This window comes from Mesorhizobium sp. CNPSo 4671 (assembly GCF_057784245.1).
Window position 1 is genome coordinate 1 of sequence record NZ_JBWLUW010000003.1, and the last position, 224571, is coordinate 224571.

218 protein-coding genes, 1 tRNA gene and 1 riboswitch (1 of these 220 only partly in view) are annotated in these 224571 nt (G+C 63.8%); of the genes, 118 read left to right on the top strand and 101 right to left on the bottom strand.

The annotated features are described in order from the left end of the window. The first annotated feature begins 518 nt into the window (after window positions 1-518). The gene (locus AC04SF_RS08170; RefSeq protein ID WP_488477350.1) at window positions 519-1253 is read left to right on the top strand and encodes a class I SAM-dependent methyltransferase; all 735 of its coding nucleotides are present in this window, start codon (window positions 519-521) and stop codon (window positions 1251-1253) included. A 107-nt stretch (window positions 1254-1360) separates the two neighbouring features. Further along, entirely contained in the window at window positions 1361-2905 is a 1545-nt protein-coding gene (locus tag AC04SF_RS08175; RefSeq protein WP_488477351.1) for a winged helix-turn-helix domain-containing tetratricopeptide repeat protein, read from the top strand. Between the two features lie 74 nt (window positions 2906-2979). Here the strand turns inward: AC04SF_RS08175 and AC04SF_RS08180 are convergent, their stop codons facing one another. Both AC04SF_RS08180 and AC04SF_RS08185 read right to left on the bottom strand, forming a co-directional pair. Continuing rightward, on the bottom strand, window positions 2980-3267 hold the full coding sequence (locus tag AC04SF_RS08180) for a hypothetical protein (RefSeq protein ID WP_488477352.1): 288 nt from the start codon (window positions 3265-3267) through the stop codon (window positions 2980-2982). 204 nt (window positions 3268-3471) lie between these two features. Further along, entirely contained in the window at window positions 3472-5457 is a 1986-nt protein-coding gene (locus AC04SF_RS08185; RefSeq protein ID WP_488477353.1) for a BTAD domain-containing putative transcriptional regulator, read from the bottom strand. Between the two features lie 171 nt (window positions 5458-5628). Here AC04SF_RS08185 and AC04SF_RS08190 point away from each other — a divergent pair, with 171 nt between their 5' ends. Both AC04SF_RS08190 and AC04SF_RS08195 read left to right on the top strand, forming a co-directional pair. Further along, window positions 5629-5877, top strand: a complete 249-nt coding sequence (locus AC04SF_RS08190) for a YjiS-like domain-containing protein (RefSeq protein ID WP_488477354.1) — start codon at window positions 5629-5631, stop codon at window positions 5875-5877. Between the two features lie 683 nt (window positions 5878-6560). Next, window positions 6561-6731 (top strand): RidA family protein, encoded by a 171-nt coding sequence (locus tag AC04SF_RS08195; RefSeq protein WP_488477970.1) that lies wholly within the window; start codon window positions 6561-6563, stop codon window positions 6729-6731. Window positions 6732-6872: 141 nt separating this feature from the next. Here AC04SF_RS08195 and AC04SF_RS08200 read toward each other — a convergent pair whose 3' ends face one another. From AC04SF_RS08200 to AC04SF_RS08235, 8 genes are all read right to left on the bottom strand, one after another. Continuing rightward, window positions 6873-7853, bottom strand: a complete 981-nt coding sequence (locus AC04SF_RS08200; RefSeq protein ID WP_488477355.1) for an ABC transporter permease — start codon at window positions 7851-7853, stop codon at window positions 6873-6875. Between the two features lie 247 nt (window positions 7854-8100). Next, window positions 8101-9072, bottom strand: coding sequence for an ABC transporter permease (locus AC04SF_RS08205; protein ID WP_488477356.1), 972 nt, complete (start codon window positions 9070-9072; stop codon window positions 8101-8103). Next, window positions 9069-10628 carry a sugar ABC transporter ATP-binding protein gene (locus tag AC04SF_RS08210; protein ID WP_488477357.1) on the bottom strand — a complete coding sequence of 520 codons (1560 nt, stop codon included), beginning with the start codon at window positions 10626-10628 and terminating at the stop codon, window positions 9069-9071. Before AC04SF_RS08210 ends, AC04SF_RS08205 begins: the two co-directional genes overlap by 4 nt. Window positions 10629-10878: 250 nt before the next feature. Beyond that, complete coding sequence (locus AC04SF_RS08215) at window positions 10879-11913, bottom strand: ABC transporter substrate-binding protein (RefSeq protein WP_488477358.1); 1035 nt, start codon at window positions 11911-11913, stop codon at window positions 10879-10881. Between the two features lie 183 nt (window positions 11914-12096). Next, window positions 12097-13011: a sugar phosphate isomerase/epimerase family protein gene (locus AC04SF_RS08220; protein ID WP_488477359.1), complete on the bottom strand. Its 915-nt coding sequence runs from the start codon at window positions 13009-13011 to the stop codon at window positions 12097-12099. A 133-nt stretch (window positions 13012-13144) separates the two neighbouring features. Further along, window positions 13145-14689 carry a mannitol dehydrogenase family protein gene (locus AC04SF_RS08225; RefSeq protein ID WP_488477360.1) on the bottom strand — a complete coding sequence of 515 codons (1545 nt, stop codon included), beginning with the start codon at window positions 14687-14689 and terminating at the stop codon, window positions 13145-13147. Next, window positions 14686-15468: an SDR family oxidoreductase gene (locus AC04SF_RS08230; RefSeq protein WP_488477361.1), complete on the bottom strand. Its 783-nt coding sequence runs from the start codon at window positions 15466-15468 to the stop codon at window positions 14686-14688. Before AC04SF_RS08230 ends, AC04SF_RS08225 begins: the two co-directional genes overlap by 4 nt. 78 nt (window positions 15469-15546) lie before the next feature. Further along, a complete protein-coding gene (locus AC04SF_RS08235) occupies window positions 15547-16440 on the bottom strand; it encodes a MurR/RpiR family transcriptional regulator (protein ID WP_488477362.1) in 894 nt (297 codons plus the stop codon). A 118-nt stretch (window positions 16441-16558) separates the two neighbouring features. On the opposite strand from AC04SF_RS08235, the gene AC04SF_RS08240 reads away from it, so the two are divergent. Further along, window positions 16559-17743: a Gfo/Idh/MocA family protein gene (locus tag AC04SF_RS08240; RefSeq protein ID WP_488477363.1), complete on the top strand. Its 1185-nt coding sequence runs from the start codon at window positions 16559-16561 to the stop codon at window positions 17741-17743. A gap of 24 nt (window positions 17744-17767) precedes the next feature. On the opposite strand, the gene AC04SF_RS08245 is transcribed toward AC04SF_RS08240, so the two are convergent. Further along, window positions 17768-19207, bottom strand: a complete 1440-nt coding sequence (locus AC04SF_RS08245) for an amidase (RefSeq protein ID WP_488477364.1) — start codon at window positions 19205-19207, stop codon at window positions 17768-17770. Window positions 19208-19338: 131 nt separating this feature from the next. On the opposite strand from AC04SF_RS08245, the gene AC04SF_RS08250 reads away from it, so the two are divergent. Then, complete coding sequence (locus tag AC04SF_RS08250) at window positions 19339-20115, top strand: helix-turn-helix transcriptional regulator (RefSeq protein WP_488477365.1); 777 nt, start codon at window positions 19339-19341, stop codon at window positions 20113-20115. 67 nt (window positions 20116-20182) lie between these two features. Then, window positions 20183-20428, top strand: a complete 246-nt coding sequence (locus AC04SF_RS08255) for a hypothetical protein (protein ID WP_488477366.1) — start codon at window positions 20183-20185, stop codon at window positions 20426-20428. 52 nt (window positions 20429-20480) lie between these two features. Here AC04SF_RS08255 and AC04SF_RS08260 read toward each other — a convergent pair whose 3' ends face one another. The 5 genes from AC04SF_RS08260 to AC04SF_RS08280 all read right to left on the bottom strand — a co-directional run bounded on the left by AC04SF_RS08260 (window position 20481) and on the right by AC04SF_RS08280 (window position 25716). After that, window positions 20481-21812 (bottom strand): APC family permease, encoded by a 1332-nt coding sequence (locus tag AC04SF_RS08260; protein ID WP_488477367.1) that lies wholly within the window; start codon window positions 21810-21812, stop codon window positions 20481-20483. A 244-nt stretch (window positions 21813-22056) separates the two neighbouring features. Then, window positions 22057-22965, bottom strand: a complete 909-nt coding sequence (locus AC04SF_RS08265) for a nucleoside hydrolase (RefSeq protein ID WP_488477368.1) — start codon at window positions 22963-22965, stop codon at window positions 22057-22059. A 77-nt stretch (window positions 22966-23042) separates the two neighbouring features. Next, window positions 23043-24032 (bottom strand): ABC transporter substrate-binding protein, encoded by a 990-nt coding sequence (locus AC04SF_RS08270; protein ID WP_488477369.1) that lies wholly within the window; start codon window positions 24030-24032, stop codon window positions 23043-23045. A 50-nt stretch (window positions 24033-24082) separates the two neighbouring features. Beyond that, a complete protein-coding gene (locus AC04SF_RS08275; RefSeq protein ID WP_488477370.1) occupies window positions 24083-24904 on the bottom strand; it encodes an ABC transporter permease in 822 nt (273 codons plus the stop codon). Between the two features lie 20 nt (window positions 24905-24924). Further along, window positions 24925-25716, bottom strand: a complete 792-nt coding sequence (locus AC04SF_RS08280; protein WP_488477371.1) for an ABC transporter ATP-binding protein — start codon at window positions 25714-25716, stop codon at window positions 24925-24927. 279 nt (window positions 25717-25995) lie between these two features. On the opposite strand from AC04SF_RS08280, the gene AC04SF_RS08285 reads away from it, so the two are divergent. From AC04SF_RS08285 to AC04SF_RS08295, 3 genes are all read left to right on the top strand, one after another. After that, window positions 25996-26991, top strand: coding sequence for a LacI family DNA-binding transcriptional regulator (locus AC04SF_RS08285; RefSeq protein ID WP_488477372.1), 996 nt, complete (start codon window positions 25996-25998; stop codon window positions 26989-26991). Between the two features lie 348 nt (window positions 26992-27339). After that, window positions 27340-28920, top strand: a complete 1581-nt coding sequence (locus tag AC04SF_RS08290; RefSeq protein ID WP_488477373.1) for a tyrosinase family protein — start codon at window positions 27340-27342, stop codon at window positions 28918-28920. Then, window positions 28920-29642, top strand: a complete 723-nt coding sequence (locus AC04SF_RS08295) for a copper chaperone (RefSeq protein WP_488477374.1) — start codon at window positions 28920-28922, stop codon at window positions 29640-29642. The genes AC04SF_RS08290 and AC04SF_RS08295 overlap by 1 nt, the downstream gene beginning before the upstream one ends. 144 nt (window positions 29643-29786) lie before the next feature. Here AC04SF_RS08295 and AC04SF_RS08300 read toward each other — a convergent pair whose 3' ends face one another. Together AC04SF_RS08300 and AC04SF_RS08305 are read right to left on the bottom strand one after the other, a co-directional pair. Beyond that, window positions 29787-30527 carry a hypothetical protein gene (locus AC04SF_RS08300; RefSeq protein ID WP_488477375.1) on the bottom strand — a complete coding sequence of 247 codons (741 nt, stop codon included), beginning with the start codon at window positions 30525-30527 and terminating at the stop codon, window positions 29787-29789. After that, on the bottom strand, window positions 30524-30994 hold the full coding sequence (locus AC04SF_RS08305; RefSeq protein ID WP_488477376.1) for an NUDIX hydrolase: 471 nt from the start codon (window positions 30992-30994) through the stop codon (window positions 30524-30526). The genes AC04SF_RS08300 and AC04SF_RS08305 overlap by 4 nt, the downstream gene beginning before the upstream one ends. A gap of 184 nt (window positions 30995-31178) precedes the next feature. Here AC04SF_RS08305 and AC04SF_RS08310 point away from each other — a divergent pair, with 184 nt between their 5' ends. Beyond that, on the top strand, window positions 31179-31709 hold the full coding sequence (locus AC04SF_RS08310) for a sterol desaturase family protein (RefSeq protein WP_488477377.1): 531 nt from the start codon (window positions 31179-31181) through the stop codon (window positions 31707-31709). A gap of 47 nt (window positions 31710-31756) precedes the next feature. Here the strand turns inward: AC04SF_RS08310 and rsgA are convergent, their stop codons facing one another. Then, window positions 31757-32833, bottom strand: coding sequence for a ribosome small subunit-dependent GTPase A (gene rsgA / locus AC04SF_RS08315; protein ID WP_488477971.1), 1077 nt, complete (start codon window positions 32831-32833; stop codon window positions 31757-31759). Window positions 32834-33223: 390 nt separating this feature from the next. Then, window positions 33224-34471 carry a DNA polymerase IV gene (dinB, locus tag AC04SF_RS08320; RefSeq protein ID WP_488477378.1) on the bottom strand — a complete coding sequence of 416 codons (1248 nt, stop codon included), beginning with the start codon at window positions 34469-34471 and terminating at the stop codon, window positions 33224-33226. 209 nt (window positions 34472-34680) lie between these two features. Between dinB and AC04SF_RS08325 the strand changes: the two genes are divergently transcribed. Then, window positions 34681-35394, top strand: coding sequence for a DUF899 domain-containing protein (locus AC04SF_RS08325; protein ID WP_488477379.1), 714 nt, complete (start codon window positions 34681-34683; stop codon window positions 35392-35394). A 58-nt stretch (window positions 35395-35452) separates the two neighbouring features. Here AC04SF_RS08325 and AC04SF_RS08330 read toward each other — a convergent pair whose 3' ends face one another. After that, the gene (locus AC04SF_RS08330) at window positions 35453-35875 is read right to left on the bottom strand and encodes a winged helix-turn-helix transcriptional regulator (RefSeq protein ID WP_488477380.1); all 423 of its coding nucleotides are present in this window, start codon (window positions 35873-35875) and stop codon (window positions 35453-35455) included. 111 nt (window positions 35876-35986) lie between these two features. Here AC04SF_RS08330 and AC04SF_RS08335 point away from each other — a divergent pair, with 111 nt between their 5' ends. The 4 genes from AC04SF_RS08335 to AC04SF_RS08350 all read left to right on the top strand — a co-directional run bounded on the left by AC04SF_RS08335 (window position 35987) and on the right by AC04SF_RS08350 (window position 39633). Continuing rightward, window positions 35987-36574 (top strand): dihydrofolate reductase family protein, encoded by a 588-nt coding sequence (locus AC04SF_RS08335; RefSeq protein ID WP_488477381.1) that lies wholly within the window; start codon window positions 35987-35989, stop codon window positions 36572-36574. Between the two features lie 125 nt (window positions 36575-36699). Next, window positions 36700-37581 (top strand): SDR family oxidoreductase, encoded by an 882-nt coding sequence (locus tag AC04SF_RS08340; RefSeq protein ID WP_488477382.1) that lies wholly within the window; start codon window positions 36700-36702, stop codon window positions 37579-37581. A 110-nt stretch (window positions 37582-37691) separates the two neighbouring features. Next, complete coding sequence (locus AC04SF_RS08345; RefSeq protein ID WP_488477383.1) at window positions 37692-38633, top strand: alpha/beta hydrolase; 942 nt, start codon at window positions 37692-37694, stop codon at window positions 38631-38633. Window positions 38634-38700: 67 nt separating this feature from the next. Continuing rightward, entirely contained in the window at window positions 38701-39633 is a 933-nt protein-coding gene (locus AC04SF_RS08350) for a sigma-70 family RNA polymerase sigma factor (protein WP_488477384.1), read from the top strand. 183 nt (window positions 39634-39816) lie between these two features. Here AC04SF_RS08350 and AC04SF_RS08355 read toward each other — a convergent pair whose 3' ends face one another. Next, window positions 39817-40731 (bottom strand): alpha/beta fold hydrolase, encoded by a 915-nt coding sequence (locus tag AC04SF_RS08355; RefSeq protein ID WP_488477385.1) that lies wholly within the window; start codon window positions 40729-40731, stop codon window positions 39817-39819. A 121-nt stretch (window positions 40732-40852) separates the two neighbouring features. On the opposite strand from AC04SF_RS08355, the gene AC04SF_RS08360 reads away from it, so the two are divergent. Next, window positions 40853-41755: a LysR family transcriptional regulator gene (locus tag AC04SF_RS08360; protein ID WP_488477386.1), complete on the top strand. Its 903-nt coding sequence runs from the start codon at window positions 40853-40855 to the stop codon at window positions 41753-41755. Window positions 41756-41763: 8 nt separating this feature from the next. On the opposite strand, the gene AC04SF_RS08365 is transcribed toward AC04SF_RS08360, so the two are convergent. The 5 genes from AC04SF_RS08365 to AC04SF_RS08385 form a co-directional block, all read right to left on the bottom strand. Continuing rightward, the gene (locus tag AC04SF_RS08365) at window positions 41764-42507 is read right to left on the bottom strand and encodes a 2OG-Fe(II) oxygenase (protein ID WP_488477387.1); all 744 of its coding nucleotides are present in this window, start codon (window positions 42505-42507) and stop codon (window positions 41764-41766) included. Continuing rightward, window positions 42504-43058, bottom strand: a complete 555-nt coding sequence (locus AC04SF_RS08370) for a methylated-DNA--[protein]-cysteine S-methyltransferase (RefSeq protein WP_488477388.1) — start codon at window positions 43056-43058, stop codon at window positions 42504-42506. Before AC04SF_RS08370 ends, AC04SF_RS08365 begins: the two co-directional genes overlap by 4 nt. Window positions 43059-43369: 311 nt before the next feature. Then, the gene (locus tag AC04SF_RS08375) at window positions 43370-43579 is read right to left on the bottom strand and encodes a hypothetical protein (RefSeq protein ID WP_488477389.1); all 210 of its coding nucleotides are present in this window, start codon (window positions 43577-43579) and stop codon (window positions 43370-43372) included. A 21-nt stretch (window positions 43580-43600) separates the two neighbouring features. Continuing rightward, window positions 43601-44716, bottom strand: a complete 1116-nt coding sequence (gene ada / locus AC04SF_RS08380) for a bifunctional DNA-binding transcriptional regulator/O6-methylguanine-DNA methyltransferase Ada (RefSeq protein WP_488477390.1) — start codon at window positions 44714-44716, stop codon at window positions 43601-43603. A 93-nt stretch (window positions 44717-44809) separates the two neighbouring features. Then, window positions 44810-45502, bottom strand: a complete 693-nt coding sequence (locus AC04SF_RS08385; RefSeq protein ID WP_488477391.1) for a winged helix-turn-helix transcriptional regulator — start codon at window positions 45500-45502, stop codon at window positions 44810-44812. 175 nt (window positions 45503-45677) lie between these two features. Between AC04SF_RS08385 and AC04SF_RS08390 the strand changes: the two genes are divergently transcribed. Further along, window positions 45678-46004, top strand: a complete 327-nt coding sequence (locus AC04SF_RS08390) for a DUF1330 domain-containing protein (protein WP_488477392.1) — start codon at window positions 45678-45680, stop codon at window positions 46002-46004. Between the two features lie 115 nt (window positions 46005-46119). Continuing rightward, window positions 46120-46656 carry a hypothetical protein gene (locus AC04SF_RS08395; protein WP_488477393.1) on the top strand — a complete coding sequence of 179 codons (537 nt, stop codon included), beginning with the start codon at window positions 46120-46122 and terminating at the stop codon, window positions 46654-46656. Window positions 46657-46742: 86 nt separating this feature from the next. On the opposite strand, the gene AC04SF_RS08400 is transcribed toward AC04SF_RS08395, so the two are convergent. The 4 genes from AC04SF_RS08400 to AC04SF_RS08415 all read right to left on the bottom strand — a co-directional run bounded on the left by AC04SF_RS08400 (window position 46743) and on the right by AC04SF_RS08415 (window position 49795). Then, window positions 46743-47813, bottom strand: a complete 1071-nt coding sequence (locus AC04SF_RS08400; RefSeq protein ID WP_488477394.1) for a phosphatase PAP2 family protein — start codon at window positions 47811-47813, stop codon at window positions 46743-46745. A 271-nt stretch (window positions 47814-48084) separates the two neighbouring features. Next, window positions 48085-48534 carry an ester cyclase gene (locus AC04SF_RS08405; RefSeq protein ID WP_096457552.1) on the bottom strand — a complete coding sequence of 150 codons (450 nt, stop codon included), beginning with the start codon at window positions 48532-48534 and terminating at the stop codon, window positions 48085-48087. Between the two features lie 154 nt (window positions 48535-48688). After that, entirely contained in the window at window positions 48689-48880 is a 192-nt protein-coding gene (locus AC04SF_RS08410) for a hypothetical protein (RefSeq protein ID WP_488477395.1), read from the bottom strand. A 48-nt stretch (window positions 48881-48928) separates the two neighbouring features. Further along, complete coding sequence (locus AC04SF_RS08415; RefSeq protein WP_488477396.1) at window positions 48929-49795, bottom strand: hypothetical protein; 867 nt, start codon at window positions 49793-49795, stop codon at window positions 48929-48931. Between the two features lie 656 nt (window positions 49796-50451). Here AC04SF_RS08415 and AC04SF_RS08420 point away from each other — a divergent pair. After that, on the top strand, window positions 50452-52551 hold the full coding sequence (locus AC04SF_RS08420) for an EAL domain-containing protein (protein WP_488477397.1): 2100 nt from the start codon (window positions 50452-50454) through the stop codon (window positions 52549-52551). Between the two features lie 139 nt (window positions 52552-52690). Here AC04SF_RS08420 and AC04SF_RS08425 read toward each other — a convergent pair whose 3' ends face one another. Next, window positions 52691-52885: a hypothetical protein gene (locus AC04SF_RS08425; protein WP_202353437.1), complete on the bottom strand. Its 195-nt coding sequence runs from the start codon at window positions 52883-52885 to the stop codon at window positions 52691-52693. Window positions 52886-53202: 317 nt separating this feature from the next. Between AC04SF_RS08425 and AC04SF_RS08430 the strand changes: the two genes are divergently transcribed. From AC04SF_RS08430 to AC04SF_RS08440, 3 genes are all read left to right on the top strand, one after another. Next, window positions 53203-53988 (top strand): uracil-DNA glycosylase family protein, encoded by a 786-nt coding sequence (locus tag AC04SF_RS08430; RefSeq protein WP_488477398.1) that lies wholly within the window; start codon window positions 53203-53205, stop codon window positions 53986-53988. 292 nt (window positions 53989-54280) lie between these two features. Next, entirely contained in the window at window positions 54281-55894 is a 1614-nt protein-coding gene (locus AC04SF_RS08435) for an amidohydrolase family protein (protein WP_488477399.1), read from the top strand. A gap of 81 nt (window positions 55895-55975) precedes the next feature. Next, the gene (locus AC04SF_RS08440; RefSeq protein ID WP_488477400.1) at window positions 55976-56701 is read left to right on the top strand and encodes a 3-keto-5-aminohexanoate cleavage protein; all 726 of its coding nucleotides are present in this window, start codon (window positions 55976-55978) and stop codon (window positions 56699-56701) included. Between the two features lie 13 nt (window positions 56702-56714). Here the strand turns inward: AC04SF_RS08440 and AC04SF_RS08445 are convergent, their stop codons facing one another. Beyond that, window positions 56715-58235: an AMP-binding protein gene (locus AC04SF_RS08445; RefSeq protein ID WP_488477401.1), complete on the bottom strand. Its 1521-nt coding sequence runs from the start codon at window positions 58233-58235 to the stop codon at window positions 56715-56717. Between the two features lie 32 nt (window positions 58236-58267). Beyond that, window positions 58268-59083: a p-hydroxycinnamoyl CoA hydratase/lyase gene (locus tag AC04SF_RS08450; protein ID WP_488477402.1), complete on the bottom strand. Its 816-nt coding sequence runs from the start codon at window positions 59081-59083 to the stop codon at window positions 58268-58270. Between the two features lie 115 nt (window positions 59084-59198). Between AC04SF_RS08450 and AC04SF_RS08455 the strand changes: the two genes are divergently transcribed. Further along, window positions 59199-59663: a MarR family winged helix-turn-helix transcriptional regulator gene (locus tag AC04SF_RS08455; protein ID WP_488477403.1), complete on the top strand. Its 465-nt coding sequence runs from the start codon at window positions 59199-59201 to the stop codon at window positions 59661-59663. Between the two features lie 7 nt (window positions 59664-59670). On the opposite strand, the gene AC04SF_RS08460 is transcribed toward AC04SF_RS08455, so the two are convergent. The 3 genes from AC04SF_RS08460 to AC04SF_RS08470 form a co-directional block, all read right to left on the bottom strand. Then, window positions 59671-60354, bottom strand: a complete 684-nt coding sequence (locus tag AC04SF_RS08460; protein ID WP_488477404.1) for a YoaK family protein — start codon at window positions 60352-60354, stop codon at window positions 59671-59673. After that, window positions 60351-61484, bottom strand: coding sequence for an NAD(P)/FAD-dependent oxidoreductase (locus AC04SF_RS08465; RefSeq protein WP_488477405.1), 1134 nt, complete (start codon window positions 61482-61484; stop codon window positions 60351-60353). The genes AC04SF_RS08460 and AC04SF_RS08465 overlap by 4 nt, the downstream gene beginning before the upstream one ends. 147 nt (window positions 61485-61631) lie before the next feature. Beyond that, complete coding sequence (locus tag AC04SF_RS08470; protein ID WP_488477406.1) at window positions 61632-62627, bottom strand: ornithine cyclodeaminase family protein; 996 nt, start codon at window positions 62625-62627, stop codon at window positions 61632-61634. Window positions 62628-62756: 129 nt separating this feature from the next. On the opposite strand from AC04SF_RS08470, the gene AC04SF_RS08475 reads away from it, so the two are divergent. Further along, the gene (locus AC04SF_RS08475; protein ID WP_488477407.1) at window positions 62757-63218 is read left to right on the top strand and encodes an Lrp/AsnC ligand binding domain-containing protein; all 462 of its coding nucleotides are present in this window, start codon (window positions 62757-62759) and stop codon (window positions 63216-63218) included. On the opposite strand, the gene gcvA is transcribed toward AC04SF_RS08475, so the two are convergent. Beyond that, on the bottom strand, window positions 63215-64114 hold the full coding sequence (gene gcvA, locus AC04SF_RS08480; RefSeq protein ID WP_488477408.1) for a transcriptional regulator GcvA: 900 nt from the start codon (window positions 64112-64114) through the stop codon (window positions 63215-63217). The two genes, AC04SF_RS08475 and gcvA, sit on opposite strands and share 4 nt — an antisense overlap. 127 nt (window positions 64115-64241) lie before the next feature. Between gcvA and AC04SF_RS08485 the strand changes: the two genes are divergently transcribed. The 3 genes from AC04SF_RS08485 (at window position 64242) to add (ending at window position 66809) form a co-directional block, all read left to right on the top strand. Continuing rightward, window positions 64242-64946, top strand: coding sequence for an SDR family oxidoreductase (locus AC04SF_RS08485; protein ID WP_488477409.1), 705 nt, complete (start codon window positions 64242-64244; stop codon window positions 64944-64946). A gap of 12 nt (window positions 64947-64958) precedes the next feature. Beyond that, window positions 64959-65618, top strand: coding sequence for a hypothetical protein (locus AC04SF_RS08490; RefSeq protein ID WP_488477410.1), 660 nt, complete (start codon window positions 64959-64961; stop codon window positions 65616-65618). 198 nt (window positions 65619-65816) lie between these two features. Then, on the top strand, window positions 65817-66809 hold the full coding sequence (gene add, locus AC04SF_RS08495) for an adenosine deaminase (protein WP_488477411.1): 993 nt from the start codon (window positions 65817-65819) through the stop codon (window positions 66807-66809). 4 nt (window positions 66810-66813) lie between these two features. Here the strand turns inward: add and AC04SF_RS08500 are convergent, their stop codons facing one another. Further along, complete coding sequence (locus tag AC04SF_RS08500; RefSeq protein ID WP_488477412.1) at window positions 66814-69249, bottom strand: putative bifunctional diguanylate cyclase/phosphodiesterase; 2436 nt, start codon at window positions 69247-69249, stop codon at window positions 66814-66816. A gap of 169 nt (window positions 69250-69418) precedes the next feature. After that, a complete protein-coding gene (locus AC04SF_RS08505; protein WP_488477972.1) occupies window positions 69419-70654 on the bottom strand; it encodes a cytochrome-c peroxidase in 1236 nt (411 codons plus the stop codon). Window positions 70655-70884: 230 nt separating this feature from the next. Between AC04SF_RS08505 and AC04SF_RS08510 the strand changes: the two genes are divergently transcribed. Further along, on the top strand, window positions 70885-72417 hold the full coding sequence (locus AC04SF_RS08510) for an acid phosphatase (protein ID WP_488477413.1): 1533 nt from the start codon (window positions 70885-70887) through the stop codon (window positions 72415-72417). Between the two features lie 10 nt (window positions 72418-72427). Here the strand turns inward: AC04SF_RS08510 and AC04SF_RS08515 are convergent, their stop codons facing one another. Next, a complete protein-coding gene (locus AC04SF_RS08515; RefSeq protein ID WP_488477414.1) occupies window positions 72428-72907 on the bottom strand; it encodes an Lrp/AsnC family transcriptional regulator in 480 nt (159 codons plus the stop codon). A gap of 107 nt (window positions 72908-73014) precedes the next feature. On the opposite strand from AC04SF_RS08515, the gene AC04SF_RS08520 reads away from it, so the two are divergent. Further along, entirely contained in the window at window positions 73015-73548 is a 534-nt protein-coding gene (locus tag AC04SF_RS08520; RefSeq protein WP_488477415.1) for an RBBP9/YdeN family alpha/beta hydrolase, read from the top strand. 6 nt (window positions 73549-73554) lie between these two features. Here the strand turns inward: AC04SF_RS08520 and AC04SF_RS08525 are convergent, their stop codons facing one another. Next, entirely contained in the window at window positions 73555-74124 is a 570-nt protein-coding gene (locus AC04SF_RS08525; RefSeq protein WP_488477416.1) for a DUF922 domain-containing Zn-dependent protease, read from the bottom strand. Window positions 74125-74264: 140 nt separating this feature from the next. Here AC04SF_RS08525 and AC04SF_RS08530 point away from each other — a divergent pair, with 140 nt between their 5' ends. After that, entirely contained in the window at window positions 74265-74762 is a 498-nt protein-coding gene (locus AC04SF_RS08530) for a hypothetical protein (RefSeq protein WP_488477417.1), read from the top strand. Between the two features lie 245 nt (window positions 74763-75007). On the opposite strand, the gene pdxR is transcribed toward AC04SF_RS08530, so the two are convergent. Beyond that, window positions 75008-76444 (bottom strand): MocR-like pyridoxine biosynthesis transcription factor PdxR, encoded by a 1437-nt coding sequence (gene pdxR, locus AC04SF_RS08535; protein WP_488477418.1) that lies wholly within the window; start codon window positions 76442-76444, stop codon window positions 75008-75010. A 35-nt stretch (window positions 76445-76479) separates the two neighbouring features. Between pdxR and AC04SF_RS08540 the strand changes: the two genes are divergently transcribed. Both AC04SF_RS08540 and ybiA read left to right on the top strand, forming a co-directional pair. Beyond that, the gene (locus AC04SF_RS08540; RefSeq protein WP_488477419.1) at window positions 76480-77232 is read left to right on the top strand and encodes a pyridoxamine 5'-phosphate oxidase family protein; all 753 of its coding nucleotides are present in this window, start codon (window positions 76480-76482) and stop codon (window positions 77230-77232) included. 237 nt (window positions 77233-77469) lie between these two features. Continuing rightward, window positions 77470-78012: a riboflavin biosynthesis intermediates N-glycosidase gene (ybiA, locus tag AC04SF_RS08545; protein ID WP_488477420.1), complete on the top strand. Its 543-nt coding sequence runs from the start codon at window positions 77470-77472 to the stop codon at window positions 78010-78012. Between the two features lie 16 nt (window positions 78013-78028). On the opposite strand, the gene AC04SF_RS08550 is transcribed toward ybiA, so the two are convergent. Beyond that, window positions 78029-78508 (bottom strand): hypothetical protein, encoded by a 480-nt coding sequence (locus AC04SF_RS08550; RefSeq protein ID WP_488477421.1) that lies wholly within the window; start codon window positions 78506-78508, stop codon window positions 78029-78031. A 103-nt stretch (window positions 78509-78611) separates the two neighbouring features. On the opposite strand from AC04SF_RS08550, the gene AC04SF_RS08555 reads away from it, so the two are divergent. Both AC04SF_RS08555 and AC04SF_RS08560 read left to right on the top strand, forming a co-directional pair. Beyond that, on the top strand, window positions 78612-79064 hold the full coding sequence (locus tag AC04SF_RS08555) for a GNAT family N-acetyltransferase (protein ID WP_488477973.1): 453 nt from the start codon (window positions 78612-78614) through the stop codon (window positions 79062-79064). A 133-nt stretch (window positions 79065-79197) separates the two neighbouring features. Continuing rightward, window positions 79198-80397: an aminotransferase-like domain-containing protein gene (locus AC04SF_RS08560; RefSeq protein WP_488477974.1), complete on the top strand. Its 1200-nt coding sequence runs from the start codon at window positions 79198-79200 to the stop codon at window positions 80395-80397. 18 nt (window positions 80398-80415) lie between these two features. Here AC04SF_RS08560 and AC04SF_RS08565 read toward each other — a convergent pair whose 3' ends face one another. After that, a complete protein-coding gene (locus AC04SF_RS08565; protein ID WP_488477422.1) occupies window positions 80416-80670 on the bottom strand; it encodes a hypothetical protein in 255 nt (84 codons plus the stop codon). 346 nt (window positions 80671-81016) lie between these two features. On the opposite strand from AC04SF_RS08565, the gene AC04SF_RS08570 reads away from it, so the two are divergent. The 5 genes from AC04SF_RS08570 to AC04SF_RS08590 all read left to right on the top strand — a co-directional run bounded on the left by AC04SF_RS08570 (window position 81017) and on the right by AC04SF_RS08590 (window position 86192). Further along, on the top strand, window positions 81017-81445 hold the full coding sequence (locus AC04SF_RS08570; protein ID WP_488477423.1) for a VOC family protein: 429 nt from the start codon (window positions 81017-81019) through the stop codon (window positions 81443-81445). A gap of 217 nt (window positions 81446-81662) precedes the next feature. Next, the gene (locus AC04SF_RS08575) at window positions 81663-82178 is read left to right on the top strand and encodes a hypothetical protein (protein WP_488477424.1); all 516 of its coding nucleotides are present in this window, start codon (window positions 81663-81665) and stop codon (window positions 82176-82178) included. 117 nt (window positions 82179-82295) lie between these two features. Next, complete coding sequence (locus AC04SF_RS08580; protein ID WP_488477425.1) at window positions 82296-82913, top strand: cysteine peptidase family C39 domain-containing protein; 618 nt, start codon at window positions 82296-82298, stop codon at window positions 82911-82913. A 15-nt stretch (window positions 82914-82928) separates the two neighbouring features. Continuing rightward, window positions 82929-84002, top strand: a complete 1074-nt coding sequence (locus tag AC04SF_RS08585; RefSeq protein ID WP_488477426.1) for a D-alanine--D-alanine ligase family protein — start codon at window positions 82929-82931, stop codon at window positions 84000-84002. Window positions 84003-84182: 180 nt separating this feature from the next. After that, window positions 84183-86192: an AI-2E family transporter gene (locus tag AC04SF_RS08590; RefSeq protein WP_488477427.1), complete on the top strand. Its 2010-nt coding sequence runs from the start codon at window positions 84183-84185 to the stop codon at window positions 86190-86192. Window positions 86193-86278: 86 nt separating this feature from the next. On the opposite strand, the gene AC04SF_RS08595 is transcribed toward AC04SF_RS08590, so the two are convergent. Continuing rightward, window positions 86279-87763: a hypothetical protein gene (locus AC04SF_RS08595; RefSeq protein WP_488477428.1), complete on the bottom strand. Its 1485-nt coding sequence runs from the start codon at window positions 87761-87763 to the stop codon at window positions 86279-86281. A 276-nt stretch (window positions 87764-88039) separates the two neighbouring features. Here AC04SF_RS08595 and AC04SF_RS08600 point away from each other — a divergent pair, with 276 nt between their 5' ends. Then, the gene (locus AC04SF_RS08600) at window positions 88040-88936 is read left to right on the top strand and encodes an aminoglycoside phosphotransferase family protein (RefSeq protein WP_488477429.1); all 897 of its coding nucleotides are present in this window, start codon (window positions 88040-88042) and stop codon (window positions 88934-88936) included. Between the two features lie 47 nt (window positions 88937-88983). Here the strand turns inward: AC04SF_RS08600 and AC04SF_RS08605 are convergent, their stop codons facing one another. The 7 genes from AC04SF_RS08605 to dgoD all read right to left on the bottom strand — a co-directional run bounded on the left by AC04SF_RS08605 (window position 88984) and on the right by dgoD (window position 96246). Next, window positions 88984-89859: an aldose 1-epimerase gene (locus AC04SF_RS08605; RefSeq protein ID WP_488477430.1), complete on the bottom strand. Its 876-nt coding sequence runs from the start codon at window positions 89857-89859 to the stop codon at window positions 88984-88986. Between the two features lie 5 nt (window positions 89860-89864). After that, the gene (locus tag AC04SF_RS08610; RefSeq protein WP_488477431.1) at window positions 89865-90659 is read right to left on the bottom strand and encodes a FadR/GntR family transcriptional regulator; all 795 of its coding nucleotides are present in this window, start codon (window positions 90657-90659) and stop codon (window positions 89865-89867) included. A gap of 2 nt (window positions 90660-90661) precedes the next feature. Next, a complete protein-coding gene (locus AC04SF_RS08615) occupies window positions 90662-91663 on the bottom strand; it encodes an ABC transporter permease (protein ID WP_095203569.1) in 1002 nt (333 codons plus the stop codon). After that, window positions 91660-93183 (bottom strand): sugar ABC transporter ATP-binding protein, encoded by a 1524-nt coding sequence (locus tag AC04SF_RS08620; protein ID WP_488477432.1) that lies wholly within the window; start codon window positions 93181-93183, stop codon window positions 91660-91662. Before AC04SF_RS08620 ends, AC04SF_RS08615 begins: the two co-directional genes overlap by 4 nt. 102 nt (window positions 93184-93285) lie before the next feature. Then, the gene (locus AC04SF_RS08625) at window positions 93286-94269 is read right to left on the bottom strand and encodes a substrate-binding domain-containing protein (RefSeq protein ID WP_488477433.1); all 984 of its coding nucleotides are present in this window, start codon (window positions 94267-94269) and stop codon (window positions 93286-93288) included. Window positions 94270-94291: 22 nt separating this feature from the next. After that, window positions 94292-95068: an SDR family oxidoreductase gene (locus AC04SF_RS08630; protein WP_488477434.1), complete on the bottom strand. Its 777-nt coding sequence runs from the start codon at window positions 95066-95068 to the stop codon at window positions 94292-94294. A 5-nt stretch (window positions 95069-95073) separates the two neighbouring features. Next, window positions 95074-96246: a galactonate dehydratase gene (gene dgoD, locus AC04SF_RS08635; protein ID WP_488477435.1), complete on the bottom strand. Its 1173-nt coding sequence runs from the start codon at window positions 96244-96246 to the stop codon at window positions 95074-95076. A gap of 289 nt (window positions 96247-96535) precedes the next feature. Here dgoD and AC04SF_RS08640 point away from each other — a divergent pair, with 289 nt between their 5' ends. Both AC04SF_RS08640 and AC04SF_RS08645 read left to right on the top strand, forming a co-directional pair. Next, entirely contained in the window at window positions 96536-98713 is a 2178-nt protein-coding gene (locus AC04SF_RS08640) for a tetratricopeptide repeat protein (RefSeq protein ID WP_488477436.1), read from the top strand. A 104-nt stretch (window positions 98714-98817) separates the two neighbouring features. Continuing rightward, complete coding sequence (locus tag AC04SF_RS08645) at window positions 98818-100998, top strand: adenylate/guanylate cyclase domain-containing protein (protein ID WP_488477437.1); 2181 nt, start codon at window positions 98818-98820, stop codon at window positions 100996-100998. A gap of 13 nt (window positions 100999-101011) precedes the next feature. Here AC04SF_RS08645 and AC04SF_RS08650 read toward each other — a convergent pair whose 3' ends face one another. Both AC04SF_RS08650 and AC04SF_RS08655 read right to left on the bottom strand, forming a co-directional pair. Beyond that, window positions 101012-101512, bottom strand: a complete 501-nt coding sequence (locus tag AC04SF_RS08650; protein ID WP_488477438.1) for a YHS domain-containing (seleno)protein — start codon at window positions 101510-101512, stop codon at window positions 101012-101014. A 12-nt stretch (window positions 101513-101524) separates the two neighbouring features. After that, entirely contained in the window at window positions 101525-102115 is a 591-nt protein-coding gene (locus AC04SF_RS08655; RefSeq protein ID WP_096447870.1) for an ankyrin repeat domain-containing protein, read from the bottom strand. 306 nt (window positions 102116-102421) lie between these two features. Between AC04SF_RS08655 and AC04SF_RS08660 the strand changes: the two genes are divergently transcribed. After that, window positions 102422-104626 carry a CHASE2 domain-containing protein gene (locus AC04SF_RS08660; protein ID WP_488477439.1) on the top strand — a complete coding sequence of 735 codons (2205 nt, stop codon included), beginning with the start codon at window positions 102422-102424 and terminating at the stop codon, window positions 104624-104626. A 36-nt stretch (window positions 104627-104662) separates the two neighbouring features. Here the strand turns inward: AC04SF_RS08660 and AC04SF_RS08665 are convergent, their stop codons facing one another. Then, window positions 104663-105499 carry a FecR family protein gene (locus tag AC04SF_RS08665; protein ID WP_488477440.1) on the bottom strand — a complete coding sequence of 279 codons (837 nt, stop codon included), beginning with the start codon at window positions 105497-105499 and terminating at the stop codon, window positions 104663-104665. Between the two features lie 749 nt (window positions 105500-106248). Between AC04SF_RS08665 and AC04SF_RS08670 the strand changes: the two genes are divergently transcribed. Continuing rightward, a complete protein-coding gene (locus tag AC04SF_RS08670; RefSeq protein WP_488477441.1) occupies window positions 106249-106650 on the top strand; it encodes a host attachment family protein in 402 nt (133 codons plus the stop codon). A gap of 523 nt (window positions 106651-107173) precedes the next feature. Beyond that, on the top strand, window positions 107174-107425 hold the full coding sequence (locus AC04SF_RS08675; protein WP_488477442.1) for a hypothetical protein: 252 nt from the start codon (window positions 107174-107176) through the stop codon (window positions 107423-107425). Window positions 107426-107575: 150 nt separating this feature from the next. Here AC04SF_RS08675 and AC04SF_RS08680 read toward each other — a convergent pair whose 3' ends face one another. Next, window positions 107576-108295 (bottom strand): DUF1236 domain-containing protein, encoded by a 720-nt coding sequence (locus AC04SF_RS08680; RefSeq protein WP_488477443.1) that lies wholly within the window; start codon window positions 108293-108295, stop codon window positions 107576-107578. A gap of 169 nt (window positions 108296-108464) precedes the next feature. Between AC04SF_RS08680 and AC04SF_RS08685 the strand changes: the two genes are divergently transcribed. Continuing rightward, window positions 108465-108764, top strand: coding sequence for a DUF1236 domain-containing protein (locus AC04SF_RS08685; protein WP_488477444.1), 300 nt, complete (start codon window positions 108465-108467; stop codon window positions 108762-108764). Between the two features lie 158 nt (window positions 108765-108922). Here the strand turns inward: AC04SF_RS08685 and AC04SF_RS08690 are convergent, their stop codons facing one another. Further along, window positions 108923-109927: an aldo/keto reductase gene (locus AC04SF_RS08690; RefSeq protein ID WP_488477445.1), complete on the bottom strand. Its 1005-nt coding sequence runs from the start codon at window positions 109925-109927 to the stop codon at window positions 108923-108925. A gap of 247 nt (window positions 109928-110174) precedes the next feature. Then, on the bottom strand, window positions 110175-110477 hold the full coding sequence (locus AC04SF_RS08695) for a hypothetical protein (protein WP_488477446.1): 303 nt from the start codon (window positions 110475-110477) through the stop codon (window positions 110175-110177). A gap of 273 nt (window positions 110478-110750) precedes the next feature. Here AC04SF_RS08695 and AC04SF_RS08700 point away from each other — a divergent pair, with 273 nt between their 5' ends. Both AC04SF_RS08700 and AC04SF_RS08705 read left to right on the top strand, forming a co-directional pair. Next, window positions 110751-110984 (top strand): hypothetical protein, encoded by a 234-nt coding sequence (locus AC04SF_RS08700; RefSeq protein ID WP_096447850.1) that lies wholly within the window; start codon window positions 110751-110753, stop codon window positions 110982-110984. Window positions 110985-111099: 115 nt separating this feature from the next. Next, on the top strand, window positions 111100-112215 hold the full coding sequence (locus AC04SF_RS08705; RefSeq protein WP_488477447.1) for a sensor histidine kinase: 1116 nt from the start codon (window positions 111100-111102) through the stop codon (window positions 112213-112215). A 47-nt stretch (window positions 112216-112262) separates the two neighbouring features. On the opposite strand, the gene AC04SF_RS08710 is transcribed toward AC04SF_RS08705, so the two are convergent. Both AC04SF_RS08710 and AC04SF_RS08715 read right to left on the bottom strand, forming a co-directional pair. After that, window positions 112263-112496, bottom strand: coding sequence for a DUF378 domain-containing protein (locus AC04SF_RS08710; protein WP_488477448.1), 234 nt, complete (start codon window positions 112494-112496; stop codon window positions 112263-112265). Window positions 112497-112616: 120 nt separating this feature from the next. Beyond that, on the bottom strand, window positions 112617-112862 hold the full coding sequence (locus AC04SF_RS08715) for a DUF982 domain-containing protein (protein WP_488477449.1): 246 nt from the start codon (window positions 112860-112862) through the stop codon (window positions 112617-112619). Window positions 112863-113283: 421 nt separating this feature from the next. Here AC04SF_RS08715 and AC04SF_RS08720 point away from each other — a divergent pair, with 421 nt between their 5' ends. Beyond that, complete coding sequence (locus AC04SF_RS08720) at window positions 113284-113448, top strand: hypothetical protein (RefSeq protein WP_179298282.1); 165 nt, start codon at window positions 113284-113286, stop codon at window positions 113446-113448. A 440-nt stretch (window positions 113449-113888) separates the two neighbouring features. On the opposite strand, the gene AC04SF_RS08725 is transcribed toward AC04SF_RS08720, so the two are convergent. After that, window positions 113889-113962 (bottom strand) — tRNA-Gln (locus AC04SF_RS08725). Window positions 113963-113999: 37 nt separating this feature from the next. Then, window positions 114000-114296 carry a hypothetical protein gene (locus tag AC04SF_RS08730; protein WP_488477450.1) on the bottom strand — a complete coding sequence of 99 codons (297 nt, stop codon included), beginning with the start codon at window positions 114294-114296 and terminating at the stop codon, window positions 114000-114002. On the opposite strand from AC04SF_RS08730, the gene AC04SF_RS08735 reads away from it, so the two are divergent. Then, the gene (locus AC04SF_RS08735) at window positions 114295-114612 is read left to right on the top strand and encodes a hypothetical protein (RefSeq protein ID WP_488477451.1); all 318 of its coding nucleotides are present in this window, start codon (window positions 114295-114297) and stop codon (window positions 114610-114612) included. The genes AC04SF_RS08730 and AC04SF_RS08735 overlap by 2 nt on opposite strands. Window positions 114613-114771: 159 nt before the next feature. Beyond that, window positions 114772-115065, top strand: coding sequence for a hypothetical protein (locus AC04SF_RS08740; protein WP_488477452.1), 294 nt, complete (start codon window positions 114772-114774; stop codon window positions 115063-115065). A 48-nt stretch (window positions 115066-115113) separates the two neighbouring features. On the opposite strand, the gene AC04SF_RS08745 is transcribed toward AC04SF_RS08740, so the two are convergent. The 6 genes from AC04SF_RS08745 to AC04SF_RS08770 form a co-directional block, all read right to left on the bottom strand. Continuing rightward, window positions 115114-115359: a DUF982 domain-containing protein gene (locus tag AC04SF_RS08745; protein ID WP_488477453.1), complete on the bottom strand. Its 246-nt coding sequence runs from the start codon at window positions 115357-115359 to the stop codon at window positions 115114-115116. A gap of 43 nt (window positions 115360-115402) precedes the next feature. Continuing rightward, a complete protein-coding gene (locus AC04SF_RS08750) occupies window positions 115403-115639 on the bottom strand; it encodes a DUF982 domain-containing protein (protein ID WP_488477454.1) in 237 nt (78 codons plus the stop codon). A 119-nt stretch (window positions 115640-115758) separates the two neighbouring features. Then, a complete protein-coding gene (locus AC04SF_RS08755) occupies window positions 115759-116214 on the bottom strand; it encodes a GFA family protein (RefSeq protein ID WP_488477455.1) in 456 nt (151 codons plus the stop codon). A gap of 213 nt (window positions 116215-116427) precedes the next feature. Beyond that, a complete protein-coding gene (locus AC04SF_RS08760; RefSeq protein ID WP_027052489.1) occupies window positions 116428-116607 on the bottom strand; it encodes a DUF3606 domain-containing protein in 180 nt (59 codons plus the stop codon). A 527-nt stretch (window positions 116608-117134) separates the two neighbouring features. Next, a complete protein-coding gene (locus AC04SF_RS08765; RefSeq protein ID WP_488477456.1) occupies window positions 117135-117344 on the bottom strand; it encodes a hypothetical protein in 210 nt (69 codons plus the stop codon). Window positions 117345-117449: 105 nt separating this feature from the next. After that, on the bottom strand, window positions 117450-117818 hold the full coding sequence (locus AC04SF_RS08770; RefSeq protein WP_488477457.1) for a VOC family protein: 369 nt from the start codon (window positions 117816-117818) through the stop codon (window positions 117450-117452). 228 nt (window positions 117819-118046) lie between these two features. On the opposite strand from AC04SF_RS08770, the gene AC04SF_RS08775 reads away from it, so the two are divergent. Next, window positions 118047-118472: a DoxX family protein gene (locus AC04SF_RS08775; protein ID WP_488477458.1), complete on the top strand. Its 426-nt coding sequence runs from the start codon at window positions 118047-118049 to the stop codon at window positions 118470-118472. 5 nt (window positions 118473-118477) lie between these two features. On the opposite strand, the gene AC04SF_RS08780 is transcribed toward AC04SF_RS08775, so the two are convergent. Continuing rightward, the gene (locus AC04SF_RS08780; RefSeq protein WP_488477459.1) at window positions 118478-118783 is read right to left on the bottom strand and encodes a hypothetical protein; all 306 of its coding nucleotides are present in this window, start codon (window positions 118781-118783) and stop codon (window positions 118478-118480) included. Window positions 118784-118963: 180 nt separating this feature from the next. Between AC04SF_RS08780 and AC04SF_RS08785 the strand changes: the two genes are divergently transcribed. Continuing rightward, the gene (locus tag AC04SF_RS08785; RefSeq protein WP_244661773.1) at window positions 118964-119332 is read left to right on the top strand and encodes a phospholipid-binding protein; all 369 of its coding nucleotides are present in this window, start codon (window positions 118964-118966) and stop codon (window positions 119330-119332) included. Window positions 119333-119386: 54 nt separating this feature from the next. Here the strand turns inward: AC04SF_RS08785 and AC04SF_RS08790 are convergent, their stop codons facing one another. Continuing rightward, window positions 119387-119656: a hypothetical protein gene (locus AC04SF_RS08790; RefSeq protein ID WP_488477460.1), complete on the bottom strand. Its 270-nt coding sequence runs from the start codon at window positions 119654-119656 to the stop codon at window positions 119387-119389. 679 nt (window positions 119657-120335) lie between these two features. On the opposite strand from AC04SF_RS08790, the gene AC04SF_RS08795 reads away from it, so the two are divergent. The 4 genes from AC04SF_RS08795 (at window position 120336) to AC04SF_RS08810 (ending at window position 122960) form a co-directional block, all read left to right on the top strand. Beyond that, window positions 120336-120737, top strand: coding sequence for a hypothetical protein (locus tag AC04SF_RS08795; RefSeq protein ID WP_488477461.1), 402 nt, complete (start codon window positions 120336-120338; stop codon window positions 120735-120737). After that, window positions 120730-121122, top strand: coding sequence for a hypothetical protein (locus AC04SF_RS08800; RefSeq protein ID WP_488477462.1), 393 nt, complete (start codon window positions 120730-120732; stop codon window positions 121120-121122). The genes AC04SF_RS08795 and AC04SF_RS08800 overlap by 8 nt, the downstream gene beginning before the upstream one ends. Continuing rightward, complete coding sequence (locus AC04SF_RS08805) at window positions 121010-121777, top strand: terminase large subunit domain-containing protein (RefSeq protein WP_488477463.1); 768 nt, start codon at window positions 121010-121012, stop codon at window positions 121775-121777. The genes AC04SF_RS08800 and AC04SF_RS08805 overlap by 113 nt, the downstream gene beginning before the upstream one ends. A 712-nt stretch (window positions 121778-122489) precedes the next feature. Continuing rightward, window positions 122490-122960, top strand: coding sequence for a GNAT family N-acetyltransferase (locus AC04SF_RS08810; RefSeq protein WP_488477464.1), 471 nt, complete (start codon window positions 122490-122492; stop codon window positions 122958-122960). Between the two features lie 92 nt (window positions 122961-123052). On the opposite strand, the gene AC04SF_RS08815 is transcribed toward AC04SF_RS08810, so the two are convergent. Next, the gene (locus tag AC04SF_RS08815) at window positions 123053-123760 is read right to left on the bottom strand and encodes a hypothetical protein (RefSeq protein ID WP_488477465.1); all 708 of its coding nucleotides are present in this window, start codon (window positions 123758-123760) and stop codon (window positions 123053-123055) included. A 198-nt stretch (window positions 123761-123958) separates the two neighbouring features. On the opposite strand from AC04SF_RS08815, the gene AC04SF_RS08820 reads away from it, so the two are divergent. From AC04SF_RS08820 to AC04SF_RS08870, 11 genes are all read left to right on the top strand, one after another. Continuing rightward, window positions 123959-125506: a glycosyltransferase family 39 protein gene (locus tag AC04SF_RS08820; RefSeq protein ID WP_488477466.1), complete on the top strand. Its 1548-nt coding sequence runs from the start codon at window positions 123959-123961 to the stop codon at window positions 125504-125506. A 175-nt stretch (window positions 125507-125681) separates the two neighbouring features. Further along, the gene (gene msrA / locus AC04SF_RS08825) at window positions 125682-126200 is read left to right on the top strand and encodes a peptide-methionine (S)-S-oxide reductase MsrA (protein WP_322415066.1); all 519 of its coding nucleotides are present in this window, start codon (window positions 125682-125684) and stop codon (window positions 126198-126200) included. Window positions 126201-126585: 385 nt separating this feature from the next. Then, complete coding sequence (locus AC04SF_RS08830; RefSeq protein WP_488477467.1) at window positions 126586-127563, top strand: formyltransferase family protein; 978 nt, start codon at window positions 126586-126588, stop codon at window positions 127561-127563. 61 nt (window positions 127564-127624) lie between these two features. Beyond that, window positions 127625-127738, top strand: a riboswitch (TPP riboswitch). Beyond that, window positions 127729-128337 (top strand): YkoF family thiamine/hydroxymethylpyrimidine-binding protein, encoded by a 609-nt coding sequence (locus AC04SF_RS08835; RefSeq protein WP_096447745.1) that lies wholly within the window; start codon window positions 127729-127731, stop codon window positions 128335-128337. Its footprint overlaps the riboswitch before it by 10 nt. A gap of 33 nt (window positions 128338-128370) precedes the next feature. Further along, on the top strand, window positions 128371-129192 hold the full coding sequence (locus AC04SF_RS08840; protein ID WP_488477468.1) for an ABC transporter permease: 822 nt from the start codon (window positions 128371-128373) through the stop codon (window positions 129190-129192). Next, window positions 129189-129956 (top strand): ABC transporter ATP-binding protein, encoded by a 768-nt coding sequence (locus tag AC04SF_RS08845; protein WP_488477469.1) that lies wholly within the window; start codon window positions 129189-129191, stop codon window positions 129954-129956. The genes AC04SF_RS08840 and AC04SF_RS08845 overlap by 4 nt, the downstream gene beginning before the upstream one ends. Then, entirely contained in the window at window positions 129949-130965 is a 1017-nt protein-coding gene (locus tag AC04SF_RS08850; protein ID WP_488477470.1) for an ABC transporter substrate-binding protein, read from the top strand. The genes AC04SF_RS08845 and AC04SF_RS08850 overlap by 8 nt, the downstream gene beginning before the upstream one ends. A 175-nt stretch (window positions 130966-131140) precedes the next feature. Then, window positions 131141-131836 carry a methyltransferase family protein gene (locus AC04SF_RS08855; protein WP_488477471.1) on the top strand — a complete coding sequence of 232 codons (696 nt, stop codon included), beginning with the start codon at window positions 131141-131143 and terminating at the stop codon, window positions 131834-131836. A 486-nt stretch (window positions 131837-132322) separates the two neighbouring features. Next, window positions 132323-132856: a hypothetical protein gene (locus tag AC04SF_RS08860; protein ID WP_488477472.1), complete on the top strand. Its 534-nt coding sequence runs from the start codon at window positions 132323-132325 to the stop codon at window positions 132854-132856. A 288-nt stretch (window positions 132857-133144) separates the two neighbouring features. After that, window positions 133145-133309, top strand: a complete 165-nt coding sequence (locus tag AC04SF_RS08865; protein ID WP_202353493.1) for a DUF3309 family protein — start codon at window positions 133145-133147, stop codon at window positions 133307-133309. 274 nt (window positions 133310-133583) lie between these two features. Then, window positions 133584-133757 carry a hypothetical protein gene (locus AC04SF_RS08870; RefSeq protein WP_488477473.1) on the top strand — a complete coding sequence of 58 codons (174 nt, stop codon included), beginning with the start codon at window positions 133584-133586 and terminating at the stop codon, window positions 133755-133757. A 58-nt stretch (window positions 133758-133815) separates the two neighbouring features. Here AC04SF_RS08870 and AC04SF_RS08875 read toward each other — a convergent pair whose 3' ends face one another. From AC04SF_RS08875 to AC04SF_RS08885, 3 genes are all read right to left on the bottom strand, one after another. Beyond that, window positions 133816-134886 carry a sensor histidine kinase gene (locus tag AC04SF_RS08875; RefSeq protein ID WP_488477474.1) on the bottom strand — a complete coding sequence of 357 codons (1071 nt, stop codon included), beginning with the start codon at window positions 134884-134886 and terminating at the stop codon, window positions 133816-133818. A 186-nt stretch (window positions 134887-135072) separates the two neighbouring features. Beyond that, window positions 135073-135363 (bottom strand): hypothetical protein, encoded by a 291-nt coding sequence (locus AC04SF_RS08880; protein ID WP_096447731.1) that lies wholly within the window; start codon window positions 135361-135363, stop codon window positions 135073-135075. A gap of 132 nt (window positions 135364-135495) precedes the next feature. Continuing rightward, entirely contained in the window at window positions 135496-135753 is a 258-nt protein-coding gene (locus AC04SF_RS08885) for a hypothetical protein (RefSeq protein ID WP_488477475.1), read from the bottom strand. Between the two features lie 137 nt (window positions 135754-135890). Here AC04SF_RS08885 and AC04SF_RS08890 point away from each other — a divergent pair, with 137 nt between their 5' ends. The 9 genes from AC04SF_RS08890 to AC04SF_RS08930 all read left to right on the top strand — a co-directional run bounded on the left by AC04SF_RS08890 (window position 135891) and on the right by AC04SF_RS08930 (window position 144302). After that, window positions 135891-136616 (top strand): GntR family transcriptional regulator, encoded by a 726-nt coding sequence (locus tag AC04SF_RS08890; protein ID WP_095203906.1) that lies wholly within the window; start codon window positions 135891-135893, stop codon window positions 136614-136616. A gap of 3 nt (window positions 136617-136619) precedes the next feature. Further along, entirely contained in the window at window positions 136620-137684 is a 1065-nt protein-coding gene (locus tag AC04SF_RS08895) for an ADP-ribosylglycohydrolase family protein (protein ID WP_488477476.1), read from the top strand. After that, on the top strand, window positions 137681-138658 hold the full coding sequence (locus AC04SF_RS08900; RefSeq protein WP_488477477.1) for a PfkB family carbohydrate kinase: 978 nt from the start codon (window positions 137681-137683) through the stop codon (window positions 138656-138658). Before AC04SF_RS08895 ends, AC04SF_RS08900 begins: the two co-directional genes overlap by 4 nt. A gap of 39 nt (window positions 138659-138697) precedes the next feature. Then, window positions 138698-139759, top strand: coding sequence for an ABC transporter substrate-binding protein (locus AC04SF_RS08905; RefSeq protein WP_475438435.1), 1062 nt, complete (start codon window positions 138698-138700; stop codon window positions 139757-139759). A gap of 66 nt (window positions 139760-139825) precedes the next feature. Continuing rightward, window positions 139826-140695 (top strand): ABC transporter permease, encoded by an 870-nt coding sequence (locus AC04SF_RS08910; protein ID WP_488477478.1) that lies wholly within the window; start codon window positions 139826-139828, stop codon window positions 140693-140695. Continuing rightward, window positions 140695-141483, top strand: coding sequence for an ABC transporter permease (locus AC04SF_RS08915; RefSeq protein WP_488477479.1), 789 nt, complete (start codon window positions 140695-140697; stop codon window positions 141481-141483). The genes AC04SF_RS08910 and AC04SF_RS08915 overlap by 1 nt, the downstream gene beginning before the upstream one ends. Continuing rightward, a complete protein-coding gene (locus tag AC04SF_RS08920; RefSeq protein WP_488477480.1) occupies window positions 141483-142547 on the top strand; it encodes an ABC transporter ATP-binding protein in 1065 nt (354 codons plus the stop codon). Before AC04SF_RS08915 ends, AC04SF_RS08920 begins: the two co-directional genes overlap by 1 nt. A gap of 73 nt (window positions 142548-142620) precedes the next feature. Then, on the top strand, window positions 142621-143871 hold the full coding sequence (locus AC04SF_RS08925) for an aconitase X (RefSeq protein ID WP_488477481.1): 1251 nt from the start codon (window positions 142621-142623) through the stop codon (window positions 143869-143871). Further along, the gene (locus AC04SF_RS08930; RefSeq protein WP_488477482.1) at window positions 143868-144302 is read left to right on the top strand and encodes an aconitase X swivel domain-containing protein; all 435 of its coding nucleotides are present in this window, start codon (window positions 143868-143870) and stop codon (window positions 144300-144302) included. The genes AC04SF_RS08925 and AC04SF_RS08930 overlap by 4 nt, the downstream gene beginning before the upstream one ends. A gap of 4 nt (window positions 144303-144306) precedes the next feature. On the opposite strand, the gene AC04SF_RS08935 is transcribed toward AC04SF_RS08930, so the two are convergent. After that, window positions 144307-145335, bottom strand: a complete 1029-nt coding sequence (locus AC04SF_RS08935) for a LacI family DNA-binding transcriptional regulator (RefSeq protein ID WP_488477483.1) — start codon at window positions 145333-145335, stop codon at window positions 144307-144309. Window positions 145336-145693: 358 nt separating this feature from the next. Between AC04SF_RS08935 and AC04SF_RS08940 the strand changes: the two genes are divergently transcribed. From AC04SF_RS08940 to AC04SF_RS09005, 14 genes are all read left to right on the top strand, one after another. Beyond that, window positions 145694-147307, top strand: coding sequence for an extracellular solute-binding protein (locus AC04SF_RS08940; protein WP_488477484.1), 1614 nt, complete (start codon window positions 145694-145696; stop codon window positions 147305-147307). 81 nt (window positions 147308-147388) lie between these two features. Beyond that, a complete protein-coding gene (locus AC04SF_RS08945) occupies window positions 147389-148249 on the top strand; it encodes a carbohydrate ABC transporter permease (RefSeq protein WP_023769530.1) in 861 nt (286 codons plus the stop codon). Then, entirely contained in the window at window positions 148246-149205 is a 960-nt protein-coding gene (locus tag AC04SF_RS08950; RefSeq protein WP_488477485.1) for a carbohydrate ABC transporter permease, read from the top strand. Before AC04SF_RS08945 ends, AC04SF_RS08950 begins: the two co-directional genes overlap by 4 nt. Then, window positions 149202-150293, top strand: a complete 1092-nt coding sequence (locus tag AC04SF_RS08955) for an ABC transporter ATP-binding protein (RefSeq protein ID WP_488477486.1) — start codon at window positions 149202-149204, stop codon at window positions 150291-150293. Before AC04SF_RS08950 ends, AC04SF_RS08955 begins: the two co-directional genes overlap by 4 nt. A 3-nt stretch (window positions 150294-150296) precedes the next feature. Beyond that, window positions 150297-151373, top strand: coding sequence for an ABC transporter ATP-binding protein (locus AC04SF_RS08960; RefSeq protein ID WP_488477487.1), 1077 nt, complete (start codon window positions 150297-150299; stop codon window positions 151371-151373). Window positions 151374-151408: 35 nt separating this feature from the next. Further along, the gene (locus tag AC04SF_RS08965; protein ID WP_488477488.1) at window positions 151409-152494 is read left to right on the top strand and encodes a Gfo/Idh/MocA family protein; all 1086 of its coding nucleotides are present in this window, start codon (window positions 151409-151411) and stop codon (window positions 152492-152494) included. Between the two features lie 56 nt (window positions 152495-152550). Then, complete coding sequence (locus AC04SF_RS08970) at window positions 152551-153465, top strand: sugar phosphate isomerase/epimerase family protein (protein WP_488477489.1); 915 nt, start codon at window positions 152551-152553, stop codon at window positions 153463-153465. Between the two features lie 66 nt (window positions 153466-153531). After that, window positions 153532-154476 (top strand): sugar ABC transporter substrate-binding protein, encoded by a 945-nt coding sequence (locus AC04SF_RS08975; RefSeq protein WP_488477490.1) that lies wholly within the window; start codon window positions 153532-153534, stop codon window positions 154474-154476. Between the two features lie 58 nt (window positions 154477-154534). Next, window positions 154535-155539, top strand: coding sequence for an ABC transporter permease (locus tag AC04SF_RS08980; protein ID WP_488477491.1), 1005 nt, complete (start codon window positions 154535-154537; stop codon window positions 155537-155539). Then, window positions 155536-156318: an ATP-binding cassette domain-containing protein gene (locus AC04SF_RS08985; RefSeq protein WP_488477975.1), complete on the top strand. Its 783-nt coding sequence runs from the start codon at window positions 155536-155538 to the stop codon at window positions 156316-156318. The genes AC04SF_RS08980 and AC04SF_RS08985 overlap by 4 nt, the downstream gene beginning before the upstream one ends. A gap of 10 nt (window positions 156319-156328) precedes the next feature. Next, the gene (locus AC04SF_RS08990; RefSeq protein ID WP_488477492.1) at window positions 156329-157504 is read left to right on the top strand and encodes an aldose 1-epimerase family protein; all 1176 of its coding nucleotides are present in this window, start codon (window positions 156329-156331) and stop codon (window positions 157502-157504) included. Window positions 157505-157553: 49 nt separating this feature from the next. Continuing rightward, window positions 157554-158636, top strand: a complete 1083-nt coding sequence (locus AC04SF_RS08995; protein WP_488477493.1) for a fatty acid desaturase family protein — start codon at window positions 157554-157556, stop codon at window positions 158634-158636. 14 nt (window positions 158637-158650) lie between these two features. Next, window positions 158651-158962, top strand: coding sequence for a MocE family 2Fe-2S type ferredoxin (locus AC04SF_RS09000; protein ID WP_488477494.1), 312 nt, complete (start codon window positions 158651-158653; stop codon window positions 158960-158962). A gap of 38 nt (window positions 158963-159000) precedes the next feature. Then, window positions 159001-159804 (top strand): 3-methyl-2-oxobutanoate hydroxymethyltransferase, encoded by an 804-nt coding sequence (locus AC04SF_RS09005; RefSeq protein ID WP_096447685.1) that lies wholly within the window; start codon window positions 159001-159003, stop codon window positions 159802-159804. Here the strand turns inward: AC04SF_RS09005 and AC04SF_RS09010 are convergent. Together AC04SF_RS09010 and AC04SF_RS09015 are read right to left on the bottom strand one after the other, a co-directional pair. Further along, on the bottom strand, window positions 159767-161314 hold the full coding sequence (locus AC04SF_RS09010; protein WP_488477495.1) for an HAL/PAL/TAL family ammonia-lyase: 1548 nt from the start codon (window positions 161312-161314) through the stop codon (window positions 159767-159769). The two genes, AC04SF_RS09005 and AC04SF_RS09010, sit on opposite strands and share 38 nt — an antisense overlap. After that, complete coding sequence (locus AC04SF_RS09015; RefSeq protein WP_488477496.1) at window positions 161311-162312, bottom strand: ornithine cyclodeaminase family protein; 1002 nt, start codon at window positions 162310-162312, stop codon at window positions 161311-161313. The genes AC04SF_RS09010 and AC04SF_RS09015 overlap by 4 nt, the downstream gene beginning before the upstream one ends. Window positions 162313-162431: 119 nt before the next feature. Here AC04SF_RS09015 and AC04SF_RS09020 point away from each other — a divergent pair, with 119 nt between their 5' ends. The 8 genes from AC04SF_RS09020 (at window position 162432) to AC04SF_RS09055 (ending at window position 172433) form a co-directional block, all read left to right on the top strand. After that, a complete protein-coding gene (locus AC04SF_RS09020; protein ID WP_488477497.1) occupies window positions 162432-163865 on the top strand; it encodes a DHA2 family efflux MFS transporter permease subunit in 1434 nt (477 codons plus the stop codon). 270 nt (window positions 163866-164135) lie between these two features. Continuing rightward, on the top strand, window positions 164136-165122 hold the full coding sequence (locus AC04SF_RS09025) for an ABC transporter permease (protein ID WP_488477498.1): 987 nt from the start codon (window positions 164136-164138) through the stop codon (window positions 165120-165122). 87 nt (window positions 165123-165209) lie between these two features. Beyond that, a complete protein-coding gene (locus AC04SF_RS09030) occupies window positions 165210-166235 on the top strand; it encodes a sugar ABC transporter substrate-binding protein (protein WP_202353510.1) in 1026 nt (341 codons plus the stop codon). An 83-nt stretch (window positions 166236-166318) separates the two neighbouring features. Next, a complete protein-coding gene (locus tag AC04SF_RS09035) occupies window positions 166319-166954 on the top strand; it encodes a LysE family translocator (protein WP_488477499.1) in 636 nt (211 codons plus the stop codon). A gap of 30 nt (window positions 166955-166984) precedes the next feature. After that, complete coding sequence (locus tag AC04SF_RS09040) at window positions 166985-169108, top strand: ABC transporter permease (protein ID WP_488477500.1); 2124 nt, start codon at window positions 166985-166987, stop codon at window positions 169106-169108. Further along, on the top strand, window positions 169105-170160 hold the full coding sequence (locus AC04SF_RS09045; protein ID WP_488477501.1) for an SMP-30/gluconolactonase/LRE family protein: 1056 nt from the start codon (window positions 169105-169107) through the stop codon (window positions 170158-170160). The genes AC04SF_RS09040 and AC04SF_RS09045 overlap by 4 nt, the downstream gene beginning before the upstream one ends. Then, window positions 170160-171656, top strand: a complete 1497-nt coding sequence (locus tag AC04SF_RS09050; RefSeq protein ID WP_488477502.1) for a sugar ABC transporter ATP-binding protein — start codon at window positions 170160-170162, stop codon at window positions 171654-171656. The genes AC04SF_RS09045 and AC04SF_RS09050 overlap by 1 nt, the downstream gene beginning before the upstream one ends. Window positions 171657-172025: 369 nt before the next feature. Then, the gene (locus AC04SF_RS09055; protein WP_488477503.1) at window positions 172026-172433 is read left to right on the top strand and encodes a carboxymuconolactone decarboxylase family protein; all 408 of its coding nucleotides are present in this window, start codon (window positions 172026-172028) and stop codon (window positions 172431-172433) included. Window positions 172434-172442: 9 nt separating this feature from the next. Here the strand turns inward: AC04SF_RS09055 and AC04SF_RS09060 are convergent, their stop codons facing one another. The 11 genes from AC04SF_RS09060 to AC04SF_RS09110 all read right to left on the bottom strand — a co-directional run bounded on the left by AC04SF_RS09060 (window position 172443) and on the right by AC04SF_RS09110 (window position 182671). Then, the gene (locus AC04SF_RS09060; RefSeq protein WP_488477504.1) at window positions 172443-173330 is read right to left on the bottom strand and encodes an amidohydrolase family protein; all 888 of its coding nucleotides are present in this window, start codon (window positions 173328-173330) and stop codon (window positions 172443-172445) included. Further along, window positions 173330-174466: a vWA domain-containing protein gene (locus AC04SF_RS09065; RefSeq protein ID WP_488477505.1), complete on the bottom strand. Its 1137-nt coding sequence runs from the start codon at window positions 174464-174466 to the stop codon at window positions 173330-173332. Before AC04SF_RS09065 ends, AC04SF_RS09060 begins: the two co-directional genes overlap by 1 nt. Before the next feature lie 199 nt (window positions 174467-174665). Continuing rightward, entirely contained in the window at window positions 174666-175547 is an 882-nt protein-coding gene (locus AC04SF_RS09070) for an AAA family ATPase (protein WP_488477506.1), read from the bottom strand. Window position 175548: 1 nt separating this feature from the next. Next, the gene (locus AC04SF_RS09075) at window positions 175549-176553 is read right to left on the bottom strand and encodes a xanthine dehydrogenase family protein molybdopterin-binding subunit (RefSeq protein ID WP_010910368.1); all 1005 of its coding nucleotides are present in this window, start codon (window positions 176551-176553) and stop codon (window positions 175549-175551) included. A 1-nt stretch (window position 176554) separates the two neighbouring features. After that, the gene (locus AC04SF_RS09080; protein ID WP_488477507.1) at window positions 176555-177922 is read right to left on the bottom strand and encodes a xanthine dehydrogenase family protein molybdopterin-binding subunit; all 1368 of its coding nucleotides are present in this window, start codon (window positions 177920-177922) and stop codon (window positions 176555-176557) included. An 11-nt stretch (window positions 177923-177933) separates the two neighbouring features. Continuing rightward, a complete protein-coding gene (locus tag AC04SF_RS09085) occupies window positions 177934-178416 on the bottom strand; it encodes a (2Fe-2S)-binding protein (RefSeq protein WP_488477508.1) in 483 nt (160 codons plus the stop codon). A 61-nt stretch (window positions 178417-178477) separates the two neighbouring features. Further along, complete coding sequence (locus AC04SF_RS09090; RefSeq protein ID WP_488477509.1) at window positions 178478-179272, bottom strand: FAD binding domain-containing protein; 795 nt, start codon at window positions 179270-179272, stop codon at window positions 178478-178480. An 11-nt stretch (window positions 179273-179283) separates the two neighbouring features. Continuing rightward, window positions 179284-179727, bottom strand: a complete 444-nt coding sequence (locus AC04SF_RS09095) for an SRPBCC family protein (RefSeq protein ID WP_488477510.1) — start codon at window positions 179725-179727, stop codon at window positions 179284-179286. Between the two features lie 120 nt (window positions 179728-179847). Beyond that, window positions 179848-180684 carry a helix-turn-helix domain-containing protein gene (locus AC04SF_RS09100; RefSeq protein ID WP_488477511.1) on the bottom strand — a complete coding sequence of 279 codons (837 nt, stop codon included), beginning with the start codon at window positions 180682-180684 and terminating at the stop codon, window positions 179848-179850. 189 nt (window positions 180685-180873) lie between these two features. Next, on the bottom strand, window positions 180874-181872 hold the full coding sequence (locus tag AC04SF_RS09105; protein ID WP_095202056.1) for an ABC transporter permease: 999 nt from the start codon (window positions 181870-181872) through the stop codon (window positions 180874-180876). A gap of 55 nt (window positions 181873-181927) precedes the next feature. Beyond that, entirely contained in the window at window positions 181928-182671 is a 744-nt protein-coding gene (locus AC04SF_RS09110) for an ATP-binding cassette domain-containing protein (RefSeq protein WP_488477512.1), read from the bottom strand. 441 nt (window positions 182672-183112) lie between these two features. Between AC04SF_RS09110 and AC04SF_RS09115 the strand changes: the two genes are divergently transcribed. Both AC04SF_RS09115 and AC04SF_RS09120 read left to right on the top strand, forming a co-directional pair. Then, the gene (locus tag AC04SF_RS09115) at window positions 183113-184102 is read left to right on the top strand and encodes a sugar-binding protein (RefSeq protein WP_096447630.1); all 990 of its coding nucleotides are present in this window, start codon (window positions 183113-183115) and stop codon (window positions 184100-184102) included. A 185-nt stretch (window positions 184103-184287) separates the two neighbouring features. Next, complete coding sequence (locus tag AC04SF_RS09120; protein WP_096447628.1) at window positions 184288-185070, top strand: FadR/GntR family transcriptional regulator; 783 nt, start codon at window positions 184288-184290, stop codon at window positions 185068-185070. A gap of 106 nt (window positions 185071-185176) precedes the next feature. Here AC04SF_RS09120 and AC04SF_RS09125 read toward each other — a convergent pair whose 3' ends face one another. Next, complete coding sequence (locus tag AC04SF_RS09125; RefSeq protein ID WP_488477513.1) at window positions 185177-186115, bottom strand: NAD(P)-dependent oxidoreductase; 939 nt, start codon at window positions 186113-186115, stop codon at window positions 185177-185179. Window positions 186116-186233: 118 nt separating this feature from the next. On the opposite strand from AC04SF_RS09125, the gene AC04SF_RS09130 reads away from it, so the two are divergent. Then, on the top strand, window positions 186234-187130 hold the full coding sequence (locus AC04SF_RS09130; protein ID WP_488477514.1) for an NAD-dependent epimerase/dehydratase family protein: 897 nt from the start codon (window positions 186234-186236) through the stop codon (window positions 187128-187130). Window positions 187131-187232: 102 nt separating this feature from the next. After that, window positions 187233-188009, top strand: a complete 777-nt coding sequence (locus AC04SF_RS09135; RefSeq protein WP_095202283.1) for a FadR/GntR family transcriptional regulator — start codon at window positions 187233-187235, stop codon at window positions 188007-188009. Between the two features lie 4 nt (window positions 188010-188013). Here the strand turns inward: AC04SF_RS09135 and AC04SF_RS09140 are convergent, their stop codons facing one another. Next, window positions 188014-188301 carry a DUF3175 domain-containing protein gene (locus AC04SF_RS09140; RefSeq protein ID WP_488477515.1) on the bottom strand — a complete coding sequence of 96 codons (288 nt, stop codon included), beginning with the start codon at window positions 188299-188301 and terminating at the stop codon, window positions 188014-188016. Between the two features lie 179 nt (window positions 188302-188480). Here AC04SF_RS09140 and AC04SF_RS09145 point away from each other — a divergent pair, with 179 nt between their 5' ends. The 7 genes from AC04SF_RS09145 (at window position 188481) to AC04SF_RS09175 (ending at window position 196486) form a co-directional block, all read left to right on the top strand. Then, window positions 188481-189707, top strand: a complete 1227-nt coding sequence (locus AC04SF_RS09145) for an MFS transporter (protein ID WP_488477516.1) — start codon at window positions 188481-188483, stop codon at window positions 189705-189707. A 156-nt stretch (window positions 189708-189863) separates the two neighbouring features. Then, window positions 189864-190892, top strand: coding sequence for an HTH-type transcriptional regulator GntR (gene gntR / locus AC04SF_RS09150; RefSeq protein ID WP_488477517.1), 1029 nt, complete (start codon window positions 189864-189866; stop codon window positions 190890-190892). Between the two features lie 307 nt (window positions 190893-191199). Beyond that, complete coding sequence (locus AC04SF_RS09155; RefSeq protein ID WP_095202062.1) at window positions 191200-192327, top strand: sugar ABC transporter substrate-binding protein; 1128 nt, start codon at window positions 191200-191202, stop codon at window positions 192325-192327. Between the two features lie 82 nt (window positions 192328-192409). Beyond that, the gene (locus AC04SF_RS09160; protein WP_488477518.1) at window positions 192410-193957 is read left to right on the top strand and encodes a sugar ABC transporter ATP-binding protein; all 1548 of its coding nucleotides are present in this window, start codon (window positions 192410-192412) and stop codon (window positions 193955-193957) included. Next, window positions 193954-194934 carry an ABC transporter permease gene (locus AC04SF_RS09165; protein ID WP_183460980.1) on the top strand — a complete coding sequence of 327 codons (981 nt, stop codon included), beginning with the start codon at window positions 193954-193956 and terminating at the stop codon, window positions 194932-194934. The genes AC04SF_RS09160 and AC04SF_RS09165 overlap by 4 nt, the downstream gene beginning before the upstream one ends. A 14-nt stretch (window positions 194935-194948) precedes the next feature. After that, window positions 194949-195935 (top strand): ABC transporter permease, encoded by a 987-nt coding sequence (locus AC04SF_RS09170; RefSeq protein WP_095202285.1) that lies wholly within the window; start codon window positions 194949-194951, stop codon window positions 195933-195935. A 2-nt stretch (window positions 195936-195937) separates the two neighbouring features. Then, window positions 195938-196486, top strand: a complete 549-nt coding sequence (locus AC04SF_RS09175; RefSeq protein WP_488477519.1) for a gluconokinase — start codon at window positions 195938-195940, stop codon at window positions 196484-196486. Here AC04SF_RS09175 and AC04SF_RS09180 read toward each other — a convergent pair. The 3 genes from AC04SF_RS09180 to AC04SF_RS09190 all read right to left on the bottom strand — a co-directional run bounded on the left by AC04SF_RS09180 (window position 196481) and on the right by AC04SF_RS09190 (window position 199379). Next, complete coding sequence (locus AC04SF_RS09180; RefSeq protein WP_488477520.1) at window positions 196481-197611, bottom strand: hypothetical protein; 1131 nt, start codon at window positions 197609-197611, stop codon at window positions 196481-196483. The two genes, AC04SF_RS09175 and AC04SF_RS09180, sit on opposite strands and share 6 nt — an antisense overlap. A gap of 82 nt (window positions 197612-197693) precedes the next feature. Continuing rightward, the gene (locus AC04SF_RS09185; protein ID WP_096447613.1) at window positions 197694-198143 is read right to left on the bottom strand and encodes an RrF2 family transcriptional regulator; all 450 of its coding nucleotides are present in this window, start codon (window positions 198141-198143) and stop codon (window positions 197694-197696) included. Between the two features lie 249 nt (window positions 198144-198392). Next, window positions 198393-199379: a sulfate ABC transporter substrate-binding protein gene (locus AC04SF_RS09190; RefSeq protein WP_488477521.1), complete on the bottom strand. Its 987-nt coding sequence runs from the start codon at window positions 199377-199379 to the stop codon at window positions 198393-198395. Window positions 199380-199601: 222 nt separating this feature from the next. On the opposite strand from AC04SF_RS09190, the gene AC04SF_RS09195 reads away from it, so the two are divergent. Both AC04SF_RS09195 and AC04SF_RS09200 read left to right on the top strand, forming a co-directional pair. Continuing rightward, window positions 199602-199877, top strand: a complete 276-nt coding sequence (locus AC04SF_RS09195) for an antitoxin (protein ID WP_488477522.1) — start codon at window positions 199602-199604, stop codon at window positions 199875-199877. Further along, window positions 199877-200275: a type II toxin-antitoxin system VapC family toxin gene (locus AC04SF_RS09200; protein ID WP_096447608.1), complete on the top strand. Its 399-nt coding sequence runs from the start codon at window positions 199877-199879 to the stop codon at window positions 200273-200275. Before AC04SF_RS09195 ends, AC04SF_RS09200 begins: the two co-directional genes overlap by 1 nt. A gap of 14 nt (window positions 200276-200289) precedes the next feature. Here the strand turns inward: AC04SF_RS09200 and AC04SF_RS09205 are convergent, their stop codons facing one another. The 7 genes from AC04SF_RS09205 to AC04SF_RS09235 all read right to left on the bottom strand — a co-directional run bounded on the left by AC04SF_RS09205 (window position 200290) and on the right by AC04SF_RS09235 (window position 212845). After that, window positions 200290-201330: a sulfate/molybdate ABC transporter ATP-binding protein gene (locus tag AC04SF_RS09205; RefSeq protein WP_096447606.1), complete on the bottom strand. Its 1041-nt coding sequence runs from the start codon at window positions 201328-201330 to the stop codon at window positions 200290-200292. 13 nt (window positions 201331-201343) lie between these two features. Continuing rightward, window positions 201344-202228, bottom strand: a complete 885-nt coding sequence (gene cysW, locus AC04SF_RS09210) for a sulfate ABC transporter permease subunit CysW (protein WP_488477523.1) — start codon at window positions 202226-202228, stop codon at window positions 201344-201346. Then, window positions 202221-203072, bottom strand: a complete 852-nt coding sequence (cysT, locus tag AC04SF_RS09215) for a sulfate ABC transporter permease subunit CysT (protein WP_488477524.1) — start codon at window positions 203070-203072, stop codon at window positions 202221-202223. The genes cysW and cysT overlap by 8 nt, the downstream gene beginning before the upstream one ends. A gap of 81 nt (window positions 203073-203153) precedes the next feature. Next, a complete protein-coding gene (locus AC04SF_RS09220) occupies window positions 203154-204182 on the bottom strand; it encodes a sulfate ABC transporter substrate-binding protein (protein WP_488477525.1) in 1029 nt (342 codons plus the stop codon). Between the two features lie 209 nt (window positions 204183-204391). Further along, window positions 204392-205123 carry a M15 family metallopeptidase gene (locus tag AC04SF_RS09225; protein WP_488477526.1) on the bottom strand — a complete coding sequence of 244 codons (732 nt, stop codon included), beginning with the start codon at window positions 205121-205123 and terminating at the stop codon, window positions 204392-204394. Beyond that, window positions 205116-207206 (bottom strand): penicillin-binding protein 1C, encoded by a 2091-nt coding sequence (gene pbpC / locus AC04SF_RS09230; protein ID WP_488477527.1) that lies wholly within the window; start codon window positions 207204-207206, stop codon window positions 205116-205118. Before pbpC ends, AC04SF_RS09225 begins: the two co-directional genes overlap by 8 nt. Before the next feature lie 140 nt (window positions 207207-207346). Beyond that, window positions 207347-212845: an alpha-2-macroglobulin family protein gene (locus AC04SF_RS09235; RefSeq protein ID WP_488477528.1), complete on the bottom strand. Its 5499-nt coding sequence runs from the start codon at window positions 212843-212845 to the stop codon at window positions 207347-207349. A gap of 271 nt (window positions 212846-213116) precedes the next feature. Here AC04SF_RS09235 and AC04SF_RS09240 point away from each other — a divergent pair, with 271 nt between their 5' ends. The 5 genes from AC04SF_RS09240 to AC04SF_RS09260 all read left to right on the top strand — a co-directional run. Beyond that, entirely contained in the window at window positions 213117-215045 is a 1929-nt protein-coding gene (locus AC04SF_RS09240) for an autotransporter assembly complex protein TamA (RefSeq protein WP_488477529.1), read from the top strand. A 1-nt stretch (window position 215046) separates the two neighbouring features. After that, a complete protein-coding gene (locus AC04SF_RS09245) occupies window positions 215047-221103 on the top strand; it encodes a translocation/assembly module TamB domain-containing protein (RefSeq protein WP_488477530.1) in 6057 nt (2018 codons plus the stop codon). 254 nt (window positions 221104-221357) lie between these two features. After that, the gene (locus tag AC04SF_RS09250; RefSeq protein ID WP_096447594.1) at window positions 221358-223010 is read left to right on the top strand and encodes an ABC transporter substrate-binding protein; all 1653 of its coding nucleotides are present in this window, start codon (window positions 221358-221360) and stop codon (window positions 223008-223010) included. A gap of 226 nt (window positions 223011-223236) precedes the next feature. Continuing rightward, entirely contained in the window at window positions 223237-224271 is a 1035-nt protein-coding gene (locus AC04SF_RS09255) for an ABC transporter permease (RefSeq protein ID WP_096447592.1), read from the top strand. Window positions 224272-224283: 12 nt separating this feature from the next. After that, window positions 224284-224571, top strand: partial view of an ABC transporter permease gene (locus AC04SF_RS09260; protein WP_096447590.1) — the 5' end (the start) only. It continues 870 nt past the right edge of the window; 288 of the gene's 1158 nt are visible here — the first part of the coding sequence; its start codon is at window positions 224284-224286; the stop codon falls past the right edge of the window.

Genomic DNA, 224571 nt, shown 5'->3' on the forward strand with positions numbered 1-224571 from the left:
CGCGAGATCGACGAAATGCTCTGACCTTGCTTCCATCGCTCCCAAAGCTCGGCCTTCTGCGCTGACGTAAACCAGATCCGTGACGTCACCATGCAACACCTCCTCATCCTCTCAGATTAAGAGTGTTGCAGTGACCGGTTGAACCCACCACCTCAATTCGGTCATCAAAGTTAGCTGTATCGATGCCTTAAAGAGGACATTACTGGCGACCGCGTTGTCGGTCACAGGTGCGCCAATAGCGGTCATTCGCCGCCGGTTCTCGAAGGCCGCAGTGGGCCGAAGTGGTTAATGCAGGTGCCCTGATGGGGCGCGCTGAAGTCGGTTGCTGGAAACGGGGTTGGGCCTGTTGCAGAGAAGGGTCTGAAGATGGCCCTCTCAGGCCAATTTCAGTCGAATTTCAGCCCGCGGTCAGGACGGTCGGCCGGGATTGAAGCACGGTGGATTGAGACACTCCGTCGTCACACACACACACACACACACTGGGCATTGGCCGACATTGGGTTGAGAATAGGAAGATCATGGCAGACGCGCGCATCAACCACTGGGACGAGAGCCATTCCCGCAGCTTTCTGAATTACGGCCGGTATTTCGTTCCCGAACGCGAACGCCAGATCGAGATTATCGCCGACCTGGTCCCGCCACTTCATCAGGGCGGGCTGCTTGTCGAGCTTTGCCCGGGCGAGGGGCTACTCAGCCTCGCCCTACTGGAGCGGTTTCCCGCCTGCCGTCTGCTGGCGCTTGAAGGTTCGGCGGAAATGCGCGCACAAACACAGGACACCTGTCGCGACCACGCCGCCCGGCTGACCACAACGGCGTTCGAACTGGAAGGTCGCGGCTGGCGCGACTTTGCCGAGCCTCCGCATGCCATCGTCTCCTCGCTTGCTATCCATCACCTCGACGGCGCCCAGAAACGGACGCTTTTTGCCGATCTGGCGGCGGCGCTGCGCCCTGGCGGCATCCTTGTCGTCGCCGACATCGTGCGTCCGCCGAGCGAAAGCGGGCTCGGCATCGCCGCACGGCAATGGGATGAAGCGGTGCGTGCGCGGGCACTCGCAATCGATGGCGATCTGGCAGCTTTCGCCGAGTTCAATCGCCTCGGCTGGAACTACTTCCGCAATCCCGATGGCGAGCCGATCGACAAGCCATCTTCACTGGCTGAACAGCTTGCGTGGTTTTCACAGGCTGGTTTGGTCGACGTCGATTGCATCTGGCTGTTCGCCGGTCATGCCATCTTCAGCGGGCGCAAGCCTTGATGTCATGGCGCGGGCATGGTGTTTTCGAGCATACAAGGCGAGGGTGGGAATAGGCGGTAACTATCGGTTGCAGGTCGAAGTGGTTTGACGTCTTCCTGAAGGGCGACATGACAACGTTCGAATTTTCCGGCCACAGGCTCGATCTGCGCAAAGGCAGGTTGCAAAAGGGTGGGCTCGACATCGACCTGCGTGCCAAATCGCATTCGCTGCTCGTCTATCTCCTGGAGAATGCCGGCCGCGTCATCGGCAAGGACGAACTGGTCAATGCCGTCTGGCCCAACATCGCCGTCTCCGACGATTCTCTCACCCAATGCATGAAGGATATCCGCAAGGCCCTCGGGCCGGATGCGGATGGCCTGATCCGCACCGTGATGCGGCGGGGCTATGTGATCGACGAGGAGCGCGTCCGCCGGGTCGAGGATCGCGGCACGGCTCCTGCCGAGGTCGCGGAGGGTGCCGGCACGGATACGCCGTCGATCGCCGTGCTGCCCTTCGAGAACATGAGCGGCGACCCGGCGCAGGATTATTTCGCCGACGGCATGGTCGACGAGATCATCACCGCGCTGTCGCACACGCGATGGCTGTTCGTCATCGCCCGCAATTCGAGCTTCGCCTACAGGGGTCATGCCAACAGCGTGAAGCGGGCCGGCAGCGAACTCGGCGTTCGCTACCTGTTGACCGGCAGCGTTCGCAAGGCCGGTGATCACATCCGCCTCACCGGACAGCTCATCGACTCATCCTCCGGCAAGACGATCTGGGCCAACCGCTATGACGGCACCATGGCGGATATTTTCGACCTCCAGGACCGCATCACCGAAAGCGTCGTCGGTGCCATCCAGCCGTCCATCCTTTCGGCCGAAATTGATCGCTCGCGGCGCAAGCGGCCCGAAAGCCTCGCCGCCTATGACTATGTGCTGCGCGCCTTTCCGCTGGTCTGGTCGCTCGACCGGACGCAGAACGATGTTGCCGCGGCGCTGCTCGACCGGGCGATCGCGATCGAGCCTACCTATCCGCTGGCGCTCTCGCTACTCGCCTGGTGCCATGAGCAGCGCGCCGTCTACAACTGGACGGAGACGCCGGCCATTTCCAGGGACGAGGGTCTGCGCCTTGCGCAGAAGGCGGCAGCGCTCTCCAGCGACGATCCGATGGTGCTTGCCGTGCTCGGCGCGGCGCACTCCTTTGCCCGCGACTACGATGTCGCCGATCAGCATTTGCAGCGGGCCCGCACGCTCGATCCCAATTCCGCCTGGGTCTGTATGCGCAGTGCCTGGCTCGATGTCTATCGCGAGCGGCCCGAGGCGGCGATCGAGCAGTTCGAGCGTTTCGAACGGCTAAGCCCGCTCGACCCGATGGGCTACATGGCGCTGATCGGTATCGGTGCGGCCCATTTCGTCGCCTCGCGCTACGACAAGGCCGTGGCCTTGACGCAGCGCGGCTTGAGTCAGCAGCCCGACGCGACATGGGCGCTGCGTTGGCTGGTGATGGCTCTGGTCTATGCCGGCCGTCGCGGTGAGGCGCGGCGCGAATGCGGCAGGTTGCTTGAGAGCTATCCCGAACTGACCATCGCCAAGGTCTGCGACTCGGCGCTTTTCGGCCCGAGCACGATGAAGCGCATCGTCGCGGCGCTTCGCGAGGCCGGCCTGCCGAACTGATCTGCGGCGGCCCGCCAGCGACGACTCAGGTCCTTTCCGCCGGGTTTGCAAGGGCGTGCCCGATTGCGCCGTGATCAAAGTTCGCGGCGGTGGCGGCGATCATCCACGATTTGCGCCAGCGCCTTCGTGGGGTCGCGGTCGACGGGCAGCGTAAACGCGTTCTCGACGTCGAAGACGGTAAGGCCGATGTCGCGACGCTCGCATTCGCTCATCGCGGCCAGACCGGCGAGATCGCTGCGCTTCTTCCAGAAGCGTGGCAGCCACAGTAGCGCCGATTTTGCAGTGGCACAGAGCTTGACGAGCCGGGAAGAGGAAGCCCGCCGACTGTAATCGGCTCCGATGAAGTGATCGATCGTCGTCATGGCGTTTGTCTCCATCTTGAAAGCTGTCCTCGGTGACAGCAAGGACGACTATAGCCAGAGGTCTCCCTGACATCGTGAGGCGGCGACGAAACTTGCGGGAAATTGCGGTGAAACCGCCATAGCCTTCCCCACTTGGAACTGAGTGTCGTTGTCCAAAACCGCAACAAGGGGAAGGCCAAGGCACCAAGGATGGGCCGAAGATAGTCAGCGCTCGGGCAATCCCGCCAGCTTCAAGGCTTCGACCACCTGGTTCGCCCATTTCGTGTTCCGAAGAATGGGTAGAGACCGGTATCGCTCGATCGTGAAACTTGGCTGGCCGGCCATGAGCTTTTGCGCGGCCCAGCGGGCGGTCTCCAGGTCCCCGCCCATCGCCGCCCAGGCGGCGAGGTATCGATAGGAAATGATGATGTCGGGGTGGGCGGCGATGACCTCACGGGCGATCGCGACGGCCTGGGAAAGGGAACCTGTCTTGGCCAAGGCGTAGCCCGTTCCCAGTCTCACAGCGAATGCGAACGGATCCATCGGGCTTAGCGTCATCGCGCGATGGAACCGCTCCGGGGCCAAGGCGGCTTCGTCCGTGTAGATCGCGATCCAGCCATGGCGTGCCCATGCCCACGCATTGTTCGGAGCGAGCGTGAGCGCCTTTTCGATCAATGTGGCTGCGCGCTCCTGGTCACCGCACATGCTCAATGCCGAGCCGGCGGCGGTCAATGCGGTCGGATCATCGCCGATCAGGCCTGCAGCTTCGATCGCCGAACGCGCTTTTTTCAGCTCATTTTCCGGGTGCTCGGCCCACAGATATGCGGCGTTCGAGGCATGACACCAGGCCAGGAGCGCATGGGCGCGGCCATAGGCCGGATCGACTGCGATCGCTTTCTTGAGCAGGTCTATCGCCTGGTCGTTGGCATCCTTGCGGCGGCCCCAAATGTTCGGATAGGCGCGCATGACGAGATCATAGGCCCTGAGGCTGGTCGGCGGCTTGCGCCTCGCCAGCTCGATCTCGGCACCGCGAATGGCCGGATGTATGGCGCCGGCCACCTGGGCCGCGATCCTGTCCTGGAAGTCGAAAACGTCCACAGTCGCGCCCTCGTAGCGCTCGGACCAGAGCTGTGTCCGCGTCTCGGCATCGACCAGTTGCACGGAAATGCGCAGCCGGTCGCCGCCTCGCCGAACGGTGCCTTCGACGACGTAATTGACGCCGAGTTCCCGGCCGACCTCGCGCACGTCGACGAAGCGTCCCTTATAGGTGAAAGCTGATTGGCGCGCGATGACGAAGAAATCCCGGATGCGGGAAAGCGCGGCAGTGATCTCCTCGACAACGCCGTCGGCAAAATACTCGTCGTCCGCCCCGCCAAGATTGTCGAAGGCCATCACCGTTACCGAGGGCTGGTCATGCGGCCTCGGCGGGATGAAGACAGGCTGAGGCGCCATGTCGTGCGCCGTAGCGGTCTGGCGATTTCCGCCTCGCGTTTGCAGCGACTCCGCTAGCGACTGCGTCTGTGCCTCGGGTTCCACGCCCAGATGCCTCTTCAGCACCGCGCGACAGGTTTCGAACTGACGCAAGGCCGCGTTTTCGTGACCCCTGGCGGCGTGGATCCGGATCAATGCTCGATGGGCCGCCTCGGCAGTCGGATCCGAGGCGAGCAGCCTTTCCGCGAGCTGTTCGCAGGCCGCTTCATTCGCGGACCCGGCTTCTGGCGGCGCGAGGCTCAGGCGTTCCACCAGTTGCAGAGCTTTTTGCCGGAACCTGACCTGATGCGGGCTGAACCATTCTTGCAGACCGTCGGGAATGATTTCGGACGCAAGGACATCACCACGGTAAAGCTCGGCGGCGAAAGCAAGGTGCGCCGTCCCGCTCTCGGCGAGCTTCCGCTCGAAGAGCCAGATGTCCGCTTCATCCGGGCCGGCCGTCAGCGCGACCGTTTCTTGATCCCCCTCGAGAGAAATTGGTGCATTGCCGTCGGCGGGAAACCATCGCCTGATGTCGGCAAGGGCCTGGCGCAGGCTGTTTCGCGACTGCGCATCGCCCCGTCCAGGCCAAAACCCTTCGGCAAGCAGTTCGCGATGGTGGCCTCGGCGGCCCGCCAGGACCAAGGCGGCAAAAAGCAGCGCGGACTTTCGCGTTGCGAAGCGGACAGGCTGACCCTCTGCGGAAGTCACTTCGAGACCGCCAAGCAACCTGATGCGCACGACACCCTCCGAATTTTCGAACGAACCGGTAGAATAGCATCTTCGCCAGTCGATTTAACGCGGATTTAACGGCGGTCCGCCGGCCTTTGCTCGACGGTTCGCGCCAGTCTGAACAACCGCAAATCACCCCCGTGGCAAGCTCCGGCAATAATCTGGAACGGGAGAGCAAAAATGGCTCACACGGAAACTCACGCGAAGGCCCACGCATCGAACCTCGGGCCGCTTGGGGTGGCGTCGAAAAGCGTGGCGGCAGCTGTTGCTGCCTTCACGTCCTGGCGGAGGGCGGTTGCAGGACGCAGGGCGTTAGCAGACCTGACACCCGATCAGTTGAAGGACATCGGCTGTCCGGAGGTCCCCAGACCTACGTTCTTCGTCAGGGTCGGGGTCGGCGTCATGACGGACCTGATGTCGATGAGATGAGGCGGAACCAGACGGCAGAGGCGCTGCGCGCGCCGCCGGTAGCCGGAGCAGAATTCAGCAAAAGATCAGCGCCGTTCAGGACGAGAGGCAGCTTTGGTGACCATGCTTTCGGAACAACCGGCGAGCAGTCGGCACACTGCTGCCGTCGCCAACATAGGAGGTCGATCATGCACGTGAAGGCTTATGCTCCGGTTGCGCCCACCACGCTGACACGAGGGGAAGCTCTTGGCATTCTTTCTGCGGGCATTGCCGGTCCCTGCTGCGGCGAGGCCCATGAGATGTTGGCCTGGCTCTATCTGCTGACGCCTTGCGGGGCTGGCGCGGAACCGCCCGCCGAACGTCCCCGCTTATGGCTTCGTGAGTCCCTCCTGGCGTGGATGAGAACCGTCGTATGAGACTGTCGAGCCTGTACGAGCCGCGCAGAGATTGTGACCTGACGCAGGCAAGCAGTACTCATCGTCTGAAGGACGCTGAGGCCGTCCGGGGCGGCTATGCCTAAATGGTGATGGATCGGTAGGCCATACGCAGCAGCATTTCGGTTAAGGGACTGAGCCAGGCATGCGGTTCGCAACGCCTGCCGGATCGGCAGTATGGTGTTCTCCGGGGCGATCCATGGCGTAGATTAGAGCACGCACGAGTTGCCAACCGAGATCGCGGATCAGTCCGCGAACGTCTTTGCCAACATGCTCGCCATTGTCGAGGCCGCGGGCGGTAGCACGGGAGGTGTCATCAAGGTGGAGATCTATCTCCGCGACAGCTCCGACAGGGGATGCCGTCAACACGGAATGGGTTCAAATGTTTCCCGATCCCAAGTCGCGCCCGGCCCAGCACGTTCGGCCACAGCCGCCCGATAGCGCCTCTCTGGTGCAATGCGAATTCATTGAGGTTATCGGGTAAGCTGCAATGGGATCGCAACAGAATAGCCGCTTTGTTGCATCGCTTCCTGACAGCTGCCGGTCCGCTTTCGGCCCCACTGCGGTCAGTCAATTCATGATCTACCTTTCCTCCACAATCCGCAGATAAGCCGCCGTCACGAACAGCACGATCAGTCCGAACAGGATGCGCCTTGCCCCCTCCGGCATCTGCAGGATCGTCAGCAGTGTCGTCAGCACGGTCAGGATGAGCGCGCCGATGATGGTGCCGGTGTAGCCGCCGCGGCCGCCGAAGATGGAGGTGCCGCCGATGACGGCGGCGGCTACCGAGGGCAGGACCAGGGGTTCGGCGAGCGACAGGGAAGGGGCCTTGATCAGGCCGATATAGAGCAGGCCGGTGATGCCGGCGAGCAGGCTCGAGGTGACGTAGAGGGCGGTGATGACCTGCCAGTATTGCACGCCCGACAGGCGCGTCGCGCGCTCATTGTCGCCGACGGCGTAGAGCAGGCGGCCAAAGCCGGTGCGGGCCAGCGTGAACACGATGAGCGCTGCCAGCGGAATGAACAACAGCAGCGCGTTGGGGAAGCCGTAGGTGACGCCGGTGCCGAGCCAGGCGAGGAAGTCTGGGATTTTCGCGCCTGACGCGATCACCGTGCGCTGGTAGACCTGCAGGCAGCCGGTGCCGATCAGGCTGGTGCCCAGCGTCATGATCAGCGGGTGGACGCGGAAGACGCCGACGCCGATGCCGTTGACCAGGCCGATCAGCACCGCCGGCATCATCGCCAGCAGGAAGGCCACCGCCGGGTCCTGGCTGACGATCTGCGTCGCCATGATGAAGGCGCTCATCGTCGCCACCGTGCCGACGGAGAGGTCGATGCCGCCTGTCAGCATGGTCATGGTCTGGCAGCCGGCGAGGATCGCCAGCGGAATGGCGAATTTGATGGTGTTGGCGATCCAGCGCTCGTTGACGATGCCGGGGCGCAGGATCTGCAGGATCACCACCAGGATGATGAGCAGGATGACCAGCGGGACGAGCGGCCGGTCGGCCATGAAGCGCTTGACGCGGCGGCCGAGGGGGACGGAGGTGATCGCGGTGGTGCTCATGGGGTGGCTCGCGATTGGGGTGGCGCGACGCATTTTTCCCTTCTTCCCTTGTGGGGTCCGAAGGACGGGGCGAGACCGTTGGCTCGCCCCGGGGCGGTGGATCGGCGCGCAGCGCCGAGACGGATGAGGGGTGCGTGACGGAGTGAGGCGTTGGCGTTCCCTGGAACACCCCTCATCCGACCTCGCTTCGCGAGGCCACCTTCTCCCACAAGGGGAGAAGGAAGAGGCGCGCGCCTATGCCCCCCCATCATTGCCGCCCCCGCATCGTAATGAACGCGCCGAACATCACCACGGCCACCATGATCAGGCCTTCGATGATGGCGGTGACGTTGGGGTCGATGGCGAGCAGAGTGAGGTCCGTGCGCACCAGGCGCAGCACGAAGACGGCGACGATGGGGCCAAGCAGGCCGCCCTTGCCGCCGCCGAGCGCCACGCCGCCCAGTACCACGGCGGCGACGCTGGCCAAGAGATACGGGCCGGGGATGGGCGCGCCGATGCCGGTGCTCATGGTCAGCGCCAGCCCGCCGAACGCGGCGAACAGGCCCGACAGCGCATAGGCGATGATGCGGGTGCGCTTGACCGGCACGCCTGAGCGGAACGCCGCCAGTTCGCTCGAGCCGATGGCGTAGATGGAGAGGCCAAGGCGCGAGCGCCTGAGCGGTATCCAGATGACGCAGAGGCAGACGATCAGCACCAGCAGCGCCTTGGGCAGCCAGGCGTCGATGGCGTCGGGCAGGCCGGGAATGGGCACGGTGCCGGAGATCAGCGCCTTCAGCCATTCGGCGGCGGCGCCGCCCGGCGCATCGAGCACCAGAAGGGCAGCGCCCTGCAGCACGAAGAGCATGGCGAGCGTGACGACGATGTCGGGCACGCGGGTGACGACGATCAACAGGCCATTGAGCGCGCCGAGGGCAAGACCCATGGCGAGCACGAAGGGCACGACGAACAGCGCGTATTCTTCGGACGCGCCGGCCATCATCGAGGCGGCGGTAACGCTGGTCAGCGCCATCATGGCGGCGACCGAGAGGTCGATGCCGCCGGCAATGACGACGACCGTCTGTGCCGCGACGGCGAAGGCATAGGGCAGCACGGCCCGCGCCAGCGAGCCGAAATCGCCGCTGCCATAGCCGGGCTGGATGATCCTGGTGGCGATGAACAGCACGATGAGCAGGGCGAACAGGCCGATGACCCAGCCCTGGCGGCGCAGGAAATGGTTCATGGCTTCGCCTCCGAGGCGTCGGAAGAGGGCGCATCGGAGGCAGTGGGGTCGGCCAGTATGCCGATATCGGCCTTGGCGCCGCGCGGCAGGCCGTAGGCGGCGCGCATCAGCGCCGGCTCGTCGGCGTCCTCGACGGCGAAAATGTCGACCAGACGGCCGCCGAAGATGACGATGACGCGGTCGCAGACGCGCTGCACTTCCTCAAGCTCGGAGGTGTAGAACAGCACCGACTTGCCGTGGCCGGCAAGCTCGCGCATCAGATGATAGATCTCCTGCTTGGTGCCGACATCGATGCCGCGCGTCGGGTCGAAGCACAGGATGGTGCGGGCATCCGCCGCGATCCAGCGGGCGATCGTCACCTTCTGCTGGTTGCCGCCGGACAGGCGCTGCACCTCGCCTTGCGCGCGGGTGTCGATCTGCAGCCGCTCGATGGCGCTGAGCACGGTGGCGCGCTCCTTGCGCATGTTGATCGGCCCCCAGTTGCGCAAGGCGGCACTGAAGGGCAACGCGATGTTTTCACGGACCGAGCGCTGCATGGCGAGCGCCTCGGAGCGGTCGCCCGGCACATAGGCGATCCCCGATCGGATGGCGTCGATCGGGTGCGAAAATTTCACTTGGGAGCCGTCGACCTCGATCGTGCCGCCCGAGGGCCGGATCGAGCCGGCGAGGGCGGCGAACAATTCGTCCTGGCCCTGGCCTTCGAGCGCGACGACGCCGGCGACCTCGCCATCCCTGAGATCGAAGGAGACGTCGCTGAGCTTGGTGCCGACGCGCAGATTGCGCACGGCAAGCCGCGACCGGGCAGGGGCTGATGCCGCCTTCTCGGCGGCGCCGCGTGCGGCGACATGGGTCTTGACGATGCGGGTGCCGAGCATCAGTTCGACGATCTTTTCCTCGACGCCCGGCACGATGTCGACGACGCCGACGGTCTCGCCGTCGCGCAGCACGGTGGCGCGGTCGCAGAGCGCCGAGATTTCGACGAAGCGGTGCGAGATGAAGATCACCGCGCGGCCGGCGTCGCCCTGGCGGCGCACCACTTCCAGCACCTTTTCGGCGAGGTTGGCGGGCAGTGCCGCGGTCATCTCGTCGAGCAGCAGCACGTCGGGCTCGACGGCCAGCGCGCGGGCCAGGTCGAGCACGCGCAGCACCGCCAGCGGGATGTCCCGCGCTGTGTCGCGGATATCGAGGTCGGGAATGCCGAGCTCGCGCACCCAGGCGCGGAACGGCTCGACCGGCGTGCCTGTCAGGCGAAGGTTGGACAACACGTCGAGATCGGGGATCAGCGACGGCTCCTGGTAGACGGGCAACAAGCCGGCGCGGCGGGCGGCGGCGGGCGAGCGTATGTCGCGCGCCTCGCCCCGGATCAGGATGCGCCCGGCATTGGCCGATATGGCCCCGGTCAGGATCTTCACCAGCGTCGATTTTCCCGCGCCGTTGGCGCCCATCAGCGCATGTACCTCGCCGGGCAGCACGGACAGCGACGCGTTGCGAAGTGCGGCGACCGCGCCGTAGTTTTTGGCGACGCCGGTGGCGTCGAGGAGGGGGCTGGTGGTCAAATCGTGGGGTTCTCGATTCAAGCTATACAAATGTTATGTAGCCAAAAGCTTTGGCGATGCCGGCCGCAGCGGTGGCCTTCCCTTCTCCCCTTGTGGGAGAAGGTGGCCTCGCGAAGCGAGGTCGGATGAGGGGTGTTCCAGGGAACACCAACGTCTCACTCCGCTGGAACACCCCTCATCCGTCTCGGCGCTAACGCGCCGATCCACCTTCTCCCACAAGGGGAGAAGGTGGAAGGGCATCTCGTCAGCTTTACTCCCCCGGCCCCTTGCACGCCACGATCTGGTCCTTCGTGTACGTCGTCCAGTCCGGGATCGAGATCGAGACCGGCCATTCCGGGCTGAGCGACGGGTCGGCGGCGGCCTTCAGCTTGGCCTTGCCTTCATCGGTGGCGTTTTCCCAGAGCTGCGGCTGCACCAGCACGGTTTGTTGCGCCGGCTTCTTGCCATCGAGGATCTGCAGCGCCAGTGTCACACCCGCACCGCCGATCGAGCCGGGGTTGGTGACGGCGGCGCCGACCAGGCCCTTGACCGAGCTCAGCTGGCCGACGAAGCCGGCATTGTCGGCGCCGACGATCGGCACCAGGGGCGCCTGCGATTCCACCAGCGCGTCGACGATGACGTTGTCGATGCCGGACGTCCAGATGCCGTTGATCGGCGTTCCGGTTGACAGGAAGGAGAGGATTTGCTGCTTGGCCTGGTCCTGCTGCCAGCCGGTGAAGACTTCCTGAGCCACCTTCACGTCGGGGAATTCGGCCAGTGCCTTCTTGAAGCCTTTGTCGCGATCGCTGTCGGCCGAGGCACCGGCGGCGCCGCGCATGTAAAACACCTCGCCCTTGCCGCCCATCTGCTGGAACAGCCATTTGGCGCCGAGATAGGCATATTCCTCCTGGTTGTTGGAGATGATGTAGGCCGACGGCTCGGTGACCGCCTGGTCGACGGCGACGACGACGATGCCGGCCTTGGTGGCTTCCTCCAGGCCCGCCTTGATGCCGGCCGGATCGGCGGGGTTGACGACGATGGCGTCGACCTTGGCGCTGATCAGATTGCGGATGTCTTCCAGCTGGCCGGCGGCATCGGTGTTGCGGTGGGCGATGTTGAGTTTTGCCACCTCGCCGGAGGCAAGCGCCTGCGCCTTCATGGCGCAGACCATCTCTTCGCGCCAGCCATTGCCCTGGACGGTGTTGGAAATGCCGATCGTGTATTTGCCGGCGGCCGACGAGACGCCCACCGAGGCCAGCAAGGCGGCACCCGCCAGCAGCGGGACCATGGTCAGGATTTTCTTCATTTCAGTCTTCCTCCACATTGTTTTCAGTTTCAGTTCCAAGTCGTTGAGACATGTCGCTCAGAAAGAGATTCACGCGACCAGCTTCAGCTCGTTGTCCTCCACACGTCGTTGCCGACATGTTTTCCCTAGGCATGTCGTTTGCCCCAAAACCGCCAAGCACTTTTGGGCGACATGCTTTTTCCTTCACTTGACGTAGGGACGCAGCACGTCGCGGGCGAGCAGAAAACCGCGCTTGACCTGCTCGTCGCTGCCTTCAAACCGCCTGTCCTCGTGTTCGATGATGACCGATCCGTCATAGCCGGCGCGGTAGAGGCCGGAGAAGAAGCCGCTCCAGTCGACATCGCCCAGCCCCGGCATGCGCGGCACCTGCCAGCCTATGCCAGCCGAAAGGATTCCGCGCTCGTACAAACCATCATGATCAATCATCAGGTCCTTGGCGTGGACATGCAGCATGCAGGGGCCGAACTCCCTGATAAAGCGGGCCTGGTCGATCATCTGCCAGACCAGGTGCGAGGGGTCGAAATTCATGCCGACATCGCCGCCCCAGGTCTCCAGGATGCGGCGCCAGACGAGTGGCGAATAGGCGATGTTGTGCCCGCCCGGCCATTCGTCATAGCTGAAGATCATCGGGCAATTCTCGAAGGCAAGCTTGATGCCGTGGCCGCGCGCAAAAGCGACGATCTCGGGCCAGATTTTCAGCGCGTCCTGCCAGTTGACGTCGACTGTCTTGGAGGCATCGCCACCGCAGAAGGTGTTGACGATGGGCACGCTCATATTGGCGGCCAGCACGATCACCTTCTTGAGATGGCCGATGACTGCTTCGCGGTGCGCGGCATCGGGATGCAGCGGGTTGGGGTAGTAGCCGAGGCCGGAAACGGTGAGGCTCTTTTCCGCCAGCGAGGCGACGATGTCTTTCGCCTGCGTGGCTGAGGTCGAGGCAGCATCGATATGGCTGGTGCCGGCATAGCGGCGGGTCGCGCCAGACGTTTTCGGCCAGCAGGCGATTTCCAGCGCCTCGAAGCCGGCCGAGCTTGCCCAGTTGGCAACCTCGCCAAGCGGCGTCTCCGCGAACGGCGCGGTGAGCAGTCCAAGTTTCATAGTGCCTCCCCAGAGCTCTTCATCGTTTCGTGGAAACGCTGAAGAGCTCTCCCTTTGTTTTCGCGCAATTCCGGACGGAAAACCGTTTCACACTTTTCCTGGAATTGCTTCTGTCGTGTCTTCACGGCCATGTTCATAATGCCGATTGTTTGGATCGTTTCAACCTTGCGGTCTCATCTTGCTCCAGACTGTGCCGGACGGCCGCCATCGGATCGTCCGAAAGCAGTTTGTCCAGCGTCGATGTGACGGCCGCGCGAAACATTTCGTTCGCGGCGAGGCCGGGGTCAAAAATCGTATCGATGGCCAGGATTCCCGAAGCCAACGCCGCCGCATCGCGGCCTGTCGCGTCGGCGATCTCGGCAACCTTGCCGGCATAGGGGTCGGAGACCGGCCAGCGTTTGCCGAAGCGGTCGGAGGCCTGGATGAGATAAGCCATCCAACCGGCGACCGGCACCGACAGCAGGCCGATGCTGGCGCCCTGGCTCAAGCGGTCACGGATCGGGTTGAGCAGGCGCTGGACGATCTTTTGCGAGCCGTCGGTGGCGATCTGGTGGTTGCGGTGGCGGATCGCCGTGTTCTTCAAGCGGCCGAGGCTCTGCTCGACATAGGCCGATGGATCCATGCCGGGCACCGGGATCAGCGTCGGCAGCGTCTCCTCGACCAGCATGCGCCTGATGAAGGCCGACAGCAGCGGGTCGGCGATGGCATCGAAAGTGTGTTCGAGCCCGGCCAGCACGCCGAGCGTGGCAAGCGTCGTCTGGGCACCGTTCAGCACCCGCATCTTGAGATGCTCGAACGGCGTGACGTCGTCGACGAAGGTGGCGCCGACCAGATCCCAGCGCGGCATGCGGCCGGCGAATTTCTGCTCGATCACCCATTGCCGGAACGGCTCGCAGACGGCAACGGCGCCATCACGGTAGCCGAACCATTGCTCGACGCTGTCGAGGTCGTTCTGCGTCACCGCCGGCGCGATGCGGTCGACCATGGCGGAGGGGAAGGCGGCGTTGCCCGCGATCCACTCGGCAAGACCATTGCCGCGCCGTTCGGCAAAGCTGCGCACGGCGGTTTCCAGGATGGTGCCGTTGGTCGGGATGTTGTCGCAGGAGAGCAGCGTCAGCTTCCGGCCATGCGTGGCCCGGCGCAATTCCAGCGCCCGCGCAAGAATGCCGGGCACGCTGCGCGGCGCTTGCGGGTTGGCGAGATCATGGACGATGTCGGGATGGTCGAGATCGAGCACGCCGCTCGACGGGATGTGGCAATAGCCTTTCTCGGTCACCGTCAGTGTTACCAGGTCGATGTCGGATGAGGAGAGCACGCCGAGCGCCGGTGCGGCACTTGCCTGGCTGTCGACCACGCGGACGATGCTGCCGATAATACGCGCCTCGATGTGGCTGTTTTCGCGGATCAGCCTTGTATAGAGGCCGCCTTGCCGGCCGAGCGTGTCGGCAAGGGTGGGCGGGCGGATGTTGATGCCGACAACGCCCCAGCGGTCGAACTGGCGTGCCAGTAGGTCATCGGTGTATTCGGCCTGGTGGCAGCGATGGAAGGCGCCAACGCCGAGATGCGCCATGCCGGGCGCGAGTGTTTTCCGGTCATAGGCCGGTGTCTGGACAGCGGCCGGAAGCCGGTCCAGCAAGGCTGGCCCAAGCGTTTCCGACGATGCCGAAGCCGCGTTCACCGGTTTGCCCCGATCACCGACTGTTCCTGATCGATCACGGCGCCGGTCATCGGGCCGGCCGCGTCGGAAAGCAGGAAGACGGCAAGGTTGGCGATGTCGTCCGGTTTGAGCAGCCTGCCGAAAGGCTGCGCGGCGTTGGCGGCGTCGAGCCAGCCCGGGCCATGGCCCAGCGTCTCGGCCTGCATGACGTGTTCGGCCGGCGTGTCGGTCCAGCCGACATTGATGCCGTTGACGCGGATGCGGTCGAAGCGGTGGGCGTTGGCGGCGTTCTTGGTCAGCGTCGCCAGCGCGCCCTTGGTGGCGGAATAGACGGCGAGCTCCGGCGAGCCGCAATGGGCGTTGATCGACAGGATGTTGACGATGGCGCCGGGCTCTCCGCGCTTCCTCATGTCGGCGATGGCGGCCTGCATCAGGAAGAACGGCGCGCGCGCATTGACGGCGAAGAGCGAGGCCCAGTCATCGAGGCCGGCGTCGAGGAAGGAGGCGCGGTCGGTCAAGCCGGCAGCGTTGACGAGGCCATCGATGCGGCCGAAGCGCGCGATGCAGGCCTGTGCCAGAAGGGCAGGGGTTTGCGGGTCGCCAAGGTCGGCGGCGACGAAGATGGTCGGCGTGCCGGTGGCCGAAAGCTCCGCCGCCACGGCGTCGCCGCGTTTGCCGTCGCGTCCGGTGATCACCAATCCCTCAGCGCCGGCGCGCGCGAGCGTCTCGGCGATGGCGCGGCCGATGCCTTGCGTCGCGCCGGTGACCAGCACGACCTTGCCTTGGAGATGAAGCTCCATTCCTCCTCCCGGAACAAAGTTTCTATTTTTAGAAATATGGAACGGCAATTCCCGATAGTCAATTGTGCCAGCAGCGCCTCATGTGCCGCGCCGCGCGGCGACGCCTTGGACCAGCGCCATGCCGACCGCCAGCGACGCCGCCAGCGAGCGGAAGCCGGCGAAGTCGGATTCCACCACTTCCAGCCAGCTGTCCGACAACGGGATCAGCGGGCTGAAGGTGCTGTCGGTGATGGTGACGATGCGGGCCTTGCGCTCATGCGCCACGGCGACCAGGTCGGGCGTGATCGAATTGTAGGGACTGAACGAGACGGCCAGCACAGCGTCTCGGTCGCCGATGCAGCCGACCTGGTCGAGCGCGGAGGAGCCGACATTGTCGACCAGCACGTTGCGCACGCCTTGCTGCGACAGCGTCAGCGACAGATAGGCGGTGACCGGGAAGGCGCGCTTGGAGCCGATGACGTAGATCAGGTCGGCCGCCGCCAGCAGCGTTACCATCTTCTCGAAACGCTCAACGTCGAAGCCCGCCTCGATGCGGCCGAGCGAGGCCTGCGAAGCGCCGACCATGCCGTGCAGGAAATGCATGGCGGCATTGGGCTCCGCCTCGGTGCGCGGCTCGCCGCGCGCTTCCGGCCATGAGCCTTTGACGTGTTCCTTGAACAGGCCCTGGAAATCGGAAAAGCCGGAATAGCCGAAGATCTGGGCAAAGCGCACCAGCGTCGAGGGCTGCACGCCGGCCTGCGCGGCCACCTGCGCGATGGTGCCGAGCGCAACATCGCTCGGATGCTGCCACATGAAGATCGCCACCTGGCGCAGCCGCTTGGGGAAATGCACTGTGCCCGACGACAGCACCGCGCGCAGCTCCTCATAGGTCTGCGGCTGGATATAGCCCAACGCGGCAAGAGAGCGCCCGCGCTTGCGCGTCGCCGCCTCGTCGGCAAGAGATCGTCCTGAAGATTTGCCCGCCCCACTCATGATCTCAGGCTAGCGCGGCACGATCGTATTACAATATGGAAATTGGAAATTGTGTTCGAAAGTGGTAGCCGAGCTTGACGCTTGGCGCGTCGCCAATGATCGGCTCGGAGGAGAAAACATGGTCTACGCAACATCGGATGGGGTGGCGGGCAAGCGGCTGAGGGTCGGCATGGTCGGCGGCGGCCGCAATGCCTTTATCGGCGCGGTGCACCGGCTCGCCATGCGCCTCGACGACCAGATCGCGCTGGTCGCCGGCGCGCTGTCGTCCGATCCGGAGAACGCTGCCGCCTCGGCCGCCGAGATCGGCATCGCGCCGGAACGCAGCTATGCCGATTACCATGCGATGGCGCTGGCCGAGGCCGCGCGGCCTGATGGCATCGAGGCCGTTGTCATCGTCACGCCCAACCATCTGCACGCGCCGATCGCCACCGCCTTTCTCGAGGCCGGCATCGACGTGATCTGCGACAAGCCGCTGTCGACCACGCTCAGCGATGCCGAAGCGCTGGTGACGCTGGCGCGCGCCAAAAACCGACGCTTCGTCGTCACGCTCAACAACACCGGCTACGCCATGGTCCGCCAGGCGCGCGAAATGGTGATGGCGGGCGAGCTTGGCCGGATCGTGTCGGTGCATGGCGCCTATATCCAGGACTGGCTGACCAAACCGATCGACGCCGAAGGCCAGAAGCAGGCGGAGTGGCGCACCGATCCGGCACGCGCCGGGCAGTCGGCGGTGCTGGCCGATATCGGCGTGCATGCCTTCAACCTGGCGAGCTATATTTCGGGCCGCGAGGCCGAGGCGGTGTCGGCGGACCTGTTCACCGCCGTTCCCGGACGGCGGCTCGACGACAATGCGCATGTGATGGTGCGCTGGACCGATGGCGCGCGCGGCACGATCCTGGCCAGCCAGACCTCGCCCGGTCACTACAATGACCTCTCTGTCCGCATCTATGGCGACAGAGCCGGGCTCGAATGGTCGGGCGGCCGGCCGGAGGAACTGCGCTTCTCGCCCTACGGCGAGGAAACCCGCACGCTGGTGCGTGGCGGCCATGGTTCGACGGCGGAGGCCCGGCGCGTGTCGCGCATGCCGGCGGCGCATCCGGAAGGCTATATCGAGGCCTTCGCCAATTTCTACCGCGACGCCGCGGATATCATTCGGGCGCATCGGTCCGGCGGTGCGGTGGATGCGGCGCGCGCGGCGCAGGTGCCGGATGTGGTCGATGGTGCGCGCGGGGTGAAGTTCGTCGCGGCGGCGGTGGAGTCGAATGCGGCGGGCGGGGCGTGGATGGCGGCTAGGTTTGGGTGAAACTGAGTGGGGGGTGGCGCTACCTTATGCGATTGCCCTGACTGCAGTTGCGGCAGCGAACCGATCCGCATTGATCCCGGCGACACCCAGCCGTGCCTCCACCGCCGCCGCGATCGACAGCACCTCTTCATCGGCGAAGCGCCGCCCGACGATCTGCAGGCCGACCGGCAATCCGTCTTCCGCGAACCCGGCGGGCAGCGACAGCGCCGGCAGTTGCGGCAGCATGTTGAAGGGGCAGGTCAGATCCAGGCCCTTGAAGCGGCCGTCGGGCAGCGTCGCGACATAGTCGTCGTCGGTCTCGCTCACGGGTGGTGCCGTGATGGCGCAGGTCGGGCATAGCAAGGCATCGTAGCGCTCGAAAAGCCGCGCCATGTCCCGCCACATCGCGGTGCGCAGCAGTTCCACCCGCTTGTAGGCGGTCGCGTTCATCGCCAGCCCGCGTTCGATCATCGAGACCACCGATGGATCCATATGGTGGCGATGACCGGCAAGCTCGTCGCCGAAGAAGGCCGACATGAAGACGCACCAGAGATCGAACCATTCGTCGTTGACGGCGCGCGTCCAGCCCATCGCCACCTCGTCGACGATGGCGCCGGCTTTGCGCATCTCGGTGACGGCTTGCCGGATGACGGCTTCGACCTGCGGCTGGATCTGGTAATAGCCAAGGTCGAGCGACAGCGCGAAGCGCTTGCCATCCAACTCACCCGCCCTTGCGGCTAAGACATCAAAACCGATCGGCAGCGAGGTGATGTCCTCGTCGCTGCCGCCCGCAGTCACCTGCATGAAGGTGACCGCGTCGGCGACGTTGCGTGCCAGCGGCCCGAAATGCGAGATGTTGTCGAAGACGCTGGGCAGGATGGTCATCGGGATGCGGCCGAGGCTTGGCTTCAGCCCGACGACGCCACAGAAGGCGGCGGGGATGCGCACCGAGCCGCCCATGTCGGTGCCCTCGGCGAATGGCACCACGCCCGTCGCCACCGCCACCCCCGCACCGCCGGAGGAGCCGCCGCTGGTGCGCTCCGGGTTCCATGGATTGCGGGTCACGCCCCAGCGCGGGCTGTTGGTGAAGGAGGAAAAGGCAAATTCCGGCGTCGTCGTCTTGCCGATCAGGATCGCGCCGGCCGCTTGCAGGCGGCGCACGCACAGCGCCGTCTCTTCGGGCACCCAATCGCCCTTCGTCCAGGAGCCCAGCGTCGTCAAATCGCCTGATGTTGGCGTCAGGTCCTTGGCCGCGAATGGCACGCCGTGCAGCGGCCCGGTCACGTCACCGCGCGCCACGGCGCGATCGGCCAGGCGGGCGGCTTCCAGCGCCTGCTCCTCGCGGATCACGGCAAAGGCGTTGAACCTGTCGCCGACAGACTTGGCGCGGCGGATGGACTCGGCAACCACGGTCTGCGCACTGAAGGCGCCCGTGCGGATGCCATCGGCGATCGTGTTGGCGGTCAGATCCAGCGGATGGGTCATGGCTCGGGTCTCCGGAGGTGAATTCATGCCGGGCGGCTTTGGTTTTCGCAAAGAAATGGAAAGCATGCTTGCTCGGGGGTGGCGGACCTGCACAATCTCACCTGAACTGGAAGAGAGGCCCCGCCGTTTCCATGAAGTCCGCCGACAAAGGCTCGCATCCGTCCTTCGATGTCTGGAATGCCGGCCTTGGTGCCGCGGCGGCCGCGATCGGCTCGCGCGGATTTGCCGATGCGCTGGCGGCGGCGCTGCGGCTGCTGACGCCCTTCCAGATGATGAACGGTTTTCTCTATTCGCCGGATGGCCGCGCCTTCGACCTCTACAATGAGAAGATCGTCGCAGAGCGCTCGATCATCGTCGACCGCTACCTTGCCGGCGCTTATGTGCTGGACCCGTTCTACGACGCGGTTCGCGGCGACGGCGCCGAGCGCATGATCGTGATGCGGGAGTTGGCGCCCGACGATTTCGCGCACACCGAATATTATCGGCGACACTACGCCACCACCGAGATCGGCGACGAGATCGGTTTCGTGCTGAAGCTGGAGAACGGTTTTGCCGGCGTGCTGTCGCTGTCGCGGACCGGTGCGGCGCCGGTCTTCGCCGAGGACGAGCTGGAGCGCCTGAGGTCCGCCGCGCCCATTGTCTGCGCGCTCGCTGCGCGGCACTGGTATCATGTTCCCGGCCTCTCGCTCGACATCAAGAACGCCGCCCCGGCGGCGCGGATCGAGCATCCGCTGCTGACCCGGCGCGAGCTCGAAATCGTCACGCTGATCCTCAAGGGACATTCCAACCTCTCGCTCGCCGCCGTCCTGTCGCTGTCGCCCAACACGGTAAAAGTCCATCGCCGGCAGATCTATTCGAAGCTTGCCATTTCCAGCCAGGCCGAACTCTTCCGGCTGTTTTTGGCCTAGGCCCAAACGCAATGAATCGCTCGGCACCGGTGAGTTATGAATCGCACTTTCGGGCCGGGAGTGGCCAATGAGTAGCTCGCAGATGGAACGATATGTCTGGGCCTCTGTCCTGTATTACGCCGTGGCCGTGGTTGCCTCGGTGCTTCTTCTCGCCGCGGTCATGAGCGATCTCGGTGTTCTCTGGAGCATGCTTGCCCTATTTGGCTACGTTGCGTTGATCGTATCTCTTCAGATATGGCGACGCAGAAGACATTCGCGAAGTATCTATCAACTGGAATTGGCCAAACGGGATGCCGGCTTTTCTGATTCCTAACAACGAGATGGAGCGGCGGCCTGCACCGATGTGAGAAGGCCGCCGCCCGTCCTTATTCGGCGAAATCCATCTCGGGCGGCGCGACCTGGAAGAAGCTGGTGAGGTAGGCGAGATAGACGATGCCGACTGTTAGCCAGACCAGGCCGAGCACCTTGGCGTTCTCGTCGAGATTCCACAGCAGGAAGAGGTCGCAGACCGCGGCGAGCGCCGGGACGATCAGGCCGATCAGCACGCCGAGCGGACGCACCTGCTGGTCGCGCTTGAGATAGAGCGCGATCACCGAGACGTTGACGGCGGTAAATGCAAGGAAGGCGCCGAAATTGATGAAGGATGTCGAGGTGGTGACGTCCATCGTCAGCGCCGCGAGCCCGACCACGCCGACCAGGATCAAATTGAGGATCGGCGTGTGCCATTTCGGATGCAGATTGCCGAAGAAGGAGACCGGCAGCACGGTGTCGCGCCCCATGGCGTAGAGCAGCCGGCCGACGCTGGCCTGCGCGGCAAGGCCGGAGGTGAACTGCGCCACGACCAGCGTCGCCAGGAAGATGGTGACGAACAGGTCGCCGCCGATTGCCTTGGCGATTTCGGTGGCGGCGGCGTCGACCGAGACGAAGTCCATGCCGGGATGGGCGAGCTGCGTGATGTAGGCCGAGGCGATGAAGATCACGCCACCGGCGAGCGCGATGATCAGGATCGCCTTCGGCATGGTGCGCCTGGGATCCCTGGTCTCCTCGGTCAGCGTCGACACCGCGTCGAAGCCGAGGAAGGAATAGGCGGCGATGGCCGCACCCGCGACCGAAGCCGAGAACGGCACGCCGGTCTTGAAGAAGGGCGTGACCGAGACGAGGCCGCCGGGGCCGTTCAGCGCCACGACATAGCGGGCGGCGAGCACCAGGAAGGCGACGAGCACGCCGAGCTGCACCAGCATCAGGATGAAATTGACGCGGTTGGCGAAGGCGATGCCGACGACATTGACCACGGTCGTCACCGCGATGAAGCCGACGATCCACAGCCAGGTCGGAACCGCGGGGAAGGCCGAGGCGAGATAGGCGGCACCGATCAGCCAGATCACCATCGGCAGGAAGAAATAGTCGAGCAGCACCGCCCAGCCGACGAGGAAGCCGATGCTGGGGCTGATCGAGCGGCGGGCATAGGTATAGGCCGAGCCGGCAACGGGATAGACGCGCGCCATGACGCCGTAGCTGATGGCGGTGAGCAGGATGGCAGCCGCCGCCACGAGATAGGCCATCGCGGTGGTGCCCTGGCTGGCCGCGGCCAGCGCGCCAAAGGTGCCGAAGACGATCATCGGCGTCATGTAGGCCAGGCCGAAGAGCACGACGGACCAGAGTCCGAGCGCGCGGTCGAGTTTGATTGTGTCTTGCATTGTTCCGCCTCCGGGGAGCTTGTTTGCGATGCTTTTCCGGAGGCCGGCTGGCGCCTGGAGATCAGGCGTTGGCGAAGGGCTTCCGGTTGCATTTCTCGAAGTTGAGGCGAAACATGACTTAGCCGGCGCAAGGCGGCCATAACCCCAAGGGATTATGCGGAGTGGTGAGGGGAGGCGGCGTTTGGATGGCTATGGATCGATTGAAGAATGGGCGTCACCCTACGTGATTGCCCCGCCGAAGACGCTAAAGCAGCCGCAGCCGCTGGTCGATCAACTGGAACAACCGCTCATCATCAACCTCGGTGATGACATGCACCGGCTGGCCGTCGCCGTTTTCGACCACCCGGGTGCGGCCATAGGCGCCGGCTTGATCGCATTCGACCTCGATCACCGCGTCAACGCCCTCGAACAGAGTCGGGTCGATCAGGAACGCCGTCACGCAGGGGTCGTGCAAAGCGGGATCGCCGCTGCCATAGCGGCGCATCATGGCGATGGCGGTCTGCATGATCGGGCTGGCGTCGCGCTCGAGCTGGTCGAAGCGCGCCTTGGTCAGCGTCGCGTGGCGGGTCACGTCGAGGCCGAACATGGTCATCGGAATGCCTGATGACAGCACCACCTGCGCGGCATGCGGGTCGATCCAGATGTTGAATTCGGCATCGGTCGCGGTGTTGCCCGGACTGAAGGCGGCACCGCCCATGAAGACTATGGCCTTGATCTTGGTCGCGATGGACGGCTCCTTGATGAGCGCCAGCGCGATGTTGGTCATCGGGCCGATCGGGCAGAGCGTGATCTCACCCGGTTCGCGCAGGATGGCATCGATGATGAAATCCACCGCATGCTGGCTCTCAGCCTCATGCGTGGCATCTGGCATGCCGAGGTCGCCAAGGCCGTCGGTGCCGTGCACCGAGGCGCCGCGCTGCACGCGCGGCAGGATGATCGGCCTGCTGCAGCCGGCGTAAACCGGAATGTCCTGGCGGCTGGCCATGGCGGTGATGCGCAGCGCATTGCGGGTGGTCAGCGGCAGCGAGACGTTGCCGATGACCGTCGTGATGCCGACGATCTCGATCTCGCCGGGCGAGGCAAAGGCCAGAAGCAGCGCGATGGCGTCGTCGACGCCGGGGTCGCAATCGATGATGATCTTGCTCTTGGCCATGCGTGATAAGTCCATTCTCTTGGTACTGGTAAAAGCGGGCCACCCCGGCGGAGCGGCCCTTGTCTTGACGACCGCTGCTACTTCAGCAGTTCGTTGGTGTAATATTTCGAGGCGGGGAGGACTTCCTTGATCTGGTCGGTGTCCTTCAGCGCCTGGGCGATCGGCAGCCAGTTCTTGTCTTCCTGCATCATGTAGCCGGTGTCGCCCTTCATCAGCGCTGCGGTCAGTTTCCATCCGGAGAGGTTGTAGGCGAGGCTGCCGCCTTCCGGATACGCCTTGGTGAACATTTCGGCGGCTTCGTCGGGATGGTCGGCGGCCCATTCGGTTCCCTTGATGGTGGCGCGCGTCCACTTCTTGGCGATGTCGCCGTGGTCGGCCAGATAGGCGGTCGACGCCGTGTAGGTCCAGACCGGCACGTCGGGCGCGCCGGCGGCCGTGCCGACGAGGCTGGTCGGGTCCTTCTTCAAGGTCTCCTGCACCTGCGGCACCAGATAGTTTTCCGTGTTGGTGGCGATGTCGATCTTGCCGGCGAGCAGCAGATTGGTGTCGGAATCCTGCGCGATGATCAGTTTGACGTCGTCCTCGGTCAGCTTGGCGGCCTTGAGCACGAAGGGCATCATCGCCTTGGTCCAGGAGTCGGTGTAGATGGCGATCGACTTGCCCTTCAGATTGTCGAGCGAGAGCGGCTCGCCGGGGCGGCCGAACAGGCCCCAATTGTTGCTCTTGGTGTAGAGGCCGATCGAGGTGATGGGGATGCCCTGGGCAGCGCCGAAGACGACGTCGGTGGTGGCCTCGAAGCCGATCTCGGCCTGGCCGACGGCAAGCAGCCGCGCCGTGGTCTGCGAGTCCGGCGGGAAGATGACATCGACCTTGATGCCCTCGGCTTCATAAAAGCCCTTCTGCTGGGCGACCAGCGTCGGGATCAGCTCGAAATCGGCGCTCGCCCAGTCATAGACGAAGCGGACGGTGGTGAGGTCTGAGGCGCTGGCCGGAGCCGCGCCGAAGGCGGTTCCGAGGGCCAGCAGGCCAACGGTCGCCGAGATCATCCTAGTGTAAGCACTGTGCATTGCATTCCCCTTTTTGGTTGTTGTCGACTGGTTGGAAATTGGTGGCAAAATCACGCTGCGACGCTGGCCTGCGCCGGCTTCCATTGCGCCCAGGCCGGTGCGGTGGAGCGGGAGCGCCAAGGCGTCATCAGCACTTCGAGCCCGAAGACGAGCAGGAAGGAGCCGACGCCGATGACGGTGAGAAGCAGCATCGCTGCGTAGACGCCGGCCGTGTTCATCTGCGCGTTGGCGGTGAGCAGATAGGTGCCGAGGCCCTGTTTGGACGACGCCGTCCATTCGCCGATGACCGCACCGGTCACCGCATAGGTGGCGCCGATCTTGAGGCCGGAAAACAGCGGGCCGATACAGGCCGGTAGCTTGACGATGGCGAAGGTGCGCAAGGACCCGCCGCCCATCAGGCGGGCGAGGTTCAGCATATCGCGGTCGACCGAGGCGAGACCGTCGAGCACGTTGACGACGACCGGGAAGAACACGATCCAGGCGACGATGATCAGCTTGGGCATCAGGCCGAAGCCGAAGATGATGACCAGAGGGGCAGCGATGGCGACGATCGGCACGGCCTGCGAAATGATCAAGGCCGGCATGACCAGCCGCTGAACGACACGGATCTGCCCCATGGCAAGCGCGAGCACGAAGCCGATCAGCGCGCCGATGACATAGCCGATCGCGGTCTCATACAGCGTTTGGCCGGTAAGCACCGACAGCCGCGGCCAGTTGTCGAACAGCGTCTGGAATGCCTGGGCCGGCGGCGGGATGACATAGGCGGGAAGTCCGGAGACCCAGACCAGCACCTGCCAGGTGACCAGGATCAGCACCATGGCCACGACCCAGATCAAGAACGGCCCCGCTGCTGCCCCAAACCGTGTGTTCATTCGAGTGGTCCCCATGCGCTTCAGTGATAGAGGTGCTGCATGATCTGCCGCTTCAGGCCGACAAAAATGTCGGTCGTCAGCACTTCCAGCGGCCGGGGCCTGGGCAGGTCGACGGTGAGGATTTCGGCGATGCGGCCGGGGCGCGGCGTCATCACCACGATGCGGTCGGCGAGATAGATCGCCTCGTCGACATCATGGGTGACGAACAGGACGGTGCGCTTGAGGTCGCGCCAGAGCTGCAGCAGCCATTGCTGCATGCCAAGCCGCGTCTGCGCGTCGAGCGCACCGAACGGCTCGTCGAGCAGCATCACCTGGCGGCCGGCGGCGATGGTGCGCATCATGGCGACGCGCTGCCGCATGCCGCCCGACAGCGCGTGCGGATAATGGTTGAGGAAGTCGCCGAGGCCGTAGCGGCTGGCCAGTTCGGCCGCCTCGGCCCGATCCCGCGTGGTGGCGCCGCGCGTCAGCGACGCTGCCAGAGTGATGTTGCCGAGCACGGTGCGCCAGGGCAGCATCAGATCCTTCTGCAGCATGTAGCCGACCTGGCCCGGCCGGCTGGAGACATCGTGGCCGTCGAGCACGATCTTTCCCGACGTCGCCTTGAGCAGACCCGAAACGACGTTGAACAGCGTGCTCTTGCCGCAGCCGGAGGCGCCCAGGATGCAGACGAATTCGCCGTCCGAGATGTCGAGGCTGACATCGCTGAGAGCAGTGACGGAACCGAAGCGGACGTTGAGATTCTCGATTGATAGCTTTGTCGGAGCGGATTGCTGCGATCCGACTGTGCCGGTTGACTTCAACGCCTCCGGCATTCAGCAATCCTCGCGAAGCAGGCTGGCTCGAAAGTGCATAGATCCTCCCGTCCGGCGTCACACAAGCCTGCGCCGGGCAGGCCTGCTCATCGCCAGAAAACAGCGTTGAATTAACATAGGTAAACGTTTACCTAGATGTTTTCCGGCTGGTTGTCAAATCGACGGCAGAGGCTGTGGATGACGCGACCTGTTTGTTGGGATCGCGATCCGTGCTAGTCGCGTGGCGATGTAGCGATGGCGGCTAACAACAGGCCATTGTTCGTCGAAAGGCGAGGGACTGTGGCAACAACGATCAAGGATATCGCCCGGCTGGCTGGCGTGACGGCGGCAACCGTTTCAAAGGTCCTGAACCGGAAGGACCAGTCGATCGGCGAGCAGACCCGCGAAAAGATCTGGTCGCTGGTCAAGGAACTCAACTACACGCCGAACTCGATTGCCCGCTCGCTGATCACCCGCAGTTCGCGCGTCATCGGCGTCATTGTGCCGGACATCCTCAACGCCTATTTCACCGAGCTGGTGCGCGCCTGCGACCATGCCGCGCGCGAGCGCGGCTATTCGACGATCCTGTGCAATTCAGACTCCGACCCTGAAAAGGAGGCGGCGCATCTGACCTTCCTCGCCAGCCACGGCGTCGATGGCATCGTGCTCGCCGCAAGCGACCTCATTCCGGAGGCCGACCTGGTGGAGCGGCTCAGGATTCCGGTGGTCTCGATGGACCGGGAAATTCCGGACCTCGATTGCCTGGCCGCGCGCATCGATACGGATTACGAGCAGGGTGCTTTCCTGTCGGCGCGTCATTTGATTGAGGCCGGACACACGCGCATCGCCTTTGTCAGCGGCAATCCCTTGGCCTCGAACACCAAAATCAGGCGGGCGGGGTACGAGCGGGCGCATCGCGAGGCCGGGCTGCCGGTCGATCCCGACCTGATCGAGTGCGGCGCGTTCAACCATAGGTTCGGGCTGGTGGCCACCCGCACGCTGCTCGACCGCACCAGCTTCTCGGCCATGTGCTGCATGAGCGATATGCTGGCGATGGGGGCTACGGTGGCGCTGCGCGAACGCGGCTTGAGCGTTCCCGAGGACTGCGCGGTGATGGGCTTCGACAACATCTACATCGCGCCGCTGCTGGTGCGGCCTCTGTCGACGATCGAACGCCGCATTTCCGAGGCCGGCGCCCTGGCGATCGGCGCGCTCATCGATTTTCTCGACGACCCCTCACATCCGCGCCGGACGGTGCTGATGGAACCGACGGTGATCCTGCGCGAGACGACCTAGTCAGCCGGCAGGTTCGCCGCGTCCCTCGGTCGACGCACCGTTTTTCGAATGGGACAGCGCGGCACTGCCTCAGCGGTTTGGAAGCTACTTTCTGCATTTGCGCGAATATTGAGAGATGACTCGCGAAGGCGAAGGCGGCGGCAGCGGATTCCGCATCCTGTTCGCTCTCGATGCCATCGAGATTGCCGCTATCTGTTTGTTCGAGCATGATCTTTCCGAAATCAGCCCATCTTGTCGGTGGTCCGATAGCTAAAATTTTTTGGAATTACTTTGAACAGACTTTTGGATTCAAATGGATTCGGGTCTCGTTCGAGCATATACTCTCCATGCTAAACAAAGGGGGAGACGATGGCTCGAATTCGGCGAAACGTCTGGAGTCTTGCGCAGCCCTGGGATCCTGTTTTGCTGTGGTATGCTCGTGGCGTGCAGGCCCTTAAGGCGCGGCCGTTCCCGGACGTCACCAGTTGGCGATATCTTGCCGCTATCCATGGTATCGAAGAACAGATCTGGCGTGAGTTCGGCTGGCTCAAGCCTGCCGAGCAATTGCCGCAGACGCCTGAATTCAAGAACCAGGATCAAGGCCAGTGTCAGCATCATGGCTGGTATTTCGTTCCCTGGCACCGCGGCTATCTCGCGGCTTTTGAAGCCATTGTTCGCGCTGCCATCGCGAAATTGCCCGGCGCGCCGGCGGACTGGGCGCTGCCTTACTGGGACTACAACAGCAAGGCCGTCGCCAATCCTCGCGCTCTTCCTGAAGCCTTCGCAAAGAACGTCTGGCCCGATGGCGGCGACAATCCGCTGTTTGACAAACGACGCTACGGCCGCGGCGACGGCGTGGTGGTCATCCGGCCACAGGACGTGGATACCAAGACCGCGCTGACCGATGGGCAGTTCGAGGGCGTCACCAACGGTTCACCCGGCTTTGGCGGTGTGCGCACGCCGTTCCAGCATGACGCCGATCGCGATCATGAAGGCTGGCTCGAGCAGGTGCCGCATGATGTGGTGCACGGGCGAGTGGGCGGAAGCCAAGCCGGCCAAGATCCAAACGACTGGCGTTTCGCGGGCCTCATGTCGATGCCGGAGACGGCAGGGCTCGATCCCATCTTCTGGCTGCACCATGCCAATATCGACCGGCTGTGGGAGGTCTGGCGCAAGCGTGACGCACGTCACAAGAACCCGACTCTCTCCTCATGGCTCAATGGCCCGGCGGGGCGGCACAAGTTCATTCTTCCGCAGCCCGATGGAACGCGCAAACGATTTGCGCCGAAAGATATGCTCGACACAACCGCACCAGGGCTCAACTATGTCTATGAAGACACCAGTGATCCCTTTGCCGGGCAACAGCGCCTCGGCCTCAGGCTGAAAACGCTGAGTGTGATGATACCGGGCGCCCAAGGCGCTGCAGGTCCGGAGGTCAGTTCCGTGGCGAAAAAGCCCATCGTCGAATTGCTTGGCGCCAACGCCAAGGCCGTCACGCTCTCCAACGCGCCGACGTCAACGACAATCAAGGTCGACAAGCCGACCGCCCGCAAAGTCACCAACAGCTTCAAGCTGAACGAGTTCGCGGCACGGTCCGTCCCGGAGCCCGACCGCGTGTTTCTCAATCTGGAGAATATCACGAGCGACAACAACGCCGCCGTGTTCGACGTCTATGTCGGGCTGCCCGAAGGCGCCGACCCGGCGGCGCATCCCGACAACCGGGCAGGGGTGGTGTCGCTGTTTGGAGCGCGCGCCGCGACGAACATGGCCAAACCGCATGGCGGTTCGGGAATGACGAAAGTGCTGGAGATCACCGATACAATCGACCGGCTGCATCTGTCCGGCAATGCCGACCTCAGCAACCTGTCCGTACTGTTCGTGCCGGTCAGTTCAGTCGGAGCGGGAGGGGTCTCGATCAAGCGCGTGAGCATCTATCGTCAGTCGAGCTGATGCTGAGACAATGGCTACAGGCACGGGGTTTCGGCCCGCTCGGGCTTCTGCTCTGGAGCGTCAGCCTGTGTGCATGGCTGCTGATTGTTGGGGGTGACCGGCTTCATGTCGTGCTGCCGCTGCTGTGCGGCGGTCCGTCCAACGCCACAATTCCTCAAGGCGTGTTCGCTCTCGACTTCGCGATACAAACAGTCGGCTGGCCGGCGCTTGCTGGTGGATCGGTGCTGATGGTGGTCGCGATGATGGCGCCGGCGCTCGCCGGACCGTTTCTGCATTTGTGGTATCGCTCCCTGTCACGGCATCGCTGGCGAGCGATCCTGCTCTTCATCGCCGGCTACCTGTCGATCTGGACGGTCGTCTGTGTGTTCCTGATCTTGACGGCCTACCTCCTGCACGGCTCGACGGGCTCGGAACTGGGCGCCGGGCTGGTGGTTGCCGCGACAGGCCTGGCCTGGCAGGTCAGTCCAGCACGGGCACGTTGCCTTGCCCGATGTCACTTGCGTCCACGGCTGTCGATCTTCGGCGTCGCGGCGTTCACCGATCCGCTGCTGTTCGGCCTCACCTTGGCCTGCTGGTGCGTGGCGACCTGCTGGGCACTGATGCTTTTGCCGCTCTGCCTTGCCGATGCCCATTTGCCGTTGATGGCAGCGGGCGCACTTCTCGTCGCCATCGAACGGACCAAGCAATCGAGGCCCGGCCGATCGGGTCTGGTCTTTCGATAGACGTGGCGGCTTTGCCCCTGGGCGATGATCGATGGAAGGAAATTGGCGCCGACGACCACAGAGCGCTTTGCTGTTCCGCGCAATCCGGCTCCAAGGGCAAGGGCAAGCCTCGGAGGGAGGCGGCAGTACGTGGCATGCCGGCTGTCAGCGCCGTAATTTGAGTTTTTGCCATTCCGCAGTGCGTTCTCGATGGGTCTCCCAAAAAAGAAAATTGTCGAAGACAAAGCTGTCTTCTTCGGGGAAGTCCTTCCTGACCTCCTGAATTTTCCCGGCGGCGCGCAGGCTGCGAATGATGTCCAGCCCCCGGGTCGCTCGCCTCAGGCTGGACTCGTTCAAGAAGTCGTTGCTGAGGGGATTGCGGAATTTGGGTTCGAGGCCGCCCGCTCCAGACTCAACCAGCCGGGAAAACTGTTCGAATATTTCGGCGGATGTCAGGATTGCCCACCGCATGGCCGTCACCCGGACGTAAAGATTGAGGTCCAGCAGACATTTCGCCATGCCGTCGGCAATCGTGTCATCGTAGCATCCGGAACTTATCACGTAGTCGATGAAAGCACGTCGGCAATTGGAAAGCGGGTCGTCGACAAGCTCCATCGCTGAAACCTTCAATCCATCGACACCGCCCACTTCCCCGAGGTAGTAGGCGCCAAGAAGCCGCTCACTGGATTTTTCAGATCGCAGCAGGTCGACGAGAAACTCCAGATCGGATCCTCGTCTCCATCTCTCGATGAGTTCTTCCCCGAGTCTGTAGTTCAATTCGGCATCGTCGTTGCCGTTATTCACCTCTTGCATCTCGTGTTTCACCTTTTGCATCAGGATGGCGGTCGGTTCGTTCGATACGTCTCTCTCCATTTTGTTGGTCACCCTCGTTTTACCGGCAATCACCCGGCATCCATTTGCTTCAGCAAATCCAACAGCATCGGGCGCTGCCCTACAAGGATCTTGACCTCGGCCTCGGCCAGGGTGAACCAGCCGGCCCTGTCGACCTCCGGAAACGCTTTCATCGACCCGGATCGCGGTGGCCATTCCATGGTGAAGCTGTTGCTCTTGATCGTGGTCACATCGATCTCGGTATGCGCTTCGACCGACCAGGCGATGACGATCTTGCCGCCCGGCTGCTTGTAGTCGCCGAGGCGCGCGAAAGGGCCGTCGACGGTGATGCCGAGCTCTTCCGCGGTCTCGCGCTGTGCAGCCGCCAGTTCGTCCTCGCCCTCGTCGACGAGGCCTTTCGGGATCGACCAGGCGCCATCGTCCTTCTTCGCCCAGAAGGGGCCGCCGGGATGAACCAGAAGCACCCTGAGTTCGCCGCCGCTTCGACGATAAATCAGCAGGCCCGCACTGCGTTTTGCCATGATTGCATGTCCGTTTGCGGTAGTGGTGCGAGTCGGCCGATTCTGCAGGGATCATGGGCGCCGAACTTGCACCGGGAAATTGCGACGCTATGTCAGATGCATCCGGATTGCACCTCACCCGCGAGTTCGGCAATCTGTTAGCGTCGTTTCTGGGGCGAGTCGAAAATCAGTTGGGGCATCGGGAATGCAACTCGGTCTGATCGGCTACTACAGCGATTTCGTGGTCTATCCCTTAGTGATCGCCCTCCTGGGCGTGGCCGGGCTGATTGAGGCCGGGGAAGAGAGCGCGCCGGAATGGATCGGCACGGTGCTGATCTGTCTCGTTCTGTGGACGTTGATCGAATATGTCCTGCACCGGTTCGTCCTGCATCACGTGCCCTACATCAGGGATCTGCACGACCGTCATCACGTCGAGGAGCGCAGTCCGGTGGGCACGCCGACCTGGCTCAGTCTCGGCGTGCATGCGTTGATCGCATTGCCCGTCTGGCTACTCTCGGATTTCGCGACCGCCAGCGCGGTCGGCTGTGGGCTGATGCTGGGCTATCTCTGGTACATCAGTGTTCACCACATGATCCACCACTGGCATCCCGCCCATCCCAGCTATCTCTACACGCTCAAACGCCGCCACGCGGTGCACCACCATATCGACGACAACGCCAATTTCGGCGTGACGTCGCTGCTCTGGGACAGGATTTTCGGCACGGCGCGGCTTTGAGCCGTAGGGCAGAGGGCAGTAGGGCAGTAGGGCAGTAGGGCAGTCGTTCAGCGCCGCCTGCCGCGACCGGCGGGAGACTTGGCGCCGCGCGGGCCACTCTGCACCGGCGTGTTGTTCTGGTTTTCTTCGGACAGTTTGCGCCAGCGGGCAAGACGCTCCGAATCGAGCGTGCCGGCCTTGATGGCCGCGTGCACCGCACAGCCCGGCTCATGCACATGCGTGCAGTCGCGGAATTTGCACAGCGGGGCAAGCTCGGTGATCTCGGCAAACAGCGTGTCGATGCCGTAGCCGACGTCGCTGACCTGCAGCGTGCGCATGCCCGGCGTGTCGATCACCCAGCCGCCACCGGCAATGGCATGCAGCGACCGCGCCGTGGTGGTGTGGCGTCCCTTGGCATCGTGTTCGCGAATGGCTCCGGTCTGCTGTGGCGATTGCTGCGCCGATCCGGCCAATGTGTTGACCAGTGTCGATTTGCCGACGCCGGAGGACCCGATCAGCGCCACCGTCTGCTCCGTGCCGCACCAGGCGGCGAGCGCGGTCGCGGCATCCGATGTGCGCGGGTTCAGCGTCACCACGGCCAGGCCGCGCTGCAGTGCGGCGGCTTGGATTTGGTAGGCCTCGGCGTCTTCAGCCGTGTCGGCCTTGGTCAGTAGGATCACCGGTGTCGTTCCGGCCTCGTTGGCCAGCGCCAGATAGCGCTCGAGCCGGGCGATGTTGAAGTCGGCATTGCAAGAGGTGACGATGAACAGCGTGTCGACATTGGCCGCGGCCAGCTGTGGCACCCTTCCACCCTGGGTGCGGCGTTCCAGCACCGTCTTGCGGGTCAGGCGACGCTTCACAAGCTGATCATGCGGCTCGACCAGCACCCAGTCGCCGACGGCGTAGTCGCCGGTGTTCGCATTCGCCGGCAGCGCTAGATCCATTTGCCCTGACTGAGACATGCCGCTCAGGCGATCGCGGTGCACCATGGCAATGCGGACCGGGATGAGGTTTGCCTCGCCCGGCTCAAGCTGATCGTCGAAGAAATCCGACCAGCCAAGACCGGCAAGCGATAGTGAAGGGGCGGGGGAGGAGGCCGTCAAGGCTTCGACCAAGGGTACGGCGTCGCTGACATCGGACAGTATCTCTGGCAAGAAGAGGTGTGGCGTGGACAACGCCTTTCGGGGGCGATCCGCCCACGCTGTTGTATGGGCGGCATGGTGAGATTTGGCAAGCATTTCACGGCGAGAGGGCCGGGCTCACCCGTCAGCGACCTCGATTGTCGCGATGATCACCAGGCGAGCCTCAGGACAAGAAGCCGCTCGCCAGGCCGGAGTCCGCATTTTCTTGACAAGCCGCGCTGGCCGGATGTTACTGCCGCCAGCCGCTTGGGCTGGGGGACTTTGCCGTGAAGAAGACATATCAGAAGCCGGTGCTGGTGAAGCGCGAAATGCTGTCCGCCGTGACCGCCGCGCCTGCCACGTCCGGGCGTTGATCCGGAAGCCGTAGGGCGAGGGGGCTGACGCTTCCCGCGCTCACAATTCCTTTTCCGCCAATTCCCTGAATTCGTCGGGCACGGAGCGCGCCGCCTCCAGCGCCACCGTGCCATAACCGACGGCCTGCTTGCCAAAACGCTCGCGGATCTTGTCGATGGCGCGGTCGGCGCCGAAGCGGGCGAGGCCTTGTCTGCTGCCGGGGCGACGCTTCTCGTCGGCGAGGCCAAGCGGCAGATCGAGCTGCAGCTCGACACTTTCCTCGAGATGCGAGACCGAGATCGCCAGCAGCGAGATCGTCTTCTCTCCGGGATGGTCGGCGAGCACGCCGCGCACCAGGTCGCCAGCGACCTCGGCCAGCATGGTCGTCGCCGAAATCGGCTGATCCAGCGTGATCGACCGCGTCACGGTGCTGAGATCGGCAAAGCGCACGCGCACCGTCACCGTGCGACCGGGCCGCGCCTTGGCGCGCAGCCGGCTGGCGACGCGGTCGGCCAGATGCAGCAAGGTCGGCACGATCACCCGCGCCACGGCCGGCTTCTGCCCAAGCGCCGATTGCGCGCCGGCCGATTGCGCCCGCCGCCTGGTCTCCAGTTTTATCGGGTCGCGGTTCCATGACAGGGCGGCGAGCTTTTCGCCGGCGGCGGGCCCGAGCAGCCTGGTCAGTGCGCCGCTATGCGTCCTCGCCAATTGGCCGATGGTCTCGACGCCGATCTCGGCCAGCCGCGCCCTGGTCGCCGGCCCGACGCCCCACATCAGGCCGACCGGTAAATCGTGCAGGAAGGCGAGCTCCGTGCCGGGATCGACCACCACCAACCCGTCGGGCTTGGCGACCTGCGAGGCGATCTTGGCCAGATGCTTGGTGCGGGCCACGCCGATCGAGATCGGCAGGCCGAGTTCGGCCCGCACGCGGCGGCGGATGGCCGTGGCGATCTCCTGTGGCGAGCCGAACAGATGGGTGCAGCCGGCGACATCGGCAAAGGCCTCGTCGATGGAAATGCGTTCGACCACCGGCGTGAAATCGTCGAGCACCTTTATCGCCGCGTCGCCCAGCCGCTGGTAGTGGCTGAAATTCCCGCCGACGAAGATCAGCTGCGGGCAAAGCTCGCGTGCCTTGCGCCCCGGCATGCCGCCACGCACGCCAAAGGCGCGAGCTTCATAGGAAGCGGCCAACACCACGCCGCCGCCGACGGCAATCGGCTTGCCGCGCAGCGACGGGTCGAGCAACTGCTCGACCGAGGCATAGAAGGCATCGAGATCGGCATGCAGGATGGTGGCTGTCGTTTCCATCCGGCTGCATATCCACGGTTGCTGATGGATTAGAACGAATAGAGAACATAACGCGTACAGCTGTCAAGCGGTATGTCCGCGTTCGGCTGTATCATCTGCGCTCTTCCCGCGAAAACTGCACAGCCAAATGTCGAATCGCGGTTTTCAACAACGTCCTAGAGACGGGCAACGAGGCTGCAGCATACGCCTGAGTGCGTAAGGAGGACGACATGACCGACCACATCAACGCGCCTTACTCGGAGTGGTTTGAAGCGCACAAATCGCATCTCAAGAAAGAAAAGGCGTTGACGCGCCAGCGTCAACAGCTCGCGGCGGAGCGGCGGGCACTGCCGTGGCTGCGCATCGACAAGCCCTACGTTTTCGATACGAGCGAGGGAAAGAGATCGCTGGCCGATCTGTTTGCCGGCCGCAGCCAGCTGATCGTCTATCACTTCATGTTTCCGCCCAATGCGGATTATCGCTGCACCGGCTGTTCATTCCTTTGCGACCACATCGACGCCGCCAACCAGCATCTCAGGCATCACGACGTCTCCCTGGTCGTCTGCGCGCGTGCACCGCTCGCCGAGCTCATGGATTTCAAGGCGCGGATGAACTGGCAGTTCGACTGGGTTTCGTCGTTCGGGAGCGATTTCAATTTCGACTTCCAGGTGTCGTTCACCGAGGACCAGATCAGTTCGGGCAAGGTGCTCTTCAATTTCGAAGAGGTCGCGATGACAGGCAGGGATCGCGGTGGCGCGACCGTTTTCTACCGGGATGACGACGGCAAGATCTATTGCACTTTCCAGGTGCGGAGCCGGGGCGGCGAGAACCTGATCGGGACCTACAGCTATCTCGACCTCACGCCCATCGGCCGCAATGAAAACGGGCCATCGCATACGCTGGGCGATTGGGTCCGCCTTCACGATGAGTATGATGATCGCTGATGATCCGCCGCGCAGTTGGGCAAAGCCCACCTCGGGGCATCTTTCAGAACTTCGGTGATCAAGCGTTCGCCAGATGCTCCGCCCGCAGCGCCGCCTTGATCGGCTCCAGCGCCGGTTCGCCGCCGGCCGCCAGCTCGTCGGCGATGCGGGCGAGCTGATCGTCGGCCTTGCGGTGCTTGCTGCCCCAGGCGCCGAGCGTGGCCAGCACCGGCAACAGGTCGATGCCGGCCTCGGTCAACCGGTAGATCGCCTTCAGCCCATGGCTCGGATCGTCGCTGCGGGTGAGGATGCCTTCGTCCTGCAGCGTCTGCAGGCGCTCGGCCAGCGTGCGCGAGGAGATGCCTTCATCCGACTGCAGGAATTCGCGAAAATGCTTTTTCCCGGCGAAGACCAGGTCGCGGATGATGAGCAGCGTCCAGCGGTCGCCGAGCAGTTCCAGCGACAGGCTGATGGGGCAGCCGGATCTTTCGCGCGTCGACATGTCTATGGTTCCATTTTTAAATCACTTTACTCTTGACATCATTTTTCCCGCACGTCAATGGTTCCAAAAGTAAACTAATTCCCCTTGAACCGGACAAACGAGGAGACGACGATGAAAAAGCTGATCCTGCAGATGCAGATGTCGGTCGACGGTTTTGTCGGGGCGAGCGAGGACCATCGCTGGCAGCTCTGGGAATGGGGCGACAACATCGGTTGGGACGAGGACCTAAAGCGCGATTTCAACACCGTCTTCGCCGGCATCGATACCATCCTGCTCAGCCGCAAGATGGCCGAGGAGGGCTATCTCACCCATTGGGGTAACGCGGCGAAGAAGTTTCCCCACGACCCGTTCTACGCCTTCGCCCAGCGTATCGTGGAGGCCCGGAAGGTGGTGCCGAGCGACAGGCTGAAGGCTTCGCGATGGGAACGCACGACGGTGGTGAGCGGCGACCTGCCGCGCGAAGTCGAGGCGCTGAAGGCGGGCGAGGGGGCTGATATCGCCGTCTTCGGCGGCGCCGGCTTCGCCTCCTCCTTGATCGCCGCCGGGCTGGTCGACGAGTTCCAGCTGTTCGTCAACCCGGCGGTGCTGGGCGCGGGACGCCGCATCTTCGACCAGGGCGGTTTTCAGAACCTCCGGCTGGTCGGTTCGAAGGCCTATGGCTGCGGCATGGTGATCAACCGCTACGCTCCGGCGAGGTGACCGCAGCGTGGCAAAGGCATCGTGCCGATAAAAACTGTTTGGGCAGAATCCTTTGCCCTCGTCTCCTCGTCTTCAAGGTGCGGTCGCCGTCGTGGCGGGCGCGGCAATCCCAGATGGAGATGATGATGATCCTGGTGACGGGCGCCACCGGCCTGAACGGCAAAGCGATCGTGCGCGAGCTCGCGCGGCAGAAGCATGAGGTGAGGGCGCTGGTGCGCGATCCCGACCGGGTGTCCGTGGCAGGGCTTGGCGGGCTTGCCGGCGTTGAACTGGTCGGGGGCGACATGCGCCGGGCGGACACGCTGGGCGCCGCACTCAATGGCATCGACCGTGTGCTGATGATTTCGACCGCGGCCGAAGACATGACGGAAACGCAGTGCCGATTCATCGATAGCTGCAAGCAGGCCGGTGTCGCGCATGTGATAAAATTCTCCGGTGCCGAATCCAACATCGGCTATGACGCGACGAAGTTCCGCTTCACCCGCATGCATGAGGAGGTCGAGCGCTATCTGGAAGGGGCCGGCATGGCATGGACGCATCTGCGCCCCAGCCAGTTCATGCAGGTCTACCTGCGCGACGCGCCGACCATTGCCGCCGAGGGCGCATTATATCTCGCGCTCGGCGAGACCGAACTGTCGCCGGTCGATGTCGAGGATATTGCCAAGGTGGCCTTCCGGCTGCTGCGCGACGGTGGCCATGAAGGCGAGAGCCTCGATATGACCGGGCCGGAGGCGCTGACGATGAGCGCTATCGCGGCGCTGATATCGCAAGCGATCGGCAAGCCGGTTCGCTATGTCGATGTCAGCCCCGCAGAGCGGCGGCGCAAGCTGCTGGCCGGCGGTGTTCCGGCCGGCTTCGCCGATGCGCTGGACGAACAACTGGCCGAGCGGTTGCGACGACCGAAATCGCGGGTGCATCTGGCCACGCACGACATGTTCGGCGTGCGGCCGACGCCGTTCCTCGAATTCGCCCAACGCCACGCCGCGATGTTTCGGGGAGAGGGTTAGACGGGTCCCGGAAAAATCATCCGCGGGCGGCGTATCCTTTTTATCAGCCCGTCCGTCTCTGCTTCTCGAAAGGTCGCGCGGTCCGCGATCCGTAACCCCAGGAGAGCATCATGGCGAGCATTGAGAGCGAAGCAAACAGGAACCATTACGCGGCGATCGCCGCCAATGCGGGCAAGATGGCCAGTCCGCAGGCCTTCGTCGATTTCAGCGACAGCAGTTGGACGGCGCTGACCGGCGAACCCGGCGGCGTCGATTATATCGAGGTGGATGCCGGCGGCGTGCCGGCCCTATGGGTCGTGCCGAAGGGCGCCGACGACCGGCGCGTGCTGTTTTATGCGCATGGCGGCGGCTTCCTCGGCGGCTCGATCTACACCCATCGCAAGCTGGTCGGCCATCTGGCCAAGGCCGTCGGCTGCCGGGCCTTGCTCTATGGCTATCCCCTGGCGAACCAGGGCAAGTATCCGGCCCAGCTCGAAGCGGCGATGGCAGCCTGGAACTGGCTCATCGACCAGGGTTTCGATACCAGGCTTATTGCGCTGGCCGCAGATTCCTGCGGCGCGGTGCTGACCTATGGCGTCCTGCAGCGGCTGCGCGCGCAAGGTCGGCCGCTGCCGGTCGCCACGGTGATGATGTCCGGCTGGTTCGACATGGCGCTGACCGCTGCCAGCTACGAAACCAACCGCGAAAAGGATCCTTTCTTCGCCAAGGGGGGTGTCGACTGGCTGGTGACCAACTTCATCGGCGACCGCGACCGGCTCGATCCGGAGGTCAGCCCGCTCTATGCCGATTTGAGCGGCTTTCCGCCCGTCTTCCTGCAGGTCGGCGCCGACGAGACGCTGGTCGACGAAAGCCGCATGTTCGCCGAACGCGCGCGGCAGGCTGGCGTCGAGGCGCGTCTCGACGTCTTCGACGACATGCTGCACTCCTTCCAGATGATGGCCGGCAAGGCGCCGGAAGCCGACGATGCGATCGGCCGCTTCGCCGCCTGGGTGCGGCCGAGGCTGGGCCTGCCGGATGCTGGCGACAATGTCGCCGACAACAGGGCGGCGTGACCATGGGCCGGCTTGTGGATGCGCGGCGCTTGCGCGATGCTGTGGCAACGCCGAGCGACGTGCCGCGATGAACCAGCAGATCCGCAATTCCAGTGAAACGAGGCAAGGCATGGAGCCACGCCTCGCCCCCGAAGGCCTGTTCGACCTGCGCTACCGGGCGTTCCTGGAAACGGTCTCGCATTTGCGCGTCCGCCTGCACCGCTATTGCGCGCGCATGACCGGTTCGGCGCTCGACGGCGAAGACATCATGCAGGAGGCTTTGTTCGAGGCTTATCGCAAGATCGGGCTGCTCGACGATGCGCAGGCCTTGCGACCGTGGCTGTTCCGCATCGCTCACAATCGCTGCATCGACTTCATTCGTAACCGCCGCACGCGGCTCAAGGCCGAGGCAGGCTATGCCGGGGATGAGATCGCGCTGCCCGTCGAGCCCGCCGGCCCGGGCGCCGGCCGCGCCATCGAGCGGCTGGTGGTGCACTTGCCGCCGAAGGAGCGCGCCTGCGTGCTGCTCAAGGATGTCTTCGACCATTCGCTCGACGAGATCGCCGACCTGGTCGGCTCGACAACCGGTGGCGTCAAATCGGCGCTCAATCGCGGCCGCGCCAAGCTCGCCGCTCTACCGGCGCAGCCGGCTGGGGCAGCCGCACACGATCCCGAACTGGAGCGGCTGCTCGGCCGCTATGTCGAACTCTTCAATGCCAGGGACTGGGACGGGGTGCGGGCGCTGACCAGCGCCGATGCCCGGCTGCGGGTTTCGGACTGCTACAATGGCCTGCTCTCCCGCTCGCCCTATTTCGTCGAATATGAGCGCGGCGAGCCCTGGCGCATGCGGCCAGATGCGATCGAAGGGGGGGCGGTGCTGGTCGTCGACAGGCGGCGTGGCGGGGAATGGCGGCCGGCCTATCTCGTGCGGATACATGCGCAGGGCGGCGTTATCGATCGCATCGCCGACTATTATGCGTGCCCCTGGATCCTGGACATGATCGCCGCCGACGCAGGATGAAGCGCTGTTCTTTCCTTCTCCCCTTGTGGGAGAAGGTGGATCGGCGCGCAGCGCCGAGACGGTTGAGGGGTGTTCCAGCGGAGTGAGGCGTTGGCGTTCCCTGGAACACCCCTCATCCGACCTCGCTTCGCGAGGCCACCTTCTCCCACAAGGGGAGAAGGGAAAGCCCCCATCGAGCGGTCGTTACTTCGAGAGGAAATCGGCGATGAGCTTGACCGTGGCGTCCGGGTTTTCCTCCATGATCCAATGGCCGGATGCGGGCACGATGGCGCCGGTCACGTCCGCCGCGACGAAGCGCAGGATGTCGGCCTGTGTCGTGCCTGCCGATTTCTCCGCGCCGACTGCCAGCACCGGCATGGGCAATTTGCCGCCGGTGGCAAGCATCGCCTGGTTGTCGATGGCGTCCTGGTCGAATGCCTTGAACTGCTCGAAGGCGTCATGCATGGCATGCGGCCGCGCATAGAGTTTCGCGTAGTGGACGCGCGTCGCCTCGTCGATCTTCTTCGGGTCGGCCGACAGTTCGTTGTAGAAGCGGTCGAGATAGATGCGCTCGCGGCCCGCGACCAGCCGCTCCATGTCGGGGCCGCGGAAGTTGAAGTGCCAGAGCAGCGGGCTTTGCTTGATCTTGTCCCAGTCGCCTATGCCCGGCAGCGGTGCGTCGATGACGACCCATTTCGTGATGCGCTTGGGATATTGCGCGGCCAGCGCATAGCCGACCATGTTGCCGATGTCGTGCGTCACCAGGTCGGCCTTGTCGATCTTCAGCGCGTCCATCACGCCGGCGATGTCGGCCGCCTGGCTCTTCTTGGTGTAGCCGCTGTCCGGATGCGCCGAAAGGCCCATGCCGCGCAGGTCCGGCACGATCACCGTGTGATCCTTCATCAGCTTTATCGCGGCCTGCGCCCACATGTCGCCGGTATCGGCGAAGCCGTGCAGCAGCACGACAGCGGGTCCTTGTCCGCCAACGCGCACATAAAGCTTGGTGCCGTTGGTCTCGATCGACTGCGTCTTGAAGCCGGTCGGAAACGGGGTCACGCGCGCGGAGGCCGGAGCGGCGAGTGACAACAGACCGAGCACGATAACCAAAGAACGAAACATGATGCATTACCCCGAGCTTTTATTCTGCCGCCGCCATATCGCGGTCTTTTCGACTATGGCACCATGCCCTTGATTTCGTTAGGCACCGGTCGCCTGATTGTGAATTCGGGAAAACCGAACAATGCTGAAGCTTGAATCCGCCGCCGCCTTTGTCGCCGTCGCGGAATCCGGTTCGATCACCGAAGCGGCCAGGCGCATGAACCTGTCCAAGTCCGTCGTTAGCGAGCGGCTGTCGGAGCTTGAGCGCAGCCTCGGCGCAAGGCTGCTGGACCGCACCACCCGCAAGCTCTCCATCACCGCAGCGGGGCGGGGTTTTTACGAGCGCGCCAAGCGCATCATGCAGGAGGTGACCGATGCCAGCGCCGAAATCGCTGAACATCGCGGCGACCTCGCTGGACCGCTCAGGATATCGGCGCCGACAAGTTTCGGCATCCTCCATCTCGGCCCGGCGCTGTATGGCTTCCTGGCCAGGCATCCGAGGATCGAACTGACGCTTGATGTCGACGACCGTTTCGTCAACGTGGCGGCCGATGGCTACGATGCCATTGTGCGTCACGGGCCGGCCGTCGATGACGGACCTGTCATCGTCAGGAAGCTGGCTTCCAGCCGCCGCTTCCTCGTGGCCTCACCGGACTATATCGAGCGCTTCGGATTGCCCGCGACCCCCAACGAACTGAAACGCCACAAGGGCATCATCTATTCCATCCGGGGTGCCGCTGACTGGCGGTTCAAGATTTCGCGGCGGCTGGTGACGATCCGCCCGGAAACCGCGCTGCGCGTCAACAATGGGATTTTGATGCGCGACGCAGCACTTGCCGGCCTCGGCCTGGCGCTGCTCCCCGCCTACTTCATCCGGACCGAGATCGCCGACAAGCGGTTGACGGTCGTCGATGTCGGTGCCGAGCCTGAAGGGGCCAGCCTCTATATCGCCTGTCCCGAGGACAGGCGCGGATCCGCCAAACTGCGCGCACTTACCGCATGGCTACGCAATGCCTTTGGCGATCCGCCCTATTGGGAGGCGTGAGCCGGCGCTCACTTCGCGTCGTGAAAAATGATGCCGACCGTGTGACGCATGCCTGAGCGCAGGCGGCTGACGCCGTGGCGCAGATTGACGCGGTAGTTGCCCCTGGTTCCCTGCACCGGCCGGTTGTGGACGGCGAAGGCCACCGCGTCGCCCTGGCGCAACGGCACCACCTCGACCCGGCTCTGCATGCGCGGCCGCTGCTCGGTCAGCGCGAATTCGCCACCGGTGAAATCCTCACCCGGCTCGGAGAGCAGGATCGCCACCTGCAGGGGAAAGGCGAGGTCGCCATAGAGGTCCTGGTGCAGGCAGTTGAAGTCGCCGGGGACATATTGCAACAACAGCGGCGTCGGCCTGACCTGGCCGGCGGCGTGGCACTGGTCGAGAAACTCGGCATGCGTCGCGGGGTAGCGCAGGGCGATGCCCATGCGCTCGTTCCATCGGTTGGCGACCTCGGCCAGCCTTGGATAGAGCGCGCTGCGCAGGCCGCCAATGAGGTCCGGCAAGGGATAGCGGAAGTAGCGGTATTCGCCTTTGCCGAAACCGTGCCTGGCCATGTGGACATGGCTGCGGAAATGCTGCTCCTGGGGGTAGAGGCCGGCGATCCGCCGGCACTCCTCGGGCGAGAGCAGCTTTTGCATCACCGCGCAGCCGAAACCGTCGAGTTCGGCGGCCAGCGCCGGCCACTCGTAAGCGCCGACGCGTGTCTCGGCGGCTTCCACCGCAGATGCGGCAACGCTGGCATGGGCGTTCATATCTGGGCCTCCTTATCCAGCAAGGCGCGCTTGCGCTCGATGCCCCAGCGGTAGCCCGACAGCGTGCCGTCGGTTCGGACAACGCGGTGGCAGGGAATGCCGAGCGCGATGGCGTTGGCGGCGCAGGCGGTCGCCACGGCACGAGCGCCGTTCGGTTGGCCAAGGTGCCGGGCAAGCGCGGTGTAGGTGATGGTGGCGCCGCAGGGGATGGCGCGCAACACCTCCCACACACGTTGCTGGAACGGCGTGCCGTGGCGCATGTCGAGCGGCAGGTCGAGGCCTGCGCCGGGCGTTTCGATGAAGCGGGCAATCGCGGCGAGATCGTTACTCAAGGCGGCTTTGTCTTCGACCAGCACCTTGCCGAGGAAGCGGCTGGCGAGATCCTGCTCCAGCGCTTCGGCGTCGGAGCCGATCAGGATGGCGCAGACGCCGATATGGCTGCGCGCCGCCAGGACTTTACCTATCGCGGATTGGCCGATGGCGTAGGTGATGGTGTTGAGGGCGACAGCGTTGCGGGCTGTCGCCGGTATGTGGGTTTGCATGAGGTTCATTGCCTTCACTCCTTGTTGTGACTGAACCCTAGCGGTGTGCCGGTCGGCCCTCACTCCGATGCTTGCTTTCAAATTCAAATCTCGGGGTTTGAGGGGCCGACAATGCCAAGGTAAGCGCTCTACGGCGCCCCCCTCTGTCCTGCCGGACATCTCCCCCACAGGTGGGGAGATTGGCGGCTTTGGCGCCCCGCTCTTCCTGTGACGTTGAAAATTGGCGAAGGCCGTGATCACAGTCGATCTCCCCCTTTTGGGCCCAAAAGGGGGAGATGTCCGGCAGGACAGAGGGGGGCGCCGTAGAGCGCTGAGTGTGCCTATGCGACACGCGTGACGGTGGCCTCACCCAGCAGGAACACCTCCCCACTCAACAGCCGCAATTCAACCTCACCCGTCGCGGTGCGGCTCCACTCGGCCTTGCCACCATCGACCAGCTCACCGATTGCGGCCAAGACCTGCGACTTCGCGTCGATGGCGGCACCGTTGGCGATCTGGCTGTTGGCACCGGCGGCGGAAGACCTTGCCATCGTGCGCATCACCGGTCCTCGTCAGGCCCGCGAGGACCGGTAGGTCTTCGCCGACCCTTCGGCCTCGCGGTGGAGCAGCGCGCGCTTGCGCTCGGCGCCCCAGGCATAGCCGGAAAGCGCCCCGTCCTTCCGGATCACGCGGTGGCAGGGAATGGCGACCGCATGGGCGTTGGCGGCGCAGGCGGCGGCGATGGCGCGGGTTGCCTTTGGCGTGCCGATGCGCTCGGCGATCTCGGCATAGGACACCGTGCCGCCGACCGGGATGTCCCGCAGCGCCTGCCAGACGCGTTGCTGGAAGGCGGTGCCGCGCACGTCGAGGGGCAGGTCGAGACCGAGCTGTGGGGCCTCGACAAAGCCGACGACGCGGGAGACCAGCGCCTCATAGTCGCGGTCGCCGCCGATCAGCCGCGCCTTGGGGAAACGGTCCTGCAGGTCGCGCACCAGCGCGTCCGGATCGTCGCCGAGCAGGATCGAGGCGACGCCCTTGCGGCTCGACGCGACCAGTATGGCGCCGAGCGTGGTCTCGCCGACGGCGAAGCGTATGTCCTCGTTGGCGCCACCGGCGCGGTAGCGCGTCGGCGTCATGCCGAGCATGCCGGTGGACTTCTCGTAGAAGCGCCCGCTCGAATTGAAGCCGGCATCGTAGATCGCCGCCGTCACGCTGGCGCCGTCCTCGAGGCCCTGGCGGACCTTTGCGGCACGATGCGCGGCGGCATAGTCCTTCGGCGTCAGCCCGGTGATCGCCTTGAAAACGCGATGGAAATAGCCGGCGCTGCGGCCGGCGGCGTCAGCCAGTTCAGCGAGCGAGGGTTCCTCCTCGCTCTGCTCGATCCTGCGGCAGGCATCGGCAACCATCGCGGCATTGCCGACCTCCAACGAAGGCCCATCCGGATTGCAGCGCCGGCAGGCGCGAAAGCCGGTCGCCTTGGCATGAGCCAGCGTGTCGTGCAGTTGGACATTGACGGGATTGGCGCGCCGCGACGGGCAGGAAGGCCGGCAATAGACGCCGGTCGTCGCCACCGAATACCAGAATTGCCCGTCCGCCGATTTGTCGCGCGCCACGATGCGCGCCCAACGCGGGTCGTTGGTGACCGGCAGCGGGGTGGATTTCAGGTCTTTGGCCAGGGTGATGAACATGGCCGCATTGAAGCGGCGAGAAGCCGGCCCCGCCACCCGTTTCCTGCCAACTGTCAGGATGGCGCGAGCCAATGCGAGAGGCGGGCGGCTCTCCTACGCCGCGCGTTTGGGCTCGACCGCGAACGGGCTGAGCCCGAGCCAGGTCTGCATCTTCTTGCCGATCGCCTGGTCGCCGGTCAGGGAAACCTTCGCGCCGGCCTTCTCGACGGTCAGCAATCCCATCCAGATCGCCGTCATCGTGTGCAGATCGGTCGAGACGTAGAGATCGACATCGAAGCCCGGATCGTACCAGCACAGGTCGACCTCGCCGTGCTTTTCGACGATCAGCCACCATGACCGTTTGGACGCCGGCAGGTCCTGATACAGGAATTGTATCACCGTGCGTCCTTCGGGGAGCGGCGAGGGGTTCAGATTGCGCCGCATGTCCCACATCAGCAGCGACGGATCGAGGTTCTTGAGCGACAGCCGGGACTCGACCCATTTCTGTCCCCAGAAGCCCATCGCCTCGACGACAGGGCGCAAATCGCGGCCGGCCTCGGTCAGCCGGTAGTCGAAGATCCCTTTCTCGCCCTGGACCTCCTTGCGCTCGACGATCCCAGCCAGCTCGAGCTCCTTCAGCCGTTGCGACAGAAGGGTTGGCGACATCTTTGGTACGCCGCGGCGCAGATCGTTGAAGCGGGTCGAACCGGCCACCAATTCGCGCATAAGCACCATCGTCCAGCGGGTGCACAGCACCTCGGCGGCCATCGATAGCGGACAGAACTGCTTGTATCCGTGCTGGCTCATGATGGTGTTCCTCCTCGAACCCGGGCCGAACATTAGGCCTTCATGAATGAAGCGGCCAGTACGGAAACTGTACCACCCCAGTACAGATCGCGGACTGGTTGGCGAGGGTCCCGCCATGCGAGCCCTTTGGCCGGTTGCACGGGATACCCCTGTGCGCCGCAACCAGGAGACGACCATGACTGCTTACGTTATCGCCGACATCAAGATGAAGGACCCGAAATGGGTGCCGGAATACGCGGCCTCGGTGCACGACATCGTCCACAAGCATGGCGGCAAATATCTGTCGCGCAGCGGCAATGTGAAGACGCTTGAAGGCAAGCCGCTCGACACCACGCTGATCGCCTTGATGTCGTTCCCATCGGAAGCGGCGGCGCACGCCTTCACCAATGATCCGGCCTATGCGCCTTTCGTTTCGGCGCGTCAGGGCGGCAGCGACAGCCGCTTCCAGCTGATCGACGACACCGATCTGGCCGGAACGATCCCGTATCTGCCGAAAGGATGATCCCTCCCGGCAGGCGTCACACCGGGATCTCCAAGCAACAACAGTCACAGCGCTTGCCTGCCGGGCCGCCGTATTTTCGGCGGCCGGCCAGCTGTGCTTTTTCAAGAAGAATGGAATGGATATGAAATCAAATCTCTGCAACAGGCTGGTCATGGCGGGGGCCATGCTGGCGGTCTGCGCCACCGTCGCACAGGCACATCAGGAGGCGGCTGAAGCCGCGTCCGGCCCCAATCCACTTGCCGAGAAGGTGCGGGCGGCCAACAGCCGGTTTCTCGACGTCAAGGCGGCGACAGAAGAGGGCTATGCGCCCATTCCCTGCGCCAGCGGCATCACCGGCGGCGCCATGGGCATCCACTACGTCAACGGTCAGTACCTGAAGGACGACAAGATCGACATCGCCCGTCCCGAGGCGGTGATGTACGAGCCGATGGCCGATGGCCGGCTTAAGCTGGTGGCGGTCGAATACATCACCTCGAAGGGGCCGGCGTCGCTGGACGGGCAGCTGTTCAACTTCAACAGCGCGCCCAACCGCTATGGCCTGGGTGAATTTTACGAACTGCATGTCTGGGCCTGGAAGGGCAACCCGACCGGCACGTTCGCGGACATGAACCCAAAAGTGTCGTGCGAACACGCGATGGCGCCGAGCCAGTAACCGGCAAAGCCAGGCGGCGCCAATGCCGCCTGGCTCTCCCAAGGGCAATGGAGGGACGGTCTGCCCCCGGCTTCAGCCTGGTCCGGTCATTGCGACGCCGGTTCGGGCAGCGGCAGTCCTATCACGGTGGCGTCGCGGCTCGCCTGCGGCAGAACGAAACGGCCCGTCAGGTACCAGAGCACGGACACGACAAGGATCGAAAGGTAGCCGTCAACGGCATAGTGCCAGCCGGTGTAGACCGAGCCGAACAGGATGAGTGCTGCAAAGGACCAGCCGGCGACGGCCCAGCGGCGGCCGAAACCGCTCAGGAAGAACGCGTTGAGCGTAGCGAAGGCGACATGCATGCTTGGCATGGCGGAGATGCCGCCGCCCAGTTCGGGGCGGCCGCTTGCGTAGGCCGTGAGCAGATAGCTGGCATAGGTGTGGACCGGCGCGGCGTAGTCGTTCTGCGTCAGCGCGTCCTGCAATGCGGCAAACCGGTCGCCGCCGTAGAACTGGTCATGAAATATCGGGCCGGCGGATGACAGCGCCATGGCCAGGACGGTGCCGCACAGGATCGTGGTCAGCGCCAACGTCCAGAGGTAACGTAAACGCCCTGCCGGGTTGTTCCAGAACGCGACGAACAGCAAGGTGCCGAACCATTGCACGTGCCAGCCATATCCGTAGCCGAGGAAAATGACCGCCGAGACGGGTTCGGGAATGACGCTGTGCGCCCATATCCAGGGATCGGCGCCATGCAGCCCAAGATCAAGCTCCGCCAGCATGCGGTCGGCATAGAATGGAACGATCTCCGGGATGGCGATCTTGAAGGTGGTGAAGGCGGTGATGCCGAGAAAGAACAGAAGGATCACCGGTGCGGCGCCCAGCCAGCGCTGCCTGAGCATATCCAGCATGAACCGTGTCGGGTTATGCCTGGCAAATGTCAGCGCCAACAGGCCGAGGCCGGCGGCAAGGAGCGTGGGCAGGAAGAAGATGAAAGGTTGGGCGTAGGATTGCGCCAGGTGCAGATAGCGGCTGGGCTGCAGGCAAAGCGCGGCCAGGGCGTAAGCCAGGCACAAGGCAGTCAGCAGCCAGCCGCTCCTGGTTGCAGCGATGTCCAGGTCAAAAATGGCAAGCGAGCGGCTTTCGCCGTCCCGCTGCCCGGTATGCGCACTCATTGAGAAAACCCGCCAGCCGCCCAAAGCATTATTAGGGGTATTTCGCAGATTAAGTATTACTATTCAGTTACACTTTGGGTTTGAAAAAAATTCCAAATATTAGACGATTATGATTATTCCTTTTTCATCAAGGATTCGTTGACGAAGGCGTGATCGTTAAATGTATAAGTATTGATGACAGCGGAGTCACCTCCGAACGCCCCGAAAAGTTGCCGGGTTTCGGCCGCAGTCGAAGCGGGCCATCGCCTGGCCGGCGATGGCCCCTGCAAAATCAGGCGGCCTTGATCAGGCCGAGCTGGGTCAGCGCCGCGACGCCGTCGTCGAGACCGATCTCCTCGACGATCCGGCCGTCGATCACCTTCAGCACGGTGGTGCCCGTGAAGCGCATGGCGCGGCCGGTGGCGGCGGGCAGCGAGCCGGCGAGGAAATCGCCGAAGGCCGGCCCGGAATGCGTGCCGCCGCCCTCCCACTGGCCGACGACATAATCGCCCTCGGCGATGAGATCGGCGGTGGCCCAGAAGTTGAGGTCCGGGAAGGCGGCGCGGAAGTCGGTCATGAAGGCCTTGATGTCGTCGCGGCCCCGGCGCGGCTCGTGCAGTGAATATTTGAGCAGCATGTCGGGTGCGGCGATGTCGTCGACGACGGACAGATCGCAGGTTTCACCCCAGAAGTCGGTGAACCATCTGACGACGACGGCCTTGTTGTCTTCCTGTTTGGTCATTGGGAGCATCCTTTTGTGTTTGGCGGGGGCATCGGTGTCGCCGATGACCTGAGCCATCCCTAGGACGATCGGGGATGCGCAAAACTCCGGTTCTTGCCGGCCAATCGAAAGACGGGGGGCACCCTGGCGAGGGGCAGCGATCTTCGCTGACTTGCTAGTCCTCGGTCTTGCCGGCCTTGGCGCGCGCGGCCGCGTCGGTCATTTCGCGCGGGGTCGGCTTGCCGGCAGGCGTCCCACCCTTGGCGATTTCGGCGATCTCGCGGCGGAGTTCCTCGGCGCGCCGGATTTGCGCCGGCGTATCGCCGGCGCTGGCGGGCTGGTCGGTTGTTCCTGGTTTCTTCGCCATCTCGGGCAACTCCTTTGCAATGGCCAGGACCCGAGCAACCAAGGCGGATCACTTGGGCCTTTTCGTCACCGTGGCGGCCGTCACCTTTTTCGTCACCACCGCGATCGTCGCGCGAAGGTCCGCGGCGTGGTTGGCAAAGGCCATGTCGGGCTTGCGCGCCGCCATTGCCGCCATGCGCGGCGGCTTGACGCCTCGACGTTGCGCCTTTGCCTGCTTGGTTTGCGTCAGCCGGTCGATCGCCTGCCGCAGATTGCCGTTGCCGACGTTCAAGTTCTGCAACGGTCCATCAGCGGCCTTTGTACCCCCGAACCAGGTGCGTTGCCACCATTGTCGCGACGACGGCTCGTACCAGCTGAGATAGCCGCCCTTCAGCACCTGCCTCGGCTCCTTTATCGCACCGGTATAGCTGTAGCGGACACCGGCAGAGGCCACCGGGTCGAGATAGTGCGGCGTGTAGAAGTCGGACACCGTGATGCCGTTCACCGTGTAGGCGAACTGCTCCGCCTCGCAGGGGTCGCAGACCTCGACGAGGAACTTGACGCGGCCTTGCGTGGGAACCGGAGACTGCCCGGCCACCATTCGCCGACCAAAGGGATCGCCCAGCATTTCGAGGAGCTCATGGCTTGCGGTCAGGTGCCAGCCCTCTGAAAACTGGACCAGCGAAAAAGGCTGCCCATGTTGGTCCTCATGGTAGCCGGCCGCATTGGGATCGCCGATATCGTCCTTGATGATGATCGGCCAGTAGTCAAGCGGCATGTCTTCAAGCTTCTCAAATGCCGAGACGTCAGCCTGAATTCCCCATATCGGACCAAAATCGCGCGTCACCTGCTTCTGCAGGGCGCCCGCGACCGCGATCAATTCCGAATTCTCGATGCTGGATTCGTCCGAAACCAGCGCGACATGTCTCGTCAACATGGCAATGCCTCTCCCAGGTTAGTTTCGTTCAAATGATCCGAGGTAACTTCGAGATGGATTGCTCGCAAGCAAACACATCTCGCGCCAGCCCGGCCAACCGCGCCAAGCTGGGTCATGCTCGCCTCTATCCAAGGTGTGCTTTGTGATTTCCCCGCCAGCAGTTTTGTTTCGCACTTTGAGTTGCTCTGCTGGCCCTGTGAAAATAGACCTGACAGCTATTTTTTTCAACTAAAGAAAATTTTACTTTGGCATGTGGCCGGACCGCTCTTTTCTGACACCCAAACGAACTCATCAAGTGGCTAACGGGGGTAGGATGATTTTGATGTGCGTAACCGCAGAGCGTTCCGCTTCGAAGGCAAATATTATGGCTCTGCGGATTGCTTCAGAGTATCAAAGATTGCTTTTGCGAAAACTTGACACGCAAAATCTTGATTTACGATTGCTGACGATCGGTAGGGCGATTTCCGGCAATCAGGCCCCCTGCTTGCGGGAGAGGCATGACGAGGAGCATGTGTCGCTGGGCCGGACCGGCTACCGGCCGTTTTCGGCGAGGGATGATTTTTAGCCACGACAGCCGGCTGTCACGCGACCAAGTAACGCTTTCTTCTCTGGTTTTGCCGCAGATTGCCCGCGGGTGGAGCAGGCGAAAACAGACGATGGCGCGTCAAGGCAAGAAAAGTCGCAGTGGAGCGTTTTGGGGCACGGCCCTGGAGCGCGCCCATCTTGGTGTCTGGGACTGGGATCTTCGCACCGGCGGCTGCTTCTATTCGGCGACCTGGGCGCGGATGCTGGGCTACGAGGAAAATGAACTCGCCAACACCAGCGACCTTTGGCTGCAACTGACCCATCCCGACGACCGCGAACGGGCGCTGGCCAGCGGCGACCGCCACATTGCCGGGCTGACCGATGCCATCGAGACGGAACTGCGGCTGAAGCACAAGCAGGGCCACTGGGTGTGGGTGCTCGACCGCGGCGGTATTGTCGAGCGCGGCGCGGACGGGCAGCCGCTCAGGCTGATGGGCGTGCAGACCGACATTTCGAAGCAAAAGGCGGCCGAAGCCGCGCTCGAACAGGTCACCATGCGTTTCCGCTTGGCGCTCGCCGCCAGCGGCACCGGCATCTGGCACTACGACATCGCCACCCACAAGAGCTATTGGGACGCGCGCACCAGGGAGATGTTCGGGCTCGTCGCCGATGCCGACGAAGTGCCGGCCGACCTCTGGCACAGTTTTCTGCACCCCGAGGACAAGGAAGCCACCGAGCGCGCCCACCAGCCGGCACCCGGCTCGAATGGCGTTACCGCCTCGCAATACCGCATCATCAAGCGCGACGGCGAAATCCGCCACATCGAATCGCTGGTGCGCTACGTCGCCGCCGCGGGTGCTGCCGGCCAGATCCTCGGCACGGTGCGCGACATCACCGAGGACAAGCTGCGCGAACAGGAGCTCGCCTTCGCCGCCCGCCACGACGCGCTGACCGGCCTGTGGAACCGCACGGCCTTCGACAGGCTGCTTGCCGACCATATTGCCACGGGCGTGCCGCTGGCGGTGTTCTATGTCGATCTCGATTACTTCAAGGCGCTCAACGACTTTGCCGGCCACGCCGCCGGCGATCTGGCGCTGAAGAGCGTGGCGGCCGGCATTGGCCGCTGCCTGCCGCCAGCGGCGCATGCGGCACGGCTCGGCGGTGACGAATTTGCCTTGCTGGTGCCGCATTGCGACGCGGCGCAGGCCGAGCTGCTGGCCGGCGCCATACTGGCGGCCGTGCGCGGCGCCGATCTCGGCCTTGCCGCGACCGCGCGGCGGCTTGCGGCAAGCATCGGCATCGCCATCGTCAACGACCGGGCCACCACGGTCGCCGACGCGCTGGCCTGCGCCGACGACGCCTGCTACGCGGCCAAGGCCGCCGGGCGAGACCGCTTCGCGGTGTTTTCGGCCGAGGCCAATTCGGGCGGCCTCAACGCGGCGCGGCTCGCCGCCGACACCGTCGACGCCATGGAGGACGGCCGGCTGAAGCTGTTCGGCCAGGAGATCCACCGGCTGGGTCGCCCCTGGCAGGAAAGCCGCCATGTCGAGGTGCTGGCGCGGCTTGTCGGGCGTAGTGGCAAGCTGATCCCGCCCAGCGAGTTCATCCCGGCGGCGGAGCGCTTCGGCATTGCCGCCAGGCTCGACCGCTGGATCATCCGCACCGCGCTCTCGCGGCATGGCGCGGCGATGAAGTCCGGCGCGCTCACGCTCGGCTTCAACCTGTCGGCGCAGACGCTGAGCGATCCGGGGCTGTGGGACTTCGTCGACAGCATCATCGAGCAAACCGGGGCGCCGCATTCCTGTATCGGCTTCGAAATCACCGAAACCGCCGCAGTCACCAATTTCGACGCCGCAGAGACATTCGTGCGCAAGGCGCGCGAGCGGCGCTGCAAGGTCAGCCTCGACGATTTCGGCGCCGGCATGAGCTCGTTCGAATATCTCAGGCGCTTTCCGGTCGATGCCATCAAGATCGACGGCTCCTTCATCGAGCACATCGCCGAGAGCCGCTTCGACCGCGAGATCGTCTCGGCCATATCAGGCATTGCCCGCAGCGTCGGCTGCGGCGTCGTGGCCGAGAAGATCGAACAAGCCGAGACGCTCGGCATCCTGCAGGCGATGGGCGTCGATTTCGGTCAGGGGTTTCTCTTGCACCGGCCTGAGCCGCTGGAGCAGATCGTGGCGCGTGCGACCGGGCCGGTAGACGGAGTTCAGGCCCGCAAGGCGTCCTGATGCATGTCCCCAAAAGTGCGTAGCGGTTTTGGGATAAGGACATGCATCAAGCAAAATGCATGTCCCCCAGAAGTGCGTAGCGGTTTTGGGATAAGGACATGCACAAGGCAAAGACTTGAAGCGCGTCGACGCGCTTCAATCAGGCAGGGTGCCGCGCCGTCGCTTGCGGAAAGTCCAGCACCCCGGCCTCGGGCCGCCTGTATTGTGCCTCCGCCACCATTTCGATCAGCAGGTCGAGAGCCTCGCATGCCGCGCGGCTCGTCTCGTCACCGCCGCGCAGATAGTGATAGGCGCGTTCGAGATGGATGCGGGCGGCTGAAAAATCGCTGGTCAATGGTCCCTCCATGATCCCGCCCTAATGTATCTTGGCCGGCCTGGCGGAATGTGGGGTAAATATCCACAGGCGCTTTTTAATCAAATGCCACCGGAGCGAACGAAGGCACGGCAGGTCAATCTGCCGACACGGCAAGATCCTTGCCTGTCCAACTGTTCCCGAATGACACGTCCTTGCGATTTTCAGCCGGGAGCCGCAGGCCGAATATTATTAGAGGGAAAATTTCCAAGGCTACTTGAATGTGACGCGGATATAGAATTACTGTCAGTACAATAATCGAAGAATTCTTGCTGCGTTCAAACCACTGCAGGTGGCGCATGAGCAATGCCGTCGAATTCGATCCCGGTCCGCCCGCGGCTTTTGCCCAGCACTTCGCCAGCGTGCCCGACTACGCCCCCTTCAAGAACTTCTTCTGGTATGATTGGGGGCCGGTCTTCTATCGGGGCAGGCTGGATGGGTCGGCGCGGGTTCTGTGCATCGCATCCGATCCCGGGGCGACCGAAAGGGTGGCGCTGAGGACATTGGTCGGCGATGCCGGCCAGCGGGTCCAGGGCTTTCTTGCCAAGCTTGGGCTGGTCCGGTCCTATCTCTGCCTCAATGCCTTCGCCTACGCGCTGATCCCAAGTCAGAGCGCCGGCGGTGACGATGTCCTTGGCGAGCCGGCGCATCTGGCGTGGCGCAACGCGCTGTTCGACATGGCAAAGGGGCCGCAAGTGCAGGCGGTTATCGCTTTCGGCGCGCAGGCCCAGCGCGCTGTCGCCAAATGGCCCGGCAAGGCTGGAACCCAGGTGTTCAAGCTTCCCCATCCCAGCAGCCACGATCCGCAGGTTCTTGCGAACGCCTGGCGGGCGGCGATCGTCACGCTGCGCGGCATCGTCACCGCCGACGCCGGCGGCAATGCCACCGGGGCAAACTATGGCGCGCAACTGGTCGAGGCCGACTATGCGGTGATCCCGCGACGCGACCTGCCGTTCGGGGTTCCCGCCTTCATGGGCGACGACCGCTGGCTGCGGGCGATGGCGCCGCCGCAGTTCGCCAGCGTCAGCCGGCCTCAGCCCGACGACCGGCATACGCTGATCTGGAAGGCGCCGAAGTCGAATTAAGGTATGTTGAGATTCAGGTGATGCCGGCCTGCAAGCGGTGGCTTTCTGCGCTTCCGGTGCTCACGGACCCGAATGTCCGCTCCGCTCCGGTTCTCGAAAACCACCATTTTCGGCTCGGCCTGACCTGAATCTCAACACACCTTAGACCGATTGAGAAATTGAATCGTCGAACAGGTCCAACCATCTGTCTTTGTGCGGTTTCGACCTTTCCTGACGAATTACTCCGTGGCGCGATCTGCCGGCGTTAACCCGATATCGCGCCTTCGTCCGGTTTGAAGAACAGGGGGGTTCCATGCAAGCCAGCAAACGTGCCTATCGCGGACGCGTCGTGCAGATGGACGCGGCATTCACCGTGCTTGCCGACGCGATCATCTGGATCGAGGCCAACCGCATCATCGCCGTGACGGATGCCTCGGTCGCGCCGCCATCGGGCTTCGAACATCTGTCGCCGGTGGTGACCGGCGGCACGTTCTTTCCTGGCCTGATCGAGCTTCACAATCATCTCGCCTACGACATACTGAAACTGTGGGCGGTGCCGAAGCTCTACAAGAACCGGGGTGCATGGCAAGGCAAGCCCGAATACCAGGCGCTGGTCACCGAGCCGATGAAGGTGCTGGGCAAGGCACCGGGCGTCGCGCCGGCGATCGCGCGCTTCACCGAGGCAAAGTGCCTGGCCGGCGGCACCACCACCTCGCAAGGGCTGACCCTGTTCAGCGCCGCCGGCATCAAGCGCAAATATCGTGGCCTGGTGCGCAATGTCGAGGAGAGCCTGGACGCCAACCTGCCGGATGCGCAGGCGCAGATCCCCGATTTCGCGGCCGACAAGAAGGACATTTTCCTGAACTATCTGAAGACGCACAAATGCATGCTGCTGCATCTCAGCGAAGGAATCGACACCAGCGCCCGCAAGCATTTCCTCGACCTCAAGATCGGGCCGGACGAGTGGGCGATCGCGCCGTCCCTGACCGGCATTCACTGCAACGCCCTGAAACGTGAGGATTTCGACCGGCTGGCGCAGGCCGGCGCCGGCATGGTGTGGTCGCCGCTGTCCAACCTGATGCTCTACGGCCAGACCGCCGACATCGCGGCGGCAAAGGCCGCGGGGCTGCGCATCGGCATCGGCTCGGACTGGTCGCCGACCGGCAGCAAGAACCTGCTGCACGAGATGAAAGTGGTCTGGCAATACAGCCAGACCACTGGCGGGCTCTTCAGCCAGCGCGACATCGTCGCCATGGCGACGATCAACGCGGCGGGCCTGCTGCGCTGGGATCGCTATCTCGGCTCGATCGAGGCCGGAAAATATGCCGACCTGATGCTGGTGCGGGGCAATGGCGGCGATCCTTATGCCAGCCTCTTCGCGGCCGACGAAACCAGGATCGACCTTGTCGTGATCGACGGCGTTCCGCGCTACGCCACATCAGCACTGGCAGCGGGGTTTTCAGCCACCGCCGAGGAGATTTCCTTCGCCGGCGAGAGACGCCTGATCAATCTCGACGACGCTTCGGCGGACGAGGCGGTTGCCGGGCTCGGGCTTGGGAAAGCGCAGGCAGTGCTTGCGGAGGCCATGGGCAATCTTGCCGGGGCCGCCGAGCGCGCCATCGCGTTCGAACGCATGTCGCCAACCTTGCGGGCGCGGGCCATGCCCCGCCAGGCGCAGTGGACGCTTGTCCTCGACCAGGACGAGCCGCACGACGTCAACCTTCGGCCGCGCTTCAGCGACGAGGCGCACATGCCGTCGCTGGTCCGGCTGTCGGCTGCTGCAAAGCCGCTCACGGCGATTGCGGCGGCGACGCTGAAGCCGCAGAAGCTGGATCCACTGACGGTCGCCGGCGATCCCGACTATTATCCCTCGCTGCAGGCGCAGATGAACATTCCGGCGGGGATCAAGCAGGGCCTGCACGGCTGAGTCCTGTCAGCAGTCTCGAGGTTGGGTTCTTTGCCGCGCGATCCTTCGAGGGCTAGGGTGGATTTTTGAGGGTGGCACCCGATGATTGTCCAGGCCTGCATCAATGGCGCGCGTCCGCGCGATTTCCACCCGAAGCTGCCGCTCTATGCGCAGGCCATGGCGACCGATGCCGCGGCTTGCGTCGCCGCTGGTGCGGCCGAACTGCACATCCATCCGCGCGGTGCCGACGGGCGCGAAAGCCTGGCCGCCGTCGACGCGACGGTGCTCGCCGTGCGCCTGATCTGCCCGGGCACGCTGGTCGGTGTGTCGACCGGCGCCTGGATCGAGGAGGATGTTGCGCGGACCCGCGCGGCGATCGCCGGCTGGCGCGAGCTGCCGGATTATGCCTCGGTCAATCTCTCCGAGGCCGACGCGCCCGCCGTGATGGAGCTGTTGCGCCAGCGCGGCGTCGGCATCGAGGCCGGGCTTGCCACAACAGTCGATGCCGAGCGCTTCGTGGCGCTTGCCGACCACAACCGGGTGCTGCGCATCCTGATCGAGATCGACATACAGGATTTGTCCAGGGCGCTCGACGAGGCGCACGGCATCGCCGCCGTGCTCGAACGCGCCGACCTGCGGCGGCCGATCCTGCTGCACGGCGTCGACGCCACGGTCTGGTCGTTCGTGCAGCTGGCGCATCAAAAACGCTGGTCGACGCGGGTCGGGTTGGAGGACGGCAGGACGCTGGCCGATGGAACGGTGGCCAAGGACAATGCGGAGATCGTGGCTGCTGCTGCGGCAGTTTTCCGCTCCGCGCACGTCGGCTGAACGGCCGTCCGCCTCAGTCCTGCCCGCCGGCGGGTGCTGTCCATGTGCGAAGGATGTGTTTCTGGATCTTGCCGGATGCGGTGCGCGGCAGCGCTTCGGTGAGCAGGAACTCCTTGGGCACCTTGTAGCGGGCGATGCGAGTGCCGCAATGGCTCGCCAGATCGGCCGGATCGACGACGCATCCGGCTTTCACCACGACGAAAGCGCGCCCGACTTCGCCCCAGCGCGCGTCGGCGACGCCGATCACGGCGGCTTCGGCGATGCCGGGATGGTCGAGCAGCACGGTTTCGATTTCGACGGGATACACGTTCTCGCCGCCAGAGATGAACATGTCCTTGCGACGGTCGACGAGGGTGACGAAGCCTTCCTCGTCGCGCCGCGCGATGTCGCCGGTGCGGAACCAGCCATCGGCGGTGAAGGCGCGCTCTGTCTCCTCCGGCCGGTTCCAGTAGCCTGGCGTGATCGAGGGGCCGCACAGCCATATCTCGCCTGGCTCGCCGGCGGCGACGTCGCGGCCATCGTCGTCGACGAGGCGCAGGCCGATCATCGGCGCAGGCAGGCCGGCCGAGCCTGCCTTGCCGGCGATGCGGCCGGCCTCGACCGGCATGCCAAGCACCGTGCCTGCCTCGGTCATGCCGAAGCCGTCGGCCATGCGGACTCTTTGCGCCAGCCACCAGTTGATTTCGGCGGCCGGGTTGGGCGCGCCGCCGGTGAAAATGGCGGTGAGCGAGGTCCAGCGCGACGGGGCGAAGTCGGGGTGCTCGCGCAGCATCCTGGCCATTTGCGGAACGCAGAAATAGTGGGTGACGCCAAGGGTGGGATCGGCGAGGCGGCGATTGGTGGCGCCGGCATCGAAACCGGGCGAGATCAGCACCGTGCCGCCCTGGAGCAGCGGCGGACGCAGGCTGGTGATGAGGCCGATGACATGGAACATCGGCGCGTCGCAGAGGAAGATGCTGGCATTGCCGACCCGGCCCAGCACGCCGAAATTGACCGCGGTGGCAAAGGCGTTGCGCTCGGTGACGATGACGCCCTTCGGCCGGCCTGATGTGCCCGACGTGTAGAGGATGATCGAGGGCGTGTCGTCGGCGGGCAGGGGACGGCGCGGCGCCGGCGCCTCCGCCTCCACCGCCACCGCGAAGGCGGCGACATCGACAGGCTTGCAACCCTTGGGCAATGCCATCTCAAGCGCGGTGTCATGCAGCAGCAGTGCCGGATCGCTATCGGCAAGGATCGCCTGTTGTTCGACACTGGCGAGCCGCCAGTTGACCGGCACGAAGATAGCGCCGAGCCGCATGGCGGCCTGTTGCAGGATCAGCAGATCGGCGCTGTTGCGGGCCAGTGTGGCGATCCGTTGCCCTTGTTCGACGCCGTAACCGGTTTCGAGAACGCCGACGGCGCGCTGGATGGCCTCGTCAAGCGCGGCATAGGTCCAGCGCCTGCCCGAGGCGAGGTCGACGCAGGCAACACGGTCCGGCTGCGCCCTGGCGTGCAGGGTCACGGGATCGGGCGTTGTCCAGGCCGGCATTCGCATCTCCTCCCAGATTGCGGCAGTCGTTTATAGCGTCATCTGGCCTTGTCGTAGGCGCCGAGGCCCGGCTTGTAGCTCTTTTCGTCGATGAACTGGCGGATGCCTTCCTTGCGGCCCTCATTGTCGTGCGAGTTGGCCGCCTCCTGGGCGCGGACTAGATAGTCCTCGGCATTGTCGTAGGTCATCTCGGCAACGCGTCTGATGGCGTCCTTGGTTGCCTTCAGCGCGATCGGGTTCTTCTTCAAAAGGATATTGGCGACCTCGCTGACCCGCGCCTTCAGATCAGCCAGCGGCAGGCTTTCATTGACCAGCTTCCAGGCGGCGGCCTTCCTGCCGTCGATCAGTTCGCCGGTCAGCGCGTGGTACATGGCGTCACGCATCGACAAGAGGTCGACCACCACCTTGGTGGCGCCGCCGCCGGGCAGGATGCCCCAGTTGATCTCGGACAAAGCGAACTGCGCCTCGTCGGCGGCAAAGGCGAGATCGCAGGCGAAGAGCGGGCCATAGCCGCCGCCGAAACACCAGCCATTGACCATGGCGATGGTCGGCTTGCTGTACCAGCGCAGGCGCCGCCACCAGCCATAGGCTTCCGCCTGCGCCTTGCGGACGGCGCCGAGACCCTTGGCTTCGGTCTCGCGAAAATACTCCTTGAGGTCCATGCCCGCCGACCAGGCGCTGCCTTCACCCGACAGCACGAGCACGCCGACATCGTCGCGGAACTCGAGCTCGTCGAGGACCTCCATCATGCGCCGGTTGAGCGTCGGGTTCATGCAATTGCGCTTGTCCGGCCGGTTGAAGCGCACCCAGGCGATGCCGTTCTCGACATCGAAGGCAACGGTCTCATCGGTCATGGTCGGTATCCTCCCGTTCCACTTTGGAAATTGCTATGGAGCATAGCTATCTTGATTGCTATGTCGCATAGTCTTTTTTACTTGACAAGGGCCGGCATCGCGGCGATCGGTTGGCATGGACGAAACCCAGCCTCATACCGGGCCGGAGATGATGTCCGACGACGCGCTCGATGCGCAGATCGGCTACAATCTCAAGCGTGCCTCGGCTTTCGCGCTCAATGATTTCGCGGTCGAACTGACCGATGCGGGCCTGCGTCCGGTCACCTATGGCATGCTGGCGCTGATCGATGAGCGGCCAGGCATCCGCGCCGCGGAACTGTGCCGCCTGCTCGGCATGAAGAGCGCCAACATGGCGCCGCTGCTCGCCGAACTGGAAGAGCGCGGGCTGGTCGAGCGCGACGATCATGCCGAGGACAGGCGCGTGCGGGTGCTGACCCTGACGCCGACGGCCAGACAGGCGATGCCGGGCTGGCGGCGACAGGTTCGCCGGCACGAGGACAGGTTTCTGCAACGGCTGACGAAAAAGGAGCGGGCGACGCTGCTGCGCCTGCTGCGCCTGATCTGGACGGATGAAGGTTGAGGGCAGTCTAGCCGGCTTGCCCGTCCGGCCATGCAAGCCGCAGCACCAACGCGGCGAGCGCGATCGCTGGTGGGATGATGAAACACCAGACATTGGCGAAGGCATAGCCGAGTGCGGCGGCCGCGCAGCCGGCGGCGAAGACGGCGACCGCCGCCGCCATGCGCTGCAGGCGGGCAATGAGCGCCGGGCGGGCTTCCGGCGCCGGGCCGCCGATGAGGTCGGCGAGGTCGATCATGATCTGGGTGGTGGTGCCGGTCATCAGCGTCGAGGGCGGGGCTGCCGCCAGATGGACCCGGTGCACCGCGTTCTGGATCGCCATGGCGGCGACCAGCACCATGCCGGTGACGATCGCGGCCGCGCTGTCGCCGCTGGCGAAGGGGCCGAAGCGGATTGCCAGCGCCGCGCCGACGACAAGCAGCGCCAGTTTGGTCGCCAGCAGCACCCCAAGCGCCTGATGTCCGCGCCGGCGCAAGCGCTCGCCGGCCAGCCGGGTCAGGATGACGACGATGCAGAACACCGGCAGCGCTAGCAGCTTTGCCAGCACGCCCGAAATGCCGAGCACCAGCGAGGCGCCGAGGGTGACGAAATTACCCGTCACATGCGCGGTGAACAGGCCCTGCAGCGCCAGGAAGCCGGCCGTGTCGACATAGCCGCCATTGAGGCTGAGCAGCAGCGGCAGTGTGGGCCTCATGGCGTCGTCACCGGAACCAGGAAACGGTCGGGCGCCAGCGCCGCGGCGGTGACGCCGAGGGCCGTGACGTCGCCGGGCAGGGGCTGGCCGCGCATCAGCGCCGCGCTCAGCCTGGCCAAGGTCAGCGACACCTGGAACCCGTAGCCGCCCTGGCCGCCCAGCCAGAAGAAGCCGGGCAGGCGCGGGTCGAAGCCGGCGACCGGCGTGCGGTCGGGCGCGAAGGTGCGCAGGCCCGCCCATGGCGTCGAGGGTCGGTCGATGCGCATCGACGTCGCCTGCTCGATGCGGTCGACGGCGATGGCGACATCGATGTCTTCTGGATACGCGTCGCAAGGTTCGGAATCGGTCTCGTCGGCGAGCGAGCCGATCAGCCTGCCGGCATCCGGTTTGAAGTAGAACTGTTCGTGCAGGTCGACCACCAGCGGCCAGCTGGCGATGTCGGTGCCGGCAGGCGGGTCGAACAGGAAGGCGGTGCGTCGCTTGGGCTGGAAGCCGAGACCGGAGAGCCCGGCGAGGCCAGCGACGACATCGACCCAGCCGCCGGCGGCGTTGACGACGATGTCGGCTGAATAGACCCCGGCGCTCGTTTCCACCCGCAGGCCGCCGCCATCGGGCGAAATGGCGCGCACCTCCTCGCCGGTGCGGATCAAGCCGCCACTGGCCTTCAGCGCCGAGGCGCAGGCCGTCAGCATCTTGTCCGTGTCGACATCCACCGCGTCCGGCTCGTAGACGCCGCCGCAAGTGGCCTCTGCGGCAATGACCGGAACCAGCGCGTGGAGCTCGGCCGCCGACAGGCGCCGCACGCTGGGCACCAGCGCCTGCAACTCGCCGGCCAGCTTGTCGATAGCGGCGCCGTCGCCGGTCCAGCCGACATGCAGCGCGCCGCGCCGATGGGAAGCGAAGCCGCCCTCGACAATCGCCTGGCGGCTGGCCAGTGTCAGCGCCCGCACCAGCCGGTTGCCATAGGTCTCGGTGAACAAAGCGGCGGAGCGGCCGCTGGCGTGGTAGCCGAGATGCGGCTCGCGCTCGAGGACGGTGACATCAGCCCACTCCCGCACGGCCGCCGCAAGCGACAGGCCGGCAATGCCACCACCGATGACGACGATTTTTGGGGAGGGATTCGACTGCATCCGTCAGTCGTAAAAATGATTTCGTATCCAGTCAAACGGCGCGACCTGTCCTCGGTTGTTTGCGCAGCCATTTCTTCCCGTAGAGCGGGAAGAAATGGCCGGCAGTGCGGCGAGGGCAGCGCTGGCTCCGACGATCGGCAGCATCCTCTACAAGGCCACGGTCCGCCCCAATCCTCGCCGAACTGCCTCGCGATAAGCGAGGTCCCCCGCCACCAGGTCTTCCATCGCGACACCCATGGCCTTGTAGACGGTGACCTGGTCGGCGCCGGTCCTTCCCGGCCGCAGCCCAAGTAGCATCTCGCCAAGCTCGGTCCCGGTTTGCGGATCGATGCCATCGAGTTCGCAAGAGCCGACCGGAGTAGGCGCGAAGGCGTCCCTGGTCTCGACGAACAGGCTGGCCCGGCGGACGAGCTCAACCGGCAATTCGCCGCCGGGCGGGGCGACGCCCACCGACGAGACATGCGTGCCGGGCCGCACCCATTCGGCCGAAATCACCGGCTGGTAGGAATGCGTTGCCAGGCACACGACATCCGACGAGCGCACCGCGGCCTCTAGATCGCTGACGGCGACGACGCCCGGATGCCGTGCTGCCAGTGCCTGCGCGTCCGCGAACGCTTTCGAGACGACGCGGATTTCGGTGAAGTCCCGCACCAGCGGCAGAAGGTGCAAATGCTGGCCGGCCTGCACGCCGGCGCCGACCACCGTCGCGACCCTGGCGTCGCGGCGGGCCAGTTCCCGCACCGAGAGCACGGCCGAGCCGGAGGTGCGCACGGCGGTGATATAGGTGCCGTCCATGACGCAGACCGGCATGCCCGTTTCCGGGTCGAACAGGTGGATGGTGGCGAGATGGCTGGGGATGGCCCGGGCGATGTTGCCTTCGAAGACGTTGACGATCTTCACGGTCAGATGCATGCCCGCCGTCCAGGCCGGCATCGCCAGCGAATAGCCAGCATGCGGAATGTCGAGCTGCGGCCGCGCCGGATTGACGATCTTGCCGCTGGACAATGCCTTGAAGCCTTGCGCCAGCACATCGAGCAGCCGGCGCGGGTCGATGCATGTTTTCACCTCGGCTTCGCTCAGGATGAGCACTGATATGTCGCCCTTGGTCTGGGCATTGCGGGAGGTCGGTATGGTCGACGTCATGGGATTTTGCCTTGGTGGGTTGCGTTGCCCGTCAACGGTATTGCCACTCGACAGCGTGATGAAATATGCTGTTTTCACGATTTCTGCGTGATAATCACGCTATCCATTGCCAAGAAGTGCGAATCCAGAATGGACGATCTCGACCGCATCGACCGCTCGCTGTTGCGCTTGCTGCAAGAGGACGGCCGTCGCACGACGCTCGATCTGGCCCGCCGCGTCGGCCTGTCGCCGACCGGGGCGGCGCAGCGCATCAAACGGTTGTTCGCCGAAGGCTTCATCCAGGCGGTGCGGGCCGTTCTCGACCCGGCCCGGATCGGGCAGGCACAACTGGTCTTCATCGAGGTGCGGCTCGATCATACGGCGCCGCATGTCTTCGACCGCTTCGCAGAGGCGGTGCTGCGGGCGCCCGAGATCATCGAATGCCACATGGTGGTTGGCGGCTTCGATTATCTGGTCAAGGCGCGTATCGCCGACATGACGATGTTCCAGGATTTCCTGCAGCGGGTGATCCTGCCGCTGCCCGGCGTCCGGGAGACGCATACCTACGCCTCGATCGCCAATGTGAAACCGGACGCGTTGCTGCCGATCTAGACCGGCGGCCGTTCCCCTGCATCCAGCAGCCATTGCCGCACGGCTTGCGTCGGCTCGGGATGGCGCTGCTTTCTAGGCATCACGACATAGAAATCCTGCGCGCCGCGCATTTCGCCGCTGACCGGCTGGACCAGCCGACCAGCGGCGAGGTCGGCGGCGACGAGGAAGCGGCTGGCCAGCGCTATGCCCTGGCCGGCGATGGCCGCGTCGATGGCGAGGCTGGTCTGGTTGAAGCGCATGCGTTTGAGCTCGGCCGTCATCTTCAGTCCGACGGCCTTTTCCATGAATTCCGGCCACAGATTGTGCGCGTCGTGCAGCAGAACGTGATGCTGGATTTCGGCCGCCGGGATTTCGATCGTGCCGGCCGGCAGCAGGGCCGGGCTGCAGATGGCGACGATCTGCTGGGGAAACAACAGGTCGACGACCAGGCCGGCGCCGAAGGGCGGGCGGCCTTGCCGCACCGCGATGTCGACGCCGTCGGCCTGGAAGCTCGACAGGCTTTCGCTGGCCAGCACGCGCAGGTCGACCAGCGGATTGTCGGCCATGAAATCCTGTAGCCGGGGGATCAGCCATTTGGTGGCGAAGCTTGGCGTCACGCTGATCGTCAGCCGCGCCGGCTCGGGGCGCAACAGCAGGGTCGCCTCCGAGATCAGGTCGAAGGCGCGGCGGATGTTGGGCACATAGGCGCGGCCCTGATCGGTCAGCGCCAGGCCGCGCGGCAGCCGCTCGAACAGTTTCGTGCCGAGATGGGTCTCCAGGCCGCGAATGTGCTGGGCCACCGCACCTTGCGTGACGTTCAGCTCCTCCGCGGCGATGCGGAAGTTGAGATGGCGCGCCGAGGCTTCGAAGGCGCGCAGCGCATTCAGCGGCGGCAGGCTCAGGAAGGCTTCGGGCATGCAGGAGTTTTTCTACTGGTTGATTTCAGGCATTCTGGTTCGAACCATGCGGAAAAACCAGCTATATCACCGCTCAAATCCCGAAAACGCCGCTTGCGGTGCCCGCCAACCCGAAGAGGAAAATACAATGAGTGTAGAAAAAGTGGCTGTCGTCGTGGCTGGTGGCAGCGGCATGGGGGCGGCGGCGGCCAAGCGCCTGGCAGCGGACGGGTTCAAGGTCGCCATCCTGTCGTCCTCCGGCAAGGGCGAGGCGCTGGCCAAGGAATTGGGCGGGCTCGGCGTCACCGGATCCAACCAGTCGAATGACGATCTGCAGCGCCTCGCCGACCTGACGCTGGAGCGCTATGGCCGCATCGACGTGCTGGTCAACAGCGGCGGCCACGGGCCGCGCGCACCGATCCTGGAGATCACGGACGAGCAGTGGCATACCGGCATGGATGTCTATCTGATGAACGTCATCCGGCCGGTGCGCATCGTGGCGCCGCAAATGGTCAAGCAGAAGGGCGGCGCCATCATCAACATCTCGACCGCCTGGGTCGCCGAGCCGAACGCGATGTTTCCGACATCAGCCGTGTTCCGCGCCGGCCTTGCCGCCTACACCAAGATCTTCTCCAACACTTATGCACCGGACAATGTGCGCATGAACAATGTGCTGCCCGGCTGGATCGACAGCCTGCCGGCCACCGAAGAGCGCCGCGACAACGTGCCGATGCAACGCTACGGCACTATGGAGGAGGTCGCCGCGACGATTGCTTTCCTGGCGTCGGAGGGTGCAGGCTACATCACCGGCCAGAACATCCGCGTGGATGGGGGTGTCATCCGGGCGTTGTGAAGGAGGCATGGCGTGACGAGCTTTTTGAGCGAGGTCGAGAGTACGTTTCCCCCACTGCTGCGAATGCCGGAAGAATTGCAGATGGCACTTCGCTGGATGGAGGATTACGGGTTCGTTCGAAACGAGGCCATCCGCTATGCCCCGCTGTATCCCGCAACAGTTAAGCAAAGAGAGGGACTGGCTCGCACCCATTTCACTGTCGTCGATCCTGACTTGATGGGAGCGTGGCTCGGCAATGGCGATGTTTCAGTGACAGGTCGAGTGGCGCCCTTCATCGTCACAGGTGGCGAGGGGTCCCAGGCGGGGATATGGATGGACGACACGGGCGTGCAGCGCTTCGTGCATCTGGGGTCCGGATCAGGATCGACCTTATCCTGCGTACTGGCAGACAACGCCGTCGATTTCCTGCGTTTGCTGGCCATTGGCTACGAGGAACTCTGTTGGCCGGAGGTCTTCGCGCTCACACCTGAAGACGCCTATGCAAATGAGCATCGCGGAGACCAACCAGTTGTCTCCTACCGGCCGCCTTTCGAGTTCAGACAGTGGGTCGCATCGACGTTTCATGTGATCGTGCCGAGGACTGCTTCTGAGATCGTCACACGCGTGTCGGATATGGATGCCGCCTTTTCGGACGATCCATTCTGGCAATGGGCTCGCAAGGTTGCCGGATGATCGAATTGGCCGAAACCCCAACTGCGCTTGCTGAACCTTTGCTTGCCACTAACCTGATTGACGGACTGCGCCCAAGCCAACTGGCCGGCGTATGGTCGGATCGCTCTCGCGGCCCACGCGCAGTTCTTTCAATCATTTCTTGAAACCGGCAGCGGCCGTTTCATGGTTTGATGGCGCCGGCCAAGAGGGGAGGCGTCATTGACCGACTTCATCGGACTGCCGAAAGCCGAAGTGCACATCCATATCGAGGGCTGCTTCGAGGCCGACGATGTGATCGCGAACTGCGAGGAAGCCGGCATTCCGCTGCGCACGCCGCGCGACAGGCTGTTCGAAGCCCATGACCTCAAGAGCTTCCTCGAAATGCTCGACTGGTTGTGCGGGACTTTTCGCACGCGAGAGCAGCTTGCCAACACGGCCTACAAGTTTGCGCAGCGCATGGGCCGAAGCGGCGTGCGCTACGCCGACGTCATCGTCAACCCGACGCACTGGCCGCATTGGCACAAAGACATTCCGGGGATGATCGACGCGTTCGATGCGGGTTTCGCGGCCGCCGAGCAAGATGGGCACCCGCCGGTCGGGCTTTGCGTCAGCCTGCTGCGCACCCAGTCGGCGGCGGAAGCGATCGAGCTGGTGGAGTTGCTGAGCGGCATCAGGCACAGCCGTGTCGTCGCCTTGTCGATCGACGGAAACGAAGCGGCGGCCGGCCGCACCGGCCCGCGCTTCGCCGAGGCGTTTCGCCGTGCCGGCGCAGCGGGTTTGCGGCGCACCGTTCATGCCGGCGAGTCGAGCGGCCCGGAAGGCGTTCGCGACGCCATCGAACTGCTGGGCGCCGACCGCATCGACCACGGCGTGCGGGCGATCGAGGATCCGGACCTCGTCGACTTGCTGGCGCAAAGGCAGGTTCCGCTCGGCGTCTGCCCGGTCTCCAATCTGGCGCTCGGTGTCTATTCCTCGCTTGCGCAACATCCGCTCGATGCCTTGCGCAAGGCCGGTGTCCCGGTCTCGATCAACACCGACGATCCGTCGCTGCTCGACACCACGCTTGAAGCCTCCTACGCCGCTTGCGCCGAGACTTTCGCATGGGACGACGAAACCATCCGCCAGCTCGCCGCGACATCGGTGCAGGCGAGCTATGCCGACCCGGCGCTGAAGGCGCGGATCCTGGCCGATCTGGCGGCCTGGCGGAGCTGACAGATTACGCGGTCAGGGCTTCTGGCTGTTCGAAAAGCGCATGTAGCTCGCAGACCGGCATTGGACGGCCAAACAACCAGCCTTGGACATCCGTGCAGCCATTCTCCCTGACCAGCCTGTACTGGTCCTCGGTCTCGACGCCTTCGGCGGTTGTGGTCATGCCGAGCGTGGTGCCGAGTTCGGCGACGGCCTTGACGATTGCCCGGCTTTCGCTGCTCTCGCACATCAGGCTGACGAAGCTGCGGTCGATCTTGATGCGGTTGAACGGGAACGATCTGAGATAGCTCAGCGAGGAATAGCCGGTGCCGAAATCGTCCATGGCTATGGAGATGCCGAGGTCGCGCAGGCTGTGCAGCGTGTTTAGCGTGTTTTCGTTGTTCGCCAGCAGCACCGATTCGGTGATCTCCAGCTCGAGCCGCGACGGCAGCAGCTCCGACGCCGCGAGCGCCGAGGCGACCTGAAGCGACAGCCCCTGTTGTTTGAACTGGGCCGGCGAGAGATTGACCGCGACCTTGACGGGCAGGGGCCATTTCGCGGCGTCGGTACAGGCACGCCGCAGGATCCACTCGCCAAGCGCATCGATGACGCCCGTCTCCTCGGCCAGTTGGATGAACTCCGACGGCGGCAGCAGGCCGAGGCGCGGATGGTTCCATCGCACCAGCGCTTCGAAGCCTGTGAGTTGCGAGGTCTTTGCGTCGTGCAGCGGTTGATAATGCAGGACGAACTGTTCTTTCTTCACGCCGAGCGCCAGTTCGGATTCGAGTTGGCGCCGCTCCTGCAGTCTCGCGTCCATTCCTGGCTCGAACGACCTGCAGGTCCCGCGGCCTTCCATCTTGGCCTTGTACAAGGCGAGGTCGGCGTTGCGGATAAGGGTTTCCGAATTTTGCCCGTCGTCGGGGAAGACGGCGATGCCTATGCTGCCGCCGATGTTGATCTTGTGACCCTGGATGGAGAATTCGTCGGACAGGGCATGAATGACGCGGCTTGCCAGCCCGCCGGCCTCGTCGTTGCCGTCGAGCAGGAGCTGAAGGATGACGAACTCGTCCCCGCCAATTCTCGCCACCATGGCGGTTTCGCCGGCATGGTGTTTCAACCGCTTCGCCACCGCACCAAGCAACTCGTCGCCGACCGGATGGCCGAGCGTGTCGTTGACCGGTTTGAAACGATCGAGATCGACGCAATGGACAGCCAGCTTCTCGCTGTCCCTGAGGCTTCTCAAGGCCTCGTCCATCGTTTCTGCCAAGAGGCCTCGGTTGGGCAGGCCGGTGAGAATGTCATGCGTGGCCAGGTGCTGGATCTCGGCGGTGCGTTCCTCGACCCGCCGCTCCAGGGTCTCGGCAGCCTCGACCTGCATCGTCATCGTCCGCCCGATCGCATACCAGCAGGCCAGCGCCAACAGCGTGACCACCGCGACCGCTGCATAGCCGGCCAGCTCGAATTGACGCACGGACTGGACGTCCAGATTGCTGTCGAACCGACTGTTGGGAAAACCGGCCCAGAGACGCCATGCGCTCCTGGGATCGTTGAGCGAGAGCGGGATGACTTCGGAATAGATCAGATTGGGGTCGGCTGCGGTGAAGGCATGGGAGTCCGCCGCCAGGGCCGTCGACATCTTGTGCTGGTCGGATTCGAAACCGTAGCCTGAATTGACGATGACATAGTCGCTGCTCGGCAACAGTTTGCGCAGCGCCGAGGTGAGCATGATCGCCGAGACGGAGCCGCGCAGGCTGCCATCCCCGCCGAAGACCGGGACGGAAAGGATGAAGCCTGAGCGATCGGCGTCATTGCCGGTATGGATGAAATCGGTGTTGTCGCAGGTGATGAGCTCCTTCGTGCCGATAATGGGCACATTCAACCCGTCAATGGCGCTCGAATTCGGATAGTTCGTCTTCAGCCAGGCGAGCTGTTTGGCCAGTTCGTGGTATTCATAGGTCTCGATCTCCTCGGCAGGGCGGACCAGGGCATTCTGGTCCAATTTTCCGGGCTTCGCGTCGGCGGAGGCCTCGGATCTCGCCTTGGCATTCACGATCAGCTGGTCGAATTGGAGGATCGGCTCCTCGAGCTTGCCGGTCACCGCATCGAAGCGGTCCGGGTTGAAATCCAGCGGCAAGAAGTAAACCTCGGAAATGGAGACGTTGTTGGCGAGGTTGTTGTAGATCTGCTGGATTGTCGCGCGGCCTTCGTCGCCCAGATTGGTGCCGTGCCGGTCGAGGTTTTGGACGCTGGGCAGATAGGTCAAGGTCCGGACATTTTCATAGACGGCCCGCAAGGCGTCTTCGACGGTCTTGGCCGTTGCCCTGGAGGCTGCCTGGGAATTCTCGAGATAGCGTTCCTTGGCCAGCGCGAAGTTTCGCTGGGCATCGATATGCAACGCCGCCAGCGTCGCCGCGCCGGTCAACAGGATCACTACAGATCCGGCCGCTCGCCTGAATGCGTTCATCTGTATCCCACCCTCGAGTGGCAAGGGATATCGTATCGCGGTTTAGGAAGCGCTAATGGGATATGTCTTTCTTTACTGTTTCCAAGCCTTGGCGCGCAGCAAATCTGGAAAGCTCGAGACCCCATTTTTCGCGGACGGTCGAGCCGGGAATGGGCAGGGCGCTAGGGGTTCAGTTCGCTGGCACTGTCTGCTGGTCGGCGTCGGTGAGCGTGCCGAGAAACGCGACGATGTCGTCGATCTCGGCGTCGTCGAGCGCCGGTTTGTCGCCGGGCTTTTTGCCGTTGAAGGGCGGATCCCGATTCAAGTTCGGCCAGTAAGCCTTTGGCAGATCGTCATATTTCTTGACCGTGCCGTCGGCATTCCTGGGGTACCAGTGGCCGGGGTCGGTATCGCGGCTGGCGTAGAAGGCGATGGCGTCGCGCAGTGTGTGGAAGATGCCGTTGTGGAAGAAGCTGTTGCGCAGCGCGACGTTGCGCAGGGTCGGCGTCTTGAACAGGCCGCAATATTCGGTCCGCCCCTTGAAGTCGGTGCGCAGCGGGCCGCAGAGGCCGAGATCGACATAGGCCGGATCGGCATTGGCGGGAATCGCCGCGTTGCGTGGCACGGCGATGGCGATCAGGCCGAAATCGGTGAACTGCGGCGGCTCGCCGTCATTGGCGGGTTCGCTGAGATGGCAGCTGGCGCAATTGCCCTTGGTCTCGTCCTCGAACAGCGCACGGCCGCGCAGTTGCTGCGCCGTGAGTTCAGCCTTGCCGGCGAGGAAGGCGTCGTAGCGGCTGGAGTAGGGATAGAAGTCGGGCGCGCTCTGCTCGAAGGTGCCGAGCGCTTCGGCGGCGGCGTCGAAGGCGTCACCCGGATGGTCGAACACGTCGTCGCCGAAGGCCGCCTTGAACGCGTCGGCATAGGCCGCCTTGCGCAACGCGGCGGTGACGGCGGCTTCATCCTTGTTGGCCATCTCGAAGGGCGAGAGCAGGGGGATCTTCGCCTGGTCCTTGCCATGGTCGGCGCGGCCGTCCCAGGTCAGGCCGCCGGTCGGTCCGTTGTCGACGCTCTCGTCGCCCTCGTCCTCGGAATCGTAAAAATGCTCGGTGAAGGCGGGCGCCGCCTGCAGATAGCGCAGCGAGGGCACGGCGCGCACGCCCGGCCGGTCGAGGTTCGGGCCGCCCATCTCCACCGGCGAGGCCGAGGCCGGGCCGAAGGCGTGGTGCGGGTCATGGCAGGACGAGCAGGCCTGTTTGCCCGAGGCGGAAAGCGCCGGGTCGAAGAACATTTTCTTGCCAAGCGCGGTCAGCGCCTCGGCGCGCGCGTAGGCCTGCGCGCGCGACATCGGGCCGGGGTGGACGCCATCCGGTATCGCCGTGTTTGCCGGTGCGGCTAAGCTTACCATCGATGCCGCTGCGATCATTGCCGCCCGGTTCTTCCATCGTCCCGTTGCCATGCCTGCAGTCCGTTTTCGATCCCGCAACTAAGTATCCTGTGCAACGGATTCATGACCCAGCCCGGCGTTCACGAAACCGTGTTCGATGGGCCGGCAAATGTCACAAAGGTGACAAGGCACGGACGTAGCTCCATCCGTGCGTTTTCGTTGCCGATGCGTGTCGTCCTCAAGCCATCCCCCAGCCACGAGGCATCTTCATGACCAGGTCCCTTCTCTCCCTTTGCCTCGCCTCCACGGCCCTGGCATCGCTCGCCTCCGCTGCCAACGCCGCCCCTCCCGGCTACGACAAGATCGACACCGTCGTCGTCATCTATGCCGAGAACCGCAGCTTCGATAATCTCTATGGCGGCTTCCCCGGCGCCAATGGGCTGGCCAATGTCTCGGCCGATCTGGCGCGCCAGCTCGACCGCGACGGCAAGCCGCTTGCCGAACTGCCGCCGGCCTGGGGCGGACTGACCGCCAAGGGCGTGACGCCCGTGGTGACCGAGGCGCAGTCGGCGCATCTTGCCAATGCCAGCTTCGCCATCGACGACGCCAGCGGCTTCAACGAGAAGACCTCCGTCATCACGCGCGACCTCTGGCATCGCTTCTACCAGGAGCAGATGCAGATCGACGGCGGCAAGAATGACAAGTTTGCCGCCTGGGCCGATTCCGGCGGGCTGGTGATGGGCCATTATGACGGCTCCGGCCTGCCGATGTGGGCGGTGGCGAAGAAATACGTGCTGGCCGACAATTTCTTCCAGGGTGCCTTTGGCGGCTCCTTTCTCAACCACATCATGCTCGCCTGCGCCTGCGCGCCGGTCTATCCGCATGCCGACACCAGCCCGGTGAAGGGCCAGATCGCCGTCGTCGAGGCCGATGGCAAGACGCTGAAGGTCGCCGACAATTCGCCGGCCTCGGCACTTGGCGGTGCACCGAAATTTGTCAACGACGGCGCCATCACGCCCGACTTCTACGCCGTCAACACCATGCAGCCGCCCTATCAGCCGAGCGCCAACAAACCGGTCGAGGGCGGCGACAAGGCGCTGGCCGACCCGACGCAGCCGACGACGCTGCCGCCGCAACACGACATCACCATCGGCGACCTCATGTCTCTGAAGGGGATCGACTGGGCCTGGTATGCCGGCGCCTGGCAGGCAACGCTCGACGGCAAGAACGCGACGCCGGTGCCGAACTTCCAGTTCCACCACCAGCCGTTCAACTATTTCGCCGCCTATGCGCCGGGCACCGCCGCGCGCACCGCGCATCTCAGGGATGGCGGCCTGGACGGCACCGAGTTCATCAAGGCGATCGACGACGGCAAACTGCCTTCTGTCAGCTTCTACAAGCCGCAAGGCAATCTCAACGAGCACAGCGGCTACGCCGACGTGACATCGGGCGACCAGCATCTGGCCGACCTCGTCGCGCATCTGGAGAAGAGCCCGCAATGGAGCCACATGCTGGTGGTCGTCACCTATGACGAGAATGGCGGGTACTGGGACCACGTCGCGCCGCCGAGGGCCGACCGCTGGGGACCGGGCAACCGCATCCCGACCTTCATCATCTCGCCCTATGCGAAAATGGGCACGGTCGACCACACGCAATATGACACGACGTCGATCCTGCGCTTCATCACCGCGCGCTACGACCTGCCGGTGCTCTCCGGCATCGTCGCCCGCGACAAGGCGCTCGCCGCCAATGGCGAGCCGCCGATGGGGGATCTGAGCGCGGCGCTTGATCTCAGCCGGTAGGCTTGGGCCGCTAACCGCCTGATCTGCGGATCAGCTCGCGGCCGATCGGCTTCGGCTTTTCGCTGCGCAGCACCAGTGCCGTGGTGACCGCGCCATGGCGCGCCACGGCGTCGACGATGGTTTCAAGGTGGGCGGGCGAGGGCACGACCACTTTCAGGATGAAGCAGTCCTCGCCGGTCAGCCGGTGCACTTCGGTGATCTCGGGCATTTCGGCGAACTGTTTCAGGCAGGGGCGGATGTGCTCATGCGTGGTGCGCATGCGGATGATGGCCATCATGCCGAGGCCCAGCGCCACCGGATCGATCACCGCGGTGTAGCCGGCGATGATGCCGCGCTCCTCCAGCCGTTTCACGCGCTCGGAGGTCGCCGGCTGCGACAGGCCGACCCGCCGGCCAAGCTCCGATATGCCGATGCGGCCGTTCTCCTGCATGGCCTCGACAATGGCGATGTCGGTCGGGTCGAGCGGCGCGCGCTCATCGCTATTCTTCATGGTCACCTTGAATCCATCGGCAAGGACGTGATTTTTCCGATCGTTTCCCATTCTCGATGCCAGTGCAAGACGCCACCATGCCTATCAATCGATAGGAGCAAGGCGACATGACGCATTTCATCATCCTGCCGGGTAGCGGCGGTTCGGGTCCGGCGCATTGGCAATCGCTCTGGGAAGGCGCCGATCCGGCGATGCGGCGCTTCCAGCCCACAAGCTGGGACCTGCCCGATTTCAGCGACTGGCTGGCGGCGCTGGAGGCTGCCGTGATCGCGGCGCCGGAGCCGCCGGTGCTGGTCGCGCACAGCCTGTCCTGCCTGCTGATCGCGCATTGGCAGAAGATTTCGCAAAGGCCGGTCAAGGCTGCCTTGCTGGTCGCCGTTCCCGATCCAGCGTCGGCGGTCTTTCCCGGATATGGCATGGCTTTCGCCGGAATTCCGCAGGGCAAGCTGCGCTTTGCCTCGCTGGTGGTGACCAGCACCAACGACCCTTATGGCTCGCAGGAGTATGCGCAGGCGCGGGCGACGCAATGGGGCAGCCGCCTGGCCGTGATCGGACCGTTCGGCCACATCAATGCCGATAGCGGCCTGGGTGACTGGCCTGAAGGTTTGGCGCTGCTCGACGGGCTGGTGTCCGAAGCTTGAAGGCGCTCAGCCGCCGTTGACCAAAGCGAGGACAAGCTTCTGCAGATTGCCACCCTTGCCGAACTCGACGCGGTCGAAATCCCGGCTGCCCTGTATCCTCGCCTTCGAGATCGCGTCGAGCCGACGGACCACCTCGGCCCTGGTCTTGCTGCATTTGGGATCGTCGGCGACGGTCAGCCCGTCTGTCGCGGCTTCGATGTCATGCACCATTTTTATCATGCTGGCGCCATGCACCTTCTCATGGGCGCTGACGCCGGCGATGAACACCTCCCAGTTCTTCTGGACGGCCGGCGGCAGCGGCGCGGAAGGACTTGGCAAGGTGTAGGTGATGATCAATTTCGGCTTCCCCGCCGTCAGCACGCAATCCTTGCCCCTGGGCTTGTAGTCCCTGACGCCCCAGGTCAGCTTGAAGTTGGTGTAGGCGATGGCGCGGGCGATACCGACATTCGGTCCGTTCTCGCCGATTGACCGATAGAGCTCCAGCCCGGACTGGCCCGAAATGGCGTAGGTCTCGACCTTCTCGACCGGCTTCCACTGCGCATGGGCAGCCACGGGCAAAGTAACCAGGGCCGCCATCAAAACGCACAGACGAACGCATGCTCTCAACACCGCTCTCTCCAAACCCGGACCACGCGACCTTGCCGCAACGGCCAATGTCACGGGATCGCTTTTCCTATATGCTGCCGACGGGTGCTGCAATTGTCGGAGGGGAAGTCATGAAAGTTCGCTATCTCGTCGTCGCCGGGGCCGTGGCAGTATTGCAGGCCGCGCAGCCGGCCTTTGCCGCATCGTGCAGCGGCTGGACCGCCAAGATGGAGGAAGACGAGGGCGGCAGCGTGCTGACCGCCTCGGTCTGCGGCGGGCCGAAGGGCGACGCGTATCTGATGCTGGCCTGCTTCGACAAACCGGTGCTGAGCTACGATCTGGGTTCCAGCGGCCAGCAGACGGAGCCCGGCATCAGCGGCGCTTTCGACTTCAAGGCCGACGGCAAGACCGTGACCAAGACGCTGCAGCTGGAGGAAATGTACGGTTATTTCACGGTGGATTTGGAGAAAGCCGATCCGCTGCTCGACCTGCTGCGTTCGAAGGGGGATGTGTCGGTCAGTTCGGCCAAATATGGCGCGGTCAGCTTTCCGCTGAAGGGCTCGAGCGGGGCGATCGGCAAGGTGCTGGCGCAGTGTGGCAAGGCAAAGCCGGCGGGGGATGGGGATTGAGGGGCGACACACACGCCTTCGTCATCCTAGGGCGGAGCAAGGAGCGCAGCGACGCGGCGCAGACCCTAGGATCCATGCCGTGAAGTCTGCCGGAAAATGCAGCGGAACCAGGATGTTATCCCGATGCATTGCAGTTGTTCTACGGCACGGGTGGTAGTGCTTTATCCTGATCCGCTTTGGATCGTCATAGGCGTCGCGGCATGGATCCTAGGGTCTCCGCGACGGAGCTGCGCCCCTGCTTCGCCCTAGGATGACGAAGGGAGGGGATGCTGTTGCAGCACCCCGCCCAACCTCACCATCGCCGCCCTCAACTCCTCATCCGAAAACCCGGAAAACCCGAGCACCAGCCCGTGCGTCGGCCTCCCGTCGATGAACATCGCGGACAGTGCCCGGGCGCCAACGCCCACCGCCTTTGCCGCCTCGACAATGGCTGTGTCCGGTCCGCCGCCCCTCAGCATCGCCATCAGATGCAGCCCCTGTTCGGGCACCGTCACATCGAGCCTGTTGCCGCAATGCGCCTCGAGGCCCGAGACCAGCACGTCGCGCGCGGCTTGTACCCGGCGGCGCACGCGCCTGAGATGGGCGGCGAAATGGCCTTCGTTCAAAAGATCGGTCAGCGCGCCTTCGGCCAGTGTCGAGGGGTAACGGTCGGAGCGCGCCCGGACCGCCATGACGGCGTCGAGCAGCGGTTCCGGCACCACGACATAGCCGATGCGCAGACCGGGAAAGAGCACCTTGGAGAAGGTGCCGAGATAGGCAACGCGGTTGGCGCCATCCATGCCCTGCAGCGAGGTCAGCGGCGGACCGGCATAGCGGAACTCGCTGTCGTAATCGTCCTCGATGATCCAGGCATCGTTGCGCCGCGCCCAGTCGAGCAGGGCGAGGCGCCGGCGCATCGTCATCGTCACGCCGAGCGGATATTGGTGCGAGGGCGTGACATAGGCCGCGCGTGCTCTTGGGCACAGACGCTCGCCGATTTCGGGATCGAGCCCCTCGGCGTCGACCGGCACGGCGATAATCCCGGCGCCGCTGCCGGCCAGCACGGCGTGCGCCATGGGATAACAGGGATTTTCGATCCACACGGCGTCACCGGGGCGCAGTGCTGCGCGCGTCAGCAGGTCGAGCCCTTGCTGCGTGCCCGAGGTCAGCACGATCTGGCCGGCGTCGCAACGCACGCCGCGCGCGGTCCTGAGATAGGTGGCAATCGCGGTGCGCAGCGGAAGGCCGCCGCGCGGATCGCCATAGCGGAAATGTTCGGGGCCGGGGCGGGCGAGGTGACGCGACAGCAGGATGCGGAACAAATTGAGCGTGCGCGGGTCGGACACCGCGACGCCAAGGCCGCAAGGCAGCGAGGTGGCGGCATCGATCTCGGGCGGGCGCGCCTTGGCCAGCGTTGTCGGCAGATGTGGCACGTCGGGCGCGACGAAGGTGCCGGCGCCGACCTTGGCGACAGCAAAGCCTTCCGAGATCAGCATTTCGAAACAGGCGACGGCCGCCGAGCGCGACAGGCCGAAGCGTCGCGCAAGGTCGCGTGTGGTCGGCAGCTTGGCGCCGGCGGCCAGCGCGCCGGTCTCGATCAGCCGCCTGAGCGCCGCGTAAAGCTCGCGGCTGCGCGGGCCGTCGCCGGGCAGAACCGGGATCAGCGCCGACCAATCCGGCATATTGGTCTGATTTTTATCCATTGGATTGGTCCTTTTATCGACCAATGTCATGGCGCATGGTTGCCAGACAACAACCGAGGACGCAAGCCGTGAACGACGTCGCCGCCAGCTTTCCGACCACCAGCCGCAACCGGGTCAAGCGCCTGCATGAGCGCGGCAGCTACGACCATGCGGCCGTCTTCGCGGTGCTGGATGCCGGGCTGCTCTGCCACGTCGCCTACACGTTCGACGGCCAGCCCTATTGCACGCCGACCATCCACTGGCGCGAGGGCGACATGCTCTACTGGCACGGCTCGTCCGCCAGCCGCATGCTGCGCCAGCTGCGCGGCGGCACGCCTGCCTGCCTCACCGTGTCGCATCTCGACGGGCTGGTGCTGGCGCGCACCGGCTTCAACCATTCCGCCAACTACCGCTCGGCCATGTGTTTCGGCACGGCACGGATCGTCGACGAGCCGGAGGAGAAGATGAAGGCGCTGGCCGGCGTCGTCGACCGCTTCTACCCCGGCCGCAGCGAGACCTTGCGGCCGATCTCGGCGCAGGAGGCCAAGGCGACGACGGTGATCGGCATGCGCATCGAGGAGGCGTCGGCCAAGGTGCGCGCCAAGGGCGTTGCCGACGACGAGGAGGATTACGTCCATCCGGTCTGGGCCGGCGTCATCCCGGTGCGGACAGTGATTGGCGCGGCCGAGCCGTGCCCGAGGCTGCTGCCCGGCATCGAGCGGCCGGAGAACCTGGCTGGATATGCCGAGGGTGAGAGGCTGGACGCGGCGTTGATGCAGGCGCAGCGGGTTTATGAGGGCGAGGTGTAGCTGGCGCCTCTCCTTCTCCCCTTGTGGGAGAAGGTGGCCTCGCGAAGCGAGGTCGGATGAGGGGTGCTCCAGGGAATACAGACGTCTCACTCCGCTGGAACACCCCTCAACCGTCTCGGCGCTGCGCGCCGATCCACCTTCTCCCACAAGGGGAGAAGGGAGAGCGCACCCTTGCCGCTGCCGGCGCAGCAGGATCGGTATTGACAAGCTGCCCGCCCGCTCTGTTCTGTCGCGTCCATGATTTACGACCGTTCCCAGCTCGAAGACGCGTTCCGGGCAGAATCCCGGCTCAAATTCCTGTTCTTCTGGGGACATCAGCCCTCCAAGGACGGCAGCATCACCGCGTCCTGTTTCAGCCAATGGTGGCCAGCCCCCTTTGTCGTGGCTGGCCGCAGCTATCCGACCGCCGAACATTGGATGATGGGCGAGAAGGCCCGCTGTTCGGCGATGACGAGACCGCGGCGCAGATCCTGCGGGCAGGAAGCCCCAAGCAGGCGAAGCAGTTTGGCCGGCAGGTGCGCGGTTTCGACGAATCCAGATGGGACGCCGAAGCGGCGCATCGTCGGCGAGGGGAGTTTTGAGAAATTCCGGCAGAATGCCGCCCTTCGCGCATATCTGCTTTCGACCGGCGAGCAGGTCCTGGTCGAGGCGAGCCCCGTCGACCGTGTGTGGGGCATCGGACTGGCCGCCGACGACAAGAAAGCGGCGAACCCGCTTTTGTGGCGCGGCGAGAACCTGCTGGGGTTTGCGCTGATGCAGGCACGGGACCGGCTGCGTTGAAGCTGGCTCCCGCCAGCTACGGTGCATTTCCAGCGAAGGGCCTGAAGGCTCTGGTGAAGGGCAACCCGTTGAATGTGTGGGTGCAGCAGGAACAGGATGGTTCCATATCCTCGACCCGCAAGTCAGGATCGACGCGCGCAAGGCGGTTGTCATCGTCGACATAGAGGCCGCTATAGTAGGAACTTTCGCCCACCCTGATGAACGGCTTCCTTTCGGCCTCACTGCGCGCGACCATCCAGAAGATCGGATCGGCGCGGTCCAGGCGTGCCACCGCCTCGCTGTGGACCGCCGCCCAATCGTCGCCGAGATGCGACAGCAGGAATTTGAACAGCGGCGTGTAATCCAGACCACGTTGGTGCCCGCCATGCATCGAACCCCGGTTGGTCCGGTCTTCCCGGCCTGTGTTTCGCGACCATCTGTACTCGCCGCCACGGTCATGAAGAACCAGGCGGGTTCGGGTGTTCACTTTGCGGTAGAGCGGTTCCCTGGCATGCATGCCGGCCCTCTTGCGAGATGGTGGGACGGGCATGATTGCAGCCGATCGCCTCCGGCTCAAGAGGCACCTTGCCCCGGCTGGCGCCTCGCGCTATCCCGGCACCATGATCACCTTCCGCAAGGCGCAAGCCGCCGACCTGCCTGCCATCGTCACCATGCTGGCCGACGATCCGCTGGGCGCCGCCCGTGAGGATGCGTCCTTGCCGCTCGCGCAAGGCTATCTCGATGCCTTCGACGCCATCGATGCCGATCCCAACCAACTGCTTGCGGTGGCCGTGGATGGGGCCGAGGTGATCGGCACGTTGCAGATCACCTTCCTTGCCGGGCTGTCGCGCAAGGGCGCATGGCGCGGGCAGATCGAGGCGGTGCGGGTCGCCGGCCACCGGCGCTCGGGCGGCATCGGCCGGCTGATGTTCGCATGGGCGATCGGAGAATGCCGGGCGCGCGGCTGCAGTCTTGTCCAGCTGACCACCGACAAGGGGCGGGCGGACGCGCACCGCTTCTATGACAGGCTCGGCTTCACCGGCAGCCATATTGGTTACAAGAAAACCTTGTAGGCGTTCCGCCCCGGCAGCGACTGGCGTATAGCGGAAGGCTTTCAGGCACTATTCAAATTGCCTGACAAAGCGGATATAGGTCAGCTACATTGACCTATATGAAAATCGTCCGGGGAGGCGTGACTTGACCCTTATGAACCTCTTGGCTTCGCGCTCGTCGCGCATGAAGGCCTCCGAAATCCGCGAACTGCTGAAGCTGCTCGACCAGCCGGACATCATCTCGTTTGCCGGCGGCATCCCCGATCCGGCGCTGTTTCCGGCCGAGGCGATCCGCGATGCCTATGCCGAGGTGCTGGGCGGCGCGGAGGCGGGGGCGGCACTGCAGTACCAGGTCTCGGAAGGCTATTTGCCGCTGCGGCGCTGGATTGCCGGGCAGATGGGCAAGCTCGGTATTGCCTGCGACGAGGCCAACATTTTCATCACCTCCGGCTCGCAGCAGGCGCTGGATTATCTCGGCAAGCTGTTCCTGTCGCCCAATGACACCGCGCTGGTGACATGGCCGACCTATCTCGGCGCGCTGCAGGCCTTCAATGCCTATGAGCCGCGCTATGACCGGCTGCGGCCCGAAGGCGGCAACATGACGCCCGACGCCTATCGCGCGGCGGCAGCGGCGAATGGCGGCAAGGTCAAGTTCGCCTATCTGGTGCCTGACTTCGCCAACCCGACCGGCAACACGCTGGACAAAAAACAGCGCGAGGCGGTGCTCGATCTTGCCGGCGAACTCGACATCGCGGTCATCGAGGACGCCGCCTATCGGGCGCTGCGTTACGATGGCGAGGGCGTGCCGCCGATCCTGGCGCTCGATTGCGCGCGTTCCGGCGGCATCGACAAGGCGCGCACGCTCTATTGCGGCTCGTTCTCGAAAATCCTGTCGCCGGGCATGCGCGTCGGCTGGGTCTGCGCGCCGCGCCATGTGGTGGAAAAGCTGGTGCTGATGAAGCAGGCTTCCGATTTGCACAGCCCGTCGATCAATCAGCTGGTCATGCACCGCGTCGCCGAAGCCGTGTTCGACGGCCAGGTCGAAAAACTCATCGGCGCCTACCGCGAACGCCGCGACGGCCTACTTGGCGCGCTCGAAGCCCACATGCCGGAGGGCGTGAGCTGGAGCCGCCCGGAAGGCGGCATGTTCGTCTGGGCGACGCTGCCGGAAGGGGCGGATGCCACCGAGCTCCTGGCACGGTCGGTGAAGGAGGCCCGCGTCGCCTTCGTGCCCGGCAACGCTTTTTACGCCGACGGCACCGGGCGCAACACGCTGCGGCTGTCCTTCACGCTCGCCGACCGCCGCGCGGTGACCGAGGGCATTCCACGGCTGGCGGTGCTGCTGAAGCGGTAAGGCGGATCATGGAAGGCGCTATGCCTTCACAGCGACCAAGTGCTTGAGGATCGCAAGCCTGGTGCGCGCCAGTTTGCGGAGCGGCTTTTCAAAGCCTTCCTCGCCGGTCTCGACGACGAAGACCAATGTCATGAAGTCGAGCATGAACTCGTCGATTGCGGCGGTGACTGCCTGCGACTTGCCCTTGAAGCGTCGCAGCAAGGCGGTTGCCTCCTCGACATCGTCGACACCGGCGCTGTCGACCAGCGCCTCCAGCCTCTGAAAACAATCCAATCGTGGTTCCTCCCGCCGCGCCACGAAACTCCGGTTTGATCGAAAAGTTCCCGTCGGGAGAATTTCTCCTGAAAAGAATCCTGGATGGAACCTCTTTGGCTGACAGGTGTTCCCTGGGTGTCTGATCCCCGCAGACATTTGAAGGCCTTTTTGATTCAGGCTCTCCAGAGCCCGCCGGTTTCCCCTCTTCGGCGGGCTTTTCCTTTGCAACATGGACCGAAGGATGGTCCCCCGACGGGATTTCGCCGACGGCACCGGAAGGGCCGCCTGTCAGTAGGCTGCGCGTGCCTGCATTGACGACGCACTGTGCGAATTTACATTCGGGCCGTTGCGAGGAGGAATTTTCATGGAAACCCAGGAACTGCATCGCGGCCGGCTCATCGACCACATCCAGCTGGTGGTGAGGGATCTCGTCGCCAGCCGGCGTTTTTACGAGGCGGTCTTCCAGGTGCTCGGCGTGCCGATCGGTGGGACCGGCGAGGATTATTTTTGGTCCGACGAGCTGTTCATCTCCAGCGCCGATAGCCGGGCAGCCCTGGGAAAGCTTACCGGCCGTCACCATCTGGCCTTCCAGGCGAAGGACCATGCGATGGTCGATGCCTTCTACAAGGCCGGGCTGGCGGCCGGCGGCACGGACAATGGCGCGCCGGGCGAGCGGCCCTATCATCCCGGCTATTACGCCGCCTTCCTGCTCGACCCCGACGGCAACAACATCGAGGCCGTCCATCACGGCGCACACACGCGCAGTACTGCTTCGGTGAAGATCACCTTCTAGGGACTTTCATGGAATTCAGCCGCGCTCGCCATCCGGCGGCGTTTTCCGCGCGCCCTGACCCAACGGCGTGCGGGATTGATGGCGCCCCTGTCGTTGCCAGATTGCTGGCCTCAATGCTAACCGTGCAAAGACGGCGGTAACCGGCGTCCAAGCAAGGTACGCGGCAAATTATTGTCGGACAGAGGCATCCTTTCCCCATCGTGGAGAAATATATTTCATGCAAAATTCGACCAAGGCAATCTGTTCTGCCACGCTTTTACTTATGAGCGGAGCCATCTTGCCGACAAGCATATTATCAGTTTCTTATATTTCATCGGCGCGGGCTCAGGAGGAATATCTTCCGACCGAGAAGGACTTTGTTGGCAAATGGACGCTCAGTGGCTCAGCCATCCGGCCACCGCGCGATATGAAGGATGCGCCGACGCCCGAACAGGAAGCGGCCGCCGCCGAATTCCAGCAGACGGTGACCGCGTTCTACGGCGCGTTCGACTATCTCGAGATCTCGGCGGACGGCCGTTACAATTTCCATCAGCCGGGCGACCCGACTTCGGGGGCCTGCGTCTGGTGCGGAACCTGGTCCTTCAGCAAAAGCTCGCTGTGGCTCAAGCTCGATACGGCGCCCAGGCTCGACATCTACGCCAAGGACGGCGATATCCAGATGACCTACACCGCCGAGCCTGACGAGAAATCGAAATACGCCTGGCTGGTCTTCGGCTGGACGAAGGCCGAGTAGGCGGTGGCGCGTCACTCACCGGAGCGGATTTCGAAACAGACCATAAGCGACTTTTCATCAATCTCGTATTCTCGTATACGAGAATACGAGATTGATGAAAGCAGCCCGAGAAACTCCATGAACCCGTTGCCTGAAACCGTGCCTTTTTTCAGCCAGTGGGAAACGCCAGACATGACGCTGGCCGTGCTTGCCGATGGCGCCGAGGCAGCACTCAGGCGCGATCCTCTGTGGCAAGGGTCGGGCGCGGAGAGCCTCGACGAATATGCGGTCTGGGCCGCCAACATCTGTGGCATGGCATGCCTGAAGATGATCCTGGCGACGCGCGGCGAGATCGTGCCGCCGATCGAACTGGCCAGACGCTGCACTGGATATGGCGGCTATGTCGTCAATGAAGGCTCGATCAAGGGGCTGATCTACGCGCCCTTCGTCACCTTCGTGAAGACGGAATTCGGCCTGGGGGCGCAGGTGATGACCAATGTCGCGACTGCCGACATTCCGGCGATCCTGCGGTGGTTGCGCTTCTTCATCGCTTCGGTCAGCAGTGCGATCCGCTGGCCCGAGCGCGAGCCGCCGTCGAAGGGCGGCCATCTGGTGCTGGTGACGGCGGCTTCGGACGAGGGTTTCCGCTTTCACAACCCATCCGGCCATACCAGCGCCACACAGGCCAACGCAGTGTTGTCGCCAGCCGATTTCGATCGTTTCTTTGCCAATCGCGGCATTGCCGTCACCATTTGATTTCGAGGGGTTTCAATGACTGGAAAGACAAGGGTCGCCATCCTCTATGGCGGGCGCTCGGCCGAGCATGACGTGTCGCGCCTGTCGGCGGCCAATGTGCTGAAGGCGATCGACCGGAGGCGCTACGAGGTGGTGCCGGTCGCCATTTCCAGGGACGGCAGATGGCTGCTGCAGCCTTCATCCGAGGCTGGCGCCGACGAGGCAGGGGCTGCGGTGTCGGAAGATGGCGTGGAAGTCGCCCTGCTGCCCGGCGGCAAGGGCCGGCTGGTAGCGGTGTCGCAGGGCGGCGCGCAGCTTGACCCTGTCGATGTCGTCTTTCCCGTGCTGCACGGGCCGTTCGGCGAGGACGGTTCGGTGCAGGGCTATGCCGAGGTTGCCGACGTCGCCTATGTCGGCTGTGGCATCCTGGCTTCCGCCGCCGCCATGGACAAGGACGTCGCCAAGCGGCTGCTGCGCGAGGCGGGGCTGGGCGTCGCCCGCTCGGTCACCGTGCTGAGAGGCGATGTCGGTTCGTTCCAGGAGATTGCCGGGGCGCTTGGGCTGCCTTTCTTCGCCAAGCCGGCGCGCCAGGGTTCGTCCTTCGGGGTGAGCAAGGTGCATGACAGGGACGGCTTCGAGCAGGCCGTCGAAACGGCTTTGAGCTATGACAGCAAGGCGCTGATCGAAGAGTTCGTCGACGGCCGCGAGATCGAGTGTTCGGTGCTGGAGCGGGCCGACGGTTCGCTGACGGTGTCGCTGCCGGGCGAGATCATTCCCGCCGGCAAGCATGGTTTCTACACCTACGAGGCCAAATATCTCGACGCTGACGGCGCGCTGGTCAAGGTGCCCGCCGATGTCCCGGCCGATGTCGCCGACAAGGCCAAGGAGATGGCGGCGCGGGCTTTCCGGGCGCTCGGCTGCGAGGCCATGGCGCGCGTCGACTTCTTCCTGCGCGCCGACGGTTCGCTGCTGGTCAACGAGGTCAACACGCTGCCCGGCTTCACCGACATCTCCATGTACGCCAAGGCGCTGGCGGCGGCCGGCATCGGCTACAGCACGGTGATCGACGTGCTGATCGAGCACGCGCTGGCGAGATATGCGGCGCGCTGAGCCACCCTGCGCAGCGTCACGCCAAGCCTGCCGCCGGCCGTGAAAGGTGAATTCCGACGGCCGGCCAAAGTCTTTCTCTCCATTGCCTCGGGCCGCAGGGAACATACTGACCCGCCCGGAATTGAAGGGTAGCCAGCGGAATGCCGGCGAAGGTTGCACGCCGGCTCAATATATCGGACCATGGCCGTCGGCAGGGGGAGACATCAACGAGTGGCCAATCGTCGAAACGGGACGGCGTCTCCAGCGCATGGGCTGGATGACATTCTTGCGGCCGCCGCGCCCCACCCGCGAACCTCGTTGCCCAATGTGGCGACCACCGTCACGACGGTGGCGGCGCTGTATTTCGGGCGTGAGGTTTTCCTGCCGATCGCCATCGCGCTGCTTTTGACCTTCGCGCTGGCGCCCTTGGTTGCGGCGCTCAAACGGATCGGCATTCCCCGGATCGCCGCCGTCATCGCCAGCGTGCTCGGCGCTTTCGCGGCACTGGCCCTGTTCAGCTTCATCGTCGCCACGCAGGTCAGCGAGCTGGCGCAGAACATTCCAGTCTATCAGACCAATATCCTGGCCAAGATCCGCTCGCTCAAGGAAACCGGCGTCGGGGGCGGGATCATCGCCCGGTTGAGCAACGTGGTCGAGCGTGTCGGCCAGGAGATCGACAAGCAGGACGCCACGCTCCCGGCCGCTACGCCGGACAAGCCGCCGCGCGAGCCGGTACCGGTCGAGATCGTTGCACGTGAAAGGCCGCTCGAAGTCCTGCAGAACATCGTCGGCCCGCTGATCAGTCCGCTCGGATCGGCGGGGCTGATCATCGTCGTCGTCATCTTCATGCTGCTCGAGCGCGAGGATCTGCGCGACCGCTTCATCCGGCTTGTCGGCTATGGCGACCTTCACCGCACCACCGAGGCGCTTCGCGATGCGGGAAAAAGGGTCGGCCGCTATCTCTTGATGCAAATGGTCGTCAACATCGTTTACGCCATACCGATCGCGATCGGGCTGTGGATCCTCGGCATTCCCAATGCCCTGCTGTGGGGACTGCTGGCGCTGGCGCTGCGTTTCGTTCCCTATATCGGCCCCGTCATAGGCGCGCTGCTGCCGTTGTTCCTGGCGCTGGCCGTGGCGCCCGGCTGGGAGCTCGTCGCGTGGACGGCCGCCCTGTTCGTGGTGATGGAGCTGGTCACCGGCAATGTCGTCGAACCCTGGCTCTACGGGTCGCGGACCGGGCTGTCGCCGCTGGCGATCATCGTCGCGGCGATCTTCTGGACCTGGCTGTGGGGGCCGCTCGGACTGGTGCTGTCGACGCCGCTCACCGTCTGCTTGGTGGTGCTGGGCAGGCACGTGCCGCAGTTCGAGTTCCTCGACGTGCTGTTCGGCAACGAGCCGGTGCTCGAACCGCATGCGCGCCTCTACCAGCGGCTGTTGGCTGGCGATCCGGACGAAGCCACCGACCATGCCGAGGAGATGCTCGAGGAGAAATATCTGGTCGAGTTCTACGACAAGGTTGCCATTCCGGCTCTTCTCCTGGGCGAGCGGGACCGTATGCGCGGCGTCATGGGCGACCAGCAGAGACGGCAAGTGGCGGCCAGCACGCTCGCGCTGGTGGCCAATCTCGAAGACGATGCGAAGGAGGAAGCGGGTGAGGACGAAAGCCCGCACATCTCCGGGGAGGCGGGCGAGCCCGGCGATGCCGCCGGCGAGGATGTGGCCGACCTGCCCGACGGCACCGGTATGTCGGTGCTTTGCGCCGGCGGGCGAGGGGAACTCGACGATGCCGCCGCGGCGATGCTGGCGCAGGTGCTCGAAGTCCAGGGTGCGACCGCGTCGACGGCGGGCTTTGCCGACATGGAACCCGCCAGCATCCGCCGCCTCGAGCTCGAAACCATCGACACGGTGGTGGTCGGCTTCCTCAACCGCGATTCCGTCAAGCACGCCCGCTTCCTGGTTCGCCGGCTGAAGCGGGCGAAGGCAGCACTTCGGGTGGGCATCGTGTTCTGGTCGGAGACCGGCAACGACGACAAGGAAGCGGCGGCCAAACTGGCGCAGGACATCAACGCCGATTTCGTCGCCCACGGCATGGTCGACGCCGTCACGGGCGCGCTGTCGACCGAGCCGCCGGTGGCATTGAAGCTAGTCGCCAAGCGGCGCCGGCCACGCGCCGCTCCAAGGAAGACGCTGGCCGCGGCGGCGAGCTAGGCGCAAAAGCCAATCACTGACCTGGTCGCCGGTAAAAGCGCTCATGACGAGCTTGGCGCCGCATCCCGGTCGTCGGCGCCAGCGGATCATATTCCGGTTATCGGCAACTCAACCGTTACATTCGGCCGACGCAACGACCTTTCGCAGCCGCGTATGGGGATGCCTTTGACCGAAAACGTCCGCCGCAAGGTCCCGTCCGACTTCAGAAGCCGATATTCCGATCTCAGTTGCGCATCGCGGCTGAAGCCAAACGGACTGCTCGGGTCTGGCTTGACGATGCTGCGAATTTCATCCTGGTAGTCGGCGATCCCTTGAAGGAGCGCGTTGATTGTCGCGGCAATCTCCGTGCGATCCTCGGGGCGCTCGATTACGGCATCCAGCAGTTCGGCAAGCTTGCGCAACGGCACCTGACGGTCCTGGTTCGCATCGCCATTGCGATAGGCAATCTCGACGTCGACCAGGCTGAGAACGGAAACGAACTCTTCCTTGAGCAGGAAAATTCCGACATTCACAGGCTGCGCGGTCGGGTTATGCGCCGTCTTTTCCCTCACGCTTTCGGTTTGCTCGTCGGTCTGGGTGTCCTCCCGTCCGGTTTCTATGCTCTGCTTGCGGGAACGGTTCGTCTCGGACACTTGGGAGTCGATGGCGGATGTGGTCGATTCTGCAAAATCCTGCCGGACCTCATTGGTCGATCCGCGCGCTTGAACCCGGGCGTCCGCGCTGCCTCCGCCGATTTCGACCGACGCTTCCCCGTGGAAACTCCCTTCGAATCCATAATCATAGTTGTTCGTGCCAGATCTTTTGTCGGCGGTGTCCTTGAGTTGCTTGTTGAAATTGTCCTTCGCCTCCCGGTCCTGACTGTCCAGGACGGTGGAGGTCAGCTCGTTGCTCGTCGATGTTCTCTTCTTGATGATCACCTTGTAAGTCATCGATCCGCCGGGAGACAGGCTGATGGAGTCGACCAGATCATCCCGCGCCAGGTCTCCGCGGAAGCTCGCAAGCTGATATTGCTCGACCAGGAAGAGCTGTGGCCGAAGGTCCTCCGGTGCGGGTATGCCACCAAACGTGAACGGAACACGCGCCTCCCTTAGCTTCGCCTGGAGCGGCGCCAGCGACATTTGGAAGAAATTGGCCTGGAGACCCATGTAATTCTGAATCATGCCCGGCTTGATGATCGGAGGTTGTTGACCAATGACAGCCGGAGGCATGGGAACATTGAGGCCGGGCAGGTCGACGGTTTCCCTGAACGCGGCCGAGGCGCGGAAGATCGCTGGCATCGAGAACCCGAATGGGGTTGTGTCCGGACCCGGTTCGAAGCCGAGCAGCAGGAAGGCCTTCAGCAGTCCCGCATCGGTCTTCAAGTCGACCGGCGGGATTCCCATTGGATCGGGGCTCGGTGCCGCATTGCCGCCTGAGAATCCCACAAAGACATCCCGTTTAAGGCCGAGCGAGATGAACACCGGTTCCGGCCGGAAAGGCACGGAATCCTCGGGGTTGACTTGCACCGATACACTCGGGCCGTGTTGCGTTTCGGCTGCGCTTGGGTCAATTGTCGTTTGCTCGTTCGGCATGGTCTGTCGCCCCCTTCAGGTTACGGGATTCACACAGCTGTTAAGTTAAATAAACTCGAACATATCTTGTGGGCATGGTGTTGCGCCTCCAAGACAATATGCCATAGGCTCTTTGTACAATATCGGCGGCGTTCTTGTCGCCTGTTTCCCCGAGTGACCTGCTGGCGATGATAGAAGGGCGATTGGGATCTTGTCGACACCTGGTTCAACCTTGACGTCAGCTGCTGAAGTTCGGCGCTTTTGCCCTTGATGTCGAGTTCGGCAGGACGAGAGCTCATGATGCATGACGATCAGGTGAATATCGATATCGATATCGCCCGCCAGATGATCCGCGATCAGTTTCCCCAGTATCGTCATGAGGACATCACCTCAGTTGGATCGTCGGGAACCGTCAACGCCATCTTCCGCATTGGCTCTAAGAGCGCCGCGCGGTTCCCGCTGCGGGCGATGAAGCCGGCCGAATGTACCGATATGCTTCGGTCGGAGGCCGCTGCCATGGTCGAGATCGGAGGACATTGCTTTTATCCGACGCCGCAACCGATTGGGCTCGGCGAGCCCGGTCCTCGATATCCAATGCCATGGGCATTGCAGACGTGGATCGAAGGCGAGGTTGCCACGCCACACGGGCTAAGTGGATCGACGACGTTCGCGCTTGACCTTGCACACCTCGTGGCATCGTTGCGCCAGGCCGACATACGGGGTCGACGCTTCGACGGGCAAGGACGTGGTGGACATCTCCCCGATCATGACGATTGGATGGCTGTTTGCCTTGAAAACAGCGAGGGCCTTCTTGATGTGGCTCGGCTGCGCGATCTGTGGGGCCGGTTCCGGGAGTTGCCCTCCGCCGGGCCTGTCGTGATGAGTCATAAGGACCTTATCCCGCCAAACCTTCTCGTGCAGGGCGAGCGTCTTGTCGGAGTGCTTGATGGCGGCAGTTTCGGACCAGCCGATCCGTCGCTGGATCTGGTGGTCGCGTGGCATCTTCTCGACCGCGAGCGAAGGGCGACCTTTCGGAGCGGCCTTCAAGTCGATGACCTCTTGTGGAAGCGCGGTGCCGCCTGGGCATTCCAGCAGGCCATGGGTCTCGTCTGGTATTACCGTCGCACCAACCCCGCCATGAGTGCGCTGGGGCGCGGCACGCTCTCTCGCATTCTCGAGGATCGTGACATCTGAGTCCTGGTTGTCGGCGCGCCGGGCACGCCGCGGCCATGCTGGGCGCTCTACATGACCGCGAAGCTGCAACCGGCCACCAGGCTCTCGCCGGGGCCAAGCACCGACAATCCGTTCCATTTGTCGAGCGAACCGCGGTTGTGGGCATCCACGGTATGGCTGACCGGCTCGAAACAGACGAAATCGCTCGCCTGCGATGGCGAATAGATGAGATAGAAGCTCAGGGCCGGGGATGCTTCGATCCTGAGGCCGCGATTTTGCTCTGGCCAACATAGGGAAGCGACGCCGGCCCAGCCGGCAAATGCATTGTTGATCCAACCGCTGGGCAAGGCGGCCGGTGTGGCGAAATCCCAATCGGGACAGGTTGCGACATCCTCGAACCTGTCGGGGAGATGGCTGGGCAGTTCGAGGCAAACCTGTGACGCCGGGGCGTGAAGCGTTGTCCGGGCCGTTCTTGGCAACCACGGATGGATGCCAAGCCCGAACGGCAACCTGACCGGCGCCCTGTTGCAGACCTGAAGCTGCAGATCGAGCGCCTGTTCGGTCAGGGCGTAAGCCACCTCGGCGCGATAGCGATATGGACCGGGGCCGTCGCTGACGAGCGACAGCGTGGCTTTGTCCGGCATCAAGGAGTCGACGTCCCATGCGCTTGAAAATCCATTGCCGTGAATGGGAAAGGGCTCGGCGGCAAGGTTGGGGGACAATTCGTGGAATGTGTTGTCGAAGGTGAAGCCGCCGCCGGAGATGCGATTTGACCATGGCACAAGCAGGTTGCAGGCGAGATCGAATGGGTTCGTGCTGCCGCCGTCAGGCCATGGCCTGAACAGCGGCGTGCGGCCATGGTCGAACCTCGCCAGACCGGCGCCGAGCGACGGAACGATTTCGGCGGACAGGTCGCCATTTCGAATTCCAATGGTCCGGGCCATCAAACTCAGATGGGATCGGCAGCGGGGACCGGCTGTTGGTGGCGGCCCTTGCGCGCGACAGCGAGAAGGTCGTTCGAGGCTATGCCGATCAGCGCTTTCATCTGGTCGTGAGCGTCGTCGACCCTGCGCATGCGGATTGCTTCCAGCACATCGCCATGGGCGCTGAGCGTCTGCTGATAGTTGGCGGTGGCCGATGTGGTCAGTCGGAAAGAGAAGCTGAGCGCGGCTGCCAGCATGTTGCCCAGATTGGCGAAAACCGGGTTGCGGCTGGCGCGCAGGATAGCGGTATGAAAGCGGACATCGGCATCGAGACAGGCCGCGAGGTCGTCCTCCGGCGCAATACGCATGGCCTCATAGGCGGCTTCGATCACCGCGAGGTCGCCCGAGGTCGCCATCCTGGCCGCAAGCTGGGCGGCAGCCGGCTCGATGACCAGCCGCGCCTCGATCAAGCCGCGGACGAAATCGAGATCAGGCTCGATATCGCGCATCCATTCGAGAACCTGCGCATCGAGCCTGTTCCATTCGCTCGACGCGCGCACACGCGTGCCGGCCCGCTTGCGCGCCTCGATCAGTCCCTTGGCCGAAAGCGTCAGCAGCGCATCGCGAAGCGCTGTGCGGCTGGCGCCGTAGATGACGCACAGTTCAGCCTCCGTTGGCAGCACCGCGTGCTGCGCGTAGGTGCCGGCGAGAATGCGCTGTCCGAGATCGCGTGCGATGCGGTCCTTCAGGGACGAGGTGGCGCCATCCCTGGCAGGAAGGTCCTGCTTGCCTTGATCGATTGCAGCGGTTGCCGCGTCCATCGTCATGTCCTGTTCAAGTGGTACTCGGCAATGACCACAGCAAGGATCAGCAGTGAGCCTTTTGCAAGCAATTGATAGAAGGTTGGCACGGACGTCAGTATCATTCCGTTGTTGAGCACGCCAATGATGGCGACGCCGAGCAGCGCGCCGACAATCGTGCCCTTGCCGCCCTGCAAGGCACAGCCACCCAGCACGGCCGCCGTGATGGCCTCGAGTTCCAGGCCCTGGGATCCGGATACGGGCTGACCCGAACCGGTACGGGCGGCCAGCAGGATCCCGGCCAATCCGGCGGCAACGCCACTCATGATGTAGATGCCGACGCGGTAGCGGTTGATGTTGATGCCGGAGAAGCGGGCGACAACGGGATTGCCGCCGAGCGCATAGATGTTGCGGCCGACAATCGAACGCGCGAGGAAGAGGTGGAAGGCGATCGCGGTCAGCACCAGAATCCAGACCAGCAATGGCAGGCCGAGGATGCGTCCGATGCCGATGAACCGGAACGTGTCGCTGAAGATGGCGATCGACTGACCGTCGGACATGATGAAGGCGATGCCGCGAAAGATCGCCATGGTGCCGAGCGTGGCAATGACCGCGTTGACCCGCCCGTAGGTGATGATGATGCCGTTGACGAGACCGGCAAGACCACCAAGCACCAGGCCGGCAACGATGCCGGCCGCCGGCGACCCGGTCGCCTGGATGGCCATTGCCGTCGAGACCGTGGTCAGACCGACAGTGGCGCCGACGGCGATATCGAGACCGCCGCCGACGATGACCACGGTCTGGCTCATCGCCAGCACGCCGAGAATGGTGATGCCGAGACCGATGTTGAGCAGGTTTCGGCTGGAGAAGAACACATCGCCCCGCAGCGAACCGAAGATGACAACGAGAATGGCGAGCGCCACCAGAAGGCTGATGTTGTGAACGCCAAGGCGCTCCACAAGCCGCGTGGAAACGCCCCTGGCGTCGGTCTGCGCTTTCGATGCGCGAAGCTCGAGGCTGTTCATTGAATATGGTCTCCGGGCGCTGGTGCGGATTGCGGCATGGCGTGTTTGAGGATCGTCGCCTCGTCGATGTCGGGGCGGGCAAGTTCTGCCGTGATGCGGCCTCCCGCCATGACAAGAACCCTGTCGGCGAGACCGATCAGTTCCGGCATTTCCGAGGAAATCAGCATGATGCCGATGCCGCTTGCCGCGAGTTCATCGATCAGCCGATAGATTTCCGCCTTGGCGCCGATGTCGATGCCGCGTGTCGGTTCGTCGAGGATGAGCAGCATCGGCTGCCGGGCAAGCCAGCGCGCCAGAACGACCTTCTGCTGATTGCCGCCCGACAGTTTCGAAACCTGCTCGTCGAGGTTGGGTGCCTTGATCGACATCTTGGCTGCCAGCGGCGAGACAATCTCCAGCGCCTTGCGCCGGTTGAAGAAGCCGAAGCTCGACGTCTTGTCGGGTACGCAAAGTGCCGCGTTGTCGAGAATGCTCCGGAACAGCAGCAACGCCTCGTGCTTGCGGTCTTCGGGAGCAAAGCCGATGCCCGCGACGATCGCCGCATGCGGACTGTTGGGGAGAACGGGCACGCCGTTCATGGCTATGGTGCCGGCGATGCGCCGGTCGTAGCCGACAATCGCCTTTGCCAGTTCGGAGCGGCCCGCACCCATGAGGCCGGCAATGCCGAGCACTTCGCCGCGACGAACCCTGAGGCTGACATCGCTGACACGGTCGGTGGTCAACCCCGCCACATCCAGCAATTGTTCCCCGGACCGCCAGCTCTCGCGGGTGAACAGATCGGCGATGTCGCGGCCGACCATGAGCTTGGCGATGGTCTGCTCGCTGGCGCCGGCCGCCGGCGAATCGTCGACCAGCCTGCCGTCGCGCAACACGACAATGCGGTCGGCAAGGTCGATGACCTCGTTCAGCCGGTGCGAGATGTAGATGATCGACGTGCCGTCCTCGCGCAGCCGGCGGATGACGGAAAACAGGCGCCGCGCTTCATCATCGGTCAGCGACGAGGTCGGCTCGTCGAAGGCGATCAGCCGGCCGCCGGCACGGATGGCGCGCATGATCTCGATCATCTGGCGTTGCGCCGGGCCGAGCGTCGCGCAGAGCTGGCGTGGCCGCATGTCCTGCCGCATGCCGAAGGTCGCAAGCACCCGGTTGGTCTGCTCCTCCAGCTTGCGCCAGTCGAGCAGGACGCCTGCCAGGCGGGGCAATTCGCCGACGAAAATGTTCTCGGCCACCGTCAGGTTCGGAACGATCTCCGGCTCCTGATGGATGACGCGTATTCCGGCCCGGTGGCTGTCGCGCGGTTCGCCGAAAACGATCGGCGTGGAACCGTACCGCACGGTGCCGGTGTCCGGTCCGAACACACCCTCGAGAATCCGCATCATCGTCGATTTGCCGGCCCCGTTCTCGCCGACCAGAGCGAGAACCTCGCCTGGCCGGAAGGCGATCGAAACGTTGTCGAGCGCCTGCACGACGCCGAAGCGTTTCGATATGCCGTCGAGCGAGAAGAAGTCCGATTGCGTCAAGGCTCACTCCCAAGGATCGATCGTGTTCGGTGGCATGGCAGCCAGCGAACCTGCCAACTGGAAGCGTCATGCGCCCCTGAGGACGCATGACGCAGGTCCGGCTCAGTGGCAGAGCTTGGCCTTGTAGTCCGATGCAAAATTGTCGGCGGTGATGTATTCCGGGTCGGTGAAGGACTGAACGGGCAGCTTCGTTCCGTCCTTGATCGAGGCCAGCAGGATCTTCACCGCCAGCGCGCCATGGTTCGCCGAATTGAGCCACATCGTACCACGGAATGCCGAAGGCTTGCCTGATCCGAAGGCTTCGCAGGCGCGGCTGCCGTCAATGCCGATGCCCATGCCCTGGTCCGCGCCATAGCCGGCGTTTTCCAGCGCTCGCGACGCACCCAGCACGCCGTCATCGTTGCAGGAATAGAAGATCCAGTTGGTCACGCCGGGATTGGCCGTCAATGTGGTGGTCATGACGTCGATGGCGTTGACCATCGTGTTGTCGTAGGGGACGCGAAGGATGTTTGCCGGCTTGAAATCGGGCACCGCCTTCAGGAACGCTTCCTCGGCCCCCTTGTTGCGCTGCATGCAGGTGTCGGCCTTGCGGTCCTCGATCGAGGCGATACGCACCTCCTTGCCGGCCCAGCCACCGGCCTTGTAGAGCTTGGCCAGTTCTTCGCCCACCCGCGCACCGATATTGTAGGCATTCATGCCGACATAGGGGACCTGGGTGCCGTCCTGGTAGTAGATGTCGTCATCGACCGCGACCAGGGGAATTTTCGCCGCCTTGGCCTTCTCGGCGATGACCGGTCCCAGCGCCTTGTCGGGAACGACGATGGCGATGCCCTTGACGCCGTCGCCGACCATCGTGTCGAAGGTGGTGATCGTCAGATTGGAGTCGAACTGGACGTCTTGCGACACGAAGGTGGCGCCGGCCGCCTCGGCCGCTTTCTTGGCGCCGCCGACTTCGGCGACGAACCATGGATGCTCGCCCATCTTGTTGATGTAACCGATCTTGATGTCGTCGGCGCTTGCCGCGCCAGCCATCAGTCCGGCAGCCAGTATCGCCAATGTTGCCAGAGCCCTTGTCGTCGTTTTCATGTGGATCCTCCCTGCTTGGTTGTCAGTCGTGGTAGAGAACCGAGCGTCCACCATCGATGGTGATCGTCTCGGCATTGATGAACGGCGCTTCGTCCGAAGCGAGGAAAACCGCCGTCATTGCAACTTCGTCCGGCCGGCCAATGCGCTTGGGCGGATGAAGGTCGTAGGCCCGCCGCTTCTCCTCGGCCGGGTCTGGAAAGGTGTTCCAATAGGCTTGCGCGATCGGCGTCTCGATGTAACCGGGAGCGATCGCGTTCACGCGGATGCCGCGCGCCGCATATTCGATGGCGAGCGAGCGGGTCAGGCCGACCAGCGCATGCTTGGCGACCGGATAGGGAAATGTGTGGGGAATGATCTTGAAGGCGTGGCAGCTGGCTATGTTGACGATCGACCCCGAACCCTTCGCCAGCATCGTCGGCAACACCGCCCTGGCGCAGAACCACGCGGCCTCAAGGTCGAGCCTGAGACAGCGGTCCCATTCCTCGTCCGGCATCAGCAAAGGTTCGTGGAAGACATTGGCGCCGGCATTGTTGACGAGAACGTCGACGCCGCCATAGGCCGCGATCGTCTTGGCCACCATGTCGGCCACCGCCGCTTTGTCGGTGACATCGGTTTCGACGAAAAGGGCATCAGTGCCCTTGGCACGCAATTCGTCGGCGAGCGCCTTGCCGGTTGTTGCGTTGAGCTCGGCAATCACGGTCCTTGCTCCTTGCAGCGCAAAGGCCCGGGCGGTGGCGGCGCCGATGCCCTGGCCGGCGCCGGTGACGATTGCGGTCTTTCCCTGAAGCCTGCCTGTCATGGCGCTCACCAATCGACCACGGTGCCGTCGGGCATGACGGCGTTGCGGGCATGCAGCACTTCCTGCTTGAAGGGGTGGCGCGCGATGACATCCTCATTCACGGTGACGCCAAGGCCCGGCAGATTGGGGACGTCCCAGCGGCCGGGTTTGCGATCGATCGGCCAGGTGACGACGTCGTCGTACCAGGCGACCGCACCCGACATCTCCTCCTGGATGATGACGTTCGGCGTCGATATGCCGAAGTGAAGCGCCGCGACGCCGGCGATCGGGCCGAGCGGGTTGTGCGGCGCAAGGCCGATGCCGGCGGTTTCGGCCAGAGCCGCGATCTTCTTGGTCTCGAGCAGACCGCCAGTGTGGCAGATATCGGGCTGGGCAATGTTGAACGCGCGCGCCGCGATCGATTGCGTGAACTCGCGGCGCCCGATCAGCCGCTCGCCGGATGCGATGGGGACCGCCGATCGCGCGGTGATATGCGCCAGGCCGGCGACATCCTCGGGCGGCACCGGCTCTTCGGCGAACATGATGCGGGCCGGTTCGATCGCCTTGAGATAGTCCATCGCCGCGTTGACGGAGGCCGGGCGTCCGTGAAAGTCGACCATGATGTCGATATCGGGACCAACGGCCTCGCGCAGCGCGCCAACCATATTGGCGACGGAGTCGACCGCTTTCGCCGGCGAGACATAGTGGGTGTAGGGGATGCAGACGACCTTGACCGCGTCGTAGCCGGCCTGGGTGACGATGCGTCCGCGTTCGACGATCGTGTCCGCCGACCCGCTCTCATAGACCGCCTTCATGTCGCCGAGCCCGAGATGGGTGTAGGTGCGCAGATGGTCGCGGACCTTGCCGCCGAGAAGCCGCCAGACCGGAACGCCCAGCGACTTGCCCAGAATGTCCCAGAGCGCGATCTCGATGCCGCTGACGGCCGACATTCCCTCTACGCCGAGGCGCCAGAAACCGTGGCGCGTCAGGATCTGGTAGCACTGCTCCACATTGCGCGGATCCTGCCCGATGAGCAGTGCCTCAAGATCCTGAAGCGCGCCAACGACGGCACGCGTCTTCCATTCCAGCGTTGCCTCACCCCAGCCGAACAGACCGGGCTCATCGGTTTCGACCCGAACGAAAACCCAGTTGCGCATTTCCGCATTGCAGACGAGCGCCTTGATGGCCGTAATTTTCATAGGTGCTCCCAGACGCGTCGTCTTTTTTAACATTATTATGTATGATTTATTATGAAACATATGAGCAAGTCAAGCGCGGCATCGGGTTGCGCCGGTTTCGCGTCATACCTAAGCGACATCTCGTCGAAGAGCATTCCGTTCAGAACTCGCGGACGGAAGGATCGGCGCATCGCGCATACTGAGTAACCCGACATCCTCCCGATAGCGGTCGCGTCCGCTCGCATCCGACGCGGGACTAGAATAGGCTGCAACGAAGCTGCTTGATCGACCGGGGAGGGCGCAGGCAAGTATGGAGCGAAGGCTTACCGCGATTCTTGCTGCCGATGTGGTTGGCTACAGCCGCCTCATGGGCGAGGACGAGGTAGGCACGCTCGAACGATTGAAGGGTTGTCGTCGCGAACTGGTCGACCCCGCGATCAAGGAATTCCACGGCCGCATTATCAAGCTCATGGGCGACGGCGCGCTCGTCGAGTTCGCCAGCGTCGTCGATGCTGTCCAGTGTGCCGCCATGATCCAACGCCGGATGGCCGATCGCAACAATGGCGCCACTGATGCCCGACAGATCCGGTTTCGCATCGGCGTCAATCTCGGCGACGTCATCGTGGACGAAAACGACATCTACGGAGATGGCGTGAACATCGCCGCTCGCCTCGAGGCCATGGCCGAGCCAGGTGGAGTCTGCATCTCCGGAACCGCATTCGATCATGCCGTCCACAAGGTGGACGTCGGCTTTGCCAGCCTGGGAGAGCAGCACCTCAAGAATATCGCCGATCCGGTTCGCGCCTATAGGCTCTTGCTCGATCCCGCGGCATCGGGAAAGGTCACCGCCGCGCCCCACCGGCCGGGCTCGCGCGTCATGATCCTGGCAGGCGCCGCCGTCCTGGCGATTGCCGCGATTGCCGGCATTTTCGCATGGCAGAAGTTCTCGATGCCATCGCGGCCATCGGTTGCCGTGCTGCCGTTTGCAAACCTCGGTGGCGATCCAGGCCAGGACTATTTCGCTGACGGCATCACCGAAGATCTGATCACCGACCTCACCAAGCTTTCCGGTCTGGACGTCATCGCACGCAACTCGGTGTTCGCCTACAAGGACAAGCCCGCAGCGCTGACGGACGTTGCGCGCGACCTTGGCGTCCGCTTCGTCGTCGAGGGGAGCGTCCGCCGCACCGGCGAGCAGATTCGCCTCAATGCTCAGCTCATCGATACGGCAACGGGCGACAATCTGTGGGCCAACCGGTTCGACCGTGGCATGGCCGGCGTGTTTGCCGTCCAGGACGAGATGAGCGGGGAAATCGCCAAGGCGCTTGGAATGCAACCTTCGGCAGTGGAAAGCGAGCGCATGGCGCGCCCACCGACCGAAAACCTCGAAGCCTACGACTTCTACCTTCGGGCCGAGCAGACGGCACGGACCGGCCGGCGCGACGGGCTGCGGGAGGCACTCACGCTCTACGACAAGGCGGAGGAGCTCGACCCCGCGTTTGCCGAGGCCTTCGCGGCGGATGCAAGCATGACAGTCTATATCTGGCGCGAATCGTTCAACGACATCATGCAGAGCGCGCCCGCGCGCAAGCGCGCCTATGAGAAGGCAAGCCGTGCGCTGCAACTCGACCCGGACCTTTCGTCGCCTTATGCGATTCTTGGCATCATGCAGGTCGTGGATCGCCGCTACGAGGAAGCCATCGCTTCGGCCGAGCGAGCCGTCGCACTCGGCCCCGGCGATGCGGAGACGCAAATAGCTCTAGGGTACGTGCAACTGTTCGCCGGCAATCATGCCGAGGCAGCTGCAGCGGTCGAGACTGCACTCAGGCTCGATCCCAACCTTTCACCCATAAACCGGCAAATTGCCGGTCTGGTCTTTCTCATTCAAGGTAGCAACGACAAGGCGATCGAGGCGCTCGAACGCACCCGCCACGATGCGCCGTCGGTCGGCGATTTCACGATCACGCTTGGTGCCGCTTATGCCCGCGCCGGCCGCCTGCAGGACGCGAGGGCGGCGGTCGCCGAGGGACTAGGTGCCATGTCGACACCGGGGTTCGATTCATTGTCCGCATACCGGGTCAACGGCGCGCAATACCGTAACCCGCAGGATTTGGCTCTCATCATCGACGCGTTACAGCAGGCGGGCTTGCCCGAATGGCCGTTCGGCTTCACCGGCGACGAGCACAATCGCTTGAAGGGCGAAGAGATCGCCTCGCTGGTGCTGGGCCATACGCTGCAGGGTCAGCTTGAACCAGGCCTCCAACAAGCCTTCCTCCAGATCGGGAGGGACGGCAAGGCAGCCTTCCGCTCCACCACGCGGCTGGTCACCGAGACCGTCCGTGTCGATGGCGACCTATTGTGCGAGCTGAGCGAGAATATGTTCGGGCGCCCCGACTGCGGACCCGTCTATAGGCGCCGTGACGATGAAGGCGGCGGCTATTCCTTCGTCAACTCAAGCAAGGTGTTCCACTTCGCGGTGATTCAGTAGATGCACGCGTCTCGGTGAAAGCGGCTGCTTACGCTCGCGTCCGACGCGGGACTGGAATAGGCTGCAGCGAAGCCGCGTGATCGACCGGGAGGGCGCAGGCAGGTATGGAGCGACGGCTCACCGCAATCCTTGCTGCCGATGTGGTTGGCTACAGCCGCCTCATGGGCGAGGACGAGGTCGGCACGCTCGAGCGGTTGAAAAGTTGCCGTCGCGAACTGGTCGACCCTGCGATCAAGGAATTCCACGGCCGCATTATCAAGCTCATGGGCGACGGGGCGCTGGTCGAATTCGCCAGCGTCGTCGATGCCGTCCAGTGCGCTGCCATGATCCAACGCCGGATGGCCGATCGCAACAATGGCACCGCTGATGCCCGGCTGATCCGGTTTCGCATCGGCGTCAATCTCGGCGACGTCATCGTCGAGGAAAATGACATCTACGGCGATGGCGTTAACATCGCCGCGCGCCTCGAGGCTATGGCCGAGCCTGGGGGTATTTGCATCTCGGGCACGGCATTCGACCACGCGGTGCACAAGGTGGATGTCGGCTTTGCCAGTCTTGGCGAGCAGCGCCTCAAGAACATCGCTGATCCGGTTCGCGCCTATCGGCTGCTGCTGGATCCCGCAGCATCGGGAAAGGTCACAGCCGCGCCACACCGGCCGGGATCGCGCGTCATGATCCTGGCAGGCGCCGCGGCTCTGGCATTTGCCGTGCTTGCCGGCATTTTTGCGTGGCAGAAGTTCTCGGTGTCGTCGCGGCCATCGGTTGCTGTGCTGCCGTTTGCAAATCTCGGCGGCGATCCAGGCCAGGATTATTTCGCTGACGGCATCACCGAGGATCTGATCACCGACCTCACCAAACTTTCCGGTCTGGACGTCATCGCACGCAACTCGGTGTTCGCCTACAAGAACAAGCCTGCAGCGCTGGCGGACGTCGCGCGCGACCTTGGCGTCCGCTACGTCGTCGAGGGGAGCGTGCGCCGCACCGGCGAGCAGATCCGCCTCAATGCCCAGCTCGTCGATACGGCAACGGGTGAGAATCTGTGGGCCAACCGGTTCGACCGTGGCATGGCCGGCGTGTTTGCCGTCCAGGAAGAGATGAGCGGGGAGATCGCCAAGGCGCTCGGTATCCAGGCTTCGGCAGCGGAGAGCGAGCGCATGGCGCGCCCGCCGACCGAAAACCTCGAAGCCTACGATTACTATCTCCAAGCCGAGACGGCGTCACGCAGCGTCCTGCAGGCCGGGCTGCGGGAGGCGCTTGCGCTCTATGAAAAGGCGGAGGGGCTCGACTCCGCTTTTGCCGAAGCCTTTGCGGCCGACGCGCGCACGACCGTCTATATCTGGCGCGAGGCCTTAAACGACATCATCCAGAGCGCGCCAGCACAAAAGAGAGCCTATGAGAAGGCGAGCCGAGCTTTGGAACTCGAACCGGACCTTTCATCGCCCTATGCAATTCTCGGTATCATGCAGGTCGTGAATCGCCGCTACGAAGATGCGATTGCCTCTGCCAAGAAGGCTGTTTCAATCGGTCCGGGCGATGCAGAGGCGCAAGCAGCCCTTGGATATGTTCAGTTATGCGCCGGCAATTATACCGAGGCAGCCGCAGCGGTCGAGACAGCGCTCAGGCTCGACCCCAACCTTTCACCCATCAACCGGGAAGCTGCCGGGCTGGTTTTTCTTCTGCAGGGGAATGTCGAGAAAGCGATCGAGACTCTCGAACGCGCACGCGTCGATGCGCCCACGGTTGGCAACTTTCGGTTTACGCTCGCTGCGGCGTATGTCCGCGGCGGCCGTCTACCGGATGCGAAAGCCGAAATCGCAGCTGGGCTCCACCTCGTAGCAGGGTCCAGCTACGTGGACTCTTTGGCTGGGTGGCAGATGACTCATGCACATTTCCGGAACCCGCAGGATCTGGCGATCCTCGTCAACGCACTGCGCCAGGCAGGCCTACCCCAATGGCGCTATGGCTTTACCCCGGACGAGCACGACCAGTTGAAGGGTGCTGAGATCGCGTCCCTCGTCATTGGCCATACATTGCAAGGCCAGATCGAACCCGGCCTGCAACCAGCCTTCCTTCAGATCGGGAGCGACGGCAAGGCGGCCTTCCGCACGACGACGCGGCTGGTCACCGAGACCGTCTACGTCGATGGCGAACTCTTGTGCGAGCAGAGCGAGAACCTGTTCGGGCGCCCCGACTGCGGTCCTGTCTACAGACGCAATGACACTGCCGGCACAGGCTACTCCTATGCCAATACAAGCAAGGTGTTTCACTTCACGGTCGTCCAGTAGGACGAACCTGGTCTCAGTGATACGTGTCGAGTTCCAAATTGGCTGCGACCTTCGGCCAGTTGGCATCGGCTTTCGGTATGTTTTCAGCCGCATGCGCGGCGAAATCGTCCGCATTGCCGACGTCGTAGATCAGGTAGAGTTTGCCGTCGATAATCTTGAATGCTTCCGGATCGACATTGACCGTGACCCCACCGCCCACGACTTCGCCAGCACAGTAGCCGCCATATTGAGGAGCGTATTTGACCGGTTCGCTCATGAACATTTCCTGGTGTTTCTTGCTGGCGAAATGCCAAGGTGTCCCCAGCCAGTCATAAGTGAATTCTTCGGAGCCCTTCACGGCCTTGCCGTCAGTGAAGTAAGCGACCGTGTCGTAGCCCATGATCGCCACACCGCCGAAATAGCCGGTGTTTACCGAGTCGTCGGCCCAGGCCGATCCCGCGCCGGCGACCGCAGCTACAGCGACCAGGGCAGCCCCCAAATTCCGAACCAGTCGTGACTTGATCATCGTGCTCATCTGCATCCTCCGTTAATCGTGGATCTCCGCGCACTTCGCCGCGTTCACCTCGCCAAGGATTTTGGTTTGGCAGGTAGCACCGTGGCGTTTGAACAGCCGTATGATATCCGTATTGCCCTTCCAGAATGCGCGCGTTGTCGGCATGTAACCATGACCCTCGGGATGGTTCACATCGGCGCCTTTCGCAATCAGGAATTCGGCCAGTTCTAGGTGGTTTTCCTCGCCGGCCACCAACAACGGCGTAGCTCCCGCCTTGTTGGCGGCATCGTCGAGTACCGCGCCTTTTTCCAGCAGCAACTTGGCGATCGGCAGGCTGCCGGAGAAGGCCGCCGCATGAAGTGGGGTGAAGCCGCCCGAGTTGCGCGCCATGACGTCGGCACCTTTGCCGAGCAGGAGTTCAGCGATTTCCAGCTGGTTGTCGAGCGCTGCAGCGATGAGGAGGGTTGCCTGGTCGCGTGCCCGGCTGTCGACATCGGCACCACTCGCGAGGGCTCGCTCGACACCTGCTTTGTCGCCGGCAGCTATGGCGTCAAACAGCGTATTGCCCGCCGCAGCATTGGTCGCGGCAAACGCCAACACGATAAGTGTCAACAGTCCACGCATCACTATCGATATCACGCGCGAGGATGGCGTACAAGTTCGGCAGGGCGGTGCCTGCCGCGGCGGTAGTCGCTCTCGGGATGAGCCTCGGCACGCTAGACATCGCCGGTGTCGACCATGTGGAACCGATCGAGTTCTTCGTGGCGACGCAAATCGGCGGCGCCAGAACCGCGCCACTCCGTTGGGCTGTAGGTTAGCGATTGCTAATTCTCTGGGAACAATGCAGCCTAGCTTCGAGGCTCGAAAGGCCACTTCCCGGGGCGGGACCATGCAGGAAGGGTACGCGGCACAGCAACTGGTGCAGAAGCCATGACACGCGCGCAGTTGGCCGGCGTCATCCTGGGCTTGTCGCTGGTCGCGGCGCTTACCATTGTCCGGGCGAGCGACCCGCAACCGTTGCGGCTCGCCCGCGAAGCGACGTTCGACCAATATCAGAGGCTGGCACCTCGCAGGTTCGAGTCGATGCCCGTCCGCGTGGTCGACATCGACGAGGCCTCCTTGCGGCAGTTCGGGCAGTGGCCGTGGCCCAGGGATCGCATGGCGGCTCTGGTCGACAAACTGACGGAGCTTGGTGCGGCAGCCATCGCATTCGACATCGTTTTCGCCGAGCCCGATCGTCTGTCGCCTCGCACCGTCGTCCGCGCCGTGCCAGGCGTCGACCCTGCCTTGCTCGATCGCTTGCCCGACAATGACGAAATCTTCGCCCAATCGATCGCCGGCAAGCCGGTTATCCTGGGTTACGGCATCTCCAACGAAGGGGACTATCGGCCGCAAGTGAAGGCCGGCATTGCCTTTATAGGCGAGAGCCCGGTCGATGCTCCTCCCCATATCAGGGCAGCCACACCGCTGCGGCCGCAGCTTGAGGCCAATGCCGCCGGCATCGGACATATCAGCCTCAATCCGGGCAGATCGACCGCCGTGGTGAGGGCAGCCCCACTCTTTCTGACGGATGGTGAGCAGCTCTATCCCGGTCTTGCCCTCGAAGCCATAAGGGTAGCGCAGGGCGCCTCCACCTACCTCATTGCCGGCGCGCCGGACCGGCAGGGCATAATGACCTCCGTCAAGATCGGCGACTTCGTTATCCCGGTGACCTCGGCCGGCGAACTCTGGCTCTATGTCAGTCCCGACAAGGCGGAACGGTATGTTTCGGCGAAGAACGTGCTCGCACCCGGCGGCGTCTCGCCCGAAACAAAGGCCGCGATCGAAGGCAGCATCGTGTTTGTCGGCACTTCCGCCGCCGGGCTGCAGGATATTCGTGTCACGGCGCTCGGTGAGAACGTGCCGGGCGTCTCGCTCCATGCGCAGATGGTTGAACAGATACTGTCCGGCCACTATCTGTCGCGGCCCGACTGGGCAAACGGGCTGGAAATAGCGTCGATCGCGACGCTGGGCAGCCTTCTGGTGATCCTCACGATTTTCGTAAGCCCCGCGATTGCGCTCGCCTGCGGCCTGGCGATCACCGGCCTGGCACTGGTCGCATCATGGTTTGCCTTTTCGCTCGCTGGACTGCTGTTCGACCCGTTTGCGCCGATCGTCATGGGCTCGATCACGCATTTCGCGACAACCTCTTTCCGCTTCCTGGTGACCGACCGGGAGCGGCGCGCGATCCGGCGGGCCTTCGGTCAATATTTGTCGCCATCGCTTCTCTACCGCATCGAGCACACGCGCAACGCACTTCGTCTTGGCGGCGACGACCGCGAGCTGACCGTGATGTTTGTCGACGTGCGAAACTTCACCCAGATCAGCGAAAGACTGCCGCCCACCGCCGTCGTGGGGTTTCTGAACACGCTTCTCGACGCGCTCAGCCGTCATGTCACCGCCAATGAAGGCACACTCGACAAGTTCATCGGCGATTCGATCATGGCCTTTTGGAATGCCCCCATCGATGTCGCGGATCATCCCGCCAAGGCCGTTCGCGCGGCATTGGCCATGCGCGAGACGATTGCCCGCCTCAACGAGAGCGATGCATTCGGCTTCGGGGCCGAGCAGACGGTCCGCATCGGTATCGGGATCCATACCGGCGTCGCCTGCGTCGGCAACATGGGGGCGGAGTCGCGATTCAACTATTCGGCCGTTGGCGATGCGGTGAACGTCGCCGCGCGTATCGAGACAGCGTGCAAGACGGTGAATTTCGACATCCTCGCGTCCGACGACACGCTACGATCGCTGGCAGGCTGGGCCGTGCTCGACGCGGGATCGCTGGAGCTCAAGGGAAAGAGCGCGAGGACGAAAATCAACGCCGTCGTCGGCGATGAAAATGTTGCCTCGTCGTCGGATTTTGCGGAGTTGCGGCTTCTCCACGGCAAGCTCGTCGAGGCGTTGCATTCGCGCTCGCCACGCAGCCGAAAGATCATCGCGGCGGCCAAAGCCAAGGCCGCGGGCCTGCCGGCGGGCTTGCAGGACTTCTATGGCCGGATATCGCGCCGACCGGATGACTTTCTTGCCAAACGGGCGGGAGCGACGGTGGAAGCGAATGCCGGCTATGCGGAACAACAATTCGGCTCCGATTCCTGACCGTCGAATACCGGACGCGCCAAGACAAAAGTGCGGCTATCCCCTGCCATGGCCATTGCCGTGGCCTCTTCCGGGATTGCTTGGGTCGTGATGACCCGGATCGTTTCCATGGCCGTTGTTGCCGTCATCCGTGTCGCCTGGCGGATCCGGCGGGCTCGGCGGGCTTGGCGGGCTCGGCGGATCGGGTGTGCCCGGACTGGGTGGGCCGGGCGGATTGGGCGCCGGTGAGGTTCGCTGCTGCTGCGGCGTGGTGCCCTCACGTTGACTGGAGGCCGTAAGCCCGCAACCGGTCGCGCCAAAGCCGCCCGAAAGCTGCTGATTGCCGGTCAGAAACGGCAATGCCCGCGCGGTGCCGAGTCTGGTGAGCACGGATTGATTGACCTTGACGACGTCGGTCATTGCGCCTGATGGCGTCGCGACCACACAATCGCAGCGCCGCTTCAGTTCCCTGCATCCGCCGCCGTTGCAGAATCGGGCCGCCCCCTTCAGGAGCACGACGGCGGTTGTGCCGTTGGGCGCGATGTGGACATCGAATGCTGTTCCCCGCACGCCTATTGTGCCTGCAGGCGTCACGATCTGATAGGCGGACGAAGGCGAGCTTCCGCTTATCCAGCGAAACGTTCCCTTGGCTGCGCGCACGGTAAGGTTCTTCACCGAATTCTCACCGCTGAAGACGTACTTGTCGATGACGACGGAAGAACCCCACCCGATCGCCAGCTTGGTGCCATCCAGGAACACGAACTGGCCAAGCCCGGTATTGGATGTCTTGATACGTTCGTCCCGATGAACCGGTGCGCTGACCACAAGCGGTCCGGTCGCGCCGGTGACAGCAGTCTTGATCACGACCGCCTGGCCCACTGTTTCGGCGGCCATCATCGGTGTCGTATTGTTGAGCGTCGCGGCAAGCGCGACAATAACAGCCCATCTAAAGGACGGCATGGCATCCCCCGCGATGCTTTCATTAGTGAATTCTTAATTATCACATGCTTACGTTGGGGAATACATCAATTTGAATGGGATATCGCGTTCGCTCAGGCGCCCGCAATCGGCCTTTCGGTCGAGCGCCTCCGGATGTCCGTTCCCAGCCCGTCTCGGCCACCGGCAGGGCCCGCCCACCCCGACGGGGTCAGGATAACTATCTGTTTTCTAGGCATGTTTTTTCGAAACCGGTTCATGCCCTTGGCGTCCATGCTCCTAGCGCGCTACCGATCGACCATCGCCATGCCGCGCTCGCCATAGCGGGGCCGGAGATTTTGCCTGGCGCCTCGTCGACCCTGAGATCATCGGTCAGGAACAGAAGCGGCTCGTTAGAAACGACCACTGCGAGCATGCTCGCGGCTTCCAGGTGGGATGCTGAAACGGATGCTATGAAAATTGGCCCTCAAGGGCCGAAAGCGGCCAGTAGGCGGCGCCTGCTAGGGAACGAACGACATTCCGCATTCAATGCCGCGCCTTGATGCCTCTGGCATCTCGCAGCGGCGCGATGTGGTTTTCCGATCTCGATGGTCCTCGACGAAAGGCTCCGATCCAAGGCATCCAATGGCGAGTTGAAACGTTGAAGCCGACGCCAGATGGCTTTGAATTGGATCAGCCAACGACTGGCGCAATTTTGGAGACTTAAAATGAATATTCCCAAAGGTGCAGTTGCAGTAGCTGATGGAGAGAAACTCAACCTGTTTCGCAACTCCGGAGACGAAGCCAATCCGAAGCTGACGGCCTCGGCGGTTGAAGACGTGGCAAATGAGAACAAGGGGTCCGGCGCCCGTCATCAGAGCAGTTCCGCCAATCCCGACAACAGTCAGATCGAAGAAGACAGTTTCGCGGCAGGAACTGCCGGGTTGCTCAACCGACAAGTTCTGGACGGACGAATCGCCAACCTGATTGTCATCGCCGCTCCGCGAACCCTGGGGGAACTTCGCAAGCACTATCACCAGCAACTATCGGCCGTGCTTGTAGGCGAAATCGCCAAGGATCTCACAGGTCATTCCGCGCGGGAGGTAGAAACGGCAATTGCGGGCGCCTAGATGGATTTGCATGCAGCCGCTCGCGATCTGGTCGGGGCACGTCCTATTCGACCCGCTGGATACGGCCCTTGTGCAGGCGGAAGACACCATTCTGACCGCCTTGCCTCTCAAAGTCGGTTTGGAGTTCATCCCAGGTGCCCAGATACGCTCCACAATCATCGCAAAAAATCGGGGTGTCTGGATCAGCGTTGGAGGGAATTCTCAGCCGTATGGTGAGGCAGTATGGGCACTCCAGCTTATGGTCGAGGAATTTTGGAGGCGTTTGCTCTAGCCTTTGCAGAGGGGCAGCGGATACGGCTAGGCCTTGCCGATTTCAAACGGATCTAGGCACCTTCGGGTTCGAGGCCATGGCTTATGGCATTGCCGATGCCGCGACGCGCGCGCGGTCGAACGATCCTCAAGCTCGTCGCCAAACGGCGCCCGGCCGGAGCGGCGATAGGGGTAACTCAAGCCCGCCGGAACACTATGTTCAGCCAATGCGTTTCATGACCCTGTAAGGGACGATTTTTATTGGAGGCTGAACATGCACAGCTTCGAAATGGTCGATCTGCTTTACGTGGTCGAGGGCTGCAGGCACGATCGAGTGGTCGGAAATTTTGTCTCGATGGCTGAGGGCGTCGAAGAGTTGAGGGTGCTGACCGGCGATTTCGTGTCACCGGACGACGTCGTGGCAAACGCCCTTTCCACGGTAGCGCTTGCGCGAGGCTGCTCGGTGTTGTTCGACGAACAGGCGGGTGCTGAAATCCACTTTGACGTCCTGACAGCTAAATCCTAGCGGCCTTGCCCCAGCAAATGCGGTCGGAACTCCAATAGCTGCACTGATCCGCCTCCATGCCGCGAGGTGGCCATCGCTCAGTCGGCTCATCGGCCCTATCATAGAAACGCCCGCCACGTGGGTGTGGCGGGCGGTGCGATGGGTACAAGGTCAGGTCAGGATAAGGACGATCTTCAACGTGTCCGGATCGACGATGACGATCCGACCATCGGCCAATACGAAATACTCGTAGCTTTCGTAGGCCGGCACGATCTTGACGATGCGCGCGGGCAGACGATGCAACCGGATTTTGTGCCGGGGAACCTCGATGCCGACCGAAATGTCGAAATCGACATTCGACACCGGCTCGACCCTGGTCTCCTTGATGACCTGGGTGATCTGGGTTTTCTGTTCGACAGTCACGTTGCTGATGGAAGCAGTCGAACCCTGATCAGTCTGTGTTGAGGTCTTGCCCTGAGCCTGCTGATCGGTCTGGACCTTGGCCTTGCCCTGGGCCTGCTGGTCGGTCTGGACCTTGGCCTTGCCCTGGGCCTGCTGATCGGTGGTCGCACCTGCCTTGCCCTGAGCCTGTTGGTCCGTCTGGACCTTGGCCTTGCCCTGGGTCTGCTGATCGGTCGCACCTGCCTTGCCCTGGGCCTGCTCGTCGGTCCTGGCCTTGGGCTTGCCTTGAGCCTGCTGGTCCGTCTGGGCCTTTGCCTTGCCCTGGGCCTGCTCGCCCATCTTCATCTTCGAGCCTTTTTGACAATTAGCCGCGCCGGCCGCGCAATTGGCGTCACCGCCCGACTGGGTTTCAGCCGGCTGTGTCTGGGCAACCGCGGCACCGCATCCGATGCCGAGCGCGAGCATGCTGGTGATCAGAATATGCTTCATGGGAGGTCTCCTCGAAAGCATCAGTCCCTTCGCAGGATAAACCTCGACGAAAAAACTTCGTTCCAGGCGAATTGGCAAAAGCGGCAGGCGGAAATTTGAAGGAACAACCCACATCCGACGGCGTTCTCAATCGCCCAGCGAAAGGGCTTGCAAAGGAAAGGAGACAATCATGAGGATGCATCTTACCACTGCCGCGGCAGGACTTTTGCTTGTCGCTGGCGTTGGCGCTGCCGCCGCTCAGGATGTGGTCATCCAGCCTGAGCAGGAAACGGTGATCAAGGAGTATGTGCACAAGCAACCGCTGGCTTCCGTCAAGCTTCCAGGGGTTGAGCTCAATGTCGGCACGGCTCTGCCCGATACCGTCGAACTTCATGAAGTTCCCAACGTCAAATACCGCTACGTCGTGGTCGACAACCAAACTGTTGTGGTTGATCCTCACACACGCAAGATCGTCAAGATCATTCAGTGATCCAAGGTCATCCAAGCCCGCCGCTTCGCGGTGGCGGGCTCTTGCTGGCAGTCAAATTCCGAGACCGCCTGATGAAGCTGGATGATCTTGGCGCCGATCGACCGCTTCGGGTCGGTGCGTAGCGGCGCTAGTTGCCGGAAATGGAACCCAGTGCGGCGTTACCGGTCGACCATCGCCATGCCGCGTTCGCCATAGCGCGGGCCGGAGATTTTTCCTGGCGCCAGCGCCTCGTCGAGCGCGGCCATTTCGGCGGCGTCGAGTTTCAGGGAGGCGGCGGCGATGTTCTCCTCCAGATACTGTCTGCGCTTGGTGCCGGGGATCGGCACGATGTCGACGCCGAAACCGTTGCCCTTCCCAAGCAGCCAGGCCAGCGCGATCTGTCCAGGCTTGACGCCGCGGGCCGTCGCGACGTCGCGCACCTTGGCGGCCGCTTCGACATTGGCGTCGTAATTCTCGCCCTGGTAGCGCGGGTCGTTGCGGCGGTAGTCGCTCTCGGGATAATCCTCGGCACGCTTGACGTCGCCGGTGAGAAAGCCGCGGCCGAGGGGTGAGAAGGGCACAAGGCCGATACCGAGCTTTTTGAGCAACGGGATGATCTCGGGCTCCAGGTTGCGCTCCCACAGCGAGTATTCGCTCTGCAGTGCCGAGACGGGAAAGACGGCATGCGCGCGGCTTATGTTGGCGCTACCTGCCTCCGACAGTCCGAAGAAACGCACCTTGCCTTGCGCGACCAGTTCGCCGACGGCACCGGCGACATCCTCCATCGGCACATCAGGGTCGACGCGGTGCTGGTAGAGCAGGTCGATATGGTCGGTGGCGAGCCGGCGGAGCGAGGCTTCGACAACCTCTCTGATGTGCTCGGGTCGGCTGTCGACGCCGCCGACCTGCTTGCCGTTTTCGATGCGGAAGCCGAATTTGGTGGCGATCGTCACCTGGTCGCGCTTGCCCTTCAGCGCCCGACCGAGCAGTGCCTCGTTGGTGTGCGGGCCATAGACCTCGGCGGTATCGAGGAAGGTGCAGCCCAGTTCGATGGCGCGGTGCAGCGTGGCGATGGATTCAGCCTCGTCGGCCGGACCGTAGGACTGGCTCATGCCCATGCAGCCGAGACCGATGGCCGAGACGTGCAGTCCCTGGCTGCCGAGTTTTCGTGTGGCGAGGGTCATGGTGGAGGCTCCGGTTGCGGGTTTTGCGTCACCATATAGAGCGCGTGCTCAATTCCCAAAGGTGTTCGGAGCTGTCTCAATCGACTGTGATCGGGCGACTGTGATCGGGCGACCGTGATCGGGCGACTGTGATCGGTCAATGTGATCGAGGCGCGAGCCACCGAGTCGGTCCCCGGCCGGAAAGCGGTCCGGCGTTTATTCACGTGTTGGAAGCGGCGCAGCGGTTAGGAGCCGCGTCAGAGCGGCACTACTGGATCGAGACCGGCTGTGAGAAGGTGGGCGCGCTGATCGCAGGTTCCTCAGCATCAATGCCATTTCCTGGCAGCGCCAACCCATTGCTCAAGGCGTCGAATTCGATTGCCGCGCCAAGCAGCTGGGCAGCCTGGAGAACCAGATACTCAATGTCCTCGAGGGCGACGTTTTCGGCCAGATTTCGGACCCTGACCTGTTCGGCGGTCACCGTGATGTTGATGATGCCTGCCGTCTCGAATGCCCTCTGGGCCGCTGAATTGACGTCATCGCGCAGGCGCGTGGAGTAATCGTACCGCATCGAAACCTCCCAAAGGGAACGGTTTTCTGTTCAGGTTGGAGCATGCGCCCGGCGCGCCGGCATGGCAAGTGAAAATTTCATAATATCCAAATAAAATCAGTTAGTTAGGATAGTTACAGGAATGTGTTTCAGGCGTTCGATACGCATCATGAGTTTGATGCGTGGAGCGCTCACTGGCAGGTCTTGACGCGTAATGAGCGCTATCCTAATTATAAGCCGAATGAGTTAGATACTAACTCACTATATTTTTAGTCCTGAGCGAGGAGCGCGCACATGGCTGAACTCGAACGCCCCGAACGACTGCAGATTATGCTCACCACAGACGAATTGGCGGCGCTGGAAAACTGGCGCTTCGAAAGGCGCATGCCAAGCCGCTCGGCGGCGGTCAGGGAACTGCTGCGGCGCGGTCTTTCCTCGGACGGATTCCTGACGGCCGAGCAAGGCGTCAAGTCGCAGGAGTTCGGCGTGCTGCCTGACGCTGAAGGCGCGAAGCCGGCCGGCCGATGAGGCGTTCGGCGTGATGCGCTGCCTCGTCGCGCGTCGCCCGCAGCAATTTTTCCCGGGCGATTGCCTTGAGCCGCCAGCGCGCTAGCTAATGGTGATGGCGGAATTCCGGGCGGCGATGACCGATACCAAGGGCAGTAACAGGCTGGACATGCTCGCCGACGGGCGGCTCGCGGCGATCGTCGATTCCTCTTTCGATGCCATCATCAGCAAGGATCTGAACAGCATCATCACCAGCTGGAACTTGGCAGCCGAACGCATGTTCGGCTACAGCGCCGAGGAGGCGGTGGGCCAGTCCATCCTCATGCTCATCCCCGATCACCTCAAGGGCGAGGAGACCGAGATCATCCGCAGGGTTCGCGCCGGCGAGCGGGTGGCGAGCTATGAGACGACGCGAAGGCGCAAGGACGGCGCGCTTATTTCCGTCTCGCTGACGGTTTCGCCGATCAAGAACGCCAATGGCGAGATCGTCGGCGCCTCGAAGATCGCCCGCGACATTTCCGCCGCCAAGGAGAGCGAGCGCCGCATCAGGCTCTTGATGCGGGAGGTCAACCATCGCGTCAAGAACCAGTTCGCGGTCATCCTGTCGATGGTCAGGGAAACGAGCAAGCGCTCCAGCGACCCGCGTGAGTTCGAGGAACTGATCCGCGCCCGCATCATGGCGCTGTCACGCTCGCACGACCTGCTTGTCACCTCGGAATGGGCCGGCGCCAGCCTGTTCGACCTGATCCAGGAACATTTGAAGCCGTTCGGCCGCGAGGAGCAGATCCTGCTCTCGGGTCCGGTCCTGACGCTGCAGTCGAATGCCGTGCAGAATCTGGGCATGGCCTTCCATGAACTCGGCACGAACTCGTCTAAATATGGCGCATTGGGCAGCGAAGACGGCCGGGTCGAGATCACCTGGACGATCGGTTCCGGCGCCCAGGGTGCCAGCGTCCAAGGGTCCGGCGCCCGGAGTGCAGGTGCCCAGGGTTCTGGCGGGCGTGAATTCCAGATGCTCTGGACCGAAACATCCACGCCTCGTCCGGGCAGCAACGGCGATGAGATCACACGCAAGGGGTTCGGCACTGTCGTCCTGCAGCGGGTGGCGCCTCAGTCGCTGGGCGGTTCAGCCGAACTGGAGCGCTCGCCCGGCCGTCTCCACTGGCGCCTCAGCGCGCCGCTGGCATCGATTATCGTGCCGCAAGCCGGCGTCGATGCCGATGCCGACGCCGCGCCGGGTTTTGGCATCTGAATGCCCCCGTGGGGCGGCGGGTTTTCCCTCCGCCCCCGGCTTACCAGTCACCGATGATGCGGGAGATGCCTTTCGGCATCGACTTCTCCAAGGGTGAAGCTCTGGAAGCCCGGCATGAGCTGCCATACGGCTGCAAGGCCTATGATCAGATAGGCCAGGCGGGCCAGCATGGCGCCCCCAAGGGCTGTGCCGATTACGTCATAGCCGGTCACACCCATGGACAGCCAGTTGAGACCGCCAAGGATGATGAGAGCGAGCGTGACGAGGTTCATGATGCGCATAAACGCCTCCTGATGTTGCCTGACAAAAAAGACGCCTGCAAAAAAACGCTCGCCGTTTCAGACGGTTCCGTCGATCACGAAATTGTGAACGATAGTTGCGATCCGTGACTGCGGCTCGACCTACTCGACCAGTATGTGTGCCTCGCGCGCCGCCTCGATAAAAGCCTCCCTGGCGATATCGGCAGGCACCTCGCCGCTTGTCGCGCGGCGGCAGGCGCGCAACGCGGATTGATGTTTGAGGCTGCCGGCGTCGCGCCAGTGTGTCGTCAGCAATTCGATGGCCTGCTGGGCGTTGGACAGATTGCGGGTGGCACCGGCCACACCGACCGAAACCACCACGGGTTTGGAAAACCAAGCGGTTTGCATTGGAACCTCGACTGCGTGAGCACAATAACGCCCGCGTCAGCGCACGGTTCCATCTCTGCCGGCCACTGTCGCGCGAGGCTGAGGGGAGCTTGTCGGCGGCGAAGGCATTCGATGGTCCCGCGGGCTGCGGGCGCCGGTCCGTTCGATCGGAACCGGCTTGATGGAACATTAGTCATCTCTAATAGTTGTTGTTGTCAGCAGGGCAGGGGCATCCCCTGCTGAAGATCGGGTCTCCGATCGGCTCGCGCACCTCTAGCCGAGATCGCGAGCTTTGCCGGCCCGACTTGGGGCGGCCCGGCGCACACTCGTTGGGAAAGCAGTGCGCCGGGCCTAACCGGCGTGGGGCTGCTGCCGGCTGATCATTATATGCGGTACCGCTAATATAACTGAAGCATTCAAATGAAGGAGGTGAGGGCCATCGATGACTGAAAAGCCGGCCACAACCTATGTCGTGAGCGTCTTTGAAAAACCGATGTGGCGTACGGTCCTGACCACGAAGGACAAAACCAAGGCTTTCGCCCTGGCGAAAGAGATTGGCGACAAGGTGCGGGTCGAGGAGATCACGCCGAAGCCAAAGGAGCGTTGAGGCGCCCGCCAGGGAAAGCCTCAAAACATTAGGTGGCGCCGGGCGGCGGGTCTATACCCCAGCCAAGCCTTCATCCATATATTGCGATTGACTAAAGTAATGGAACATCCAATGGACGATACCGGAACCAAAGCGGTTACGTCAGACCTTTGTATGGAGCCACCTAAGACCTTGGTCCCAATAGGAAAAGCCCGCCACAGGAGCGACCTGCTGCGGGCTTTTCAAGTGGCTACATCCCGAAGGAATCGACCGCTTGTGGTTGTACTGTGAACCAAGTTGCCGCGTTGGCCTATGGTGTGATCGCGGAAGCCGGGCCCGTGACCCGGACCACAAATACGGTGGGCGCTTGTGAGGCGGCTATCCCTCAGGCAATTCGCGCGTGTTTATTCAGTGGGTATTCGACAGAAAGGAAGATTCGGAATCCAGCGATCTGATTTTTCTGGTTCCCGCTCATGGGCTCGAACCACGATTCACGCCTTCAAAGGGCGCTGTCCTACCATTAGACGAAGCGGGAGAAGCTCGGATGGTTATGCCGTTAGTACGGCGAGGCGTCAATTCGGGAAGTTGTTGACCGGTTCGTCGCAGCGGTAGACCGGGCAGTGTCCGTCGCGGGCCGGGATATAGGCCGACATCGGCACTTCCGGCCAGTCGCATTCATTGCCGAACTGCCTGACATAGCGGTCATAGGTGTTTGGGCCGGTGGTCAGCACCACGGCGCGATGGCTCTGGATCATGGCCTGGATCCCAGCACAGCTCATGCTGCGGCTGTCGGGACGGGCCTCGGCCAGCCCGGGCGCCGCAAGCATGGTGGCCAGGGTCATCGACAGGATTCGAAGGCGAGCGGACATGATGGCTTCTCTTGGTTCTGATGCAGCCTCATTGTTCCACAAAACCAGCCACCTGTCCGCCGGTTCCGTGATGGGCCGCGCATTGCGCAGGGCGAGACGCAACCAAACCACGCGTCGCGCATTGCTGGGCATGGACGGCAGGAAGCCCGACGAAACGCCGCAATGGTGGCCCGGAGACGAGGGCCGCGAAGCCATGTGCTGTTCCTTCTGCGGCGGCCGCGACCACCGTTACGAGGAGTGCCCGCAAAGGACCGAATCGCCTGTTGCTCCGGCCGAAGGCGGCGAGGGGGACATGACCCGGGCACCGGACAGTTAGGACCGTTTCCACGGCGCCTCCGCTACGCATAGCGGCCGGAGGCGTCACGCCGCCGGGTGAGGGCGGCCAGCCCTTTTTTGCCGCCACCTTTTGGGCCGTCAGGCGTTGTCCCCGCGAGGGAAGGCCGCCGTGGGCGGCATGCAAGGAAAGGAGGCCGAGATGAAACCTCTCGTCATCGCGTCCCTGATGCTGGCCTTGGCCGGGCCGGCCGCGGCGCAGACGGATCAGCAGCAGAACCCGGCCCAGCAGGCCGACAACTGCCGGGTCGAGACGGATCATGGCGACAAGCAGCAGTCCGGCGGCGGCAATCTGAGCGAAAAGCTCAACGATTGCGGCGGGGTGCTGAAGCCGCCGGCCACCGGCGATCAGGGCATGGCCGCGCCAGCGCCCGACCAAGGCAAGACACCGGTAATCAAGCCCGGCGAAGTACCGGCCCAGCCGCCCAAGCAATAGAGGATCCAAACAACAGAGACGCAAGATGGCGCCGGCCGGCGGTCACGATCAGCGGACCAGCAGGCCGGCGTGATCGCACAGCGCCGTGAAGGCCTCCTGTGCCTGAGCCGCGCCGTCCTTGTTTTCCAGCGCCGCCTCGATCTTTTCACGCGCCGCCTGATAGAAGGGGCCGCGGCTGGCATGCGGCCAGTCGATCAGGATTTCGCTGGCGTCCTGAAGGGTCGCCACCTCGCGGATCGTGTCGGAGCCATGCGGCTTGACCCGCACCGGAGTAGATAGCATCACATCGGGCATTGTCTTTCCCGCTCCTGGGTTTTCCGCTACCGGGCTTTTCCCGCTATTGGAGGATGTGGGCTTCGCGTGCGGCGTCGATCATCGCCCGCATCGCCTTTTCCGGCGGCATCCAGCCGTCCAGTGCATCGCGACAGCAGCGCAGCGCCGCCTGGTATCGCCGGCCTCGGCCGGCCGGCCAGTCGCCGAGGCATTCCAGCCCCTCGCAGGCGCTGCGCACAACGCGCTCTCGCTCGGGGGCAAATTTCAGGCGGATCGGTCGGGGGAACATCTTGTCGTTCAACGGAAGTCTCCGTGGCATGTCACCCCAGGAGTGGACAGCGGTTGTGAAACAACGCACTCGCAAGGGGCGCCGGATAACGTCGCCGGCAGGGGAGGGTTCCAGGCCCGAAAGATCAATTTTCAATCGTGGGCGACGGCGTCCGACAAAGGCCTCGGCGGCGGCGGAACGGCGTCTTCCGGGATGGGCCGGTCAAGAGGCCGGTCATGCTCGAACTGTTCGGTGCCGGGCAAGGCATGCAGCCAGGTCTCGCGGCGGCTGGTCCACAATTCATATTGCGGCTCCAGGTCGGTCGGCGCGACGTCGAGGCTGCCAAGCATTACCTCGACCTCATCATCGCCGATCCAGGCGACGCGGCCGCCGCAGGTCGGGCAGAAGCTGCGCGTGCCATAGCTGGCGACCTCGCCCGATGTTTCGATGGCGTCGCGCGGCCAGATGGCGAAGGCCGAATAGGCCGAGCCGCTCGCCTTGCGGCAATCCTTGCAGTGGCAGAGGCCGACCCGCATTGGCTGGCCGGTGACGACGAAATGCACGCCGCCGCACAGGCAGCTGCCGGTCCTGCGTGTGGTGTCGGACATGATCGCGGCCCTCCCTCGGTCTGGCTCTCGTCAGTCTGGCACGCTACGGGCCGGGCGGGACAGATGCTCATCTGCCATTTCGTTGGCCAGAAACCAGGAAAAAGACATCCTGTTCATTGTCCCGCCGAGCCCGGCTGGCAACACCAACCGGGCTGACGCGGCCCGCAGCATCCATCAACGCCATAGCGGCGAAATGGTTGCGGCTCGCGGCTTCTATCCGCGCGCGGCCATGTGGTTGTCGAGCTTCTTGCGCGAAGGTCCGTAGCGCTTGATGATGGTCTGGGCTTCGCTCTGCGGGATGCCGTATTTGCGCGCGAAGGCGGCGACCTCGTAGGTTTCCTCGCTCGAAACCAGCTTGCGGTCCTGCTTGATCTTGGATTTGTCGTCGGGCATGGCGTGCCTCGCTTTCTGTCAACCGCACGATCGTGCGGACATCGCTATATAGGATGCCGCGGTCAGACATAACAGCGACCGGCGCTGCTGGTTCCATGGCGGGCGTCGGACGAGGCCCGGCCGACGCGGATCGCAAGCCGCCTTTCAGGCCGAATGGCCCAGGCCGGCGCCGCTCTGGTCGGTCTCGCCGCAATCGGCGCAAGGCGCGCTGGCGCCGGGACAGCCGCGCTGGTGGGTGCCGGCGGGACAGCAAAGGCCGTTTGAGCTTGTCCAGCGCGGGCATTGGAAAACCTGCCCGGTGCCGCCGCAGCCATTGCACTCGAGGACCGCCGACCGGACCATATAGGACATCGTCCCGAACTTGACGCTCGCGCCCAAAACTCAACCCACCCAAATAGCTGCACCGGACAGACCTGTGCATTAGCCCCAGCTAAGGATATCACGTTGCCGGTTACGGACAAGTTTCAGGATCATTAATTGTTCGTGAACGCCCCGGCGGGCCTTGGCGTCAGGCCGGCGTGAGCCGCCTAGCGGCGAGGTAGGTACATGAGCGCCGACGCGGCCTGGCCGCGATCCCAGCCGGCGGCCTCGATCTTGTCGAGCAGCGCCTCGAGATGGGGGGCGAGCATCTCCCGGCAGCCCTGTTCATAGGCGGCGCTCACGCCGGATGCCGCGGCGCGCCGATGGTCAGGGGTTGGCCATGTTCGATTCGCCTCCCCGTGGGCGAGGGCGATCATACCATCAGCCGGCAAACCGAATAATCCGATTTCGCCGGCGCGGGAGCGCCGCGCCGACAGCGCCAAGGCGCAAGCCGAGGCAAGCGAACGGATTTCGGGCAGGGATCATGCTCTTGCTTCAAAAAGCTCGACGACGTTGCCGGACGGATCCTCGCAAAGGATCTGGCGGCCGCCGGGGCCGTCGACAATCTCGTTGCGGAACGGCACGCCGGCCTCGCGCATCCGGGCAGCGAGCGCCGGCAGGTCCTGCACCTCCAGCACGATGCGGTTCCAGCCGCCCGGTTCCGGCGTCCTGCCATCCGGCATCGGCCTCGCCGCCGACGCCATCGGGCCGGCAAGCCAGAACGTCAGGTCGTCGCGCTTCAGGATGGCCATTGCCGGACCGAACTGCTGCCGCAGCACGAAACCCAGATGCCGGGTGTAAAATGCTATTGCCAACTCGACATCGCTGACGAGATACCGGACCGTCGCCATCCGCTGGCTCTCCTCACAAACTGATCAAGCACCCCTTGCGAGGAATAGCCCGCGGGTCACGCCGCCGCAAGGTTGGAGCCGGGCACGGCGTCCTGTCCGCGAGTGCCAGACCGGCGCCGACATCCATCGTGGCAGCGCTTGCGGACAAAAAATCCCGCGCCCGTGTCGGAACTGCACGGCGTCGCCCGTCCTTGGGTCGAAATCCATCGCAAACCTCGGAGAGACAGCATGTCGGACCTCACCCAATCGCCGTGGCAGACCGCGGCCCTTCTCATTGCCCGCCTGATCTTTGCCGCCGTCTTCCTGATGGCGGTGACGTTCAAGTTCATGGGCATGGGGGCCACCGCAGGCTTCATCGCCGCCGCCGGCTTTCCCTTCCCGCTCTTCCTCGCCTGGTGCGCGGCGATCCTGGAGGTGGCGCTGGTGCTGTGTTTCCTGAGCGGCGCCTTCTTCACCCAGGCGGCCTTGGTCGCAGCGGCCTATGTGCTCTTCCTCGGCTTCTCCTTCCACGGCCCCAGCCACTGGGCCGGCAACCAGGCCGAGTTCGGCTTCTTCGTCGACCATTTTTCGTTCATGGCCGGCCTGCTGTTCGCCGCCGTGCAAGGGCCGGGCAGGGTGCTGGCGCTGAACCTGGGCTGGCCGGGCAGGGCGTGAGAACCTCACATCTGATCGTTGTAGGGCTCCTTCATCTGGCCGACCATGCGCGCCAGTTTCGAGAAGGACGGCATGTCGGCCTCGGGCTGGCACTGATTGGCGAGTTCCAGCAGCCGGATCGGGAAGTTGACGGCGTCGCGGCTCGACGCCGACATGCCATTGGATCGCTCCTCACCGGTTTCGCTGGCCTCGGCCTTGCGCAAGGCGATGTCGATCTCCTCGGATGTCAGCAGCCCCTTGCGAACCAGCACGTGGTTGATCGATGCGACGGCCATCAGCAGGCCTTCGAGTTGCAGATTGGCGACGTTCATGATGGTTGTTCCCTCCATTGACCAAAGCTGAAACGCGCCAGCCGCGTTTCCGATCCGGCGCGCAAGCCGTTTGGCGGGCTCGTGGACGTCTTGCCCGTCGGTCGCGAGCCTCGCCGCGATGCCTTGCGTGCGAAAAGAGACTATGATCGCCAGGGCCGGATGCTAAGCAGGGAGGTCGTTTTGCGTCTTGTACTAGCCTTTGGTTTTGCCGTGGCGATGACGACGGCCGCGTCCGCCGACATGGCGATGAACTTCGAATGGGGCCCGACGGTCAAGTGTTTCGATCCGAAGTCGCCGCCGATCACGCTTTCCGGCGTTCCTGCCGGGACGAAGACGCTGGCGTTCAAGATGGTCGATACGGACGCGCCCGACTTCAAGCATGGCGGCGGCACCGTGGTCTTCGGCGGCCAGAAAACCTTGCCCTATGGAGCCTTCAGCTATCGCGGACCCTGTCCGCCCAGGCCGCATATGTACGAGATATCGGTGAAGGCGCTCGATGGCAGCGGCAAAACCATCGCGACGGCAAAAGCGCGAAGACGTTTTCCGTGACGCTATCGGGTAATGGCGTGGGCGAAGCCGGATTCCACCTTTCGGGACCGTGTTCTATTCCTGCGTCAGGCGCTCGCCATATTCGCGCCACACCGCCTTGACCTCCAGGCTGCCGAGGCGCGGGATGGACGGATCATTGCAGGTGATGGCGACGGCACTGATGTCGTAGTGGGGAAAAGCACTGGCGACGAAACGGATCGCGTCGCCGAGCGAGTTCACGCGGATGACGGGGTCGGCCTGGCCCTGGCCGGTGCTGCGCACACCGGAAACCGAGGCTGGAGCATGCCGCATCCTGAACACGGATGCCATGGCTGGTCTGTCCATCGTCCTCTCCGACAAGCGGTGCGACGCGAATCATTCCATGAGCTTCAACTGATGATCCCACAGCGGCCGGCCGATGAAAAGCCGGCTAGCCAATGCGGGTTTCGGGCCGCCGGTGGTGCTGCTGCGGTTGTCCGGTGAGGGCAGTTGTGCTATCATTTTGCCCATGGTGCTGATTTGCGCCGACGACCCGCCGCGAGGCGGGTTTTTGTCTTTTAGCGCGCTCCCGGAGCGATGCCGATTGCGCCTTCGCCTTGGCGCGGGAAGATGGGATAGGAATATTTTCTCAGAAAATCGTTGACCGGGTGAGGGCAGCCGTGCTACATATTTGTCCATGGTGCTGATTTGCGCCTACGACCCGCCGCCGAGGCGGGTTTTGTGTTTCTGGCGCCTTGTTAGCCGAACCGCCCGGCCGCCAACTTATACGTTGGCGGGACAGCGCCCCCCTCTGTCCTGCCGGACGTTCGTCATTCGGAAAGCCAAGCAATTGGCTTTCCGTCCGCTGCGCGGACCACTCCTCAACCCCCACAGGTGGGGAGATCGGCAGCTTTGGCGGCGGCGCCCGTCCTGCCACGTCGGTGATTGGCGAAGGCCGGGATGACAGCCAATCTCCCCACTTGTGGGGGAGATGTGCGGCAGGACAGAGGGGGGCGCGACGGAACGCGACCTTTGCGAGGATCCAATGACCCAACGCTACGCCACGATCATCACCGACGATGAAGGCCGCGAAATCGTCAGCGCCATTGGCGCGTTCGAAGGCGCGGCGCCGCAGCCGCGTCTGGGCCGGGTCGAGTTGGTCGCTCCCGGCGTGCTGATCGGCATGGTGCGGGACGCGGCCGGTGGCTTTGGTTTTCCGCAAGCCGGCATCGGCGGCCAGGCCATCGGTCTCGTGCTGGCGCGGCTCAAGGCGCAGGCCAGCGTGGCAAAACGCGCTGGTGCCGCGAAACCTGCCGCGGCAAAGCCGAAGCGCGCCAAGCGAGCGAAGAAAAAAATCCGATCGAGGAAGCCGGCCGGATCGATGCCGAAGGCGGGCAGGGCGGCCAGCGATGCCGCTGCAGAGACGATGGACCAGGTCGATGGCTGATGACACCGCCGACAGGCCGACGCGCGGCAAGGCGAGGCCAGCAAGGCGCAAGCCCGCCCGCGGGGCGGTCGCGCAAAAACCCCGTCCGAAGCGAACGAAGAAGACGCTGGGCGACGATTTCCTGGCTGCCGTGCGCGCGGACTTCCGCACGCATGGCGCCGGCGTCATCGCCGAGGTGCGGGCCGACAAGCCGGACCAGTATCTGAAGATCGTGCTGTCGGTGCTGCCCAAGGAATTCGATGTCGCCATCAACCATCTGGATGCCCTGAGCGATGAAGAGATCCGCAGCCGTATCCGCAGCCTCGAAGCCGTCGTCAAACCGTTCCTCGAAGAGCCCGCCGATCACCGCGAAGACGGAATATCTGGCGCTGCTGGCGGAGCTTGACCGTAGGCGCCGCAGCAACCAGCTGGCGGCCTACAAACCGTATTTTCGCCAGGCGGAGTTTCACGCGGCAGGGGCGGTCAACCGCGAAAGGCTGTTCATGGCCGGCAACCAGCTCGGCAAGACCCGGGCCGGCGGTGCCGAATGGGCGATGCATCTGACCGGCCGTTATCCCCAGTGGTGGCAAGGCAAGGTTTTCGACACGCCGGTGCGGCTGTGGGCCGCCGGCGTCACCGGTGAGGGCACGCGCGACAACCCGCAGCGCGTGCTGGTCGGCCCGCCGCAGCAGCAGGCGGCCTGGGGCACCGGCATGATCCCCGCCGATGCCATTGTCGACACCATCATGGGCCGCGGCGCGCCGGGCGCGCTCGACAGTGTCGTGGTGCGCCATGGCGGCGGCGGCGATGTGCAGGCCGGCGAGAGCGTGCTGTCGTTCAAGAGCTTCGAGAAGGGTCGCGAGAAATGGCAGGGCGAGACGCTGCACGGCGTCTGGTTCGACGAGGAACCGCCGCTCGACATCTATTCCGAAGGCCTGACCCGCACCAATGCGACGGGCGGGATCACGATCGTGACGTTCACGCCGCTGCTGGGTATGTCGGATGTGGTACTGTTGTTTTTATCGGCGGGGGAGGTGGAGAGGATGGGGAAAATCAACTGACGAAGAGGAATCAAGGATATTGGCTGCCCGCAAGCTGCCTGGCGCGGGCCTTGGGATCGGTGGATTTCCGGGTAAGCGGCATACACCTGACTTCGGATTGACCCAGGGCACGGTTCCAGTATTCCACGCATGCCTTGTTTGGCGTGTCTGGAATACAGACATTTCTGTTGATCGGCACGATTTTCCCGCCGGGGATTTGCAAAGATGAGGCTTGATTTGTGCAAGTTGTCTTCTTGCTGGAATAGGGCACGTTTGACTGGGTCGTGCAGGCGGCTGAGCTAACTGCAATAGCTATAACCAATGCTATGCGGATCATGTTTCCCCCCAAAGTCGTTCGCCAACTTCGCACCGATCCCCATCGCTATCAACTATGCAGCTTGATCGGACTACACGAGAATGACCCGTCACGTCACCTTCATGACCATCGACGATGCCGCGCATTATTCGCCTGACGAGCGCGCGGCGATCGTTGCCGCCTTTCGGATATTTTGTTCGAGGTGATCGTGCGGAAGTTCAGGCCAGCCCCGGAGCAATAGCTCCAGGCTTTGCCTGGCGTCGAAAATCCGTACCGGACGGCTCGATCGACCCAAGCCCGTGCCGGCTCACGCCGGGGCGGGTTTTTTTTGCGTTTGTGGGTCCTGACCGGCCGCTGCTATATCCCGGAGCAGGGCTGCCGAGTTCGCGGCGGCATTGATCCAGCCTGGGCTTACGGATGCAGATTGAACGATATGACGGGGACCGCGAAATATTGCTGCCGCTGTTTACCCTTGCCGACGATTCTCCCACGCAGGTTTCCAGCTATATCGACAAGGGCGAGGTGCTGGTTGCGCGCGATGGCAACAGGATTGTCGGCCATGCGCAGCTCATAGAGACAGGCGAGGGCGGTGTCTTCGAACTCAAGAGCCTGGCGGTCCGCCCGGCAAGGCAGAGCGAGGGGTTGGGGCGTGCCCTTGTGGCGGCGGCAATCACCCGCTGCCGCGAGCGCAACGGCCGGCGCCTGATCGTTTCGACCGCGGCGGCCGATATCGGCAATCTGCGATTTTACCAGAGACAGGGCTTTCGGATGTTTCGCATCGTGCAGGATGCGTTCGGGCCATCGACCGGTTACCCCGAAGGCTCGGCTGTGAACGGCATTCCGCTACGCGACCAGGTGGTCTTCGAGCGCGACCTCGGCGCGGATTGAGGGGACCGTCCGCGCGCTCCAGCTTCGAGACCATCGCAGACCATCCAATAGCCCGCTCCGGTTCGCCGGGCGCGCTATTTTGCATTTTGGGCCTAGGCGAGGATGTTGACGGCGCGGGCCGCGACCAGTGCGATCGTCAGCAGCGAGATCATCGCCTCGGCCATCATCAAAAGCTTGGCGCGTTGGGAAAGCGGCAAGGTGTCGGTCGGCGAAAACGCCGTCGCATTGGTGAAAGCGAGGAAGAAATAGTCGACGAAGCCTGGCAGCCAGTCGCGGATATCACGATCGTTCAAGGTCATTTGCGGGAACAGGAAATCGGATTGGGCGCGTTTGACGAGGCCGCAGGTCGGCGGCCCGCCGCGGTCGGTGCTCCAGAACCACAAGGCAAAGACGATGACATTGGTGACCCAGATGTTGAGCGCGTCGATGAGCAGCGTCTGGCCGCTGGCCCCGGCATGGCCCGCCAACAAGGCGCGCACCAGGAACACCAGCGAACCGCAATTCATGATGCTGACGACGCCGGTCATCACCAGCGCCGTCCTGCGGATCATGACGCGAAACCGGCCGACCAGATACCAGTGCTCCTGCTCGACCGCCTTCTGGGTGGCGACCTGTGTCCAGGCGGTGGCGACCGACAGAGGCACGAGCAGGGCGGCCTCCAGCGCCGGCGCCAGCCAGCGGGGCCCAAACGAGAGATCGTTGATCACCAGGAGCTGCAAACAGATGATGACGAGGACGGCCGCACGCGCCAGCCAGAAGTCGAGCGCGCGGTGGTGGATGACGGCATGCTGGTGACGCATCGAATATCCGGGATGTTCAGATAGGATCAGATGGGCGGGCTGTTCTGCCGGGGAGGGGCAACGGAGCGCCGAAACTCCCGCTCAATCTTGGTCTTGCAATGGCCTGCAAGTATACTTTTTCGTAAGCTTTGAGGTTGGGGCTGTTCGGCAAACCGGACGATGTGGTTTAAGCGCCGCATGGTGGGAATAGACGACTCCATGGATGGTTGGGCGCCGGCGGGGCTGACTGCCGCCGGCCTCGACTCGTCATCGGTCTGGCCCGGCCTGCTTCGCCATCCCTGGTATTTGCTGGCGCTTCTGTGCCTGGTGCAGATCGTGTGCTGGACGGTGGTGCCGGCATTGATCGACCCCGCGCCGCCCGGCGATGTGGTGGAAGGGTTCATGTGGGGCCGCGAATGGGTGCTTTTGACCTACAAGCACCCGCAGCTTCCCGGCTGGCTGCTCGAAACCAGCCATCTTCTGACCGGATCATTCCACTGGCCGCAATATTTGCTCGCCCAGCTGACGATTTCGTCGACCTTCGTCCTGGTCTATCTGCTGGCCAGAGACATGCTCGGACAAAGCCGGGCGCTGGCTGCCGTGCTTTTGATGCCGTCGGTCTATTTCTTCGGCTGGCCGACCCCGCAATTCAATCATGACTATGCGCAGATGCCGTTCTGGGCGGCCATATGCTGGCTGCTTTGGCGCGCCGGCCGTGGTGGCGGGCCTGGCTGGTGGCTGGCGCTCGGACTGGTGTCGGGCGTCGGGCTCTATGCCAAGTTCTCCACCGGCCTGCTGCTTGCTTTCGGCGCGCTCTGGCTGCTGTACGACGCGCGCGCGCGCAGCCGGCTGGCGACGCCTTGGCCGTGGCTCGGCTTTGCCGTTTTTCTAGCGGTGGCTGCGCCGCTGGCCATCGCGCTCTACCGCATCGATTTCCTGCCGCTGACCTATTTCGCCGACCGCGACGCGTGGGTAACCGAACACCGCGCGCGCCTCTACTATATCGGCGTCCAGCTGGCCGGGCTCTCCGGCTTTCTCCTAGTGCTGGCGATATCGGGGCTGCTGCGGCGCTCGCCCGCTCCCGAAGCTCCCGTCGAACGCGGCATTCTGGTCTATCTCGTGTGGATGGGGCTTGGGCCTGCGACCCTGGTCATGGTGGCCTCGTTGTTCACCGGCACCGGCGAGTCCTGGGGGGCGCCGATGTACAATCTTGTTAGTGTCACGGTGCTTGCCTTTCTCGGCCACCGGCTCGGCGCCATCGAGATGCGAAGGCTGGCGATCTGTGCCTTCCTTTGCATCGTTACCATGTCGGGCGCCTATGCGACCCTCCGCTGGACGGGCTGCAATGTGCGGGGGCGCCTGGACGCCGTCTGCTGGCCGGCGCAGCCGATCTCGGACGAGGCCGAGGCGGTCTGGCATGCGGCCGCGCCTGGCCGGCTCGACATTGTCGGCGGCGATACCCAATTGGCCATGCTGGCCGGCCTCAATGCCTATGACAAGCCGTCGATCTTCACCGACCTCGATACCCGGTTCGCGCCCTGGATCACCAGGCAGCGGTTGCGCGAGCACGGCATGCTGATGGTTTGGCCGGGTCGTGGCGTGCCGCCGCAACTGCGGGTATGGCTGGGCAACCTCCCGGTCAAGACCGTTCTTTTCAACTGGTCGCGCACGGCGCCGCCCGTGCCAATCAGCTTTGCCGCCATTCCGCCCGGCACGCGGTATCTGCCGCTTGACGCCGACAGCCGGACCCGGCATCCGCGCAGCTGAAGCGGTTCGATCCCTTGGCCGCGTCGCAATATCGTTCGCGCATGGCCGCGTTCGTCTCCATGCGACTGGACGAAGCAGGCGACAATGCCCATTTATTGGGAAATCCAATTTTGTCTGCGCAATTCCGGACGGGAAACCGCTACACAAATGGAATTGCCTTTTGAGGAGACGTGACATGGCGACTTCGATCGAACGCGCAGTGCTTGCAGGTGGTTGTTTCTGGGGCATGCAGGATCTGATACGGCGCTACCCCGGCGTCATCTCCACCCGTGTCGGCTATAGCGGCGGCGATGTAGCCAACGCCACCTACCGCAACCACGGCACCCATGCCGAAGCCATCGAGATCAATTTCGATCCGGCCGTGATCAGCTATCGCACGCTGCTGGAGCGCTTTTTCCAAATCCACGATCCGACGACACGCAACCGTCAGGGCAACGACGTTGGGATGAGCTACCGGTCGGCGATCTACTATACGAGCGACGAGCAAAAGCGCGTCGCCGAAGACACCATCGCCGATGTCGATGCTTCCGGCCTGTGGCCCGGCAAGGTCGTCACGGAAGTCGCGCCGGCGGGTGCCTTCTGGGAGGCCGAACCAGAGCACCAGGATTATCTGGAGAAATATCCCAACGGCTATACCTGCCATTTCGTCAGGCCGGGCTGGAAGCTGCCGGTGCGCGAGAAGGCCGTCTCGTAAGGTTTGCGGATCGCTTTCCAGAAGCAAGGCGGCATAACTCCTGTGACCGCGTGAATGCCAACTGTCAGTCGCCGCTTGGCGATTGACAGTTGGTGGCGTTGCTGGCCAACTGCGTATGCTGATTTGCTTCAGGAGATACGCATGAAGAAAATCTATGAGAAGCCACTTCTGGCGAGAGGCGCGCGGCTTTCCGACGTCACCGCCACGGTGCCGTCTTCGATTGTCAAGGCTCCCTGACCGACCGACTTATTTTGCAAACCCGGCCAGGCCTGCCTGATGAGGCTGGCTTGCCGTTCGAATGTCCCTCGACGGGGGTTGGCATGGTTTGCGCCTTGAACGGCCGGTGCTTTTGAGCCCGCAGACCAGGTCGGGCCGGCTTTCCGCGGTGTTCGTGCTCGACATAACCCCTTACACCGGGCCGCTGTTGTCAGGATGGCTTGAAGCAGGCCATCTGATCGACGCGATTGTGGTGCCGGGAATCCGCCAACGCCAAAAACATTTTAGCGTCAGCAATTTTCGCCGAGGGCTGAGACGAAGATTGCAGCTCAAACGCTATATCGGCAACACGCCGGCAAGGCTGATCGAATTTGGCCGGCCCTATGATTGGGGCACACTCGCCAGCCAGTTGTCTGAGACCAAGGCCGATGTGTTGATCTGCTTCGCGTTTCCAGCACTGATACCACAGGATTTGCTCGGCACCTTTGCCAAGGGCGGCCTCAATCTTCACCCGGCACTGTTGCCCAACTACCGGGGTCCGCATCCTCTCCACCGCCTGGCCGTGGACGGCCAGCACGCCGTTCATGGCGGTGTGACGTTGCACAAGATGTCCGCCGATTTCGATGATGGCGACATTCTCGGGCAGGTGTCGTTTTCCGAAGCAGACTGGGTGTCGCTGCAGACCCTGACCGACAGCGTGGCGAGGGCGATGCGCGCGCTGGTGAGTGAGGTGGCTCCCGCCTACTGTAAAGGCAGCCTTTCGGGAATGCGGCAGCCGGCCGGTGATTTCGTCTGGGCGCGGCTGAAGGCGGCCCACACGATGATCTCGCCTGAGATGTCGATCGAGCATGTTGCCCTGATGTGGCATGTGCTGGGCACTGTTCCAGGCATCTATCTGGATGTCGCCGGGCACAAGGTCAGGCTGGGGTTCCAGATCAGGCGGCTCGGTCCGCCGACCGGACATGTGCCAGTCAGACGATGGGGGAGCGTGGAGTTCGATCTTGCCGACGGCAGGGTCCGGTATCTCACCTATAGCCGCCTGCTCAAACGGCTCGTGAAACTGCACGCCACGTTCGCGCGCGCTCCAGTCAGAAAGTCGCCCCCTGAAATCCGGCTTTTCGGCAAGGTGGAAGACGGGCAAGCGTGAGAGTTGGCGCAGTGCGTTGAAAAAAACGGCTTCCCCTTCGGTCCGAATGGTGCTTTAACGCGCCCATCCACAGGGGTGCTCCGTACGGTCGGGGCTGAGACGGGGGCGGCAAGCCCACAGACCCTAGAAGCTGATCTGGGTAATACCAGCGGAGCGAGGCGGGCTATGTTTTCAGGCGCACAGATTTCCCTATACCCCATGGCTGACGATTTCGTCGGCGTTATCCTGGGCGCGCTCGGCGCGCTCGATCCCTACCGGGACAGGCTCAGGATAGAGACCGACGACATCTCGACCTTGCTGGTCGGGCCGCCCGAAGTGTTGTTCCCGGCGCTGCGCGATCTGTTCGTGGCGGCGGCGCGGAGCGGCAAGCATTGCGTGCTGTCGGCCGCCATTTCGCGCGGCTGCCCGGGCGAGCCGGACGATCCGATCTGCCGCTCCGACGCGTTTGGCGGACCTGTCGGGCCGCTCGGCCCGCGCAAGGAAGCCGCAATCAGCGCGGTGCGCAATGCTGCCGCCACCGGCCAGCCGGCGGCGGCGCAATTCTCGCTCTATGTGATGGGCACCGGCGACCATATGGACGAGATCTACGGCTGCATCGATTTCCTGAAACAGTCCGGCGTCTACGATCGCTCCAAGAACTTCTGCACCAAACTGCGCGGCGATACCGGTGCGGTCTTTTCGGCGCTGAACGAAGCCTTTTGCCGCTTCGGGCCGGGCGCCGGCCACGTAACCCTCGACGTCACGGTTTCGGCCAACAGCCCGTCGGCTGTCTAAAACCAGGTGCGCTTCCGCGCGCCGTCAAAGGTTATGCCCGTGGTCTTATCATCAGTCGTGTCGCGCCCGCTCGCGGGCTCCCTTGCCAAGGCAGCGCCCGCCATCATCTCCATCGGGTTGCTCCTCGTGGCGTGGGAGCTCTACGCCACCTATTCCGGTATCAAGCCGACGATTCTGCCGGCGCCCTCACGCGTCTTCGAGCAGGCGATGCTCAATCGCGAGGCGCTGATCGACAACGCCATTCCCACCATCCGCGCGACGCTGATCGGCTTTGCCTGCTCGCTCGGCGCCGCCTTCGCGCTGTCGATGCTGGTCGACTTCTTCCAGCCGCTGCGGCGTGCGCTGTTTCCCGTCTTCATCGTCAGCCAGACCTTGCCGCTGGTGGCGATCGCGCCGCTGGTGGTGCTGTGGTTCGGCTTCGGGCTGGCGCCGAAGATCATGCTGGTGGCGCTGGTCACCTTCTTCCCGATGCTGGTGGCCCTGGTGCAGGGCTATGAGGCGACCGAGATCGAGATCGGCCAGATGCTGCGCGCCATGGGGGCAGGGCGCTGGCGTGTCTTCGTGCTGGCGCGGCTGCCTTCGGCGCTGCCCTATTTCTTCGCCGGCCTGCGGATCTCCATCACCTATGCCGTGGTCGGCGCCATCTTCGCCGAATATGCCGGCGCGGCGAAGGGGCTGGGCATCTACATGCTCAACGCCAAGAACAATTTCCGCCCCGATCTGGTGCTCGCCGCTGTCGGTGTCAGTGCCGCGCTGACGCTGATCCTGTTCGGGCTGACGGCGTTGCTGCAGCGCCTCGCCATGCCCTGGGAACGGGCCGGCCGGCAGCCGGCAGGGAAGGGGGCGCAGGGATGAGCCGGCTCGAATTGCGGTGTGTACGCAAAGCGTTTGGCGGGCTCGACGTGCTCGCCGACATTTCGCTCAGCGTCGGTGCCGGCGAATTCGTCTCGATCCTTGGGCCTTCAGGCGCCGGCAAGTCGACGCTGTTCCAACTCCTGACGGGTGCCGAGCATGGCGAGGGCGAGATGTTGTTCGACGGCGCGTCGCTCGACGATCATGGCAGGCATTTTGCCTTCATGCCGCAGCGCGACGCGCTGATGCCGTGGCGGCGCATCCTCGACAACGCGACGCTTGGGCTCGAAGTGCAAGGCATCAGGCGAAAGGCGGCGCGGGCGCGCGTCGCCCCGCTTTTTGCCGAGTTCGGGCTTGCTGGTTTCGAGCGGCATTTTCCGGCACAGCTTTCGGGCGGCATGCGCCAGCGCGCGGCGCTCTTGCGCACGGTGGTGCAGGAGCGCGACATGCTTTTGCTCGACGAGCCGTTCGGCGCGCTCGACGCGCTGACCCGCGCGGCCATGCAGCGCTGGCTCGAGCAGATGTGGCGGCACCATCGCTGGACGGCGCTGCTGATCACCCACGATGTGCGCGAGGCCGTGTTCCTGTCCGACCGTATCTACGTGCTGTCGGCGCGTCCGGCCCGTGTGTTGCGTGAAATCAGAGTGCCGTTGCCGCGCCCGCGCGATCCGACCGGCGCCGCCGCGCAACAGGCCAGCGCACTCGAGGCCGAGATCCTCGACATTTTGCTCAACCCGCAACCATCCAAAGGACATGACCATGACTGACTTGACGCGCCGGCAGGCCTTGCTGCTCACCCTCGCCAGCGGATTTCCGCTGATCGCCGGATCGAACCGCTCCTTCGCGGCAACACAAAAAGTCACCGTCGCGCTGGACTGGACGGTCAACACCAACCATATCGGGCTGTTCGTCGCCCGCGACAAGGGTTTTTACCGCGAGGCCGGCCTCGAGGTCGACATCCTGCCCTACAGCGACACCGGCGCCGGCACGCTGGTCGCCAACCGCGTCGCCGATTTCGGCATCAACGGCACGATCAGCCTGTTCACCCAGAAGACCGCCGGGGCCGATTTGAAGGCCGTCTATGCCGTGGTGCAGTCCGAAACCGGCCGCGTGGTCTTCAATGCCGCGCGCAGCGAGATCAAAAGCCCGAAGGACCTTGACGGCCTGACCTATGGCGGTTTCGGCAGCGCCTGGGAAAACGCGCTGATCTCGACCATCATCCGCCACGATGGCGGCAAGGGCAATTTCGAAACGGTGACTCTCGGCACCTCCGCCTATGAAGCGCTGGCCAACGGCTCCGTCGACTTCACGCTCGAAGTCTCGACCTGGGAAGGAGTCGAGGCCGAACTCAAAGGCATCAAGCAGCGCAGCTTCGTCTATGCCGATTACGGCGTGCCCGACGAACACACGACGCTGATCTCGTCGAGCGAAGCCTATCTGCAGGCAAACCCGGCATTGGCGGCGGCCTTTATCCAGGCAACGCGACGCGGCTATCAGTTCACCGTCGATCATCCCGGGGAAGCCGCCGCGCTGCTGATCGCTGCCAACAAGGATGCCCTGACCAACCCGGCATTGATCGAAGCGTCGCTGAAAGCGCTGATCGACGGACACTATCTACGCGGAGCAAACGGCGCCATCGGCACGATGGATCCAGCCAAGATGGACGCGATCGGCGACTATCTCTTCACCGCCGGCATTCTGCGCGACGCTGATGGCAAGGTTCTGACGAAGCGTCCTGATTTTGCGAGGTATTTCGCAAATCTGGACTTGGGATGAGGCTGGATACGCATCAATGGTAGCGCCCGGCCTACTCCGTTAGGTTGGCGTCCGGGGGGGTGTCCTGCCCCCCGTATGCTTTCGGAGGCGTCACCCCGTTTGATGCCGATCCGATCTTGCCGGTTAACCCCCCGGCAATGGTTGCGTGCAATGGTCCTTCCGAGGGATCATCGGGGTGCTTGCGTTGCTCACGTCAAAAAGTGAAGCGTTTTCGCATAGTAATGAGGGCGGATTTTTCTCCGCCGCGCGAAGGCATGACATACTGGTCGACCTGCGCGAGGGCTTCTTTCGCCTTTGTGCCCTGGCCTGCGCGGGGCTGTTCGTCTATCGCGGCGTGTCTCAGCTCGTGGACGACCCGACCCGGCTCAACGCCGCGCTGGTGGCGATTTCCGAGATACTCACTTTCACCTGGCTGCTTCTGTCGCGGCGTCCGGTGACGCGTGACTGGAACCTGCTTACGGTCATCGTCTCCGTGACCGCTAGTTTCGGTGTCGCGTTGGTCAGCCTTCAGCCTGGCATAGCGCTTGTTCCGGTCTATGTCGCCGCGCCGCTGCAGTTTGTTGCGCTGTTGTTTGTCATCTGGGGCAAGATATCGCTTGGCCGTTCCTTTGCGATCCTGCCTGGCAATCGCGGCGTGATGACGGGTGGCGCCTACCGGATTGTGCGGCATCCGATCTATGCCGGCTACCTTGCCGGCCATGTGCTCTATCTGTTGTCGGCCTTTTCCTTCCACAACCTCGCGGTGTATGCGGTCATCACCTATATGCAGCTGTATCGTATCCTGCGTGAGGAGGCCCTTCTGGCCGCTGAGCCGGAGTATCGCGCTTACATGGAGCGTGTGCGCTACAGGCTGTTCTACCGCCTATTCTGAGGGCAAGACTGTCGATTGAAAGGCTGGAGTGGCCGATCCTATTTGGCTTGTTTAGGGCGGTTCGCCTGCCGGAAAGCCGGTTCCCGCATTTCCTGAAACTGCTTCACGCCTGTCGACTGCCTGGTTTTCCAATGCCGCCCGCTGGGTTCTGCAGGTGCTGACGAGCACTGCCATGTGACCGATGTCCAATCTTCACGGCATGCGCCAAGCGGGATGTCTGTCAGCAATGACACGTGTGGCGATTCCCTATGGAATCGGCTTTCGTTCCAAATTATGAAATATATCGATGATTATCGCTCTCGATATAGAATATTTTTTACATATGTATTATAGTTTTATCACTTTTATAGTTTACGATTTTCAGAAATAAATACCATCATCTGTGCAAGTATGTGCCGATTTGAAACTGAAGCTCGCCTGCCGCGTAGCTAAATTTGCAGTCGGTGTACGCCGGCTGTCTTAGCGCAACGACAACAGGAGAGTGTCATGGCTTCTACCATCAAAGCAGTCGCCCGTGTGTTGGCGGGTAGTGCAATGGTCCTCGTTCTTTCCATGCCGGCAAGCACAGCTGGGCTCAGCGTCGGCGCCTCGGTGGGCGGCAACGGCGGCGTCAATGCCGGCGTTGGCGCTTCGTTCGGCGGTAGCGGTGGTGCCAACGCTGGTGTTGGTGCTTCTGTCGGTGGCGGCGGTGGCATCAATGCCGAGGCCGGCGCCAATGTAGGCGGCTCCAACGGCACCAGTGCCGGGCTTGGCGCTGCTGTCGGTGGCAGTGGTGACATCGATGCCGAAGCCAGCGCCAACGTCGGAGGCACCGGCGACATTGGCGCCGATGTCGGCGTGGGCATGGGTGGCGGCACCAATCCAAGCAATCCCACCCAACCGAGCCTGCCCGGCGTCGTGGCGCAGATGTCCAACAGCCAGGTGGCGCGCATGAAGAAGCGCTGTGTCGACGTGCTCAGCAGCGAAGGCGCCTATGACCGCGATCTGCGTCAGCTCTGCCTGCTGATTGCCCGCCGTTGAGGCCAAGACCGCCGGGAGTGGAAGTGCACAACCAGCCGTGAGGCTTTGACAGCACTCTCCTGGCCTCCGTCCGGTCGGAAGCCCGCCACTCAGGCGGGCTTCCTGCGTGTTGAGCGCTTTCCCGCCCTGTATCTGTCTGAGCCGTCTCATTCGCCGGCAAATATCCTTTCGCGTGGACGCCATGCCGCAATTGGCGGAACAGTAAGGCTGCCCGAGCGTTCTCGTCTCGAAACACCGCATGCGGCGGTGCTCTAACCGGCGCATCAGCGCCTAATAGGAGCGGGAACCATGAGCTTGGGCACTATACTCATCATCATCCTTGTCATTGCGCTGCTGGGCGGCTTCAGCGGGCTCGGCGGCGGACCGTTCTATGGAACCGGCTACTATGGCGGCGGCGGGCTCGGGCTTGTGCTGCTGATCCTCATCATCCTTGTCGTGCTAGGGCGGATTTAGAGGCTCGCAAGACTTCGGATCATCGCGATCTCGTGACTGCCAAACAAAGGGAGCGCACCGGATCGTGATGGAAGCAAGCCGGCTTGTGATCCGAAATCCGGCGCGAATCTCGTATATTGATTTCGGTCCACACCCCCCGTGGAAACAAGAGGAGAGGGTCCCACCCCTTCATCCTCCTCCAAGGCCCGCTCCGGTATCCGGAGCGGGCTTTTGCGTTGAAGCCGAGGGAGCCGGCTGGCGTCGAGACAGTTGAGTTTGCGGAAGGCTGCCCACAATGCCCGCAACACTCAGAACGACACCCTGCGAAATTCGCGATGATCTTTACGTTCTGCGGCGGATGGTGGCGGCTCGTGGCCATATCGAGACCATCCAGGGCATAGATGCGTTGATCGGCATCGCCGAAGCAGAGGCGATCAAGGTCATCCGCCGCATCGATCGCGCGGCCTGAACGGAATTGGATCAGGATCGAGGCGCTGGCGGGAAGGCAGGCCTCCTGGTAGCGGCTCTTACGCCGCGCGCGGCACCCGTGAGGTGAACGTTGCCCGGGTGACCGAGACGCTGGTGCCGTCGTTGTCGCTGATGACTTCCACCTTGGCTTCGAGCTGTTTCACCAGCGCCTCCACGATGGCTGTTCCAAGGCCGGTGGCCGGTACGTCGTTCGCGATCTTGCCGACGCCATTGTCCGAAACCGTCAGTTTCCAGTCGCTGCCCGCGGTCTCGTAGCTCACCTGGATCCGAGCGCCGTCCTTTTCCTTGGGGAAGGCATATTTGATGGCGTTGAGCACCAATTCGGTGACGATCAGTCCGAGGCTGACTGCCTTTTGCGAATCCATCCTGCCGCCTTCGGTCGTAGCGGTGACTTCGATCGGCTGGGCCTCGCCAACCATCGAAGTGGCGAGGCTGCCGCACAGTTTCGAAAGGTAGGAGCCGACATCGATCTCGTCGATGCCGACCGAGGTGTGGAGATGGCGCTGCACTTCGGCCACGGACAGGACGCGTTGATGGGCGTCCTTGAGATGCTGGCGCGTCTCTTCAGAAGTGACCGAGCGCGCCTTCAGCAGCAGGATGCTGGCGATGATCTGCAGGCTGTTGGCAACCCGGTGCTCCATCTCGCGCAGCAGCACGTCCTTTTGGTGGAGCAGATCTTCCGTGCGCTTGAGCAGTTCCTCTTTCTCTCTCTCGATCACCCGACGGGCGGTGATATCGTTGAAGGCGAGAAGGATGGTGATCGCTGAACTGTGGTCGTAAAGCACCTTGCGGGCATTGAGCAGCATGGTGCGGCGGCCGATCCGCGGGAAATCATGCTCGACCTCGAAGCCGTCCATGGCGGTCTTCTCGGGAATAATGGTCTCCAGCAGCAGGCGAAGGGCCGGAATATCCCACTGGCCGTCGCCTAGCGCGTAGAGCAGCGAGCCCTGGGTTTGCGCGGGGTCGACTTCAAATGTCTTGTAGAAGGAGCGGCTGGCGGCCAGCACGCGAAATTTCTCATCGAGGACCAGGAACGGCTCGGTGATCGTGTTGACGATCGCCTGCGCCAGCGTCTGCGCATCCTCGATATTCGCGATGGGTTGAAACATGGGCAAAAGCCAGACGAGTGGCGTTCTGCCGCTCTGAGGGTTGATGTTACACCTTTGCCGCGCCGTTGTCGCGAAGTGAATCGCCGGCCACGATGACGTGATGTCCCGTATTGTCACGGAAAAGGCGGGCACTCGGCCCGCCTTCGTCCAGCTGTTCATCCAGGCCTTAGCCCAAATCGCGGTGCGTCAGTTCGCGCCGCCGAGCTGCTTGGTCATCTTGCAGAAATCGTCATGCGACTTGGCGATGGCCTTGTCGCCGCATTCCTTCGTCATGCCTGCGCGGTCTTCTTCCTTCATGGCCATCCAGGCGGTCTTGAATTCCTTTTCGGACTTCATGGTCTTCATGCCGGAGTCCGTATAGAAGGGCGCCATCTTTTCAGGATTGTCGAGCGCGGAGGTGCCACTGGCAGCGGCCAGCGCCGAACCGGTCATCATTGCAAGCGCCATCGCGCCCATCGTGAGCATCTTGAAGTTCATTGGGGAATTCCTTTCGTAGAGGTCATTGGAATAAACGACCTGCAGATAAACGGCTTCGAGAGAAATCTGTTCCTATATGTGAATATAAATTAAAATCATTTTTTATTTTCTCGACCCAGCCAAGGCGGCCGGCTACTCCATGGCCGGCACGTCGCCACTGACAAAAAGCGTGGTCGGCGGTCCGTAGTCGCCAAGTGTCGGGTCGGCATCGCGGCTCCAGGCGATGACGCCGACATGTTTTGGCGCCAGAGCCCTCGCGGTGCGTATGGCGCGGTCCTCGCTCTGCTGGTCGGCTGGGCCGAAGGCCGGAAACAATTCACCGTCCTCGCCGCGATCGAACGCGACCACGACGATCAGCTTCGGATTTTTGTGCTCTGTTGAATGGGACATGGTGCTCCTTCGACGGGAGCCTATCACACTGTCGGGACCCACTGCGGGCTTTCTAACCTGTCTTGGTATCGCATTGACATGAGGTTTATGGCCATATATTGAACAGGACTATACAGGTTCACTGAACAGGTATGAATATGAAGCGGCGCGCGGTTCAACTGTCTCCCGGCACGGGCAAGCCCGAGCAGATCGCGACCGTTCTGGAGCATGAAATCCGCTCCGGCGTGCTCGGCTTCGGCGATCGCCTGCAAAGCGAGAACGAGCTCGTCCAGCGTTTCTCCGTCAGCCGAAACACGGTCCGCAAGGGCCTCGAGGAACTGTCCAGCCGCGGGCTGATCACCACCAAGGTCGGCATCGGCTCCTTCGTCACCTTCGATGGCAAGCCGGTTGACGATTCGATCGGCTGGTCACGGGCGCTCGCCAATGCCGGCGCCAATGCCGAGACCAGGACGTTGCGGCTGGAGGTCATCGAAGATGCCGATCTCGCTGCCTTGCTGGAGATCGAAAGCCCGTTCTTCATCGCCGTCGACCGGGTGCGCACCAATGCCAGCGACGGCCATGCGATCTCCATCGAGCGCAGCCGCCTGCCGTTGTCGCCGGAGCTGGAGGATGTGCCGCTACGCGGCCTGCGCGAAGGCTCGCTGCACCAGACGCTGCGTGGCGCCGGCCTCATCCCCGACCATGGCGAGGAATGGGTCGGCATCGAGATGCTCAACGCCGAGGATGCGGCGATCCTCGGTTGCCCGCAAGGCACGCCGTTCCTGCGCGGCCGCCGGCTGACGCGTGCGGCCGACGACCGGCCGATCGAATATGTTACCAGCCTGCTCAATCCCGCGCATTTCGCGCTGCATATGAGGTTCTGAGCGATGCCGGACAATCTCACTCTTGACCGCGCAATGGGTGCGCTTGTCGGCGGAGCGCTGGGAGACGCGCTCGGCATGCCGACGCAGCTTCTGTCGCCGGCCCGAATTGCCGAACTCTACGGCCATGTCGAGGATTTCATCGCGCCCTTCGCCGACCATCCGGTGTCGAAGGGGCTACTGGCCGGCACCATCACCGACGATACCGAACAGGCGCTGCTGCTTGGCCGCATTCTGGTCGAATCCGGCGAGCGCTTCGATCATGCGCGCTGGGTTAACGCGCTGCTCGACTGGGAGCGCGAGGTGAAGGCGCGCGGCAGCTACGATCTGCTGGGTCCTTCGACCAAGCGTGCCATCGACGCCATCAACAATGGTGTGCCGGCCGAGGAAGCGGGGCGCAGCGGCGACACCAATGGGGCTGCGATGCGTATCGCGCCGGTCGGCATCATGATGCCGCTGGAGCCGCTCGATGCATTCGTCGCCAAGGTGGCGGAGACCTGCCGGGCAACGCACAACACCTCGATCGCCATAGCATCGGCCGCAGCGGTTGCGGCCGCCGTCAGCCGCGGCGTTGCCGGGGGTGACTGGCGCGCCGCCTCCGACAGTGCCATTGCTGCGGCGCGGCGAGGGGCGACGCTTGGCCATTGGGTGACCGGCGGCGACATCGCCGCGCGGATCGTCTGGGCGCAGGATCTGGTGCGCGGCAAGGTGACGAGAGATGCGATCCGACTGATCACCGATCTGGTCGGCACCGGCGTCGCCAGCCAGGAATCTGTTCCGGCGGCCTTCGCGGTGCTGGAAGTCGCCGACGGTGACCCCTGGCAAGCGGCTGTTATCAGCGCCAATCTCGGCGGCGACACCGACACGATCGGCGCCATCGCTGCCGGCATGGCCGGCGCCTGCACGGGCTTTTCACGATTGCCTGGGGATCGCGTAGCCGGCCTCAAAGGCATCGACATGGCGGAGGTTCAGGCGTTAGCCGCCGATCTTGTGGCGACACGGATCTCCAAAGGCCGCCCTGACAAGACCGACTTAGGCAAGACTGGCCCAGACAAGGACGCGGCGGCATGAGCGGGCGTCTCGTCCATATCGGCAGCGCGGTGGTCGACTATGTCTACCGCATCGACGCCTTGCCGGCGCCGGGCACCGAGAAGACGGCATCGAGCTTTGCCCAGGTCGCCGGCGGCGGCTTCAACATGATGGTGGCGGCCAGCCGCACCGGCATGAAGGTGGTGTTCGGCGGTCAGCTCGGCAGCGGGCCGAATGGCGATTTCCTGCGCGCCGCCTTCGCTGCCGAGGGCATCGAGACGCTGACGCCGCCATCGCCTGCGATGGACAGCGGCAATTGCGTCGCCATGATCTCGAGCGACGCCGAACGCACTTTCGTGTCGTGGCCGGGCGCGGAGAGCATTCTCACCCTCGACATGATGGCACCCGTGGCAGTAGCGCCGGGTGATTGGGTGTTCACCTCAGGCTATGCGCTGAGCTATGCGGGCAGCCGCGACGCGCTCACCGATTGGATCGAGGCGCTGCCAGCAAACATTCCTTTCGTCTTCGACCCGACGCCGGTCATTTCAGACATTCCGCGCCCCGTCCTGTCGCGGGTGCTTGCCCGCACCGCATGGCTGAGCTGCAACGCGGCGGAAGCCGCCGAAATTGCCGGTCAGGGCGATGTCGAGAGCCTCGCGGCGCGGCTGCTTGCCGCGCATTGTCCGCAAGCGGCCGGTGTCGTCATCCGCTCTGCCGCCAAGGGATGCCATATCAGGCTGGCCGACGGCACGGCGCAGACCGTCGCCGGGTTCAAAGTCGATGCCGTCGACACCAACGGCGCCGGAGACACCCATATCGGCGCTTTCGTCAGCGCGCTGGCGCGGGGCGTGCAGCCTTTTGAAGCGGCGCGCTACGCCAATGCGGCGGCCGCCATTTCGGTCACCCGCCATGGCGGTTCATCGGCGCCCAGCCATGCCGAAATCCAGACTTTCCTGAGCCAGGCCGCCGCGACCGGCGCGCCGGGCCAGAACCAGAAGGCCCATCAGACAGCCTGACAAGCCCCGCCAAGCGGGCAAACAAAGAGAGGAACCAACATGCGCATGCCAAGACTGACTGCTCTCTTGACGGCGACCGCCGTCTTCACCACCGCACTCACGCTGGCCGCCAGTGCCGCCGAAGTGCATGTGCTCAACTGGAAAGGCTACGGCGCCGACGAACCCTGGGCCGTAGCGGCTTTCGAAAAGGCGACCGGCAACAAGGTCGTCAACGACTTCTTCAATTCCGAACAGGAAATGCTGACCAAGATCCGGACCAATCCCGGCCTCTACGACGTGGTCATGATCAACGCCGCCTTCAACGACCAGGCGATGGCGGAAAAGCTGATCCAGCCGATTGATGTGTCGAAACTGCCGAACTATGCCGACATCAGCAAGGACAAGGCCGGCTCACCGATGCTCGACCATGACGGCAAGGTCTATGGCGTGCCGTGGGTGTGGGGCCTGACGGCGCTCGCCATCAACGAAAAGTCCTTCGACAAGCCGCCGACATCGATCGCCGAAATGTGGGATCCCGCGCATAAGGGCCGCGTCGTCATTCGCGACGACGCGGTCGAGGCGGTGCAGTTCGGCGCCATCGCCACCGGCCAGAACATCAACGACATCAAGGATATGGATGCGGTCAAGACGAAGCTCACCTCGCTGATGCCGCAGATCAAGACCTTCTGGAGCTCGGAGAACGACTGGAACCAGATGGTCGCTTCCAACCAGATCGACATCGGCACTTACTGGAGCGGTTCGGCCGACCGTGCCAAGACGCATTTCAAGCTGCCGGTTTCGCTTGTCATCCCGCAGGAGGGCGCCGTCGCCTGGCTGGATGCCTTCTCCATTCCGGTCGGCTCCAAGAACGTCGAAGGCGCGCAGGCCTTCATCAACTGGATGATCGACCCGAAATTCTATGTCGAATGGGTCACCAAGGTCGGCGCTCCCGTCTCGGCCAACACCAAGGCGGTGGAAGCGCTGCCCGAGGACGCCTTCAACCGCAAGGTGATGGGCGATCCCGAGGTCGCCAAGCGCATCCAGTTCCAGGCGCCGATCACCGACGCCCAGCGCGAGGCCTATCTGGCGCTGTGGCAGCAGCTCAAGGTCGACGTGAAATAAAGCTCACGTCCGAACCAGCCGGCGGTTCGCGCCGGCTGGTCCTTCAATCCTGGGGAGGAGGGTCTCATGGCAGTGGAGGGAGCGACCGCATCGCGCAGCGGACTGAGATCGGCTCTGCCGCTGTTGGCGCCGGCCTATCTCTGGCTGACAGTGGCGATCTTCCTGCCGCTTTCGGCCATGGTTTTCTTCTCCTTCATGACCGATCTGCCGCTGTCGGGAAAGCCCTGGGCTTTCACGCTTGGCAACTACGCCGCCTTCTTCTCGCAGAGCCTTTATCTCACGCTGCTGCTGGCCTCGCTGCGGCTTGGGCTAGAGGTGACTTTGTGGTGCGTCGTCATCGGCTATCCCGCCGCCTATGTGCTCGCCAAGGTGCTGAAGGGACGCAGTCGCGAGGCGATTTTTCTCCTCGTCATCCTGCCCTTCTGGTCGAACGGACTGGTGCGCATCTTTTCCTGGGCGATGGTTTTGCGCGAGGGGGGCATCCTCGATACGGCGCTCAACGCCGTGCTGCCGTTCAAGATCAACATCGATCTGATGTATTCCTATCCCGCCGTCATCATCGGCCTGGTGCACTCCTACGTGCCCTATATGGTGCTGACCTGCTATCTCACCTTGCAGGCGATCGACGACTCGCTGATCGAGGCCGGGCGCTCGCTCGGCGCCTCGCGGCTGCAGGTGCTGAAGCGGGTGATCATCCCGCTGTCGATGCCCGGACTGGTGGCGGGCGCGGCACTGATCTTCGTGCCCGTGGTAGGCTCGTTCATGGAGCCGCGCATTCTTGGTGGGCGCACCGGCACCTTCTACGGAACAGTGATCGAGGACCAGTTCGTCGCCGTCTTCAACTGGCCGCTGGGAGCCGCGCTGTCCTTCATCCTGCTGGCCGTCGTGCTGGTCATCCTGGCGGTCGCCTCACCAGTGCTGCGGAGGGCCGCGTGATGATGACGACCCGCATCCTCGAATGGTTTGGCCGCCTCTACATCTTCCTGCTGCTCGCCTTCCTTTATCTGCCCATCATCATCATGGCGCTGATGTCGTTCAACGTCTCGCCCTTCTACCAATTGCCGTTCGAGTGGACGACGGAATGGTACGCCTCGCTGTGGCAGAACGACCAGCTGATATCGGCGACCTGGAACAGCCTCGAGATCGCAATCATCACCACCATCATCAGCGTGGTGCTGGGCTCCGCGGCGTCGCTGGCACTCTATCGCTATGAGTTTCGCGGCAAGAAAGTGCTGCAAGCGCTGCTGTTCCCGCCAATCGCCATTCCGTGGCTGATCACCGGCACGGCGATGCTGATCTTCTTCTTCGGCGTCGGCATCGGTCGCGGCCTGTTCGCCATCCTGCTTGGCCATGTCGCGCTGGCGCTACCCTATGTCATCGTCGTCGTCTCGGCCCGCCTGCAGACCTTCGCGCCGGAACTGGAAGAGGCGGCGCGCTCGCTCGGCGCCAACCAGTGGCAGGTCACAATGCGGGTGACGCTGCCCTGGATCATGCCGGGCGTCATCGCCGGCGGGCTGTTTGCGTTTGCCGTGTCGTTCGACCAGTTCGTCGTCTCCTACTTCCTGTCGACGCCCGGCCAGACGACGCTGCCGGTCGAAATCTACGCCGCGATCCGCAAGGGTTTTACGCCCGAGATCAACGCGGTCTCGACCATCATCATTGTCGTGTCGATGGCGCTGATGCTGCTCACGGCGCGGTTCTTCAAATTCGGCGGAGAGAAATAATGGCCGGCGTGCAGGTATCCAACGTCTCCCGCAGCTTTGGCGCGCACAAGGCGCTGGACGATGTCTCCATCGATTTCGCCGATGGTGGGTTCTACGCGCTGCTCGGACCATCAGGCAGCGGCAAGACTACGCTGCTGCGCCAGATCGCAGGTTTCGATTTTCCCGATACCGGCCGCATTTCCATCGGTGGCGAGAGCGTCGAGCGCGTGCCGGTCGAAAAGCGGCGCATCGGCATGGTGTTCCAGAACTACGCGTTGTTTCCGAATATGAGCGTCGCCGACAATGTTGCCTTCGGCCTGTCGGTGCGCGGTGAGGCCAAGGCGGTGATCGCAGCGGAAGTGCAGCGCGCGCTTGACCTCGTGCAATTGGGCAAGCTCGGCGGCCGCCGGCCGCACCAGCTCTCCGGTGGCCAGCGCCAGCGCGTCGCGCTGGCGCGCGCCATCGTCACCAAGCCGCGCGTGCTGTTGCTCGACGAGCCGCTCGGTGCGCTCGACAAGGCACTGCGCGTCGACATGCAGATCGAGCTCAAGCGCATCCAGCGCGAGATCAGCATCACCACCATCTTCGTCACCCACGACCAGGAAGAGGCGCTGACGATGAGCGATCGCATCGGCATCCTGCGCGACGGCAGGATGGTGCAGGAGGGGCCGCCGGAGGAAATCTACGACCGGCCGAAAAGCGAATTCGCCGCGACCTTCCTCGGCGACGCCAACATTTTTCGCGGCGACTCGACGGGTAATGGCATCAGGCTGCCGGATGGCACGGCGATCGCTGCCGGCGTGGGCGCGACGCTTGCCGCCGGCGCCAAGGCCAGCTGTGCCGTTCGGCCCGAACGCATCCGCATCGCCACCGATGCCGGGGCTTTGGATAGCGATGCCAACATGCTGAAGGGCCAAGTCTCGAAGCGCATTTTCGCCGGCAACAACAGCACGTACTTCGTCGAGCGTGCCGGCCAGACGCTGAAGGTCATCGTGCAGAACACCGGTGCCGACAGGCTGGCCGAAGGGCAGGATGTGGTGCTGCGCTGGTCGCCGGAAAGTACGGTGTTGATTGCTGCGAGCTGATCCTCGTTCTGGCTCTTGCCAGATAGCAGGCAATGAGGAACAGCATAGCCGGGCATAAGCCCGGAGTTTTCCGATGACACTGGAATTGACCGCGCAGGACCGATCCATGCTCGATGGCGAGCAAGGCCTGTCGGCCGCCGCCGCGATGAAAATCCTCGTCGCCTTTTCCAACGCGATCGGCGCACAGGGCCTGCTCGACATCATGGGCGCTCATATCGATGGCTGCCTCTATCACGGCAAGGCCGGGCTCGATTTCGTCGAACGGCTGGTCGAGGGCGGCGGCCGCGTGCAAGTGCCGACGACGCTCAATGTCGGCTCGTTCGACCTCATCCATCCCGGCATGGTGAAGATGCCGGCAGCGGAAGAGGTGCCGGCGCGGCGGCTGATGAAGGCGCATATGGAACTGGGCTGCCAGGCGACCTTTACTTGCGCGCCCTACCAGACACGCTTCCGGCCTGAATTCGGCCAGCAGATCGCCTGGGGCGAATCCAACGCCATCGTCTTCGCCAATTCGGTGATTGGCGCGCGCACCAACCGCTATGGCGATTTCATCGATTTGTGCTGCGCCATGACCGGACGCGCGCCGGCCTGGGGTCTGCATCTCAGGGAAAACCGGCGTGGCCGCATCCTATTCGAACTGGCCATTCCTGACGCGGAGCCGAGCGACAGCCTGTTCGTCGGTGTCGGGCTGATCATCGGGCAAGCCAGTGGCGACCGGATACCGGTGATCTCAGGCGTGCCGAAGCCGCGTGACGAGGATCAGTTGAAGGCACTGGGCGCGGCGGCCGCGACGACCGGTGCCGTGGCGCTGTTTCATGCGGTCGGCATCACGCCGGAGGCGAGAACGCTCGATGAGGCGTTCCAGGGTCATGCACCGGAAGAGACGATCCGCATCAGCCGCGCTGATATTGACCACGCGTTGGCCAGGCTGTCCGGAGTGCCCGACGGCGCAACGCTGGCGGCCGTGTCGCTCGGCACGCCGCACTTTTCCCATGAGGAATGGATGCGCCTGTTGCCGCTGCTGCGCGAGGCAGCACCGGGCAGGGGCATCCCGATCTATGTCAACACCGGACGCGCGACGCTGACGCGGCTGCAGGAGGAAGGCGCGCTGGCCGGCATGGAGGCGTTCGGCCTGATCCCGGTCGCCGACACCTGCACCTATGTCACCTCCATCCTCGAGCGGCTCGACGGCGTTGTCATGACCAATTCCGGCAAATGGGCGCACTACGCGCCGGGCAATATCGGCGTGACCGTCGCCTTTGCCGACATGAAGGATTGCATCCGCTCCGCCGCGGTCGGGCATGTCGTGCGGAGTGCCTCATGACGCGGTCGGCAGAACGATCCGGCAGCTTCCAGCTGGTCGGCGAGGCCGAAGGCCAGGCGCTGGTGTTTTCGCAGCCGCTCAGCTTCTGGGGCGGCATCGATGCCGAGACCGGCGAGATCATTGACCATTCGCATCCGGGCCTTGGCCAGAATGTCGCCGGCATGATTCTCGTCATGCCGAGTGGGCGAGGGTCGTCGTCCTCGTCCTCGGTTCTGGCCGAAGCGATCCGTAGGGGGACAGCGCCGGCGGGTATCTTGATGGAGCGTCCTGACCCGATCCTGGCGGTGGGCGCCATCGTTGCCGAGTTTCTTTATGGGATCAGCATGCCGCTGGTGGTGTGCGACGCTGCCGGACTTGTTTCCGGCGACAGGGTAGCGATCGGCACTGGTGCGGACGGCCGGGCGATCGTCAGAGCTAAAACAGAAAGCTAGCCGCTCAGATCTCCGGGATATTCTCCTTGAAGATCACCTGCAGCCTTGGCTGGTGCAATTCATAGGGCAGCCCCCGGACCGCATGGGTCAGCGTGTTGAGCGCCTCGCGCGCCTCGACGCGTGGGTTCTGGTCGATGACCGCGTCGAGCGTGCCGTCGAGCAGAAGATCCTTGGTGCCGTCCGTCACTTCATGGCCGAGGAAGACCATGGATTGCGCGCGGCCGCGCTCCTTGAGGGCGCGGGCGATGCCGGTGTTGCCGGCGCCGACATTGTAGATCGCGGCAAGATCGGGGTGCCGGTCCAGAAGCGCTGACGCCTCCAAATAGGCCTTTTCGCGGTCGTCGAGCATTTCGCGCATCTCGACGATCTCGAGATTGGGGGATTCCTCGGTCAATATGTGCCGGAACCCCATCTCGCGCTCCTCATGGCCGCGATAGGAGAGCGAGCCGGCGAACAGCGCCACCTTGCCGGGGCGTTCCGGCCCCATGAAGCGGTTGAGCAGATAGCCGGCCAGCCGGCCGGCGGCGCGGTTGTCGATGCCGATATAGGCGACCCTCGGCACATGCAGGATGTCGGAGGCGATGGTCACCACCTTGACGTCGTTGGCCGACAGCGAGCGGAGCGCCTCGCGTACCGTCGGATGGTCGAGCGCGATGACGCCGACGCCTTGCGTCTGTCCGCGCAAATCCTGCAGCAGGCGGGCGAGCCGGTCGGGATTGAAGCCTTCTATGGTGGCGATGTGGACGTCGAGATCCGGTCGCGCCAAAGCCTGCGCCTCGATGTGCCGGTGCAGCATCTTGATGAAGGAATTGGTGCCGGCCGGCAGCGCGAAGTCAAGCCGGATGACCTCGCCGGGCGAGGGTTTTGGCGGGGTTCCGTTCGGGCCTTCGGCGATGTAGCCGAGGCGCTGCGCCATTTCGAGCACAATCTCGCGCGTGCGCGCCCTGACCCCAGGGCGGTTGTTCAGCACGCGGTCGACGGTGGCGGCGGAAACGCCGGCTTCCCGGGCTATGTCGGTCAGGGTGGAACGCACCGTCTTTCATCTCCTCAACGCATCAGGATCACGCAATGCCGGCAGCCGGCCCGATGGCCACGACTCCTCGCCATCGGCGATTCTGATGGGAAATGATGTATCCGGCCTTGGCCGAAGCGCAAGCCGCCGGGCTAAATCAGGTCGCCCGGCACGGCTGTTCCGGGACGGGAAGACACATTTCCCATCAAATCGAGGCATCTGGAGCGGTATATGGACCCCGGTATGACGCATTTCCTCGCCTCGTTGCGATGTTGTGAGGTATTTTGATTATTTATGATGTTGACAGCCTTCCGATCCTGCCGTCAATATCCCTCATGGGCTCGTGGAGGAAACATTGAGCCCTGAGGGAGGAATTCCAATGTCTGATCTGATCCGCATATCGCGGCGCCGGTTGCTGGCGTCCGGAGGAAAGGCGGCGGCGTTCGTGGCCGCGGCCGGTATCGCACCGCAATTCATTCGTCCCGGCCGCGCCTTTGCGGCCGACGCGCTGGCACCGGGCATGATCGGCGGCCCTACCGGCTTCGAGGGTGCCGAGCGTTACCAGTATGGCGCCGACACGCCGGAAGGCCGCGCCATCGAGGCGGCCAAGGCGCTGAAGGGCGCCGGCAAGGCGCCGGCCAAGATCGTGCTCGGCCTGTCGGACGGTTCGATCGGCCAGCTGACGCAACCTTTCCCGGCCGGCGCGCCGTCGATCAAGGAACTCTGGGAAAAGGAGACCGGCATTCCGATCGAGATCGTCGGCCTGCCGAACGGCCAGGAATTCACCAAGACGATGCAGGACATCTCCACCAAGGGTGGGGCCTATGACATCTATTCCACCGAATGGAACCGCCTTGGCGATCTCGCCGAAACCGGCGGTATTGCCAAGCTCGACGACTTCGTCGCCCAGTACAAGCCCGAATGGGACGATCCCAAGACCGGCTATGTCGACGGCGCCAAGGGCGTGTCGCTGCTCAACAAATATCGCGGCTCGAACTATGGCGTGTCGCTGGACGGCGACTTCCAGACCTGGGTCTACCGCACCGATTTGTTCGGCGACGCCGCCGAGCAGAAGGCCTTCAAGGAAAAATACGGCTACGATCTGGCGCCGCCCAAGACCTGGAAGCAGCACGGCGACATCGCCGCCTTCTTCCAGCGTCCCGACAAGGGCCTGTTCGGCTCGACCGATTTGCGCAACCAGGGCTGGGGCTACACCAACTGGTACCAGCGCTATGTCTCGATGGCGTCGCCCAACCAGTTCCTGTTCGGCGACGACGGCAAGCCGCTGATCAATTCCGAGCATGGCATCGCCGCCACCAACGAATATGTGGAATCGCTGGTCCATCATTCGCCGGATGCGATCTCGTGGGGTTGGCCGGAGCAGTATGGCAATTTCGCCAAGGGCGGTGCGGCGATGACCTGCGCCTTCTCCAACCTGCCGAAATTCCTCGACAATGCCGGCAACAAGGATTCCCAGGTCACCGGCAAGATCGGCTCGATGCTGCCGCCCGGCCGCGAGATCGACGGCAAGCTGATCAGCCGCTCGGTGCTGTGGTTCTCGCTGACCGGCATGGTCTCGTCGCAGTCAAAAAACCCTGAGGTGGCCTACCTCCTGCTGCAATGGCTCGGCTCGGCCCGCATCTATGCCTGGATGAGCGCTAATCCCGGCGGCTATCTCGATCCGTTCCGGCTTTCGGATTTCTCCGATCCGCTGGTGCGCCAGACCTATCATGCCTACCACATGGATGTGGTGCGCGAGACGGTTGCCCGCACGGTGCCGACCATCAACTATCCCGGCGCCACCGCCTTCCACAATGCGCTCGACGAAAACCTGATGGCTTCTCTGACCAAGGCCAAGACCGCTGAACAGGCGATGGCCGACACCGAGACCGAGTGGAAGAAGATCGCCCGGCGCATCGGTGAGGACAAATTGCTCGAAGCCATCAGAACCAACAAGGAGGCCTGGCCGACCGTTCTCGATCCGATCAGCTGATCCATCTCCCTGGATCAGAGCCGGAGGGGAGGGGCGGAAGCTCTTCCCCTTCGTCAGCAACGCGACCAGCAAAGCAGCCAGATGAAGCGTTCCGTTCCTTTCGAGATATTCCGCTACGCCGCGATCCTCGCGGCCATGGCGGTGACGCTGGTGCCGATCCTGTGGATGGTGTCGATGGCCTTCAAGCCGATCGCCGAATGGTCGGCGACCGGTGCCGACCTGACATGGTGGCCGAAGAACCCGACGCTCAGCAATTTCCGCTTCGTCTTCGGCGAATCCACCAACAGCCTGATCGTGGCGCTCGACCGCACCGCGCTGAAGCCGATCCTGTCGTCGCTGCTGTCGGCCGTGTTCGGCACCGCGATCGCCATGTCGGCGGGCACGGCGGCGGCCTACGGGCTGTCGCGTTTCGGCTCCGGCCAGAACCTGCCGCTGGCGCTGATCCAGTTGCGGCTGTTTCCGCCGATGGCGGTGATGATCCCTGTCATGATCATGTGGGCCTTTCTGAACTTCACGGACAGCTGGTGGGGTCTGGCGCTGATCTACGGCATCGTCACTCTGCCGTTCGCCTTCTGGCTGATGAAGACCTTCTTCGACGACATGCCGCGCGAGATCGAGGAGGCAGCACTTGTCGAGGGCTGTTCGCGGCTGCGCGTCTTCACCCGCATCACGCTGCCGATGATGCGCGCGCCGCTCGCCAGTGCCGCCCTCTTCGTCTTCATCCTCAATTGGTCGGACTATCTGATCGCGCTGCTTCTGACGACGCGCGAATGGGTGACCATCCCCGTTTACATGGCCTCGCTGTCGTCCTCGATGACCGGCCAGCTCTATGGCGCCAAGGCGGCGCTCGGCCTGATCGCCGCCGTGCCTCCGGTCATCATGGGCATCGCCATCCAACGCCATCTGGTGCGCGGGCTGACTTTTGGGGCGCTCAAGCAATGAGCGCGGTGACCGTGACTGTTTCGGAGGACCAAATGGGCGCCGCGCGTGCGAAGCCGGCCCTGCGCAACGAGGGCGCCCGGCTGGGCTTCCGGCTGACGCTGCCGGCGCAGATCCTGGTTCTGTTCATTTCGGCCTTTCCACTTCTGATGCAGCTCTACATCAGCGTCACCGACTGGTCGCCGCTCTCGGGCCTCGGCTGGTGGAATGCCTGGGAGATGTGGAACAGTTTCGCCAACTACACCGATCTCGCCGCCGATGCCCGCTTCTGGAGCGCACTGAAGCGCACGGCGATCGTCATGCTCGTCTGCGTGCCGGCGGAGTTCCTGCTCGGCCTGGCGCTGGCGACGCTATTCGCCGACGATTTTCCTGGCAAGCGCATCTTCTATTCGATCCTGCTGATGCCGATGATGGTGGTGCCGGCGGTGGCCGGCTACATGTTCTTTATGCTGTTCCAGTCTGGCGGCCCGGTGAACGACATCCTGTCTTCGCTTACCGGTTCTCCCGTCACCATCGCCTGGCTGTCGGACCCAACCCTGGCGCTGATCGCGGTGATGATCGCCGACATCTGGCAGTGGACGCCGCTGATGTTCCTCATCCTGCTGGCCGGTCTGGTCGGTGTGCCGGAGGACCAGATCAAGGCGGCAACCTTGCTTGGCGCCAATCCCTGGCAGCGCTTCGTCACCATCGTGCTGCCGAAGATGAAGACCATCATCATCATCGCGCTGGCGATCCGGGTGATCGAGAACTTCAAGATCTTCGACACGCTTTACATCATGACCGGCGGCGGCCCCGGCGTCGCCACCGAAACGATCTCCGTCTACATCTACAAGGTCACCACGCAGGACCTGATATGGGGCTATGTGGCGGCGATCGCGCTGGCTATCCTGATCGTGCTCTCCATCGTTGCCGTGTTCGCCATGAAGCGCATGGCGCGGGCGAGGGAGGTTGCGGCATGAGCGCGATCCAGCTGCGTAACCTCACCAAGACATTCGGCGACTTCACCGCGCTGAAGACCATGGACCTCGACATAGCGGACGGCGAATTCATGGCGCTGCTTGGGCCGTCAGGCTGCGGCAAGTCGACGACGATGAACATGATCGCCGGCATGGAAGAGCCGACCAGTGGCAAGATCCTGTTTGGCGAACGCGACATGGCCGGCGTGCCGATGGGGCGACGCGGCGTCGGCTTCGTCTTCCAGAATTACGCCATCTTCACCCATATGACGGTGCGCCAAAACCTTGCCTACGGGCCGAGGATGCGCGGTGCGGCGAAGGCCGAGATCGATCGCCGCGTCGGCGCAATCGCCGAGCTGCTGCAACTGACGCCGCTGCTCGACCGCAAGGCCGACCGGCTGTCGGTCAACATCCTGCAGCGCGTGGCGATCGGCCGCTCGGCGATCATGGAGCCGGCGATCTTCCTGCTCGACGAGCCGCTCTCCAATGTCGACGCCGCCTTCCGGGCCGTCATGCGCACCGAGCTGAAGCAGCTGCAGCGCCAGTTCAAGCAGACCATGGTCTATGTCACCCACGACCAGCTCGAAGCCATGACCATGGCCGACCGCATCGCCGTCATGGATCACGGCGTTCTGCAGCAGGTCGGCACACCGCTCGAAGTCTACAACAATCCGGCCAATGTCTTCGTCGCCCGCTTCATCGGCGCGCCGGGCATGAACCTGCTCAAGGGCAGACCGGCGGAAAGCGACCGTGGGCTGGTCGTCGATCTCGGGCCGATGGGTGTGACGCCGCCGCTGCCGGACGCGTTGGCGGCGACCTTGCGCGGCGCACGTGGCGACGTGCTCTACGGCTTCCGGCCGGAGCAGGTGGCCCTGGCGCAGGATAGGCGCGGGCTTGCCATGCCTGTCACCTTCGTCGAGCGCATTGGTGCGCGCACCATCGTCCATCTCGGCCAGGGCGATGGCGCGGTGAAGGCGGTCTTCGACAATGATGTCGGGCTCTCGATCGGGCAAACCGCGATCGTCGCGCCTGCGGCGTCGTCGGTCCGTATTTTCGACGCCGCCAGCGGCCTTGCGATGAAGGCAGGTTGAGCCATGGCCGACATCGTCTTTCGCAATGTGACCAAGCGCTACGGCACAACGCTCGCCGTCGACGACGCCTCGTTCACCGTCAACGACAACGAGTTCTTCTGTTTCTTCGGGCCGCCGCTGTCGGGCAAGTCGACGATCCTGCGCCTGGTGCTGGGGCTGGAGAGCCCAGACGCCGGCGAAATCCTTATCGGCGGCAGACCGGTCAACGCGATGTCGCCGGCCGAGCGCAATGTGGCGATGGTGTTCCAGAACCTCGCGCTGTTCCCGCATATGAGCGCGCTCGACAATGTGCGCTTTCCGCTGGTCGAACGCGGCGTTGCCGAGCTCCAGATCAAAAAGCGGGTCGCCGACGTCGCGGCCAAGCTGCATATCGGCCACATCCTGCACAAGCCGCCGGCGCAGCTTTCGGGCGGCGAGCGCCAGCGTGTGGCGATCGCGCGTGCGCTGGTGCGCGACCCCAACGCCTATCTGATGGATGACCCGATCTCGGCGCTCGACGCGCGGCTGCGCGAGGAGACGCGTGTCGAGCTGAAGCGCATCCAGCGCGAGCTCGGCAAGACGCTGATCTATGTCACCCACGACCAGGAAGAGGCGATGTCGATCGCCGACCGCATCGCCATATTGGAGAACGGTAGGATCAGGCAGATTGGCGCGCCGGCCGAGATCTATGACCGTCCGGCCAGCACCTATGTGGCGCGGCTGCTTGGCTCGCCCATGATGAATATCCTCAAATCGGCCCGGGGCGAGGGCGGCGTCGAAGCCGCCGAAGGCACGATCCGCATTGTTGACAAGGCGGCTCCCGCCGATGCCGTCGAGATCGGGCTGAGGCCGGAGGATATCAAGGTCAGGCCGTGGCCCATTGATGGAAAAGAGGATGGCGGCCAGGGCCGCCCGGCGCGGGTGTTCGAGGTCGAGCCGCTCGGCGGCTACACCGTCGTGACGCTCGCCGCCGGGCAGGCGCGGCTCAAGGCGCTGTTGCGCGGCCAGCCCGACATCAGGCCCGATGCGATGGTGGCGATATCCTGCGAGCCGGCCCGCGTGCATTATTTCGGACAGAGCGGGGGAGCGCTGGCACGATGACTGCGGCCGCAAGGACAGAATTTCGGGAGGAAGACATGGCAGGCAAAGGCTTCGAGCCGGACGTTAAGGTCCGCACGAAGGAATACAGGATCGGTTGCGTCGGCGCCGGCATGATCATGGCCGAGTGCCATCTCGCTGCTTACAAGGAGGCTGGGTTCCCGGTGGTGGCGATCGCCTCACGCACCAAGGCCAATGCTCAGAAGGTCGCCACGCGCTGGGGCATCCCGACCGTGCACGACACGCCGGAACAACTGATCGAGGACGAGACTGTCGAGATCATCGACCTTGCCTTTCCGCCCGACCTGCAGCCGGCGCTGATCCGCCATGCGCTGAAACAGAAGCACATCAAGGCGATCCTGGCGCAGAAGCCCTTGGCGCTGTCGGTCGAGGAAGCCGTGAAGCTGCGCGACGAGGCGGCGAAGGCCGGCAAGATCCTCTCGGTCAACCAGAACATGCGCTACGACCAGTCGATGCGCGTGTTGAAGCAGATCATGGACAGCGGCGCGCTGGGCGATATCGTCTTCGCGCAGATCGACATGCACGCCATCCCGCACTGGCAGACCTTCCTTCAGGGCTACGACCGGCTGACGCTTGCCAATATGAGCGTGCACCATCTCGACGTGCTGCGCTTCCTGTTCGGTGATCCCGATGAGATCACAACACTCACGCGCAAAGACCCGCGCACGACATTCGACCATTCCGACGGCATCACCGTGTCGACGCTGCGTTTCCCGTCCGGCGTGCTTGCCGTGTCGCTGGAGGATGTCTGGTCCGGCCCACGCCAGGAAGGATACAAGGACGACCAGCACATCAACTGGCGCGTCGACGGCACCAAGGGCGTCGCCAAGGGCACGATCGGCTGGCCGACCGGTGCAGCGTCGACATTGACCTATGCCTCGGCGGAGACCACCGGCGGCGAATGGGTCAGCCCAAGCTGGGACACGATGTGGTTCCCGCATGCTTTCATCGGCGTCATGGAGCAGCTGCAGCACGCGGTGAAGACCGGCACGCCGCCGGCGCTCTCCGTCGCCGACAACGTCAAGACCATGGCGCTGGTCGAAGCGGGCTACCGCTCGATGGCATCGGGGCGCACGGTCAAGCTTTCCGAAATCGCTATCTGATCACCGCAACTGGAAACACCAGACAACTGAATCGCTTACAGGGAGGAATTCACACCATGATGCAGGCAGGTATTTTCACGGGCTATTTCCCGTACGGCCTCGAAGAGACGGCGAAGAAGATCCGCGGCCTCGGTTTCAACACGGTGCAGCTCGATCTCCACTTTAGGGATGTCGACCTCTCGGCCGGGCAGATCACCAAGGACAAGGCGAAGAAGGTGCGCGACGTCCTCCGCGACCACAATCTGCCGGTCTGCTGCGTGTCGGGCTATACCAACATCATCCATCCGGACAAGGCCGAGCGCGACAGGCGGGTCGGCTATCTCAAGGAGATCATCCGCAACGCCCGCCATTTCGGCTCGCCCTATGTGATCTCGGAAACCGGGACCTACAACACCGAGTCCGACTGGGTGCATCACCCCAAGAACAAGACCGAGGAAGGTTTTGAGGAATGCCGCAAGGTGATCGCTGACCTCGCTCAGACGGCTTACGACCACGGCGCGGTCTTCCTGCTCGAAACCTATGTCAACAACGTCGTCGGCTCGGTCGAGGAAACGGTGAAGATGTTCGCGCAGGTCGACCATCCCGGCCTTGGCCTGTTGATGGATCCGACCAACTATTTCGAGACCCACAACATCGACAGGATGGACCAGATCCTGAACCAGGTGTTCGACACGCTGACCGACAAGATCAAAATCGCGCACGCCAAGGACGTCAAGCGCTCGGGTGACGACAAGTCCGAGAAGCACGCCGATATCGGCGACGCCGATGCGATGGAAAGCCATACGTTCCGCGGTGTCGGCGAGATCGAACTGCCGGCGCCGGGCCTCGGCTCGCTGAACTACGACCTCTACCTCAAGCGGCTGGCGGAAAAGCACCCGAACATCCCGGTCATCATCGAGCATCTGTCGGAAGACGACGTGCCGCGCGCCAAAAAATTCCTCGACGGGAAGTTCCGCGCCAACGGGCTTTGAGATGCGGTGGCGCTGCCTTTGAAAGGCGGCGCCAGCACTTGCACGACACGAAGTGGAGGAAACAAGATGTTGAAATTCGCATTGAAATTGGCGGCCGCCACGACGGTGCTTGCCGGCGTCGCGTTCGGCTCGGCCGCGCAGGCGCAGGACGGCCAGAAGACGTTTTACCTGCTGTCGCATGGCGGACCTTCGGATGCCTTCTGGATCGACTGGAACGCCGGCGCCACAAAAGCCTGCGACCAGCTCAAGGTGACCTGCAAGATCTCCTTCAGCGGCGGCGACATGGCGGCGCAGAAGGAGGCCTTCAATTCAGCATTGGCGGCCAAGCCCGACGGCATCGCCACCACATCGGCGCAGCCCGGCCTGTGGACCGAGGAAGTGAAGGCGGCGAAGGCCGCCGGCATTCCGATCGTGTTCTTCAACACCGACGATCCAGCGACGGGCCGCCAGGCCTATGTCGGCGCCGACCTCAAGGAGGCCGGCGTCATCTGGGCCAAGTACCTGGTCGACCACAAGATGGTGAAGCAGGGCGACAAGGTGTTCCTGCCAGTCGAGGTTCCCGGCGCCAGCTATCAGCAACTGGAAACCGAAGGCATTGCCAGCGTTTTCGATCCGTTGGGGATCAAATATGACGTCGTCGATTGCGGCACCGATCCGGCCGGCATCATCGCCAAGATGACCGACTACATGGTCGCCAACAATCCGCCGGCGATCATTGCGCTGGGCGATTCCGTGGCGGCCAGCGTCAAGCGTGTGTTCGACGGCGCGGGCGTGCCGGCCGGCAAGATCCCGGTCGTCGGCTGGGGTAACTCCAAGGAGACGGCGCAGGCCGTCAAGGACGGCTTCGTCAACGCCGCCGCCTGGCAGTATCCGTCGGCGCAAGGCTTCATGCCGGTGGCGCTGCTCGGTCTTGCCGCTTCGGGCGAGCCGATCGGCTACGACATCCACACTTTCGGTCTCTACGACGCCTCCAGCGTCGACCCGATCCTGAAGCTTTACGACAAGAAGTAAGAAAAGCAGCGCCCGCTGTGAAGGCGGCGGGCGTCTTTCAAGCATGGTTCAAACAGTCATGACGATCGCCGCAGAAGACGAGATGCCTGTCGGGAAACGCAGATCGAGCCTGATACGCTCGCCGCAATTCTCCTCGCTCGTCATTCTCATTGTCCTGCTGGCTGTGTTCGCTGTCGCCGACGCCAATTTCCTGTCGCCACTCAACATCTCCAACATGATGGCGTTCCTGCCCGAGCTCGGCATCATCGCGCTCGGCATGACGTTGCTTCTGACGGCGGGCGAATTCGATCTCTCCGTCGGCGCGGTGTTCGGCCTGGCGCCGGTGGTGGTGATGCTGCTGGTGCAGAACGCCGGCTGGGACATCGGCCTCGCGTTGCTGGCCGGGCTTGTCCTGTGCATCGCGATCGGCGCGATCAACGGGCTGATCGTCACCAAGATCGGCATTTCGTCTTTCCTGGTGACGCTGTCGATGCTGCTCGTCGTGCGCGGCGCGGCGCTCTACATCACGCAAGGGTTTCCGCTGAAATCCTGGGACCAGCCCGGCTTCTTCGTGACGCTGCTGGCCGGCAGCTTCAACATCGGCTCGTTCCGCTTCTACACCTCGCTGTGGTGGTTCATCGGCCTGTCGCTGTTTGCCATCTACATCCTGCGCTACGCCAAGCTCGGCAACTGGATCAGCGCCATCGGCAGCAATCGCAACGCGGCGGTGGCGCGCGGCGTGCCGGCGGACGCCGTCAAGATCTGGTTGTTCATCGCGACATCGGTGCTGGCGGGCCTTGCCGGTATGATCAGCGCCTTCCGCATCTCGGCCGCTTCGCCGGTGGCCGGCACCGGCTACGAGCTGGAAGTGATCGCCATGGTGGTGGTCGGCGGCACGGCGCTGACCGGCGGGCGCGGCACCATCCTCGGCACCATTGTCGGCGCGCTGATGCTGCGCGCCATCCGCAACGGCATCGTGCTGATCGGTGTGCCGGGGCTCGCCTACAACATCTTCGTCGGCCTCATCATCCTCGCCATGCTCATCCTGCACGCTCTGCTGCAGAAGAACGCTGCAAGGAGCTGACGATGGAAGTACTGCGGCTGCAGAACCTGCAAAAATCCTTCGGCAGCGTGCGCGCGCTGAAGAATGCCTCGCTGACACTCAGGGAAGGCGAAGTGGTGGCGCTGCTCGGCGACAATGGCGCCGGCAAATCGACGCTGATCAAGGCGATCTCGGGCGTGTTCCCCATCGACCGCGGCGATATCTATGTGCGCGGCGAAAAAGTTTCGATCCGCTCGACCCGCGATGCGATGGACCTCGGCATCGAGACCATCCACCAGGACACGTCGCTGGCGCCGGATCTCAGCATCTCGCGCAATCTCTTCCTCGGCCGCGAGCCGGTTAATTTCGGCTGGCTCGGCGTGTTCGCGCCGCTCGATCTGGCGAAGTTGCGCAAGGCTGCTTCCGAACTGCTCAAGCGTGTCGGCATCTCGAAGAAGCTCGACGCCGATGCGCTGGTCTCGACGCTGTCGGGCGGCGAGCGCCAGTCGATCGCTATTTCGCGCGCCATGCAGTTCGCCGCCAAGGTGATCATCCTCGACGAGCCGACAAACAATCTCGGCGTCGAGGAAACCCATGGCGTGCTGCGCTTCGTCAAGGAGGTGCGCGACGCCGGCCATTCGGTGCTGCTCATCACCCACAACATCCATCACGTGTTTCAGGTCGCCGACCGCATCATCGTCATGCGCCGCGGCGAAATCGTCGCCGAACAGATCGTCGCCGACACCGATCTCCTGACCGTGGAAAGCATCATCACCGGCGCCGATATGTCGGCCCTGCTTAAGGAGGCGAGGGCAAAGTGAAGGGCGTCGCATGGTAGAGCTTTACGGCAAGACGCTGTCGCGACGGCAAGTGGCGGAGCGGTCCGGCATGCTGTCGCAATTCGCCGGCGTGCGGCTGATGACGCTTGGCGACGGCGTGGAACGCGGCATCCGCATGCTGGAGTTCCGCACCGGCTCCGGCCTGCGCTTTACCGCGCTGGTCGACCGGGCGCTTGATATCGCCGATTGCGACTTTAAGGGCCAGGCGATCGGCTGGCATTCGCCGAGCGGTTTTCGCCATCCGGGCCTGCACGATTATGAAGGGGAGAGCGGGCTCGCCTGGGCTCGCTCCTTTTCCGGCCTGCTGGTCACCTGCGGCCTCGACCATATACTGGGTCGCGAAGACGTGCCGGCCGAAAACTACAACTACCCCGGCAAGAAGACCGTCACCCATTCGCTGCACGGCCGCGTCGGCACCATCCCGGCGCGGCTGGCCGGCTATGGCGAGCGCTGGGATGGCGACCGCTGCGTGCTGTGGGCCGAAGGCATCGTCCAGCAGGCGGCGGTGTTCGGCGAAGATCTGCATCTCATCCGTCGCATCGAGGCCGATGTCGGCGGCAACGAGATCCGGCTTTCCGACCGTGTCGTCAATCACGGCTTCAACCGTACGCCGCATATGTATTTCTACCACATCAATGTCAGCCATCCCTTGCTCGACCAGGGCTCGCGCTATCTGGCGCCGATCCGCGACGTGGTCTGGGCTGGCCATACCGGCGAGCGCTATGAGGCGCAGAAGGTCGGCTACCGCACGGCGCCGGCGCCGCAGCTGGGGTTCAGCGAGCAGGTCTGGCAGCACGAGATGGGCGCCGACGATAAAGGCCAAGTGCCGGTGGCAGTGGTCAACGACCGGCTTGGCCTCGGCTTCGAAGTGGTGACGCGCAAGGACCAACTGCCCTGCGCCTATCAGTGGCAGAATTTCCAGGCCGGGCAGTATGCGCTGGGCATAGAGCCCTCGACCCATCATGTGCTCGGCGATCTCGCCGCGCGTGAACGCGGCGAGATGATCTGGCTGGAGCATGGCGAAGCCCGGGCCTACGATGCGGTGTTTCGTGTCCTCGATGGCGCCGGGGAGATTGCGGCGGCGGAAGGCAGGATCGGCGCGATCGCCAGGCAGCCGGAGCAGGATTATCCCAGGCCGTCGGGAAATTTTCCGAGATTGGGGGCATGATGCGACAGGAATGCTCCGGCTGGCGGGCCGGAAACCGGAGGTCGGTGTGATGGGCAAAAAACGCGACTATAGCCTGGTCGGCGAGAGCACGCGGGCCGCGATCGAGACTGGCCTGGCCTCGGCTGAGTGGTACCACACCGACGTGCCGCGCAAGGCGATGAAGGAGCTGATGCAGCGCTCCGACGGCCCGGCGATCCGCGACACCATCATCTGGATCGCTGCGATCCTGGGCTCGGCCGCCGGCATCGTCTGGTTCTGGGGCACGTGGTGGGTGGTGCCGTTCCTGTTCGTCTATGGCGTGCTCTACGGCTCGTCGAGCGACTCGCGCTGGCATGAATGCGGCCACGGCACGGCCTTCCGCACGCGCTGGATGAACGATGTCGTCTACCACATCGCGTCCTTCATGCTGATGCGCAATCCAGTGCAATGGCGCTGGAGCCATGCCCGCCACCACACCGACACGATCATTGTCGGCCGCGATGCCGAGATCGCCGTCATGCGTCCGCCCGACCTGTTGAAGGCGGGACTGGCCTTCACCGGCATTCTCGATTTCCGCTATTCGCTGCCAACGCTGGTGCGCCAGGCCTTCGGCACGCTGTCGGACGAGGAGAAGAGCTACATCCCGGAAATGGAACAGCACAAGGCGGTGGTCGCCGCCCGCTGGCACATGGCCGTGTACGTTGCGACGATCGCTATCGCGATCGCGCTGGGGTCATGGATCCCGCTGGTGCTGATCGGCCTGCCGCGCCTTTACGGCACCTGGCACATGGTGACGACCGGCTTGCTGCAGCATATCGGGCTGGCCGACGATGTGGTCGACCACCGGCTCAACACCCGCACGGTCTACATGAACCCGATCAGCCGGTTCATCTACTGGAACATGAACTACCATGTCGAACACCACATGTTCCCGATGGTGCCGTATCACGCGCTGCCCAGGCTGCACGAGCTGATCAAGCACGACCTGCCGGAGCCGAACCCGTCCATGTGGCATGCCTATCGCGAGGTCTGGCCGGTGCTGCTCAGGCAGCTGAAATACGAGGATTTTTATCTCAAGCGCGAATTGCCGCCGACGGCCAGGCCCTATCGCGGCGAGTTCCACGAGGTCGATATGTCGGCTGCGGCCGAATAGCTGAGGAGACCGATATGGCCGACTGGGTTGAAGCGTGCGCGGTGGACGATATCGATGAAGAGGATGTCATCCGCTTCGATCATGGCGGCCGCAGCTTCGCGGTCTACCGCTCGCTCGATGACGAGTTCTTCGCCACGGACGGCTATTGCACGCATGAGAAGGCGCATCTGGCCGACGGGCTGGTGATGGACGACATCATCGAATGCCCGAAGCACAATGGCCGCTTCAATTACAAGACCGGCCAGGCCAAGGGCGCGCCGGTCTGCGTCAATCTCGTGACCTATCCGGTGAAGATCGAGGCCGGTAAGGTGATGATCCAGATCTGACGCGGCAACCGATCCAGCATCACAGAGGGGACGTTTTAATGAGCCGAAAGAGACCGACCGTCGCCGATCTGCGCGCGATGAAGGGCAAGCGCCAGCTTACCATGCTGCGCGTGCTTAACCTGGACGAGGCGGAGGCCGCCGAACGGGCAGGGGTCGACATCGTCTCGGTGCCGCCTGAACTGGTGCTCAACCCTCAGTATCGCGATGCCGCGCCCAGCCTGTTCACCATGCCGGGCGAAAACTTCTTCGAGATCGGCACGGCGGATGATTTCGTGCGCTGGGCCTTCCGGCTCTACAAGGCAAGCGCCGACGCGGTCTATTGCAGCGCCGGCTATGCCACGATCAAGCGCATGGCGGACGACGCCATCCCCGTCATAGGCCATGTCGGCCTCATTCCGTCCCGCGCCACTTGGACCGGCGGCTTCAAGGCGGTCGGCAAGACTGCCGACACCGCCTTGGAGGTTTTCGAGGCGGTGAAGCAGCTGGAAGCTGCGGGCGCCGTCGGCGCCGAGATCGAGGTGGTGCCGGTCGAGGTCGCCAAGGCAATTTCGGAGCGGACCTCGCTGATCATGCTGTCGATGGGGGCGGGCACCGGCTGCGACGCGCAATATCTGTTCGCCGACGACATCCTTGGCCAGAACCGGGGCCACATGCCACGCCACTCCAAGGTCTACCGCAACTTCGCCGCCGAGTATGACCGGCTGCAGGCGGAGCGGGTGGCGGCCTTCTCGGAATATGTCGCCGACGTCAACAGCGGCGCCTATCCCGAGGACAGGCACGTTGTGCACATGGAGCCGGCCGAGCTCAGTCTGTTCCTGAAAAGGGTAGGCGCAAAGAGCTGACTATTTCGGTTTCTTTGTCGACTGTCGAAGCGCCTCGCCACGCTCCGTCGGCGAGCATGGCGTGAAGCACCTCGGCGTCGGCCCCCAGCGGCCGGTCGTCCTTCAGCATCGATACATGCGCGCGCACTGCTGCATAGATCGCGCCGGTGCGTGGTGCCAGCGTCAACCCTTCACGCAGGTCGACGGCCTGGGCGGCGGCCATCAGCTCGAAGGCGATCAGCCGCCGCCACAGCGCGATCATCCCCGCGCATTTCGAGACGGCGAGGAGCGATTGGGTCGCGTGATCCTCGACGCCTTCCGAAACCGGGAGAAAATCGAGCATCACCGGATTGGCCTTGTGGCGGATGGCGGCCAGGATCGATGTTGCTGTCTTCTGCAGCGGCACGAAACCGGCCGATGCGCCACCGATGGGCGACAGATATTTGCTCAGCCCGTTGCGGCCCGAACCGGTGAGCTGGATGAAGCGGGCGACGCTCGCGGCGGCGCATTGCGCGATCGCCAGGCTGAGCGTCTCGAAAGCAAGCGAAAGTGCCGCCGTGTGGAAGTTGCCGGTCGACATCACCAATTCGTCGTCACCGAGCACGAGCGGGTTGTCGGCGGCGGCGTTGAGTTCGATCTCGACGGCGCGTTTTGCCTGACCGATCGCCTCGATCAGCGCGCCGTGGATCGACGGCATGCAGCGGATCGACAGCGGGTCCTGCAAGGTGGTGGGCGCCGGCATCTCGTCGCGGGCGAGAAGGTCGTGCAGGGCTTTCGCCGCCTCCTGCTGTCCAGCGGCCGGCCGCGCCATCTGCAGGCGCGGATCGAGGATGGTGCGGTTGGCGCCAAAGCCTTCCATGGTCAGCGCGCCGGCCTGCTGCTGCTGGGCCAGCGCCGACAGCGCATCCGCTATCGCAAGGGCGCCGCTGCCGGAGGAGACCGCCGAGGCGTTGATCAGGGACAGTCCATCTTTCGGCGCCAGGCTGATCGGGGCGAGGCGGGCCATCATCAGCGCCTTGGCCGCCGGCATGCGGCGGCCCTGGTAATCGGCTTCGCCTTCGCCGATCAGCAGACGGGCAAGCGCGGTCATCAGCACGAGGTCGCCGGCGCCGATCGAGCCGAGCGAAGGCATCACCGGATGGACGCCGGCATTGAGCGCATCGACCAGAGCGGTGAACACGGCGGGCGACAGGCCGGAGCCGCCGGCCGACAGCATCGAGGCGCGGGCGACCATGGTGGCCCGCACGGTCTCGACCGGCAGGGTTTCGCCGACCGCTCCGCTGCGGCCCTCAAGCAACTGACGTTGGAAGGCGCTGGCGTCGCCTTCGACTGAGGTGCCGAGATTGGCGCCAAGCCCGGTGTTGAGGCCGTAGATCTGCTGACCGGAGGCGGCGGCCTGGTCGAGCACTTTTCGCGCCTTGTCCAGCCTGCCGATGATTTCGGGTCCGATCTCCACCTTGCGCGTTTCGCGGGCCACAGTAGCTACATCGCTGACACTGACACCGGCTCCGGTAAGGACGAGCGCGCTCATGCGAAACGCAGCCTCTGGCCGATGCCCTTTTCGCCTGCCTTGGCCAGCATCGCCTTGCCCAACGCAATGTCGGACAGTGATAGGCCGCGATGCCAGAACAGGATGGTCTCGTCGTCGCCCTGTCTGCCCGGCCTGAGACCGGCGGCGATCTGGCCGAGTTCGGCATGCAGCGTCGTTTCGCTCAACCGGCCGGTCTCGACATGGGCGCGCAGCGAGCCGAACTTGCCGCCCTTGCACTGGCCCCAGTCGTCGACGACCATCTTCTGCATGATGTCGGTCAGCGACAGCTCCACCGCGCTCATCGTGCCATAGGGCACGACCAGCGCGCCGGGCTTGATCCATTCGGTCTTGAGCAGCGGCTGCGGCTCGGGCAGACGCGAGGCCTCGACGACGATGTCGGCGCCCTTGACGCAGCTCTCCCAGTCGACCACGGCCGTAACCTTCTTGCCGAGATCAGCGGAGAGCTTGGCGGCAAAGCCGTCGCGGCTTTCCGGCCGGCGCGAATGGACGCGGATTTCATCGAAATCGAAGAGATGGTCGAGCAGCCGCACGTTCCAATAGGCCGTGCCGCGCGCGCCGATATGGGCGAGCACCTTGGAATTCTTCCTTGCCAGATGTTTTGCCCCGATGGCGGTGACGGCGCCGGTGCGCATGTCGGTGATGACGGTGGCGTCGAGAATGGCGCGCGGTGTGCCGGTGCGCGGGTCGAACAGATTAAGGATGCCGAATTCCGAGGGCAGGCCGTGCAGATAGTTGTCGACATAGTCACCGACGATTTTCACGCCCGCCGTGTCGAGCGGCGCGACGTAGCCACGCAGCACGTTGAAATGGCCGTGGAAGGTGGGGTCGGGCTCCAGATGCACGCGCGGCTCGATCACCGTCTGGCCCTTGCCTTGCGCCACCAGGCCAGCCTCGACAGCGGCGATGATTTCGCCATCGGTCATATCTAGCGCTTCGATGTCGAGGGCATTGAGATAATCGATATAGATGGGCTTCATTTATGCGCGTACTTTCCTCGGTCACCCCGCCCATCCCATAGCAGGCCGCGGCGTGACACGAAAGTTTGTTGCGCTGTGTCTGGACGCTGCCGGCTAAATGCTGTTCAAACCGGACCGACATGACTGCCATTCCCGACACCGAAGCCTTACCCGAAACGGCCACCAATGCGCGGCGCGTGGCACTGATCGTGGCCATCGCCTTCTTCATGCAGCTGCTGGATTCGACGATCATCTCGACCTCGCTGCCGCAGATGGGCCAGTCCTTCGGCGTGCCGGCGGTGGCGATGAGCATCGGCATCACCGTCTACATGCTGACCATGGCGGTGTTCGTGCCGCTTTCGGGCTGGCTCGCCGACCGCTTCGGCGCGCGCAACATCTTTCTCGTTGCGATCGCGCTGTTCACGCTGGCCTCGCTCGCCTGCGGCTTCTCCGGGAATTTGACCCAATTCGTCGCCGCTCGCGCCGTGCAGGGGCTGGGCAGCGCGCTAATGACGCCGGTCGGCCGCATTCTCGTCCTGCGCAACGCCTCGAAATCCGAACTGCTCAACGCCACCGCGCTGATCACATGGCCGGCATTGTTCGCGCCCGTCGTAGGGCCAGTGCTCGGCGGCTTCATCACCACCTACCTGTCCTGGCACTGGAATTTCTTCATCAACATCCCGCTTGGGCTGGTCGGGCTGGCGCTGGTCGCCCGCTTCATCCCCGGCGATCGCGAGGCCGATCCCAAGCCGTTGGACTGGCCTGGGTTTTTCCTGACCTCGCTCGGGCTCGCCTGCCTGCTCTACGGACTCGAGCGCATCGCGCATCCCGAGGATGGCATGCTGCCGACCGTGGGCCTGATCGCGGCGGGCATCGTTGTCGGCTGGCTGGCGGTGCGGCATCTGCGGCGCGCGCCGCATCCGCTGCTCGACCTTTCTTCCTTCAAGGTGCTGACCTTTGCCATCTCGACACTTGCTGCCGGCACCATCTTCCGGGTGGCGATCAACGCGACGCCGTTCCTGCTGCCGCTTTTGTTCCAGGTTGGTTTCGGCCTCTCGCCCGTCGATGCCGGCCTGATGATCCTGGCCTATTTCCTCGGCAATCTCGGCATGAAGACGGTGACGACGCCAACGCTGCGGCGGTTCGGGTTCCGCTCGGTGATGGTGGTCAACGGCATCATCGCTTCGGCCTCGATCATGGCTTGCGGGGCGATCTCGCCGCAAACACCGCAGGCGCTGGTCGTGGCGCTGATGCTGATCGCCGGCCTGTCGCGCTCGATGCAGTTTACCGCGCTCAACACGCTGGCCTTCGCCGATATCGATGCGGCGCAGCGCAGTTCGGCGGCGACGCTATCCTCGATGCTGCAGCAGGTGGCGATGCTGTTCGGCGTTGCCGTGGCGGCGGCGGTTCTCAATCTGTCGCAGATCGCAAGAGCCCAGCCTGCTCTCGACCTCGTCGATTTTCGAATCGCCTTTTTCGTGATCGGCGCCATCGGGCTGGTCGCGGCCCTGCGTTTTCTGGTGCTGCCGCCCGGCGCCGGTGCCGAGGTTTCCGGCCACGTGCCGGGGAACTGAAAATCGGATTATTTGGCTGGTGCGGAGATAAATTCCGCCTCATCCTTTCGCCTTGATGAAGCGCTTTCGCGAATGGCTGCGTTCGTGCAATCAATTGCCAAAAACGCAGGAGTTTCCGAGCATTGCGCCAGTTTCGGCAATCGATGCGTCCACTCGGCAAATATCGGCACAAGACCGCATTCTGAACGCGGATTCATTTGACGAACCGGCGCCGAGCCGATTAGCCTTTGCTTTCGGGATGGCAGCGCTGCCATCGGGGCGAATGCAGACATGAACGCGATTGGCTGGCCAAATCTCAGGAGCCTGAATCAGGAAGGCATTGTCTTTGCCATTGCGGTGGTGCTGTTCGCTGCCGCTGCCATCGGCCTGCCGGGCTTCATCGACCCCAACAACCTCGTCGCCATTGTCCGCTCGGTGTCGGTGCTGGGCATATTGGCGCTCGGCATGGCGGTCGTCATCATCGGGCGCGGCATCGATCTGTCCGCGGTGGCGATCATGGCGATGTCGGTCGCCTGGTATCTGCAACTGCTCAACACCGGAACTTCGGACGGGCTGGCTTTCGCCTATGTGCTGTCCGGCGTGCTCGCCATCGGCCTGCTCAACGGCTTTCTCGTCGCCTATGCCGACGTGCCGGCGATCTTCGTGACGCTAGCCACCGGCTCCTTCGTCTTCGGCTATGTGCGCTCGCAACTGATCACGCAGGATGCCGTGCCGGTGCCGCAGGGCCATTGGGTCGAGTTGCTCGGCGGCCTGCGCTTCCTCGACATCCCGATCGAGGTGTTCGTCTTCGCGGGGCTGGCTTTCCTGTTCTTCCTGTTCCTTCGCTACACAAAATGGGGCCGCTACATCTATTTTGCCGGTGACAATCCTGTCGCCGCCCGCAACATCGGCATTCCGGTGCGGCCGATGCTGGTGCTGCGCTATGTGCTCTCGGCCTTTGTGGCGCTGATCGCCGGCCTGCTGACGGCGGCCAGCCTGCATTCGATCAACACGCGCGTCGTCAACTCGACGCTGCTCTACGACATCGTGCTGGTGGCGGTGATCGGCGGCATCGGCCTGTCCGGCGGGCGAGGCGGGGTGCGCAATGTGCTGGTGGGGGCAGCGCTGATCGGCATCCTGCTCAACGCCATGACCATCATCGACATTCCGCTGCTCTACCAGAACCTGATCAAGGCGGCGATCCTGCTCGGGGCCATCATCGTCGACGGTATCATCAATCCGCGCGACGAGCAGACCGCGCAGCAGGGCGACATTTAGAGCAGATGGGCTAGCCCATCTTGCTCGGAGTACCCGGCGCGATCGCGACGATCGGCCGGCAATGAAAACCGAACCAGAGGACGTGACATGAGACTGATCAAGACACTTATGGCCGCCGCGACGGCGCTCGCCGTTACCGCCTTCGTGGCGCCGACCTTCGCCGCCGATGATCCGGGCCCGGCCGCCTATGCACAGGCGCTCAAGGGCAAGCGCGTCATGCTGGTACCGCTGGCGATGGGCTTCGACTTGGCGCAAGGCTGGGCGCACTATCTGAAGAAGGAGGTCGACGCCTGGGGCGGCACCTTCGAGACGCGCGATCCGAACTGGGTGGTCGATGCCGGCGCGCAGGCCATCACCGACGCCATTTCCTCCGACACCAGGCCCGACGTGCTGATCATCCACGCACCGGATCTCAACTCCTATTCCAAGCTGATGAAGAAGGCGCAGGCCGCCGGAACTTACGTGCTTTTGGTCGACAATCCCGCCAACTTCCCGGCCGACGCCTTTGTCGGCAGCGACTGGGACCGGCTCGGCCAGCTCGAGGCCGAAGCGGCGATCAAGGGCTGCGGTGAAAACTCGTCGAAGAAGATCGGCCTGGTGCAGGGCGACCAGGCGAACTCGTCCAGCCTCTATCAATATGCCGGCATCATGAAAGTGCTGGACAAGCATCCCGACTTCAAGGTGGTGGCCAAGCCCGACTCCAACTGGGATGCGACGACCTCGCGCAACGTAACGACGACGATGCTGCAGCAGAACCCGGACATCTGCTCGATCATCGATTTCTGGGATGGTGACGCCACCGGCGCATCGGCCGCTATCCGCGACGCCAAGCTCGACGGCAAGGTGTTCCTGGTCACCACCGGCGGCGGCGAGAAGGCGGCCGATTGCGACAAGCTGGCCGACGGCACCTATGGCGCGGTCGTCATGACAGAGCTAGCCCGCCAGTCGGGCGACATGAACGCCATCATCAAGTTCCTGCTGCAGAGCGGCCAGCCGGCCGGCACCTCGCACACCTACATCTACACGCTGGAGAAGGCGACGACCAAGGCCGACCTCAAGCCCGACAGCTGCTGGGACCTGAAGGCTCTGCAGGCCGAGGCGGCGGCGAAGTAGGCCCAATGGACAAATGAAAGCGTGGCGGCGGATATCCGCCGCCATAGCATTTTCGGCTCGACCACCAAACCGTGTGAGGCGGCATGCATATCACCACCGTTCTGGCTTTTGTGGCTGTGACATTTGTCGCTGTTGCGACTCCCGGTCCAGACGTGATCCTGGCGCTTGTCAACGGCTCGCGCTTCGGCATGCGTCGCGCCTTCGCTGGCATGGTCGGGGTGCTGGTTTCAGACCTGATCCTGATCGTTGCGGTTGCAGCTGGGCTGGGCGTGCTTCTCGCCGCCTCGGAATTCTGGTTCTCGGTGCTGAAATATGTCGGCGCTGCCTATTTGGCCTGGCTTGGCATCAAGATGCTCCGTTCCCGCGAGGCCCTGGCGTCCATGGCGCAACGGACGCAATCCGATCCGGAGCGGTCGGCGCTGGCGATCGGGCTGAGGAGCATGGTCGTCGCGATCACCAATCCGAAGGCCTATCTGTTTTTCTCGGCGTTGCTGCCGCAGTTTGTCGATCCGGCTCAGCCGCAGCTCCAGCAGTTTGCTGTCCTGACGCTGGCGTTTTCGGTTACCGAGCTGGCGATCATGGTCGGCTATGCGCTGGTTGGCGCGCGTGGAGTACGGCTCATCCGGTCCCGCTATGCGCACTGGCTGGAGCGGGTCTGCGGCGGGGCGCTGCTGGCTTCGGCTTTCTCGCTGGCGCTCGCCAGGCGCGGTTCGAATTGATCACCCTCGTGCATATCAAGGCGTTCTTCCATGTCCCTTCGTGAACGCCTCCAGTCATGGCGCTACAATCTCGTGCCCGACCATCTGGTCGGCGAGATCCTGACCAAACGCTGGACCGACAACGCCATTCCGTTCCTGGCGCTGGTGGTGACATTGGCGACTTTCGGCTCGGTCATTCCCGGCTTCTTCAAGCTGAACGCGCTGCAGGAATCGACCCGCCAGCTCGGCGAATTCTCCATGGTCGTCACCGGCATGACGGTGGTGATGCTGGGCGGCGGCATCGATCTGTCGGTCGGCTCGATCTTCGCGCTGTCCTGCTTCTCCGCCGTCTATGTCTTCTTCATCCTCGAACAGTCGATCTGGCTGGCGCTGGCCGCCTCGCTCGCCACCGGCCTGATCTTCGGCGCCATCAACGGTTACCTCGTCGGGTATCTGCGGCTGCGCGCCTTTCTCACCACGCTGGTCACCTTCATCTTCGGCCGGGCGCTGTTCGACATCCTCGTCACCACTTATGCAGCCGACGTGCAGCTTTCGACCGCCACTTCGGATGTGCTCGACTTCATCGGCGACAGCACCTTCTGGGGCCTGTCCGTCTCGGTCTGGCTCGCCATCATTCTTGCCATCGTCACCCATATCGCGCTGACGCGCTCGCGGCCCGGCTGGCATGTGCTGGCCGTCGGCGGCTCCCGGCGATCGGCGCACAATGCCGGCATCCGCGTGCGCCGTACCGTGTTCATGACCTATGTCTTCTCCGGCTTCTGCGCTTCGATCGGCGGCTTCCTCATCGCCTGCCGCCTGAGTGGCGCAGGGCCGGGTACCGGTCTCAACCTCGAGATCATGGCACTGACGGCAGCGGTGGTTGGTGGCGTCAGCCTCGGCGGCGGGCGCGGCTCGGTGATCAAGGGGCTGATGGGCGCCATCATCGTCTTGACCATGACCAACGGGCTGATCCGGCTGGGCTATGGCACCGGCACCAACCAGATGGTGCTCGGCATCATGCTGGCGGTGGCGGTGACCATCGACATCCGCTGGCTGAAGAACCGCCACAAGGTGCTGAACGAGGTCTATGTCGCGCCGGTCTACCTCAAGATGGGCGAGACACAGTCGGCGGTGCCGGGCTCCGGCACGCCTTACGCACTCGACAACCGGCTGTCGGCGGCCGACCATATCGGGCTCGGCGAACTGGAAGGACCCGAGGACGTCATCCTCGACCGCGACGACCATCTTTATTGCGGCACGCGCCATGGCGAGATCGTGCGCTTCTTCGCGCCGGATTATGTGAAATCGGAAGTGTTCGCCCACATCGGCGGCTTCCCGCTGGGTCTGGCCTTTGACAAATCGGGCAATCTGATCAGCTGCGTCGGCGCCATGGGGCTCTACTCCGTCTCGCCGGAGCGCGAGGTGAAGCGTCTGTCGGCGGAGACGTCGCGCTCCTGGACCTCGATCGTCGACGATGCGCGGCTGCGCGACCCCAATGACTGCGACATCGCGCCGGACGGGCGCATCTATTTCACGGATTCGACCAAGCGCTATGACGCCCACGATTGGGCGCTGGATTCGATCGAGAACCGCGCCACCGGCCGGCTGCTGGTCTACGATCCGAAGGACGGTTCGACCAAGACGCTGCTCGACGGCTACCGCTACACCAATGGCGTGTGCATTGCGCATGACGGCAAATCGCTGTTCTTCGCCGAAAGCTGGGCCTGCCGCGTGCATCGCTACTGGCTGGAAGGGCCGAAGGCCGGCACCGCCGAATGCGTTGTCCGCGACATGCCGGGCTATCCCGACAACATCAACCGGGCGTCGGACGGCAATTACTGGATGGCGTGGCTCGGCATGCGCACACCGAGCTTCGATCTCTCGCTGCGCCATCCCGACATGCGCAAGCGCATGACCCGCCGGCTGCCGCAGGACGAATGGCTGTTCCCCAACATCAACACCGGCGGCGTGGTGAAATTTACGGAGAAGGGCGGCATCGTCGAGGCGCTGGGCGACCTCACCGGCGACGCGCACCCGATGGTGACCTCGATGCGCGAACACAAGGGTTATCTCTTCGTCGGCGGCATCCTCAACAACCGCATCGGCCGCTACAAGATCTCGGGCGCCGACCAGAACTGGACCAGCCCGGCTTCCTATTGGGGAGCAAAGCCATGATCCTCGATCCGATCCTGGACATGTTTCGCGGCAAGGCGATGACCATCCCGCCGCTCGATGGCGCCTTTCGGCCCAACACGCGACTCGATGATGCGCCGGCATTTGCCGAGCTAACGGAACCGGACAATCTGGTTGCTTCGGGGGACGGGCTGCTCGCCTCGAGCGGCAACGCGGTCTATTCGCTTGCCGCCGGAGCCGAACCCCAAGTGATCGAGACCTTTCCGTCGCCGATCACGGCGTTGGCACTATCGCCGTCGGGCGAGCTGACGGTGGCGCTCGAAAGCGGCAAACTGCTGATGTCGGGCAAGGAGGTTTCGCTGCCGGCCGATGTCAGTTGCATCACCGCGCTCGCCTTTGCCGGGGACGGCACGCTGTGGTTGGCCAATGGTTCGGCCGAGCATGCGCCGTCGCAATGGGCCGCCGACCTGATGAAGAAGGGGGCGTCCGGTTCGCTTTGGAAACGGGACGCGACGGGCGGTGCGTTCCGCAAGGTATCAGGCGATCTGGCCTTTCCCTATGGGCTCCAACCCGTCGGCAGGGATGTGCTCGTCAGCGAAAGCTGGCGCCATCAACTCATCCGCTTCGATGGTGCGACCGGCAGCCGTTCGACGGTGCTGACGCATCTGCCCGGCTATCCCGCACGGCTTGCGCCGGCTGCCGATGGCGGCGCCTGGCTGGCGCTGTTTGCACCGCGCAACCGGCTGATCGAATTCGTGCTGCAGGAAACCCACTACCGGCAGGACATGATCGACCAGGTGCCGCCGGCCTACTGGATCGCGCCGGCGCTGGCCTCCAACCGCAGTTTCCTCGAGCCGCTGCAATGCGGCGGCATCCGCACCATGGGCATCCACAAGCCGTGGTCGCCGAGCCGGTCCTACGGATTGGTGGTCAGGCTCGACGCAAAGATGCAGCCACAGTTCAGCCTGCACAGCCGCGCCAACGGCACGCGTCACGGCATCTGCAGCGTCGCCGAAAAGGGCGGCCGGCTGCTCGTCGCTTCCAAGGGTGGCGACTGCGTGCTGACTGTCGACCTCGCTTCGGGAGGTTTTTGATGGAACTGATCGTTCGCCTCGAAAACGTCACCAAAAACTATCGCGGCGTGCCCGCGGTCAAGAATGTCAGCTTCGACCTGCGCAAGGGCGAGATCCACGCGCTGCTCGGTGAGAATGGCGCCGGCAAATCGACCCTGACCAAGATCATCGCCGGCGTGGTCGATGCCACATCCGGCAAGATGTTCCACAAGGGGCGCGAGATCGCCTACGCCTCGCCGCATGCGGCTCTCGAAGCCGGCATCGCCATGGTGTTCCAGGAAACCAGCCTGGTGCCGTCGATGACCGTGGCGCAGAACCTCTATCTCGGTACTGAAAAATTCCTCAACCGGCTGCGCGGCACGTATATTTCAGCACAGCAGTTCCTGCAGTCGCTGAATTTCCCGGTCGATCCGAACGCCATGGTGGCGACGCTGGGCGCGGCCAAGCGGCAGATGGTCGAGATCGCGCGCGCGGTGCACCACAATGCTGAGATCATCATCTTCGACGAGCCGACGGCGACGCTGACGCCGGAAGAAAAGCGCCACTTCTTCGCGCTGATCCGCCGGCTGAAGGCGAGCAGCGTCTCGATCGTCTTCATCAGCCATGCGCTGGAAGAGGCGCTTGCCATTGCCGACCGCATCACCATTTTGCGCGATGGCGAACTGGTGATCACCGACGACACGTCGGCCTTCGACCGCGACAAGATCGTTGCCGCCATGGTCGGGCGCACGCTGTCGGGGCAGATCTACCGCCAGCGCGACGAGGCGAAACTGCGCAAGGCCGGCAAGAAAGTGCTGTCGGTGCAGGACATTTCGATGAGCAATGTCGTGCGCAACAATTCCTTCTCGATCTTCGAGGGCCAGATCACCGGTGTGTTCGGGCTGATCGGTTCCGGCCGCACCGAGACCTTCAAGATCGTGTCGGGCATCTACAAGCGCGATTTTTTGCGTGGCGGGGCGATCGAGCTCGATGACAAGCCCGTACGCTATCTCGTGCCGAGCGAGGCGGTGGCCGACGGCATCGTCTACGTCACCGAGGACCGCAAGAGCGAAGGCATTTTCGAGACGATGGGCATTGCCGAGAACCTGTTCGGCGGGCTCTTGGCAGCTGGCCGCGAGAAGGCCTGGGTGATCAACCAGCAAGAGATGCGCACGCTGTTGGCCGAGTGGACGAAGACGCTGAACATCAAGGCGATCAACGACAATGCGCGCGTGGTCGAGCTTTCCGGCGGCAACCAGCAGAAGGTGGTGATCGGCAAGGGGCTGGTGCAGCAGCCGCGCATCGTCATCTTCGACGAGCCGACGCGCGGCGTCGATGTCGGCGCGATCGCCGAGATCCACCAGATCATCAACCGGCTTGCCGATGAGGGGTTGGCCGTGGTCGTCATCTCGTCCTATCTGCCGGAGATCATGAACCTGTCGGATCGGATTTTGGTCTGCCGGCAAGGGCGCATCGTCGAAGAATTCTCACCCGCGGAGGCGACGGAGGAGAAGATCATGTATGCCGCTGTGCATTAGGGTGCTGACTGGTGCGTGCGTCGACAATTGGCCGAGTTGTCGCTCCCTTCGTCATCCACGGGCGAAGCAAGGAGCCTAGCGACGCAGCGCAGACCCGAGGATCCATGCCGGGACTCAGGAGCGCCGCCACAGTGCAGAACTCTGCTCCGCTGCACTCTACGGCTAAGGTCGCGACATGGATCCCAGGGTCTCCGCGACGCCGCTTCGCGGCTGCTTCGCCCTAGGATGACGAAGGTGAGGGGGGCTCCGCAAACCTCCACGGTTCTGGTCCAATGCGCATGAAAGCTGAATCAGAAAAGCCGGTTAGCCATCTTTGCTCGCGACCTGATTCAACGACCTGATCCACCGCTTCAACGAAAGGACCACACCATGGCCACCACAAGACTCCTCAGCGATGCCGAGGTCGAACAAATCCCGGCGGTCAAGGCTGTGTTCGATGACATCAGGGCGACGCGCAAATCGGATTTCGTCAACAATTTCTGGCGCGGGCTGGCCAATGATCCGGCGTCGCTGAAGCGGGTGTGGGAACAGCTGAAAGTGGTGATGGTCGCAGACAGTGCCATCGATCCGTTGACCAAGGAGATGATCTATATCGCGGTGTCGACCGCCAATGGTTGCTCCTACTGCGTCCATTCGCATACGGCCGCCGCCCGCGCCAAGGGCATGACCGACGCGCAGCATGGCGAGCTGGTGTCGATCATCGGGCTCGCTGGCCAGACCAACCATCTGGTGACGGCGATGCAGATCCCGGTCGATCCGCAATTCGAGGTGAAATGAAGCATCGCATTACACCGGCCGATACACGCGATCCGCCGTGTTCCAGAAAATATCGGCCTCGGCTTCCGCGCCATGTTTCGCCACCGCATCGCGGTGCGCCTTGATCAGTTCGGCGTGGCTGGTCCAGAGCTTCTCGATCGGGAAGTTCGCGCCGAACATCAGGTGGTCCGAGCCCAGAATGTCGATCGCGTTGTCGACGATGAAGGCGATGAGCGTCGGGTCGTTGCGGTGGACGAAGGTGCCGAGACCGGACAGCTTGGCGTAGAGATTGGGCGCGGCTGAGAGCGTGCGCAGGCCGGCCTTCCAGGCCTCGGTGGTTTCCGGCTCCATGCCGGTCAGCATGCCGGCATGGGTGAGGATGAAATTGGTTTGCGGATTCTCGCCGACCAGCGCCAGCCCGTCCTTCATCTGGGCGGGGAAGAGCTGCAGGTCGAAGGACAGGCCATAGTCTTTCAACCTGGCGACATTGGCGCGCACCTTGGGGTCGATGACCTGATCCGCCGAGGCGGCGAAGCGAAAGGCCGGTGTTTCGTGCCAGTGGAGTTGCATGCGCACGCCGCGCAGCAGCTTGTATTTCATCAGCCTGTCGATCTGCGGCCTGACATCGTCGACCGTCATGTCGGCATAGCCGACGATGGCATGCGGCCAGCCGGTCTCGTCGGCGGTCTTCTGCAGGAAGGCGACTTCCTTCTCGAAATCCTCCTTCGCCCAGTTGGTCTGGACATAGACTGCCTTTTCGACGCCCGAGCCTTTCTGGTCTTCGAGGAACTCCCCGATCGGGTAGTCGCGGCGGATCGGCTCGTAGGGGCCGAAGATGCGCGGTACCATCGGCCCGACCAGCCAGGGTTGGTCCTGTTGGCGCCAGATATGGAAATGTGCGTCGATGGCTTTCTGCATCACGAAACCCTCTTCCAGATTGTCGCCGCCGCCGGAGCAGGGCGGGCCAGCGACAGGATGAAATCGGTGAGGCTGGTCACCGACGAGCCGTCGATGAGATCATCGAGGTAAGGCAGGATGGCGCGCAGTGCTGCCGTGGCTGGCCGGAAGCGCGGGTCGCCGGCCAAAGGTGTGGCCAGTGACAGCCGGAAGGCGCGGGCGCTCAGCCGGCGCATGGCTGTTTCCAGCTCGGCATGGTCGCCGCGTTCCAGCGCATCGGAGAGGATCACGACTGCCGCACCGCGCGCGAAGGCGGAAAAGCGCGGAACGGAGAGGAAGGCGAGCAGGGTCGGCCCCATGCGGGTGCCGCCGTCCCAGTCGTCGACCTGGGCCGCAGCGCGGGCCAGCGCCTGGTCGCGGTCATGGATGCGCAGGGCCGAGGTGATGCGGGTCAGCCGCGTGCCGAAGGTGAAGATCTCGGCGCGGTCGGCGCCTTGCACGGCGGCATGCGCCAGCTTGAGATAGTCCGCCGTGTGCAGCTTCATCGAGCCGGAGACGTCGATCAAGAGCAGCAGCTTGCGCGGCGCGGTCTGGCGGCGGCGCAGCAGCGGCCAGGGCACGTCGCCATCGGCGCTGACGATTTCGCGCAGCGAGCGGCGCAGGTCGAGCTTGCCGCGCGAATGCGTGCGCACCGTGCGGAAGGAGCGGCGGGCAGGCAGGGCGGATGATAGTTTGCGGCGGAAGGCGGTCAGCCTGTCGTCGTCGCGCTGGAAATCGCGTGTGCTCAACTGCTCCAGGGCCGAAGACAGCTCGCCGCCTTCCTGGCTGTGCTCGGCCTCGATCCGCTCGTCGTCGGCGCCACCATCATCCTTGATGCGGGTTTCCTCGTCGGCGTCGGCTTCGACCACGGCTGAAGTGTTGCCGTAGAAATGGCTCTGGAAATGCGCTTCGAATTCGTCGCGGCGATCGGGCGGGGGTGCCAATGTGGCAAGGGCGGCTTCATGGATGTCAGACATTGAACGTGGGCCGAGCAGTGATACGGCTTGCATGAAGCCGGAGACCTGGTCGGGCGCGATGGGGAAGCCATGGCGGCGCAGCAGGCGGGCGAAGCTAAGGAAGGGCGCGGCGGCGCGGGGCAGGCTTGTTTCCCGCATCATTCCGTGTCGCCCCCCTCTGTCCTGCCGGACATCTCCCCCTCAAGGGGGGAGATTGGCAGCTTTGACGCTTCGCCTGGTTCTGCGACGCTGGAGATTGGCGAAAGCCGAAATGACCGCTGATCTCCCCCCTTGAGGGGGAGATGTCCGGCAGGACAGAGAGGGGTGCTGCCCCGCCAGCGTTGCGAAATGAGGTCCCGGCTCACCCCATCGCCTCCTCGACGATCCGGCCGAGCTCGGGCGCGATGTAGGACAGGTCCTCCTCGTCCTTGATCAGCACGCCGATGGCGCGGCGGAAGGCTTCCGGCCACGGGCTGCCGCCTTTTTCGAGGATGGTTGCGGCATTGGCCCATTCGACGGCCTCGGCGATGCCGGGCGGCTTGGCCAGCGGGCGAGCGCGGATGGTCTGGAGGGCTGCCGCCACGGCGCGTGCGGTGGCCTCAGCGACATCGCCGGCGCGCAGCATGATGATGGCGGCTTCGCGCTCGGCGTCGGGGTAGCCGATCCAGTGGTAGACGCAGCGCCGGCGCAGCGCTTCGGCGAGTTCGCGCGTGCGGTTGGAGGTCAAGATGACGATCGGTTGTGCCTCGGCACGAATGGTGCCGCGCTCGGGGATGCTGATCTGGAAATCGGAGAGGAATTCCAAGAGCAGCGCCTCGAATTCATGGTCGGAACGGTCGATTTCGTCGACCAGCAGCACGCGTTGCTCCGGCGCCTTCAGCACCTGCAGGAGCGGGCGGGCGATCAGGAAACGGTCGTCATAGATGTCGATCTCGTGCTCGCCGGCATGGCGGATGGCGAGCAACTGGCGCTGGTAATTCCATTCATAGAGCGCATGTGCGGCATCGATACCTTCATAGCACTGCAGCCGCACCAGATCGCGGCCGAGCAGTTCGGCGATTGCCTTGGCCGCTTCGGTCTTGCCGACGCCCGGCGCGCCCTCGAGCAGCAGCGGCTTGCCCAGGCGGATCGCCAGGAAGATGGCGGTGGCCAGGCTGTCGTCGGCCAGATAGCGCGAGGCGGCGAGATGCTGCGCCACCGCCTCCGGCGAGGTCGCGACAGTCTCGGCGTTCACCTCGGGCATGTCAGTTCGCCGCTTGCGCCTTGAGCGCGCGCAGGATGCGCTCCGGCGTGATCGGCAGCGTGTCGATACGCACGCCGACAGCGTCGAAGACGGCGTTGGCGACCGCCGGGATCTGCGGATTGGCGCACATTTCGCCGGGGCCCTTGGCACCGTAGGGCCCATCCGCCGAGGGCCGCTCCAGCACGATGATTTCGGTTTGCGCGAGATCGCCCGGGCCTGGCATCAGGTACTGGTTGAAGTCGGTGCCGCCATGATCGCGGTTGGGGTAGTAGGGCTCTGTCGTCTCGTAGAGCGCGTGGCTGATGCCCATCCAGGAGCCGCCGACGAGCTGCTGTTCGACCATTTTCGGGTTCAGCGCCCGGCCGATCTCGAAGACGTTCTTCACGGTCAGCACGGTCACTTCGCCGGTCTCGTCGTCGACCTCGACTTCGGCCACGGTGCAGGCGTGCGCGTAGCAAGTCGAGGGCTTCATCGCGCCGGTCTCCTTTTCCGGATAGGAGCGCGGGATCAGGAACATGCCGCGTCCCGAGATCGAGCGGCCGCGCTTGAAATGCGCCGACAGCGCGACATCGAAGATCGAGATCGATTTCTGCGGCGCGCCCTTGACCAGAATGTTGCCTTGGCCGTCGGTCTCGAGGTCGGAGGCGTTGACCTCCAGTTCCTCGGCCGCCACTTCCAGCATCACCTGGCGTGCTTCCCTGGCGGCCTGGATGACGGCGTTGCCGGCGCGGTGGGTGCCGCGTGAGGCGAAGGTGCCCATGCAATGCGGGCCGGTATCGGTGTCGGCGGTGTCGACGACGACGCGGTCGGTGGGCACGCCGATCGTCTCGGCGCAGATCTGCGCCATGATCTGCTTCATGCCCTGGCCGAGATCGACCGAGGACAGCGTCACCATGAAATTGCCGGTCGGCGTCGAATGCACCAGCGCCTGGGTCGGGTCGCCGCCGAGATTCATGCCAGTGGGGTAGTTGATGGCGGCAACGCCGCGTCCACGCCGGATCGCCATATCAGGCTCCCTTCTTGTAGGAGGACATCGCCATGAATTTCTCCGCCACCGGCCAGTTGGCGGCGCGCGAGGCTTCCTGCATGCATTCGATCAGCGCGGCACCCTCGGTGGGCTGGCGATGCGCCTTCATGTCGCCGTCGCGATAGGCGTTGATGAAGCGGAATTCGAGCGGGTCCATGCCGATCAGCCGCGCCAGCTTGTCCATCTGCACCTCCAGCGCGAAATCGCCGATGGTGACGCCGAAACCGCGCATGGCCGACGACGGCGTGCGGTTGGTGTAGACGCAGTAGGTGTCGATCCAGACATTGGGAATGGTGTAGGGGCCTGGATAGTGCCCGGCGCCCTTCTGCGCGCCATAGGGCGAATGGCGCGAATAAGCGCCGGCATCGGTGTAGCCGGTAACCTTGCGCGCGATGATGCGGCCATCCTTCATCACGCCGTCCTTGATGACGACCTTTTCGGCGGCGCGGGGCGACGAGATCTGCATCTCCTCTTCGCGGCTGTAGATGAAGGACACCGGGCGGCCGGTGAGCTTGGCGCCGAGAATGGCGATCGGCTCGACGATAACGTCGACCTTGCCGCCAAAACCGCCGCCCACCGTGCCGCCGACGAAATGCAGCTTGCTGCCCGGCATCTGCAAGATGATCGAGGCGTTGTCGAGGGTGAAGAACATCGCTTGCGTGTTGGTGTAGCAGGTGAAGCGGTCGTTGCCCTCGGGCATCACCACGCAGCCGGTGGTCTCGGTCGGTGCATGCTCGATCGGCGAGGACTGGTAGCTCTGTTCGAGGATGTGGTCGGCGCCGGCAAAGCCCGCCTCGACATCGCCGAAGCGCACCTTGCGGCATTCGCCGCTGTCATAGAGATAATAGTTCTGGCCGTGATATTCATTGACCAGCGGCGCGCCGGGCTTCAGCGCCTCCTCCATGTCGAAGACGGCCGGCAGCACCTCGTAGTCGACCTTGACCTTGGCGGCGGCTTCCTGCGCGGCGCGTTCGGTCTCGGCCAGCACCGCCACCACGGCTTCGCCCTTCCAGCGCACCTTGCCGTCGGCCAGCACCGTCTCGTCCTCCGGTCCGATCTGGATCAGGATCAGGATGGTGTAGACATTATGCGGCACGTCCTTGGCGGTGAGCACCTTGACGACGCCCGGATGCTTCTCCGCCTGCGAGGTGTCTATCGAGCGGATGCGGGCATGGTGGTGCGGGCTGCGCACCATCTTCAGATGCAGCATGCCGGGAAAGGTGCGGTCGGCGAAAAAGGCTGTTTTGCCGGTGACATGGCCGGGCGAATCCGAGCGGGGCCGGGGCTGGCCGATCTCGTGCAGATCGTCCTTGCGGACATCGGCGAAGTAGTTTTTCCGCAGTTCCATGTTGCTTCCCCTCAGGCCGCGTGCTGCGAATTGGCGCGGGCGGCCGTCAGCACCGCCTGTATGATCGGCTCGTAGCCGGTGCAGCGGCAGATGTTGCCGGACAGCGCCTCGACCACCTCGTCGCGGCTGGGGTTGGGTGTGTGGTCGAGCAGCACCTTGGCGGCCATGATCATGCCCGGTGTGCAGAAGCCGCATTGCGTGGCGAAGGTGTCGAGGAAGGCGCGCTGCAGCGGATGCAGGACGCCACTTTCCGACAGTCCCGACGTCGTCGTGATTGTTGTCCCGTTGCACGTTTCAGCCAGCGTCAGGCAGGAGAGCCGGAGTTCGCCGTCGACGATGACCGAGCAGGCGCCGCAAGTGCCCTGGTGGCAGCCGCCTTTCGGCGAGGTGTCGCCGATCTTGTCGCGCAAGGCGTTGAGCAGCGTCGTGCCGCTGTCGATGAATTCGGCCTTTTCCGAGCCGTTGAGCGTGAATTGAACCGGGACCTTCGCCATGTTTCCTCCTTGCGCGCCTGCCCGACGGATCGGGCAGACGCGCGCCCCCCAACGGGTGATTTCAGCTCAGCAGCAGCCGGCCGAGATGGACCGGCAGGACTTCAGCGCGATACCAGGCGCTGGCGATCGGATCGGTGATCGGCGCGATGCCTTCGGTGGCGGCGGCCAGCGTCGCCGCGATGCCGTTCTGGTCAAGCGCCTTTCCCCTGAGCGCCTTTTCCGCCGCCCCGGCCCGTATCGGCCGGTCGGCCATGCAGCCGAGCGCGATCCGCGCCGAGGACACGGTGCCATCGGCAGCCTGTTCCAGAACGGCGGCGATGCTGAGCACCGAGACGCCCTTGGGCTTGACCCGCGACACTTTCAGGAAGCGGAAGCTGTCGGCCTTCGGCAGCGTGAAGCTGATTGACGTGACGATGGCACGGCTGCCGTCCCGCCCGGCCAGGAAGGTCCCGATCGGTGTCTCTCCGTCCTCGGTGCCGACCGTGGCGTCAAGCGCCAGCAAGGCCACGGCGAAATCGCCATACGGCGCCGGCGCGAACAGATTGCCACCGACGGTCGCCATGTTGCGGATTGCCGGGCCGCCGACGGCGCGCGCGGCCTTGGCGAGCGCGCCAAGATCCGGATGACGGGCGATTGCCGCCATCGTCACCGAGGCGCCGATGCGGACCTTGCCGCCGGCAACAGTGACAGCCGACAGGGTCGGGTCGGTCGACCTGACAAGGCCGGAGACCGAAACATCGCCTTCATTGGCCGCGCGGACCACGAGTGTACCCCCGCCGAGATAGCGCGTGCCCTGGGCTTTCAGTGCCGTGTTCGCGTCCTTCACCGTTGCAAAAGTCTGCAGTGCCAGCGCCATGGCCCGCTCCTTCATCTCTGACCGGCAAAATGGCTCTTCAGGGCATTGAAGCCACCCTGGAAGACGTTGGCGCCCATGCCGGCGGCGATCTTGTCGGCTTCCTCGGGTGCCGCATCGAAGCTGGCGGTCCATTCGGCATAGGTGCGGTCGCCATCGGTGACGCGGCGCAATTGCAGCGTCGCCTTGTGGTTGGTCAGCGGCTGCGGCGTTTCCAGGATGGAATAGCTGACGAGGAAATTGTCATCGGAGAAATCGAGCAGTTTTTCGCGCAGCCGCGCGCCGGTGATCAGCTCGAAATTGCGCACGCAGCCGATGGTTGCGGCGTCCTTGCCATCCTCGATATGGCTCTCGACCATGCGCGGATGCCAGCCCGGCAGGCCGTTGAAGTCGCGTATGCGCGCCCAGACTTTTTCGACCGGCGCGTCGATGACGCTGGAGATGGTGACTTTTGCCATAGGACGTTCCCTTGCGAATGCGACAGTCTGGCAAGGGTAGGGCGGTGGCACGAGCGACGCTTATCAATGCGTCTTGCGCGCGTATCAAGGAGTCTGAAAATACGGGCCCGGCAGGCCGGCTCAGGCATTCGCCCGTGCGGCCTCGCGGTAAAGAGTCGGCGGCACGCCGACATGGTCGCGGAAGAAGCGCGAGAAATTGCCCTGCGTGGTGAAGCCGAGATTGCAGGCGACCGAGATCAGCGGCTCCTGCGACCACTGCAGCTGCCGCACCGCTTCCTCCATGCGCAGCGTGTTCCAGTAGACGTTGGGCGTCAGATTGGTCTGTTCCTTGAACAGAGCGAAGAAATGCGGCCGCGACAGGCCGACGCTGCGGGCCACGTCGTCGAAGGAAATGCGCTCGCAGACATTGGCCTTCATCAGCTGGATGGCCTTGCGGACACGGAAATCCTGCATGGTGTTGATGCGGGTGCGCGCCTCCTGCGGCGCCGAGGCATCGGCGGCATCGAGCACCGAATCGATGAAGCGCTCGATCTCGTAATTGGCGACATCGTCGACGCTTTCATTGTCTGTCAGATGGTCGAGCAGGCTGGCGGCGGCTTGGTGCAGCCAGGGCTCCAGCGTGATCGCGGCCTGGGCAAACAGCGGCGCGGAGGAGGGCAGGTCGCGGCGGCGGCGCGCCCAGTCGGGATCGATGTAGAAGGCGAGGAACAGGCCCGGCCGGCCGTTCTGCCCGTTCTGCGACAGGACATGGCTGTGCGGCTGGAAGGAATTGATGCCGGCGGCAGTGCATGGTCCAAGCCGGACCGTTTCGCGGCCGATGGTCATCTCGCCGGCGGTGCCTTCGAGCCAGATGATCAGATGAGCCTCGACATGGGCATGGGTGACGAAGTCGCTTGCGACATTCAAGACAGAAACATGTCCGAACCGGCCCCAGTAGAGCCTGATCGCGTCCGTCATGGGTATATCCTCCCGCAGACGACTGGCCTCCCTTCGCCTGCATCGAGGATTGTGCGGCCGGTTTCCGGTTTCCGTCAAGATATCGGCTGTTGGCCGGTAGCCATGGCGGACCGCTTCGGCCGATTTTCAGACTGAGCGATAGGTTTCCCCTTCTCCCCGCAAGGGGAGAAGGAAAGGCGCGCCTGAACGTCAGTCGCTGCGCCTGAAATTGCGGATGCGGTCGAACAGCACCGCCAGCAGGATGGCGCCGCCGATGAACACGCCCTGCCAGAAGGCGTTGATGCCAAGCAGGCCAAGGCTGTTGCGGATCACCTCGATGAGGGCCGCACCGACAATGGCGCCGAAGGCGGTGCCGACGCCGCCGGCTAGGTTGGCGCCGCCGATGACGGTGGCGGCGATGACCTGCAATTCCATGCCGGTGCCGAGATTGGTGGTGACGGCGCCCAGCCAGCCGGTCTGGATGATGCCGGCAATGCCCGCCGACAGCGCCGAGATCATGTAAACCGCGACCTTGATCTGCTTCACGGGAACGCCGGTCAGCGTTGCCGCGTGCTCATTGCCGCCAATGGCGAAGATGTGGCGGCCGAATTTGGTCCAACGCAGGATGAAGCCGGTGATCAGCGCCAGCAGGATCATGTAGAGCACGGGATTGGCGATACCAAACACCCAGGCGCCGCCGCCGAGCGCCAGCAACTTGTCGTGGTCCGGCCCGAACTGAAAGACGACCGTGTTGTTGGAGGCGACCATGGCCAGGCTGCGGGCAATCGACAGCATGCCGAGCGTCACCACGAAGGGCGGGAAGCCGAGATAGGCGATCAGAATGCCGTTGAAAGCGCCGATGGCAAGCGCGGTGGCGATCGAGGCCAGGATGCCGATTTCGATCGAGTAGCCGGCATGCATGGTAACGGCCAGTACCATCGACGACAGGCACAGCACCGAGCCGACCGACAGGTCGATGCCGCCGGTGATGATGACGAAGGTCATGCCGAGCGCGATGATGGCGACGAAGGTGATGTTTCGGGTGATGTTGTAGAGGTTCTTCGACGTCGCGAAGGCGTCGGTGGCGAACGACAGGAAAATGCAGGCGAGGATGACGGCTATCACGACCCAGAAGGTCTGGGTGGAGAACAGCCGCGACAGGAAACTGTGCTGCTTCTGTGCGATCGTCTGGTCAAGGGTGACTGCCATTGTCGACCTTTCCTGCCGGCTGCGATACGCGCCAGCCTGGTGAAATTAGCCGCGCTTACGAGACCTGCTCGATGGCGCCAGTGATGAGCCCGGTGACTTCCTCGGGCGAGCTCGAGGCGATTGTCTTGTCGGCGACCTTGCGTCCGCGCCGCATGACGATAACGCGGTCGGCGACGTCGAACACGTCGGGCATGCGGTGGCTGATCAGCACAACCGCGATGCCCTGGTCGCGCAGATGGCGGATCAGGTTGAGCACTTCGGCGACTTGCCTGACCGAGATCGCCGCCGTCGGTTCGTCCATCAGCACGATCTTGGCCTGCGACAGCATGGTGCGGGCGATCGCAACCGCCTGGCGCTGGCCGCCCGACATCTGCTTGACGAGATCGCGCGGGCGGGTCTCGGATTTCAATTCGGCAAAGAGCTGGCCGGCGCGCCTGTACATCGCGGCATAGTCGAGGATGCGGAACGGGCCGACGCCGCGCCGCAGCTCACGGCCGAGATAGACATTGGCGGCGGCCGTCAGATTGTTGCAGAGCGCAAGATCCTGGTGGACGATCTCAATGCCGTGCTGGCGGGCTTCCGCCGGCTTGTTCAGGATCAATTCCTTGCCGTCCATGCGCATGATGCCATGGCTTGGGTGGAAATTGCCGGCGATCATCTTGACCAGTGTCGACTTGCCCGCGCCATTGTCGCCCATCAGGCCGACGACCTGGCCGGGTTCGATCGACAGCGACACGTCGTTGACCGCCTGGATGGCGCCAAAATGCTTCGAGATATTGGTGAGTTCGAGAACCGCCACCAGCCTATAGCCTCCCCATGCCTTGCTGCCTGCCTGTTCCGGCTCACAGCTCTTACATCGTGCTCCCCATTCCTCCCGGAAGCAACGTTGAGCGGCATTTACGCGAATGCTCGCGCGTGCGTCAATTGTCGAAATAGGCTATTTGTCAGACGAATAGTGACATGCGGTTCCGAAAAATCCGTTTTGTAGGACAAATAGCAATTGACGTTGGCGCCGCGCCGTTATTAGTTGATGGTCGGAGAAAGATACCTGGTCCCAAGCCGTCGTTGCAGCGGGACCGGCGGGAGGTTATCGGCTGTTCCGGCACGTTGCCGGTCCGGTCGCATCTGAAAATGCTTATCGGCCTTGCCCGGCGGCACGAGCGTTGGCTCTGCCATCTCGCATCAGGTCGATTTGTATGGCGGGCACGCCGTGTCCGTCTGTTTCCAAGGGAGGACTGACATGAGGAAAACAGTATTGCTCGCCGCCGTCGCCGCCATGGCGCTGGGCGCCGGGCCGGCTTTGGCCAAGAAGCAGCTCGTCATCGTGGTGAAAGGTCTCGACAATCCATTCTTCGAAGCCATTCATCAGGGCTGCGAGAAATGGAACAAGGAAAACGCCAGCTCGGAATATGAGTGCTTCTACACCGGTCCGGCGTCGACTTCCGATGAGGCCGGCGAGGCACAGATCGTCCAGGATATGCTGAGCAAGGCCGACACGGTGGCGATGGCGATTTCACCGTCCAACGCGCCGCTGATCGCGCAGACGATCAAGACCGCCAATCCGACGATCCCGATCATGACCGTCGACGCCGACCTCAGCAAGGAAGATGCAGCACTTCGCAAAACCTATCTCGGCACCGACAACTATCTGATGGGTCACAAGATCGGCGAGTATATCAAGAAGGGCAAGCCGAATGGCGGCACGATCTGCACCATCGAGGGCAATCCCGCGGCCGACAACATCCTGCGCCGTGCCCAAGGCATGCGAGACGCCCTGTCGGGCAAGGAAGGCCTCGCTGCACTTGCCGGTGAAGGCGGCTGGACGGAAGTTGCCGGCTGTCCGGTGTTCACCAATGATGACGGTGCCAAGGGCGTGCAGGCGATGACCGACATCCTCGCCGCCAATCCCAAGCTCGATGCCTTCGGCATCATGGGCGGCTGGCCGCTGTTCGGCGCGCCGCAGCCCTATCGCGATCTGTTCGGGCCGCTCAAGGACCGGATAGCCAAGAACGACTTCGTCATCGGCGCCGCCGACACGATCGGCGACGAAGTAGCGATCGCCAGGGATGGCCTGGTCACCGCGCTGGTCGGCCAGCGGCCCTTCGAAATGGGCTACAAGGCGCCTTCGGTGATGATCGATCTCATCAAGGGCACCAAGGTCGCCGATCCGGTGTTCACCGGTCTCGACGAATGCACCAAGGACACGGTCGACACCTGCATCCAGAAGTAAGCTGATGATTTCGGGGCGCTCGGCAGCGGGCGCCCCGTCCCTTTGAATTCCTGGACAAGACGCTGTGGCGAGGGGCAACGGGCTCCGGCCTTGATGCGTCCGTAGTTTGGATTTCGGCAACGGGATCGGCGCCGTGCAGCTCCGGATCAATCCGGGTGACAGACGGCCGACCTACTGGAACGTGAATGCCGGACGAAAAGGCAAAGAAACAAGCCAGCCGGGCCAAGGCGCAAGCCAACCGCGATCCGGCGGTCGTGCGCAGGGCGGATGCGGTACACTTTCCCGGGTCCAGCGTTCATGTCTCGCTCGCCAGCGAGATTGGTCTGCGGATCGTGCGCGGCGACTATCCGCCCGGCAGCATCCTGCCCAATGAGGCCAAATGGGCCGAAACCTTCAACGTCAGCCGCTCGGCGGTGCGCGAGGCGATCAAGATGCTGATGGCCAAGAGCCTTTTGGCATCACGCCCCAAGATCGGCAGCTGGGTCGAGCCGAAGGAGCGCTGGAACCTGCTCGACCGTGATGTGCTTGCCTGGTACGCGACCGCACCCGACCGCGAAGCCTTCCTGCGCACCGTGCAGGAATTCCGCCACATCATCGAACCGGAAGCCTCCGCCTTTGCCGCCATGCGGCGCAGCGACGAGCAGATGGCCGAGATCAGCCTCGCCTGCCGCGAGATGGGCGAGGCGGCGAACCTGCCGGAACGCATCCGCGCCGATACCCGCTTTCACCTCGCCATCCTGCGGGCCTCGGGCAACGACCTTTTGGTGCCGCTCGGCGTGCTGATTGAGTCCGCACTCGACCATCTCTTCGTCTTCACGACACGCCAGGTCGGCGACCAGAACCGGGCGCAGAAGCTGCACGAGGCGATCGAGAAGAACATCCGCCTGCAACGGCCGGCGGCCGCGCGCAACGCCGTGCACAAGCTGCTCGCCGACACCGATGAGGGGATTGGAAGCCGGCGGCGGTAAGCCGTCCGGCCGCCAGAGCAATTCCAGGAAAAGTGTGAAGCTGTTTTCCCGGGAAAGCGCGTAGCGCTTTCCCTTGGAAATTGCGTCAAAACAAAGAGTTTGAGCCTTAAATCGTCTGCTTCTTGCCATCCTTGGTCGGCATCAGGTCGACGCCGTTGACCTTGGCGATATGCGTTGCCAGCATCGGCACGAACTGCTCGGCCGGACCGGTGGCATGGGCTCCGGCGAAGGAATTCTTGGTGGCGTTGCCGAGCGGGTTGGCGATGCCGGCCGCACCCGCCATGGACTCGAGATAAGTCAGGTCCTTGAAGGCGTTGGCGATGGTGAATTTATGGGCGTCGCGGTCGCCTTCCAGCGTCCAGCGCATGAAGGTCTGGTAGAAGCCGCAATCCATGCGGCCGTTGCGTATGACGCTGTCGAAGCGCGGCGGCGAGATGCCGACCTTTTCGGCCAAAGCCAAGGCCTCGGAATAGATGGCGGCGTAGCCCAGCGAGATGAAATTGTTGAGCAGTTTCATGCGGTGGCCGTCGCCGGTGTCGCCTATATGGACGATGCGGCCGGCCCAGGTTTCGATCACCGGCTTGACCCTGGCGAAGAGGGCGTCGGGCGCGCCGACCATAGCGTCGAGCGTGCCTTCCCAGGCCTCTTTCGGCGTGCGGCTGAGCGGCGCGTCGACATAGTCGATGCCCAGCGCCTTGAGTTCGGCCGCAAGCGCCACGGTCGAGACCGGATCCGAGGTCGAGCAGTCGACGACGACCGAGCCTTCTTTCAAGCCTTCCTTGAGGCCGCCAGGGCCGCGGATGATGGCTTCCACTTCGCGCGACCCGGTGACGCAGATGAAGACGATGTCGGACGCTGCCGCGACATCGCGCGAGGTGGCGGCTTCCTTGGCGCCCCGGCCCAGCAGATCCTCCGCCGGCTTGCGGTTCTTGCGGCCAAGGAATGTCAGGGGATAGCCCTTGTCGACGATGTTCTTGGCGATGCCGTGCCCCATCAGGCCAAGGCCGATGAAGCCGATCTTTTCGCGCGCGGTGGTGGTGTTCATGTCGTCGTCCTATCCCGGATTATCGATAATTGCACTGGCGTTTTAGCCATATGCGGTTGCAGAAAGCAATATTGTCTGACAATAGACGGTTGTTCCAGAGCCTGTAGTGGAGACCAGAATGACGAAGCGGATCATGTTCACCGGCGGCAGCGGCAAGGCTGGGCGTCATGTCGTGCAATATCTTGTCGAGCAGGGCTGCCAGGTGCTCAACATCGACACCAAGCCGCTCGACAATCCCAAGGTGCGCACGCTGATCACCGACATCACCGACAGCGGGCAGGTGTTCAACGCGCTGTCGAGCTATATGGGCCTGCATGAGTTCGATCCGTCGCTGCGCCCGCAGCCGGTGGACGCGGTGGTGCATTTCGCCGCCATCCCGCGCATCATGATCACGCCGGACAATGAGGTGTTCCGCATCAATGCCATGGGCACCTACAATGTCATCGAGGCGGCGGTGAAGCTCGGCATCCGCAAGGTGATCGTCGCCTCCAGTGAGACGACCTATGGCCTGGTCTTCGCCAACGAGCCGCGCGATCCCAAATATTTCCCGCTCGACGAGGAGTATGACGTCGACCCGATGGACAGCTATGCGCTGTCGAAAATCGTCAACGAGAAGACCGCGCGTGCCTTCGCGCAGCGCAACGGCACCGATATCTACGCGCTGCGCATCGGCAATGTCATCGAGCCGCATGAGTATTCGCTGTTCCCGAAATGGTTCGCCGATCCCGGTTTCCGCAAGCGCATCGCCTGGAGCTATATCGATGCGCGCGACCTCGGCCAGATCACGCTGCGCGCCATCGAAAAGGACGGGCTCGGCTACCAGGTGTTCAACGCCGCCAATGACGACACTTCGTCCGACCTGCCGACGGCCGAACTCCTGAAGCGGTTTTATCCCAACGTGCCGGTCAAGGCAGAACTCGGCGAATACGAGACGCTGCTGTCGAACCGCAAGGCGCGCGACATGCTCGGCTTCCGCCCGGAACATAGTTGGCGCAAATATGTAAAAACTGGTTGAGCAAGCGGCTAAATGAGGCTGGCTTGTGTATAGCGGCGCGCTTTGCGGCCCAAGCGTTCCGTGGTGCTTGACAGCTTCCGCAAACCGGCCTTTCTGAAGCATATGCGGGACGCAAAGCCGAACAAGGAAAAACCGCCGAAGAAGCCGGCATCCGGCGAGCGCCAGGCTGGCGTTCGTCGACCCGACGCGGCACGCATTCCCGGCGCCAGCGTGCACACATCGCTGGCCAGCGAAATTGGCCTGCGGATCGTGCGCGGCGATTATCCGCCCGGCACCATCCTGCCCAACGAGGCCAAATGGTCGGAGACCTTCAGCGTCAGCCGCTCGGCGGTACGCGAGGCAATCAAGATGCTGATGGCCAAGAGCCTTTTGGCTTCACGTCCCAAGATCGGCAGCTGGGTCGAGCCGAAAGAACGCTGGAACCTGCTCGACCGCGACGTGCTTGCCTGGTACGCGACATCGCCCGACCGCGAGGTGTTCCTGAAGACGGTGCAGGAATTCCGCCACATCATCGAGCCGGAAGCGACGGCCTTCGCCGCCCTGCGGCGGACCGACGAACAGATGGCCGAGATCAGCCAGGCCTGCCGCGAGATGGGGGAGGCGGCCAGCCTGCAGGAGCGCACGCGCGCCGACACGCGCTTCCACCTCGCCATCCTGCGGGCCTCGGGCAATGACCTTCTGGTGCCGCTCGGCGTGCTGATCGAATCCGCGTTCGATCACCTGTTCGCCTATACGACGCGGGCGGTCGACGACCTCAACCATGCGCAGAAGCTGCATGAGGCGATCGAGAAGAACATCCGGCTGCAGCGCCCGGATGCAGCACGCGCTGCGGTGCGGAAATTGCTGGCCAACACCGACCACGTGATCAAATCACGCTAGGCCGCTAATCTTCCTTCTCGCGGCCGAAGACCACGCGCAGTTCATCCTTGGCGTGCTCGAGCACTTGCCTGCGCGTGGCGGGAAGATTCTTGCCGGCGCGATTGATGTAGAAATTCAGCATCGACATGGCTGACTGGAAGGGTTCGGCCTTGCGGCGGTGGCTGTTTTCGGCCGACCGCTTCAGCGAGGCGGCGATCTTTTTGGCATCGTCGGATTCGAAGATGTGATCCTCCAGATCCATCGCGTCGCTGTGCTCGGTCACCTCGGCTGACCACTTCTTGGCGGCTGTCATGGCTGGGACTCCTTTGCGGGCTTGCTGATCGGAAAACTCCAGACATTGGCGTCTGTTCCCGCCACCTTGTCCGCTCTGGAGCCACGGATTTGCCCGCCGTGGCGCTGCTGCGTCCCGAGAATGTGCCGATAGTGGCGCAAACGGCGGCCGGTTTTCGAGACCGCCGACAGGAAACGCCTTTGACCCGAACCGACCTGAGCCGGCCGAGCCCCGGCATCGACAGCTCCTACGCCTGGATGCGGCTGGCCATCTCGATGGTGCTGGCGACGATCGGCGCGGTCGGCATGTGGGCCGTCGTCGTGGTGCTGCCCGCCGTGCAGGCGGAGTTCGGTGTCGACCGCGCCGCGGCGTCCATGCCCTACACAGCGACCATGGTGGGCTTCGCCGCCGGCAACGTGCTGGTCGGCCGCGCCATCGATCGCATGGGCTATTGGATCCCGGCGCTGATTTCTTCCGTGGCGCTCTCGGCCGGCCTCCTGCTCGCCGCGCTGTCGACCTCGATCCTGCAATTCACCCTTGCGCAAGGCGTGCTGATCGGCGTTGGCACGTCGGTGATCTTCGGGCCGCTGATCGCCGACATCTCGCACTGGTTCAACCGCCGGCGCGGCGTCGCGGTCACGGCGGCGGCCGCCGGCAACTATCTCGCCGGCGCGCTCTGGCCCACCATTATGCCGACGCTGATCAAGGCTGAAGGCTGGCGCTTCACCTATGCGGCGATCGGCATCTTCTGCCTGGTCACCATGGTGCCGCTGGTGTTGATGTTGCGGCGCGGCGCTCCGGAGGCCGCCGCCGGCTCGCCGGGAAGCCGGTCGGTGCAGCCGATTCCCATGTCGCCGGCGGCGTTGCAGGTGCTGCTGGTCATCGCCGGCCTCGGCTGCTGCGTGGCGATGTCGATGCCGCAGGTGCACATCGTCGCCTATTGCATGGATCTCGGCTACGGCATGGCGCACGGCGCCGACATGCTGTCGATCATGATGGCGGCTGGCGTCGCCAGCCGGCTTGCCTCCGGCTTTATCGCCGATCGCATCGGCGGCGCGAAAACTCTGATCATCGGTTCGGTGCTGCAATGCCTGTCGCTGCTGTTTTACATCCCGTTCGACGGGCTCGCCTCGCTTTATGTCGTGTCGCTGGTGTTCGGCCTGTCGCAAGGCGGCATCGTGCCTTGCTATGCGATCATCGTGCGCGAATATCTGCCCGCCAAGGAGGCCGGCCAGCGTATCGGCATCGTCATGATGGCGACGATTTTCGGCATGGCGATCGGCGGCTGGATGTCGGGCTGGATCTACGACCTGACCGGTTCCTACGCCGCTGCCTTCCTCAACGGCATCGCCTGGAATCTGCTGAACATACTGGCCGTCGGGCTCTTCATGTGGAAGGCAAGGCAAAGGACTGTCGTGGCAGCCTGAGGAAAGCGGCGGGCGTGGCCGCCCGAGGCACCTCGGCTTGACAACGGGCAGGCACTGCGCGACCCCAGAGACCAAGGGGCAACAGGCCGGTGAGATGGCAACAGCTGAGACAATCCTATTGCGGATGCACTTCGGCCATGCGTACGGGCCTTGGCCTTGATCAAGCCGCGCTCGCGCCGGGGCGGCGGCCGCCCGACCATAGCGGATGTCGCGCGCAAGGCCGGCGTCGGCGCCATCACCGTGTCGCGCGCGCTACGCGAGCCGGAGCGCGTCAGCCAGGATTTGCGCCGCCAGATCCAGGCTGCCGTCGATGAGCTCGGCTATGTGCCGGATCCCAATGCAAGGGCGCTGGCCTCGGCGCGCGCCGAAGTGTTCGGCGTGCTGGTGCCGTCGCTCACCAACAACGTCTTCGCCGAAGTGGTGCGCGGCATCTATGACAGCCTGTCGGACAGCCCTTTCCGCATCCAGCTCGGCAACACGCACTATTCCGGCCTCGAGGAAGAGCGGCTCTTACAGGTGTTCGGTTCGCAGCGGCCGGCAGCACTCATCGTGGCCGGCATCGACCAGACGCCAACCTCGCGGAAACTGCTCGAAAATGCCGGTTGCCCGGTGGTGCAGGTGATGGAGACCGGGCCAGATCCGGTCGACATGCTGGTCGGCTTCTCGCATTTCGATGGCGGTAGGACGGCGACCGAACACCTGATCGAGGCGGGCTACCGGCGGATCGGCTTCATTGGCGCGCGCATGGACCCGCGCTCGCAGCGGCGCCTTGCCGGCTATCGCGCGGCGATGGAGAAGGCCGGCCTGTTCGACCCACGGCTGGTCACCACCACGCCCGTGCTGTCCAGCGTGCCGCTCGGCCGCGAATTGTTCCGCGACGCGCTGGCCAAGATGCCGACGCTCGATGGCGTGTTCTGCAACAATGACGACATCGCGCTCGGCGTGCTGTTCGAGTGCCATCGGGCCTCGATCGACGTGCCGAAGACGATCGGTATCGTCGGCTTCAACGATCTCGACATGATGCAGGTGGCCTTTCCCTCGATTACCAGCATCCGCACCTACCGCTACGATATCGGCAGGCGCGCGGTCGCCTTGGCGCTGGCGGCGATCGCCGGTGACAGGCCGCAGCAGCGGATCATCGACCTCGGCTTCGAGCTCATGCGCCGGGAGAGCACGGCGCGCTGAACAGGCTCTCGAGAAGGCCTGCAAATGGCGCTTTACACCACGTCATGGTAGCGCTACCATTTTCCCTGAACGAGTATCGCCAACCAGGCGCTGGGTCTGTTTATTATACATAAGCAACAGCTCACGCTTGTTTATTATGGATAATATGATAAATTTCACCGGCTGAAGGGGACGGCAAAGGGAGGGGGCGCGGAGGTCTTCGGCACCTGGCAGGCGCGACTGGGCAAGGCGGAGGAGCCGCCCAGAAGCGCGAAAATTCCACAAAAACTGAACCGACAAATCAGAACTGCAACTGGGAGGATTATCGATGATCAAGTCACTTGTCGGTGGCATCGTTGCCGCCACTGCATTCGTTATGTTGAGCTCGTCGGCGATTGCCGCAGGCCCTGAAATCGTCAAGGGCCCGGCTGCCGAGCCGGATTGCTTCGCACCCTGGGCCGCTGACACACTGTTCTTCAAGTTTCCCAAGAAGGCCGGCCCATACCGCATTGCGCTTGCCAACGGCTATATCGCAAACACCTGGCGTATCCAGATGGTGCAGACCGCGAAGGCCTATGCGGCGCAGAAGGATGTCGCGGCGAAGCTGAAGGAATTCAAGGTCGTCTCGACCGGCGAAGACGTGCCGGCGCAGATTTCGGCGATCAACAACTTCATTGATTCCGGCTACGACGCGATCGTCGTCAACGCTCAGAACCCGACCGCCTTCGGGCCGGTGATCAAGCGCGCCAAGGAAGCCGGCGTCGTGCTGGTTGCCTTCGACAACATTCTCGACACCAAGGACGCCATCAACGTCAACGTCGACCAGAAGGGTCTTGGCGAGCTGTGGGGCAAATGGCTGGTCTCGCATGTGCCGAATGGCGGCAAGGTGCTCGAAGTGCGCGGCGTTGCCGGGACATCGGTCGACACCGACCGCCACAACGGCATCCATGAAGTGCTCGACGCCTCCGGCAAGAAATGGGCGGTCACCGAGGTCGTCGGCAAGTGGGATGACGGCGTTGCGCAAAAGGCTTCGGCCGACGCGATTGCCACCAACGGCCCCTTCGACGGCGTCACAGGACAGGGCGGTGACACCGGCATCGTGCAGGCGATGATCGATGCCAAGCATCCGTTCGTGCCGTTCGGCGGGGAGACCGAGAACGGCTTCCGCAAGTTCTGCGCGGCCCACGCGGCCGACGGGCTGAAATGCTCGTCAGCCGGTACCGGCCCGGCGCAGGTGGCGGTTGCCATCAAGACGGCGATCGCAGCGCTTGAAGGCAATGTCGTCCCGCAGTCGGTCAAGCTGCCGCTGGCGATCGTCGAGGATCCCAACTTCAAGGCGGGTCAGGATTTCTTCCCCGACCAGTCCGACAATTTCTTCGTCGGCAATTCCTTCCCGACCTGCGGCATCAATTTCACCGCACAGGAAATCATGGGCCAGACCAAGGCGGACCAGTAGACTGCACTCCCGGCGCCGTGGGATTCTCTCACGGCGCCGGCCACTCGATATCTCTGGTCGTCAAAGTGCCTCGGGAGGGCCTATGGACGCTGCGGTTCCGCTCTTCCAGATGGAAGGCATATCCAAGCGCTATGGTGGCGTGCGGGCGCTGGAAAAGGCGGAGCTTGTCGTCACATCCGGCAGCATCCACGCCATCCTTGGCGAAAACGGCGCCGGCAAATCGACGCTGATCAAGGTGATGGCGGGCGTTGTCGCGGCCGACGAAGGCCGCATGACGCTGGATGGCCGTGAGGTGACCTTCGCTTCGCCTGCTGCCGCCAACCAGGCAGGCATCGTCTGTATCTTCCAGGAACTGTCGCTGGTTCCCGAACTCAGCGTTGCCGACAACATCGTCATATCAGATCCGCCCAAACGCTTCGGCATGATCGACCGCAAGGCGCAACGCCGTATCGCGGAGGAAGCGCTTGCCCGCGCGGGCGCGGGCGACATCCACCCGTTGGCGTTGGTCAAGGACTTGCCCTTGTCGCGCCGGCAGATGGTCGAGATCGCCAAGGCGCTCGCCAGAAAGCCGCGTATCCTGATCCTCGACGAGGCGACGTCCGCGCTCGCGGCGGCGGATGTCTCGAACATTTTTGGCGTGCTGAAGCGGTTGCGCAGGGAAGGGCTGGCACTGCTCTACATCTCGCATCGCATGAACGAGATCGCGGAACTCGCCGATCAGTGCACGGTGTTCCGCAACGGCCGCAACGTCGCCAGCTACAAGGCCGGCTCGAAGAGCGACAATGAGGTGGTCGAATTGATGATCGGCCGCGAATACAGTCACATCTTCCCGCCCAAGCCTGCGGCCGTGCCGGCTTCAGCCGCACCCAGGCTCGAAGCCCGCAAGCTCTCGTGGACCGACCGGCTGGACAACATCTCGCTGACCGTCAGGGCAGGCGAGGTGGTCGGCCTCGGCGGTCTCGACGGCCAGGGACAGCGCGAATTGCTGCTCGCTTTCTTCGGCGTGCTGCGCGGCCTTTCCGGCGAGGTGCTAATCGACGGCAGGCCGGTGACGATCAGCAGTCCCGCCAAGGCGCGGCAGGATGACATCGGCATGGCGCTGATCCCGGAAGACCGCAAGACCGAAGGGTTGATGCTGCCGATGACGGTGCGCGAAAACCTGTCCTTCGCCGCGCTCGACCGGCTGTCCAAAGGCGGCATCATCGACCGCGCCGCCGAGCAGCGGCTGATCGACGACATGGTCGGCCTTCTGGCCATCAAGACGGCGGGTCTCGACATTCCGGTCGGCGCGCTGTCGGGCGGTAACCAGCAGAAGGTGGTTATCGCCAAGTGGCTGATGCGCCAGCCGCGCATCATCCTGCTCAACGACCCGACGCGCGGCATCGATGTCGGCACCAAGCAGGAACTCTACCAGCTGATGCGCAAGCTGGCGGATGCCGGTGCGGCGATCCTGTTCTATTCGACCGACTATGACGAGCTGATCGGCTGCTGCGACCGCGTGCTGGTGCTATATGACGGCGCGGTCAAGCGCGAGCTGGTCGGTGCCGAGATCACCGAGCGGGCGCTGATATCAAGCGCGCTCAACATCCATGGCGAGGAGAGCCCGGTGGGCCTGGGAGCAGACGCGTGAAGGATTGGCGCTATTGGCTGGCCGAGCAGCGCGGAACACTGCTGGCGCTCGGCATCTTCATCGTCATGTTCGTCATCTACACCTCGAACCATCCGGCCGGCTTCACCGCCAATGTGGTGCAGACGGCGGCGAACAAGGGCGTGCTGCTCGCCTTCGTCGCCATGGCACAGACGCTGGTGGTCATCACCGCCGGCATCGACCTGTCCGTCGGCATGATCTTTCTCCTCACCAACTGCCTGGCCTCCTGGCTGGTGGTGGGCACGCCGATGCAGACGACGCTCGGCGTCATCGCCGTGCTGGCGGTCGGCCTTCTCTGCGGCGCCATCAACGGCGCCATCGTCATCTACGGCCGGCTGCAGCCGATCGTCGCCACCATCGCAACCGGGGCCGTCTATTACGGCATCGGCCTCTTGCTGCGGCCCTTCCCGGGCGGTTCGGTTAATGAGGATCTGGCCGATGCGATGACCGGCCGCGTCTTCGACGTGGTGCCGGCGAGCCTCGTCGTGCTGCTCGCCATCGTACTGGTGATCTGGGTGCCGTTCAGCCGCTCGGTGCTTGGCCGGGCCGCCTACGCGGCGGGGTCTTCGGAGACGGCGGCCTATATGTCGGGCGTTCCGATAAGGCGCGGCAAGTTCGCCGCCTACACGCTGGCCGGGCTGCTGGCCGCGATCGGCGGGCTTTTCCTGACCTTCTTCACCTATACGGGCGATGCGGCCTATGCCAGCGGCAACGCCTACACGCTGTTCTCGATCGCCGCCGTGGTGCTCGGCGGCGTCTCGCTGTTCGGCGGCAAGGGCAGCGCCATCGGCGCCATCTTCGGCGCGCTGGCCTTCCGCACCATCGGCGATCTGTTGTTCGTGTTCGATTTCGATCCGCTCTGGCAGCCGCTGTTCCAGGGCGTTATCCTGCTGGTCGCCGTCAGCCTCGGCGCCTTCGCCCTGTTTCGGGTCCGCAACCGGCTGGAGTGGTTCCTGTGAGCGAAACGACGCCGATGGTTGGGAAGAGCAACGGCGGCATTGCCGGCCGAATGCCGAAATTCATCCGCCGCGCCGACCCGGCGGTGCTGACGGCCTTTGCCTGCATCGTGTTGTTGCTGTTCCTCGGCAGTCTCTATTCCAGAAGTTTCCTGTCGCCTGAATATCTGCTGCAGCAGCTCAAGGTGGCCTCGTTCCTCGGCGTCATCGCCACCGGCATGATGCTGGTTGTCCTGCTCGGCCAAATCGATCTGTCGGTGCCGTGGTCGGTCGCGGCCGGCGCGATGATGGCTTGCGCGGCGGCCGCCTACGGTCCGGCCGGGGTGGTGTTGGCTATCCCGTTCGGCATCTTCTGCGGCGTGCTGATCGGTATCGTCAACGGTATCGGCGTCGCCTATCTGCGCATTCCCTCGATGATCATCACGCTCGCCACCAACGCCGTCGCGCAAGGGTTGATGGTTGTCTATACCGGCGGCTTCTCGCCTCAGGATTCGGCCACCGGCGCCATGCGCTACCTCGCCACCGGCTTTGCCATCCCCGGCGTGCCCAACGCCGTCATCATCTGGGCCCTGATCGGGGCGGCAATGGTGTTCGTGCTGACCCGCACCGGCTTTGGCCGCACGGTCTACGGCATCGGCAACCGCGAGCGCGCCGCCTATCTCTCGGGCATCGACACAAGGCGCGTGGTGATGATCGCCTTCGCCGTCTCCGGCGGGCTCTCCGCCTTTGGTGGTGTGCTTCTGGCCGGCTATGCCTCCAAGGCGGCTCAGTCGATGGGCGATGCCTATCTCTTGCCGTCCATCGCCGCCGTGGTGCTGGGCGGCACCTCAATCCTCGGCGGGCGCGGCTCCTATCTCGGCACCGTCGCCGGCGTCATCCTGATCACGCTGCTGCAATCCATCCTGTCGGTCATGCAGATGCCGGAGGCGGGGCGGCAGATCATCTATGGCGTCGTCATCGTCGCCATGCTGTTGCTCTACGGCCGCGCGCCGGCAAGCCGCTGACAGTGGGTGAAAAAGCAGCGCAGGCGCCGACGGGCGCTGCCGGCTCGGTGCCTCCGGCCATCGTCGTGATGGGCGTCGCCGGCTGCGGCAAGTCGGCTGTCGGCATCGCGCTGGCGGCCACGCTGAATGCCGTCTTCATCGAGGGCGACCGGCTCCATCCGCCGGAGAATGTGGCGCGCATGGCAAGCGGCGAGCCGCTCACCGACCAGTTGCGCGAGGGCTGGCTCGACGCGATCGGCGGGCGTATCGCGGCATCGATCCGCGAAGGGCAGGGCGTGGTCGCGGCCTGCTCGGCGCTGAAGCGCAGCTATCGCGAACGCCTGCGCGGTTTTTGCGCCGACATCGTCTTCCTCTATCTGGAGATCGATCCGGCGACGGCGCGTGAGCGGGTCGCCAGCCGCAAAGGCCATTTCATGCCGGCAAGCCTGGTCAACAGCCAGTTTGCCATACTGGAGCCGCCGGGGAGGGATGAGCGGGCCCTGACAATCGATGCGACGCGTCCGGTTGCCGATGCCGTTGCGGACGCGATCCGGCTGCTGGCCAGGTCATGAGCCGGTATCGTCGGCTGTCATGGTATGGTCCGAGGCTTCCGTCAGCCTGCGGCTGCCGGACCAGATCAGCATCTGTTCGGGAAACAGTTTCAGCGCTTCGAGCAGCCGGTCGCGCTTGAGCAGGATATAGCGTGCCTGCAGCACCATGTCCTTGGCTCCATCCCGTCCCATCTCCGCTTCAGCCGGCAACAGCTCCGGGCTGATGACGGCCCGGTATTCGCGGAAGGGGACGGTCTCGAAGGTCGACATGGCAAACAGCGCTGCCTTGCCCCTTGCGGCGAAATTCGCCGGCGCCGACGCAAGATGCGTCCAGCCGCTTTGGCCGATCGCGACCTCCGTGAAGGTCGAGCCTGCATGGATGGTGTTGGTCATCAGCACCACGCCATTGCGTTTCAGGATCTTCTGGATGCGGATGGTGACCTGATAGGCGTCGTCGCGCTCGAAGACGATGCGGCTCTTGAGGTAGCGGTTCTCGACCTTAACCAGCGGCAGGTTGAGGAAACGCAGACCGAACCCCGATTCCGAGACGCCGTGGGAATTGACACTCACCTGATGTGCCTCGACGCCCGCCTCGTGCAGGGCGCGCTTGCCGAAGATGGTCTGGGAGGTGAACTGGTCGCACCAGACGATGGCGCCGTGGCCGCGCTGCAAGGCCGCCTGCAGTCCCTCCTGTCCCTCCAGCCGGATTGTCGGGGCCCATCGGAAGCCGGCAATGTGCGCGGCAAGCTGCAGCCGGCGGCGGTGGCGCGCCGCGAGCAATGCCTCGAACAGCTTGCGCGCGTCGATGCTGCCGCCAAGCACTGCGCGCGTCGCGGCTGCGTAGCCAGGAAATTGCTTGCGCATATGGCGTTTCAGGCGAAGCCTGGACATCCGGTCGCAGATCGACGCCCACCAGCGGATTGGCATTGAAGCCGCAACCAGAAGATAGAAGGCGGCGAGCAGGCTTTCGCGCAAATCCTGGTTCGAGAACCGGCGCACCCTGCCGGGGTGGATGACCTTGCGGCTGAAGAAGCGTACATCCTCTGCCCGTTCCGGAACGAGAATGTCGGCGATGATTTCACTGCGGAAGGTGGCCGCGGATGGCGGCTTGTGGTTGCGGGATTTTGCGAACCACGACAGCCTCATCGGTCCAGCCTGTTGTCCAAGACCGCTTTACTGCGTTGGCATGGACCGTGCAACCTTGCGACGCCGGGCGCCACGCAGAGGCTCAGATTTGCGACGACAGCTCGACCGGGAAATCGTCGTTGTCGGCATCGCGCATGGCGGCGAGGCTTCTGTTATCCAGCACCTCGGCGATCGCCTGGCGCACTTCCAGCATCATGTGCCGGACCTGGCAGGTCGCCTCGTCGCAATCCTCGCAGCGCTGGTACTGCGTGCGGCTGGCGCAAGGTATCGGCGCCAGCGGCCCGTCCAGCACGCGAACGACATGGCCGATCTTGATCTCGGAGGCCGGGCGGGCAAGCCGATAGCCGCCTTCCTTGCCCTTGCGGCTCAGGACGAAGCCGGCATTGCGCAATTCGCCGAGAATGGCATCGAGGAATTTCTTCGGGATGTTGTTGGCGACGGCGATGTCGTTGACGAAGGCCAATTGGCCCGCCGGCAGGCCGGACAGATGCACGAGGGCCTTGAGGCCGTACTTGCCTTTTTTTGTCAGCATGCCCGAGTCAACCCTTGAAGCCCCAACCACCCCGCATCTGGCGGCTGTTTGTGTGCAAATAATGACGGTTTCGCCGTGCGATGGCATTTCGCGAAAACAAGACACCAAATGGCACGTTAGGCATAAACGCGTTGATTCTTTGTAACGTTTTGCCGGGATGGCGCCGTATTTGTCATGGCCGATGGCAAAAACGAAGAAAGCCGGCTCATTGCCGGCTTTCCCTTAGCTGTTCTTTGTATGCTGTAGCCGTCAGCGGCTGCCATAGGCCTGGTCGAGCAGGCCGCCGGCGGCGAAATGCTCTTTCTGGATCTTGTCCCAGCCACCGAAGACGTCTTCCACCGTCAGCAGGCGTACCTCCGGGAAATCGGCTTTGTATTTGGCGGCGACGGCAGCGTCACGCACCCGGTTGCCGTTCTGGGCGAGGATGTCCTGGCCTTCGGGTGTGTAGAGGAAATCGAGATAGGTCTTGGCCAGATCGCGCGTGCCGTGCTCGTCGGCGACCTTGTCGACGATCGCTACCGGGAATTCCGCCAGCAGGCTGACCGAGGGCGTGACCTGCTCGAATTTGTCGTCGCCATATTCCTTGCGGATGCCGCGCGTCTCGGACTCGAAGGTGATCAGCACGTCGCCGATCTCACGCTGCACGAAGGTGGTGGTCGCGGCGCGGCCGCCCGTGTCGAAGATCGGCACATTGTTGAACAGCTTGGTGATGAACTCTTTCACCTTGGCATCATCGCCCTTGAACGCCTCCTTGGCGTAAGCGGTGGCGGCCAGATAGGTGTAGCGCGCATTGCCCGAGGTTTTGGGGTTGGGGAAGATCACCTGCACGTCGTCGCGCACCAGATCGTTCCAGTCCTTGATGTGCTTGGGGTTGCCGGCGCGAACAAGGAAGGAAGGCAGCGAATAGAAGGGCGAGGCGTTGTTGGGAAAGTCCTTCTGCCAGTCGGCGGAGACGAACCCCTTCTTGACCAGGAAATCGACGTCGGTGACCTGATTGAAGGTGACGACATCGGCGCCCAGCCCTTCGGCGATGGCGCGCGCCTGCGCCGAGGTGCCGGCATGCGACTGGTCGACGGTGACGCCCGGATGCCCGGCGATGAAGGCCTTGTTGACCTGAACGAACAGTTCGCGGCCGACATCATAGGAGGCGTTGAGCAGCTTGTCGGCCGACCAAGCTTGGGAGGATGCGAGGATCAGGCCGGCAACGGTGGCAATGCCGAGGAAAAATCGCTTCATGAAAAAGGCTCCGGATGCAATGCGTTATGGCTCGACCATAGCCGTGGCGCAGGGGGCGGGGCGAGGCATGGGGGATGGCTCCGCGACCTTGCCGCGAGAAAAGATATAGCCAACACAACGGTTCCTTAGAATTCTGTTCCAGACTTCGGCCTGCGTTTTTCTGTTGCTTGCCTGGAGCTGCTGTTTGGCATATACATATGGCATATACAAACGGAGGCAGTCATGCCCCAACATCGCCACACTGCAACGCCGCCACCGAAGGAGGCGAAACTGTTCCGCAACAACCGCAGCCAGGCGGTGCGCATTCCTGTCGAATTCGAGCTCCCTGGCGACAGGGTTCTGATCAGCCGTGAAGGCGACCGCCTGATCATTGAGCCGGTCCGCAAACCCGGCCTTGCCGCGCTGCTCGCCCAATGGGCGAAAGAGGCGCCGCTTGGTCCTGAGGACGACTTTCCCGAGATCGACGATGCGCCTGTCGAAGCCGAGGACATTTTTTGATGCGGTTCATGCTGGATACGAACATCATCAGCGACATGATCCGGAACCCGGCCGGCAAGGCTGCCAGTGCAATGGTGCGCGAGGGAGACGCCGCTGTGTGTACCAGCATCGTCGTCGCCTCTGAATTGCGGTATGGCTGCGCCAGGAAAGGCTCGGCCAAGCTGCTCAAGAAGGTCGAGGACCTGCTGGCTGAAATCCCTGTCTTGCCGCTCGATGTGCCGGTGGATGCCGAGTACGGCGCGCTTCGCACCGAGCTGGAGGCCGTTGGCCAACCCATTGGCCACAATGACCTTTTTATTGCCGCTCACGCCTGCGTATTAGGCGCCATTTTGGTGACGGCCAACATCGGGGAGTTCACCCGGATACGGAAGCTGAAGGTCGAGAACTGGCTGGAATAGCGCCGACCTCGAGATCAAGCCGCCGGAAACAGCTTCCAGCGGCCGGGTCGGAACGCCACCCGGCTTTTCTGCGCGGCGGGATGGCCGACCGGCAGCTCGATCTCGACCCGCTGGCGCTCGCCGCCGATTTCAAGTTCGACGCGCCGTGTTCCGGCGACGCGGCGGCTGGCGGCGACCGTGCCGGCGATGCAGCCGCTGCAGCCGTCGAGCAGTTCGACATCGTGCGGACGGAAATAGAGCGTCGCGTCACCCTCGGGCGCGTGTGGTGCGGACAGCCCGATCGGGCGATCAGCGAGCCAGATCTCGCCATTCTCGACCTTGACCGGAAGCGAGCTCGATTCGCCAATGAAGCCATAGACGAAGGGTGAGTTTGGCGTGTCGTAGATATCGTCGGCGGTGCCGACCTGCTCGATGCGGCCCTGGCTCATCACCACGACGCGATCGGCGAGTTCCAGCGCCTCTTCCTGGTCGTGGGTAACGAAGACGGTGGTGTGGCCGGTGCGGTCATGGATCTCGCGCAGCCAGCGGCGCAGTTCACGGCGCACCTGCGCATCGAGCGCGCCGAACGGCTCGTCGAGCAGCAGCACCTTGGGTTCGATCGCCATGGCGCGCGCCAGTGCGACACGTTGGCGCTGGCCTCCGGAGAGCTGTGCCGGATAGCGTTTCTCCAGTCCGGAAAGCTGGACGAGATCGAGAAGCTCGGAGGCGCGGCGGCGGATTTCCTGCGCCGGCGGCCGCGAGGACCCATGCCGGACTTTCAGGCCGAAGCCGATATTGTCGGCCACGGTCATGTGCCGGAACAGCGCGTAGTGCTGGAAGACGAAGCCGACATTGCGCTCCTGGATCGACTTCTGCGAGGCGTCCTCGTCGCCGAAGAAGATTTTTCCACGGGTCGGCCGCTCCAGCCCGGCGATCAGCCTGAGCAGCGTCGTCTTGCCGGAGCCGGACGGCCCCAGCAAGGCGATCAGTTCGCCCGATTTGATATCAAGCGACACGTCGTGGAGCGCCGGAAACCGCTCGAACTCCTTGCGCACATTGGCAACGCGAACTTCCATACAAATCCCTCTGTCAGTGTCCGCGCGTCGCGGCGAGTTCGGCGCCGTAGCGCATCTCGAGCAGTGTTTTCAAGACCAGCGTGACGAGCGCCAGCCCGGCAAGCAATGAGGCGACGGCAAAAGCGCCGACCGCGTTGTACTCGTTGTAGAGGATTTCGACATGCAGCGGCATGGTGTTGGTCAGGCCGCGTATATGGCCCGACACCACCGACACGGCGCCGAATTCGCCCATGGCCCGGGCGTTGCACAGGAGCACGCCGTAAAGCAGTCCCCATTTGACGTTGGGCAAGGTCACATACCAGAAGGTCTGCCAGCCATTGGCGCCGAGCGAAAGGGCGGCCTCCTCATCGCCATTGCCCTGTTCCTGCATCAGCGGGATCAGTTCGCGGGCGACAAACGGGAAGGTGACGAAGACGGTGGCCAGCACAATGCCTGGCACGGCGAACAGGATCTGGATGCCGTGTGCCTTCAGCCACTCGCCGAGCAACCCTTGAGCGCCGAACAGCAGCACATAGACCAGGCCTGAAATGACCGGCGAGACCGAGAAGGGCAGGTCGATCAGCGTGGTGAGAAACGCCTTGCCCTTGAACTCGAACTTGGCGATGGCCCAGGCGGCGGAGATGCCGAAGACGACATTGAGCGGCACCGAGATCGCAGCGACAAGCAGCGTCAGGTGGATGGCCGAACGTGCGTCCGGTTCGCCCAATGCTTGCGTATAGGCACCGACGCCTTTCGCCAGCGCCTCGTGGAAGACGATGATCAGCGGCAGGAGCAGGAAGACGCCGAGGAAAGCGAAAGCGATGGCCATCAGCACGGCCTGTGCCGGCCGGCTTTCGGTCACCGCCGCCGAGCGGCTCTCATGATACGGTTCGTAGGATTTGATTTCGGGATCAGCCATAGCGCTTGCGGCTCCATGTCTGCACGAGATTGACCACCAGAAGCATGACGAACGACAGCGCCAGCATGATCGCAGCGATCGCCGTCGCCGCTGGGTAGTTGTATTCCTCCAGCCGGATGACGATCAGAAGCGGCGCGATCTCGGATTTGTAAGGCAGATTGCCGGCAATGAAGATGACCGAGCCGTATTCGCCGACGCCACGCGCGAAGGCCAGCGAAAAGCCGGTGATGATGGCCGGCGCCAGGCCTGGAAACAGCACGCGGGTGATGATCTGGAAGCGGCTGGCGCCAAGCGTGGCGGCGGCTTCCTCCACCTCCTTGTCGATCTCTTCCATGATCGGCTGCACGGTGCGCACGACGAAGGGCAGACCGATGAAGACAAGTGCGACGACGATGCCGAGCGGCGTGTAGGCGACCTTGATGCCGAGCGGCATCAGCAATTTGCCGATCCAGCCGTTCGGCGCATAGAGCGTGGTCAGCGCAATGCCGGCCACCGCGGTCGGCAGCGCGAAAGGCAAGTCGACCATGGCATCGACGATGCGGCGGCCCGGAAAGCGGTAGCGCACCAGCACCCAGGCAACCAGCGTGCCGAAGACGACATTGACGGCTGCCGCGAGGAAGGCGGTGCCGAAGCTGATTTCCAACGCATTGATGGTGCGGCGGTCGCTGGCGATCGCCCAGAATTCAGCCCAGCCGAGAGAGGCCGAGCGCCAGACCAGCCCGGAGAGCGGAATGAGGATGATGAGGGTGAGGTAGGCAAGCGAGAAGCCGAGCGTCAATCCGAAACCCGGAATGACACTCGGCTGCCTGAATCGCCACCCCGCCTGCGCGGGTGCTGTGGTCATGGAATTCTGGATTGTCCCTTCTTACTCAACCAGATTTTCGCTGAAGAAGCCATTTGCGAGCTTCTCCGGCACTGCCGAACCTCACTGGGCCGGCTTATAGATCTGGTCGAATATACCACCGTCGCCGAAATGATAAGGCTGGGCCTTCTTCCAGCCGCCGAAAAGCGGGTCGTCGATGGAGATCAGCTTGATATCGGGCGTCTTGGGCAGATCGGCCGGCGCCACCAGTTCGGGCTTGGCCGGGCGATAGTGGTTCTTGGCGATGATCGTCTGGCCTTCCTTGGAATAGAGCCAGCCGAGATAGGCTTCGGCCACCTTGCGCGTGCCCTTGGCATCGACATTGGCGTCGACGATCGCAACCGGCGGTTCGGCCAGGATCGACGTCGGCGGATAAACGATCTCAAAATTGTCGGCGCCGAATTCATCGAGTGCCAGATAGGCGTCGTTTTCCCAGCCGATCAGCACGTCGCCGATGCCCTTTTGCGCGAAGGTGACGGTCGAGCCGCGCGCGCCAGTGTCGAGAACCGGGGCGTTGGCGTAGAGCTTGCCGACAAATTCCTTGGTCTTGGCTTCGTCGCCGCCATCGTTGGCGTTGGCGTAGGCCCAGGCCGCGAGATAATTCCAGCGGGCGCCGCCGGAGGTCTTCGGGTTGGGCGTGATCACCTGGGTGCCGTCCTTGATCAGGTCGCTCCAGTCGTGGATGCCCTTGGGATTGCCCTTGCGGACCAGGAAGATGATGGTCGAGGTGTAAGGCGCGGAATTGTTTTCGAATTTCTTGCGCCAGTCGGGATTGATCTTCTTCGATTTGGAGACGATGGCGTTGATATCGCCCTCGAGTGCCAGCGTCACCACGTCGGCGTCGAGGCCGTCGATCACTGCACGCGCCTGGGCGCCCGATCCGCCATGCGACTGCTGGATGGTCACCGTCTCGCCGGTCTCGGCTTTCCAGTGGGCGGCGAAGGCCTCGTCATAGGCCTTGTAGAGCTCACGCGTCGGATCGTAGGACACGTTGAGGATGGTGGTGTCGGCGAACGCGAAACCGAGCGTGCCGAACTGGACAGATGTGGCGACCAGTGCGCCGAGCAGTTTCCGGAAATGAGGTTTGGTCATTTCTGCCTCCGTTGAACCCGCGCCAAATCTAGCGAATTGATAGAAATTAGATGCATCGAATGTTGCCTTTTTTGCCCTCCTGAAGAAAATCTTGGACGATCTTCCGTTGCGCGGGGAAATATTTTCCTCGCTGGCGCTCGGCGCGGATTCGAGGTCTATCTAGAGACGCGCGATGCCGAGGCAAGGTCGTTTCGGGCTTGGTCCGGCAGTTACTCGGCGCTCACCGGGAAATCGAAGCGCTGCTTTGGAAAGGGCTCGTGCTCGAGCGTAAAATGCCACCATTCGCGGGCATAGTTCCTGAAACCGCCGGCAAGCATGGTCTCGACGAGCAACTTGCGGTTTGCTGCCGCTTGACTGCCGGGCGGGCGGTGCGCCGTCTCGCTCATCGGATCGAAACAGTCGAAGCCGGTACCGAAGTCGAGCGTAGCGGCATCGATGGCGCCACAAGCCGGCTTGGAGGCGGATGGACCGTCGGTCCTCGCAATCGCGACATCGACGGTCGAGCCGCGCGAATGGGTCGACAGTTCGCCGACATAGCCCTTGGCGATGAGGTCGCCACGCCGAACCCTGGGGTGCCATTGCGGATCGGGCGGTCCGCCTTTGCGTGTCCATTCGCCCATGTCGGCGACGGCACGGGCAGGGCGGTAGCAGTCGAACACGACTAGCGTCAGGCCTCGAGCGGTGATTGCCTGCTGGATGCCGGCAAGTGCTTGCGCCGCCTGCAAGGTGAGAATGCAGATCGGTGCGTCGTAGCCTTTCACCTTGCGATGCAGGAAATTACCGGTGCCAGCGTAGCGGATATCCTGGCGGATCGACGGGGCGATATCGGCGAGGCGGACGAAGCCGGCGGGGAGGGGGTCGGCATATGCCTGCAAAACGGGAACGACAGCCGTCAGCGCGTAAAAGCCAACGCGCAGAATCGCCTGGCGCACTCTATTCAACAAACACTTTCACGCTTGCCGCTCGCCCGACCGCGTCGATGACGGTCAACGTCGAATAGCCAGCACCGTCCGGTTGCCATGTCGCGGTGCGGCGGCGGTCGAGGCCAACCAGCGGCTTGCCGTTGGCCAGCCAGCGGAACGGTGCACGGCCGCCTTGCAGTTTCAGCACCAGCGGCGTGGCGTCGGCGGAATTCGTGGCAAGGTCGACGCGGGCGCCATCCGGCGGGAAGATGATGGTTGGCGCGGGTTCGGTCGGTGTCGCCTGCACCAGCCCGTCCGCGCCGGCGCCGAAGCGCGCGAGCGTCACCGGCAGGTCCTCGCGCTTGGGGGTGAAGGCGCCTGGCGGCTTGCCCGGCAGCGGCACGGTGGCCAGGCCCGAACGGACGAAGCCCTCGAACAGGATGGGAGCGGCCGAGACATAGCCGGATAGGCCCGGCACGGCGCTGGCGTCGGGACGCCCGACCCAGACACCCAAGACATAGCGGCCGTCAAAGCCGACCGACCAGGCGTCGCGGTAGCCGTAGGACGTGCCGGTCTTGTAGGCGATGCCGCGCTGCAAGGCGCCCTCCGGCGGTTTCACCCCCGAGAGGATGTCGATGATCTGCCAGTTCGCCTGGTCGTTGAGGATGGTGGCGGTGGTGCGTTCGGCATTGGCGGGCTCGGTGCCGTCATGCAGCGTGTGCGTCTTGCCGCCATTGGCGAGGCCCGTATAGAGCTGGACGAGGTCGCGCAGTGTGACGCCAACGCCGCCGAGGCCGATGGCCAGGCCGGGCGCTTCGTTGATCGGCAGGATCGGGTTGACGCCGGCCTGGCGGAAGCGCGCGGTCAGCCGCGCCGGACCGACGGCGTCGAGCACGCGGATCGCCGGCACGTTGAGCGACAATTGCAGCGCCTGGCGGATCGAGACATCGCCCTGGTAGCCCATGTCGAAATTCTTTGGCCGGTAGCCGCCGAAATCGACCGGGCTGTCCTCGATCAGCGTTTCCTGCGCCACTAGCCCCTGTTCAAAGGCGAGGCCATAGATGAACGGTTTCAGCGTCGAGCCGGGCGAGCGCACGATCTTGGTCATGTCGATCCAGCCGGAACGGCTGGCGTCGAAGAAATTGGCCGAGCCGACTTCGCCCAGAATGTCGCCGGTGCGCGAGTCGGCCAGCACCATGGCGACCGACAGACGCGGCCCAAGCTTGGTTGCGGCGTCGCGCGCCACTTGTTCCAGGCCTTCCTGGACGCTCTTGCGGATGGTCAGTTTGAGCGGCTGGCCGGGAACGGCCCTGGGCAGCATCGCATAGGCGGCGTGCGCGGCGAGCGCCGGCAAGGTGCGGCGCAGACCAGACACATCGTCAAGGGCGGCGCGCGCCGCCTCGCGTTCGCCAATCAGACCCGAGGAAACCATGCGGGTCAGTACGCGGTCGCGGGCGGCGTGGGCGATTTCGAGGTTGCGGTCGGGCCGGCGCTTTTCCGGCAATTGGGGCAAGGCGACGAGCAAAGCGGCTTCGGAAACGGTGAGCCGTTTCGGCTCCTTGCCGAAATAGGCGAGTGAAGCCGCACGCACGCCTTCGAGGTTACCGCCATAGGGGGCCAGCGTGAGATAGCGCTCGAGGATCTCATTCTTCGACAGCCGCCGCTCGATCTGGATGGCGCGCAGTATCTGCTTGATCTTGGAGCCGAGGCTGCGGCTTTCGCGCGGCTCGATGAGGCGGGCAAGCTGCATCGACAGCGTCGAGCCGCCGGAGACGATGTGGCCACTGGTGGCGAACTGGCCGGCAGCGCGGCAAATCGCCAGCACGTCGACGCCCTGATGATCCCAGAAGCGCTTGTCCTCATAGGTGACCAGCATATCGACGAACTGCTTGTCGACCTGGTCGAGCCGGGTTTCGAGCCGCCAGTAGCCATCAGGCGTGGCGAAGGCGCGCAACAGCTGGCCGTCGCGGTCCTGGACTTCGGTGGAGACCGTGAGTTCCGCCGGCAAAGGGGGCGGGAAGGCGCGGTCGAGTTCCCACAGGGTAGCTGTGGCGACCGCCGCAAAACCCACCAGGGAGGCGGCGGCGATACCTGCTCGACGGAGAAATTTTCTGGAGAGCATGGCGCTGCCCCTCATCCGCCTGCCCGTCCTCCGCAGCAGCTGCGCTGCAGCTGCGGAGGGTGGACCGGCACCTTCTCCCCGTTGAACGAGGAGAAGGCAACTGTTGCGGGCATCGGCGTGTTCATCTTCGCCAAGGCACCTTACGGCGCCTTGATCTCCATCATGCCGGTGGCGGTGCGGGCCGAGAATTGCGGCCGGTACATGTCTTCCACCGTTGCCGCCGGGTGAGCATAGGTGCCCGGCGTCACGGCGCGCACGACATAGGCGAGCGTCAGATTGTGGTCGTGGTCGCCGTCGGCCGGGTTGAACGCCGCGACGAAACGGTCGTCGCGGAATTCGAGATGGGCGGCGTCAGTCTGTGCCAGCCAGGAGAAGTTCGTCAATTGGGCGCTGGAGACCAGGCCCGGATTGTCGATCTCGAAGCCGGCCGGCAACAGGTCGGTAACCAGCAGGCGCGACGGCCAGCTGTTCTGTTCGGTGACCTTGAGCACGACGACATAGCGTTCGTTCTGGGTGGCCTCCGTCACATTGGCTTCGGTGCCATCGAGCTTGTAGTAGGTGCGGTCGATGGTGAAGCCGTCACCGCCGGCCGGCAAGGGCTGGATCGGCGACGCCACGGTGGTGACGACGGCCTGCAGCGGGGTCTTGCCGGTGTTGGCGATTTCGAGCGGGCTGTCAACGAGTTCGGAACCGTTGACCTGGTTGGAATAGCCGCCCGAATGCGGCGCGCCATTGACGGTCAGCGTGATCGAGTCATTGCCTTCCTTCAGCGCGCGAGCCGCCAGCAGCATCCAGGAATCGTCCTGGGTGCTGGTCCAGCGCACTTCGGCGCGTTCCCTGGTCACCAGCTTGATCAGTTCCGGCACGATCGACGAAACCGGCTTCGATTCCGCCGCCAGCGACAGCATCGCCGCGCCGTCACGCAGCGCCGAGCCGTAATCGGAGCGGTACCAGTCGTAGTCGGTCTGCGACTTGGCGAGCTGCAGCGCGGTCTTGAACGTCGCCTCCGAGCGCTGAGTGTCGCCATAGAGCGCAAGACTCGCCGCCAGCTGGGCAACGGCCATCGGACTCGAGAAGGCTTCGAGCTGGGTGTCGGCATAGTAGCGCAGATCGCCGATCGAGGCCTTCTTGTTGCGGGCCAGAACGTAGAGGGCGTAGGCGATCTCGCTGCCGCGGTCCTGGACGCTCTGGTCGTAGCCGAGCGAGTTCTGCAGATTGCTCAGCGCCTGGTTCATGGCAAGCGCCGGCACGTCGTATTTCTGCTCGCGCGCCCTGGTCAGGAACTCGCTGACATAGGCATCGAGCCACAGATCGCCGGAACCCGGACCCCACAGGCCGAAGCTGCCGCTCGAGGACTGGTAGCTCAGCACCTTGTAGATGGCATCCTGGATACGGCCATGCAGGTCGGGATCGCTTTCCATGCCGATGCCCGACGCCATCTCGTTGACATAGAGGAGCGGCATGGCGCGACTGGTCGTCTGTTCGGCGCAACCATAGGGGTAGCGGTCGAGCGTCATCAGCAGTGACGGAACGTCGAAGGCCGCCGCCTGCGAAACGCCGACGCTGACGGAAGCGCCTTCCAGCAGGCTTGCCGCAAGCAGTTCCTTGTCGACGCGTAGCGCGCCGCCATTGCCCTTGAGGTCGACCACAAGCCGCGTGGTGACCGGCAATTGCGCCGGGCGCACCGGCACGTAGAGCGTCTGCTCGACCTTGGTGCCATCGGCATGCGCCAGCTTGATGGTGAGCGAGGCATTGCCAGGCGTCTTGGCGATCAGCGGCACGGTCAGCGTCTGGCGCTTGCCCTGGGCGAGCGTCAGCTTCTGGGGCAGGGGCTTGTCGCCCGTCGACAGGTCGCCTGTCGTGTCGATCGAGAAGGCATAGTCGCCGGCCGGGCCGTCGGTGTCGGCCACGTCGAGCCGCATGACGGCGGCGTCGCCGGGCGCCAGGAAGCGCGGCAGGCCGGCGGTGATGACGACGGGATCGCGCACGATCACGTCCGACTGGGCATGGCCGACCGCATCCTTGGTCCAGGCGACAGCCATGACGCGCACGGTGCCGTTGAACTGCGGGATGTCGAAGTCGATCCGTGCCTTGCCGTCGGCGTCGAGCTGAACGGGACCGGAGAAGAAGGCGACCAGCTTTTCGGTCGGCGGGCTGCCTTGCGCCTGCATGTTGGCGCCGTCACCGCCGGTCCTGAGCTTGCCGGTGGTGCCGAGCGAGCCATCGATCAGGCGGCCATAGATGTCGCGGATCTCCATGCCCAGCATGCGCTGGCCGAAGAACCAGTTCTCCGGGTCCGGCGCCTTGTAGTTGGTCAGGTTGAGGATGCCGACATCGACGGCGGCGACCATGACATAGGCGTTTGTGCCCGGCTGCACGCCGGCCACGGAAACCGGGATCGACAGCTGCTGGCGCGGCATCGTCTTGTCCGGCGGCGTCAACGTGACGGCGAGCTTCTTGGCGCCCGGATCGACCGTCAGCCATTTCACGCCGATGGCGCGGGCCGGCATGCGCGTTTCCTGCGCATCGCCCGGCCGGAACAGGGTGGCGGTGACATAGGCGCCGGCGCCCCAGTCGTCGCCGACCGGGATGTCGACGGTGCTGCCGCCGGCAGGCACCGTTGCCGTGATGGTCTTCAAGAGCTTGTCGGAGCCGATATTGATCAGAAGTTCGCCGGCAAAATGCGGCGAGACCTTCAGCTTGGCCACCTGGCCCGCGGCATAGTTGTCCTTGTCGAGGGCGATTTCCAGGCCGTCAGGCGTTTCGGTGGTGGTGGAGGCGACATACCAGCCGGCGTCGAACTCGTAGCTGGTGGCCGGACCTTCGGGATCGGAGGTTTCGACCTCGAGCCGGTACTGGCCCCAGTCCACCGGCACGGAGACGGTGGCGTCGCCATCGGCGTTGAGGTCGATCTGGCCGTTGGCGATCGACTTGGTCAAGGAGACCGGCTCGTAGTTCCAGGAGTTGTTGTTACGGTACCACTGGTAATTACGTTCGACCTTGACCAGCGTCCACTGCGCGCCTTTCAGCGCCTCGCGCTTGCCGGCCGGATCGACGGCGATCAGGCTGAACTTGGCCGTGCCGCCCTGCGGAACCTCACCATCGGCGAAGTCCGGACGGATGCCGATCATATGGCCCTGCGGGCGGATGCCGATGTTGAGCGAGCGCTCGATGGCGCGGCCGCCGGTTTCGCGCATGCGCACCGTCACCTTGCCGTTGACCAGCTTGGTCGTCGAGGGCAACTGGTCGACCGAGATCGGGAAGGTCGCCTTGCCGTCATCGCCAACCACGGGCAGGTTGGTGAGTGGCGTGACCGTGGGCTCCGCAGACTGCTCGTCAGCGAGGCCGAAGGAGAAGTTGGGGAAGCGATCCCAGTCGCGCGCCGTCGACAGCGTCAGCTCGCCTTCCAGCGCCAGGCCCGCCGCCGGCGCGCCATAGAGGAAGCGGCCGTCAATGTTGATGTTTGCGGTTTCGCCGCGCTCGATTTCCTGCTTGTCGGCCTTCATGTCGAATTCGATGCGATCCGGCACGAAATCCTCGACCAGGAACATCTGGCTGGCGACAGCCGGCTGCTTCGGATCGGTGTAGATCGACACCGACCAGGTGCCGCGCATGGCGTTGGGTTCAAGCGGCAGGTCGACGGCATGGCCACCGGCCGAAGCGCCGTCGCTGACGATGCGGCGGTCCTCGACACCATCGGGCCGTGAGAAGATGAAGGTCAGCGGCAGGTTCTCGACCGCCTTGGCGGCGCCATCGCGGGCAAGGGCCGCGACATGGACATCCTCGCCGGCGCGGTAGATGCCGCGCTCGGTCCAGGCATAGACGTCGAGCGCGCCGGGCGCCGCGCGTCCGGTGACACCGCGGTCGGACAGGTCGAAGCCGGCCTTGGACATGTCGAGGAAGACGAAATCATTGTCGCCCTGCTTGGCCATCAGCACGGCCGGCACCATGCCGCCGTCGCCGCGCGTCAGGCCGGGATTGAAGACGGCGTGGCCATCGGCATCCGACGTCGCGGTGCCGAGAACCTCGTTGTTCCTGGCAACCAGTGTCAGTTCGGCGCCGGCAATTGGCTTGGCGGAGCCCAGCGAACGGGCGAAGACATTGAGCCCGTCCTGGCCGGTATAGGTCGACAGGCCGATGTCGGAGACGACGAACCACTGTGTGGCCATCTGACCGTAATCGTCGCTCTTGTCGTTGACGGCCTGGGCGGTCAGCACATAGACGCCGGGCTTGCGCTGCGGCAGGGCCTGGTCGACCGGGAAGGAGGTGGTGACCTCCTTGTTAAGGTCGTTGACGATGTCGAGCTGGCCCTGCCAGACCGGTGCGCCCATCTGCTCGGAAATGTTGGAGATGTCGTAGCCGTCGAGCTGGTGCAGGAACTGGTAGCCCGACAGAAGCTGCGCCAGCGAACGGTCGCCGATGCGATAGAGCTTCATCTCGGCGGCGTTCATGTTGACGGTAACGACCGGAATGCCGCGGCGCGCGCCGGCCGGCAGCACGAAACTGTCGCCGGTGAAGCGGGCGGACGGGGCGCGGTCCTGTACATAGATCGACAGCACCACGGGAGCGGCGGTCACTTCGCCGATGGCCGCCGGCAAGCCGGCCCGGAAGGTGACATCGTAATGCTGGCCGTGTTCGAGCCCTTCGACGCAGATCTGCTTGTCCTTGGCCTCGACGCCCTTCGGCGGCGCGTTGTCGACGGTCACGAACTGCGCATAGTCGACGCCGGTCTTGACCAGTTCCTCGGAGAATTGCGCGCAGATGCGCGGCGCGCTGGTGTCGGCGTCGACACTGTGGTCGATGACACGGAAACCCTTGCGGGCCTTGAGGTCCGCATAGTCGGCCTGCACGGCCGGCGACGTCACCAGCGCAAGGCTCGCCTCATAGGCCTGCAAGGCCGGGCGGTAGAGATCGCGCTTGTCGAGGCCGGCGCCAAGCAGCGCCAGCACGTCCGCGCGCGTCTTGGTGGTGCGCAAGAGCTTATAGGCGTTGAAAGCGGCCGAAGTGGCGTTCATCGGCAAGGTGGACGCTTCGGAGGTGTTGGCGGCGGGCTGCACGGCCAGCGTTTCACGCGCCAGATTGAGCCAGAGCTGGCCATCGTCGGGCATCACCGAGACCGCGGCCTCGTATTTCTGCATCGCGGAGCGATGGTCGCCCGTCAGCATGGCCTGTTCGGCGGAGCTGATCAGGGCCGCCATGCCTTCGGTCGGTTTGTCAAAGGCCGGGCCAAGCAGCCTGTTGCGGTATTGCTGGGCCTGATCGGCCATCCAGTTGGGGAAGAAGGCGAGTTCCGGCGGGGCGCCGATATCGGGATCGCCGTCGATGTTGACGATCTTGCCGGCGATCGCGCCGCTGAACGGTTTCAGCTGATTGTAGTCGGATTTGAGAAAGCACCATTTGGCCTTGGTGTTGTAGGTAAAAGCGCGGCAGGCCGGATCGCCAAGGCATGTCGTCTTGCACTGGTCGAGGGTGACATTCTGGTCGGATCGGAGATCAAAGCCGAAATAGTCGGAATTGTCCGTCGTTGCGATTCGCCGGGCCTCGGCCGCCTGCGCGACGCCGTTCCAGGCTAAGACGTTGGCCCAGGCGAAGAAGAGAAGGATCAGGATCGACAGACCACGAGCCGCGCGCATTGCCATAACACCCTCCAGACAATTGCAGACGTCCAGGCATGTTCAAGCTTCAGTCAAGCTTGTCAACACAGGACGCGGCAGGGTTCCGCCTGCCAACGGTTTCCTTTCCGGCCGATGACCGGTAGTACCTCCATAGGACAGGGGATCACGCATTCTTGCGGCGACGCAAAAGGTGTGAATTCCAAGCCCGTCCTATTTCAGACAATTGGATTGTGGCCCCTTTACGAGCGCTTCAGAACTTCATTCCAATTTTAGTTTTGTAACCTAGGTTGTCTTAATGCCGGCGCATGAAGAGCAGATGTCAGGAGGGACCGCGCCAGGGCGCGCTCTTCCGCGCGCCCTGCTCTTGGCCATGATGTGCGCGACCGCGCTGGTTGCCGAATCACAGCCTGCGGCTGCTTTCGAGCTTTTCGGCATCAAGCTGTGGGGATCGTCCAACGACGAGGACGCCGACATCGTCGATCCGCTGCGCTATGCCGTGACCATCACGGCGCCCGATGCCGACAAGGACCTTATCAAGAAGCTTGAAAACGCCTCGGCGCTGAAAAGCGACGAGGACCGCCCGGTTTCGGGCTCGCTCGGGCTGATGGCCAAGGCGCGCAGCGACCGTGAACAGCTGGTCGCGGCCCTTTACGCCGATGCCCGTTACGAGGGCGTGGTCACCATCACCATCGACGGCAAGCCGATCGACGAATTGCCGCCGGACGCCGAATTCAAAGGGCCGCAGCCCATTCCGGTGGCGATCAATATCGCCGCCGGTCCCAAATTCACGCTTGGCACGATCAGGCTGGAAGGCGACGCGGCGGGGCTGATGAGCGCCGACTATGGCCTGATATCGGGTGGCGACGCCGGGTCCGGCGCGGTGCTCAAGGCCGAGGCGCTGATCGTGCGGACGCTGAAGGAGCAGGGCAGGCCGTTGGCCAAGGTGACCGATCGGCAGATCGTCGCCGACCATGCCACCTCGACGCTCGACGTGACGTTGACGGTCGCCGCCGGGCCGGTCGCCGGCTATGGCGCAACCACGGTGGAAGGCACGGAGAAGGTCGACCGCGACTTCACCGAATACATGACCGGGTTGAAACGCGGCAAGCAGTACTCGCCGCAGGAGATTAGCGACGCGCGTGACAGGCTGCTGGCGCTGGAGGTCTTCAACAGCGTGACGTTCAAGGAAGCCGACAAGCTCGACGCCGACGGCAACATTCCGATCGGCGTCCAGGTCAGCGAACGCAAGCCGCGCTATTTCGGGCTGGGCGGCACCTTCTCGAATACCGAAGGCCTTGGTCTGGAAGGTTATTGGGGGCACCGCAATCTGTTTGGTCACGCGGAAAAGCTGCGCATCGACGGCGCCATCAGCGGTATCGGCAACAACAATCTGTCCGAGCTGAACTACAATGCCGGCATCATGTTCGAGAAACCCGGCGTGATCGGGCCGGCATCGAAGTTCTTTGCCAGTGTGAAGACCGTGCTCGAGCATCCGGACGCGTACGACCATTTCTCGGTGAAGGGCAGCACCGGCCTGTCTTACGAACTGGACAAGAAGCAGACCGTGTCGGCCGAAGTGGCGCTCGACTATTCCAGGATCACGGATGCCTTCGGCAAGCACACCTATCTGATCGCCAGCATTCCGCTGCAATATGTCTACGACAACAGGGACAGCAGGCTGAACCCGACCAGCGGCTTCCGGGTGCTGGCCTATGCCGAGCCGAGCTACGACATCATGAGTGGTGCTGCCTTCCTCAAGCTGAAGGGCGAGGGATCGGCCTATCAGTCGCTGGATACGGCCTCGAAATTCGTGCTGGCCGAGCGCGTCGCCGCCGGCTCGATCGTCGGCACCGGGCTGGAGAACGTTCCGGCGGACCGGCGTTTCTACTCCGGCGGTGGCGGTTCGGTGCGCGGCTATGCCTATCAGGGCATCGGCCCCAAGGACTTCACCGGCCAGCCGATCGGCGGCCTGTCCTTCTTCGAGACCTCGGTCGAAATGCGTATCGCCGTCACCGACACGATCGGCATCGTGCCGTTCCTCGATGCCGGCACGGTGTCGACCAGGTCGGTTCCCAATTTCTCCGACGTCAAGGTCGGTGCCGGCGTCGGCCTGCGCTACGTGACGCCGTTCGGCCCGCTGCGCATCGATGCCGCCGTGCCGCTCAACCGCGATCCCAGTGATCCGCATTTCGGCATCTATGCCGGCATCGGACAGGCATTTTGACATGAAGACGGTCCGGCGCATCCTTCGCATTCTTCTTTACACGCTGCTGATCGCGGTCGCGGGCGCGATTGGCGCACTGGTTGTGCTGACCAAGACCGAGCGCGGACGCGACAATCTCGCCGGCATCATTTCGCGGCTGGCCTCCAACGACGACCGCAAGGTCACCGTCAGTGGCATTGACGGCATCTGGTCGGGCGCGCTCAGCGTCGATCATGTGGTGCTGGAAGACCGCCAGGGCGCCTGGCTGGTGGCACGCAAGGTCGCCGTCGACTGGTCGCCGCTTTCGCTTTTGTCGAAAAGCTTCTCCGCCGACCGCATCGCGGCCGAGCGCATCGAACTGGCACGCCTGCCGGTGGCCGGCACGCAGCCGCCGGCGCCGAGTGGCGGCGCGACGACGCTGCCGGTTTCCATCGACATCAGAGAGATCGACCTGCCGGAAATCGCCCTTGGCCAGCAGCTGGCCGGCAGCGGCATCGCCGAACTCGCCGCCAAGGGAATGCTCAAGGCCGATGCCGCGCCGCTGGCGGTCGAAACGACGCTCAACGTCACCCGCCATGACGGCAAGCAAGGCAATGTCGACGCCAAGATCCACTTCGCGCCGGATGACAACAGGCTCGACCTCGACCTCAAGGCGTCGGAGCCGGCAGGCGGCATCATCGCCAATCTGCTCAAGCTGCCCGACACGCCGCCGGTCGACATAGCCGTCTCCGGCACGGGACCGCTTGCCAACTGGAACGGCATTGCCACATTCATGGTCGACGGCAAGATCGTCACGCAGCTGACGGGCCGTCATCAACTCACCGACAAGGGCAATCACGTCGAGGCCAAAGGCGACGGCCAGTTCGCGCCTTTCCTGCCGGAAAATCTGCGGCCGCTGTTTGCCGGCAAGACCAGCTTCGATGTCGCCGGCACCGCCACGACAGCTGGCGGCATCAGTGTCGACCGGGCCAGCATCGAAAGCGATGCCATCCATGGTACTGCGACCGGCATAGCCGACCCGGCCGGCGCCAGCGATTTGTCGGTTGAAATTGCCGCCAAAGGCGCACCTGTGCCGATCACCGTGGGCAATGCAGCACAGCCGATCACGGTGGTTATCCGGAACATCACCGCCCGCGCCTTTGGCGACGGCAAGGCGCCGATCATCGACATCGGTGCCTCGCTGGTTTCGGTGGTGGCGGGCGGCACCCAGCTCAACGATCTTGCGGCGCAGATCCATTCCGACGGCTTCGACATCCAGAACCGCGCCGGGCCGTTTGCCGTCAAGCTGACCGCGGGTGGCCTGAAGACCGACGTGGCGACGCTAGCGCCGCTGATCACCGGCAAGGTCGACGTCGACCTCGGGGGATCGCTGAGCAAGGACGCCATCGCAATAGACCAGGGCACGCTGCGCTCCGATGCGCTCAACGCTTCGCTGACCATGACGGTGGCGCTCGCCGACCTGTCGATGCAACTCAAGATGAATGCCGACGCCGTGTCGACCGCCTTGCCGCCGCAGATCAGCTCGGTGCTCGGCGAGCGGGTGAAATTCTCGGCCGCCGCGACGCGCGATCCGCAGGGGGCCTTTGCCGCCAATTCGATCTCGTTGACCTCCGGTTCGCTGAGCGCCAGCGGCACCGCCAGCGCGCAGGGCAGCGACATCCAGGCCGACATCAAGGGTACGCTGGGCGACGTTTCGGTGCTGTCGCCGATGGTGGGCGTGCCGGTTGCCGGCGGTGTCGATTTCGCGCTGTCGGCAAGCGGCCCACGCTCGGCTCCGGATTTCACCGTCTCCGCCGACAGCGACAGCCTGACGGCCTCGGGCCGGACGGTGAAGGCGATCAAGCTGACGGCAAGCGGCAAGGCCGACATAGCCAGCCCTTCGGCCGATGTTTCGCTGACCGGTGCCGTCAACGACCAGCCGCTCGACGTCAAGGCGGCGCTGGTGACGAGCGAGGGCAAGCGCTCGATCAAAGGTTTCCTGGTCTCGCTGGGCGACAACAAGGTCTCGGGCGACCTGGCGCTGGATGACAAGTTCATGCCGCTCGGCACGTTGACGCTGGCGGCACCGGCAATCGACCAGTTGGCGGCACTCGCCGGCCAGCAGGTGACGGGTGACATCAACGGCACCATCAACTTCGCCAAGGACGGCGAGGCGCCCTCCGTCACCATCGATGCCAAGAGCACCTCGATCGCGCGCGGCGAGGTGACGGCCAAGACGATCGCCGTCAACGCGCTGATAGCCAACTATCTCAAGGCGCCGGCGATTTCGGGCACCATCAAGGCCGACAGCGTCACCTCGGGCGCCACCGAAGTCAGCGGCATCGGCGTCGACCTGAAGCGCGACGGCGACTGGACCAATTTCACTGGCGGCGCGACGATCGCGGGCATTCCGGCGACAGCGGCCGGCCGGGTCAAGATCGCTCAGGGCACCACCAGTGTCGAGATCGCCTCGGGCGAAGCGACGGTTCGCGGCATCAAGGCGGCAATCGCTGAACCCTCGACCCTGACCATCGCCAATGGCACGACCAGCATCGAAAAACTGGCGCTCGATGTCGGTGGCGGTTCGGTGACGCTGTCTGGCGCCGCTGGCCAGACGCTCGATCTTGCGGCAAAAGTCTCGGCGTTGCCGGCGGCCCTGGCCAATGATTTTGTGGCCGGGCTCGATGCCGCGGGTACGCTCGGTGGCACCGCGCAAGTGACTGGAACGCCGGCCACCCCCGAAGTCCGGTTCGATGCGCAGCTTGCCGGCGCCGAAACCAGCCAGACCCGTCAGGCCGGGCTCGGGCCACTCGCTGTCGATGCGGCCGGCAGCTATACCTTGACTGGCGGAGTCGCCCTCGACCATGCGACGCTGACCGGTGACAAGATCTCCGGCACGGCTTCGGGTACCATCAATCCCAACGGCGCCAGCGATTTTGCGCTGGATCTCACCTCATCCGGCCCCAGCCTGCCGCTGACGGTCGGCAGTGCTGAGAGCCCGGTCAAGATGGAGGTCAAGTCCTTGTCGGCAAAGGTGGCGGGCGAGAGCACGCAGGCCCGCCTGGATGTCTCCGCCATCCTGCCTTCAGTGACCACCAGCCCGGCGAGAGTGGACGGGCTTGTCTTGGTGCTGCATTCGGACGCGTTCGATCTCAAGAATCGTGCCGGACCGGTTTCCGGTACGGTGTCGGTGGACAAGGTCGGTCTCGACAATGCCGCCATCGCACCGCTCATCGCCGGCAAGGTGACGGCCGCGCTGAACGCCCGGCTGACGTCGGACGGCGTCGCCATCGACAGCGGCTCGCTCAAGAGCGATGCGCTGAACAGCCAGGTCGCCGGCCAGGTGTCGTTGCGCGATGGCGCTATCAACCTCACGCTGAGTGCGGATGCCCCGTCATCGGCCTTGCCGGCGGCGGCGCGCGGCATGCTTGGCGAACGCGCGCAGATCAGCGCCACGCTGAAGCGTGACCCCAATGGCAGTATCAATGTCGATGGGCTGAAGCTGGTCTCGGGCGCGCTGACCGCGCAGGGGCAGGCGAGCCTTGCCGACAACAAGCTGGCTGCCGACATCACCGGCGCTCTCGCCGACATCTCGCTGTTGTCCAAAGACGCCAAGGGCGCCATCGCCTTCACAGTGAATGCTCAGGGGCCGGCCATGGCGCCTGACCTGTCGCTGACGGTCAATAGCGATCGGCTGCTGGTGGCGGAGCGCGAGATCACCGGACTGAAGCTCATCGCCACCGGCAAGGCGGATGCCGCCAACCCGGCGGCGAATGTGCAGCTGACCGGCAATGTCGCGGGACAGGCCTTGCAAGGCAGCGCGGTGCTGGCGACGGCGGACGGCAAGAGCGCCATCAACGGCCTGTTGTTGTCGCTGGGCAAGAACAAGATCTCGGGCGATCTGGCGCTTGACGACAAATTCGTGCCTGAGGGCACCATCTCGCTCGACCTGCCCGATATCGGCCCGCTCGCCGCACTGGCGCTGGAAAAGGCGGAGGGCGACGTGCGCGGCACGATCGCCTTCACCAGGAATGGCGCGGCACCCCAGGTCGCCATCAAGGCGGCCACCGCTTCGATCACGCGCGGCGATCTCCGGGCGAAGGCGGTTTCCATCGACGCGCTGATCGCCAACTATCTCGCCGCACCGGTGATCTCGGGCAAGATCCGCGCCGACACTGTCACGTCGGGTGGCACCGTGATCAGCGGCATCGATGTCGATCTTAAGCGCGACGGCGACTGGACCGGCTTTTCCGGTGGCGCCACGGTCAAGGGCATTCCGGCCAAGGCGGCTGGCCGGGTGAAGGTGGCCAACGGCACCACCACCATCGAGCTCGCTTCCGGCCAGGCGACCGTCCAGGGCATCAAGGCGGCCATCGCCCAGGCCTCGACGGTCAGCATCGCCAACGGCACGACAACGCTGGACCGGCTGGTGCTCAACCTTGGCGGCGGCACGGCGACGGTCACCGGCAAGGTCGGGCAGGCGCTCGATATCAATGCGACGCTGGCGAAGGTGCCGATGTCGCTTGCCAACACGTTCTCGCCGGGCCTCGACGCCGCCGGTTCGATTTCCGGCACGGTGAAGGTGACGGGCGCGCCGGCAAACCCTGCAGTTGCCTTCAATATCGATGCGGCAGGCGTGCAGACGTCGCAAACCCGAGGTGCCGGTGTCGGCGCGGTGAGCGTATCCTCCTCCGGCACCTTTGCCGGCAACAAGCTGACTTTCAACGCCAACGTCAGCGACGGCGCCGGCCTTGGCCTCAAGGGCGGCGGCACGGTGACGACGGCGGGCACGCCGGCGCTGGTGCTCGACTTCAATGGCGCCGTACCGTTCGGCCTGCTCAGCCAGAAGCTTGCCGCGCAGGGCCTGGCGCTGACGGGAACGGCCAATGTCAATGTCCAGGTGCGCGGTCCGGCGACATCGCCCGTCATCGGCGGCAGCGTCAACACTTCCGGTGCGCGGCTCGTCGATGCGCGCTCGGGGCTGGCCGTCAACGATCTCACGGCCGACGTCTCGATCGGCGGCGGCGTCGCCAGGATCAACCGGCTGACCGGAACCTTGTCGACGCGCGGCAGCCTGTCGGCCAGCGGCACGGTCGGCATCAACCCGGCGCAAGGTTTTCCGGCCGACCTCTCGATCAAGCTCACCGACGGGCGCTATACGGATGGACGCGTGGTGACCGCCAATCTCGGCGGCGACCTGACGATCAAGGGGCCGCTGACATCGGCACCGGTGGTTGCCGGCACCGTCAATCTCGCCAAGACCGTTATCACGGTTCCGGATAAATTGCCCGGCTCGCTCTCGGCTCTGGACGTCAAGCACAAGAACGCGCCCGGCGCCGTCAGGGCGCAGGACAAGGCGCTGCGTCCGGCGACGACATCAGGCAAGAGCGGCGGCAGCGGGCTTGCGCTCGACGTCACTGTCAACGCGCCGAACCAGATCTTCATCCAGGGCAGGGGTGTCGATGCCGAACTCGGCGGCTCGCTCAGGCTGACCGGCCCGGCCTCGTCGCCGCAGGCGGTCGGCACCTTCACCCTGCAGCGCGGCCGGCTGTCGATCCTCGGCAAGCGGCTGACCTTCACCGAAGGCACGGTCGGGTTCTCCGGCTCGCTGGTGCCCTACCTCAACCTGACCGCGACCACGACGACGACCAGCGCCACCGTCACCATCGTGGTGTCGGGCGAGGCGACCAATCCGAAATTCACCTTCTCCTCGGTGCCGGCACTGCCCGAGGACGAGGTGCTGGCGCAACTGATCTTTGGGCGGTCGATGTCGAACCTGTCACCGCTGCAGATCGCGCAACTGGCCGAAGCCGCCGCGCAGCTGGCCGGCGTTGGCGGATCGACCTCGCTGCTTGAAAACCTGCGCAGCGCCATCGGTGTCGACGATCTCGACGTGACGACGGACAGCCAGGGCGGCACGGCGGTCTCGGCCGGCAAATACCTCAACGACCGTACCTATGTGACCATCCAGAAGGGTGACAAACCAGGTTCGGGCAAGGCGACCATCGACCTCAATGTCGGGCGCGGCGTCAAATTGCGTGGCGAGGCGACGGACGCCGGCGAGGCCAAGGGCGGCATCTTCTACGAAAAGGAATATTGAGGGGCTGGCCCTCACCATGGCCGAGACTGGTGCTGTCGTAACTGGTCTAAATGTCTCAGTTTAATCGCCAAAAAGAGATTTAGGCGAAATCTGGGCGCACTAGCAAATTTGCGTCAAGACTGTCGTTATCACGCGAACCGCCCCCCTTCCAAAGTTGCACATTCGCTAACATGTTCCCATCCCACGCTGTCTTTGACATCATGGCGTGGATGCGGAATGTTAAAAGGCGGAAAGCCAACAATGGGAGTTAAGTCATGACGATCTACAAGAGTAATGGCGATCGCGTTCCGGATCACATCCTGGCCATGGCCGAAGAAGCCAAGGCAGGCAATGTGGACCGCCGCGAATTTCTCGCGATGGCCAGTGTTTTCGGCGCCTCGACGGCCATGGCCTACGGCCTGCTCGGCCTCGCCGATCCGACGCCGGCCAAGGCAGAGGACGTGAAGGGCAAGAAAGGCGGCACGCTGAAGGTCGCGCAATGGATCAAGGATCCGAAGGATCCGCGCAAGGCCGACTGGTCGGAAATCGCGGATGCCGAGCGCCAGGCGCTCGAGCCGCTGGTCAAGTACACCACCGAATACACGTTCCGTCCCTATCTCCTGGAAAGCTGGGACGTCAATGACGACGCCACCGAATACACGCTGCATGTGCGCAAGGGCGTCACCTGGAACAACGGCGATGCGTTCACCGCCGACGATGTCATCTTCAACCTGAAGCGCTGGGCCGACAAGAAAGCCGAAGGCAATTCCATGCCCGGCCGCCTCGGCTCGCTGGTCAAGGACGACAAGCTCGACGAAAGCGCAGTGACCAAGAAGGACGATCATACGGTCGTGCTGAAGCTCACCAAGCCCGACATCGCGCTCATCCCGAACATGTGCGACTATCCCGGTCTCATCGTCCACAAGAGCTTCGATGAGAAGGGTGGCGATTTCAAATCCTGCCCGATCGGCACCGGACCGTTCGAACTCGTCTCCTACGATGTCGGCCAGAAGGTGGTCTATAAGCGCCGTGCCGACGACAAGTGGTGGGACGGCGAGGTGTTCCTCGACGGTATCGAGTTCATCGACTACGGCACCGATCCGGCTGCCATGGTCAGTGCCTTCGAAGCCGGCGAAGTGCACACCAACTTCGAGACCTCGGCCGACTACGTGTCGATCCTCGACGGCATGAACCTGGTGAAGTCGGAAGTGGTGACCGCGGCGACCATCGTCTGCCGCACCAACATCAAGAACAAGCCCTACGACAACCAGAAGGTGCGTCAGGCGCTGCAGCTCGGTGTCGACAACGCCGTCGTTCTCCAGCTTGGCTACGGCAATGCCGGCACTGTCGCCGAGAACCACCATGTCTGCGCCATTCATCCGGAATATTTCGAACTGCCGAAGATCAAGCGCGATCCGGCCAAGGCGAAGGCACTGATGGCGGAAGCCGGCCAGGCCGACTTCGAGCACGAACTGATCACTGTCGATGAGGACTGGCACAAGAACACCGGCGACGCCATTGCCGCGCAATTGCGCGACGCTGGCATCAAGGTGAAGCGCACCGTGCTGCCAGGCTCGACGTTCTGGAACGACTGGACGAAGTATCCGCTGTCGATGACCAACTGGAACATGCGCCCGCTCGGCGTCCAGGTTCTGGCCATCGCCTACCGCACCGGCGAAGCCTGGAACGAGGCAGCCTGGTCTAATCCCGACTGGGATGCCAAGCTCAACGCAGCGCTTTCGGTCGCCGATGCCGCCAAGCGCAAGGAGATGATGAAGGATATCGAGCAGATCCTGCAGGATTCCGGCATCATCATCCAGCCGTACTGGCGCAAGCTCTTCAGCCACTCGGTCAAGGCGGTGCAGAACTACAAGATGCATCCGACCTATGAGCACGACTACGGCAAGGTCTGGCTCGACGAGGCCTGATCCGGATCGAAGGGGGAAGGGGCGCCGCCCCTTTCCCCTCGTTCTCTTGCAGCGATCTGAAGCCGCGAGTGTGCACTGCAAAAAAATTGCGGACTCCCCGGACAAGGTCATGCAATAAATCAGGCGCTGATTGCATCCGAGGGCCTGTCTGACAGCCAGCCCGCCGGCAACGGTGGACAAGGCTTGGAGCCGGCTCAAACCCCAACCCCGTCGGCAGGGGGCCGCCATGCTTTCTTTCATTATCAGGCGTCTCGGCACCATGGCATTGACGATGCTGTGCCTGACGATGATCGTCTTCTTCCTGATCAACCTCGAGCCCAATCTGAAGAAGCTGGCGATCAGCCAGACCGAAATGCACACATCGGCCGAGCAGCTCGAGAGCTGGCTGGTCGAGCATGGCTACCGGCAGAATTTCTTCATCCGTTACGGCCAGTGGCTCGGCGTCCTGCCCAAGCAGCCGGTGACCGATCCGGCGACCGGCAAGCCGGCGCAGCGCTTCACCTTCTGCAACGATCCCGTGGTGCCGACTTTCGCCGGCGTCCTGGAAGGCGATTTCGGCTGCTCGACCAAATTCAAGGCGACGGTGGCCTCCAAGCTGTTTCCGGCACTTGGCGCGACCGGCATCCTGATGTTCTGGGTGCTGGCGGTCATGGTTCCGATCTCGCTCCTGATAGGCATCCTGGCCGGCATGCGCGAGGGTTCGCGAACCGACCGGGTGCTGTCCGTCGCATCCATCGCCTCGACGGCGACGCCTGAATATGTGTCGGGGGTCATCTTCACCGTCATCTTCGCCTCATGGCTCGGCTGGCTGAACGGGTCGGCGGCGTCCGCCAGCCAAGGCATCACCTTCTACAACTTCACGCTGCCGGTGATGACGCTGGCGATCTACGGCATCGGCTATATCGCGCGCATGACGCGTGCCTCGATGGTCGAGGTCATGACGCAGCAATATATCCGCACTGCCCGGTTGAAGGGCCTCTCCTTCGGCAGTGTGGTGGTCAAGCATGCGTTGCGCAACGCGCTGATCGCGCCTTTCACGGTCATCATGCTGCAGTTCCCCTGGCTGCTCACCGGTGTCGTCATCGTCGAGGTGATGTTCCGCTACCAGGGCTTCGGCTACACGCTGGTCGAAGCTGCCGGCAACAACGACATCGACCTTTTGCTTGGCTGCTCGCTGGTCTCGGTGTTCATCGTCTTGATCACGCAGCTCATTTCCGATGTCGGCTACGCGTTTCTCAATCCGCGTATCAGGGTTCAGTAGGGGACGAAGCGGATGCAGGTCCAATATATCGGCGCCTTTACCATCATCCTCGAAGTGCTTTCGCGCTTCTGGCCGGTGTGGATCGCGCTCGTCATCGTCATGGGGGCGAGCTTCGCCTACAAGAAGAAGCTCGCGCTCTACGGCCAATTGTTCGACAGCGGCGTCGGCATAGCGGGTGTCTTCATCTGCCTGTTCTGGCTGTTCACGGCGATCTTCGCCTCGACCATCTCGCCTTTCGATCCGCTGGCGCAGATCCCCGCCATGAAGGACACGCTGCCCGGCGCCATCGAGCCGCAATCG

Excerpts from the sequence above, each read along its gene's own strand:
- AC04SF_RS08245 (WP_488477364.1), bottom strand. The coding sequence starts at position 19,207 with ATGACCCATCCGCTGGATCTGACCGCCAACACGATCGCCGATGGCATC.
- AC04SF_RS08180 (WP_488477352.1), bottom strand. The coding sequence starts at position 3,267 with ATGACGACGATCGATCACTTCATCGGAGCCGATTACAGTCGGCGGGCT.
- AC04SF_RS09235 (WP_488477528.1), bottom strand. The coding sequence starts at position 212,845 with ATGGCAATGCGCGCGGCTCGTGGTCTGTCGATCCTGATCCTTCTCTTC.
- AC04SF_RS09045 (WP_488477501.1), top strand. The coding sequence starts at position 169,105 with ATGATCCTCGATCCGATCCTGGACATGTTTCGCGGCAAGGCGATGACC.
- AC04SF_RS08375 (WP_488477389.1), bottom strand. The coding sequence starts at position 43,579 with ATGGCAAGGTCTTCCGCCGCCGGTGCCAACAGCCAGATCGCCAACGGT.
- AC04SF_RS08615 (WP_095203569.1), bottom strand. The coding sequence starts at position 91,663 with ATGAACAGCCTCGAGCTTCGCGCATCGAAAGCGCAGACCGACGCCAGG.
- AC04SF_RS08975 (WP_488477490.1), top strand. The coding sequence starts at position 153,532 with ATGTTGAAATTCGCATTGAAATTGGCGGCCGCCACGACGGTGCTTGCC.
- AC04SF_RS09170 (WP_095202285.1), top strand. The coding sequence starts at position 194,949 with ATGGTTGGGAAGAGCAACGGCGGCATTGCCGGCCGAATGCCGAAATTC.
- AC04SF_RS08680 (WP_488477443.1), bottom strand. The coding sequence starts at position 108,295 with ATGAAGCATATTCTGATCACCAGCATGCTCGCGCTCGGCATCGGATGC.
- AC04SF_RS08700 (WP_096447850.1), top strand. The coding sequence starts at position 110,751 with ATGGCTGAACTCGAACGCCCCGAACGACTGCAGATTATGCTCACCACA.
- AC04SF_RS08690 (WP_488477445.1), bottom strand. The coding sequence starts at position 109,927 with ATGACCCTCGCCACACGAAAACTCGGCAGCCAGGGACTGCACGTCTCG.
- AC04SF_RS08905 (WP_475438435.1), top strand. The coding sequence starts at position 138,698 with ATGCGCATGCCAAGACTGACTGCTCTCTTGACGGCGACCGCCGTCTTC.
- AC04SF_RS08870 (WP_488477473.1), top strand. The coding sequence starts at position 133,584 with ATGCCCGCAACACTCAGAACGACACCCTGCGAAATTCGCGATGATCTT.
- AC04SF_RS08410 (WP_488477395.1), bottom strand. The coding sequence starts at position 48,880 with ATGGCGAAGAAACCAGGAACAACCGACCAGCCCGCCAGCGCCGGCGAT.
- AC04SF_RS08810 (WP_488477464.1), top strand. The coding sequence starts at position 122,490 with ATGCAGATTGAACGATATGACGGGGACCGCGAAATATTGCTGCCGCTG.
- AC04SF_RS08965 (WP_488477488.1), top strand. The coding sequence starts at position 151,409 with ATGGCAGGCAAAGGCTTCGAGCCGGACGTTAAGGTCCGCACGAAGGAA.
- AC04SF_RS09030 (WP_202353510.1), top strand. The coding sequence starts at position 165,210 with ATGAGACTGATCAAGACACTTATGGCCGCCGCGACGGCGCTCGCCGTT.
- AC04SF_RS08370 (WP_488477388.1), bottom strand. The coding sequence starts at position 43,058 with ATGAACCTCATGCAAACCCACATACCGGCGACAGCCCGCAACGCTGTC.
- AC04SF_RS08570 (WP_488477423.1), top strand. The coding sequence starts at position 81,017 with ATGGAAACCCAGGAACTGCATCGCGGCCGGCTCATCGACCACATCCAG.
- AC04SF_RS09025 (WP_488477498.1), top strand. The coding sequence starts at position 164,136 with ATGAACGCGATTGGCTGGCCAAATCTCAGGAGCCTGAATCAGGAAGGC.
- AC04SF_RS08735 (WP_488477451.1), top strand. The coding sequence starts at position 114,295 with ATGATGGCTTCTCTTGGTTCTGATGCAGCCTCATTGTTCCACAAAACC.
- AC04SF_RS09255 (WP_096447592.1), top strand. The coding sequence starts at position 223,237 with ATGCTTTCTTTCATTATCAGGCGTCTCGGCACCATGGCATTGACGATG.
- AC04SF_RS08955 (WP_488477486.1), top strand. The coding sequence starts at position 149,202 with ATGAGCGCGATCCAGCTGCGTAACCTCACCAAGACATTCGGCGACTTC.
- AC04SF_RS08240 (WP_488477363.1), top strand. The coding sequence starts at position 16,559 with ATGGTCTACGCAACATCGGATGGGGTGGCGGGCAAGCGGCTGAGGGTC.
- ada (WP_488477390.1), bottom strand. The coding sequence starts at position 44,716 with ATGTTCATCACCCTGGCCAAAGACCTGAAATCCACCCCGCTGCCGGTC.
- AC04SF_RS08685 (WP_488477444.1), top strand. The coding sequence starts at position 108,465 with ATGAGGATGCATCTTACCACTGCCGCGGCAGGACTTTTGCTTGTCGCT.
- AC04SF_RS08310 (WP_488477377.1), top strand. The coding sequence starts at position 31,179 with ATGCAACTCGGTCTGATCGGCTACTACAGCGATTTCGTGGTCTATCCC.
- AC04SF_RS08625 (WP_488477433.1), bottom strand. The coding sequence starts at position 94,269 with ATGAAAACGACGACAAGGGCTCTGGCAACATTGGCGATACTGGCTGCC.
- AC04SF_RS08645 (WP_488477437.1), top strand. The coding sequence starts at position 98,818 with ATGGAGCGACGGCTCACCGCAATCCTTGCTGCCGATGTGGTTGGCTAC.
- AC04SF_RS08670 (WP_488477441.1), top strand. The coding sequence starts at position 106,249 with ATGAATATTCCCAAAGGTGCAGTTGCAGTAGCTGATGGAGAGAAACTC.
- AC04SF_RS08295 (WP_488477374.1), top strand. The coding sequence starts at position 28,920 with ATGCTGAGACAATGGCTACAGGCACGGGGTTTCGGCCCGCTCGGGCTT.
- AC04SF_RS08465 (WP_488477405.1), bottom strand. The coding sequence starts at position 61,484 with ATGCAGTCGAATCCCTCCCCAAAAATCGTCGTCATCGGTGGTGGCATT.
- AC04SF_RS08850 (WP_488477470.1), top strand. The coding sequence starts at position 129,949 with ATGACTGACTTGACGCGCCGGCAGGCCTTGCTGCTCACCCTCGCCAGC.
- AC04SF_RS09245 (WP_488477530.1), top strand. The coding sequence starts at position 215,047 with ATGAAGACGGTCCGGCGCATCCTTCGCATTCTTCTTTACACGCTGCTG.
- AC04SF_RS08815 (WP_488477465.1), bottom strand. The coding sequence starts at position 123,760 with ATGCGTCACCAGCATGCCGTCATCCACCACCGCGCGCTCGACTTCTGG.
- AC04SF_RS08880 (WP_096447731.1), bottom strand. The coding sequence starts at position 135,363 with ATGAACTTCAAGATGCTCACGATGGGCGCGATGGCGCTTGCAATGATG.
- AC04SF_RS08415 (WP_488477396.1), bottom strand. The coding sequence starts at position 49,795 with ATGTTGACGAGACATGTCGCGCTGGTTTCGGACGAATCCAGCATCGAG.
- AC04SF_RS08740 (WP_488477452.1), top strand. The coding sequence starts at position 114,772 with ATGAAACCTCTCGTCATCGCGTCCCTGATGCTGGCCTTGGCCGGGCCG.
- AC04SF_RS08900 (WP_488477477.1), top strand. The coding sequence starts at position 137,681 with ATGAGCGGGCGTCTCGTCCATATCGGCAGCGCGGTGGTCGACTATGTC.
- ybiA (WP_488477420.1), top strand. The coding sequence starts at position 77,470 with ATGATTTACGACCGTTCCCAGCTCGAAGACGCGTTCCGGGCAGAATCC.
- AC04SF_RS09130 (WP_488477514.1), top strand. The coding sequence starts at position 186,234 with ATGACGAAGCGGATCATGTTCACCGGCGGCAGCGGCAAGGCTGGGCGT.
- AC04SF_RS08430 (WP_488477398.1), top strand. The coding sequence starts at position 53,203 with ATGAGCAATGCCGTCGAATTCGATCCCGGTCCGCCCGCGGCTTTTGCC.
- AC04SF_RS08560 (WP_488477974.1), top strand. The coding sequence starts at position 79,198 with ATGAACCTCTTGGCTTCGCGCTCGTCGCGCATGAAGGCCTCCGAAATC.
- AC04SF_RS08715 (WP_488477449.1), bottom strand. The coding sequence starts at position 112,862 with ATGCAAACCGCTTGGTTTTCCAAACCCGTGGTGGTTTCGGTCGGTGTG.
- AC04SF_RS08655 (WP_096447870.1), bottom strand. The coding sequence starts at position 102,115 with ATGCGTGGACTGTTGACACTTATCGTGTTGGCGTTTGCCGCGACCAAT.
- AC04SF_RS08945 (WP_023769530.1), top strand. The coding sequence starts at position 147,389 with ATGAAGCGTTCCGTTCCTTTCGAGATATTCCGCTACGCCGCGATCCTC.
- AC04SF_RS08345 (WP_488477383.1), top strand. The coding sequence starts at position 37,692 with ATGGCGAGCATTGAGAGCGAAGCAAACAGGAACCATTACGCGGCGATC.
- AC04SF_RS08840 (WP_488477468.1), top strand. The coding sequence starts at position 128,371 with ATGCCCGTGGTCTTATCATCAGTCGTGTCGCGCCCGCTCGCGGGCTCC.
- AC04SF_RS08500 (WP_488477412.1), bottom strand. The coding sequence starts at position 69,249 with ATGAACGCATTCAGGCGAGCGGCCGGATCTGTAGTGATCCTGTTGACC.
- AC04SF_RS09180 (WP_488477520.1), bottom strand. The coding sequence starts at position 197,611 with ATGAGGCTGTCGTGGTTCGCAAAATCCCGCAACCACAAGCCGCCATCC.
- AC04SF_RS08910 (WP_488477478.1), top strand. The coding sequence starts at position 139,826 with ATGGCAGTGGAGGGAGCGACCGCATCGCGCAGCGGACTGAGATCGGCT.
- AC04SF_RS08525 (WP_488477416.1), bottom strand. The coding sequence starts at position 74,124 with ATGGCGGCCCTGGTTACTTTGCCCGTGGCTGCCCATGCGCAGTGGAAG.
- AC04SF_RS08805 (WP_488477463.1), top strand. The coding sequence starts at position 121,010 with ATGAAGAGATCCGCAGCCGTATCCGCAGCCTCGAAGCCGTCGTCAAAC.
- AC04SF_RS08365 (WP_488477387.1), bottom strand. The coding sequence starts at position 42,507 with ATGAACGCCCATGCCAGCGTTGCCGCATCTGCGGTGGAAGCCGCCGAG.
- cysT (WP_488477524.1), bottom strand. The coding sequence starts at position 203,072 with ATGACCACAGCACCCGCGCAGGCGGGGTGGCGATTCAGGCAGCCGAGT.
- AC04SF_RS08505 (WP_488477972.1), bottom strand. The coding sequence starts at position 70,654 with ATGATCGCAGCGGCATCGATGGTAAGCTTAGCCGCACCGGCAAACACG.
- AC04SF_RS08730 (WP_488477450.1), bottom strand. The coding sequence starts at position 114,296 with ATGTCCGCTCGCCTTCGAATCCTGTCGATGACCCTGGCCACCATGCTT.
- AC04SF_RS08220 (WP_488477359.1), bottom strand. The coding sequence starts at position 13,011 with ATGAAACTTGGACTGCTCACCGCGCCGTTCGCGGAGACGCCGCTTGGC.
- AC04SF_RS08885 (WP_488477475.1), bottom strand. The coding sequence starts at position 135,753 with ATGTCCCATTCAACAGAGCACAAAAATCCGAAGCTGATCGTCGTGGTC.
- AC04SF_RS09005 (WP_096447685.1), top strand. The coding sequence starts at position 159,001 with ATGAGCCGAAAGAGACCGACCGTCGCCGATCTGCGCGCGATGAAGGGC.
- AC04SF_RS08660 (WP_488477439.1), top strand. The coding sequence starts at position 102,422 with ATGACACGCGCGCAGTTGGCCGGCGTCATCCTGGGCTTGTCGCTGGTC.
- AC04SF_RS08175 (WP_488477351.1), top strand. The coding sequence starts at position 1,361 with ATGACAACGTTCGAATTTTCCGGCCACAGGCTCGATCTGCGCAAAGGC.
- AC04SF_RS09250 (WP_096447594.1), top strand. The coding sequence starts at position 221,358 with ATGACGATCTACAAGAGTAATGGCGATCGCGTTCCGGATCACATCCTG.
- AC04SF_RS08395 (WP_488477393.1), top strand. The coding sequence starts at position 46,120 with ATGGATATGAAATCAAATCTCTGCAACAGGCTGGTCATGGCGGGGGCC.
- AC04SF_RS08590 (WP_488477427.1), top strand. The coding sequence starts at position 84,183 with ATGGCCGTCGGCAGGGGGAGACATCAACGAGTGGCCAATCGTCGAAAC.
- AC04SF_RS08355 (WP_488477385.1), bottom strand. The coding sequence starts at position 40,731 with ATGTTTCGTTCTTTGGTTATCGTGCTCGGTCTGTTGTCACTCGCCGCT.
- AC04SF_RS09100 (WP_488477511.1), bottom strand. The coding sequence starts at position 180,684 with ATGACGGACGCGATCAGGCTCTACTGGGGCCGGTTCGGACATGTTTCT.
- AC04SF_RS09155 (WP_095202062.1), top strand. The coding sequence starts at position 191,200 with ATGATCAAGTCACTTGTCGGTGGCATCGTTGCCGCCACTGCATTCGTT.
- pbpC (WP_488477527.1), bottom strand. The coding sequence starts at position 207,206 with ATGCTCTCCAGAAAATTTCTCCGTCGAGCAGGTATCGCCGCCGCCTCC.
- AC04SF_RS08290 (WP_488477373.1), top strand. The coding sequence starts at position 27,340 with ATGGCTCGAATTCGGCGAAACGTCTGGAGTCTTGCGCAGCCCTGGGAT.
- AC04SF_RS09095 (WP_488477510.1), bottom strand. The coding sequence starts at position 179,727 with ATGGCAAAAGTCACCATCTCCAGCGTCATCGACGCGCCGGTCGAAAAA.
- AC04SF_RS08990 (WP_488477492.1), top strand. The coding sequence starts at position 156,329 with ATGGTAGAGCTTTACGGCAAGACGCTGTCGCGACGGCAAGTGGCGGAG.
- AC04SF_RS08200 (WP_488477355.1), bottom strand. The coding sequence starts at position 7,853 with ATGAGCACCACCGCGATCACCTCCGTCCCCCTCGGCCGCCGCGTCAAG.
- AC04SF_RS08950 (WP_488477485.1), top strand. The coding sequence starts at position 148,246 with ATGAGCGCGGTGACCGTGACTGTTTCGGAGGACCAAATGGGCGCCGCG.
- AC04SF_RS08435 (WP_488477399.1), top strand. The coding sequence starts at position 54,281 with ATGCAAGCCAGCAAACGTGCCTATCGCGGACGCGTCGTGCAGATGGAC.
- AC04SF_RS08890 (WP_095203906.1), top strand. The coding sequence starts at position 135,891 with ATGAAGCGGCGCGCGGTTCAACTGTCTCCCGGCACGGGCAAGCCCGAG.
- AC04SF_RS08515 (WP_488477414.1), bottom strand. The coding sequence starts at position 72,907 with ATGAAGAATAGCGATGAGCGCGCGCCGCTCGACCCGACCGACATCGCC.
- AC04SF_RS08610 (WP_488477431.1), bottom strand. The coding sequence starts at position 90,659 with ATGGACGCGGCAACCGCTGCAATCGATCAAGGCAAGCAGGACCTTCCT.
- dgoD (WP_488477435.1), bottom strand. The coding sequence starts at position 96,246 with ATGAAAATTACGGCCATCAAGGCGCTCGTCTGCAATGCGGAAATGCGC.
- AC04SF_RS08775 (WP_488477458.1), top strand. The coding sequence starts at position 118,047 with ATGTCGGACCTCACCCAATCGCCGTGGCAGACCGCGGCCCTTCTCATT.
- AC04SF_RS08650 (WP_488477438.1), bottom strand. The coding sequence starts at position 101,512 with ATGAGCACGATGATCAAGTCACGACTGGTTCGGAATTTGGGGGCTGCC.
- AC04SF_RS08520 (WP_488477415.1), top strand. The coding sequence starts at position 73,015 with ATGACGCATTTCATCATCCTGCCGGGTAGCGGCGGTTCGGGTCCGGCG.
- AC04SF_RS08875 (WP_488477474.1), bottom strand. The coding sequence starts at position 134,886 with ATGTTTCAACCCATCGCGAATATCGAGGATGCGCAGACGCTGGCGCAG.
- AC04SF_RS08760 (WP_027052489.1), bottom strand. The coding sequence starts at position 116,607 with ATGCCCGACGACAAATCCAAGATCAAGCAGGACCGCAAGCTGGTTTCG.
- AC04SF_RS08420 (WP_488477397.1), top strand. The coding sequence starts at position 50,452 with ATGGCGCGTCAAGGCAAGAAAAGTCGCAGTGGAGCGTTTTGGGGCACG.
- AC04SF_RS08865 (WP_202353493.1), top strand. The coding sequence starts at position 133,145 with ATGAGCTTGGGCACTATACTCATCATCATCCTTGTCATTGCGCTGCTG.
- dinB (WP_488477378.1), bottom strand. The coding sequence starts at position 34,471 with ATGGAAACGACAGCCACCATCCTGCATGCCGATCTCGATGCCTTCTAT.
- AC04SF_RS08330 (WP_488477380.1), bottom strand. The coding sequence starts at position 35,875 with ATGTCGACGCGCGAAAGATCCGGCTGCCCCATCAGCCTGTCGCTGGAA.
- AC04SF_RS08250 (WP_488477365.1), top strand. The coding sequence starts at position 19,339 with ATGAAGTCCGCCGACAAAGGCTCGCATCCGTCCTTCGATGTCTGGAAT.
- AC04SF_RS08915 (WP_488477479.1), top strand. The coding sequence starts at position 140,695 with ATGATGACGACCCGCATCCTCGAATGGTTTGGCCGCCTCTACATCTTC.
- gcvA (WP_488477408.1), bottom strand. The coding sequence starts at position 64,114 with ATGCCCGAAGCCTTCCTGAGCCTGCCGCCGCTGAATGCGCTGCGCGCC.
- AC04SF_RS09085 (WP_488477508.1), bottom strand. The coding sequence starts at position 178,416 with ATGGCGAAGGTCCCGGTTCAATTCACGCTCAACGGCTCGGAAAAGGCC.
- AC04SF_RS08980 (WP_488477491.1), top strand. The coding sequence starts at position 154,535 with ATGACGATCGCCGCAGAAGACGAGATGCCTGTCGGGAAACGCAGATCG.
- AC04SF_RS08530 (WP_488477417.1), top strand. The coding sequence starts at position 74,265 with ATGAAAGTTCGCTATCTCGTCGTCGCCGGGGCCGTGGCAGTATTGCAG.
- AC04SF_RS08280 (WP_488477371.1), bottom strand. The coding sequence starts at position 25,716 with ATGCCGGAGGCGTTGAAGTCAACCGGCACAGTCGGATCGCAGCAATCC.
- AC04SF_RS08305 (WP_488477376.1), bottom strand. The coding sequence starts at position 30,994 with ATGGCAAAACGCAGTGCGGGCCTGCTGATTTATCGTCGAAGCGGCGGC.
- AC04SF_RS08720 (WP_179298282.1), top strand. The coding sequence starts at position 113,284 with ATGACTGAAAAGCCGGCCACAACCTATGTCGTGAGCGTCTTTGAAAAA.
- AC04SF_RS08350 (WP_488477384.1), top strand. The coding sequence starts at position 38,701 with ATGAACCAGCAGATCCGCAATTCCAGTGAAACGAGGCAAGGCATGGAG.
- AC04SF_RS08385 (WP_488477391.1), bottom strand. The coding sequence starts at position 45,502 with ATGAGCCAGCACGGATACAAGCAGTTCTGTCCGCTATCGATGGCCGCC.
- AC04SF_RS09125 (WP_488477513.1), bottom strand. The coding sequence starts at position 186,115 with ATGAACACCACCACCGCGCGCGAAAAGATCGGCTTCATCGGCCTTGGC.
- AC04SF_RS08970 (WP_488477489.1), top strand. The coding sequence starts at position 152,551 with ATGATGCAGGCAGGTATTTTCACGGGCTATTTCCCGTACGGCCTCGAA.
- AC04SF_RS08755 (WP_488477455.1), bottom strand. The coding sequence starts at position 116,214 with ATGTCCGACACCACACGCAGGACCGGCAGCTGCCTGTGCGGCGGCGTG.
- AC04SF_RS09015 (WP_488477496.1), bottom strand. The coding sequence starts at position 162,312 with ATGAAGCCCATCTATATCGATTATCTCAATGCCCTCGACATCGAAGCG.
- AC04SF_RS09055 (WP_488477503.1), top strand. The coding sequence starts at position 172,026 with ATGGCCACCACAAGACTCCTCAGCGATGCCGAGGTCGAACAAATCCCG.
- AC04SF_RS08800 (WP_488477462.1), top strand. The coding sequence starts at position 120,730 with ATGGCTGATGACACCGCCGACAGGCCGACGCGCGGCAAGGCGAGGCCA.
- AC04SF_RS08790 (WP_488477460.1), bottom strand. The coding sequence starts at position 119,656 with ATGGACAGACCAGCCATGGCATCCGTGTTCAGGATGCGGCATGCTCCA.
- AC04SF_RS08925 (WP_488477481.1), top strand. The coding sequence starts at position 142,621 with ATGACACTGGAATTGACCGCGCAGGACCGATCCATGCTCGATGGCGAG.
- AC04SF_RS08470 (WP_488477406.1), bottom strand. The coding sequence starts at position 62,627 with ATGACGTCGACCATACCGACCTCCCGCAATGCCCAGACCAAGGGCGAC.
- AC04SF_RS08920 (WP_488477480.1), top strand. The coding sequence starts at position 141,483 with ATGGCCGGCGTGCAGGTATCCAACGTCTCCCGCAGCTTTGGCGCGCAC.
- AC04SF_RS09140 (WP_488477515.1), bottom strand. The coding sequence starts at position 188,301 with ATGACAGCCGCCAAGAAGTGGTCAGCCGAGGTGACCGAGCACAGCGAC.
- AC04SF_RS08630 (WP_488477434.1), bottom strand. The coding sequence starts at position 95,068 with ATGACAGGCAGGCTTCAGGGAAAGACCGCAATCGTCACCGGCGCCGGC.
- cysW (WP_488477523.1), bottom strand. The coding sequence starts at position 202,228 with ATGGCTGATCCCGAAATCAAATCCTACGAACCGTATCATGAGAGCCGC.
- AC04SF_RS08215 (WP_488477358.1), bottom strand. The coding sequence starts at position 11,913 with ATGAAGAAAATCCTGACCATGGTCCCGCTGCTGGCGGGTGCCGCCTTG.
- AC04SF_RS09195 (WP_488477522.1), top strand. The coding sequence starts at position 199,602 with ATGCCCCAACATCGCCACACTGCAACGCCGCCACCGAAGGAGGCGAAA.
- AC04SF_RS08340 (WP_488477382.1), top strand. The coding sequence starts at position 36,700 with ATGATCCTGGTGACGGGCGCCACCGGCCTGAACGGCAAAGCGATCGTG.
- AC04SF_RS08940 (WP_488477484.1), top strand. The coding sequence starts at position 145,694 with ATGTCTGATCTGATCCGCATATCGCGGCGCCGGTTGCTGGCGTCCGGA.
- AC04SF_RS08275 (WP_488477370.1), bottom strand. The coding sequence starts at position 24,904 with ATGAACACACGGTTTGGGGCAGCAGCGGGGCCGTTCTTGATCTGGGTC.
- AC04SF_RS08675 (WP_488477442.1), top strand. The coding sequence starts at position 107,174 with ATGCACAGCTTCGAAATGGTCGATCTGCTTTACGTGGTCGAGGGCTGC.
- AC04SF_RS08555 (WP_488477973.1), top strand. The coding sequence starts at position 78,612 with ATGATCACCTTCCGCAAGGCGCAAGCCGCCGACCTGCCTGCCATCGTC.
- AC04SF_RS08255 (WP_488477366.1), top strand. The coding sequence starts at position 20,183 with ATGAGTAGCTCGCAGATGGAACGATATGTCTGGGCCTCTGTCCTGTAT.
- AC04SF_RS08325 (WP_488477379.1), top strand. The coding sequence starts at position 34,681 with ATGACCGACCACATCAACGCGCCTTACTCGGAGTGGTTTGAAGCGCAC.
- AC04SF_RS09040 (WP_488477500.1), top strand. The coding sequence starts at position 166,985 with ATGTCCCTTCGTGAACGCCTCCAGTCATGGCGCTACAATCTCGTGCCC.
- AC04SF_RS08230 (WP_488477361.1), bottom strand. The coding sequence starts at position 15,468 with ATGGAGCTTCATCTCCAAGGCAAGGTCGTGCTGGTCACCGGCGCGACG.
- AC04SF_RS08765 (WP_488477456.1), bottom strand. The coding sequence starts at position 117,344 with ATGATCGCCCTCGCCCACGGGGAGGCGAATCGAACATGGCCAACCCCT.
- AC04SF_RS08605 (WP_488477430.1), bottom strand. The coding sequence starts at position 89,859 with ATGGCCCGGACCATTGGAATTCGAAATGGCGACCTGTCCGCCGAAATC.
- AC04SF_RS08235 (WP_488477362.1), bottom strand. The coding sequence starts at position 16,440 with ATGAGTGGGGCGGGCAAATCTTCAGGACGATCTCTTGCCGACGAGGCG.
- AC04SF_RS09065 (WP_488477505.1), bottom strand. The coding sequence starts at position 174,466 with ATGATGCGGGAAACAAGCCTGCCCCGCGCCGCCGCGCCCTTCCTTAGC.
- AC04SF_RS08995 (WP_488477493.1), top strand. The coding sequence starts at position 157,554 with ATGGGCAAAAAACGCGACTATAGCCTGGTCGGCGAGAGCACGCGGGCC.
- AC04SF_RS08440 (WP_488477400.1), top strand. The coding sequence starts at position 55,976 with ATGATTGTCCAGGCCTGCATCAATGGCGCGCGTCCGCGCGATTTCCAC.
- AC04SF_RS08195 (WP_488477970.1), top strand. The coding sequence starts at position 6,561 with ATGCTCGCCATTGTCGAGGCCGCGGGCGGTAGCACGGGAGGTGTCATC.
- AC04SF_RS08745 (WP_488477453.1), bottom strand. The coding sequence starts at position 115,359 with ATGCCCGATGTGATGCTATCTACTCCGGTGCGGGTCAAGCCGCATGGC.
- AC04SF_RS09185 (WP_096447613.1), bottom strand. The coding sequence starts at position 198,143 with ATGCTGACAAAAAAAGGCAAGTACGGCCTCAAGGCCCTCGTGCATCTG.
- AC04SF_RS09240 (WP_488477529.1), top strand. The coding sequence starts at position 213,117 with ATGCCGGCGCATGAAGAGCAGATGTCAGGAGGGACCGCGCCAGGGCGC.
- AC04SF_RS09135 (WP_095202283.1), top strand. The coding sequence starts at position 187,233 with ATGCGGGACGCAAAGCCGAACAAGGAAAAACCGCCGAAGAAGCCGGCA.
- AC04SF_RS09070 (WP_488477506.1), bottom strand. The coding sequence starts at position 175,547 with ATGCCCGAGGTGAACGCCGAGACTGTCGCGACCTCGCCGGAGGCGGTG.
- AC04SF_RS09160 (WP_488477518.1), top strand. The coding sequence starts at position 192,410 with ATGGACGCTGCGGTTCCGCTCTTCCAGATGGAAGGCATATCCAAGCGC.
- AC04SF_RS08585 (WP_488477426.1), top strand. The coding sequence starts at position 82,929 with ATGACTGGAAAGACAAGGGTCGCCATCCTCTATGGCGGGCGCTCGGCC.
- AC04SF_RS09115 (WP_096447630.1), top strand. The coding sequence starts at position 183,113 with ATGAGGAAAACAGTATTGCTCGCCGCCGTCGCCGCCATGGCGCTGGGC.
- AC04SF_RS08600 (WP_488477429.1), top strand. The coding sequence starts at position 88,040 with ATGATGCATGACGATCAGGTGAATATCGATATCGATATCGCCCGCCAG.
- AC04SF_RS09000 (WP_488477494.1), top strand. The coding sequence starts at position 158,651 with ATGGCCGACTGGGTTGAAGCGTGCGCGGTGGACGATATCGATGAAGAG.
- AC04SF_RS08485 (WP_488477409.1), top strand. The coding sequence starts at position 64,242 with ATGAGTGTAGAAAAAGTGGCTGTCGTCGTGGCTGGTGGCAGCGGCATG.
- AC04SF_RS09200 (WP_096447608.1), top strand. The coding sequence starts at position 199,877 with ATGCGGTTCATGCTGGATACGAACATCATCAGCGACATGATCCGGAAC.
- AC04SF_RS08835 (WP_096447745.1), top strand. The coding sequence starts at position 127,729 with ATGTTTTCAGGCGCACAGATTTCCCTATACCCCATGGCTGACGATTTC.
- AC04SF_RS08820 (WP_488477466.1), top strand. The coding sequence starts at position 123,959 with ATGGATGGTTGGGCGCCGGCGGGGCTGACTGCCGCCGGCCTCGACTCG.
- AC04SF_RS08260 (WP_488477367.1), bottom strand. The coding sequence starts at position 21,812 with ATGCAAGACACAATCAAACTCGACCGCGCGCTCGGACTCTGGTCCGTC.
- AC04SF_RS08445 (WP_488477401.1), bottom strand. The coding sequence starts at position 58,235 with ATGCGAATGCCGGCCTGGACAACGCCCGATCCCGTGACCCTGCACGCC.
- AC04SF_RS08550 (WP_488477421.1), bottom strand. The coding sequence starts at position 78,508 with ATGCATGCCAGGGAACCGCTCTACCGCAAAGTGAACACCCGAACCCGC.
- AC04SF_RS08695 (WP_488477446.1), bottom strand. The coding sequence starts at position 110,477 with ATGCGGTACGATTACTCCACGCGCCTGCGCGATGACGTCAATTCAGCG.
- AC04SF_RS08450 (WP_488477402.1), bottom strand. The coding sequence starts at position 59,083 with ATGACCGATGAGACCGTTGCCTTCGATGTCGAGAACGGCATCGCCTGG.
- AC04SF_RS09220 (WP_488477525.1), bottom strand. The coding sequence starts at position 204,182 with ATGACCAAACCTCATTTCCGGAAACTGCTCGGCGCACTGGTCGCCACA.
- AC04SF_RS09050 (WP_488477502.1), top strand. The coding sequence starts at position 170,160 with ATGGAACTGATCGTTCGCCTCGAAAACGTCACCAAAAACTATCGCGGC.
- AC04SF_RS08405 (WP_096457552.1), bottom strand. The coding sequence starts at position 48,534 with ATGACCAAACAGGAAGACAACAAGGCCGTCGTCGTCAGATGGTTCACC.
- AC04SF_RS08335 (WP_488477381.1), top strand. The coding sequence starts at position 35,987 with ATGAAAAAGCTGATCCTGCAGATGCAGATGTCGGTCGACGGTTTTGTC.
- AC04SF_RS08170 (WP_488477350.1), top strand. The coding sequence starts at position 519 with ATGGCAGACGCGCGCATCAACCACTGGGACGAGAGCCATTCCCGCAGC.
- AC04SF_RS08845 (WP_488477469.1), top strand. The coding sequence starts at position 129,189 with ATGAGCCGGCTCGAATTGCGGTGTGTACGCAAAGCGTTTGGCGGGCTC.
- AC04SF_RS08460 (WP_488477404.1), bottom strand. The coding sequence starts at position 60,354 with ATGAGGCCCACACTGCCGCTGCTGCTCAGCCTCAATGGCGGCTATGTC.
- AC04SF_RS08770 (WP_488477457.1), bottom strand. The coding sequence starts at position 117,818 with ATGGCGACGGTCCGGTATCTCGTCAGCGATGTCGAGTTGGCAATAGCA.
- AC04SF_RS08895 (WP_488477476.1), top strand. The coding sequence starts at position 136,620 with ATGCCGGACAATCTCACTCTTGACCGCGCAATGGGTGCGCTTGTCGGC.
- AC04SF_RS08795 (WP_488477461.1), top strand. The coding sequence starts at position 120,336 with ATGACCCAACGCTACGCCACGATCATCACCGACGATGAAGGCCGCGAA.
- AC04SF_RS08640 (WP_488477436.1), top strand. The coding sequence starts at position 96,536 with ATGGAGCGAAGGCTTACCGCGATTCTTGCTGCCGATGTGGTTGGCTAC.
- AC04SF_RS08960 (WP_488477487.1), top strand. The coding sequence starts at position 150,297 with ATGGCCGACATCGTCTTTCGCAATGTGACCAAGCGCTACGGCACAACG.
- AC04SF_RS08400 (WP_488477394.1), bottom strand. The coding sequence starts at position 47,813 with ATGAGTGCGCATACCGGGCAGCGGGACGGCGAAAGCCGCTCGCTTGCC.
- AC04SF_RS08265 (WP_488477368.1), bottom strand. The coding sequence starts at position 22,965 with ATGGCCAAGAGCAAGATCATCATCGATTGCGACCCCGGCGTCGACGAC.
- AC04SF_RS08710 (WP_488477448.1), bottom strand. The coding sequence starts at position 112,496 with ATGCGCATCATGAACCTCGTCACGCTCGCTCTCATCATCCTTGGCGGT.
- AC04SF_RS08780 (WP_488477459.1), bottom strand. The coding sequence starts at position 118,783 with ATGAACGTCGCCAATCTGCAACTCGAAGGCCTGCTGATGGCCGTCGCA.
- AC04SF_RS08510 (WP_488477413.1), top strand. The coding sequence starts at position 70,885 with ATGACCAGGTCCCTTCTCTCCCTTTGCCTCGCCTCCACGGCCCTGGCA.
- AC04SF_RS08930 (WP_488477482.1), top strand. The coding sequence starts at position 143,868 with ATGACGCGGTCGGCAGAACGATCCGGCAGCTTCCAGCTGGTCGGCGAG.
- AC04SF_RS09190 (WP_488477521.1), bottom strand. The coding sequence starts at position 199,379 with ATGAAGCGATTTTTCCTCGGCATTGCCACCGTTGCCGGCCTGATCCTC.
- AC04SF_RS09035 (WP_488477499.1), top strand. The coding sequence starts at position 166,319 with ATGCATATCACCACCGTTCTGGCTTTTGTGGCTGTGACATTTGTCGCT.
- AC04SF_RS09060 (WP_488477504.1), bottom strand. The coding sequence starts at position 173,330 with ATGCAGAAAGCCATCGACGCACATTTCCATATCTGGCGCCAACAGGAC.
- AC04SF_RS08575 (WP_488477424.1), top strand. The coding sequence starts at position 81,663 with ATGCAAAATTCGACCAAGGCAATCTGTTCTGCCACGCTTTTACTTATG.
- AC04SF_RS08270 (WP_488477369.1), bottom strand. The coding sequence starts at position 24,032 with ATGCACAGTGCTTACACTAGGATGATCTCGGCGACCGTTGGCCTGCTG.
- pdxR (WP_488477418.1), bottom strand. The coding sequence starts at position 76,444 with ATGGATAAAAATCAGACCAATATGCCGGATTGGTCGGCGCTGATCCCG.
- AC04SF_RS08360 (WP_488477386.1), top strand. The coding sequence starts at position 40,853 with ATGCTGAAGCTTGAATCCGCCGCCGCCTTTGTCGCCGTCGCGGAATCC.
- AC04SF_RS09105 (WP_095202056.1), bottom strand. The coding sequence starts at position 181,872 with ATGGCAGTCACCCTTGACCAGACGATCGCACAGAAGCAGCACAGTTTC.
- AC04SF_RS08455 (WP_488477403.1), top strand. The coding sequence starts at position 59,199 with ATGGACGAAACCCAGCCTCATACCGGGCCGGAGATGATGTCCGACGAC.
- AC04SF_RS08665 (WP_488477440.1), bottom strand. The coding sequence starts at position 105,499 with ATGGCCGCCGAAACAGTGGGCCAGGCGGTCGTGATCAAGACTGCTGTC.
- AC04SF_RS09205 (WP_096447606.1), bottom strand. The coding sequence starts at position 201,330 with ATGGAAGTTCGCGTTGCCAATGTGCGCAAGGAGTTCGAGCGGTTTCCG.
- AC04SF_RS08190 (WP_488477354.1), top strand. The coding sequence starts at position 5,629 with ATGGCTCACACGGAAACTCACGCGAAGGCCCACGCATCGAACCTCGGG.
- msrA (WP_322415066.1), top strand. The coding sequence starts at position 125,682 with ATGGCGACTTCGATCGAACGCGCAGTGCTTGCAGGTGGTTGTTTCTGG.
- AC04SF_RS08595 (WP_488477428.1), bottom strand. The coding sequence starts at position 87,763 with ATGCCGAACGAGCAAACGACAATTGACCCAAGCGCAGCCGAAACGCAA.
- AC04SF_RS08475 (WP_488477407.1), top strand. The coding sequence starts at position 62,757 with ATGGACGATCTCGACCGCATCGACCGCTCGCTGTTGCGCTTGCTGCAA.
- AC04SF_RS08705 (WP_488477447.1), top strand. The coding sequence starts at position 111,100 with ATGACCGATACCAAGGGCAGTAACAGGCTGGACATGCTCGCCGACGGG.
- AC04SF_RS09010 (WP_488477495.1), bottom strand. The coding sequence starts at position 161,314 with ATGAGCGCGCTCGTCCTTACCGGAGCCGGTGTCAGTGTCAGCGATGTA.
- AC04SF_RS08540 (WP_488477419.1), top strand. The coding sequence starts at position 76,480 with ATGGTTGCCAGACAACAACCGAGGACGCAAGCCGTGAACGACGTCGCC.
- AC04SF_RS08580 (WP_488477425.1), top strand. The coding sequence starts at position 82,296 with ATGAACCCGTTGCCTGAAACCGTGCCTTTTTTCAGCCAGTGGGAAACG.
- AC04SF_RS09080 (WP_488477507.1), bottom strand. The coding sequence starts at position 177,922 with ATGGAACTGCGGAAAAACTACTTCGCCGATGTCCGCAAGGACGATCTG.
- AC04SF_RS08860 (WP_488477472.1), top strand. The coding sequence starts at position 132,323 with ATGGCTTCTACCATCAAAGCAGTCGCCCGTGTGTTGGCGGGTAGTGCA.
- AC04SF_RS09075 (WP_010910368.1), bottom strand. The coding sequence starts at position 176,553 with ATGGCGATCCGGCGTGGACGCGGCGTTGCCGCCATCAACTACCCCACT.
- AC04SF_RS09090 (WP_488477509.1), bottom strand. The coding sequence starts at position 179,272 with ATGGCGCTGGCACTGCAGACTTTTGCAACGGTGAAGGACGCGAACACG.
- AC04SF_RS08390 (WP_488477392.1), top strand. The coding sequence starts at position 45,678 with ATGACTGCTTACGTTATCGCCGACATCAAGATGAAGGACCCGAAATGG.
- AC04SF_RS09120 (WP_096447628.1), top strand. The coding sequence starts at position 184,288 with ATGCCGGACGAAAAGGCAAAGAAACAAGCCAGCCGGGCCAAGGCGCAA.
- AC04SF_RS09020 (WP_488477497.1), top strand. The coding sequence starts at position 162,432 with ATGACTGCCATTCCCGACACCGAAGCCTTACCCGAAACGGCCACCAAT.
- AC04SF_RS08205 (WP_488477356.1), bottom strand. The coding sequence starts at position 9,072 with ATGAACCATTTCCTGCGCCGCCAGGGCTGGGTCATCGGCCTGTTCGCC.